Origin of the sequence: Fictibacillus sp. 23RED33 (assembly GCF_015903925.1) — a bacterium.
Classification (GTDB): domain Bacteria; phylum Bacillota; class Bacilli; order Bacillales; family Fictibacillaceae; genus Fictibacillus; species Fictibacillus phosphorivorans.
In genome coordinates, this window is the sequence record NZ_JACZDX010000003.1 from 168,413 (window position 1) to 399,098 (window position 230,686).

246 protein-coding genes, 7 tRNA genes, 1 pseudogene, 3 riboswitches and 1 other annotated feature (1 of these 258 only partly in view) are annotated in these 230,686 nt (G+C 39.6%); of the genes and pseudogenes, 41 read left to right on the plus strand and 213 right to left on the minus strand.

Annotated elements, in window-relative coordinates; all coding sequences use genetic code 11:
* Positions 1-126: 126 nt before the first annotated feature.
* Positions 127-807: a glutamic-type intramembrane protease PrsW gene (gene prsW / locus IHV09_RS12655; RefSeq protein WP_197130715.1), complete on the minus strand. Its 681-nt coding sequence runs from the start codon at positions 805-807 to the stop codon at positions 127-129.
* Between the two features lie 91 nt (positions 808-898).
* On the opposite strand from prsW, the gene IHV09_RS12660 reads away from it, so the two are divergent.
* Positions 899-1,867: an asparaginase gene (locus tag IHV09_RS12660; protein WP_197264657.1), complete on the plus strand. Its 969-nt coding sequence runs from the start codon at positions 899-901 to the stop codon at positions 1,865-1,867.
* Positions 1,868-1,960: 93 nt separating this feature from the next.
* On the opposite strand, the gene IHV09_RS12665 is transcribed toward IHV09_RS12660, so the two are convergent.
* The 6 genes from IHV09_RS12665 to IHV09_RS12690 all read right to left on the minus strand — a co-directional run bounded on the left by IHV09_RS12665 (position 1,961) and on the right by IHV09_RS12690 (position 8,310).
* Positions 1,961-2,962 carry a YpdA family putative bacillithiol disulfide reductase gene (locus IHV09_RS12665; protein WP_197191545.1) on the minus strand — a complete coding sequence of 334 codons (1,002 nt, stop codon included), beginning with the start codon at positions 2,960-2,962 and terminating at the stop codon, positions 1,961-1,963.
* Between the two features lie 93 nt (positions 2,963-3,055).
* Entirely contained in the window at positions 3,056-4,339 is a 1,284-nt protein-coding gene (locus IHV09_RS12670; protein WP_197264658.1) for a Glu/Leu/Phe/Val family dehydrogenase, read from the minus strand.
* Between the two features lie 260 nt (positions 4,340-4,599).
* Positions 4,600-5,517, minus strand: coding sequence for a D-alanine--D-alanine ligase family protein (locus tag IHV09_RS12675; RefSeq protein WP_197130728.1), 918 nt, complete (start codon positions 5,515-5,517; stop codon positions 4,600-4,602).
* Between the two features lie 376 nt (positions 5,518-5,893).
* The gene (locus tag IHV09_RS12680) at positions 5,894-6,484 is read right to left on the minus strand and encodes a genetic competence negative regulator (RefSeq protein WP_197130732.1); all 591 of its coding nucleotides are present in this window, start codon (positions 6,482-6,484) and stop codon (positions 5,894-5,896) included.
* Positions 6,485-6,583: 99 nt separating this feature from the next.
* The gene (locus IHV09_RS12685) at positions 6,584-7,492 is read right to left on the minus strand and encodes a MerR family transcriptional regulator (protein ID WP_197191543.1); all 909 of its coding nucleotides are present in this window, start codon (positions 7,490-7,492) and stop codon (positions 6,584-6,586) included.
* A gap of 65 nt (positions 7,493-7,557) precedes the next feature.
* Entirely contained in the window at positions 7,558-8,310 is a 753-nt protein-coding gene (locus IHV09_RS12690; protein ID WP_197191542.1) for a metallophosphoesterase, read from the minus strand.
* Between the two features lie 176 nt (positions 8,311-8,486).
* Here IHV09_RS12690 and IHV09_RS12695 point away from each other — a divergent pair, with 176 nt between their 5' ends.
* Positions 8,487-8,702, plus strand: a complete 216-nt coding sequence (locus tag IHV09_RS12695; RefSeq protein ID WP_191753949.1) for a hypothetical protein — start codon at positions 8,487-8,489, stop codon at positions 8,700-8,702.
* A gap of 6 nt (positions 8,703-8,708) precedes the next feature.
* Here the strand turns inward: IHV09_RS12695 and IHV09_RS12700 are convergent, their stop codons facing one another.
* The 5 genes from IHV09_RS12700 to IHV09_RS12720 form a co-directional block, all read right to left on the minus strand.
* Positions 8,709-9,161, minus strand: a complete 453-nt coding sequence (locus IHV09_RS12700; protein ID WP_197130739.1) for a DUF2663 family protein — start codon at positions 9,159-9,161, stop codon at positions 8,709-8,711.
* Between the two features lie 194 nt (positions 9,162-9,355).
* On the minus strand, positions 9,356-9,664 hold the full coding sequence (locus tag IHV09_RS12705; protein ID WP_197130742.1) for a hypothetical protein: 309 nt from the start codon (positions 9,662-9,664) through the stop codon (positions 9,356-9,358).
* Positions 9,654-10,283 (minus strand): CPBP family intramembrane glutamic endopeptidase, encoded by a 630-nt coding sequence (locus tag IHV09_RS12710; protein ID WP_197264659.1) that lies wholly within the window; start codon positions 10,281-10,283, stop codon positions 9,654-9,656. The genes IHV09_RS12705 and IHV09_RS12710 overlap by 11 nt, the downstream gene beginning before the upstream one ends.
* A 3-nt stretch (positions 10,284-10,286) precedes the next feature.
* A complete protein-coding gene (locus IHV09_RS12715; RefSeq protein WP_197264660.1) occupies positions 10,287-11,786 on the minus strand; it encodes a RecQ family ATP-dependent DNA helicase in 1,500 nt (499 codons plus the stop codon).
* Complete coding sequence (locus tag IHV09_RS12720; RefSeq protein WP_197191539.1) at positions 11,764-12,756, minus strand: helix-turn-helix domain-containing protein; 993 nt, start codon at positions 12,754-12,756, stop codon at positions 11,764-11,766. The genes IHV09_RS12715 and IHV09_RS12720 overlap by 23 nt, the downstream gene beginning before the upstream one ends.
* A 305-nt stretch (positions 12,757-13,061) precedes the next feature.
* Between IHV09_RS12720 and IHV09_RS12725 the strand changes: the two genes are divergently transcribed.
* Positions 13,062-13,310 (plus strand): ferredoxin, encoded by a 249-nt coding sequence (locus IHV09_RS12725; RefSeq protein ID WP_137789014.1) that lies wholly within the window; start codon positions 13,062-13,064, stop codon positions 13,308-13,310.
* Positions 13,311-13,502: 192 nt separating this feature from the next.
* A complete protein-coding gene (serA, locus tag IHV09_RS12730; RefSeq protein ID WP_197191538.1) occupies positions 13,503-15,077 on the plus strand; it encodes a phosphoglycerate dehydrogenase in 1,575 nt (524 codons plus the stop codon).
* Positions 15,078-15,198: 121 nt separating this feature from the next.
* Here serA and IHV09_RS12735 read toward each other — a convergent pair whose 3' ends face one another.
* The gene (locus IHV09_RS12735; RefSeq protein WP_197264661.1) at positions 15,199-16,011 is read right to left on the minus strand and encodes a histidinol-phosphatase; all 813 of its coding nucleotides are present in this window, start codon (positions 16,009-16,011) and stop codon (positions 15,199-15,201) included.
* 380 nt (positions 16,012-16,391) lie between these two features.
* On the opposite strand from IHV09_RS12735, the gene IHV09_RS12740 reads away from it, so the two are divergent.
* Positions 16,392-16,622: a hypothetical protein gene (locus IHV09_RS12740; protein ID WP_197191536.1), complete on the plus strand. Its 231-nt coding sequence runs from the start codon at positions 16,392-16,394 to the stop codon at positions 16,620-16,622.
* A 101-nt stretch (positions 16,623-16,723) separates the two neighbouring features.
* Here IHV09_RS12740 and IHV09_RS12745 read toward each other — a convergent pair whose 3' ends face one another.
* From IHV09_RS12745 to IHV09_RS12820, 16 genes are all read right to left on the minus strand, one after another.
* Positions 16,724-17,254, minus strand: coding sequence for an ECF transporter S component (locus IHV09_RS12745; protein ID WP_197130761.1), 531 nt, complete (start codon positions 17,252-17,254; stop codon positions 16,724-16,726).
* Positions 17,247-17,648, minus strand: coding sequence for a DUF4430 domain-containing protein (locus tag IHV09_RS12750; RefSeq protein ID WP_197191535.1), 402 nt, complete (start codon positions 17,646-17,648; stop codon positions 17,247-17,249). The genes IHV09_RS12745 and IHV09_RS12750 overlap by 8 nt, the downstream gene beginning before the upstream one ends.
* A 159-nt stretch (positions 17,649-17,807) precedes the next feature.
* A riboswitch (cobalamin riboswitch) is annotated at positions 17,808-17,991 on the minus strand.
* Positions 17,992-18,103: 112 nt separating this feature from the next.
* Complete coding sequence (locus tag IHV09_RS12755) at positions 18,104-19,903, minus strand: ATP-binding protein (protein ID WP_197130767.1); 1,800 nt, start codon at positions 19,901-19,903, stop codon at positions 18,104-18,106.
* A complete protein-coding gene (locus tag IHV09_RS12760; protein ID WP_066395787.1) occupies positions 19,900-20,616 on the minus strand; it encodes a response regulator transcription factor in 717 nt (238 codons plus the stop codon). The genes IHV09_RS12755 and IHV09_RS12760 overlap by 4 nt, the downstream gene beginning before the upstream one ends.
* Before the next feature lie 360 nt (positions 20,617-20,976).
* The gene (gene ccsB, locus IHV09_RS12765) at positions 20,977-22,161 is read right to left on the minus strand and encodes a c-type cytochrome biogenesis protein CcsB (protein WP_197130771.1); all 1,185 of its coding nucleotides are present in this window, start codon (positions 22,159-22,161) and stop codon (positions 20,977-20,979) included.
* A gap of 25 nt (positions 22,162-22,186) precedes the next feature.
* Positions 22,187-23,791: a cytochrome c biogenesis protein ResB gene (resB, locus tag IHV09_RS12770; RefSeq protein WP_197264662.1), complete on the minus strand. Its 1,605-nt coding sequence runs from the start codon at positions 23,789-23,791 to the stop codon at positions 22,187-22,189.
* Between the two features lie 12 nt (positions 23,792-23,803).
* The gene (gene resA / locus IHV09_RS12775; RefSeq protein WP_305069420.1) at positions 23,804-24,328 is read right to left on the minus strand and encodes a thiol-disulfide oxidoreductase ResA; all 525 of its coding nucleotides are present in this window, start codon (positions 24,326-24,328) and stop codon (positions 23,804-23,806) included.
* Between the two features lie 54 nt (positions 24,329-24,382).
* The gene (locus IHV09_RS12780) at positions 24,383-25,129 is read right to left on the minus strand and encodes a pseudouridine synthase (RefSeq protein ID WP_197130779.1); all 747 of its coding nucleotides are present in this window, start codon (positions 25,127-25,129) and stop codon (positions 24,383-24,385) included.
* 93 nt (positions 25,130-25,222) lie between these two features.
* Entirely contained in the window at positions 25,223-25,756 is a 534-nt protein-coding gene (locus IHV09_RS12785) for a spore maturation protein (RefSeq protein ID WP_066395796.1), read from the minus strand.
* A complete protein-coding gene (locus IHV09_RS12790; protein ID WP_191753936.1) occupies positions 25,757-26,350 on the minus strand; it encodes a nucleoside recognition domain-containing protein in 594 nt (197 codons plus the stop codon).
* A complete protein-coding gene (locus tag IHV09_RS12795; protein WP_197264663.1) occupies positions 26,344-27,519 on the minus strand; it encodes a D-alanyl-D-alanine carboxypeptidase family protein in 1,176 nt (391 codons plus the stop codon). Before IHV09_RS12795 ends, IHV09_RS12790 begins: the two co-directional genes overlap by 7 nt.
* 79 nt (positions 27,520-27,598) lie before the next feature.
* Positions 27,599-28,153, minus strand: coding sequence for an isoprenylcysteine carboxyl methyltransferase family protein (locus tag IHV09_RS12800; protein WP_197264664.1), 555 nt, complete (start codon positions 28,151-28,153; stop codon positions 27,599-27,601).
* Entirely contained in the window at positions 28,154-29,230 is a 1,077-nt protein-coding gene (locus IHV09_RS12805) for a type III polyketide synthase (RefSeq protein WP_197264665.1), read from the minus strand.
* Between the two features lie 251 nt (positions 29,231-29,481).
* Positions 29,482-29,829: a hypothetical protein gene (locus IHV09_RS12810; RefSeq protein WP_370568663.1), complete on the minus strand. Its 348-nt coding sequence runs from the start codon at positions 29,827-29,829 to the stop codon at positions 29,482-29,484.
* A gap of 41 nt (positions 29,830-29,870) precedes the next feature.
* Positions 29,871-30,461, minus strand: coding sequence for an SMC-Scp complex subunit ScpB (scpB, locus tag IHV09_RS12815; protein ID WP_191753931.1), 591 nt, complete (start codon positions 30,459-30,461; stop codon positions 29,871-29,873).
* Between the two features lie 6 nt (positions 30,462-30,467).
* Positions 30,468-31,211, minus strand: a complete 744-nt coding sequence (locus tag IHV09_RS12820; protein WP_197130794.1) for a segregation/condensation protein A — start codon at positions 31,209-31,211, stop codon at positions 30,468-30,470.
* A 134-nt stretch (positions 31,212-31,345) separates the two neighbouring features.
* Here IHV09_RS12820 and IHV09_RS12825 point away from each other — a divergent pair, with 134 nt between their 5' ends.
* Positions 31,346-31,858, plus strand: coding sequence for a DUF309 domain-containing protein (locus IHV09_RS12825; RefSeq protein WP_197264666.1), 513 nt, complete (start codon positions 31,346-31,348; stop codon positions 31,856-31,858).
* Positions 31,859-31,914: 56 nt separating this feature from the next.
* Here the strand turns inward: IHV09_RS12825 and IHV09_RS12830 are convergent, their stop codons facing one another.
* From IHV09_RS12830 to IHV09_RS12935, 22 genes are all read right to left on the minus strand, one after another.
* Positions 31,915-32,349 (minus strand): peptidylprolyl isomerase, encoded by a 435-nt coding sequence (locus IHV09_RS12830; protein ID WP_191753928.1) that lies wholly within the window; start codon positions 32,347-32,349, stop codon positions 31,915-31,917.
* Between the two features lie 69 nt (positions 32,350-32,418).
* Positions 32,419-33,741 (minus strand): diaminopimelate decarboxylase, encoded by a 1,323-nt coding sequence (gene lysA / locus IHV09_RS12835; protein WP_197191526.1) that lies wholly within the window; start codon positions 33,739-33,741, stop codon positions 32,419-32,421.
* A 94-nt stretch (positions 33,742-33,835) separates the two neighbouring features.
* A riboswitch (Lysine riboswitch) is annotated at positions 33,836-34,012 on the minus strand.
* Positions 34,013-34,071: 59 nt separating this feature from the next.
* Positions 34,072-35,547 (minus strand): spore germination protein, encoded by a 1,476-nt coding sequence (locus IHV09_RS12840; RefSeq protein WP_137788997.1) that lies wholly within the window; start codon positions 35,545-35,547, stop codon positions 34,072-34,074.
* The gene (locus tag IHV09_RS12845; RefSeq protein WP_197130803.1) at positions 35,528-36,106 is read right to left on the minus strand and encodes a stage V sporulation protein AE; all 579 of its coding nucleotides are present in this window, start codon (positions 36,104-36,106) and stop codon (positions 35,528-35,530) included. Before IHV09_RS12845 ends, IHV09_RS12840 begins: the two co-directional genes overlap by 20 nt.
* A gap of 4 nt (positions 36,107-36,110) precedes the next feature.
* On the minus strand, positions 36,111-36,461 hold the full coding sequence (spoVAE, locus tag IHV09_RS12850) for a stage V sporulation protein AE (RefSeq protein ID WP_197130805.1): 351 nt from the start codon (positions 36,459-36,461) through the stop codon (positions 36,111-36,113).
* A gap of 1 nt (position 36,462) precedes the next feature.
* Positions 36,463-37,479: a stage V sporulation protein AD gene (gene spoVAD / locus IHV09_RS12855; RefSeq protein ID WP_144699277.1), complete on the minus strand. Its 1,017-nt coding sequence runs from the start codon at positions 37,477-37,479 to the stop codon at positions 36,463-36,465.
* An 11-nt stretch (positions 37,480-37,490) separates the two neighbouring features.
* Positions 37,491-37,946: a stage V sporulation protein AC gene (gene spoVAC, locus IHV09_RS12860; protein WP_197130807.1), complete on the minus strand. Its 456-nt coding sequence runs from the start codon at positions 37,944-37,946 to the stop codon at positions 37,491-37,493.
* A 15-nt stretch (positions 37,947-37,961) separates the two neighbouring features.
* Positions 37,962-38,384 carry a stage V sporulation protein AB gene (locus IHV09_RS12865; protein ID WP_197193919.1) on the minus strand — a complete coding sequence of 141 codons (423 nt, stop codon included), beginning with the start codon at positions 38,382-38,384 and terminating at the stop codon, positions 37,962-37,964.
* Entirely contained in the window at positions 38,374-38,994 is a 621-nt protein-coding gene (locus IHV09_RS12870) for a stage V sporulation protein AA (protein ID WP_197130812.1), read from the minus strand. The genes IHV09_RS12865 and IHV09_RS12870 overlap by 11 nt, the downstream gene beginning before the upstream one ends.
* A gap of 597 nt (positions 38,995-39,591) precedes the next feature.
* Entirely contained in the window at positions 39,592-40,350 is a 759-nt protein-coding gene (gene sigF, locus IHV09_RS12875; protein WP_197130815.1) for an RNA polymerase sporulation sigma factor SigF, read from the minus strand.
* A 12-nt stretch (positions 40,351-40,362) separates the two neighbouring features.
* Positions 40,363-40,803 carry an anti-sigma F factor gene (spoIIAB, locus tag IHV09_RS12880; RefSeq protein WP_066395840.1) on the minus strand — a complete coding sequence of 147 codons (441 nt, stop codon included), beginning with the start codon at positions 40,801-40,803 and terminating at the stop codon, positions 40,363-40,365.
* 2 nt (positions 40,804-40,805) lie between these two features.
* Positions 40,806-41,156 (minus strand): anti-sigma F factor antagonist, encoded by a 351-nt coding sequence (gene spoIIAA, locus IHV09_RS12885; protein ID WP_197130817.1) that lies wholly within the window; start codon positions 41,154-41,156, stop codon positions 40,806-40,808.
* A gap of 115 nt (positions 41,157-41,271) precedes the next feature.
* Positions 41,272-42,444, minus strand: a complete 1,173-nt coding sequence (locus IHV09_RS12890) for a D-alanyl-D-alanine carboxypeptidase family protein (RefSeq protein WP_197130819.1) — start codon at positions 42,442-42,444, stop codon at positions 41,272-41,274.
* A 136-nt stretch (positions 42,445-42,580) separates the two neighbouring features.
* Positions 42,581-43,885, minus strand: coding sequence for a pyrimidine-nucleoside phosphorylase (locus IHV09_RS12895; RefSeq protein WP_197193917.1), 1,305 nt, complete (start codon positions 43,883-43,885; stop codon positions 42,581-42,583).
* Between the two features lie 88 nt (positions 43,886-43,973).
* Positions 43,974-44,786 (minus strand): purine-nucleoside phosphorylase, encoded by an 813-nt coding sequence (locus IHV09_RS12900; protein WP_197130827.1) that lies wholly within the window; start codon positions 44,784-44,786, stop codon positions 43,974-43,976.
* Positions 44,787-44,810: 24 nt separating this feature from the next.
* Positions 44,811-45,995, minus strand: coding sequence for a phosphopentomutase (deoB, locus tag IHV09_RS12905; protein ID WP_197130829.1), 1,185 nt, complete (start codon positions 45,993-45,995; stop codon positions 44,811-44,813).
* A 113-nt stretch (positions 45,996-46,108) separates the two neighbouring features.
* Positions 46,109-46,999 (minus strand): site-specific tyrosine recombinase XerD, encoded by an 891-nt coding sequence (gene xerD, locus IHV09_RS12910; protein WP_197130831.1) that lies wholly within the window; start codon positions 46,997-46,999, stop codon positions 46,109-46,111.
* 11 nt (positions 47,000-47,010) lie between these two features.
* A complete protein-coding gene (locus IHV09_RS12915) occupies positions 47,011-47,241 on the minus strand; it encodes a YqzK family protein (protein WP_370568628.1) in 231 nt (76 codons plus the stop codon).
* Positions 47,242-47,444: 203 nt separating this feature from the next.
* The gene (locus IHV09_RS12920; RefSeq protein ID WP_144699257.1) at positions 47,445-47,915 is read right to left on the minus strand and encodes a Fur family transcriptional regulator; all 471 of its coding nucleotides are present in this window, start codon (positions 47,913-47,915) and stop codon (positions 47,445-47,447) included.
* Positions 47,916-48,035: 120 nt separating this feature from the next.
* Entirely contained in the window at positions 48,036-48,671 is a 636-nt protein-coding gene (gene spoIIM / locus IHV09_RS12925) for a stage II sporulation protein M (RefSeq protein WP_066395870.1), read from the minus strand.
* A gap of 62 nt (positions 48,672-48,733) precedes the next feature.
* Positions 48,734-49,900: an endonuclease Q family protein gene (locus tag IHV09_RS12930; protein WP_197264803.1), complete on the minus strand. Its 1,167-nt coding sequence runs from the start codon at positions 49,898-49,900 to the stop codon at positions 48,734-48,736.
* A 22-nt stretch (positions 49,901-49,922) separates the two neighbouring features.
* Positions 49,923-50,471, minus strand: a complete 549-nt coding sequence (locus tag IHV09_RS12935) for an NUDIX hydrolase (RefSeq protein ID WP_197130834.1) — start codon at positions 50,469-50,471, stop codon at positions 49,923-49,925.
* A gap of 98 nt (positions 50,472-50,569) precedes the next feature.
* Here IHV09_RS12935 and mciZ point away from each other — a divergent pair, with 98 nt between their 5' ends.
* Positions 50,570-50,704, plus strand: a complete 135-nt coding sequence (gene mciZ / locus IHV09_RS12940) for a Z-ring formation inhibitor MciZ (RefSeq protein WP_066395881.1) — start codon at positions 50,570-50,572, stop codon at positions 50,702-50,704.
* A 127-nt stretch (positions 50,705-50,831) separates the two neighbouring features.
* Positions 50,832-51,743 (plus strand): aldo/keto reductase, encoded by a 912-nt coding sequence (locus IHV09_RS12945; protein ID WP_197264667.1) that lies wholly within the window; start codon positions 50,832-50,834, stop codon positions 51,741-51,743.
* A 49-nt stretch (positions 51,744-51,792) separates the two neighbouring features.
* Here IHV09_RS12945 and IHV09_RS12950 read toward each other — a convergent pair whose 3' ends face one another.
* From IHV09_RS12950 to IHV09_RS12965, 4 genes are all read right to left on the minus strand, one after another.
* Positions 51,793-52,962: a thiolase family protein gene (locus IHV09_RS12950; RefSeq protein ID WP_197264668.1), complete on the minus strand. Its 1,170-nt coding sequence runs from the start codon at positions 52,960-52,962 to the stop codon at positions 51,793-51,795.
* Positions 52,963-53,046: 84 nt separating this feature from the next.
* Positions 53,047-53,700, minus strand: a complete 654-nt coding sequence (locus IHV09_RS12955) for a CoA transferase subunit B (RefSeq protein WP_197130845.1) — start codon at positions 53,698-53,700, stop codon at positions 53,047-53,049.
* Positions 53,701-53,716: 16 nt separating this feature from the next.
* Entirely contained in the window at positions 53,717-54,409 is a 693-nt protein-coding gene (locus IHV09_RS12960) for a CoA transferase subunit A (protein ID WP_197130847.1), read from the minus strand.
* 44 nt (positions 54,410-54,453) lie between these two features.
* Positions 54,454-55,653 (minus strand): acetyl-CoA C-acetyltransferase, encoded by a 1,200-nt coding sequence (locus IHV09_RS12965; RefSeq protein ID WP_197264669.1) that lies wholly within the window; start codon positions 55,651-55,653, stop codon positions 54,454-54,456.
* 146 nt (positions 55,654-55,799) lie between these two features.
* Here IHV09_RS12965 and IHV09_RS12970 point away from each other — a divergent pair, with 146 nt between their 5' ends.
* Complete coding sequence (locus IHV09_RS12970) at positions 55,800-56,705, plus strand: hydroxymethylglutaryl-CoA lyase (RefSeq protein ID WP_197264670.1); 906 nt, start codon at positions 55,800-55,802, stop codon at positions 56,703-56,705.
* Between the two features lie 20 nt (positions 56,706-56,725).
* On the opposite strand, the gene IHV09_RS12975 is transcribed toward IHV09_RS12970, so the two are convergent.
* Together IHV09_RS12975 and IHV09_RS12980 are read right to left on the minus strand one after the other, a co-directional pair.
* The gene (locus tag IHV09_RS12975) at positions 56,726-57,064 is read right to left on the minus strand and encodes an iron-sulfur cluster biosynthesis family protein (RefSeq protein WP_197130853.1); all 339 of its coding nucleotides are present in this window, start codon (positions 57,062-57,064) and stop codon (positions 56,726-56,728) included.
* A complete protein-coding gene (locus tag IHV09_RS12980) occupies positions 57,065-57,616 on the minus strand; it encodes a PadR family transcriptional regulator (RefSeq protein ID WP_197130855.1) in 552 nt (183 codons plus the stop codon).
* Positions 57,617-57,780: 164 nt separating this feature from the next.
* On the opposite strand from IHV09_RS12980, the gene IHV09_RS12985 reads away from it, so the two are divergent.
* Positions 57,781-60,945 carry an efflux RND transporter permease subunit gene (locus IHV09_RS12985; protein WP_197264671.1) on the plus strand — a complete coding sequence of 1,055 codons (3,165 nt, stop codon included), beginning with the start codon at positions 57,781-57,783 and terminating at the stop codon, positions 60,943-60,945.
* 50 nt (positions 60,946-60,995) lie between these two features.
* Here the strand turns inward: IHV09_RS12985 and IHV09_RS12990 are convergent, their stop codons facing one another.
* Positions 60,996-61,457, minus strand: coding sequence for a hypothetical protein (locus IHV09_RS12990; RefSeq protein ID WP_197264672.1), 462 nt, complete (start codon positions 61,455-61,457; stop codon positions 60,996-60,998).
* Between the two features lie 220 nt (positions 61,458-61,677).
* Between IHV09_RS12990 and IHV09_RS12995 the strand changes: the two genes are divergently transcribed.
* Positions 61,678-61,941, plus strand: a complete 264-nt coding sequence (locus IHV09_RS12995) for a hypothetical protein (RefSeq protein ID WP_197130862.1) — start codon at positions 61,678-61,680, stop codon at positions 61,939-61,941.
* Positions 61,942-61,944: 3 nt separating this feature from the next.
* Here IHV09_RS12995 and IHV09_RS13000 read toward each other — a convergent pair whose 3' ends face one another.
* A complete protein-coding gene (locus IHV09_RS13000) occupies positions 61,945-62,598 on the minus strand; it encodes a TVP38/TMEM64 family protein (RefSeq protein ID WP_197130869.1) in 654 nt (217 codons plus the stop codon).
* Positions 62,599-62,691: 93 nt separating this feature from the next.
* On the opposite strand from IHV09_RS13000, the gene IHV09_RS13005 reads away from it, so the two are divergent.
* Positions 62,692-62,940, plus strand: a complete 249-nt coding sequence (locus IHV09_RS13005) for an HPr family phosphocarrier protein (protein WP_197130872.1) — start codon at positions 62,692-62,694, stop codon at positions 62,938-62,940.
* A gap of 274 nt (positions 62,941-63,214) precedes the next feature.
* Here the strand turns inward: IHV09_RS13005 and IHV09_RS13010 are convergent, their stop codons facing one another.
* Positions 63,215-64,603 carry an N-acetylmuramoyl-L-alanine amidase gene (locus IHV09_RS13010; protein WP_197264673.1) on the minus strand — a complete coding sequence of 463 codons (1,389 nt, stop codon included), beginning with the start codon at positions 64,601-64,603 and terminating at the stop codon, positions 63,215-63,217.
* A gap of 146 nt (positions 64,604-64,749) precedes the next feature.
* Here IHV09_RS13010 and IHV09_RS13015 point away from each other — a divergent pair, with 146 nt between their 5' ends.
* Positions 64,750-65,481, plus strand: coding sequence for a ZIP family metal transporter (locus IHV09_RS13015; protein WP_137788969.1), 732 nt, complete (start codon positions 64,750-64,752; stop codon positions 65,479-65,481).
* Between the two features lie 67 nt (positions 65,482-65,548).
* Here the strand turns inward: IHV09_RS13015 and IHV09_RS13020 are convergent, their stop codons facing one another.
* Complete coding sequence (locus IHV09_RS13020) at positions 65,549-65,878, minus strand: YolD-like family protein (RefSeq protein WP_197264674.1); 330 nt, start codon at positions 65,876-65,878, stop codon at positions 65,549-65,551.
* Between the two features lie 15 nt (positions 65,879-65,893).
* Positions 65,894-67,150 (minus strand): DNA polymerase thumb domain-containing protein, encoded by a 1,257-nt coding sequence (locus tag IHV09_RS13025; protein ID WP_137788967.1) that lies wholly within the window; start codon positions 67,148-67,150, stop codon positions 65,894-65,896.
* Positions 67,151-67,314: 164 nt separating this feature from the next.
* Between IHV09_RS13025 and IHV09_RS13030 the strand changes: the two genes are divergently transcribed.
* A complete protein-coding gene (locus IHV09_RS13030) occupies positions 67,315-67,515 on the plus strand; it encodes a YqzH family protein (protein ID WP_197264675.1) in 201 nt (66 codons plus the stop codon).
* Between the two features lie 352 nt (positions 67,516-67,867).
* Here the strand turns inward: IHV09_RS13030 and IHV09_RS13035 are convergent, their stop codons facing one another.
* Together IHV09_RS13035 and IHV09_RS13040 are read right to left on the minus strand one after the other, a co-directional pair.
* Positions 67,868-68,659: an SDR family NAD(P)-dependent oxidoreductase gene (locus IHV09_RS13035; RefSeq protein ID WP_197264676.1), complete on the minus strand. Its 792-nt coding sequence runs from the start codon at positions 68,657-68,659 to the stop codon at positions 67,868-67,870.
* Entirely contained in the window at positions 68,656-69,633 is a 978-nt protein-coding gene (locus tag IHV09_RS13040) for an MBL fold metallo-hydrolase (protein ID WP_197264677.1), read from the minus strand. The genes IHV09_RS13035 and IHV09_RS13040 overlap by 4 nt, the downstream gene beginning before the upstream one ends.
* A 96-nt stretch (positions 69,634-69,729) precedes the next feature.
* Positions 69,730-69,939, plus strand: a binding site (T-box leader).
* A gap of 50 nt (positions 69,940-69,989) precedes the next feature.
* On the opposite strand from IHV09_RS13040, the gene proC reads away from it, so the two are divergent.
* Positions 69,990-70,808: a pyrroline-5-carboxylate reductase gene (proC, locus tag IHV09_RS13045; RefSeq protein ID WP_197264678.1), complete on the plus strand. Its 819-nt coding sequence runs from the start codon at positions 69,990-69,992 to the stop codon at positions 70,806-70,808.
* Positions 70,809-70,812: 4 nt separating this feature from the next.
* Here proC and IHV09_RS13050 read toward each other — a convergent pair whose 3' ends face one another.
* Positions 70,813-71,151: a DUF3889 domain-containing protein gene (locus IHV09_RS13050; protein ID WP_231618296.1), complete on the minus strand. Its 339-nt coding sequence runs from the start codon at positions 71,149-71,151 to the stop codon at positions 70,813-70,815.
* A 141-nt stretch (positions 71,152-71,292) separates the two neighbouring features.
* Between IHV09_RS13050 and IHV09_RS13055 the strand changes: the two genes are divergently transcribed.
* From IHV09_RS13055 to namA, 3 genes are all read left to right on the plus strand, one after another.
* Positions 71,293-71,472, plus strand: a complete 180-nt coding sequence (locus tag IHV09_RS13055) for a hypothetical protein (RefSeq protein WP_144699210.1) — start codon at positions 71,293-71,295, stop codon at positions 71,470-71,472.
* Between the two features lie 134 nt (positions 71,473-71,606).
* Entirely contained in the window at positions 71,607-72,365 is a 759-nt protein-coding gene (locus tag IHV09_RS13060; RefSeq protein ID WP_197191513.1) for a glycerophosphodiester phosphodiesterase, read from the plus strand.
* Between the two features lie 70 nt (positions 72,366-72,435).
* Positions 72,436-73,461 carry an NADPH dehydrogenase NamA gene (gene namA, locus IHV09_RS13065; protein WP_231618297.1) on the plus strand — a complete coding sequence of 342 codons (1,026 nt, stop codon included), beginning with the start codon at positions 72,436-72,438 and terminating at the stop codon, positions 73,459-73,461.
* Positions 73,462-73,503: 42 nt separating this feature from the next.
* On the opposite strand, the gene IHV09_RS13070 is transcribed toward namA, so the two are convergent.
* The 7 genes from IHV09_RS13070 to IHV09_RS13100 all read right to left on the minus strand — a co-directional run bounded on the left by IHV09_RS13070 (position 73,504) and on the right by IHV09_RS13100 (position 81,362).
* Positions 73,504-74,163 carry a phosphatase PAP2 family protein gene (locus IHV09_RS13070; protein ID WP_197130900.1) on the minus strand — a complete coding sequence of 220 codons (660 nt, stop codon included), beginning with the start codon at positions 74,161-74,163 and terminating at the stop codon, positions 73,504-73,506.
* 17 nt (positions 74,164-74,180) lie between these two features.
* On the minus strand, positions 74,181-75,356 hold the full coding sequence (locus IHV09_RS13075; RefSeq protein WP_370568823.1) for a DNA polymerase IV: 1,176 nt from the start codon (positions 75,354-75,356) through the stop codon (positions 74,181-74,183).
* Between the two features lie 101 nt (positions 75,357-75,457).
* Complete coding sequence (locus IHV09_RS13080) at positions 75,458-75,955, minus strand: MarR family transcriptional regulator (protein ID WP_197130903.1); 498 nt, start codon at positions 75,953-75,955, stop codon at positions 75,458-75,460.
* Between the two features lie 195 nt (positions 75,956-76,150).
* Positions 76,151-77,281 carry a M20/M25/M40 family metallo-hydrolase gene (locus IHV09_RS13085; RefSeq protein ID WP_197130906.1) on the minus strand — a complete coding sequence of 377 codons (1,131 nt, stop codon included), beginning with the start codon at positions 77,279-77,281 and terminating at the stop codon, positions 76,151-76,153.
* Positions 77,282-77,299: 18 nt separating this feature from the next.
* Positions 77,300-78,847: an acyl-CoA carboxylase subunit beta gene (locus tag IHV09_RS13090; protein WP_144699201.1), complete on the minus strand. Its 1,548-nt coding sequence runs from the start codon at positions 78,845-78,847 to the stop codon at positions 77,300-77,302.
* A complete protein-coding gene (mce, locus tag IHV09_RS13095; protein ID WP_197191512.1) occupies positions 78,847-79,698 on the minus strand; it encodes a methylmalonyl-CoA epimerase in 852 nt (283 codons plus the stop codon). Before mce ends, IHV09_RS13090 begins: the two co-directional genes overlap by 1 nt.
* Positions 79,699-79,721: 23 nt before the next feature.
* Positions 79,722-81,362 carry an acyl-CoA mutase large subunit family protein gene (locus tag IHV09_RS13100; RefSeq protein WP_197191511.1) on the minus strand — a complete coding sequence of 547 codons (1,641 nt, stop codon included), beginning with the start codon at positions 81,360-81,362 and terminating at the stop codon, positions 79,722-79,724.
* Between the two features lie 186 nt (positions 81,363-81,548).
* On the opposite strand from IHV09_RS13100, the gene prli42 reads away from it, so the two are divergent.
* Positions 81,549-81,641 (plus strand): stressosome-associated protein Prli42, encoded by a 93-nt coding sequence (prli42, locus tag IHV09_RS22825; RefSeq protein ID WP_197130929.1) that lies wholly within the window; start codon positions 81,549-81,551, stop codon positions 81,639-81,641.
* Between the two features lie 43 nt (positions 81,642-81,684).
* On the opposite strand, the gene IHV09_RS13110 is transcribed toward prli42, so the two are convergent.
* The 5 genes from IHV09_RS13110 to IHV09_RS13130 form a co-directional block, all read right to left on the minus strand.
* On the minus strand, positions 81,685-82,176 hold the full coding sequence (locus tag IHV09_RS13110; RefSeq protein ID WP_197191510.1) for a L,D-transpeptidase: 492 nt from the start codon (positions 82,174-82,176) through the stop codon (positions 81,685-81,687).
* A gap of 310 nt (positions 82,177-82,486) precedes the next feature.
* A complete protein-coding gene (locus tag IHV09_RS13115) occupies positions 82,487-83,479 on the minus strand; it encodes an aromatic acid exporter family protein (protein ID WP_231618298.1) in 993 nt (330 codons plus the stop codon).
* Positions 83,480-83,546: 67 nt separating this feature from the next.
* Positions 83,547-84,260, minus strand: a complete 714-nt coding sequence (locus tag IHV09_RS13120; protein ID WP_197264679.1) for an amino acid ABC transporter ATP-binding protein — start codon at positions 84,258-84,260, stop codon at positions 83,547-83,549.
* Positions 84,253-84,912, minus strand: a complete 660-nt coding sequence (locus IHV09_RS13125; protein WP_197264680.1) for an amino acid ABC transporter permease — start codon at positions 84,910-84,912, stop codon at positions 84,253-84,255. The genes IHV09_RS13120 and IHV09_RS13125 overlap by 8 nt, the downstream gene beginning before the upstream one ends.
* Before the next feature lie 18 nt (positions 84,913-84,930).
* On the minus strand, positions 84,931-85,716 hold the full coding sequence (locus tag IHV09_RS13130) for a transporter substrate-binding domain-containing protein (protein ID WP_197264681.1): 786 nt from the start codon (positions 85,714-85,716) through the stop codon (positions 84,931-84,933).
* A gap of 260 nt (positions 85,717-85,976) precedes the next feature.
* On the opposite strand from IHV09_RS13130, the pseudogene IHV09_RS13135 reads away from it, so the two are divergent.
* Positions 85,977-86,273: pseudogene (locus tag IHV09_RS13135) on the plus strand (NUDIX domain-containing protein); the annotation flags it as partial.
* Between the two features lie 266 nt (positions 86,274-86,539).
* Here IHV09_RS13135 and IHV09_RS13140 read toward each other — a convergent pair.
* The 9 genes from IHV09_RS13140 to IHV09_RS13180 form a co-directional block, all read right to left on the minus strand.
* Entirely contained in the window at positions 86,540-86,968 is a 429-nt protein-coding gene (locus tag IHV09_RS13140; protein WP_144699187.1) for a BrxA/BrxB family bacilliredoxin, read from the minus strand.
* Positions 86,969-87,133: 165 nt separating this feature from the next.
* Positions 87,134-88,471, minus strand: a complete 1,338-nt coding sequence (locus tag IHV09_RS13145) for a dihydrolipoamide acetyltransferase family protein (RefSeq protein ID WP_197191508.1) — start codon at positions 88,469-88,471, stop codon at positions 87,134-87,136.
* 18 nt (positions 88,472-88,489) lie between these two features.
* The gene (locus IHV09_RS13150; RefSeq protein ID WP_197130948.1) at positions 88,490-89,473 is read right to left on the minus strand and encodes an alpha-ketoacid dehydrogenase subunit beta; all 984 of its coding nucleotides are present in this window, start codon (positions 89,471-89,473) and stop codon (positions 88,490-88,492) included.
* Between the two features lie 14 nt (positions 89,474-89,487).
* Complete coding sequence (locus tag IHV09_RS13155) at positions 89,488-90,480, minus strand: thiamine pyrophosphate-dependent dehydrogenase E1 component subunit alpha (protein ID WP_197191507.1); 993 nt, start codon at positions 90,478-90,480, stop codon at positions 89,488-89,490.
* A 13-nt stretch (positions 90,481-90,493) separates the two neighbouring features.
* A complete protein-coding gene (gene lpdA, locus IHV09_RS13160) occupies positions 90,494-91,915 on the minus strand; it encodes a dihydrolipoyl dehydrogenase (RefSeq protein WP_197264682.1) in 1,422 nt (473 codons plus the stop codon).
* Between the two features lie 25 nt (positions 91,916-91,940).
* The gene (gene buk, locus IHV09_RS13165; RefSeq protein ID WP_197130954.1) at positions 91,941-93,053 is read right to left on the minus strand and encodes a butyrate kinase; all 1,113 of its coding nucleotides are present in this window, start codon (positions 93,051-93,053) and stop codon (positions 91,941-91,943) included.
* A 27-nt stretch (positions 93,054-93,080) separates the two neighbouring features.
* The gene (gene bcd / locus IHV09_RS13170; RefSeq protein ID WP_197130956.1) at positions 93,081-94,181 is read right to left on the minus strand and encodes a branched-chain amino acid dehydrogenase; all 1,101 of its coding nucleotides are present in this window, start codon (positions 94,179-94,181) and stop codon (positions 93,081-93,083) included.
* 19 nt (positions 94,182-94,200) lie between these two features.
* The gene (gene yqiS / locus IHV09_RS13175; protein ID WP_197130958.1) at positions 94,201-95,106 is read right to left on the minus strand and encodes a phosphate butyryltransferase; all 906 of its coding nucleotides are present in this window, start codon (positions 95,104-95,106) and stop codon (positions 94,201-94,203) included.
* Positions 95,107-95,237: 131 nt separating this feature from the next.
* Positions 95,238-96,929 carry a sigma 54-interacting transcriptional regulator gene (locus tag IHV09_RS13180; protein WP_231618327.1) on the minus strand — a complete coding sequence of 564 codons (1,692 nt, stop codon included), beginning with the start codon at positions 96,927-96,929 and terminating at the stop codon, positions 95,238-95,240.
* 510 nt (positions 96,930-97,439) lie between these two features.
* Between IHV09_RS13180 and IHV09_RS13185 the strand changes: the two genes are divergently transcribed.
* Positions 97,440-97,676, plus strand: coding sequence for a DUF2627 domain-containing protein (locus tag IHV09_RS13185; protein WP_197130963.1), 237 nt, complete (start codon positions 97,440-97,442; stop codon positions 97,674-97,676).
* A 44-nt stretch (positions 97,677-97,720) separates the two neighbouring features.
* On the opposite strand, the gene spo0A is transcribed toward IHV09_RS13185, so the two are convergent.
* The 27 genes from spo0A to IHV09_RS13320 form a co-directional block, all read right to left on the minus strand.
* Positions 97,721-98,524 carry a sporulation transcription factor Spo0A gene (gene spo0A / locus IHV09_RS13190; RefSeq protein WP_197131204.1) on the minus strand — a complete coding sequence of 268 codons (804 nt, stop codon included), beginning with the start codon at positions 98,522-98,524 and terminating at the stop codon, positions 97,721-97,723.
* A gap of 492 nt (positions 98,525-99,016) precedes the next feature.
* Positions 99,017-100,303, minus strand: a complete 1,287-nt coding sequence (gene spoIVB, locus IHV09_RS13195) for a SpoIVB peptidase (RefSeq protein WP_197191797.1) — start codon at positions 100,301-100,303, stop codon at positions 99,017-99,019.
* Between the two features lie 134 nt (positions 100,304-100,437).
* A complete protein-coding gene (gene recN / locus IHV09_RS13200) occupies positions 100,438-102,135 on the minus strand; it encodes a DNA repair protein RecN (protein WP_197264683.1) in 1,698 nt (565 codons plus the stop codon).
* Between the two features lie 24 nt (positions 102,136-102,159).
* Positions 102,160-102,609 (minus strand): transcriptional regulator AhrC/ArgR, encoded by a 450-nt coding sequence (ahrC, locus tag IHV09_RS13205; RefSeq protein WP_144699169.1) that lies wholly within the window; start codon positions 102,607-102,609, stop codon positions 102,160-102,162.
* A gap of 104 nt (positions 102,610-102,713) precedes the next feature.
* Positions 102,714-103,532, minus strand: coding sequence for a TlyA family RNA methyltransferase (locus IHV09_RS13210; protein WP_197193880.1), 819 nt, complete (start codon positions 103,530-103,532; stop codon positions 102,714-102,716).
* A complete protein-coding gene (dxs, locus tag IHV09_RS13215; protein ID WP_197130972.1) occupies positions 103,529-105,427 on the minus strand; it encodes a 1-deoxy-D-xylulose-5-phosphate synthase in 1,899 nt (632 codons plus the stop codon). The genes IHV09_RS13210 and dxs overlap by 4 nt, the downstream gene beginning before the upstream one ends.
* Positions 105,428-105,447: 20 nt before the next feature.
* Positions 105,448-106,044, minus strand: a complete 597-nt coding sequence (locus tag IHV09_RS13220; protein WP_137788937.1) for a hypothetical protein — start codon at positions 106,042-106,044, stop codon at positions 105,448-105,450.
* Positions 106,045-106,739: 695 nt separating this feature from the next.
* A complete protein-coding gene (locus IHV09_RS13225; protein WP_370568822.1) occupies positions 106,740-107,621 on the minus strand; it encodes a polyprenyl synthetase family protein in 882 nt (293 codons plus the stop codon).
* Positions 107,618-107,857, minus strand: coding sequence for an exodeoxyribonuclease VII small subunit (locus IHV09_RS13230; RefSeq protein WP_066396014.1), 240 nt, complete (start codon positions 107,855-107,857; stop codon positions 107,618-107,620). Before IHV09_RS13230 ends, IHV09_RS13225 begins: the two co-directional genes overlap by 4 nt.
* Positions 107,850-109,211: an exodeoxyribonuclease VII large subunit gene (gene xseA, locus IHV09_RS13235; RefSeq protein WP_197264684.1), complete on the minus strand. Its 1,362-nt coding sequence runs from the start codon at positions 109,209-109,211 to the stop codon at positions 107,850-107,852. The genes IHV09_RS13230 and xseA overlap by 8 nt, the downstream gene beginning before the upstream one ends.
* Positions 109,211-110,074, minus strand: a complete 864-nt coding sequence (gene folD / locus IHV09_RS13240; protein ID WP_197130982.1) for a bifunctional methylenetetrahydrofolate dehydrogenase/methenyltetrahydrofolate cyclohydrolase FolD — start codon at positions 110,072-110,074, stop codon at positions 109,211-109,213. Before folD ends, xseA begins: the two co-directional genes overlap by 1 nt.
* Positions 110,075-110,113: 39 nt before the next feature.
* Entirely contained in the window at positions 110,114-110,509 is a 396-nt protein-coding gene (nusB, locus tag IHV09_RS13245) for a transcription antitermination factor NusB (protein ID WP_197130985.1), read from the minus strand.
* Positions 110,510-111,094: 585 nt separating this feature from the next.
* Complete coding sequence (locus IHV09_RS13250; protein ID WP_137788933.1) at positions 111,095-111,502, minus strand: Asp23/Gls24 family envelope stress response protein; 408 nt, start codon at positions 111,500-111,502, stop codon at positions 111,095-111,097.
* 19 nt (positions 111,503-111,521) lie between these two features.
* A complete protein-coding gene (gene accC, locus IHV09_RS13255; protein WP_191753868.1) occupies positions 111,522-112,880 on the minus strand; it encodes an acetyl-CoA carboxylase biotin carboxylase subunit in 1,359 nt (452 codons plus the stop codon).
* A 12-nt stretch (positions 112,881-112,892) separates the two neighbouring features.
* Positions 112,893-113,396, minus strand: coding sequence for an acetyl-CoA carboxylase biotin carboxyl carrier protein (accB, locus tag IHV09_RS13260; protein ID WP_191753867.1), 504 nt, complete (start codon positions 113,394-113,396; stop codon positions 112,893-112,895).
* A gap of 315 nt (positions 113,397-113,711) precedes the next feature.
* Positions 113,712-114,224 (minus strand): SpoIIIAH-like family protein, encoded by a 513-nt coding sequence (locus tag IHV09_RS13265; protein ID WP_191753866.1) that lies wholly within the window; start codon positions 114,222-114,224, stop codon positions 113,712-113,714.
* Positions 114,225-114,228: 4 nt separating this feature from the next.
* Positions 114,229-114,870, minus strand: coding sequence for a stage III sporulation protein AG (gene spoIIIAG, locus IHV09_RS13270; protein ID WP_191753865.1), 642 nt, complete (start codon positions 114,868-114,870; stop codon positions 114,229-114,231).
* Positions 114,867-115,493: a stage III sporulation protein AF gene (gene spoIIIAF / locus IHV09_RS13275; protein WP_197130988.1), complete on the minus strand. Its 627-nt coding sequence runs from the start codon at positions 115,491-115,493 to the stop codon at positions 114,867-114,869. Before spoIIIAF ends, spoIIIAG begins: the two co-directional genes overlap by 4 nt.
* A 10-nt stretch (positions 115,494-115,503) precedes the next feature.
* The gene (gene spoIIIAE, locus IHV09_RS13280) at positions 115,504-116,688 is read right to left on the minus strand and encodes a stage III sporulation protein AE (RefSeq protein ID WP_197264685.1); all 1,185 of its coding nucleotides are present in this window, start codon (positions 116,686-116,688) and stop codon (positions 115,504-115,506) included.
* Between the two features lie 17 nt (positions 116,689-116,705).
* Positions 116,706-117,095 (minus strand): stage III sporulation protein AD, encoded by a 390-nt coding sequence (gene spoIIIAD / locus IHV09_RS13285; protein WP_066396033.1) that lies wholly within the window; start codon positions 117,093-117,095, stop codon positions 116,706-116,708.
* A gap of 13 nt (positions 117,096-117,108) precedes the next feature.
* Positions 117,109-117,315, minus strand: coding sequence for a stage III sporulation protein AC (gene spoIIIAC / locus IHV09_RS13290; protein WP_066290831.1), 207 nt, complete (start codon positions 117,313-117,315; stop codon positions 117,109-117,111).
* Between the two features lie 16 nt (positions 117,316-117,331).
* Complete coding sequence (spoIIIAB, locus tag IHV09_RS13295; RefSeq protein WP_231618300.1) at positions 117,332-117,847, minus strand: stage III sporulation protein SpoIIIAB; 516 nt, start codon at positions 117,845-117,847, stop codon at positions 117,332-117,334.
* Entirely contained in the window at positions 117,844-118,773 is a 930-nt protein-coding gene (spoIIIAA, locus tag IHV09_RS13300) for a stage III sporulation protein AA (RefSeq protein WP_197130994.1), read from the minus strand. Before spoIIIAA ends, spoIIIAB begins: the two co-directional genes overlap by 4 nt.
* A gap of 326 nt (positions 118,774-119,099) precedes the next feature.
* Complete coding sequence (efp, locus tag IHV09_RS13305) at positions 119,100-119,657, minus strand: elongation factor P (RefSeq protein WP_197264686.1); 558 nt, start codon at positions 119,655-119,657, stop codon at positions 119,100-119,102.
* A gap of 22 nt (positions 119,658-119,679) precedes the next feature.
* Positions 119,680-120,753, minus strand: coding sequence for a M24 family metallopeptidase (locus IHV09_RS13310; protein ID WP_197131000.1), 1,074 nt, complete (start codon positions 120,751-120,753; stop codon positions 119,680-119,682).
* Positions 120,750-121,202 carry a type II 3-dehydroquinate dehydratase gene (gene aroQ / locus IHV09_RS13315; RefSeq protein ID WP_197191498.1) on the minus strand — a complete coding sequence of 151 codons (453 nt, stop codon included), beginning with the start codon at positions 121,200-121,202 and terminating at the stop codon, positions 120,750-120,752. Before aroQ ends, IHV09_RS13310 begins: the two co-directional genes overlap by 4 nt.
* A 77-nt stretch (positions 121,203-121,279) precedes the next feature.
* On the minus strand, positions 121,280-121,795 hold the full coding sequence (locus tag IHV09_RS13320) for a YqhR family membrane protein (protein WP_197131005.1): 516 nt from the start codon (positions 121,793-121,795) through the stop codon (positions 121,280-121,282).
* Positions 121,796-121,982: 187 nt separating this feature from the next.
* On the opposite strand from IHV09_RS13320, the gene IHV09_RS13325 reads away from it, so the two are divergent.
* Both IHV09_RS13325 and IHV09_RS13330 read left to right on the plus strand, forming a co-directional pair.
* Positions 121,983-122,927: a DUF1385 domain-containing protein gene (locus tag IHV09_RS13325; protein ID WP_197131007.1), complete on the plus strand. Its 945-nt coding sequence runs from the start codon at positions 121,983-121,985 to the stop codon at positions 122,925-122,927.
* Between the two features lie 19 nt (positions 122,928-122,946).
* Positions 122,947-123,321, plus strand: coding sequence for an SA1362 family protein (locus tag IHV09_RS13330; RefSeq protein WP_197131009.1), 375 nt, complete (start codon positions 122,947-122,949; stop codon positions 123,319-123,321).
* A 3-nt stretch (positions 123,322-123,324) separates the two neighbouring features.
* On the opposite strand, the gene IHV09_RS13335 is transcribed toward IHV09_RS13330, so the two are convergent.
* The 5 genes from IHV09_RS13335 to IHV09_RS13355 form a co-directional block, all read right to left on the minus strand.
* Complete coding sequence (locus IHV09_RS13335) at positions 123,325-124,254, minus strand: patatin-like phospholipase family protein (RefSeq protein ID WP_197131011.1); 930 nt, start codon at positions 124,252-124,254, stop codon at positions 123,325-123,327.
* Positions 124,255-124,546: 292 nt separating this feature from the next.
* Positions 124,547-124,963: a transcriptional regulator MntR gene (gene mntR / locus IHV09_RS13340; protein WP_197131213.1), complete on the minus strand. Its 417-nt coding sequence runs from the start codon at positions 124,961-124,963 to the stop codon at positions 124,547-124,549.
* A gap of 111 nt (positions 124,964-125,074) precedes the next feature.
* A complete protein-coding gene (gene splB, locus IHV09_RS13345) occupies positions 125,075-126,112 on the minus strand; it encodes a spore photoproduct lyase (RefSeq protein ID WP_197131013.1) in 1,038 nt (345 codons plus the stop codon).
* A gap of 102 nt (positions 126,113-126,214) precedes the next feature.
* Positions 126,215-128,776, minus strand: a complete 2,562-nt coding sequence (locus tag IHV09_RS13350; RefSeq protein ID WP_197264687.1) for a vitamin B12-dependent ribonucleotide reductase — start codon at positions 128,774-128,776, stop codon at positions 126,215-126,217.
* 362 nt (positions 128,777-129,138) lie between these two features.
* The gene (locus IHV09_RS13355) at positions 129,139-129,975 is read right to left on the minus strand and encodes a lipoate--protein ligase family protein (RefSeq protein ID WP_197131017.1); all 837 of its coding nucleotides are present in this window, start codon (positions 129,973-129,975) and stop codon (positions 129,139-129,141) included.
* 149 nt (positions 129,976-130,124) lie between these two features.
* On the opposite strand from IHV09_RS13355, the gene IHV09_RS13360 reads away from it, so the two are divergent.
* Positions 130,125-130,502: a rhodanese-like domain-containing protein gene (locus IHV09_RS13360; protein WP_197131021.1), complete on the plus strand. Its 378-nt coding sequence runs from the start codon at positions 130,125-130,127 to the stop codon at positions 130,500-130,502.
* A gap of 47 nt (positions 130,503-130,549) precedes the next feature.
* Here IHV09_RS13360 and gcvPB read toward each other — a convergent pair whose 3' ends face one another.
* Genes gcvPB through gcvT form a run of 3 tightly spaced genes read right to left on the minus strand, consistent with a single transcriptional unit; the run spans position 130,550 to position 134,475 of the window.
* The gene (gcvPB, locus tag IHV09_RS13365) at positions 130,550-132,013 is read right to left on the minus strand and encodes an aminomethyl-transferring glycine dehydrogenase subunit GcvPB (protein WP_197131024.1); all 1,464 of its coding nucleotides are present in this window, start codon (positions 132,011-132,013) and stop codon (positions 130,550-130,552) included.
* Positions 131,989-133,353, minus strand: coding sequence for an aminomethyl-transferring glycine dehydrogenase subunit GcvPA (gcvPA, locus tag IHV09_RS13370; protein ID WP_197191493.1), 1,365 nt, complete (start codon positions 133,351-133,353; stop codon positions 131,989-131,991). The genes gcvPB and gcvPA overlap by 25 nt, the downstream gene beginning before the upstream one ends.
* 21 nt (positions 133,354-133,374) lie before the next feature.
* The gene (gcvT, locus tag IHV09_RS13375) at positions 133,375-134,475 is read right to left on the minus strand and encodes a glycine cleavage system aminomethyltransferase GcvT (RefSeq protein WP_197131028.1); all 1,101 of its coding nucleotides are present in this window, start codon (positions 134,473-134,475) and stop codon (positions 133,375-133,377) included.
* Positions 134,476-134,650: 175 nt separating this feature from the next.
* A riboswitch (glycine riboswitch) is annotated at positions 134,651-134,736 on the minus strand.
* A 117-nt stretch (positions 134,737-134,853) separates the two neighbouring features.
* Between gcvT and IHV09_RS13380 the strand changes: the two genes are divergently transcribed.
* Both IHV09_RS13380 and IHV09_RS13385 read left to right on the plus strand, forming a co-directional pair.
* Complete coding sequence (locus tag IHV09_RS13380) at positions 134,854-136,551, plus strand: DEAD/DEAH box helicase (RefSeq protein ID WP_197264688.1); 1,698 nt, start codon at positions 134,854-134,856, stop codon at positions 136,549-136,551.
* Positions 136,520-137,296 carry a YqhG family protein gene (locus IHV09_RS13385; RefSeq protein WP_197191490.1) on the plus strand — a complete coding sequence of 259 codons (777 nt, stop codon included), beginning with the start codon at positions 136,520-136,522 and terminating at the stop codon, positions 137,294-137,296. The genes IHV09_RS13380 and IHV09_RS13385 overlap by 32 nt, the downstream gene beginning before the upstream one ends.
* Positions 137,297-137,342: 46 nt before the next feature.
* Here the strand turns inward: IHV09_RS13385 and IHV09_RS13390 are convergent, their stop codons facing one another.
* The 9 genes from IHV09_RS13390 to comGA are packed head-to-tail and all read right to left on the minus strand — an operon-like array spanning position 137,343 to position 142,063.
* Positions 137,343-137,531 (minus strand): YqzE family protein, encoded by a 189-nt coding sequence (locus IHV09_RS13390; RefSeq protein ID WP_197131034.1) that lies wholly within the window; start codon positions 137,529-137,531, stop codon positions 137,343-137,345.
* Positions 137,532-137,577: 46 nt separating this feature from the next.
* Entirely contained in the window at positions 137,578-138,096 is a 519-nt protein-coding gene (locus IHV09_RS13395) for a shikimate kinase (RefSeq protein WP_197131036.1), read from the minus strand.
* Between the two features lie 2 nt (positions 138,097-138,098).
* A complete protein-coding gene (comGG, locus tag IHV09_RS13400; protein ID WP_197264689.1) occupies positions 138,099-138,473 on the minus strand; it encodes a competence type IV pilus minor pilin ComGG in 375 nt (124 codons plus the stop codon).
* A complete protein-coding gene (locus IHV09_RS13405; RefSeq protein ID WP_197264690.1) occupies positions 138,466-138,963 on the minus strand; it encodes a competence type IV pilus minor pilin ComGF in 498 nt (165 codons plus the stop codon). The genes comGG and IHV09_RS13405 overlap by 8 nt, the downstream gene beginning before the upstream one ends.
* Positions 138,890-139,219 carry a hypothetical protein gene (locus IHV09_RS13410; protein ID WP_197264691.1) on the minus strand — a complete coding sequence of 110 codons (330 nt, stop codon included), beginning with the start codon at positions 139,217-139,219 and terminating at the stop codon, positions 138,890-138,892. The genes IHV09_RS13405 and IHV09_RS13410 overlap by 74 nt, the downstream gene beginning before the upstream one ends.
* A complete protein-coding gene (gene comGD, locus IHV09_RS13415) occupies positions 139,206-139,664 on the minus strand; it encodes a competence type IV pilus minor pilin ComGD (RefSeq protein ID WP_197191487.1) in 459 nt (152 codons plus the stop codon). The genes IHV09_RS13410 and comGD overlap by 14 nt, the downstream gene beginning before the upstream one ends.
* Positions 139,661-139,963 carry a competence type IV pilus major pilin ComGC gene (comGC, locus tag IHV09_RS13420; protein ID WP_197131051.1) on the minus strand — a complete coding sequence of 101 codons (303 nt, stop codon included), beginning with the start codon at positions 139,961-139,963 and terminating at the stop codon, positions 139,661-139,663. Before comGC ends, comGD begins: the two co-directional genes overlap by 4 nt.
* An 11-nt stretch (positions 139,964-139,974) precedes the next feature.
* Complete coding sequence (comGB, locus tag IHV09_RS13425) at positions 139,975-141,006, minus strand: competence type IV pilus assembly protein ComGB (protein ID WP_197264692.1); 1,032 nt, start codon at positions 141,004-141,006, stop codon at positions 139,975-139,977.
* Entirely contained in the window at positions 140,957-142,063 is a 1,107-nt protein-coding gene (comGA, locus tag IHV09_RS13430) for a competence type IV pilus ATPase ComGA (RefSeq protein WP_197264693.1), read from the minus strand. The genes comGB and comGA overlap by 50 nt, the downstream gene beginning before the upstream one ends.
* 124 nt (positions 142,064-142,187) lie before the next feature.
* On the opposite strand from comGA, the gene IHV09_RS13435 reads away from it, so the two are divergent.
* A tRNA-Gln gene (locus tag IHV09_RS13435) sits at positions 142,188-142,262 on the plus strand.
* Positions 142,263-142,301: 39 nt separating this feature from the next.
* Here IHV09_RS13435 and IHV09_RS13440 read toward each other — a convergent pair.
* Positions 142,302-142,691, minus strand: coding sequence for a Spx/MgsR family RNA polymerase-binding regulatory protein (locus tag IHV09_RS13440; RefSeq protein ID WP_197131060.1), 390 nt, complete (start codon positions 142,689-142,691; stop codon positions 142,302-142,304).
* Between the two features lie 185 nt (positions 142,692-142,876).
* Here IHV09_RS13440 and IHV09_RS13445 point away from each other — a divergent pair, with 185 nt between their 5' ends.
* A complete protein-coding gene (locus IHV09_RS13445) occupies positions 142,877-143,125 on the plus strand; it encodes a DUF2626 domain-containing protein (RefSeq protein WP_066242314.1) in 249 nt (82 codons plus the stop codon).
* Positions 143,126-143,161: 36 nt separating this feature from the next.
* Here the strand turns inward: IHV09_RS13445 and IHV09_RS13450 are convergent, their stop codons facing one another.
* Complete coding sequence (locus IHV09_RS13450; protein ID WP_197264694.1) at positions 143,162-144,247, minus strand: SAM-dependent methyltransferase; 1,086 nt, start codon at positions 144,245-144,247, stop codon at positions 143,162-143,164.
* Between the two features lie 2 nt (positions 144,248-144,249).
* The gene (locus tag IHV09_RS13455) at positions 144,250-144,882 is read right to left on the minus strand and encodes an MBL fold metallo-hydrolase (RefSeq protein ID WP_197131066.1); all 633 of its coding nucleotides are present in this window, start codon (positions 144,880-144,882) and stop codon (positions 144,250-144,252) included.
* 73 nt (positions 144,883-144,955) lie between these two features.
* Here IHV09_RS13455 and IHV09_RS13460 point away from each other — a divergent pair, with 73 nt between their 5' ends.
* Both IHV09_RS13460 and IHV09_RS13465 read left to right on the plus strand, forming a co-directional pair.
* Entirely contained in the window at positions 144,956-145,384 is a 429-nt protein-coding gene (locus tag IHV09_RS13460) for a hypothetical protein (protein ID WP_197264695.1), read from the plus strand.
* 86 nt (positions 145,385-145,470) lie between these two features.
* Positions 145,471-145,656 (plus strand): DUF2759 domain-containing protein, encoded by a 186-nt coding sequence (locus tag IHV09_RS13465; RefSeq protein WP_066242324.1) that lies wholly within the window; start codon positions 145,471-145,473, stop codon positions 145,654-145,656.
* Positions 145,657-145,733: 77 nt separating this feature from the next.
* On the opposite strand, the gene IHV09_RS13470 is transcribed toward IHV09_RS13465, so the two are convergent.
* The 6 genes from IHV09_RS13470 to IHV09_RS13495 all read right to left on the minus strand — a co-directional run bounded on the left by IHV09_RS13470 (position 145,734) and on the right by IHV09_RS13495 (position 153,363).
* On the minus strand, positions 145,734-146,927 hold the full coding sequence (locus tag IHV09_RS13470; protein ID WP_197131072.1) for a M14 family metallopeptidase: 1,194 nt from the start codon (positions 146,925-146,927) through the stop codon (positions 145,734-145,736).
* 101 nt (positions 146,928-147,028) lie between these two features.
* Complete coding sequence (locus IHV09_RS13475; protein ID WP_231618302.1) at positions 147,029-148,942, minus strand: LTA synthase family protein; 1,914 nt, start codon at positions 148,940-148,942, stop codon at positions 147,029-147,031.
* 481 nt (positions 148,943-149,423) lie between these two features.
* On the minus strand, positions 149,424-150,383 hold the full coding sequence (locus tag IHV09_RS13480; protein ID WP_197264696.1) for an ROK family glucokinase: 960 nt from the start codon (positions 150,381-150,383) through the stop codon (positions 149,424-149,426).
* A gap of 13 nt (positions 150,384-150,396) precedes the next feature.
* On the minus strand, positions 150,397-150,588 hold the full coding sequence (locus IHV09_RS13485; RefSeq protein ID WP_197131091.1) for a YqgQ family protein: 192 nt from the start codon (positions 150,586-150,588) through the stop codon (positions 150,397-150,399).
* Positions 150,589-150,699: 111 nt separating this feature from the next.
* On the minus strand, positions 150,700-152,163 hold the full coding sequence (locus IHV09_RS13490) for a spore germination protein (protein ID WP_370568840.1): 1,464 nt from the start codon (positions 152,161-152,163) through the stop codon (positions 150,700-150,702).
* 156 nt (positions 152,164-152,319) lie between these two features.
* On the minus strand, positions 152,320-153,363 hold the full coding sequence (locus tag IHV09_RS13495) for a M42 family metallopeptidase (protein ID WP_197264697.1): 1,044 nt from the start codon (positions 153,361-153,363) through the stop codon (positions 152,320-152,322).
* Between the two features lie 115 nt (positions 153,364-153,478).
* Between IHV09_RS13495 and IHV09_RS13500 the strand changes: the two genes are divergently transcribed.
* On the plus strand, positions 153,479-154,342 hold the full coding sequence (locus IHV09_RS13500; protein ID WP_197264698.1) for a hypothetical protein: 864 nt from the start codon (positions 153,479-153,481) through the stop codon (positions 154,340-154,342).
* On the opposite strand, the gene IHV09_RS13505 is transcribed toward IHV09_RS13500, so the two are convergent.
* The 10 genes from IHV09_RS13505 to IHV09_RS13550 form a co-directional block, all read right to left on the minus strand.
* Positions 154,302-155,048 carry an HAD family hydrolase gene (locus tag IHV09_RS13505; RefSeq protein ID WP_231618333.1) on the minus strand — a complete coding sequence of 249 codons (747 nt, stop codon included), beginning with the start codon at positions 155,046-155,048 and terminating at the stop codon, positions 154,302-154,304. The two genes, IHV09_RS13500 and IHV09_RS13505, sit on opposite strands and share 41 nt — an antisense overlap.
* Positions 155,049-155,050: 2 nt before the next feature.
* Entirely contained in the window at positions 155,051-155,227 is a 177-nt protein-coding gene (locus IHV09_RS13510; protein WP_197131220.1) for a hypothetical protein, read from the minus strand.
* 43 nt (positions 155,228-155,270) lie between these two features.
* Positions 155,271-155,876, minus strand: a complete 606-nt coding sequence (locus IHV09_RS13515) for a molybdenum cofactor guanylyltransferase (protein ID WP_197131111.1) — start codon at positions 155,874-155,876, stop codon at positions 155,271-155,273.
* Positions 155,861-156,646: a DUF92 domain-containing protein gene (locus tag IHV09_RS13520; protein ID WP_197264699.1), complete on the minus strand. Its 786-nt coding sequence runs from the start codon at positions 156,644-156,646 to the stop codon at positions 155,861-155,863. The genes IHV09_RS13515 and IHV09_RS13520 overlap by 16 nt, the downstream gene beginning before the upstream one ends.
* Positions 156,647-157,204 (minus strand): 5-formyltetrahydrofolate cyclo-ligase, encoded by a 558-nt coding sequence (locus tag IHV09_RS13525; RefSeq protein ID WP_197264700.1) that lies wholly within the window; start codon positions 157,202-157,204, stop codon positions 156,647-156,649. It abuts the gene before it with no gap.
* 108 nt (positions 157,205-157,312) lie between these two features.
* Positions 157,313-157,462: a 50S ribosomal protein L33 gene (rpmG, locus tag IHV09_RS13530; protein WP_066242361.1), complete on the minus strand. Its 150-nt coding sequence runs from the start codon at positions 157,460-157,462 to the stop codon at positions 157,313-157,315.
* 99 nt (positions 157,463-157,561) lie between these two features.
* Positions 157,562-159,544: a glycoside hydrolase family 15 protein gene (locus IHV09_RS13535; protein WP_197264701.1), complete on the minus strand. Its 1,983-nt coding sequence runs from the start codon at positions 159,542-159,544 to the stop codon at positions 157,562-157,564.
* A 3-nt stretch (positions 159,545-159,547) separates the two neighbouring features.
* Positions 159,548-161,959 carry a sugar phosphate nucleotidyltransferase gene (locus IHV09_RS13540; protein WP_197191471.1) on the minus strand — a complete coding sequence of 804 codons (2,412 nt, stop codon included), beginning with the start codon at positions 161,957-161,959 and terminating at the stop codon, positions 159,548-159,550.
* Positions 161,959-164,757: a 1,4-alpha-glucan branching protein domain-containing protein gene (locus IHV09_RS13545; RefSeq protein ID WP_197264702.1), complete on the minus strand. Its 2,799-nt coding sequence runs from the start codon at positions 164,755-164,757 to the stop codon at positions 161,959-161,961. Before IHV09_RS13545 ends, IHV09_RS13540 begins: the two co-directional genes overlap by 1 nt.
* Before the next feature lie 11 nt (positions 164,758-164,768).
* The gene (locus tag IHV09_RS13550) at positions 164,769-165,416 is read right to left on the minus strand and encodes a DUF4912 domain-containing protein (RefSeq protein WP_197264703.1); all 648 of its coding nucleotides are present in this window, start codon (positions 165,414-165,416) and stop codon (positions 164,769-164,771) included.
* Positions 165,417-165,784: 368 nt separating this feature from the next.
* Here IHV09_RS13550 and IHV09_RS13555 point away from each other — a divergent pair, with 368 nt between their 5' ends.
* Positions 165,785-165,976 (plus strand): hypothetical protein, encoded by a 192-nt coding sequence (locus IHV09_RS13555; protein WP_066396184.1) that lies wholly within the window; start codon positions 165,785-165,787, stop codon positions 165,974-165,976.
* A 19-nt stretch (positions 165,977-165,995) separates the two neighbouring features.
* Positions 165,996-166,460 carry a hypothetical protein gene (locus tag IHV09_RS13560; RefSeq protein ID WP_197131127.1) on the plus strand — a complete coding sequence of 155 codons (465 nt, stop codon included), beginning with the start codon at positions 165,996-165,998 and terminating at the stop codon, positions 166,458-166,460.
* A 282-nt stretch (positions 166,461-166,742) separates the two neighbouring features.
* On the opposite strand, the gene phoU is transcribed toward IHV09_RS13560, so the two are convergent.
* From phoU to IHV09_RS13595, 7 genes are all read right to left on the minus strand, one after another.
* A complete protein-coding gene (gene phoU / locus IHV09_RS13565) occupies positions 166,743-167,402 on the minus strand; it encodes a phosphate signaling complex protein PhoU (protein WP_191753821.1) in 660 nt (219 codons plus the stop codon).
* 23 nt (positions 167,403-167,425) lie between these two features.
* Entirely contained in the window at positions 167,426-168,211 is a 786-nt protein-coding gene (gene pstB, locus IHV09_RS13570; protein ID WP_370568839.1) for a phosphate ABC transporter ATP-binding protein PstB, read from the minus strand.
* Between the two features lie 46 nt (positions 168,212-168,257).
* Positions 168,258-169,136, minus strand: a complete 879-nt coding sequence (pstA, locus tag IHV09_RS13575) for a phosphate ABC transporter permease PstA (protein ID WP_137788879.1) — start codon at positions 169,134-169,136, stop codon at positions 168,258-168,260.
* Entirely contained in the window at positions 169,136-170,050 is a 915-nt protein-coding gene (pstC, locus tag IHV09_RS13580; protein WP_197264806.1) for a phosphate ABC transporter permease subunit PstC, read from the minus strand. The genes pstA and pstC overlap by 1 nt, the downstream gene beginning before the upstream one ends.
* 149 nt (positions 170,051-170,199) lie before the next feature.
* Positions 170,200-171,159: a PstS family phosphate ABC transporter substrate-binding protein gene (locus tag IHV09_RS13585; protein WP_197131136.1), complete on the minus strand. Its 960-nt coding sequence runs from the start codon at positions 171,157-171,159 to the stop codon at positions 170,200-170,202.
* 234 nt (positions 171,160-171,393) lie between these two features.
* Positions 171,394-173,445 carry a penicillin-binding transpeptidase domain-containing protein gene (locus IHV09_RS13590; protein ID WP_197264704.1) on the minus strand — a complete coding sequence of 684 codons (2,052 nt, stop codon included), beginning with the start codon at positions 173,443-173,445 and terminating at the stop codon, positions 171,394-171,396.
* A 120-nt stretch (positions 173,446-173,565) separates the two neighbouring features.
* Positions 173,566-174,843 carry an MFS transporter gene (locus IHV09_RS13595; RefSeq protein WP_197264705.1) on the minus strand — a complete coding sequence of 426 codons (1,278 nt, stop codon included), beginning with the start codon at positions 174,841-174,843 and terminating at the stop codon, positions 173,566-173,568.
* A gap of 232 nt (positions 174,844-175,075) precedes the next feature.
* On the opposite strand from IHV09_RS13595, the gene IHV09_RS13600 reads away from it, so the two are divergent.
* Entirely contained in the window at positions 175,076-175,336 is a 261-nt protein-coding gene (locus tag IHV09_RS13600; protein ID WP_197133118.1) for a hypothetical protein, read from the plus strand.
* On the opposite strand, the gene IHV09_RS13605 is transcribed toward IHV09_RS13600, so the two are convergent.
* The 9 genes from IHV09_RS13605 to IHV09_RS13645 form a co-directional block, all read right to left on the minus strand.
* On the minus strand, positions 175,337-175,948 hold the full coding sequence (locus tag IHV09_RS13605; RefSeq protein ID WP_197133120.1) for a superoxide dismutase: 612 nt from the start codon (positions 175,946-175,948) through the stop codon (positions 175,337-175,339).
* A 215-nt stretch (positions 175,949-176,163) separates the two neighbouring features.
* Positions 176,164-176,239, minus strand: a tRNA-Phe gene (locus tag IHV09_RS13610).
* A gap of 158 nt (positions 176,240-176,397) precedes the next feature.
* Positions 176,398-176,490: transfer RNA gene (locus IHV09_RS13615), tRNA-Ser, on the minus strand.
* Between the two features lie 7 nt (positions 176,491-176,497).
* Positions 176,498-176,574, minus strand: a tRNA-Ile gene (locus tag IHV09_RS13620).
* 25 nt (positions 176,575-176,599) lie between these two features.
* A tRNA-His gene (locus tag IHV09_RS13625) sits at positions 176,600-176,675 on the minus strand.
* Between the two features lie 22 nt (positions 176,676-176,697).
* Positions 176,698-176,774: transfer RNA gene (locus tag IHV09_RS13630), tRNA-Met, on the minus strand.
* A gap of 4 nt (positions 176,775-176,778) precedes the next feature.
* A tRNA-Asn gene (locus IHV09_RS13635) sits at positions 176,779-176,853 on the minus strand.
* A gap of 153 nt (positions 176,854-177,006) precedes the next feature.
* Positions 177,007-177,489 (minus strand): DUF456 domain-containing protein, encoded by a 483-nt coding sequence (locus IHV09_RS13640; RefSeq protein ID WP_197133122.1) that lies wholly within the window; start codon positions 177,487-177,489, stop codon positions 177,007-177,009.
* A 72-nt stretch (positions 177,490-177,561) separates the two neighbouring features.
* Positions 177,562-179,166: a Na/Pi cotransporter family protein gene (locus tag IHV09_RS13645; RefSeq protein ID WP_197133413.1), complete on the minus strand. Its 1,605-nt coding sequence runs from the start codon at positions 179,164-179,166 to the stop codon at positions 177,562-177,564.
* A gap of 190 nt (positions 179,167-179,356) precedes the next feature.
* Here IHV09_RS13645 and IHV09_RS13650 point away from each other — a divergent pair, with 190 nt between their 5' ends.
* A complete protein-coding gene (locus IHV09_RS13650) occupies positions 179,357-179,896 on the plus strand; it encodes a DUF1189 family protein (RefSeq protein ID WP_197264706.1) in 540 nt (179 codons plus the stop codon).
* A gap of 32 nt (positions 179,897-179,928) precedes the next feature.
* Here IHV09_RS13650 and IHV09_RS13655 read toward each other — a convergent pair whose 3' ends face one another.
* Positions 179,929-180,804, minus strand: coding sequence for a DUF1002 domain-containing protein (locus IHV09_RS13655; RefSeq protein WP_197133126.1), 876 nt, complete (start codon positions 180,802-180,804; stop codon positions 179,929-179,931).
* Between the two features lie 168 nt (positions 180,805-180,972).
* Between IHV09_RS13655 and IHV09_RS13660 the strand changes: the two genes are divergently transcribed.
* Both IHV09_RS13660 and ispG read left to right on the plus strand, forming a co-directional pair.
* Positions 180,973-181,296, plus strand: coding sequence for a LysM peptidoglycan-binding domain-containing protein (locus tag IHV09_RS13660; RefSeq protein ID WP_197133128.1), 324 nt, complete (start codon positions 180,973-180,975; stop codon positions 181,294-181,296).
* A gap of 101 nt (positions 181,297-181,397) precedes the next feature.
* Positions 181,398-182,510, plus strand: coding sequence for a flavodoxin-dependent (E)-4-hydroxy-3-methylbut-2-enyl-diphosphate synthase (gene ispG, locus IHV09_RS13665; protein ID WP_197133130.1), 1,113 nt, complete (start codon positions 181,398-181,400; stop codon positions 182,508-182,510).
* Between the two features lie 437 nt (positions 182,511-182,947).
* Here the strand turns inward: ispG and IHV09_RS13670 are convergent, their stop codons facing one another.
* The 9 genes from IHV09_RS13670 to IHV09_RS13710 form a co-directional block, all read right to left on the minus strand.
* Positions 182,948-183,325, minus strand: a complete 378-nt coding sequence (locus IHV09_RS13670; RefSeq protein ID WP_197133132.1) for a DUF4190 domain-containing protein — start codon at positions 183,323-183,325, stop codon at positions 182,948-182,950.
* A gap of 115 nt (positions 183,326-183,440) precedes the next feature.
* A complete protein-coding gene (locus IHV09_RS13675) occupies positions 183,441-183,653 on the minus strand; it encodes a DUF1540 domain-containing protein (protein WP_144699038.1) in 213 nt (70 codons plus the stop codon).
* 69 nt (positions 183,654-183,722) lie between these two features.
* Positions 183,723-184,136 (minus strand): Fur family transcriptional regulator, encoded by a 414-nt coding sequence (locus IHV09_RS13680; RefSeq protein ID WP_197194915.1) that lies wholly within the window; start codon positions 184,134-184,136, stop codon positions 183,723-183,725.
* Between the two features lie 8 nt (positions 184,137-184,144).
* Positions 184,145-184,993, minus strand: coding sequence for a metal ABC transporter permease (locus IHV09_RS13685; RefSeq protein ID WP_197133135.1), 849 nt, complete (start codon positions 184,991-184,993; stop codon positions 184,145-184,147).
* Positions 184,994-185,005: 12 nt separating this feature from the next.
* Positions 185,006-185,782 (minus strand): metal ABC transporter ATP-binding protein, encoded by a 777-nt coding sequence (locus tag IHV09_RS13690; RefSeq protein WP_197133138.1) that lies wholly within the window; start codon positions 185,780-185,782, stop codon positions 185,006-185,008.
* Positions 185,783-185,904: 122 nt separating this feature from the next.
* A complete protein-coding gene (locus IHV09_RS13695) occupies positions 185,905-186,558 on the minus strand; it encodes an HAD family hydrolase (protein WP_197264707.1) in 654 nt (217 codons plus the stop codon).
* 102 nt (positions 186,559-186,660) lie between these two features.
* On the minus strand, positions 186,661-187,581 hold the full coding sequence (locus IHV09_RS13700) for a metal ABC transporter substrate-binding protein (RefSeq protein WP_305069431.1): 921 nt from the start codon (positions 187,579-187,581) through the stop codon (positions 186,661-186,663).
* A gap of 13 nt (positions 187,582-187,594) precedes the next feature.
* Entirely contained in the window at positions 187,595-188,467 is an 873-nt protein-coding gene (locus tag IHV09_RS13705; protein ID WP_144699028.1) for a metal ABC transporter permease, read from the minus strand.
* A complete protein-coding gene (locus IHV09_RS13710; protein WP_197264708.1) occupies positions 188,464-189,213 on the minus strand; it encodes a metal ABC transporter ATP-binding protein in 750 nt (249 codons plus the stop codon). The genes IHV09_RS13705 and IHV09_RS13710 overlap by 4 nt, the downstream gene beginning before the upstream one ends.
* Positions 189,214-189,504: 291 nt before the next feature.
* Between IHV09_RS13710 and IHV09_RS13715 the strand changes: the two genes are divergently transcribed.
* A complete protein-coding gene (locus tag IHV09_RS13715; protein WP_197133148.1) occupies positions 189,505-190,764 on the plus strand; it encodes an NCS2 family permease in 1,260 nt (419 codons plus the stop codon).
* Positions 190,765-190,865: 101 nt separating this feature from the next.
* Positions 190,866-191,126 (plus strand): DUF2624 domain-containing protein, encoded by a 261-nt coding sequence (locus IHV09_RS13720; RefSeq protein ID WP_066396234.1) that lies wholly within the window; start codon positions 190,866-190,868, stop codon positions 191,124-191,126.
* A gap of 63 nt (positions 191,127-191,189) precedes the next feature.
* Here IHV09_RS13720 and IHV09_RS13725 read toward each other — a convergent pair whose 3' ends face one another.
* Positions 191,190-192,083 carry a deoxyribonuclease IV gene (locus IHV09_RS13725; RefSeq protein ID WP_197191459.1) on the minus strand — a complete coding sequence of 298 codons (894 nt, stop codon included), beginning with the start codon at positions 192,081-192,083 and terminating at the stop codon, positions 191,190-191,192.
* A 23-nt stretch (positions 192,084-192,106) separates the two neighbouring features.
* A complete protein-coding gene (locus IHV09_RS13730; RefSeq protein WP_197133153.1) occupies positions 192,107-193,390 on the minus strand; it encodes a DEAD/DEAH box helicase in 1,284 nt (427 codons plus the stop codon).
* Positions 193,391-193,565: 175 nt separating this feature from the next.
* Here IHV09_RS13730 and vrrA point away from each other — a divergent pair, with 175 nt between their 5' ends.
* Together vrrA and IHV09_RS13740 are read left to right on the plus strand one after the other, a co-directional pair.
* Positions 193,566-194,192 (plus strand): VrrA/YqfQ family protein, encoded by a 627-nt coding sequence (vrrA, locus tag IHV09_RS13735; protein WP_197133156.1) that lies wholly within the window; start codon positions 193,566-193,568, stop codon positions 194,190-194,192.
* Between the two features lie 117 nt (positions 194,193-194,309).
* Positions 194,310-195,257: a 4-hydroxy-3-methylbut-2-enyl diphosphate reductase gene (locus IHV09_RS13740; RefSeq protein ID WP_197133158.1), complete on the plus strand. Its 948-nt coding sequence runs from the start codon at positions 194,310-194,312 to the stop codon at positions 195,255-195,257.
* Between the two features lie 60 nt (positions 195,258-195,317).
* On the opposite strand, the gene IHV09_RS13745 is transcribed toward IHV09_RS13740, so the two are convergent.
* The 36 genes from IHV09_RS13745 to IHV09_RS13920 all read right to left on the minus strand — a co-directional run.
* Positions 195,318-196,439: a Nif3-like dinuclear metal center hexameric protein gene (locus IHV09_RS13745; RefSeq protein WP_197264709.1), complete on the minus strand. Its 1,122-nt coding sequence runs from the start codon at positions 196,437-196,439 to the stop codon at positions 195,318-195,320.
* Positions 196,436-197,137: a tRNA (adenine(22)-N(1))-methyltransferase gene (locus IHV09_RS13750; RefSeq protein ID WP_197193821.1), complete on the minus strand. Its 702-nt coding sequence runs from the start codon at positions 197,135-197,137 to the stop codon at positions 196,436-196,438. The genes IHV09_RS13745 and IHV09_RS13750 overlap by 4 nt, the downstream gene beginning before the upstream one ends.
* A gap of 182 nt (positions 197,138-197,319) precedes the next feature.
* Complete coding sequence (cccA, locus tag IHV09_RS13755) at positions 197,320-197,664, minus strand: cytochrome c550 (RefSeq protein WP_066237583.1); 345 nt, start codon at positions 197,662-197,664, stop codon at positions 197,320-197,322.
* A 241-nt stretch (positions 197,665-197,905) separates the two neighbouring features.
* On the minus strand, positions 197,906-199,519 hold the full coding sequence (locus IHV09_RS13760) for an AMP-binding protein (protein ID WP_197264710.1): 1,614 nt from the start codon (positions 199,517-199,519) through the stop codon (positions 197,906-197,908).
* Positions 199,520-199,552: 33 nt separating this feature from the next.
* Positions 199,553-200,692, minus strand: coding sequence for an acyl-CoA dehydrogenase family protein (locus IHV09_RS13765; protein ID WP_197193819.1), 1,140 nt, complete (start codon positions 200,690-200,692; stop codon positions 199,553-199,555).
* Positions 200,693-200,946: 254 nt separating this feature from the next.
* Positions 200,947-202,077, minus strand: coding sequence for an RNA polymerase sigma factor RpoD (gene rpoD, locus IHV09_RS13770; RefSeq protein ID WP_066396256.1), 1,131 nt, complete (start codon positions 202,075-202,077; stop codon positions 200,947-200,949).
* A 42-nt stretch (positions 202,078-202,119) separates the two neighbouring features.
* Complete coding sequence (gene dnaG / locus IHV09_RS13775; RefSeq protein ID WP_197264711.1) at positions 202,120-203,928, minus strand: DNA primase; 1,809 nt, start codon at positions 203,926-203,928, stop codon at positions 202,120-202,122.
* Positions 203,929-203,987: 59 nt separating this feature from the next.
* Positions 203,988-204,455 carry a YaiI/YqxD family protein gene (locus IHV09_RS13780; protein ID WP_197133173.1) on the minus strand — a complete coding sequence of 156 codons (468 nt, stop codon included), beginning with the start codon at positions 204,453-204,455 and terminating at the stop codon, positions 203,988-203,990.
* Positions 204,456-204,640: 185 nt separating this feature from the next.
* On the minus strand, positions 204,641-205,456 hold the full coding sequence (locus IHV09_RS13785; protein ID WP_197133175.1) for a pyruvate, water dikinase regulatory protein: 816 nt from the start codon (positions 205,454-205,456) through the stop codon (positions 204,641-204,643).
* An 18-nt stretch (positions 205,457-205,474) separates the two neighbouring features.
* Positions 205,475-206,158 carry a helix-turn-helix transcriptional regulator gene (locus tag IHV09_RS13790; RefSeq protein ID WP_231618303.1) on the minus strand — a complete coding sequence of 228 codons (684 nt, stop codon included), beginning with the start codon at positions 206,156-206,158 and terminating at the stop codon, positions 205,475-205,477.
* Positions 206,159-206,225: 67 nt separating this feature from the next.
* Entirely contained in the window at positions 206,226-206,969 is a 744-nt protein-coding gene (gene recO / locus IHV09_RS13795; RefSeq protein WP_197264712.1) for a DNA repair protein RecO, read from the minus strand.
* Positions 206,970-207,016: 47 nt separating this feature from the next.
* Positions 207,017-207,160, minus strand: a complete 144-nt coding sequence (locus IHV09_RS13800; RefSeq protein WP_197133180.1) for a YqzL family protein — start codon at positions 207,158-207,160, stop codon at positions 207,017-207,019.
* A gap of 301 nt (positions 207,161-207,461) precedes the next feature.
* Positions 207,462-208,370 carry a GTPase Era gene (gene era, locus IHV09_RS13805; protein WP_197133182.1) on the minus strand — a complete coding sequence of 303 codons (909 nt, stop codon included), beginning with the start codon at positions 208,368-208,370 and terminating at the stop codon, positions 207,462-207,464.
* On the minus strand, positions 208,363-208,761 hold the full coding sequence (locus IHV09_RS13810; protein WP_197133184.1) for a cytidine deaminase: 399 nt from the start codon (positions 208,759-208,761) through the stop codon (positions 208,363-208,365). The genes era and IHV09_RS13810 overlap by 8 nt, the downstream gene beginning before the upstream one ends.
* A gap of 7 nt (positions 208,762-208,768) precedes the next feature.
* On the minus strand, positions 208,769-209,155 hold the full coding sequence (locus tag IHV09_RS13815) for a diacylglycerol kinase family protein (protein ID WP_197191451.1): 387 nt from the start codon (positions 209,153-209,155) through the stop codon (positions 208,769-208,771).
* A complete protein-coding gene (gene ybeY / locus IHV09_RS13820) occupies positions 209,152-209,619 on the minus strand; it encodes an rRNA maturation RNase YbeY (RefSeq protein ID WP_197191450.1) in 468 nt (155 codons plus the stop codon). Before ybeY ends, IHV09_RS13815 begins: the two co-directional genes overlap by 4 nt.
* A complete protein-coding gene (locus IHV09_RS13825; RefSeq protein ID WP_197264713.1) occupies positions 209,616-211,736 on the minus strand; it encodes an HD family phosphohydrolase in 2,121 nt (706 codons plus the stop codon). Before IHV09_RS13825 ends, ybeY begins: the two co-directional genes overlap by 4 nt.
* Positions 211,737-211,934: 198 nt before the next feature.
* The gene (locus IHV09_RS13830) at positions 211,935-212,897 is read right to left on the minus strand and encodes a PhoH family protein (RefSeq protein ID WP_144698989.1); all 963 of its coding nucleotides are present in this window, start codon (positions 212,895-212,897) and stop codon (positions 211,935-211,937) included.
* Positions 212,898-212,902: 5 nt separating this feature from the next.
* Complete coding sequence (gene yqfD, locus IHV09_RS13835) at positions 212,903-214,093, minus strand: sporulation protein YqfD (protein WP_197133193.1); 1,191 nt, start codon at positions 214,091-214,093, stop codon at positions 212,903-212,905.
* Between the two features lie 26 nt (positions 214,094-214,119).
* A complete protein-coding gene (gene yqfC / locus IHV09_RS13840; RefSeq protein ID WP_197133196.1) occupies positions 214,120-214,401 on the minus strand; it encodes a sporulation protein YqfC in 282 nt (93 codons plus the stop codon).
* A 73-nt stretch (positions 214,402-214,474) separates the two neighbouring features.
* Complete coding sequence (locus IHV09_RS13845; protein WP_197191447.1) at positions 214,475-214,912, minus strand: hypothetical protein; 438 nt, start codon at positions 214,910-214,912, stop codon at positions 214,475-214,477.
* A 2-nt stretch (positions 214,913-214,914) separates the two neighbouring features.
* On the minus strand, positions 214,915-215,922 hold the full coding sequence (gene floA / locus IHV09_RS13850) for a flotillin-like protein FloA (RefSeq protein WP_197133214.1): 1,008 nt from the start codon (positions 215,920-215,922) through the stop codon (positions 214,915-214,917).
* 22 nt (positions 215,923-215,944) lie between these two features.
* Positions 215,945-217,276: an NfeD family protein gene (locus IHV09_RS13855; protein WP_370568972.1), complete on the minus strand. Its 1,332-nt coding sequence runs from the start codon at positions 217,274-217,276 to the stop codon at positions 215,945-215,947.
* Between the two features lie 101 nt (positions 217,277-217,377).
* Positions 217,378-217,821, minus strand: a complete 444-nt coding sequence (locus IHV09_RS13860) for a GatB/YqeY domain-containing protein (protein WP_197133216.1) — start codon at positions 217,819-217,821, stop codon at positions 217,378-217,380.
* 20 nt (positions 217,822-217,841) lie between these two features.
* Positions 217,842-218,015 carry a 30S ribosomal protein S21 gene (rpsU, locus tag IHV09_RS13865; protein WP_066237650.1) on the minus strand — a complete coding sequence of 58 codons (174 nt, stop codon included), beginning with the start codon at positions 218,013-218,015 and terminating at the stop codon, positions 217,842-217,844.
* Between the two features lie 145 nt (positions 218,016-218,160).
* Positions 218,161-218,835, minus strand: coding sequence for a deoxyribose-phosphate aldolase (gene deoC / locus IHV09_RS13870; protein WP_197133218.1), 675 nt, complete (start codon positions 218,833-218,835; stop codon positions 218,161-218,163).
* 163 nt (positions 218,836-218,998) lie between these two features.
* A complete protein-coding gene (mtaB, locus tag IHV09_RS13875; RefSeq protein ID WP_197133219.1) occupies positions 218,999-220,351 on the minus strand; it encodes a tRNA (N(6)-L-threonylcarbamoyladenosine(37)-C(2))-methylthiotransferase MtaB in 1,353 nt (450 codons plus the stop codon).
* A gap of 5 nt (positions 220,352-220,356) precedes the next feature.
* Complete coding sequence (locus IHV09_RS13880; RefSeq protein WP_197264714.1) at positions 220,357-221,109, minus strand: 16S rRNA (uracil(1498)-N(3))-methyltransferase; 753 nt, start codon at positions 221,107-221,109, stop codon at positions 220,357-220,359.
* Between the two features lie 17 nt (positions 221,110-221,126).
* Positions 221,127-222,068 carry a 50S ribosomal protein L11 methyltransferase gene (gene prmA / locus IHV09_RS13885; protein ID WP_197264809.1) on the minus strand — a complete coding sequence of 314 codons (942 nt, stop codon included), beginning with the start codon at positions 222,066-222,068 and terminating at the stop codon, positions 221,127-221,129.
* Positions 222,069-222,367: 299 nt separating this feature from the next.
* A complete protein-coding gene (gene dnaJ, locus IHV09_RS13890; protein ID WP_197133223.1) occupies positions 222,368-223,480 on the minus strand; it encodes a molecular chaperone DnaJ in 1,113 nt (370 codons plus the stop codon).
* Between the two features lie 173 nt (positions 223,481-223,653).
* Positions 223,654-225,483, minus strand: coding sequence for a molecular chaperone DnaK (dnaK, locus tag IHV09_RS13895; protein WP_197133237.1), 1,830 nt, complete (start codon positions 225,481-225,483; stop codon positions 223,654-223,656).
* A 34-nt stretch (positions 225,484-225,517) separates the two neighbouring features.
* Positions 225,518-226,090, minus strand: coding sequence for a nucleotide exchange factor GrpE (grpE, locus tag IHV09_RS13900; RefSeq protein ID WP_197133240.1), 573 nt, complete (start codon positions 226,088-226,090; stop codon positions 225,518-225,520).
* 25 nt (positions 226,091-226,115) lie between these two features.
* On the minus strand, positions 226,116-227,141 hold the full coding sequence (gene hrcA / locus IHV09_RS13905; protein ID WP_197133243.1) for a heat-inducible transcriptional repressor HrcA: 1,026 nt from the start codon (positions 227,139-227,141) through the stop codon (positions 226,116-226,118).
* Positions 227,142-227,221: 80 nt separating this feature from the next.
* The gene (hemW, locus tag IHV09_RS13910; protein WP_197133247.1) at positions 227,222-228,367 is read right to left on the minus strand and encodes a radical SAM family heme chaperone HemW; all 1,146 of its coding nucleotides are present in this window, start codon (positions 228,365-228,367) and stop codon (positions 227,222-227,224) included.
* A gap of 74 nt (positions 228,368-228,441) precedes the next feature.
* On the minus strand, positions 228,442-230,280 hold the full coding sequence (gene lepA / locus IHV09_RS13915) for a translation elongation factor 4 (protein WP_066396318.1): 1,839 nt from the start codon (positions 230,278-230,280) through the stop codon (positions 228,442-228,444).
* 231 nt (positions 230,281-230,511) lie between these two features.
* On the minus strand, positions 230,512-230,686 hold the end of the coding sequence (locus IHV09_RS13920) for a DUF3679 domain-containing protein (RefSeq protein WP_197264715.1). The gene runs 179 nt beyond the window's last position; only the last 175 of its 354 coding nucleotides appear in the window; its start codon lies beyond the right edge, outside the window — the gene reads right to left on this strand; the stop codon is at positions 230,512-230,514.

Genomic DNA, 230,686 nt, shown 5'->3' on the forward strand with positions numbered 1-230,686 from the left:
GGCTGTCGCCAAGCTCTTCAGGTCTACCTTAGTTGCACTTATACTATCTACCTTAACTTGTTGCCACGTCGAATGACATCGTGCTAACAAGTTATACTTTCTGATAGTGAAATAAAAGAAGACCGATTATACACCGGTCTTCGCATCTGGATTTCTATATGGAGTTAAAGCAGTATTAGCGATTCTTACTTTACGAAGAGCGAACCACCATAGGAAGATCATAAATGGAAACATATAAAAGAAAATATATTTGGTGCTGGATAATAAAAGGAAGTTGAACGTACCGTGCAACACAATGGGCAACAGAAGTGAAAGAGTGAGATAGATCTTCTTCTTTCTTCCTGACGAGAATTTCCCTTTTCCTAAATAAAAGCCCATGATCACTCCGAATAAGGCATGACCACTTACAGGCAGAAGCGCTCGGACTAATGCTTCTTCGATTCCGAACGTATATAGGTAAAAGATGTTTTCTAATGAAGCGAACCCTAATGATAATGCTGTAGCGTATACGATTCCATCATAGGGTTCGTTGAACTCTTCATGCAGATATGCGCCATAGAACACTAAGAACCATTTGAAGAATTCTTCTAGTGTACCACTAACAAAAAATGCTTCAACAAAGGAAGGAACGTTCATCTCTTCCGTAATTCCAAACTGAATAACCATGATCGGAAAGACGAGAAGAACGCCAAATATATATACTTTGACGACCAATGATAACGGTTCGGTCTCATATTTATCTTTTAGATAAAAAAAGGATAATAGAGCAATAGCCGGAGCCACCGCTGCAGAAATTACAGCTAGCATGTCCTGCCTCTTTTCTACTGTTTTTTTATATCGTAACATGATATTTTAAGAAGTGGAATAGCGAACACGAAGAATAAGGAGGGCGGTAATCTTGAAAAAGATTTTATTAATTCATACTGGCGGCACCATCGCTATGGAAGAAAACAAATCCACAGGCGGTGTTAATACGAAAGAAACACACCCATTAGAGGCGACTCTAAGAGAACTGTCTGACTTAGCAGAAATTACGGTCAAAGATTATGTGAACTTGCCATCTCCTCATATCACTCCTACCCATATGCTGGAGTTAGCGCAATTTATTACCACACACACGAATTCTGATCAGTTTGATGGAATCGTCATCACTCATGGTACAGATACACTTGAAGAAACAGCCTATGTATTAGATCTTGTACTGAAAACTACACTCCCAGTAATCGTTACAGGTGCTATGCGTTCAAGTAACGAACACGGTTCAGATGGTCCTTACAATCTGATCTCCTCTGTACGAGTTGCCTGTGAAGATCAATCATTGGGCAAAGGAACACTTGTTGTATTTAACGACGAGATACACGCTGCAAAAAATGTTACAAAGACCCACACTAGTAACATCGCGACATTTCAAAGTCCTCAATATGGACCGATCGGTATCGTAACAAAACGAGGTGTTCTTTTCCATCACACACCGATTCGTTCAGACTTCTTTCATGTGAAGAATTTTTCAAAAAACGTCGTCTTACTTAAAGCATATGCAGGTATGGACGGCAATTTGATCAAAGCTGCAACAAACTCAGCAGATGGCGTTGTAATCGAAGCATTAGGTCAAGGCAACTTACCTCCAGCAACAGTGCCTGCAATAAAAGAACTTATATCTAATGGAATACCTGTCGTACTTGTATCAAGATGTTTCAATGGAATAGCACAAGACATTTATTCTTATGAGGGTGGAGGAAAACACTTAAAAGAAATTGGTGCGATCTTCTCAAACGGTTTAAACGGACAAAAAGCAAGATTAAAACTAATGATTGCCCTTGAAAACACGAGTGAGCAAGATCAGTTGCAAAGACTATTTCTGCAATAACGTAAATTATTAATAAAAGAGTAAGGATTTAATCATTAAAATAAATCCCGATTTATTCCATGCGAACATACAAAAGAACCGACAACTCAAACGTTATCGGTTCTTTTTCCGTTTCTCTATCGTTTCAGCGATCACTTCACCGTGAAACCTTCCATTTTCTATAAAAATCTCATTCGCATTGTTACCTGCAGCAATAACACCTGCGATAAAAAGTCCTTCGACATTTGTTTCCATCGTTTCTTGAGAAAATGATGGACGGCCGGTTTCTTCATCGATTCCTACACCCATCTTTGATAGAAACGAGTGGTCGGGGTGATAGCCTATCATGGCAAACACACCTTGAAACGGATAATATGTTTGAGACTCGTTGTCCCCTTTCGTCACATACAAGCCGTCTTCTGTTATTTTGTTTACACAGGCATCAAAAGTCATCTTAATACTGCCTGACTTTACACATGCTTCAAATTCTGGGAGTACCCATGGTTTGATGCTAGGTGAATAAGTACTTCCTCTGTAGAAGACGTGAGGACGCGCTCCTGATTTTTGGAGTTCTAGTGCGGCATCGATGGCAGAATTTTTCCCGCCGATCACAGCAACATCTAGATCATAGTAAGGATGGCCTTCTTTAAAATAATGATGAACATGAGGCAAGTCTTCTCCCTCGATGTTCAATCGATTCGGGTTATCATAATATCCAGTTGCGATGATGACATATTTGGCATCGTAACTAATCGTTTCATCTTTACGATTGATTGTTTGGATCTTAAACGTTCCATCAGATTGTTTGGTGACCGATTTTGCTTTTTCAAACGTTCGAACTTGAAGATGATTTCTCTTGACCACTTCACGATAATACGTTAGAGCGTGAATCCTCCTCGGTTTTCTTTGTTCATGAACGAAAGGAAAGTTACCGATCTCGAGTTTTTCACTTGAACTAAAAAATGTCTGATGTGTTGGATATTGATAGATGGTGTTAACTACATTTCCCTTTTCAATTACACAATACGAGATCCCTTTTTTCTGTAGTGCAAGAGCTGCTGCCAATCCGCAGGGCCCTCCACCAATAATACATACGTCTATATTCACTTTTTTCATCACTCCAAAAGACACTGTTATTCATTTTCTTAGCATGCCAAAAAAATCTCCTATCATCATATGATAGGAGATTTGGTATGAGTTTGCAAAAATTTAAATCCAGCCTCTGAAGCGTGATGCTTCAGCCATCTTACGAACACCAACCATATAAGCGGCTAGTCTCATGTTTACTTTTCTGTTCATTGCTGTAGTATAAACCGTTTCAAACGATTTTACCATTACTCTTTCAAGCTTTTCTTCAACTTCTTCTTCTGTCCAGTAATAACCTTGGTTGTTTTGTACCCACTCAAAGTAAGATACGGTTACTCCACCAGCACTTGCTAATACGTCTGGAACTAATAGAATTCCTCTTTCAGATAAGATTCTAGTCGCTTCAAGTGTAGTTGGCCCGTTCGCTGCTTCAACAACGATCGAAGCTTTGATCTGGTGTGCATTCTTTTCAGTAATTTGATTCTCAATTGCTGCAGGTACTAAAATATCACAGTCAAGCTCTAAAAGCTCTTGATTTGTTATCGTATCTTTGAAAAGCTTTGTTACTGTTCCAAAGCTATCACGACGTTCAAGCAGATAATCGATATCTAACCCTTCTGGATCGTACAGACCACCATACGCATCCGAGATCGCGATTACTTTTGCCCCAGCATCATGCATGAATTTAGCAAGGAAGCTTCCAGCGTTACCGAATCCTTGAACGACTACACGAGCACCTTCAAGCTGGATACCTTTTTTTGCTGCTGCTTCACGGATACAGATCGTAACACCTTTAGCAGTTGCTGTTTCACGGCCATGAGATCCACCTAGAACAAGTGGTTTCCCTGTGATAAATCCAGGAGAATCAAACTCTCTAATTCTGCTGTATTCGTCCATCATCCAAGCCATGATCTGTGAGTTTGTAAATACGTCTGGAGCTGGAATATCTTTAGTCGGTCCTACTAACTGACTGATCGCTCTTACATAGCCACGGCTTAATCTTTCAAGTTCTCTGAATGACATTGTACGCGGATCACAAATGATTCCGCCTTTTCCTCCACCGTATGGCAGATCTACAATTCCTGCTTTTAAGCTCATCCAGATTGATAGCGCTTTTACTTCTGTTTCTGATACATTCGGATGAAAACGAACGCCGCCCTTAGTTGGACCAACAGCATCATTATGCTGGGCACGATATCCTGTAAAAATCTTAGTACTTCCGTCATCCATCTTAACCGGGATTCGAACTGTCAACATACGAATCGGTTCTTTTAATAACTCATAAACTTCGGAAGAGTATCCTAATTTATCGAGCGCATCCGCGATTACGGATTGCGTGGATTGGAGTACATTGTCATTTTCGTGTTGGTTGTCGGATTTTTGGTCTGTGTTATTTTGGGCTGTCATTTGTTTACCTCCCATATTCGTCACCTCTAGAGTTTAGTCAAGCTTCATCGTCAGTATACACCTTTGCATAAGCAAAGAGAAGAGAAAATTAGTGATTTTCACCTAAAAAGTAAACGCTTTCTTAAGTCACGGACTGTTGAGAAAATAGCTAATTTTCTGCCAATATACCTACACGGCATGTCCACTGCCTTTATTATGTACTCCCCACCCCGTTTAAGAGGTGGAGACCACATTCGTTTCTATTCTCGCACAATCTGATGTTACTTTTTTAAAGATAGCTCGATTAATTTTTCAATCATTGAAGGATAGTCCATTCCGATCTCTTTAGCCGCATCTGGAAACAGACTTGTCGGCGTCATGCCTGGTAATGTGTTTACTTCCAAGATAACAGGTTCTGAACCGTCATGCGGAACAATAAAATCAACACGCGAATACACTTCACAGCCTAAAACTTCGTGAGCAAGTACGGCTTGTTTTTGCAATTTTGCCGTTGTGCTCTCATCAAGTCTTGCAGGAACATAGTGGATACTTCCACCTTCTGCATACTTAGATTCATAATCATAATAAGCATTCTTTGGCTCGATCTCGACAACAGGAAGTGCTTTGTAGTTGTTATGTTCCCCCATAACGGCTACGGTAACCTCTTTGCCGCTTACAAATTGTTCAACGAGAATCGTATCATCATGCAGAAATGCTTCAGCGATTCCTTTTAAAAGTTCATCATGATTTTGAGCGATCGTTAATCCGATAGTTGATCCTTCTCTATTCGGTTTTACTACAGCAGGAAAGTCAAAAGACAGCTCCAATTGCTTCTCATCATACGATTTTCTAAAAAGAACTTTCTCTTTAGCGATGTTGATGTCAGCATCTTTAAAGAACTGTTTGGATTTCGCCTTATCCATAGCGATTCCTGATGCTAAAGCACCTGATCCTACGTAAGGAATCCCCATCATATCTAAAAGACCTTGCAACCTTCCATCTTCTCCATACTTTCCATGAAGTCCTAAAAATACAACATCAGCTTCAAGTTCTAACAAATCTTTAAGTCGCGAAGGGTGAAAGTCAATTCCAATTACTTCATGACCTTTGCTTTCAAGCGCAGAGATGATCTGCTTTCCTGTTGATAAGGATACTTCTCTCTCAGCAGAAACACCGCCATATAATACTGCTATTTTCATCTTAATGGTCACTCCTAGCCCAAAAGTTTATGTATATATTATATTCCCTGCCGTCATATCGGTTCAGTGGATGTGAAAAATATTAATAATCATAACACGTTTTGTCTCTAAATTCACAATGATATATACATGACATTTTCGTTTATGTTCAATCTATATGCTGTTTGAGTTTTCATGACTGTTTTTGTTTAAATTACAGCTGTTGATAGTGGTTAATTTCCGCTTCAGGTTGTTCGCTTTCCATAGGGCGACAACCTTGCGCTCCAATCAACTTGTATTGGAGAGGAATAAATACCGAGTAGTCAACAGTATTTTAAATAAGCTTTTTCACAAAAATAAATAAGGACGCAAAAATTTGCGCCCCTCTCTTTTGCAATTACTTAAAATAACGGTACAGTTCGCTTATTGCTTCGGACTTCATTAATTCTTTTCCATACTCAATAACTCTATAGCTCGTAATCGTCGAGGAGCTTCCGAACTCAGCAAGAAGAGCAATGAACAGATCCAGGTCTACTGGATGGACCTCATCTTCTTCAAACTTTAAGTAGAAGTGATTATTAAACGAATACAGAGTACCACCTTTAATCTCTAAAGAATGAAGGCGTTTTGCAAGTAATATAACGTCTTCGAAAGACGAAAACTCGTAGAAAATCTCATCGTTCTCATCTAACGTGACTTGCATCTCTATATAATCTTCATCATATTCTTCTTCAAGTTCATACTCGTTTATTCCTTTTGTAACTATTACGACCATGCCTTGAGCTGGAAGTGAAAAAACTTCAACCGCAATAGGACCATCAGCTTTGAATCCTACCTCATCATCAGCCTCAGTCATCATGTCACGGAAAAGCTGATGAACTTTTGGGATATCCTGCCATATTTCTTCCTTGGAAATACCACGTTCATTCAAATCATCAAAAGTTAGGAAGATTTTTATTTTGTTATAGGTTAACCGTTCTACCCGCATCTCTGGTCCCCCTTACGATCGGCGCTATTATGTCTTAATATCAATATATGAGTTTGCAAAAAGTTGGTGATAAACATCCAACAAATTATAAAACCTATGTTAATTTTTCAGCTTCTGAGCAATCCAGTCGTCCCATTCTAACTTCGTATTACCAATTAGGAATGATTCGTATTTCTCCTGCATTTCTGAAGAGATATGATTGATCGCTGCGCCTCCAACACCAATTGAAGTATTCGGAAATTCTTGTCCCAAGCTTTCTGCCCACTCCAAGGTTTTCTTAGAGTTTTCAGCGATCGTACATGAGAAAAATACCATCTTAGGTTCTACTTCTTTCATCACAACCTCAAAGTCTCTTTTTGGTATTCCATGTCCTAAGTATATAACTTCGAACCCTTTTCTTCTTAAAAACAGTGTAAACATCAGAAGCCCTAGTTCATGCTCTTCATCTAATCCGCACGCAGCAATAACCTTTGGTAAATATGGATCAGATGGAAGCCATTGAATAAGTTGTCCAATCTTACTGCGTAAAAAGGATGAAGTAAAATGTTCGTGTGCAACCGTAATTTTCTGTTCTTCCCAAAGGTGTCCTACGTGTACTAATAATGTACCCAAAATATCAATAATGACTTTTTCCAAATTATACATGCTGAAGGCTTGGCTCAAAAGATCGTTAGCTTTCTTCTCCTGAAAGGATAAAAGAGCTTCTAAAATCAAATTACCCATTTCAGCTGCACGATCCGTATTTTCAATAGAAAAAGGAGCTGCTTCTTTATAAAGTTCCCCATTTTGGGCAACGTCAACCGCTTGACTGATCGTAAAACCTTGATTCACTTTATTCACAAGCCATTTCAGTATGTATACTTGCTCGTCGGTGTAAAGGCGATGGCCAGCTTCATTTCGGTTTGGCTTTACGATTGAATAGCGTCTTTCCCAAGCTCTTAATGTTCCTGCTTGAATGCCGAGCATCTTCGAAACCGCTTTAATGTTATATTTCCCTTCACTAGGCATCCGTTCTTCCTCCAATAAATAGGTTAAGAAGAGTATATCGAATAAAACGTTGTAATGTAAACTTTTTACCGTGTTAGGGTTATCAAATGTGTTTGACTTGGTGCACATAAACGTAAAGGTAAATGTGTAGCTCCATAGCCGTTACTCACTAATAGGATATGTGTCAATTCATGATACCATCCGCCTCTTTTCGCTATGCCAAGCGGCCCAATACGAATTTGTCCTCCATGAGTGTGTCCCGTTAAGACAAGCTGGATGTTATCGGCACTGCTAATACGTTTTGAAATATCAGGATTATGGCTGATTAAAATTCTGCATGAAGATTCGCATTCTTTAAGCGCATCCTCAAGAGAGGCAAAACCTAACGATGTATCATTTACTCCTACCAAATCGATGACATCATCATTTCTTTTTATACTGAAGCTAGTATTGTCTAAAATCGTTGCACCTTCATTCTCAATCGTTGAAGCCAATTGCTTCGTATCCACATCGTAATCATTGTTTCCCCATACAAAGTAAACAGGGCCGATTGCTGAAAGGCGCTTGATATTATCTTCTACCTTCTTCATTGAAACTCCTTTTTCAACGAGGTCCCCACCGATTACAACAAGATCTGCTTTTTCTGATTCTTGTATGATCTTTTCTGAGATAACCCGTTTATGAACATCTGATATAAAAAAGATCTTAAAATTTTCAAATGACTTTGGCAGTTTATCAATTTTGATTGAATCATGAATGACACGATTTCGATGTGCTTCAATATACATATAAAGTAATAGCCCTATACCAGCTATGATGAATAAATAAAAAAAGATCATTGTGCCCTCCTGATCTGGATTTAAATGATCATATCATATTTTCTATAACCGTCCTATGCAGAAAGGATTCGACGTTAATTTTTTGAATATTTAAAAAGATTTGTTGAAAAAATTGTAAATTTCACGTATGATTAATTTACATGATTAACCAAAATAAGAGGAGAGGAAAAAACATCATGACATTAACTAAATTGAAAAATAAATCTCTCGTGACAGACCCAGAGCTGTCTTATAGCATGCGACTCGGACTTCCAATCGAAGTTTATTGTACGGAAAAACACGAAACACTTGCATTCGGAAGAATCGATCATTTTTGTGAATTGACAGTCGTTATTCAAGGTCAGCGCCACGATCGAGAATCTTGTTTATTTTTTGGCTGTCCCTGCCAGTAAATCTCTTTATTTGTGAAGAATATTTATATTGTATTCTTGTTTCATAAATTCGAAAACAACATGCCTCTGGTTCCATTGTTCCTCATCACTCCACCATTCTTCATTACGATCTATAAAATCTTTTCTGATCGCTTCAAAATCGTCGTCAGCTTTTTTGTACTTCTTTTTCATCCAGATCATGTAGAAGCTCGCAAAAATAATAAAACCTGTACAGATCCATACCATTTCATCTGAGAATAACAACGTTAATGGATTTGAAAACCTTGAGGCTGTTGGAAGCTTATAGTAGTAAAGGTAAACGAAGGTTGCTAGTACAACAAAAATCATCGATAATCCCCATTGGTTGATGGCTTTTTTCCACTTGTCTTTCTCAGCTTTTCTATCAACAAGCTGCGCTAGCACAATACTCGTTAGTTCATTAACAAAGGGCTTTATCTTCCAGTGATTTAGAGCATTCATCAGCATAACCTCCTGTACACATAACTATGCCAATACAAGCAGATTCATGCTTTTTAAAAATAGCTTTTACCTTTGTTTAGCCCCTGAAAATGTTTGGTTGGAACAACGACACCAACATTCTTTTTTAAGAAGAGCCCTAGAAAGGTTATTCGTGACAAAAAAAGACCGTCTGGATATTCGAAGCCAGACGGTCTTTATTCTTCGATCTCTACTTGCTCAACACCTTCTCGATCTTCACTTTGAACAGGAATATAAAGGTCTTTTGACCACAATTTATAAGTAAGCGTAATTCCGATCAAAAGTATAAAAGCTGCTAAGAGTAATCGAGTGACTAAAAAAGTTGTTTTTCTCTTTTCTTTGTTAGCGTTTTTTTGTTTTTTTTCATCGTCTCTCTTTTTCCCGTGTACTTCACTTCTAGAAGGCAAAGAATGAGCATGTTGAACAGAAGCGATCGTATTGTCTGCTGTTTTGTTTCTTAAACTCTCTGCTTGGTCATTCTTCATCCCGATCCACACTCCCATTTTCGCTGTCTGTGATATTGTTGTTGCTCTTGTTTTGATTAGCTATCCAGCACCCTGAAATAAAATCGATTAAGAAATGAGCTAAAAAAGGCACCCAGATGTTATCTGTCATCTCATAGATCATACCTAGCCAAAAGCTTAATCCACATACGATACTAAAAAGAACAGGTTTTTTTATATACCGAACATGCAGTACAGCGAAAATCATACTGGTTAAAAACAGCCCTAATAACGATTGTAGGACTCCCCGAAACAACCATTCTTCAGCAAAAGCAATGATTCCTGTGAGGAAAAAGATGTGAATGTAAGAGAGAGAGCCAAATATTTTATCGTTGATTCCACCATCATCTAATGATTGCTCGGGCAACCTCTTCTTTAACTGAATCGATAAAAAAGGAAGAAACAATCCTGTACTAAGTGCAAGCAGCCATTCGTTTACTGAGAGATCAATGTCATTTAGCACCCAAGGAAATGAAACATTAAAGAAGAATGCAAGAGCTAACGCAGCTATCATAAATAAACTTTGTGAAAAATAGACGTTCAACAAAAGTTCTTTCGGTGTAATCTGATCGATCCAATTGTTTTTTACAGATTTCCTCATCCTTTAGTTGTACACTTCCTGTCTTAAAAGTCGTTTTAGTTCATCTTCCCATAATTCATAAGAAGTGTTAAATGACGCTTGTTTTCCATAAAAATGCGAAAGATCTGTTTCACAATGACCACAGCACATTGAATTTGGTTCAGGTACGGGTTCTCCGAAATATTTCAGCAGTCCGCTTCGTTTACATTCATTATTCGTTGCCCACTTTTCAATCGCCTTTAATGATTCTATTTTATCAGCTTTTCTGCTCTCAATCGTGAATTTTATTTTTGAAATCAACGCATTTTTTTCGTGGACATCAAGATTTTCTTTATGTAGAACGCCTGCTTTTTTCAAGTGATATTCCATGAATCTTTGACCCGTTTCAGAGAGTCCCACAAGTTTCAGTTTTTCTGCATACGTAGTCCCTCTTAACTGAATGTGGTCGGAAAACAAATAATCAACTTGTACAGAATCAGGCAGTTCTTGATCAATAAAATGGTATGGTATCTCAAGATCAGCTGGATGATACAATAGGACGGCAACAGATGGTTCCGTGTCTCTGCCAGCTCTGCCGATTTCCTGAATATAGCCTTCGATCATAGACGGTGTGTGAAAATGAATTACAAATCTGATGTCCGATTTATTAATTCCCATTCCAAAAGCATTCGTACAAACAATGATGTTCAGCTGGGACTCTAAAAACTGTTTTTGAACAAGAAGTCTTTCATCAGCATTCATGCCTCCATGATAAAAAGCGACCTCTTCTATTTCATGATCTTGAAATCTTTTTACTAGCAGTTCTGCAGCATTCCTTGTATTCGTATAAATAATACCTGGTCCTTTAAGCTGCTGAACTAGATTTACCGCTCGCCCCACTTTTTGATCATGATCATCAAAGCATTCAACAAAGATAGATATGTTCGGACGGTTCACACTATGAATATGTATCTCTGCGTTCTTCATGTCTAGGTGATGAAGGATATCGTTCTGTACTTTATGTGTTGCCGTTGCTGTTAATGCGAGGCAAATAGGATCCCCCATCGCTTTCTTCATATCAGCTAACTCTAAATAAAATGGACGAAACTCATGACCCCATTGTGAGATACAATGGGCTTCATCTACTACGAATAACGACCAACTAACTGACAACAGGATAGAACGGATGTAAGAGTTTTGAAGGATTTCAGGACTCACAAAAACAAACTGATAATCTTGTATTCTTTTTAATATGGATTGTTTCTCACTTTGATCTAAAAAGCTGTTGAGAGCGATCGTCCTCTTAAAACCAGCTTGTTTAAACTGATCTACTTGGTCTTCCATCAATGACACCAAAGGAGAAATGATGAGTGCTCTTCCTTTTAAAAGATGTGCGGCCATCTGATAGATTAATGTTTTTCCTGTTCCAGTCGGCAGCATACCTAACACATCATGACCTGAAAGCAAGTCAGTTATGATCTCTTTTTGTCCAGATCTAAACGATGAAAATCCGTATAACTCTTTAAGCGTTGCTTCCAGTTGCATGTTTTCCACCCTCTTTTGCGAGTACTAGCCTGATTTGAAAATACGAAAGATGAGGAAAGGCATCTTTAAACGGCCGAAGCTTTGTTTCATTCGTCTTACTGTAATATTCTTTCACTTTCAAAAACTCTGTATCACTAATGTAAGGGGTAATCGGAAAATCTTGCACTTCTCTTGCGATCTCTACAAGATGATCTTCTAGAGTACTCAATTTCAGATTTCTAACGATCATGATGTCCTCTAGAGGTTTATTGTTATTTAGCATTTTAAAAGTTAAAGATGCTGATCTAGTTAATGCCGGAGCTTCAGTAAATGAGCCTATTAGAGAGTGCAACATCGGAAAATTCATCTTTTCACTAGCTATCTTGTGTATGAAAGCGTGCAAAATCGCCCTGAAACGGAGTACAGTCTCTTCTTGACTCATGCCCTTTATCCGAGATAATTGCTCGAAGGTACTTCCGATCCTATTGTAGCCAGACAGTTTCTTAACAAATAGATCAGCAATTTGAGTATCATGTTCTAACAACACTCGAGATAATTCACGATAAAGTTTTTCCGCTTGAATTTTTCTCTCTGACTCTGATCTAGGAAACACAGATTTAACTTTTTGTATCACCGAGAAGTCCCTTACAACTGGTGAATAATTAAAATGACCATATAGAGCATTGGAGAGAGCTTGTACATATAACGTGATAGCTTGCCAGCATGTAGACTCTATCGATGCATATTTTAATCCATTTAAATGATTTAAGAATGATAATCTATCATTCTCACGCACAAGAAGTTGTTCACCCTTTTCAGTAAGGGTGTAAACATGATCTTCAGATTCCTTCATATATTCTTCATTTATCAGGCTTTCGATTGATTCAGTAAAAGTGTCATGGGCCATCCCCTTGAAAGCGGCATAATAACGTTCTATACCAAACCATTGACTGTCGGACAAAGATTGCGCCGTTTTCTTACCTGTCACCATATAATAGACGCCTGAGCTTTTTCTACTACCATTTACTTTTCGAAAGATATCTAATAAAACGACATGACAAATATCTATAATAAATCACCACACTTTATCATATAATCTATCTTATCAGATTTAAGGAAATTTAAGAGTAAAAGTGTTATATTAAGAGGAAGATTGGGAATAAAAGATATGACGAGGTCCTAATTTTCTATTGAAATGTAGAGGGATACTTATTACAATATGATTAGTAGACCCTTAATTTAAAATGGCTAAATATGTAAGTCGGTATTTTTTCAATTCCTTAGGAGGTATTCATTATGCCAAAGTATACGATTGTTGACAAAGAAACTTGTATCGCATGTGGAGCATGCGGAGCTGCAGCACCAGACATTTACGATTATGACGATGAAGGAATTGCGTTTGTAACTCTAGACGATAACCAAGGAATCGTTGAAATTCCAGATGTATTGTTAGAAGATATGCAAGATGCGTTCGAAGGCTGTCCTACAGATTCCATCAAAGTATCTGAAGAGTCATTCGATGGTGATGCATTAAAATTCGAATAGTTGTAATCTTACCAGGAACCCTCTTTCATTAGAGGGTTTTTATTTATTTTATTAAGGATGATTCTCATTGTCAATTAGTTTTCTTCATTTTTGAAACCGCTATCTTAAAAATCATAGTTGTACCTATCGTCAGAATGTGATAAATTATCAAAATATTGATGCTATTCATAAAGATAGACAAGGGGTGGAACTGTGACAGCAACCGTATTAGTCTGTGATGGAATAACGAGTGAAGGTGTTGAACCGTTAGTAAAACTTGAAGGTGTTGAGCTGATCTTCGGAAAACTTGATGAAGTTACTCAACCAGAAAACATTCAAGGAATCATGGTAAGAAGTGCTACAAAGATTACTGAAGATGTATTGAATCAGTTGCCCGCACTTCAAATCATTGCACGAGCTGGAGTTGGAGTAGATAATATCGATCTGAACGCAGCGACAAAAAGAGGTGTGCTCGTCGTAAATGCACCTGAAGGAAACACCATTTCAACAGCGGAACACACTTGGGCCATGATGATGGCATTAGTCCGCAACATTCCACAAGCCAATCAATCTGTAAAACAAGGTGAATGGAACCGCAAAAAGTATACGGGCCAAGAACTCTATCAAAAAACGCTCGGTATCGTCGGCATGGGTAGAATCGGCTCTGAACTTGCAAAGCGCGCGAAAAGTTTCTCCATGAACGTACTTGTTTTTGACCCTTATTTTCCGAAAGAAAAACAAAAAGAACTATCCGTTACTTCTGTTGATCTCGATACGTTAATCCAGCAGAGTGACGTTATCACCGTTCATACCCCGCTTACAAAAGATACCCATAAACTATTAAATCTTGATAACTTAAAATATGCTAAAAAAGGTGCGTTTATCTTAAACTGTGCTCGTGGAGGCATCATCGATGAGGATGCTCTTCTACACTACTTAGATAACGAACATCTATCTGGCTGCGCTCTTGACGTTTTCGAACAAGAACCTCCCGTTAGCCGCTCTTTAGTCGATCATCCTAAAGTGATCGTTACACCTCATATCGCTGCATCCACCGTACAAGCACAAAAGAATGTAGCTTACATGGCGAGCGATGAGATCCGATCTCATTTTTTACATCAACCTTTAAAACACGCGGTGAACTTCCCTTCACTATCAAAAGATACGTATGAGAAACTGATTGCTTATTATGACTTCTCAAATCTTCTTGGTTCGTTTACGACTCAGTTCTTTAAAGAACCTGTTTCAGAGATTTCGATCGGTTATGGCGGATCATTATCGGAAACCGATACAACATCACTTACTCGCAGCTTTTTGTGTGGCTTCTTAAAAACAAGATTAGACCGGCCGGTAAACGATGTAAACAGTATGGTGGCTGCAAAGGAACAAGGAATCGTAATCGGTGAAAAACATGGGACAGATGATCATGGTTATCCAAATATCATTCATGTAAAGGTTACAGGTCTGAACACAACGTTCACTCTTTCTGCGACACTTGTTAAAGGCTTTGGTGGCCGAATCATTAAATTGAACGGGTATACGGTTGATTTTGTACCACAAGGATCTCTTCTTTACATCGAACATCGTGACACACCAGGTATTATCGGAAAAGTAGGAGCTTTTTTAGGAGAACGCAACATAAATATCGCAACGATGCACGTTGGACGAAAATCAGCTGGCGGTGAAGCCATGATGGTACTTACATTTGACACGCAACTTCCAGAATCTACTCAGAAAGAGCTCAGAAGCATTGAGGATCTTCTTGTGTGCAAACCTTTAGATCTATAGAAAAGCAAAAAGCTCTGCAATTCATGATGATATACTCCCCTTACAGTAAACAGATTTTTATTTTTAATCTGTCTACCTTTAGGGGAGCATATCAGATTGCAGAGCTTTCTTTATGTGTTTATTATCCTAAATCTACTTCTTTTCTCTCCCCACTTTGAAAAGTCATCAGCTTTTTGTAACCGATCTCTTTTGCAAGCTTTATAGTCGCCTCATAATTCTCTCCAACTTGGTGCGGTTCATGAGCATCTGAAGAGAGTACGATCGGTATCCCCTTTTTATAGCAAAGAGACAGAAGTTCAGGTTCTGGATAGATTCGTCCTACAGGTTTTCTTAGACCTGCAGATGAGATCTCTACACATGTTTTTGAGTCTTTTAACGCATCTGTAATGCGCTCATACTGTTCTAAAAGAAATTCTTGATCAGTCGGAACATATTTAAAGATCTTGACTAGATCGATATGTCCAACAATGTCAAATAGGTTTGATTCTGCAAGTGTTACAATTTGATCATAATACGAACGATACGTTTCATAAAGATCACGACGGTCCCATTCTTTTCGGTATTCTGCAAGGTCTATCCCAAAATCATCGACCCAATGCACAGATCCGACCACGTAATCGAATGGATAGGATTTTATAAATGCTTCCATCTCAGCATGCCGTCCCGGCGTATAATCCATTTCAATCGACATGCGGACGTCCATTCCTAAATGATCTGCACGCTTAAACAGATTTACATAATCGTCCATCTTGTAAAAACGTCTTTCTTCCATCCATGGTTTTGATACGATGTTTTTTGTTTCATAAAAGTGATAAGCGTGTTCAGAAATCCCAAACTCTTGTATTCCCTTCTCTTTTGCGGTGTCTACAAATTGTTTTAGATAATCGATCGTCAATGTCCCTTTTTCGAGATGAGAATGGTAATCTGTTAGCATATTAATCTCCTTTTTAAAACGTTTTACCATATGTACCATGAAATCCTTGTTCGTTCAAGTGTTTATGCTCCCAACTTCCCTCCTATAAATAAGACGCTTAAGCACATCATCAAAAAAATCACAGCAAAAAAACGGTTCAGATAGTCTCGCATTTTGTCCTCCTAGGTAAAAGTAAATCAACTTTATCATCCTATTCAGCTTTTCAACTTTTTGAACCGGTTTTTAAAGAAAAGGCTCAACTAAAGTTCATTGTTGAGTTTTCGCTTTGGGAACTTACTAAATCTGCTCTATAAACATCATTCTTATCTAATGAGGCAGGATAATGAACTCGAATAAAGAAGTTTGATAAAGAAAATAACTACAAAAGGGATGTAGAGCATATGGACATACTACTCTGGATCACGATTGGTTTTATAACAATTGGATTTGTTGTTCTTACTTCTATGAAAAAAGATATGGAAAGTAAGCTCGCGTTTATTACAGGAAAAATGGAAAACGAGGAAACTTCAGCAAAAGCTAAATCCATCATTTGGTGGATCGTAAGTGCCACAGCTTGGGGAATAGTGAGTATACTTCTTATTGTTTGGTGTTTTCATCATAACTTTGGGTAATTGTTAGCTTCTATACAGAATATCACGAAACAGAACTTCCAAATGATACGAAGTTCTGTTTTTTTTTCAACATTAAACTTTAAGAGAGCTAAAAAAGCTCCCTATTCAAAGGCAGCTTTTTGACTTCCATCTTTATTAATATAATTTTCCATCACATAGAGAAGTGGTTTGTAAAGTACGATGAAGAACACCACGTTACCAATCGCATGATTTAGATCAAATGGGAGGCTCGCCAAGTAATACGGCCAGAATTTCTGCATGATGATTCCACCAAAGAGAACAGACATGATGAAACCAAACAAAAAGCCACAGAATCCTGCATAGATCGGGAGCAACAGCCAAGGTATGTTATGTCTGTATTTGCCTAAATATGCGCTCATAACGGCTATCAATCCCCAGGCAAACATCTGACCGAACGTCCACAGACCATGCCCTAGAAAAAGATTTGTTGTTATCGTGCTTAATATAGCAAGTAACAACCCTTGCACAGGACCGAGTACGAATGAAGCAAGAATGAGTATCGTCGTATTCGGCTGAACATTGGGTATCATTGAGAAGGTGATTCTGCCTACTGTTAATATAGCAGCAAGTAAGGCAATGATCGTAATTCGTTTGACTGTCAGCTTATTCATATTTGTGAAGATCAAATTCTACGACATCGCCAGGTTTTAACGTAATATCCTTAGCACCCTTCATCGCTTCTTCACCGTTTACAGAAAAGAACCAAGATGTTTTGTCCTGTTCGCTTCCAGCCACTCCTTCAATACTGCTTATAAAAGCACCATCGTATTGTGTCTCAATCTTAAAGTTATCTTGCATCACGTCCATGATCGTCACATCTTTTGCGATATCGATTTTCTTTTCCTTAACTTTTTCTTTGCCGTTATCTTTTGTAATCTGAACCGTTACTTGTTCTTTCTTCGTTTCTTCTTGTTTCGGCTGATCAGCTTTTTCTTTCGTTTCAGTCGTTCCACAGCCCACCAACATCATCATCATTGTTGCTAATACTAAAAGTAATTTCTTCATGATTAACCTCTTTCTGTTATAAAAACACTTTGTTTGATACTAAATTTACTTCACGCAACTAAAAAAATCCCCTTCGGCTACGAAGGAGATTAATAGTATACAGGCAGAAAACAGCAACCGGCCCCGGTACTGTTAAACACCCCCCTATCCTCGTAGGTCATGTCATGTAACAAACAGGCAGGTCTCCTGGCTCTTGATCATCGTCTCCTAACACCTTCCCGTTTTCACAGTGGCGATATTATAGGATTCTCACAATTACAGTGGCGGGACCGCAACGGCATCTAACCGTTTTCCCTATTAAGCTCGTCCAACAAAGGACTGCACCTGTTTAACACGTATGAAATTTTATGAAATCACAATTCCTATTATAAACATATTGGAGAAATTTGTGAAATCCTTTTTTAAAACTGCTATTGTTCCTTATGAAACAAGATTAATCGGGACGTATTGCTAATTTATTTCAACGTTCGCGGAATAACGAAAGAAAATGTCGTGCCTTCATTATTCTTGCTGTGAACGCTGATCTGACCACCATGTGCTTCTACGATGTTTCTTGCTATGGCAAGCCCAAGACCCGTTCCACCTGATTTCCCTCTTGTTCTTGCTTTGTCCCCTTTATAAAAGCGTTCGAAAACAAATGGCAGATCTTCTTCTTTTATACCCGTTCCATTATCTTTAACGAAAAACTTCACGTTCTGATCGCTCACTTCTACAATAAGATTTACAAACCCGCCTTGAGAAGTATGACGAATCGCATTGTCGATCAAATTGGTTAAGACTTGCTCAATCCGGTCTGGGTCGATGTCCATCTCCTCTTGCAAACTTTTGAGATTTTTCTTAAATTCTAGATTTAATTGAATCTCTCTGTCTTTAGCAGGCCCTTGAAATTTCCGAACGATTCTTTCTGCGAAAGGAATGATCGGAAGAGAGCTGTAGTGAAGCTTCATGTGACCTGCCTCTAATCTTGCAAGATCGAGGAGTTCGTTAACAAGTCTTCCCATCCGTTTCGATTCGTCTAAGATGATTCCTGCTAGTTCTTTCTTCTCTTCTTCAGATTCTGCAATATCATCTACGATCGCTTCACTATATCCTTGCAGCATAGCGATCGGCGTCTTTAATTCATGTGAAACGTTCGCAACAAAGTCTTCTCTAAGCTTGTCCATTCGTCGTTCTTCTGTCATATCACGAAGTACAGCTACTGCTCCACGAATCATAGATTGGTCATACAGTGGTGTCATAACGACGACCCACGAGCGGCCTTGTATCGCGATCTCTGTCATCTGTTCACTCTCAAGTGCAACAACTTGCCCAAAGAGCTGTTTGACCGTCTCAGGAACGTTTCCGTTGACCTCTGTCTTCATGCCTGATTCGTAATAAAATGCCTGTAGGAATCGATCAGCAGGAGGATTCGTAACCAGTATGTTCATTTTTCTATCAAAGGTGATCACACCATCAGCCATCGAACTTAAAACACTTGTTAACTGTTCTTTTTCTTGATTCAATGCTGTGATATTGTTTTTTAACTGTCTGCCCATACGGTTAAACGTCATGCCAAGTTCGCCGATCTCATCATGCGTTAAAATCGGCACTTTCATATCAAACTCACCTTTTGCTACAGACGTCGCTGCTTCTCTCATCCTTCTTAGTGGTGCCGTAATTCGAGTAGATAAGAAAAACGCAAAGATCGTAGTTAAGATGATCGCGATCCCCGCTGCTAAAAAGATGAGATACTTTGTATGGTTCGTTGTTTTTTCCACATTCTCGATGGATTGATAGACGTAAACGGCTCCTGCATTTTCTCCCGATCCATAAGGTTCACCGTAGATGATCATCGTTTGCATCGTCTCATCATTTTTATTCAGAACGGGAAAATCTCCGTTTACGTAGATCTTTTTTTCACTCTCTGCGACAGTAGATAACTGATCATTCTCTTTGAAAACAGAAACTGGGATATAAGGTGCATCATCGTAAGAATTCTTAGACATAAAGGATTCCTGATTTTCGTCTATGATCATGATAGACATGGAATATGCTTCAGCCATTTCACTTGTGATGCGTATTGCTTCTTCCTTGTTCTCATCGCTTTCCATAATCAACATCACTCGATCAGCCATCTTCGTTAATTGTTCTTTGGCTTGATCATCGTAAAACGATTCAAAAAACTGCGTAAGAAGAATGGTGAGCAGGGTTAAAACGACCGAGACTAATAAAAGTATCGTTATCCAAAGTTTACCAACTACACTTCTCCAGATCATTCATTCCCAACCTCAAATTTATATCCTACTCCCCAAACGGTCGCGATCATGGATGCTGCATCCGGTGAGACTTTGTTAAGCTTTTCTCTAAGTCTTTTCACATGTGTGTCAACTGTTCTAAGATCACCAAAGAATTCATAGTTCCAAACATCTTTTAGCAATTGTTCGCGCGCATAGACTTTATCTGGAGTCTTCGCTAAGTAGTACAACAACTCATATTCTTTCGGTGTTAAGTTGACTTCTTTTCCGCCAGCTGTTACACGGTGAGCATCGTGATCGATCGTAAGGTGCTTAAACACAACAACGTTCTTTGCAACCGTTTCAGTTTGAAGAAACTTCGTCGGTGACGACCTTCTCAACAGTGCTTTTACACGCAGGATGACTTCTCTTGGACTGAACGGCTTCGCGATGTAATCGTCCGTACCTGCTTCGAATCCTTCTATGCGATTAAGCTCTTCTCCTTTAGCTGTCAACATGATTACAGGAGTCGCTTTCTTTTCTCTTAACTTTTCACAAACCTCGATGCCATCCATACCAGGAAGCATAAGGTCGAGCAATATGAGATCAAAATTGATGGATACTGCCATCTGTAGCGCATCCTCACCGTTTTCGGCTTCATGAACTTCGTAGTTCTCTCGCTCTAGATACATCGTTAATAGTTTTCGAATTCTTTCTTCATCATCAACAACTAGAATTTTAGCTTCTGTATCCATATTCAATCCTCCACATAAAATCAGTTAAACAAGATTTTTTCCTGTCTCTATCATACATGAAACCAAGTACACTAAACAAACCGGACATGCTGTCTATCTATTTTCTTTTAAGTATGTATCAAAGTTGTTTCTTAAAAGTAGTTGATTTCCGTTTCAGGTGCTCGCTTTCCGCGGGGCAGGCGGTGAGCCACATTCGTTCGTTTCACTCTTAAGTGTCTCACCTGCCCGCCTATCCCGCAGGAGTCTCGCACCTTCCACTCCAATCAACTGTATAAGAAGACAAGGATTTTAAAAATACAACCGTTTAGACAAGAGCGCTTTTAAAAAAGTCTCTCTAATGAAAGAGAGACTTTAAAAACATTAAGCGTATGAATGCAATCCTACAAGAACAAGGTTTACCGCGATCAAGTTAAATGTGATGATCCAGAACCCTAGCACACAAAGCCATGCAGACTTTTCTCCGTGCCAGCCCCTTGATAGTCGTAAATGAAGAAAAGCGGCATAGAACAAGAACGTGATAAGAGCCCAAACTTCTTTTGGATCCCATCCCCAGAATCTCGACCAAGCTTGCTGAGCCCATATCATAGCAAAGATTAGTGCTCCAAGTGTAAAGATAGGAAAGCCGATTGCAACTGCTCGGTAGCTGATCTCATCCAGAAGATCTGGTTTCATCTTAACTTTTGTCTGAAGAGCTGCTGCTATTCTTTTTCTTAAAATCAGACGAAGTAAGCCATAAAGGATTCCTCCTGCTAAGAGAGACCAAATGAACGTATTCAACTTAACAGAAGCATCAACACCGTTCATCCAAGATGGCGTTGAGAATAGTGGTCCAAACGAATCATCCAGTTGCTCTCCGTTACTTGGACCTGCAATGGCAGGCATATCATAGACGACTTTAACTGCCTGATTGTTATCATCCATCATTTCAAATGTCGTTTCATATCCAGCACCTTTAAAACCGATTGAAACAAAGATGAATCCAACAACCGCAATCAAACTGTAAAGAATGATCTCTAACCATAAAGTCTTTTTAGACGAGACGGTCTGATCAACTGTACGGATTAAATAAATGAGTCCTGATACGAAAGAGATCGCAAGGATTCCCTCTCCGAGTGCCGCTGTTGTAACATGGATCTTCAGCCAGTCACTTTGAAGGGCAGGAATAAGCGGAGAGATATCTCTTGGAAACATACTGGCATACGCGATAACAAGAACAGCTATAGGCATCGCGAAAACGCCTAGACCGTTCGTTCGATAGATGATGTATAGAATAATGAATGCAAGTACCATCATCATGCCAAAAAAGGTAGTGAACTCAAACAAGTTACTTACAGGGGCATGTCCACTTGCCATCCACCTTGTAATAAAATAGCCTAGTTGAGCTGCAAAACCTACACATGAACTTATGAACCCTATTTTTCCCCACTTTTTTGTATGAACAGCATCTTTTCCTTTTTTATCTGAAATAGACATTGCAAAGAATAGAGTAGAGAACAAGTAAATAATAAATGCACTATATAAAAGTGTACTGCTGATTTCAGCCATCATTAACCCTCCCGCTTGAACAGCATTACTTTGAAGCTGTTTCTTTTTCTTCTAAAGGTGTGAGATTGGTCTTATCAGACAGAAATTCCACATCTTTTTTCAAGCCATACCAGTTCTTATTCGTATGAGCGGCAGCCCATACCTCACCTGCATTTTGTTTGATCCAAATTCTTCTATAGTTCCAATATAAACCTTGTGTAACACCTATCATAAAGATGATTCCACCAAGCGCGATAATCCAAAGTGTATGGTCTTTTCGGACTGTAAGCGCCGTTAAATCTTTCGTTTCTATACCAGCGAATGACATTTTAAACTGGTTCTCACCAGAATCTATGTTTTTCTGAATCCCAACAAACGCTTTTTCTCCGTCAGGTGTTTTTGGAGAATACATGGAGAAAACAAACGCTGGATTATCAGGCAAATTATTAACGGTTGATGGCTGGTTCTGGTCGTTTAAGACGAAGTTCGGAAAGTATTCTTCAATCTTAACTTTATAACCTTTCCCAAGGTCATACTCTTTTTTAGGGTCGTGAAGATCTACTGTTAACTTACCAAACTTGTTACCCGTTGCTTTTTCTTCAAGTTCGAAACTCATCTTGTAAAACTCGTTAAGCTTAAAATCCGTTTGATAAAGAGCAAACGAGTCGAACTTAAACGGTTCATTCACTCGGATTTCACCATTCTTAACTTTTACAAGCTCTGGCTCGGCTCCGATCGTATGGTTTTCTTTTGTTTTATAGAGAGTTACGTTACTTTGATAGTTTTTTGCGACTTCTCCATCAACAGAGCTTAGCGCACTATTAAACTTCTTTTCTTCCTTATCATACATCTCAAGAATGAAATCATTGTTCTCCAGATAATATTGCCCATCTTCGGTTGAAGTGCCAGGGATAGAAGCTTTCTCCCCTTCTCGAACCCATAATATATCGTCAACATACATACCTGGAAAGAATCGAAGCATCGCACCAGTTAAAAAGATAATCAGTCCAACATGGTTTACATAAGCACCCCATCTCGAAAACCGTCCCTTTTCCGCAAAAAGGTTACCATCCTCTTCTCGGACTTTATAACGCAGAGATTCTAACGTGTACTTGATCTCATCAAGTTCGACATCATTGCTTTTTGAGAACAAACGCTGATTCTTCATGAATTGATCATGTCGCGTGACTCTTTGTGTCTTTAATGCTTTATAGAGAGGTATACCACGATCAAGACTGGCAATAATGATGGATAGACCTAGCATTCCTAGAAGAAGAATGAACCACCATGATCCATAAAGGTTATGAAACCCTAACAAATAATAGATAAGTCCAAACGTTCCGTATTCGCTTTCATAATGAGTGGCAGGATCAACATTAGGAGGTATGAACGTTTCCTGCGGAAAAATGGTTCCGATTGCCGCTGCTACTAAAATAATAACAATGAGCCAAACTCCGACTTTAACTGACGAAAAGAAGTTCCAAATCTTATCCACAAACGTTTGTTTATAGGTTTGAGATCGTCTAGCACTTCCTTCATACCTCATGCTTGATAGTACTTCAACATCTTGCTTCAACGGTTTACCGCAGGCTTGACAAAGACTTGTTCCGTATGGGTTAGAGTGGCCGCATTCACATGTTATCGTTTGCATCATTTCACCCCGTTACGGCTTTATTTTTTCCATAAAGGAAATAATTTTTTTCTCTGATAATGATTCACTCGTCCGTTCAACTACTTTTCCGTTCTTATCAATCAAAATGGTAGTCGGAATAGGTCCTATACCAAATGCTTTAGTTACTTCTCTTTGCTTGTCCATCGGAACAGGAAAGCTCATACGATATCGATCAACAAAATTTTTAACGGATACGTTCGTTTCACTGACGTTTACTGCCAATATTTCTACACCTTGTTCTTTGTATTTTTCATACTGCCGTTGCATATAAGGCATCTCTCGTTCACACGGTTTACACCACGTTCCCCAGAAATTCAAGAAAACACCTTTACCACGGTAATCTTCTAACTCTACTTGTTTGCCATTCAGATCGGTTAGTACAAAATTTGGAGCCGTATCGCCTTTACTTATGTATGTACCTGACTCTTCATTCATACTGTTGTAGATCGTGTAACCGACCGCAACAACTAAAATGGCAAGCAGAGCAGAGCGAAACCACAACCTATTTTTTTTCAACATCCATCCGCTCCTTTAAGCCGCTTCCATTTTACTATAACTTGAAAAAAAAGCCTATCTACGGCTTTTTTTTGACGTTTGTGTGACAGCCAGATTTCTTAGCTGTTTGATTTCATGTGGAGTAAGTTCTCTGAACTCACCAGGATTCAGGCCTTTAAGATCTAAATAGCCGTATCTTTCACGCTTTAATTTCATGACAGGTGATCCGATCGCTTCTAACATACGCTTGACTTGACGGTTCTTTCCTTCATGAATCGTAAGCTCGATGATAGCAGTTCCCTTTTTCTTATCGATCGATGTTACTTTCACTTTCGCAGGAGCAGTCATTCCGTCCTCTAAGCGAATTCCTCGTTCGAGTTGCTTGATTCTCTCTCTTGAAGGAATTCCTTTTACTTTCGCAATGTACACTTTATCAAGCTGATAGCGTGGATGCATAAGTACGTTCGCAAACTCACCATCGTTTGTCATGATGATCGCGCCTGTCGTATCATAATCCAATCTTCCAACAGGGAATACACGCTGTTCGATAATATCTCTAAAATAATCAGCTACTACTTTTCTTCCCTTATCATCAGAAACCGCCGTAATCACACCAGAAGGTTTATACATCAAAAAATAAACGGGTTGTTCCCGTTGAATTTGAATCTCATTCACTTCAATCTTATCTTTTGTACCTACTTTTGTGCCGAGTTCGGTCACTACATTTCCGTTCACTTTCACTTTGCCTTCACGAATTAACTCTTCCGCTTTTCTTCTGGAAGTTACGCCGCTTTGGGCAATTACTTTTTGCAATCGTTCCATGATTTCACCTCATGTCTCATCATACCTTCATTATTCGTAATTCTCAACCTCAGTAAACGTAAAAAAGAGCCATAACGGCTCTTTTTTGTCGAATTATGAATAAAACAATAGAGAGATTACAGCTATAGATGCTAAAAATCCGATCAGATCGGCTAATAATCCTACTTTTAACGCGTATTTCATCTTTTTTATACCAACCGCTCCAAAATAAACAGTCAGTACATAAAACGTTGTATCGGTACTTCCTTGTATCGTAGAAGCAAGTCTTCCGATAAACGAATCAGGACCGTGTGTTGCAATTAAATCTGATGTCATCCCAAGAGCGCCAGTTCCTGAAATCGTCCTCATAAGCCCTAGCGGAACCACCTCTGCTGGAATATGAAACAATGAAAATAGCGGACGCATCGCCATCATGACATAATCCAAAGCTCCAGATGCGCGAAATACCGAAATGGCAACAAGCATACCGACTAAAAAAGGGATAATGTTAATCGCAATCGAGAAACCTTCTTTTCCACCTTCTACAAAAGTCTCATAAGTTGGCACTTTTTTATAAGTGCCATATAAAAGGATAAAACCGATCAAAAATGGGATAAACCATATGGAAAAGGATTGAACGATCGACATCTATTTCCCTCCCTTAGGTAAAGAGCGGTAATAATAATATCGATCTATTAATATAGCACCCACCGTTGAAATCGCAGTCGCGATCAATGTCGGCGCAACAATATCAGTCGGCGAAGCCGAGTTATAGCTCATCCTGATCGCGATGATCGTAGTGGGGATGAGCGTTATGCTTGATGTATTTATCGCAAGAAGCGTTATCATCGACCGGCTGGCTTCATTTTTTCCGCCATTTAATATTTTTAGCTGTTCCATCGCTTTAATTCCCATTGGTGTTGCAGCATTTCCGAGTCCAAGCAGGTTAGCTGCCATATTCGATAGAATGTACCCTTGTGCCGGGTGATCCTTTGGAATATCTGGGAAGAGCCGTTTAACGATCGGTCGGAACAACACAGCTAATACTTCCAATAAGCCGCCTTTTTCTGCAATCTTCATAATACCTAACCAGAACACTAAAATACTAATCATTCCAAAGCTTAAAGTGACTGCTTCTTTCGCACTCGTAAAAATCGCTTCGTTTACTTTATCCATGGTGCCGTTGATTCCTGCCACAATGAAGCCTATTACCATCATTCCTACCCAGATGTAATTCACCATAGGCGATTGTCTTCCTTAGCTATAAAGAATAACTTGTTGAATATGCTTTTAAATGATGACCAAAGACCTCCCTGATCAGGTTTGATCAATGCTTTGCCATCATAATAAAGAGGAAGATCAGCAATTCTCGTTTCCTTTAAATCTACGAAATACCTACCAACGGGTTTAGGAACTTTTTCTTTTTCCCACTTGCCCGATTTTGGAAGCTCATATAACTGGATGGAAGAAGAGATATGTCTCATCTCTTCTTTTTGCAAAGGGTACATGAACGTTCGAGCAGCTTCTACTTTTCCTTTATACCCTTTATCTTTGATGCCGGAAATTTCCCCTTCTTTAATCAGCTCTGTCATCTTAAAAGAATGAAATCCCCACTCAAACAAATTCCGATGATCGTCCCAGTCGTTAGGATCGTTTAGTGTAACAGCGATCAGTTCCATTCCGTCTTTTTCTGCAGTTGATACTAAGGTTCGTTTTGCACGTTTTGTATATCCGGTTTTGCCGCCAGTAGAATACTCATAAAGCTTTAACATCTTATTCTTATTCCGCCACACTCTATCCCATTTTTCACCGGTTTGTTCTGATCTGTAAACCTTCGTTGATGACACGTCTTTAAACGTATCATTGTTCATGGCATACTTCGTTAATATGGCCATATCATAAGCGGTGGAATAATGATCTTCATGTGTGTCGAGTCCATGTGGATTCCTAAAACGTGTATGTTTCATTCCGATCTCTTCTGCTTTTTGATTCATCAAATAGGAAAAGCCATCTAAACTTCCTCCTACATGCTCAGCGATTGCAACTGCAGAATCATTTCCAGACCGAAGCATCAATCCATAGACTAAATCTTTTAGTGGGATCTTCTCTCCTGGCTTCAAGTATAGAGATGATCCTTCTGTTCGCGATGCAGCTTCCGTAATGGTAACCGTATCATTCATCTTTCCTGATTCTATTGCAAGGATAGCGGTCATGATCTTCGTGATACTTGCTATTCTCATCGGCCGATGTTCATTACGACCATACAATACTCTTCCAGATGATTGCTCCATCAACACAGCAGCATTTGCTGACACACCGGGTTCAGCTTTTGCTTCTTGCGGGAATGCAGCAAGGATAAGCATACAGATCATAACGAGGAGCAGTGGTTTTCGTTTTAGTGTTCGTTTCATTCATAATCCCGCCCTTTACGTGTTTTGTAAAAGTTTATGCAAACAAGGACAGGTTATGAATGGGATTTACTTCCGCTAATTATTGGGAAGGAAAAAAACGCTGCTTTTGACCATGGCTTTTTTCGTAATCTGTCAGTTCCATGAGAGCTTTTTCTTCAGCAGGTATCCGCACTCTTAACATGAAGATATTTAATATAGTGAAAAGGATAGCCGTAAAATAAGCACCAAAAATTAGTGGCATGACTAAGAGTTCCAAAGAGACAATCGTATAATTGGGATGTCTCATAAAACGATATGGACCTTTAGCTACTACATTCGCACCAGGTAATAGAATAATCTTCGTATTCCAAAACTCTCCTAAAGACGATATCGCCCATACACGAATCACTTGTGCCATTAAAAACAGAAGAAATGGAACAATCCACCAGCTAGGCGGCTGTGCGCTAAACACGTATACTTCTAAAAAGAAAACAACAAAAAACGCAACGTGCATAGACACCATCCACTTATAGTGATCACTTCCTGCTTCTACTGCGCCTTTACTCAAAAGCTTCTTTTCGTTAGATTTAGCAATCCTTACTTCTGCTAATCTCTGTATGATAAGAAAACCCCAAAATAGAAGAAACCAGTTCATCTATTTCCTCCATTCCACTAAAAGAAGTTCAGAAGAAAAACCTGGCCCTAAAGCGGCCATCACACCTAGATCTCCTTCTTCTTTTGCAGTTTGCATAAAATTTTTCAAGACATAGAAAACAGTGGCAGATGACATATTTCCATTTTCCCTCAATACATCTCTTGAGATATCTGTTTTCGATAACGGAATCCCGAGCGCATCCACGTATGCTTGTAAGACTTTCTTTCCTCCAGGATGAGCGATGAAATGTTTAATCTGTTCTCCGACAAGCTGATTTCGGTTTAAGAACTCATCAACGTTCGGTTTGAGCCACGTTCGGATAACGTTTGGAATATCTCTTGAAAAGACAACATACAAACCTGTGTCCTTTACTTCCCACCCCATCACATCTTCAGAATGAGGCTTCAATGTGGACATCGTATCTTTTATGTAAGGTGATATTTCTGATATTTTGCCAGTATCGGACTCATCACCGCAGATTAGCGCACAAGCAACTCCATCGGCAAACAAGGATGTGCCTACTAAATTGCTCTTGGAAAGATCTTCGTGCTGAAATGTTAGTGAACAAAGTTCTACACTTAGAACGAGGACGTTTGATTTTGGATATGCTTTACAATAATCGTAAGCTCTAGAAAAACCTGATGCACCACCAGCACATCCTAATCCCCAGATGGGAATCCTCTTTGTATGTGATGAAAATGGGAGAATGTTCATGATTCTAGCTTCAATACTTGGAGTGGATAGCCCAGAACTCGAAATGAAGAAGATGGCATCAATGTCTTCATAAGACACGTTTAGGCTTTGATCAGACAAGACCTTTTCGATACATTCTGCTCCTAAATTTGTTGCAAAGTCTATGTATAAATCATTTTTCTCTTGAAAACTTCTTTTTTCCTTAAACCAATCTATAGGCATCGCAAAATAGCGTGACTCGATCTCACCATTCTGAAATACTTTGAGCAAACGTTCGATATCTGAAAACGCGTCTTGAAATAGGTTTCTTGCAAAATCCATTGTTTGATGTTGAGAAAGTTTATGAGGGGGATTTATTGTTTCCACTGCTGCTATTCTTGGCAATTGATCTCTCTCCTTCGGCTGCATATCCTTTTTTAGTAATTTACCCTTAAATTGCCTTTTAAAACGGTGACTTAAAAGATTACTCTGTTTTTAAGTAAACTTCTCAGTTGATGGAAGTAGTTGATATCTACTCCAGGTTGCTTACTATCCATGCCACTTTGCGCCCCTCATGTGGCAAGCATTAAGCTCACACTTGCATAGGAAGAAAAAAATAAAAACAAAAAAACAGCCTAAATTGAATTTTAGGCTGTTTACTTTGTTATTTGTTTTAAAGTATTGAGATGTGAACTTAGCAACTCTTCGTTTGGTTGGATGAAGAGTTTTTTAAATTCTTCATAGTTGTTGATATAGCTCCGTTTGCGCTTTTGGTATGCAGGGTCCTTAAGCAATGCGGTGAGTGCTGCAATCTCTGTTATCTTATAGAAGCTCAAGTAATCTTTCCAAAAGTCATGATGTGTTAATTCCTCTTGAAGTTTCTCTTCAAAATATCGTACATAAAGAAGATGAAAAGTTTGCATTTTTCCGTTACATTCATAGGTCACTTCTGAACGGTTAAAAAAATCCTCAGATGTATTCGGCTTTTCTTTTTCTAACTCCATACCATCAATATGCTGAATCAACAATGCATGACTCCCCCTTGTTATTCGTCAGTAGATAGTGATTCCTGAAATTTTGAAAAGAACAGGTCTGCTTCTTGTTCTACATTCTCTTCCTGAATGTTCTCAGGAAGAGGAGGCAGCTCTTTTACACTTTGCAAACCAAAATGTTCTAGGAATGCTTTTGTTGTACCATATAATATTGCGCGTCCCGTTCCTTCTGCTCTTCCAACTTCTTTTACTAATCCTTTAGCAGAAAGTGTCTGTAACGGTTTTTCCGTTTTTACTCCTCTTACTTCTTCGATCTCTGACCTAGTAATTGGCTGTTTATAGGCAATGATCGCTAGTGTTTCAAGAGCAGCTTGAGAGAGTGTCGCATGACCAGGCGTTTCAACAAGACGCTCATAAAAGGCAGCATGTTCCGGTTTTGTTACAAATTGAAGGGATCCCGCATATTCAACAATAGACATCCCTCTTTCTGATGAAGCATAACTTTGTTTCAACTCTTCGATGATGGGATCAAGTTCTTTGCTGTCGATCTCCAACACTTGAGCGATTTGTTTTCTGTCGATTCCTTCATCACCACTGACAAAAAGCAAACCCTCTACAATCGCTTTATATTCATTTCGTTCCAAATCGTATTACTCCTCTAACATCGTTATATAAATTTCACTAAAATGATCTTGTTGTTCGCAATTTATTGATTTAACTTTCATAAGTTCTAATATTGCAAGAAATGTAACAACAACATGTTCCCTAGTGCTCTTATCAAAAAGGTCTGTGAACTTTTTTCGTCCGCCTACAGAAAGAAGCGAGGATTTTATTTGTTCCATTCTTTTTTCGATCGGAATCTCTTGCCGTTCGATGGTCGTTTGTCTCGGTGCTCGCGTTACCTTTTCTTGAAAGACTTTTTGCATCGCCTGCAACATATCATACAGCGTTACGTTGGTCACCTGTTTTGCCGACTCTTCTTTCTCAAACTGTGAGAGGTCGGCAGGCTGCCGTGTGTATATTAAGCTTCTTGCTGATTCTCTTTCTTTAAGTTCATCAGCAGCATGCTTGTACTTTCTATATTCAACGAGTCTTCTTACTAATTCATCTCTTGGGTCTTCTTCCATCTCGAGTTCCATCTGATTCTCAAAAAGCTCTTCTTCATGCTTTGGTAGCAGCATCTTGCTTTTAATGGCAAGAAGAGTAGCTGCCATAACTAAAAATTCACTTGCTACGTCCAGTTTTAGTTCTTTCATCGTATGTATATATTGAAGGTATTGCTCAGTTATGATGGCTACCGGGATATCATAAATATCCACTTCGTAGGTTTGTATCAAATGAAGCAGTAAGTCGAGCGGACCTTCAAATCCATCAAGCTTCACACTATATTGCATAACATTTCCCCAGTTTTTCAGCGATTTTGTATTATAAAATTATATCATATTTTGCGTGGTACGCGGCTTGTTTTTATTCATGCTATGCATATGGTAAACTTAAAGTCGAGCTTATTAAGGGGCGTGAACGACTAGTGACTTATCCAAAACCATGGATTGAATACTTGGTGCATTTTCATAGAGATCAAGATTACTTTGAGTGTCACGAAGTGCTTGAGGAGCATTGGAAGGACGAGGGCATGAAAGGCGATCTGTGGCCGGGACTGATCCAGCTTGCAGTGGCTCTTTATCACCATCGGCGTGGCAACAATAACGGAGCTAAACGAATGATCTTGAGTTGTAGAGTGAAGCTGCAAAAAGAAGAAGCAGCACTGAAAGAACTCGGAATAGAAGTTGAACCTTTTTTTGAACTACTCGATAAAAGCATACAAAAAATCGAGCAACAGCAATCTTTTGAGTCGATAGCTCTTCCACTTTCGACTAATCTATTGAACGTATGTTTATTAAAAGCTAGTGTGACTGAAGAAGAGTGGTCTTTAACAACTGGAGTGGATGAAAAAATCGTTCATAAGCACTCTTTAAGAGACCGATCTACGGTTATTGATGAACGAAATAGACAAAAACTCATAAAAAACAGAAATGTATAATTGCCAAAAACATAAAAAAAGCTTCGGAGTAATCCGGAGCTTTTCTTATTTGGAACTTATTCTTCCCAAACTTTAACTTCTTTCATTACATCGCCTTGTTTAATACGAAGTACTGTTTCCAAACCTTCTGTAACTTGTCCAAAAACAGTATGAACACCGTTCAAGTGCGGCTGTGGCTCGTGTACGAGGAAGAATTGGCTTCCGCCTGTATCGCGGCCAGCATGCGCCATTGAAAGAGACCCCGCTACGTGCTTATGTGGGTTCCCTTCTGTTTCACAAGGAATAGAATAACCAGGGCCGCCAGCTCCAGTTCCTGTTGGATCTCCACCTTGAGCTACAAATCCAGGGATAACACGGTGGAACGTTACACCGTTGTAAAAGCCTTCGTTTGCAAGTTTTTCAAAGTTTTCTACTGTTCCAGGTGCTTCTTCTTGGTATAGATCAAATACAATTTTTTCGCCGTTTTCAAATTCAATTGAACCTTTTTTCATAAAAAACAGGCCTCCTTCTACTTCATTCAACTACCATTGTACGGTTAAATGTCTGCTCCGTAAACTAATTTACACAAAAACATTCGTTTTTAATGGAACATCATTCTTGATGAGGTCTTCATATGTTTCCCGCTTCACTACAAGCTGTTCTTCACCGTTCTCTACAAACACAACTGCTGGCCGCTGAATGCGATTATAATTGCTCGCCATACTGTAACCGTAAGCTCCCGTACAGGAAACGGCTAATAAGTCGTTATCACAAACTTCAGGAAGTTCAATATCCCAGATTAACATGTCGCCACTCTCACAGCATTTTCCTGCGATTGAAACGGTTTGTGTTGGTTCTTCGTTCATCTTATTCGCTACGAATGCTTCATATTTAGCTTGATAGAGTGCAGGACGAATGTTATCTGTCATCCCACCATCAATGGACACATAATGCCTAACTCCTTCGATCTCTTTTTGAGAGCCGATCGAATAGATCGTCGTACCCGCATCACCTACGAGTGAACGTCCTGGTTCAATCCAAAGTTCAGGCAGATCTTTCCCTTCAAAGTGAATCATCTGTTTCTTCACTTCTTCAATCATGGCCGTAACGTATTGTTCAGGAGAAAGCGGTGTATCCTCTGACGTATATTGAATACCGAATCCGCCTCCAAGATTTACGACACTTGGAAAATAGTTAAAGTTTTCTTCCCACTTTTTAAAATGGCCGAACAACTTTTCAATCGCCAGAGTGAATCCTTCTGTTTCAAAGATTTGAGATCCAATATGACAATGAATCCCTAAAACGCGAAAGCCTTCAAATGCAAGTACTTCTTGAAGTGCTCTGTCTCCTTGACCATTCCCTAAATCAAATCCAAACTTAGAATCTTCCTGACCTGTAATGATGTAATCATGGGTATGGGCTTCAATTCCTGGAGTTAAACGCAGTAAGATGTCTACTTTTTTGCTAAGCTTGCTGCTCAGCATTTTTAATAAGGAGATCTCATGAAAGTTATCTACTACAATACAACCGACTCCAGCGGTAAGTGCAAATTCTAATTCTGCTAAGCTCTTGTTGTTTCCATGAAAATGAATTCTTTCAGGTGGAAATTCAGCTTGAAGTGCCGTATAAAGTTCTCCACCTGAAACTACATCCAGACTTAATCCTTCCTGTTCGATAAGCTGAAACATGGCGATGGAAGAAAAGGCTTTTGAGGCATATGCTACTTGATATCCTACCCCATTTTCCTCGAATGCTTTTTTAAAGCCTCTTGCTCTATTTTTAATCAAGGACAAATCATACAAATATAGCGGTGTTCCGTATTTTTTCGCTAGATCTACCGTATCTAAACCACCGATCCATAGATGTTGATTATCTCCAATTTTTGATGTTCCGTGTAAATTCACAAGTAATCCCCTCTCGTTGTTGATAGAGAATTCAATCCCGACAAATACAAAAGACAGCCGCAACTAAGGCAGGCTGTCAAAAACCGTACCCTCATGTCGGAATAGCTCTCCACTACAGTTGTAGTGACAGTCCGTTGCTTGTTCAGCAACGGCCCAGCATAAAAAGAGATGGAACTCTTTTTACACTTCGGCAAATTGACCTTTCAACATATTTCATCGTCATCCATGAACTCCATATGCTACTCATTCGTTTTGCGCCTCTACCTCATATGAGGCATATTTAATTAGTTATGAATTTAACACAATTTTCAACAATCAGCAAGGGACAGATTAATTAGTTGGCTGTTTTTTGGTGTTCTGCGGATGTACAATGCTAGGTCGAACTTTTGATAGCGGAACAGCTATTCGAACGACAATCTGTAGAAACGCTTTTGGATTAAACGGTAAGAGCGGCCACAAGTAAGGTGTGTTCAAATTTTTGATCGTTGCCATATAGAGAACCAACAATGTGAATCCGATAATAAATCCTGGCACTTTAAACAACATAACCATCGCAATCAAGAAAAGCCGCAGGACTTTGTTTGCGATACTCAGCTCATAACTTGGTGTGGAGAAGGATCCGATCGCCGCTATCGCAACATATAGAATAACTTCAGGTACGAATAATCCTACATCTATTGCGATCTGCCCGATTAATACGGCTGCGATCAGACCCATGGCGGTCGATAGTGCACTCGGTGTATGGATGGCCGCGAGCCTTAATATATCAATCCCGATCTCCGCAAAGATTATCTGAAGAAACAGTGGGATGTTCGTGTGTTTATTCGGACCGATAAAATCAATGAAAGGCGGTAATAATTGCTCTTCCATCGAAAACAAAAGCCACATCGGTACTAAGAATACTGAAGCCATCATGCCTGTAAAGCGGGTCCATCTTAAAAAAGCACCTATAAATGGAGTCTGCCTAAACTCTTCTGCATGCTGTACGTGATGAAAGAGTGTAGTAGGTGTGATGATAACACTTGGCGATGTATCTGTGATGATTAATACATGACCTTCCATCAAGTGCTGTGCAGCAACATCTGGTCTTTCTGTATACCGGACTAAGGGAAACGGATTCCAACCTTGTTTTACAATAAACTCTTCGATCGTCTTATCTGCCATTGGAATCCCGTCGATCTCAATAGAGTTAAGCTCTTTTCTAATAAGGTCAACGAGGCCGGGATCTGCCACATCTTGAATATAAGCGAGACATACATCCGTTTTAGAGCGTTCACCCACTTGAAGAATTTCGTGTCGTAATCGTTCATCTCGTATACGTCTTCTTGTAAGAGCAGTATTGATGATAATATTTTCCGTGTATCCATCACGGGCTCCCCTTACCACTTTCTCAATGTCCGGCTCTTCTGGTGATCTTCCTGGATAACTTCTTACATCCACAACAAATGCTTCTTCTTCTCCGTCAATGAATATAACGATCAGACCTGAAAGCATGCGGTCTACAGCTTCATCTAACGATTTCGTAATCTCTACTTGCTGATGTGCGAGATGATTATGTACAAGATCTTTTACTTTACTCGGTGCGCGATGACCATGATCCATATCCATTAGTTCGCGGTAGATCATGATGATGAACTCACTGTCGCAAAGTCCCGTACAATAATATAGCTGAAGTTCCTTTTTTAAGACAAAGATCTTTCTGACACCAACATCAAAACTCACACCAATACCCAAACGCTCTTTTAAAAACCTTTCCGTATCTTCAATGTTCTTACTAATCGGTGTTTTATTTTTTTCGGTTGCCAATTGATTCGCTCCTTTCTAAAATAAGTTGAATCGCTTTTACTGTAATTGGAGCTCCCTTTTCAACAGAATCAAAACCAGCCATTTTTCCGATATCCCCGACACCTACTATGAAAGGAAGGTTTAATTCATCGAGGATATAGACGGTGTCACCGTTAATCCTGCCTGTTTCAAGATCTGGAATTCCACTCTTATCAATACCGAACTCTGTTAGTTCTCCATATCGATCCATAGAACAGTGAACTTTTGTCCATTCTGTAAAATGCGTTTTGGAAGCTACGGCCACAGCACCAATCACATCAATATCTTTCTGCTGATGAATATATCTCATCGCTTGTTCTCCTGGACCTTCTCCTTTAAAACCACAGTCATCAAACATTACAAGTACAGGGTCATGTGGTGTTTTTCGGATCATCTCTACAAGCTCTATACCGCTTTTTCGTGTTGGATTTCCCCATGATTGTGATATACAGCGTCCTCCAACTTGTTTAGCCGCATGCTCTACGACCCGTAGTGCATACAGATCTCCATCCGTTATGAAAATGACCCGTTTTTTCACCATATGATCACCCCTTAGGTTCAAAGATGACTGCTACTAAAAATCCAAACAAAACAGCAGATGAGATTCCTGCAGATGTTAACTCAAAGATTCCCATGGCGATTCCGATAAAGCCATGTTCCTCTGCTGATGCCATCGCTCCGTGCAAAAGGGAGTGACCAAAACTGGTAATGGGAACAGTAGCTCCAGCTCCTGCAAATTTGATCAAGTTATCATAGATACCAAAAGCATCAAGAAGTGCCCCAATTACTACGAAGGAAGTCGTTACATGAGCCGGTGTCAGCTTCATTACATCCATCATCAGCTGGCCAACAACACAAATTGCTCCACCTACTAAAAACGCCCAAAAAAACTCCATCTTATTGTCCTCCTTCCGCTCGCTCTAAAACCACGCCGTGAGCAACCGTTGGAATACTTTCTTTTTGCTGAACCATTACCGGGTTTAATAATGCACCCGTTGCGACCATCAAGACTTTCTTTAGATTGCCTTTTCGAATCTCGTCTAAGATATATCCGTACGTAACGACTGCAGAACACGCACAGCCACTTCCTCCTGCAAAAACCTGCTGACCGCTGCGATAGATCATCAATCCGCAATCTCGATGATTGTCAGACACATCATAACCTTGCTCTTTTAATAACATCTTAACGATCGGTGCACCGACTCCAGAAAGATCCCCTGTAGCGATTAAATCGTACTCATCAGGCTGAACATCCATCTCTTTAAAATGTGCCGCGATCGTGTCTGCAGCTGCAGGAGCCATCGCTGATCCCATATCAAAAGGATCTTTGATTCCTAAGTCCACTACTTTTCCAACAGTTGCCGATGTGATCTTTATATCTGAGACCTCTTTACTCACAAGTGCAGCACCTGCACCTGTTACCGTAAACGTAGCTGTATCTGGCTTTTGCCCGCCGTACTCGGTAGGATATCTAAACTGTCTTTCAGCAGTAGCATTGTGTGAGCTTACTGCAGCTACAATTCGATTCGCATACCCGCCATCTACTAAAGCTGCACCTAATGCTAAAGACTCCATCGAAGTTGAACATGCTCCAAACACACCAAGGAACGGTATACCGTTTCCTCTAGCCGTGTAGTTTGACGAAACGATTTGGTTTAACAAGTCACCTGCCAACAAAAAGTTGATATCTTCTGGCTTCATCTTTACTTTGTGCAAACAAGCATTGATCGCATCTTCCATCAACTGACGTTCAGCAAGTTCCCAATTCTTTTGTCCGCAGTGAAGGTTGTTATACGTTTTATCAAAATAGCTGCCTAAAGGTCCTTCGCTTTCCATCGGACCTACTGCTGTGCCGGCCGCATTTAAGTAAATGTTATTTGCAAATTTCCATGTTTGTCTTCCTAATAAATTCATGCCTTCACTCCTTATGTCAAGTGCTGAAAGATGTAGCGGATCATACCGAAAATATAGGCAGATACAGCTCCAAATACAATAACAGCTCCAGCTAATTTGAAGAGATTTGTAGCCACTCCGAGTACTAGACCTTCACTTTTATGTTCTAATGCCGCACTCGTAACGGCGTTAGCGAATCCTGTTACCGGAACGACAGAACCTGCTCCAGCGAACTGACCGATCTTATCGTATACTCCGAGTCCTGTTAATAGTGCTGCGATTAGAATGAGCGTAGCAACCGTGGGATTTCCCGCTGTTTCTTGCGTGAAGTTAAAGTAAGTCATATAGAACATTTGAATCGCTTGACCGATCGTGCAGATGATCCCACCTATTAAAAATGCTTTTAAACAATTTAAAACATACGGAGGTTTCGGCTGTATCGATTTAATTTTTTCGGCATATGCCTGCTGTTCTTCTTTTGTTGCCATCGTACAATCACATCCTTAATGATTAATGTAGTACATCCAATGAAACAAAGATCCTGAGATTTTCCCAAGTACAATTGCCATTAATATAATGATGATTTTCTCTCCAAATCCAACTCTTTTCGCAAGAATCGGGAGTACGTTCAATACTTCTGTTAACGCTGCGGCTAACATCCCAACAAAGATTCCCATAAATAAACCGATCGGTATAAGAAAGAAAGCAGAAAACCCAATTGAAGCGTTCCTTAGATTCATCCAACCGCCGATCACAGCACCTAAAATAATGCTTAACTCATAACCTCTAATATATCGATACGTTTTAGAGAGCTGCATCAGCCTTGGTACGATTCCAAGAACAGTGATTAAAGCCACAAGACCAGAGCCTACTGTGATTCCACCGCCAAAACCGATAAAAGCAATGAGCAATACTTTAATTCCCATTGATCTTTTTCTCTGTTTCTTTGTTTTCATGAACGATCACATACTGATCGAGGTCTTGTTGATAATTAAACATCTCAACTTCCAACGGGCTTGGTTCTTCATTAAGTCTTTTTCGGAAAAGATGGTTAAAGAAAAGAATCATGCCTAGACCAAGACCGAACGAATATGGAATCTGAAGTAATAGAGGCTGCTCTTTATAATGCCCCGTTATCATGAAATAGATTTTTTGGTGAACAAGTTGCATGCTTACATCTTCATGAAAATTCATGATCGCGAGTGCCGAGCCTGTAAAAAGTAGAAGCCACACCAAGACAAAATACACTGGTGCCAGCTTTTTTTGTTGCATCTGAATCTCCAGAATCGATTGTGCAGGTCCGATGGTTTGAACATCTAATCCAGGGTTTTTCTTTTGAATCGTAGCGATTACACGCATGACATCGATCACAATCAAATGCTTATCTTCAGGGGTTACTTCGTGGATAATATATCCCTTGATGGCTTCTTCTAATTCATCAGATGCTACAATCTGTGCAACTTCTCCGATCGTGACTTTCTGATGCTGAATCACCTGTACACGTTGACGCATACGCAGGTATACGGTTTTATCCAATTTTCACTTCACCTCTTTCTAAGCGCATTTGTGTTTAGTATGCGATGATGGAATTCTTATCATGCTTCACATGTAACAGCATCCAAAAACTACCACAGAATAAAAAGCTGTTTTCGATTTTAAGCATTGATGTATTTGGAAGTAGTTGATCTCCGTTTCAGGTGCTCCCTTTCCGCGGGGCGACCGGTGAGCCACTTGCCAGACTGTAGGAACTTTTTAGCATGTGTTAGCTTCTGTGTGATAAATTGAACGAAGACTCTTCATGTAACGCCTGAATATAAGGCTTTTTCTAAGCGATTAACTTTTAGATTTTTTTATACTTCTTATGCAAGTTGATTGTAGCGGAAGGTTGCCGACTCCTATGGGACGAGTGGGCAGGTGAGACTCCTAACGGCGCGTAGCGTGCCAGCCACTCTGCAAATTCTTCTCGTAAGGCATGCGACGAGGAAGCTCGCTTCGATAGGATTTTCTTGTAGACGCAGGAGCACATATACTTCTTCGAACACCGTTCGCCCCATGGAAAGCGTGCAACCTGGAGCGGAGATCAACTATCTTACAAGGACTTTTAACAACAAGCAAAAAAACCAGATAGGACGTTTAAGTCTCCATCTGGTTTTTCATAAATAATAATATTTTCTTTTCAAGTCTCGATACCTGTACTTGAGATATGGCCAGCCGGTCGGCCACTTCAGATTGTGTTTGATCTTTAAAATATCTTAAATAAACAATCAGCCGCTCTCTCTCATCAAGTTTATCCATAATATCTTTTAACGCGATCTTATCAAACCACTTATTATCCGAGTGATCAGAGATTTGGTCTAGTAACGTAATGGGATCACCATCGTTCTCATAAACAGTTTCATGAATCGACTGTGGTGCTCGTACAGCATCCTGAGCCATGATTACATCTTCTACTGCGATCTCTAGAAATTCTGCTACTTCTGAAATGGTAGGTGTTCTCCCAAGTGATTTAGATAGCTCGTCTTTTGCTTTACGCACTTTGTTACCGGTCTCTTTTAATGATCTGCTGACTTTAACCGTTCCATCATCCCTGATGAACCGCTGTATCTCACCGATGATCATAGGCACTGCATAGGTAGAGAACCTAACATCATAAGAAAGATCAAATTTATCAACAGATTTTAATAGCCCGATAGAGCCGATTTGAAAAAGGTCATCTGCTTCATAACCTCTGTTTAAAAAGCGCTGAACCACAGACCAGACAAGCCGCATGTTCTTTTCAACGATCGTATCACGGGCTGACTGATCTCCTTCCTGACTCTGTTTGATCAATCGCTTAATCTCTTCATCCTTAAGAAACGGTTCACTTTTGCTGCCTTTCACCTCGACATCCATAGACATACTCCCTTAATTACACATTGCTTTATTTTTGGTCAAGTATTTTGTCAAATGAATCGTAGTGCCGTAAGACGGTTCTGAGATGACTTCTACACTATCCATAAAATTCTCCATGATCGTAAAACCCATTCCTGAGCGTTCTAGTTCTGGCTTGGACGTATATAGCGGCTGCCTTGCTTGATCAAGATCACGAATTCCCAAACCTTCGTCACGGATCGTAAGGTGGATCGTATCCTCCTCGATAGCCGCTTCAATATATACCATTCCAGTTGCTTTGTTTTCGTATCCGTGAATGATCGCGTTCGTCACCGCTTCAGATACAACGGTCTTGATCTCTGTCAGTTCATCAACTGTTGGGTCGATCTGAGCGATAAACGCAGCAACCGTCACACGTGCGAAGGATTCATTCTGACTTAACGCTGAAAACTGAATCTTCATCTCATTTCTCATTTTTAAGCCACCCCCAAAGCCTGAAGGGCAAGCTCTTCATCTTCTTCAAGCTTGATAATCTTAAACAGTCCTGACATCTCAAAAAGTCGTTTTACTGCTGGAGATATGGCGCATACCACCATCTCACCATTCTGGCTTTTGATCTGCTTATAACGCCCTAGTATAACGCCTAAACCTGAACTATCCATGAAACTCAAACCTTCTAAATTTAAGACAATATGGTTTACCGTATGCTTCCTCAAATAATCTTCCACTTGTGATCGAAGCATGTCCGCAGTATGGTGATCAAGTTCTCCGTCTAAGCGGATGCATAATACGGTGTGTTTAAGTTCCAAATTGACAGCTAATCCCACGCTATCCTCTCCTTCTTTTTTGGATAACGTGAATTTTCTATAAAAAAAGACGAATTCCTTCACTCATGACAAAACTAGTGGGAATTCGCCTATAACTGTCAAGAAATCATTAAAGTCATGAGGATTTTGACATTTGTCCTGCTGTTCGTTTGAAAAGTTTCCACCAAGATGCTTTTTTTACCGTCTCTGAAGCTAACACAGGACTTTCTGTTATCAGCTTGTTCCCGTTATATATTTTTAAAGAACCGATCTGCTGTCCCTTTTTTACAGGTAATTTCAAATCTTTATCTACATTTACTTCAGTTTTCACTTTTTTCGCTGTCTCACCCTTCTTCAATAACAGTGAAATGTGTTCTGAAGTAACAACAGGAAGTTTAGACTTTTCCGCTTTTTGTACTTTAACTTCTTTTACAATCTCATGTCTTGCATAAAGCTTTTTCGTTGAAAACTGTGTAAAAGCGTAGTCAAGCATCGAAGTAACTTGAGCATTTCTGTCTTTAGGAGAAGGTGCTCCCATAACAACAGCGATGACTCTCATCCCGTTCTTGTTTGCAGTAGCTGTTAAACAATACTTTGCTTCGTTCGTAAAGCCCGTTTTCAACCCATCTACCCCTGGATAGAACTTAACAAGTCTGTTCGTATTAACAAGCCAAAATTTCTTTTCTGTTTCTTCTCTTAAATAATCTTCATAAAGCCCTGTGAACTTTGTAACTTCCTCGTGCTTAAGAAGTTCTTTTCCCATAAGAGCCATATCATGAGCAGACGTATAATGACCTGCAGCAGGAAGCCCTGTAGGATTTTTAAAGAACGTATCGTTTAAACCGAGTTGTTTCGCTTTATCGTTCATACGATCTACAAAGGACTCAACAGATCCAGCGATATGTTCTGCCATAGCCACTGAAGCATCGTTCGCACTCCCGATTGCTATTCCTTTCACCATGTCTTCTACTCGCATCTCTTCACCTGGTTCAAGGAAGATTTGAGATCCTCCCATGCTTGCCGCATATTCACTTACACGAATCTTATCATTCCAGCTGATCTTGCCTTTATCGATGGCTTCCATGATTAATATCATCGTCATGATTTTGGTCATGCTCGCTGGCGGCAGCTTCTCATGGCTATTCTTTTCGAATAGCACACTCCCACTATCCTGCTCCATTAAAATGGCCGAGTGGCTCTGTTCTGCAAGCTTTATTTTTTCTTTTGCTTTTTCTGCTGCCTCCGCTTTTGGGATTGAAAAAGAAGCCAACAAACAAATACTTAGTAGACCTGAAATAACGCCTTTCATACAGTTCCCTCCATTCATATAGTATTATTTTTTCCATATTTTTTCACTTTATACCGGATCTTCCAACCATTTCGAAGTTCGAGAAAACAAAAAAATGACCCTAGAGTACTAACTCTTGGGTCATTTTTGGTATTCATTATTTCTTAATCTCTTTATAAACAAGTGGTGGAGCTTCTACAGCATCTTTCGAAATCGTATAAGCCTCACGAATTTTCTTCTTCACTTCTTCTACATTTTCAGTATTGCTGTAGATGGTTACAAGTGAATCACCTTTTGAAACTTGGTCACCGACTTTTTTGTTAAGCATTAATCCGACAGCTAGATCGATCTCAGATTCTTTCGTAGCGCGACCTGCACCTAAGATCATTGCCGCCGTACCAATCTCATCTGCAACAATTTCAGAAACATAGCCTTCTTCATCTGCAGCTAACTCAAATGTATGTGCAGCTTGTGGCATTCTTTCTGGATGATCAACCACTGATTCGTCTCCACCTTGAGCTTTTAGGAACACTTTTAATGTTTCAAGTGCTTTTCCAGAAGCGATTACTTCTTTTAGCATCTCACGTGCTTGCTCGAGTGAATCTGCTTTTTTCGCAAGATACACCATGTGAGAACCTAAAGTTAAGCAAAGTTCTTCAAGGTCTTTTGGTCCTTGACCATTAAGCGTATCGATTGCTTCTTTGATCTCTAAAGCATTTCCGATCGCAAGACCTAGAGGTTGGCTCATATCAGAGATAACAGCCATCGTGTTACGTCCTACCGCATTACCGATTTTCACCATTGCGTTAGCTAATTCTTCCGCTTCTTCTGGTGTTTTCATGAATGCTCCCGCACCTGTTTTTACATCAAGGACGATTGCATCAGCACCAGCTGCGATTTTTTTACTCATGATCGAGCTCGCGATCAATGGGATAGAGTTAACTGTTGCCGTTACGTCACGAAGACCATACAGCTTTTTATCAGCTGGTGTCAGGTTTCCGCTCTGTCCGATAACAGCAAGTTTATTTTTATTTACAAGGTCAATAAATTCTTGGTTGTCGATCTCAACGTGGAACCCAGGTACAGCTTCCAATTTGTCGATCGTTCCACCTGTATGGCCAAGTCCTCTTCCCGACATTTTCGCTACAGGTACATCAAGTGCAGCAACTAATGGAGCTAGAACAAGAGTCGTTGTATCACCAACACCACCCGTTGAGTGCTTGTCTACTTTAATCCCTTCGATCGCAGAAAGGTCAATCTGATCACCTGACTCTACCATCGCCATCGTTAAATGCGCGCGCTCTTCAGTTGTCATATCTTTAAAGTATACAGCCATTGCAAATGCAGACATTTGATAGTCCGGAATATCACCATTTGTATAATTTTGAATAATAAAATCGATCTCCGCTTTTGTTAGTTCTTTTCCATCACGCTTTTTTTGAATTAAATCAACCATTCTCATGTTAATAGCACCACTTTCTTATCACTTCATATGAACATATTTTTAAAAGTTAAATTAAATACTTCGGACTTCACGCAGAGACTGTCTGCTAGATTTCCTTAACGATTCCTTTAACTAAAGAAAGGAAATTGGCTTTTACCATCTCCGTAGTTTCCATAACCTCATCATGTGTTAACGGCTGATCTAAGATACCTGCTGCCATATTCGAAATACACGAAATTCCAAGTACTTTCATTCCAGCATGACGTGCGATGATCACTTCTGGAACCGTAGACATTCCTACAGCATCTGCTCCCCAAACACGAAGCATTCTTACTTCTGCTGGCGTTTCGTATGAAGGACCGGTGTTACCTGCGTAAACCCCTTCTTTTAATGAGATGTTTAAGTCTTTTGCTACACCACGTGCAACGTCCTGTAGAGACAACGTGTAAGCTTCACTCATATCTGGAAAACGAACGCCAAACGAATCATCATTAGCACCGATTAACGGATTGTTACCAAAGTTATTGATATGATCTGTGATCAGCATAAGGTCTCCAGCTTCAAAATCCTTGTTAACACCGCCTGCAGCGTTCGTTACAACGATTGTTTCAACACCGATCAATTTCATCACACGAACTGGAAACGTTACTTTTTCCATCGAGTATCCTTCGTAATAATGAAAACGCCCTTGCATCGCTACTACTTGTTTTCCAGCAAGCTCACCAATAACAAGCTGTCCAGCGTGACCTTCTACAGTCGATACAGGAAATTCAGGAATATCTGAGTATGGTATTATAACTGGGTTTTGAATTTCTTCCGCAAGGATTCCTAGACCAGAGCCTAAGATCAAACCTATTTTTGGAGTAGAAGTAAGTTTTGATTGAATAAAATCTGCAGATGTCTGTAATTGTTTTGACATGTTCATTTCCCCCTTAACTTAACCTTAAAGTTGATTTAAAAAGCTTTGACCGATACTTGGTTTTTTCACATCATAAATCTCAGCGATGGTCGCACCAATATCAGCGAACGTGTTCCCTACGTTAAGTTCTTTACCTTCTTTAATTCCTTTGTAATACACCATCAATGGCACATATTCACGCGTGTGATCTGTACCATGATGAACAGGATCGTTTCCATGGTCAGCTGTGATGATAAGCAGATCGTCTTCTTTTAGCTTTTCAAGAACCTCTGGCAATCGAGCATCAAATTCTTCTAATGCCTGACCATATCCTTTTGGATCTCTTCTATGTCCGAACAATGCATCAAAATCAACCAAGTTCAAAAAGTTTAGACCTGTAAAGTCTTCATCCATGGATTTTACAAGCTTGTCCATCCCATCCATGTTCGATTTCGTACGAATGGCTTTCGTCACACCTTCACCGTCAAAGATATCAGAGATCTTACCTAGTGCGATGCTGTCGTATCCTGCGTCTTCTAACTCGTTCATAACCGTTCTTCCGAAAGGTTTTAGGGCATAGTCGTGACGGTTAGACGTTCTTTCAAATGCTCCTGATTCACCTTTAAACGGACGAGCAATGATTCTTCCTAACATATACTTGCCTTCACGCGTCATTTCTCTCGCCGTTTCGCAGATTTCATATAATTCTTCTAGCGGAACGACATCCTCATGAGCTGCAATCTGCAACACAGAGTCAGCAGACGTATAAACGATCAACTTTCCTGTTTTCACATGCTCTTCTCCGAGCTCAGTAATAATTTCAGTACCTGACGCAGCTTTGTTCCCTAGAATTCCTCTACCCCATTTTTCGGTAAGCATGTCGATCAACTCATCAGGAAAGCCATCCGGAAACGTTTGAAAAGGTTCTTGTATGTGAAGACCCATGATCTCCCAATGTCCCGTCATCGTATCTTTACCATTTGAAAGTTCAGGAAGTTTCGCATAATGTCCGATTGGATTCGTTGCTTTCTGAATTCCTTCCATCGTCGAATCAATGTTTCCAAGACCTAGCTTTTCCATGTTCGGAACGTTGAGGCCGTTCATCTCACGTGCGATGTGCCCTAGCGTGTGAGCTCCTTTATCTCCGAATTTTTCTGCATCTGGCGCTTCACCAATTCCTACAGAATCCATTACGACTAAAAATGTTCTCTTAAAACGTGATTGTTTCATTTTGTCCTCCTGAAATTCGTACATTCACTTTATTTACTATTTCCTTATAGCAGAAACAACAAACAAATTCTTGATGATGTCAGAAGTCTGACATCTTATCAAAAAAAGAAAGCTCACGCCCTCGGATGGAAGGCGGAGTATACATCTTTTAATCTTGTTTTCGTTACATGGGTATAAATTTGTGTTGTGGAAATATCAGCATGTCCTAACATCTCTTGCACTGCACGCAGATCCGCTCCGTTTTCTAATAGATGAGTTGCGAACGAATGACGAAGTGTATGCGGTGTAAGTTCCTTTTCGATATGAGCTTTTCTTGCTAGTTGCTTTAATATCTTCCAAAATCCCTGGCGAGACAAACGATTTCCGTGATGATTCAAAAAGAGTGCATCTGTCTTCTTGCCTTTTAACATGATTGAACGTCCATTTTGCAGATATCGTTCGATTGCTGTTTGGGCCATCTTTCCTAAAGGGATGATTCTTTCTTTGTTCCCTTTGCCGATACAGCGGATGAATCCCATATCTAAATGGACATCTCCTATATTAAGCTGCACAAGTTCTGAAACTCGAATGCCAGTTGCATACAAAAGCTCGAGCATGCCCTTATCTCTTTGTGAGAATGGATCGTTCGCAGCAGGTGTGTCTAACAGTGCTTCAACCTCATCTGTAGATAGAACTTTCGGAAGCTTCCGCTCTGTTTTAGGTGTTTCAATATGTACAGAAGGATCTTGATTAGAGACCTTCTCTCTTAAAAGAAACTGGTGAAAAGACCGAATAGACGCAATGTTGCGCGCTAGCGTCGTGGAAGCCTTACCATTCTCTTTTAAAAATAAAAGATATCCCATTATATGATTACGGTCAATCTCATGAATAGTTTCAAGAGATTCGACTTTTTCGAGATACCGTACATATTGAGTTAAATCTCTCTTATAGGAGTCGATTGTGTTCTTTGAGAGGGCTCGTTCTACAATAATGTATTGAAGAAAATCCTGAACATGATCGTTCACTCTACCCCTCCTTACTCACCGGTCTGATAAAAATAAAAAAGTCTTTTTACAGCGTTTGAGTCCTTATCAGAACTCAAGTTAAAGACTTTAACAGCTTTACCTTTTGGTTCGTCATATCTATGATAGTTTTCATATTCTTGATTAATCCAAAGCAAACCGAAATAAAACACGAGCGTGCAAATTGAAAAAGCAAAGAACACCTTTGTTGTATTCCAAACCATTTTCATCCAGGAAATCATCATGTCCACCCCTGTCCTCATATAGTACAGGTTATGCCCACATGTTCCCCGATTATACATAAAAGTTGAATCTACACATCATACGTTACCCGATTCTTGGGACTTTGTAAATATTCTTTGCCTAATATCTTCTAAATGAGTGTTAATTCCTCTTAGATAATAGTTCCCGATTTCAATGCTATAGAGCAAAATACAAAAAGGAAGCGCTACTCTTCGCTTCCTTCACCTTCATTATTATCCTTAGGATGACATCTGTGACAGATTCCATGAAATGTCAGTCTGTGATCTTTAATTTTAAAATTCCAGCCTTCTTCAACTACTTTTTCCACATCGCCAAGAAGGTCTTCTTGTATTTCGTCCACCGCTCCACATTCGATACAAACGAGATGATGATGAAAATGATCAGCACCTTCTGTTCTAAGATCGTAACGGGATACCCCATCCCCAAAGTTAATCTTATCGACTACCTTAAGTTCGGTTAAGAGTTCCAGAGTACGGTAAACGGTCGCCAAACCAATCTCTGGCGCCTTTTCTTTTACGAGCAGATAAACATCTTCCGCACTTAAATGATCTTCTTCGTTTTCGAGGAGGACTCTCACGGTCGCCTCACGCTGTGGAGTCAGCTTATAACTTTGTGAATGCAGCTGTTTTTTGATACGGTCGATTCTGCTTTCCATACCCTTTTCCTCCTTATGTATGCACAAGATAATTATAAGCAAGGAGAAAAAAGTTGTCAATTTAAAGTCATTTTAATTAACGATTTAAACTTATTATAAACAAATAATTATTCTTCCTAGTTATATTGACCATTTGATTACTTGTTCCATAAGGGCTGGCGTAAAAAAGGCTTCCATCGTTGAAGCAAGTAATACCATGACACCTACACCCGCGACTAATAATGTATATCTTAACAGCTGAGGCAAAAAGGGCATGTGGTGCCTTTTAAAAGCCAGTTGACGGATCATTTTAAAAGAAAAAGCAACTGCAGCGACTGTTACGATAATAAAAGCAGGTATTAATAGTACGTTTTGTGGGAGAACAGATACAAATGATAATAAAAAACCGTACCATCCCATTTGATTCACTAAGAATCCTACTGTAAAACCGATCACTACCCCTTTTAAGAACAGCATAACTAAAATAACAGGCAGCCCGATTACAGATAAACCTAGAATCCACATGAGACCCATATATTTTAAATAATGGCCAAAGCTTTGAAAGAACATGTCTGTTTTGCTCGTAAATCCACCTTCAGCAGCTTGAACAAAAAAACGTGATAAATACGTGTATAGATCTTGTTTTTGATTCAGACTCAACGAATTAACGATGATTGCCCCAAAAATGACACCCATTAAAAAGAGAACACCAACAAACGCATACAACGTTTTATTTTCTTCAAGATGCCGCTGCATGTAATAGCGCGCACTCTCCATATGTAAGCCTCCTCCACCGAATCTCTTAATCCTATTCTATGAATCAGGGGAGAAGGTATGTCTTATTTTTTACTTTTACTAGGATGATTGAGAATTACTTTTCCGTAAGTTCCGCCTCCACCTATTTGGACAGAGAGTTCTCCATTTCTAGCAGATAGGATCTGTTCTGCTATAGCTGGTTTAACAATTTCCTCCAGCTGACTTTGGGTAGAAGAATGTATGATATCCATGTCTGTTCCAATCGCTTCACGCAGTTTAACTAAAGATTTTGGACCTAATCCTGGTATGAACTCGAGCGGTATCTGATGAATATACGGGGGTCTGTTTACTTTACTTGTTCTTGTACCTTGAAGTTCATTGATCCGGTCGTTGACTCCCTTTATGAACTTCTTACTTCCACATTTAACGCAATTCACACTGTTTGGTGGGTATACTTCAAAACATGTTTCACAAACCGAATTATAGTATTTACCGAGATAAGGATTGAGACCATAATTTGCAATGATCTCTCTACCATTTTTTCCTTGAAGAGCCATTTTAAATTCTTTAAACGATGGTTTCTTTAAGGAGAGCATTTGATACTCACGCGCGATTTTCTCTAATGAATGGGCATCAGAATTGGTTAAGAAGGTGAATGGAGAAAGCTCTTCAAGCCGTGATGCCATCTCGGTATTTGAACTTAAACCTAGTTCAACACCATCTATCATAGCTGGATCTAACACTTCCGTTAGAGAAGAATCTACTCCTTTTCCGTATAAACTTTTGAACGGAGTAAAAATATGGGCTGGAATAAATAACCCACCAGCGTTCTTCACAAACTCCTGAAGTTCAAGAGCACTGCCGTACATCCGTTGAGAACTTAGATGGATGTTCTTCATTCGAGGAGTTAGCCATGCACTTAACCTCTCCATCGTAGCAAGACTCGGCATATATACAAGAACGTGGATCGGCCCTTTACAATGTTCATCGTTTATCTCAATCTCGGCCCCTGGTATTAGTGTTAATCCATCAATCAATAAGCCGCCTTCTTCGTGCTCTTGCAAGTAACCATTTTGTTCAAGTTCTTTTAATTCCTGAAGTACTTCAGGCGAATGACAATCAATGATTCCTATGACATCCATACCTTTTACATGTTTGGCTACGCGTAAAATATTGCGAAGTGTCAGGGATCTTGAACCTGTAATCTTGATCGCTTTTCCTGTTTGAGATGCTCCGATGTGAATATGCATATCTGCAAAGAACGGCAGAAGTTTATTTTTTGACTGCACGGTTTAACTCCATATACATGACACTGTAAGCTGTTTTTGCATCATGAATTTTTTCTTGTTTCATCAATTCTTTCGCTTCATCTACGCTTATTTCAAGTACGTTTAAGAATTCATCTTCATCTGTCATCTGGTCACCTTGTTTTGTAAGAGTGTTCGTATAGTAGAGATGAATCAGTTCATCTGCAAATCCTGGAGAGGTGTAGAAAGAGCCGATGGACTCCATAGATTCGCAAGCAAAGCCCGTTTCTTCTAACAACTCACGCTTGGCGCATTCTAATGGATCTTCTCCTTTTTCAAGCTTACCTGCTGGAATTTCAATGATCGTCTTTTCGAGTGGTTTTCGGAACTGCTCTACCATTAACATTTTACCTTCATCTGTTACGGCTAGTACCGCTACTGCTCCAGGGTGTTTAACAATCTCTCGTTTCCCTATCTTCTTATTAGGTAGTTCTACTTCTTCTATATATAGATCAATGATTTTACCGCTGTATACCTGTTCTTTGCTTACCGTTTTTTCGTATAAGTTTTCCATATTCCACACTCCAATGGTCTATTTATCTTCTTTTCTACATAAAGTCTATCATACTTTGGAATACTGCATTTAATAGGACGATAAGGGAGGCATAGCAGATGAAGATCTATCTTCAACCTAAAGGGATCACGCTTGTGGGCAAGGCTTGGCAGATCAAATATATGCTACAAAATTATAGTAAGCAGCATGAACTTGTTCAAGACTGGATCAACGCCACTTCTCCGAAAAAATAAACGCACCTTGACGGCTGACGATGTGAATTTTTATTCGCATCTTTTTTTGTGCGGAGTTTTTTCTTTTTTCATGTCATTATGATAGGTTTAGAACAGAAACAAATTGAATGAAGTTGAGGTGAAAAGGATGAAAAAAAGAAGACTAGGTTCTTCTGATCTGTATGTGAGTGAACTGAGCTTAGGATGTATGTCACTTGCTCCCGAGTTAGGGAACGAGAACGAGAAAATCGTGAAGACTGCGCTCGATCATGGTATTAACTATTTTGACACAGCCGATTTATACGGGTTTGGGTGGAATGAAGAGTTTATTGGCAAAACACTAAAAGATGTTCGACAAGACATCATTCTTGCTACAAAAGGCGGAAATGATTGGAGTCAACCTGGAGACGGTTGGAAGTGGAATCCTTCTAAAGCTTACATAAAATCCGCCTTAAAAGACAGCCTAAAACGTCTGCAAACTGATTATATTGATCTTTACCAGCTGCACGGAGGGACGATCGATGATCCCCTGGATGAAACGATCGAGGCTTTTGATGAACTCGTGTCTGAAGGATATATTCGTTATTACGGTATTTCATCTATACGGCCGAACACGATCAACTATTTTGCAGAGCACTCGAATATTCAAAGCATCATGATGCAATACAGTTTGTTGGATAGACGTCCTGAAGAACTGTTTCCTTTTCTCGCGTCAAAGGATTTAAGTGTTATCGCAAGAGGGCCTGTTGCAAAAGGGTGGTTGAGTGAAAAAGCATTTCAAAAGAGTGCTGATGGCAAGTTTCTTCATCATACCGGCGCTGACATACAAAAAAAGATCGAGAAATCTAAAGATGTCTTAGGTGATAAAAACATCACACATGCAGCGTTGCAATATGTGTTGCAACAAAAGCCAGTGGCAACGGCGTCTGCTGGTGCAAGCTCTGTTGAACAACTTTTAGAAAATATCAAAACCTTTGAATCTCCACCATTAAGTGAAGCTGAGTCAGAGTCATTGCGCTCTATTTTTCCAGCTGAAATCTACGAAACGCACCGAGCATAATCCAATAGAAAAAGTCCCGTTGCAGCGATATCGCTTCACGGGACTTTTTTTATACTAGTTTTAGTAACATCGCAATTCCTTGCCCACCGCCAATGCATAGGCTCGCTATTCCATACTTTTCTTGACGTTGTTTCATTTCATAACTCAATGTAAGCAATAGCCTTGCACCACTTGCACCTACAGGGTGACCGAGTGCAATCGCTCCTCCATTCACGTTCGTTTTTTCGCGGTCTAATTGTAGTTCTTTTTCTACAGCTAAGTATTGAGAACTAAACGCTTCGTTGATTTCAAACAAACCAATGTCATCGATGGAAAGACCTGTTTTTTGCAGCAGTTTCTGAATCGCAGGTACAGGACCAATTCCCATCACCGATGGATCGACGCCTGTTACTGCCCATGAAACGATCTCTACGAGCGGTTTTAAACCTTTCTCTTTGACCGATTTTTCGTGAGCAAGAATAAGCGACACGGCGCCATCGTTAATAGAAGAAGAATTCCCTGCTGTAACTGTTCCGTCTTTTTGAAAAGATGGCCTCAATTCGCCAAGCAAAGAAACAGATGTTTCAGGTTTGATCCCTTCATCCTCTGTAAAAAGAGCTCCGTTTTTTAGTGGTACTGAAACGATTTCTTTTGTAAATCTTCCACTCTCTCTTGCTTCAGCCGCTTTTCTATGACTGAGACTTGCATACTCATCTTGCTCTCCTCGTGTAATGGAATATTGATCAGCTAAATTTTCAGCTGTAATACCCATGCCACACCCAATGTATTCATCACTCAACGTCTGAAGTAGCATATCATCAAACGTGATTGGGCCAAACTTTTGATTATGAAACCGGTGGTAAAAAGAAACGTGTGGCGACTGTGACATATTTTCAATGCCTCCAGAAAGCGCGATTCCTTCTTCCTGATCACGTAGGTTCTGCATCGCTGAAACGACAGCTTGCAATCCAGATCCACATAAGCGGTTGACGAGCATGGCAGGAACGTCTGCTGGCACTCCTGCTCTTAAAGCAGTATGTCGCGCTACATATGCGGCATTCTTGCTCGAATGAATAACATTACCATAAACTACATCCGTTATATCTGCTGGAGAAATGTTGGCACGTTTCATCGCCTCTAGAGCAGATATCTCACCTAAGTCTGTTGGACTCACACCGGTCAAGGATTTTCCATATGATCCGAACGGCGTTCTAGCCCCATCTATAATATAGATAGCCATGTGATTGCACCTCATTATTTAAAAGATTAAGAACTTTGTATGGATCATAAACTTTATCGTGCATGGCATATAGTGAAGAATTTATTAATAAGCGTTTAGCTTAACATCCTCTGCAACAGATAGTTTTGCCTCTGTGGAATTTACTACATCCTCAACAGAATATCCTTCTGCTACTTCTCTTAACACAAGACCTTTATCAGAAACGTCCATAACAGCACGATCGGTGATGATTCGTTCTACGACACCTTTTCCTGTTAGGGGAAGCTGACATTGTTTTAAGATCTTACTGTCACCCGCTTTGTTCACATGTTCCATGATGACGATGATCTTCTTTGCTCCATGCACAAGATCCATCGCCCCACCCATTCCTTTTATCATCTTACCTGGAATCATCCAGTTAGCTAGATCACCATTCTCTGAAACTTCCATTCCACCTAGTATCGCGATATCGATGTGACCGCCACGTATCATGGCAAACGACTCAGAACTGTCAAAATAAGAAGCTCCTTTAATTGCCGTTACGGTCTCTTTCCCTGCATTGATCAGATCGGGATCAACTTCACTTTCAAGCGGATAAGGGCCGATCCCTAAAAGTCCGTTCTCTGACTGTAGAACGACTTCTTTATTATCGGAAATAAAATTGGCAACCATCGTTGGCATTCCGATCCCTAAATTTACATAAAATCCTGATTCGATCTCTTTTTCAGCTCTTTTAGCAATTCTTTCTCTAATATTCATAATGGTCTCCCTCCTCTTACCCTTGTTTTACAGTTAGTCGTTCAATGCGTTTTTCTTGTGTTCCGACAATCAACTTTTGAACATATACTCCTGGTGTATGTATGTAATCTGGGTGCAGATCACCGATCTCAACAATCTCTTCTACTTCAGCAATCGTCACTTTTCCTGCCGCCGCAATCATCGGATTAAAGTTACGAGCTGTTTTGTTATAGATCAGGTTCCCTGCTTTATCTCCTTTTGCTGCGCGAATCAAGCTGAAGTCAGCTACAATTCCCTCTTCTAGCAGATATTCCTTATCGTTAAACGTACGTGTTTCTTTTCCTTCAGCAATCGGTGTTCCTACTCCAGCAGGTGTGTAGAACGCTGGAATTCCTGCACCGCCTGCCCTAATTCTTTCAGCAAGTGTACCTTGTGGAATCAAGTCTACTTCTATCTCACCTGATAATACTTGTCTCTCAAACTCTTTGTTTTCACCTACGTAAGAACCTACCATCTTTTTGATCTGTTTGTTTTTTAGTAAAAGGCCAAGCCCCCAATCGTCCACTCCACAATTGTTCGAAATGACGGTAAGATCTTTCGTTCCTTTTTCTACTAGTGCTAAGATTAAGTTTTCAGGAATTCCAACAAGTCCGAACCCCCCTACTAAAAGGGTAGATCCATCTTTTATATCTGCTACAGCTTCAATTGCTGAGTTCAATATTGGTTTCATTTTTCTCTCTCCTTTTCATACGATCATTGTCTTTAATCATTCATTTATTTTTCTTCGTTCTCAAAAACCGATGCTACCCCTTGGCCACCACCAATACAGAGCGTTGCAAGACCACGTTTTGCATTTCTGCGTTTCATCTCATGAAGCAATGTCACGACAATCCTTGCTCCACTTGCTCCGATTGGATGCCCGAGTGCGATCGCTCCACCGTTCACATTCAATTTTTCTTTATCAAATTCAAGATCCTTGCCAACAGCTAACGATTGACTCGCAAATGCTTCATTTGCCTCAACAAGGTCAAAGTCATTCATGCTTAACTCAGTCTTCTTTAACAGTTTCTTAACGGCTTCCACTGGTCCGATACCCATCACTTCTGGTGCAACACCCGCGCTCGCGTTGGCTTTTACGACGGCAATCGGTTTTAGTCCTAGTTCTTCGGCTTTCTTTCTGCTCATCACAACAAGTGCTGCTGCACCATCATTGATGCCTGACGCATTACCCGCCGTAACCATGCCATCTTTCTTGAATGCCGGGCGAAGTTTTCCTAACTTTTCAGCCGTCGAACTCGGCTTCGGATATTCATCTGTATCAACTATAAGCGGATCACCTTTACGTTGAGGAATTTCAACCGGTGTGATCTCGTCATTAAATTTCCCTTGTTCTTGAGCTTGTGCACATTTTCTTTGGCTTTCTGCTGCGAACTCATCTAGCTCTTCACGAGACAATGAGTGTGTCTCACATAGATTTTCCGCTGTAATTCCCATATGATAATCACCAAATGCACACCATAATCCGTCTTGAATCATGGAATCTACCATAGGAGCGTTACCCATTCGAAGTCCATCCCTTGCTCCGTTCAAAAGATAAGGAGCTTGGCTCATGTTTTCCATCCCACCGCAAACGATAATATCTGCTTCATCCAGCCAGATTGCTTGACACGCTAGATGAATAGCCTTAAGACCTGAACCGCATACTTTATTAATGGTCATACTCGATACTTCATTCGGCAATCCAGCTTTAATGGCTGCTTGTCGGGCTGGGTTCTGTCCGAGGCCTGCTTGCAGAACATTTCCCATGATGACTTCATCTACTGAATCATGTGGGATACCCGCTTTTTTTAATGCATCTTTAATCGCGATAGCTCCTAAATCTGTTGCGGCAACCGTTTTGAAACTTCCCATAAAGCTTCCGATCGGCGTTCTGACAGCGCTTACAACTACAGCATCTCTCTCCCTTGAAACCATGACTAGTCTCCTCCTTGTAGATCTCTTTTTAAATTTCTGAAAATTCCTTTTTATCATACCATAACAAGTTAAATGTGTTGCAACAGACGATTTTTTTTAGTTAAAATAACATTAGGAAAACGTTTTCAAGAAAGGGGTTTACATTAGTGGACTTACCTGAACGAGTTACGCTTATAGAAGTCGGGCCGCGAGATGGCCTTCAGAACGAGAAAAATTTAATACCTGCAAAGAATAAGATAGAATTCATTTCACTACTAAAAAATGCAGGTTTTCAAGAAATGGAGCTCACCTCGTTCGTTTCACCGAAATGGGTTCCTCAAATGCAAGATGCATCTGTAATTATCGATAGCTGCCTAGACGATCAACGAAACTTTGTCCTTGCTCCAAACCAAAAAGGAATCGACTTAGCTGTTGAATCTGGAGTGAAGCATATTGCGGTGTTTGTCGGTGTCAGTGACACGTTCAACAAGAAGAATATTAACAAATCTACAGAAGAGAGCATGAATGAATTAAGACCTCTGATTCAAGATTTAAAGCGCAGAGGATTTTTTGTTAGGGCTTGTATCTCTACCAGTTTTTATTGCCCGTTCGAAGGAAAGATTGATGAACAGGATGTTTTAAAAATTTGCCTGGACTTTGAGGAGATGGGTGTTGATGAACTGAGTGTGGCAGACACAATCGGTATGGCTAATCCATCAGAATGCTTTGAACTGTTTACCCTTTTAAAACATCATCTGAGGGGTACAACACTTTTAACCGCTCATTTTCACGATACGAGAGGAATGGCTCTCTCAAACATTTTTGCGAGTCTTCAAGCTGGCATCGACCGCTTCGATACTTCAGCAGGAGGCCTTGGCGGATGTCCATTTGCACCCGGAGCTTCAGGCAACGTAGCATCTGAAGACGTTGTTTACATGCTTTCTCAAATGGGAATATCAACAGGTATTAACCTTGATAAACTGCTTGAAGCAGCAGCTTACATATCTCCTCATCTTTCAAAATCTGTTTCAAGCAAGCAGTTTCAACTGTTAAAGAACGTTCCTCAGCATTAACAAAACAAAACACGGGCTTTTTACATGCCCGTGTTTTGTTTCGTTCTATCGTAAAATTTCATTGAAGGATTCAGCATCTCTCCAGGGCTTTTTAATGAAAAGTGGTTGCCTGTTGGAGCATCGATCGTCATCTTTTCAGCAAAGAAAACTGCTGTATTGTACTCCATGAAAAGATCTGGACCATTCGTCTCAATTTTTGTATCGTTTTCTTCTGTTTGATCAACTAGGACTAGGGCAGCTACACCACTCACAACGCAGCCGCAACCTTCTGTATCATGTTTGAGTTTTAAATAACCTGCATTACCTTGCATCTTTTTTTCCAAACGCTCTAATGCTGTGTCAGTAAATACGATTTCCATTTATTTTTCTAACTCACCCTTCTTTTTTAATTCTTTTATTGCCCAATTACACCAGGACAACCAGCTCTCCATGTATCGTATGGCAAATTCAATAGTTAGATATTCACCCAACTCATTCTCTTTGTACGTACCGTTCGGAAAATGATCGTCTAACCATTGCTTTGTCATCTCTAAACCCATTTTATGATGATTCTTACTCGTCTCTAAAAAGTTTATCGCTTTGTCTGTAGGGATAAAATGAAACATAGATACCCTTAACAACAGATCGTCTTTAAGCTTTGGTGCATTTACAGGTTTATTCAGCATCCATTCTAGCAACTGTTCAAAACCTTTATCCGTAATCGCATATATCTTCTTATCTGGATAATCACTTTGCTGTACGGTCTTAGATTGTGTGAGTCCTTCTTCTTCCATCTTTAAAAGTTCTCTATAGATCTGCGTGTGATGGGCTGTCCAAAAATGAATAACTGTTTCTTTAAATTGCTGTGTTAACTCGTAACCTGTTGCTTCATTTTTCGCCAATAAACCTAACAGCGCATACCTTAACGCCATGTGATACCCTTCTTTCTTTCTGTACTGTTTTGCATTGTAACACATTTTTCACAATTTTTTTATCCTTAATACTTGATATAAATCTTATACAGCTATTATATTATAGATAAACATATGTGAAAATACACATATGCAAAATAAAAACATACGTAGGAGAGGAAACAATGAACTGGTTAACACGATTTAGTTTAAAAAATCCAGTAGCAATATTCATCTTTTCATTTTTACTCATTGTTGGTGGAGTCTTCTCGTTCACGAATTTAAAAGTGGACCTACTCCCAAATGTTGAGTTTCCACAACTGACCGTTCAAACCGTTTATCCAGGAGCATCTCCTGAAGATGTGAACGAGCAAGTAACAGACAAACTAGAAACTCAACTGAAGCAAGTAGAGGATGTAAAAACCGTTAAGAGTTCTTCAAACGAAAGTATATCTATCATTAGTATGGATTTCCCTTTCACCGCAAATATGGATGAAGTAGAAGATCAAGTCAAATCCATCATTTCAGAAACGGATCTCCCTGAAGATGTAGAACCAGAGGTAAGTCGTTTCTCATTTGGAACCATTCCTATCTACAATATTTCTCTATTCCCTGAAAAAGAAGGAGAAAACATTCAAGCATTCGTTAATGACGAATTGGTTCCAGAACTTAAAAAGATTCAAGGTGTGAACAACGTATCTGTAGGTGGCGTTAAAGAAACATTCGTCTCGATCACACTTGATAAAGAAAAAGCAAAAGAAGCCGGCATCACCTTAAACGCCGTTAAAGAGGCGATTAACAGCCGTGACCTTTCATTCCCTGCTGGTACCGTAACCGATGACTCGATTACAGTCCCAGTTCGTGTTGAAGAAGTGGTCGATACGGTTGCTGAGCTTAAGAAGATTACAATTTCCTCAAGTCAAGGCGCACCTGCTCAGTCTCCAGGTGGAGCTGGCGGAGGAGCACCTGGTGAAGCAGGTCAACCAGGAGCTGGAGGTGGTGCTCCAGGCGGACAAAGCGCACCTGGTGGAGCACAAGCACCTCAAGCACCAGCAAGCTTAAAGCTTGGTGATCTTGCTGAAGTTAAGGAAACAGATGATGTTAGTGAGATTACAAGATATAACCAAAAAGCTTCACTCTCTATGGCCGTAACAAAGAAACAAGATGCAAATACGGTCGAGGTCGCTGACAAAGTGCTAGAAGTCCTGAACAAAAATAAATATGATGATAAGTTAGATTATGCTATTGGTTTCGGCCAGGCGGAAGGTATTAAAGATTCTGTAAACACACTTGTTAAAGAAGGATTGTTTGGAGCATTATTCGCTTCATTAGCAGTACTTATATTCCTTCGAAACTTTAGAGCAACAATCATTGCGATCATCTCGATCCCGCTTTCACTGCTCGTGTCAGCTATCTTCCTAGACCGCCTTGATATCACATTAAATATTATGACACTCGGCGGAATGGCAGTTGCCGTCGGACGCGTTGTAGATGATAGTATCGTGGTTATCGAGAATATCTTTAGAAGAATCCGTAAAACGGATGGTGATTACGATCGTGATGAGCTGATCATTGACTCTACACGCGAAATCTTAAAAGCAATCGTATCTTCTACGATTACAACCGTTGTAGTATTCTTGCCGCTTGGTCTTGTCGGTGGTATTACAGGTGAGTTCTTCTTACCGTTTGCTTTAACCGTTGTATTTGCATTATTAGCATCACTGATCGTTGCTGTTACAATCGTACCTATATTAGCAAAATATGCATTTAAAACCGTTAAACCAGAAAAGAACGATGGTCCATTGCAACGTGGTTATGAAAAACTGATCAAAGCCTCATTGAACCATAAAATTCTAGTTCTTTTCACTTCATTCATTCTTTTAGGCGGATCTTTCTTCCTTGCAACAAAGCTTGGAATGGTGTTCCTGCCGAATGAAGAACAAAAAACATTAACGATTAACGTTGAATTACCTGCAAGTACAAATGTAACAAAGACGAACGAAGTGTCTTTAGAAGTTGAAGAGTACCTCTCTAAGCGCGGTACGATTGAAGATGTAACAGCTGGTATCGGTTCTCGTGATTTCCAAACCGGTCTTAAGCGTCAAAATGTTGCCAACTATTTTGTTAACCTCAAAAAAGAAGCAAACATTGATACAGAATTAAAAGAGCTAGAAAAAGATATTAAAGAAATCACAGACGAAAAAGCAGAAGGAACCGTAATCAGCTTGCAGGAAGTTTCAAGCGGCGGGCCTCCAGCTAATAACGAAGTCAATATTGATCTATATTCAAACAACTTAGAAGATCTGCAGAAAGCAGCAAGTGAAGTTGAAGAGTACATGAAGACGATTGATTCGATCAAGTATGTATCAAACAACTTTAAAGATACACAAAAACAATGGGCTGTTGACATTGATACCGAAAAAGCAGCTGAAAAAGGCGTATCAGGCTTCGCTATTCTAGGAGCAGTCTCAGATGTAACAAAACCCGTTGAGGTAGGAGAACTTACATTAGACGGCGATCAAAAGAATGTGAAAGTCGAATATGACGAAGCAGTTAAATCTCTTGATGAGATTAAGGATCTAACTGTATTTGGTTCATCCGGTCCGGTTAAAATCTCAGACGTTGCCGAAGTAACGGAGAAAGACACTGTAACTGGAATCCAAAAGCTTGATGGTAAGATTTATGCACAAGTCTCTGCACAAGTAAAAGGAGACAACGTTCAAAAAGTAACACAAGACGTTATTAAAGGCGTTGAAGATAATGTAGACCTTCCTTCTTCTGTATCTACAGAAGGTGGCGGAGGAAGCGAAGAAACGATGGATACGTTCAAAGATCTTGGCCTTGCGATGCTAGTTGCGATCGGTCTCGTTTACTTAACGATGTTGATCACATTTGGTCGAGCACGCATTCCGTTCATCATCCTTTCTTCCCTCATATTCGTTCCTGTTGGAGCAATCGGAGGATTATACTTGATCGACGAACCATTATCTGTGAGTGCGATGATCGGAATACTCATGCTGATCGGTATCGTTACGACGAATGCGATCGTATTGGTAGACCGCATCGGACAAAACCGTGAGATTAAAGGTATGCCAGTTCGCGAGGCGCTATTAGAAGCTGGTAAAACTCGTTTACGACCGATATTAATGACAGCATTTGCGACAATTGCAGCATTAATTCCACTTGCATTAACAACGTCGTCAGGAACACTGATCTCTAAAGGATTAGCGATCGTTGTAATTGGTGGTCTAACGACTTCTACACTATTAACATTGATCATCGTACCTGTTCTATATGAGTTATTCTTTAGAAGACAGGCGAAGCGTGAAAAAGCTAAATTAAATTCTTAAACAAAAAGAGTACAGCCCGGGTTTTACTTCCGGCTGTACTCTTTTTTGCTTTATGTAAGAGCTGCAAAATAATATTTGGCATCCCACTGAGCTTGTACAAAAAATTCGTAAGCCATATAACACTTGTATACAGCATATATACCGAACAGTGCAACGATCCCCATGAGTTCCCTTTTTCTTTCCGCAACCTTTTTATAGAAGATATACCCTATCATTCCAATAAAGATCAGATATAAAATATAGATAATTAAGGAGAATTTTTGTACGCTCATCTCATTAACTGCTTCCCTAAATTGATCTAGCTCTCTTTGATTATTTTTATCCTCTTTAAGCTCACTCTGTTTTTTGCCGTCACCTATACTCCAAGTCAATGTTTCACCATCTGCTTTTATGTTGTAGTGAAAGTCCCCTGCCTTTTTCTCAGCAACTATCTGTGGTGAAGCAAAAACACAAGTTTGGGACAGATTTAAAAGAAAAAGAATCATGACAAAAAGCTTAAATGAAATTCGCAATCAAACTCCCTCCCATTTGTAGTCCGCTTCCCTTTATTATCTCCGTGACCTCTATACCTCACATTAGTCGGCCTATTATAGTTTAAAGAATTACCCTTCTTTATTCTAAAGCACTACATACTTTTCCATCATTTTGCACATCGGGACTATAGACCTTGTTTCGGCCACTCTACTTATGGGAAATATATCAGCAATCATCTCGTACAGGAGGCTTCAGATTATGAAACAAATCTGCTCTCAAAAAGTAATCGTTACCGCTAAATATACAGTGAGTAAAGCCATTGAGATTATGCATTCTGCTAAGAGACTTAACAGCCAGCTATTTTTAAGTAAAGATGGTATTACCATTCATGCTACAGGATTATCACAGCTCGTAGCATTCTTTTTAACGTTAAAAGAAGGAGATTCTTTTCTTTATATCGTTGAAGGCGCTGATGCTGAGTCAGCGATGAGTCTGATCTTACCTCCAGAGCAACCTTCTTAATTTCTACAACCCTACCTTTGCCTTCATCTTCTTCTTAAATATCATGGGTAGACCGACAAGGACAAATAAAAGAGTAGTGCCGATCCAAACAACTTTTTTGCTTCCAGACGTCATGGAGGTACCTAAGTACGTGTAAGCAATTGTTCCAGGAATGATTCCTATTGCTGTAGCGATCGCATAGTCTCTAAACTTTACCTTTGTTAAAGAAGTTAAATAACTAACGAGATCGAAATTCAATACCGGAAGCAACCTTAACAATAGAACAAATCGAATGCCTTCTCTTTCAATCTTGTTGCGTACTTTTTCGTAGTTTTCGTTTTTCCATTGTTTATTTTTCTTAAAACGGCCAAGGCGGTTGATCGCGAAATACGTTAGGAGTCCTCCTCCTAGCGATCCGAGATATGTATACAGACATCCCCAATAAAAACCAAACGACAAACCGCTTGTTATGGCAAATATGGAAGATGGAAATAACACAAAAGGCCTCACTGTATAAAGGACAACAAAGATAAAAGGTGCGATCCATCCCCACTGTACGATCCAATTTCTAAATTCTTCAGGACTAAATCCCTTATAATTCTTTTGCAGCCAGAGAAATAAAATGATTAAGCCAGCAACCAATAACGTAAGATATAGCCACTTTTTTGTAGGTTTCATGTTTCCTCCATGTGAAAGTTTCATTTAGTAAGCATTTTTCCTTCTTATGCACATATCCATACATAGTGTGATTGGCAAAGGAGGTCATCTATTATGATTGTAAAAGCTACTCGGCCTATTTATGCAGAGCGTGCTGCTAAACTTGTTGAGCTAACAGGCAGTTTTACAGAATCTATCTATTTGCAAAAAGGAGACCGAACAGCTGACGGAAAAAGCTTTCTCGGTATCATTGCGTTGTCTATCTATCCAGAGGATTTTGTTGAAATTATTTGCGATCCACCTAATACTGAGCTAAAAGAAAAGATACTTTCATCCGGACTTTTTGCAAGCTGTAAATCTTAATCTTATTGCTCTTATTATTATCTTATTACACCGAACTCCTCTTTGGCTATTTCTTCCTGACTTATAAACTGTAAATGGCCAACTGAGTGAGTTAGAGACAACTAAAACACTTATTTTGTGGTGACGTGATCTTCGCACCTCAATAGGATGCATGCTTTTTCGCGTACACATGATTAGGATGATTATGTAATCAAATAAAGGCTTCGCATGAAATTCAACCCCATGCGAAGCCTTATTTTTCCTGTTTAAGAAAACTCGTGAAGAAAATGGATTTTTATATTTCGTTCAACGCTGCATTTAGAGAGTTAATTCTTGTTTGAAGTGGTATTTTCGCTTCATTTAGCATCTTTTTGTAAATTTCCAATATCTTAGTACTGTACGTTGTGCCTGGTATGGCCCATTTGCCGTTCAGCTGCGCCCAAGTCACAGCACTGCCTCTTTGGACATATTGAAACCTAGGATCAACAAGAGGATATTGTGAAGGTAGAGGCTTTGTAGACGTATAAGCAAACAAGTGCTGGATGTGTGCTAGAACGCCTTCTTGAGGCGTCTTAAACACAGCCGGTTCGTTCTTACCTGTCGCACCGATTCCTGCATAGTTATTCTGAGAAGCCTTGACGTTACCTTCAAACCGGAAGTACCCTGTTTCTTGAATAGCCTGAGCGAATGCTACATCCCCTCTGATTCCGTACACTTGTCCGATCTGAACATAAAGAGCAGCTACAGATGGCGCGTTCGGATTGACTTTCTTTACAAACCGATCCATCTCTTCTGCAGATAACATCGATGAGCCTTGTATCGTTAGGCCCTTCGGAGGCTCTGGATTTGGTTTTGGCGGTTCCTCGACTAGGGGCGGCTCATTTGTATTTTTCTCTATCACATAAGCATCTGCTACACCTTCTGAACGAATCTTTTTAGCGAAATTTTCTGCATATTCTCTTTTCTGAAAAGCTCCAGCTTGAACTCTGTAATAGGTTTTGCTTCCGCTTTTTATTTCATCAATAAAGGCAGTTATGTTTTGTTTAGCCAGGAGTGAAACCCGAGCAACAGCATTCTCTTTTTGTTCGAACGCACCTGCGATCACATTGAAGATTTGTGTTTGTGTGATCTGTATCTGTTTTTTTGGAAGAGAAAGACCTTGTGCGATTCCTTTTGCAACTGCTATAGACACGTCATTTTGAAAATCTTCTCTTTGTAAAAGAGCTAAATTTTTCTCATTATCCATGAAAAGTACTTCTAATAAGACAGCAGACTTTTTCGTTTCACGAAGCACGTGAAAATCAGCCTGTTTTTGCCCTCTGTCTCGCACACCGTACTTACTCATTACAGCCGCGACTGATGCATGCAAAACACCTTGTATCCTTTTCGTTTCAACACCTGCACGCAGATGCACATAGCTTTCGAAGCCTTCTCCTCCACCAATGTTTTGGTGGATGGACACAAACAGCTCTGCATTCTTGCTGTTTGCTACATTCGTTCTTTCTTCTAATGATACAGTTGTATCACCCGTTCGAGTCATGATGACCGTCACTTCATAGTTGTTTTGAAGATTAGCTTGTATCTTTTTGGCGATTGCCAGATTATATACTTTCTCAAAATGCTCTTTGTTTACCGCTCCTGGATCATTACCTCCATGGCCCGGGTCAATGATTATGACTTTCAAATTGTCACCTTCTTATTTGTCCGTTAGAAGCGCTTTTTAACAATGAAAATGGCGCTTACTTCTATTAAAAAGGATTTGGCGGTATACTAAAAGAGCCATATGACTATTTTTATAAAATTGGATATTCGACTAAGGTGGGTAACAGAATGGAAGCTGCTTTATTTGGAAGTGTTTTATCTGCATTAGCAACCGGTTTTGGTGCACTACCTGTTCTTTTCTGGTCTCAGGTAACACACCGGTTCCGCGACATACTGCTTGCTCTTACCGCAGGTATCATGGTCGCTGCTTCAACCTTCAGCTTGATTCCTCAAGCTCTTGAACTATCAAACTTAACAGTACTTACGATCGGTATTACACTCGGTACTTTAACACTCTTACTTTTAGAAAGGTTCGTCCCGCACGTTGATCTTGACCATTCGAAGATTTTTAAGGGTATCGATGCTAAAGCGTTTCTTGTTATTGCTGCAATCACGTTGCACAACCTGCCTGAAGGTCTTTCTGTTGGGGTCAGTTATGCTAGTGAGAATACCGGCCTTGGCGGTTTGATCGCATTTGCGATCGGGCTTCAAAACGCACCAGAGGGTCTGTTAGTAGCCCTTTTTCTCATTCATCAAAATATGAATCGATTTAAGGCTTTCCTTATTGCCACATTAACGGGTGCTGTTGAAATCGTTACGGCTTTGCTTGGGTATGTGCTCACTTCTTATGTAGAGAATCTTGTCCCTTATGGCCTTTCCTTTGCAGCCGGTGCCATGCTTTTTATCGTCTACAAAGAACTCATTCCTGAAAGCCATGGTGATGGTCACGCTCGATCCGCTACATTATCATTTATTGCCGGGCTCTTGATCATGATTTACTTAACGCAAATCTTTGGATAATAAACAGCAAAAACTATCTTCAGCGTTAGTTTTTGCTGTTTTTTTTGCGTCTATATTTCTTATGTGTCTATGCGTATTCAACGTCCATAATGTCAGTCAATTTTAAGATATGCATCCTTTTCTCGTCATCGAGCACCCTTAACTCTTTTTTATATTCGTCTATATAATGCACATGGCCTAAAAGCACGAGCGCCCTGCCTTTTTCAAAATACGTAAACTTTAGCCTTTGGTTCTCTTCCATCGCAACACAGATTGTCTCATTGAATTCTTCGTACTTTTGTTCATCTAATTCTGGCTTTCTTCCATAGTCCAGACCGTCCTGATGCTCTCTTAACATTTTCACATGCTCCGGCAGCATCATCGCTGTCCACTTAATCGTTCCTCTGTCACGAATCACCGTTCTTCCGCCCCCTTATGCCTTATGTCCACCTAAAAGTCGGCTTCTGTATAATGCTGTTCCTCCTTTTGTGTAAGAAACAGCCCGCAGAAGAGAGTTGGAGCCGTATTTTTGCCGAATATCATCCATAACATAGCCGATCTTTCTTTTTTTTGGATGGTCTAGAGAAAACAAAGTAAGTTGTGTTTCTGTATCTTCACAGACGTTAGAAAGAGCGATTGAAATCTTACGCACCGTCTCTCCCCGATAAAAGGTTTGCAGAAGCTCTAGACACACTTCATACAGCTCCATCGTAATGTTAGATGGCTGATCGATCGATTTAGAACGATGAAAGCCACCGCCACCCTCATCTTTGCTATATCCTAATCCAAAGCTGATCGTCCGCCCTGCTTTTCTTGCTCTTCTCGCACGTCTTGCCACTTCTTCACACATTTCCAAAATGACATGTTTGATCTCCGTTATATCCGTATAATCCCGAAGTAAAATCTGGCTTTTTCCGTAGCTGACCTGGCCTTGCATGATGGGCGCACCGATTTCAGACAGATCGATGCCCCATGCATGATGATAGAGTTGATTCCCCATGATCCCGAATTTTTTCTCTAAAAGTTCGAGCGGATAATGCGCGAGGTCACCGACTGTTACAATCCCCATCCTGTTTAAAGTCCGCTCTACTCTTGATCCGATTCCCCACATCTGGCTTAATGGGGATAGAGGCCATAGCTTCTGTTCTACATCTTCATACCCCCACTGCGCCACTCCTTTTTTCTTCGCTTCAAGATCGAGACAAAGCTTTGACATGAGCATGTTCGGGCCAATTCCGATCGCACACGGCAATCCAAATTCTCGCCAGATATCACGTCGAATTCTCTCAGCAAGTTCTTGTGCGCTTCCCCACAACCTTTCTGTTCCGTCAGCTTGAAGAAAACTTTCATCCACGCTATATGTGTGGATTGACTCTGGTGGAACATATCGGTGCAGCATCTTCGTGATCTCCATCGATCTTTCTAGGAAATAAGCCATCTGCGCATTTACAACAATAATGTTTTTATTCTTTGGAATCTCAAACAGCCGGTTGCCTGTGCGAATACCAAAATCAGCCTTTAGTCTCGGTGATGCTGCAAGCACAACACTTCCCTGTCTCTCCGTATCCCCTACTACTGCCAAATGACATGTCAGCGGATTTAACCCTAAGCGAACAGCAGCACAGCTTGCATAAAAACTTTTCATATCCATACATAAGATGGTGCGCTTAGGCATTTCATCATAGTTCATTCGACATACCCCTTTCATCAATTAGCGAACATCTGTTCTTTATATGTATACCCATTTTAACCGAATGTATGTTCTTATAACAATGGTAATTTTTTCAGCAAATTTTGCAGATTGACGTTTTCGAGCCAAAAGTCTAGGATTTATAAGGAAAGTCAGGTGAAGAAATGAACCGCAGATTGATAAGAAAAATGATCAAACGATCGTTGAAGGATTATTTATGGGAAGAAGAAAATTGGACATTAACAGATGAAGAATGGAGAAATCTCGAAGAAGAAGTATTGCGCCAGATAAATGAGGAAAGTCAAAATGAGGCAATTTACAGCATTATTCAGGACGTTGTGTATGCCTATTTTACAAATAAATAAGCAGGTTCCGTCTTTTAGTGAGGGAACCTGCTTATTTTTGATGCTGGTGTGAGAGGTTTGGACTGTAATCGATGAGGTTTTAAGTGGCAATCCATGAGTTTCGGGCTGTAATCCACGAGTTTTGGACTTCAATCCACAAGTTTTGAGCTCCAGTCCACGAGTTTTGAGCCCCAATCCACGAGTTTCGAGCTCCAATCCACGAGTTTTGGACTTCAATCCACAAGTTTTGAGCTTCAATCCACGAGTTTCAGACCCCAATCCACGAGTTTTGAGCCCCAATCCACGAGTTCCATCATCAGCTCCAAAAGTCTTATAACTCTCCATTTTGTTTACATAATAAAATTATTGTAACTTACTTTTGTCGAAACGATTTTCCACCTAGTGTTTCAATCAATTTTGGCATGACTTGATACATCGTACTTCCAACGTTCATCCACCATGGCAGGTTAATCTCACGAACGGGACGCTCCATCGCTTTAACAATTTTGTCTGAGACATGCGAAGGCTGGAGCATCAGTTTTTGAACGTTTTTAACGTAATTGCCAGACTGATCAGCAAGTGTAAAGAAGTTGGTTGCGATTGGTCCTGGGTTGATGGTGGTCACGTCTACCCCTTTGTGTGCGACTTCCAAACGCAACCCGTTTGAGAATCCTAACACAGCATGTTTCGTTGCTGCGTACACGCTGGATTTTGGCGTTGAGATCTTACCGGCCTGAGAAGCAATATTCACGATATGACCATTTCCTCTTTGAAGCATATGAGGCAGAACAGCTCTCGTACAAGCCATCAGCCCAAGAACGTTCGTTGAAAACATTCCTTCGATATTTTTCCATGGCGAATCCACAAACTCTTCAAAAATGCCGTAACCCGCGTTATTCACTAAAATATGTATGTTTTGATGTTCACTAAGGATCGTTGAAAAAACTTCCTCAACGCTGTCTGTGTTCGAAACATCTAAAATATAATAAGGCGCTGTTACATTCGTAGCTTTTAAGATCGCTTCCTGTACCACTTTTAGCTGATCTTCTCTTCTTGCAGTAAGGATGGGCGTTGCTCCTTTTTTAGCCACATCCATAGCAAGGTGAGCGCCGAGTCCTCCTGATGCTCCTGTTATCAAGACCACTTTATTTTGTAATGTACTCATCTTCTAACTCCTGTTCTGCGATAATGTGATATCTTGTTCTCTTCCTCTACTCGCACTCTTCCTTCTGATTGAAGCAGATCGAGGTGTCCTACAACTTCAGATACTACTAATCCGAGTTGCTTTTCATATAATTTTGGAAATAGACGTCGACACAGTTCAAAAACGGTTAACGGCTCATCGCTCAACAGATGTTCAAGCGCTTTTGCACGCTCGGTATGATCGTGTAAGCGTTTTGTGATCAACTGTGCTGCATTCGTAAAAGGCTCGCCGTGTCCAGGGTATACTGTTTTTAAGTTCAGCGTGTATAGGTATTGCAATGTCTCTCGGTATTGAAGCAAGGTTCTTGGCCGCTCGGTTTCGTTCAAAGCCGGCGGTTCTAATAGGGCATTAGACGAAATATGAGGCAGCAGCACATCCCCGCCGATTAAGATCCCATCTTCTTCATGATAGAGAGAAAGATGGTCTGGGGCATGTCCGGGCGTCTTTAAAAAGATGAATCCCTCGTGACCAGACACTTCATCACCAGGTAAAGGCAGGGTGTCTGGAACAAACGCGCTTGAGAAGGTACGATACTTTCGCAGCTTTAAAAGTTCTATTCTTCCAAGAGTATCTGGCACTCCAAAAGAATGATAGAGATCGGTATAAAACGTTTCTCCCTGTTCAATAAATTCACGGTCGCCACTAACATAAGGAACGGCTTCTCTAAGCATGAGGGTCGAAACACCACTCTCTTGGATCTCTTTTGATAGACCCGCATGATCAGGGTGGTAGTGCGTGCAGATATAATAATCTAAATCTTTAAAAGTGAGCCCATGATCCTTAAGGTTAGAGAGAAGCTGTTGTCTGCTTTCTTCGGTTTTTGCTCCGGAATCAACAAGCGTAACCGCATCACTTTTTAGGAGGACACAGTTTACAGGACCTACATCAAATGGTGTAGGAAGCGTAATTGGGATAATTGCTGTTTTTTGAGTCATCTTTTCCTCCAAATAAAATAACTAGTTGACATACATATAGAAATCATAGCATAATGTTTTTTAAAATATAAAAGAAATGCCAATTATGGCCAATAAATAAATGCGTTGAAAGGGATTAGTACGTAATCTCCTCCGTTTAGAGAGTGGAATCCATAGGCTGCAAGATTTCACCGTAAAGGAATTACTGAACCTGCCCTGGAGCAGTCTGGAGAAATCTGGCGCAGTTCTGCGATAAAGACATCTTGAGCGGGCAAGCAATCATGCCAACAAAGGTGGTACCACGGATCACTCCCATCCGTCCTTTATATTTAGGACTGGGAGTTTTTTTATACTCAAAATTCTGGGAGGGATCACCCGTGGGAACAGAAAAAATAACATTTATTGGTGCCGGATCGATGGCTGAGGCCATTATGGAAGGATTGATCAAAAAAGAGAAATGGCAAGCTGATTTGATCACGATAAAAAACCGAAGCAATACACAACGTGTAAACGAGCTACAAGTTAAGTACGGTGTAGTACCCGCTTCAACGATAGAAGAAGCGATCACTGGTGCAGAGATTATTATTCTTGCGGTAAAACCAAAGGATGCGCACAATGCGGTTAACACCATCAAGCCGTTTGTTAAGAGCCATCAACTGATCATTTCTGTTATGGCTGGCATATCCACTGAAACGCTAACAAATTGGCTTCATCTTAACAACCCTGTAATGAGAGCGATGCCAAACACCTCCGCATCAATCGGATATTCTGCTACTGCACTCTCCTCAGGGATCTATGCAGAGCCATTTCACATTGAAAAATCTCTTGAGCTGTTTGAGACGATCGGAACGGTTACTCTTGTCCCTGAAGAAAAACTTCATATCGTTACAGGCCTCTCTGGAAGTGGTCCTGCCTATGTTTACTATATCGCTGAAGCCATGCAAAAAGCGGCTGAAGAATTAAATCTTTCTGAAGAAGAAGCAAAGACTTTAATCTCTCAAACGCTTTTAGGTGCATCTCTTATGCTTAAACAAACAACAGATTCGCCAATCGAGCTTAGAAGAAAAGTAACCAGTCCTGGCGGCACGACTGAGGCAGGAATCGGTAAACTGGACCAACACGGAGTCCAAGACGCATTTTTAGCTTGCATCAAAAAAGCAGTGCAACGATCAGAGGAATTAGGAAGAATGAACTGATTTGTTAACGGGCTGTCTCTTGAAAGGAAATACCCTTAAATACACCGTTCGGCGTTAACGTAATCGTTATGATGACTCCTTTTTCTGAAGCACCTTTCCTGATCCACAGCTTAAATCTTTCGACAATATCTTCATTTTGAGCAGTCGTTCGTCCAACATATAAATAATCTACGATATCATAATCGGGGTAGCGTTTCCCTGTTTCGAAAACAGCGAGTCTGCCCCATTTTGCATAAGCAGGTTCTTGTACCCTTGGACTTTCTGCAGAGACCGTAAACGGAAGTGAACTACACACTAGAAAACTGGCCATGATCCAGCAGAATAACTTAAGAGAAATCTTCATCATACCAACTCCTTTTCGTTATTTTGCACCAATTCTCTAGTTTTCTCTGCAGAAATTGACGATTAGAAAAAATTGACAAGCCCTTTACTTACTCTTTATCATCTAAGTAGAAGCTAGAGCTAGATTTAGGGAGGGATTTGTGTGACCGAAGTTGAAATTTCCCAAAGATACCTTGAATTGCGCGTTCAGTTTGAAAAGTTTACGAAACGATCTCTTACTGACAAAGAGCTTGTTTTTATCCACTGGCTGACAGAAAAAGGAGCCACTGTGGAAGAACACAACAGAGAAGAAAAAAAGAAGCGTTCTAGACGCAGAAAATAACTCACCCTTCCTCTTCAAACAGGAAGGGTTTCTTTCATTCTGTCGTATGTTGGCCTATGGAGCCTTTCATTTTATCTCCGATTTCATTTACCTTATACTGTCTATATCTTTTTTTATGAAGGGAGCTTACATTCTTGACCTATATATTTGCTCACAGAGGATCTAGCAAGGATTGTCCTGAAAATACGATGGCTGCATTCAAAAAAGCATTTAAAGATGGCGCTGATGGGATCGAGCTCGATGTACAGCTTTCTAAAGATGGTATACCCGTCATCATCCATGATGAGAAGATAGATCGAACGACTAATGGAAAAGGTTATGTTGTTGATAACACTTATGATGAATTATCACAATTAGATGCGGGCAGCTGGTTTTCAAAAAAATTCAATAAAGAATCCATTCCTTCTCTTCAACAATTTTTAGAATGGATAACACCACTCCCCATGTTGCTTAATATCGAATTAAAAAACAATATCGTAGAATACAACGGTCTCGAGGAAAAGGTACTTCAATTGTTGCATCACTATGGGATGATGGATCGAACTGTGATCTCGTCATTCAATCATTATAGTTTAGTCAAAATCAGAAGATTGAACAATTATGTACAGACGGCTCCTCTATACTCTTCTGGATTGTTTGAGCCGTGGGGGTATGTGAAAGCCGTTTGTTCACAAAGTGCGCATCCGAACTATAAATCTCTTCACCCTTACATCATGAAAGGCTTTAAAAGAAATAATATTCCTGTTCGTCCCTATACGGTTAACAGTCAGAAATGGATGAAGTATTTTTTTGAGTGGGGTGCAGAAGCGATCATAACTGACTATCCGATCTTGGCAAGAGAACTGTTGAACAGCCTTCCACCACATTCCAAGAGCAGATTTCTTCAAAAATAGTGATCAAACGTTTTACAATGAGAAAGAAAAGTTATGATGCTAAAAAAGCTTGTTCTCAAAGAAAAAGGAGATGTTTCATATTCAACCTTTATTGTTTCAACCATTGACCATCCGTGACGTAACGTTAAAGAATCGGATCGTCATGTCACCTATGTGCATGTACTCTTGTTATGAACAAGATGGGATTGTGACCCCTTGGCATGTGACTCATTACACGTCTAGAGCAACGGGTCAGACCGGGCTGATCATGACCGAAGCAGCAGCGGTAAGCCCTCAAGGAAGAATAAGTGCTGAAGACTTAGGAATCTGGGATGACAGCCATGTAGAAGGTCTGTCTCAACTTGTTTCGTCTATTCAGGAAAACGGCTCAAAAGCGGCGATTCAAATCGCCCATGCAGGACGCAAGGCTATGATAGACGGACCGATCATCGCCCCCTCTGCTATCGCGTTTTCTGAAAAAATGAAGACACCAGAAGAAATGTCACTTCAGCAGATCGAAGAGACAGTTAATCAATTTCGAAGCGCAGCAAAAAGAGCGAAAACTGCAGGATTTGATGTAATTGAGATTCATGGAGCGCATGGATATTTGATCAATGAGTTCCTCTCCCCTCTGTCTAACAGAAGAAATGATTCTTATGGAGGCAGCCAAGAAAATCGCTACCGATTCTTACAAGAGATCATTGCTGCTGTCAGATTAGAATGGCAAGGCCCACTGTTTGTTCGTATTTCAGCGAATGATTATCACCCAGAAGGAAATACACCAGAAGATTTTGTAACCTATTCGAAGTGGATGAAAGAAGACGGGGTCGATCTTATCGACTGTAGTTCAGGAGCTGTTGTACCAGCGAAGATTCCGACTTTCCCTGGTTATCAAGTTTCTTTTGCAGACAAGATTAAAAACGAAGCTGAAATCGCAACAGCAGCTGTTGGCTTGATCACAACAGGCAGACAGGCGGAAGAAATCTTACAAAACAAGCGAGCTGACCTTATTTTTATCGGCCGAGAGTTTTTGAAAGATCCGTATTGGCCGCGATCAGCTGCACAAGATCTTGGAACAGAGATCGAAAGTCCAAAACAATATGAACGTGGTTGGTAAGAACGATGATAGAAAGCTGGCTCTTTAAAGAGCCAGCTTTTTCTATTCATATGACACATTCCTTTTGAAAAAGTAGTTCAGCCCCTTATACAGTAAAACACAAATTAAGAGCCAGGTTCCTCCAGCCGCGAAACCACCTAGAACATCTGTAGGATAATGAACTCCTAAATACACTCTGCTAAAACCGACTGATCCAATAAAAAGAATCGTAACGCCATATATAAATTTACGATATCTGTACAAAAACGAATAGTTTTGTACGAGAAGATAAGAAAGCAGACCAAAAAAAGCGATGGAGATCATTGCATGTCCGCTAGGAAAGCTATAACCCGTGATCTCAATAACTCGGTCGTACATTGGTCTATCCCTCTCAAACCATTCTTTGAACCATTGATTTTCAAACCGAATTCCGATGAGACAAACGCCTAACACGAACGGTTCTATCCATTTTCTTTCACCGATCAACCAGATTACAGCAAAAAAGAAAAAGATGGCGAATTGATAAGGTCTAGAAGCGATGTTCGTCAAAAACGTAAAGCTATCATTTAAAGCAGGTTGATGGATAACAGACACATTTTTCATCGCCCAAACATCAAGAACTTCTACTCTTGATTGTTCGTAGATAGATGCAAACAGAATAAAAAGCCCAAGGCAAAGAGCAGTTAACATCACTGTTCTCATCACGCTATTTTTAAATCTCATGAAATGATCAGCTCCTGTTACTTTTTTCCCTTTTTTATGATGCCTTCTCCATGCTTTCTTTCGATCGATGATAATACATCGTGAAGCAGAGCATCTTTTTCGTTCTTTTCGACAGAGAACAGATCAAGCTGATAAGTCGCTTGTTCTTTCTCCACTACTTCTGTAGCAGTTATGCCCAATAAACGAACAGGTTCCTGATTCCAATGTCTGCGAAAGAGTTCGACCGCTGTTTTTTGGATATCTATTGCATGCTGTGTTCCGTTTGCGAGCATCTTGCTTCTCGTGATCGTTTTCCGATCGCTGTAGCGAATGGTGATCGCAAGCGTTAGCGCTACATACCCTTTTGTTTTAAGCCGAGACGATACTTTTTCCGCGAGCTTTTTAAAAACAGGCTCTGTTTCCTTAACAGAGATAAGGTCTTCACTCAATGTCGTAGAACTGCCGATCGACCGATAATCACTTGCCGCACTAGGATCAACTGGACGCGTATCGATACCGTTTGCTCGTTCTTTCATCTTTATACCATTGATGCCAAAACGATGCTTTAGTTCATAATCTACGGCATCTGCGAGATCTTTTATTGTCATGATGCCGTATTTATTTAACTTTTCTTCGGTCTTCTTACCGATTCCGTGCATTTCTCCTACTTTCAGCGGCCATAACTTTTCACTGAGATCTCTCTTTCTAAGTACAGTGATTCCGAGCGGTTTCTTCATATCTGAAGCTGTTTTAGCTAAAAATTTATTCGGACCGATGCCGATAGATGATGGCAAGTTCAGCTCATTCAACAGTCTGGATTGAATCTCCTTTGCCAATTCAAGTGGTTCTTGGCAGTCTGTTACATCCATGTAGCCTTCATCGATGGAAACAGGCTCTACCTTTTCTGTATATTCCTGCAGAAGCTGAAACATGCGTGATGAATACATTTTGTATGTTTCAAAGTTTGGTGGAACAACCACAAGATTTGGACAAAGTTTTCTAGCTTGCCAAAGAGGCATCGTTGTTCTTACGCCTTTTTCCCTCGCTTCATAACTACAAGTTACGATGATTCCTTTTCGTTCTTCTACATTACCGGCTACCGCAACGGGCTTTCCTCGAAGATCAGGGTTTTCAGCCATTTCGACTGAAGCATAGAAGCTGTTCATGTCCACATGAAATATGATTCTTCTTTTAGACCCAGGAGACTGATACACATGAACACTCCCTTTATCAAAACTTATCTATTAGTATATGTTAGAACAGCGTTTAAAAACAAAAGGAACGACGGTCTATGCAAAAGAAAAAGACAAGGTATCTACCTTGTCTTGTGAAGCCGTTTTCCAGTATCCTCTACCCATTCAACAAATTCTTCACCATGAAAATGTTTGTTTAAATCTTTATGTAATTGAACCAGATCTCGATAGAAGTCCTTTTTACTTTCATCTTCCATCCATTTTTGAAGAAAGCCATAGATTTGGCAGTTAAAGCTCGTGGACTCTTTATGTTTTACCAATCCTTCATCTGTTAAATAAACATAAGATATTCGGCGGTCATCATTCTTTTTCTCTAGTCTCACATAGCCTTTATCTTTTAGTCGTTTGATCACTTGCATCACTGTAGATACATCCCACAATCCGTAATAAGCGATCTTAGAGATCGTAATGTCTTGTTCTAGTGAAACGATCCATAAAATATGTTGTTCCGCTTGAGTTAACCCAATGGCTTTTGCAGCTTTCTGCCAATCTTCTTCTAAAACTTTATACACGCCACGCATATAATTTACCATCATATGCATGTCAGATAGTTGACTCATCCCATTTCCTCCCCCGAAATAAGATTCTTTTAAATTACCAATATTTTCATTTACATGATAAAAATATCTTACATAAATCATAAAGTGACTGTCAACTTTTTGCGACATTTTGTTCTAAAGAGCAACAAAAACAGGCAACAAGGCCTATTAAACAATAAAAACTTGGCGAAAATCCGCCAAGTTTCGTCATTTTTCTTATTCGCCTGCTGTTATTCCGATGACTGCAAGTACCATTTCTGCCGTCTTCGTCAATTCCTCAATCGGCATTCTTTCATTCGTTGTGTGGATCTCTTCATACCCTACAGCTAGATTTACGGTTGGAATACCGTGACCCGCGATAATGTTCGCATCACTTCCACCACCACTGTGAAGAAGTCTATGAGGGCGTCCGATCTTCTCAGCTGCTTTTTTAGCAACTTCTACAACATGATCACCTTCACCAAATTTGAATCCAGGATACATTACTTCGATTTCAACTTCTGCACGTCCGCCTAATTCTGCAGCAGCTGATTCATACGCTTCTTTCATTTTTGCTGTTTGAACTTCCATTTTCTCGTTGATTAATGAACGAGCTTCAGCTAGTACGAAAACAGTGTCACAAACGATATTCGTTTGCTCTCCTGTACCTCCACCATGAAAATGGCCGATGTTTGCTGTCGTTTCTTCATCAATTCTGCCAAGTGGCATGCGAGCGATCGCTTTAGCTGCAATCGTGATAGCTGAAACGCCTTTTTCAGGAGCAACACCTGCATGTGCCGATTTTCCATAGATCTTCGCTCGAACTTTAGCCTGTGTAGGAGCAGCTACAATAATATCTCCAACTGGACCATCACTGTCTAGGGCAAAACCGTATTTAGCTGTGATTTTTGACGCATCCATTGCCTTTGCACCAACCAAGCCAGATTCCTCTCCTACCGTAATGATAAATTGAATATCACCGTGAGAGATATTCTCTTCTTTTAGCACTTTAATCGCTTCAAACATCGCAGCAAGACCTGCTTTGTCATCCGCTCCAAGAATCGTAGTTCCATCTGTTACTACATATCCATCTTTTATTGAAGGTTTGATCCCGTTACCAGGAGTAACTGTATCCATATGAGAAGTGAAATAGATCGTGTCAACGCCTTCTTTATTTCCTTTTAACGTACAGATTAAATTTCCTGCTGCGTGCTCTGTCGTTGATTCAGCATCATCTTCATAGACTTCAACACCAAGCTCTTCAAATTTCTTTTTAAGAACGATTGATATCTCTTTCTCGTGTCTAGTCTCAGAGTCAATTTGAACAAGCTCTAAAAATTCGTTTAACAAACGGTCTGCATTTACCATTTATGTATCCCTCGCTTTTTATAGTGGTATGTTTCCATGCTTTTTGTAAGGTCTGTCTTCACTCTTGTTGCGCAGCATGTCAAGCGCCTGAATACACTTGATTCTCGTATCTCTCGGATCAATAACATCATCTACCATCCCGTTTGCTGCAGCGATATAAGGGTTAGCGAACTTCGTACGATACTCTTCGATCTTCGCGGCCCTCGTCGCTTCAGGATCTTCGCTTCGTTCGATCTCTTTTGCGAAGATGATATTCGCAGCTCCTTGTGGCCCCATAACAGCGATCTCAGCATTCGGCCATGCAAATACTAGATCTGCTCCGATAGATTTACTGTTTAAAGCTACATATGCACCGCCATATGCTTTTCGAAGAATGATTGTTATCTTTGGAACAGTTGCTTCTGAGTACGCATAAAGAATCTTTGCTCCATGACGGATAATGCCGCCATGCTCTTGTTTTACCCCTGGAAAGAATCCTGTTACATCCTCAAACGTGATGATTGGAATATTGAAAGAGTCACATAAACGGATAAAACGCGATGCTTTATCTGAAGAATCAATGTCTAGTCCTCCAGCCATGACTTTTGGCTGATTACATACTAATCCTATCACTTCACCCTTAATCCTGGCAAAACCTACAACTATATTTCTTGCAAATTGAGCATGAACTTCCATGAATGAGTCCTTATCCACCACTTCTTGGATAACCGTTCTTACATCATAGGGCCTGGTTGAATCAAATGGGATGATCTCTGTTAGTTCAGGGCGATCGTCCTCTTCATCCCCCCAAGGTAAGACTGGCGTTCTCTCTTTATTATTCTGCGGAAGGTAAGAGATTAAACGTCTAACATCTTCTAACACTTCTGATTCAGATGGTGCTGTAAAATGTGCGTTCCCACTCTTCGACCCATGAACTTCAGCGCCGCCTAAATCTTCAGAGGAAATCTTTTCACCGGTAACAGTCTCGATCACTTTTGGTCCTGTGATAAACATCTGACTGGTCTTTTCCACCATAAACACAAAATCAGTGATCGCTGGGGAATACACCGCTCCTCCTGCACAAGGTCCCATAATAACGGATATTTGTGGAATCACGCCTGAATAGATGCTGTTTCGATAAAAGATATGGCCATAGCCATCAAGCGACATGACACCTTCTTGTATACGCGCACCTCCTGAATCGTTCAACCCGATAAAAGGAGTTCCGTTCTTTGCCGCAAGATCCATAACTGCAGCAATCTTTTTCGCGTGCATCTCTCCAAGAGCGCCGCCAAATACCGTAAAATCTTGAGCGAACAGATAAATAGGACGGCCATGAATCTTTCCGTATCCCGTCACTACACCTTCTCCTGGTGCCTTCATCCCGGATAGACCAAAGTCATGTGAGCGGTGCTCCATGAAAGGATTCAATTCAACAAACGTACCTTCATCTAGTAAAAGATCGATGCGTTCCCGTGCCGTTAACTTTCCGCGTTCATGCTGCTTATCGATACGGTCATCACCGCCGCCTAATTCAATCTCTGTTTTCTTTTCATAAAGCTCATTAATCTTGTCATAGATGTCCATTATTTTGCTTCCTCCTTACTTTTCGTCTTCTCACAAAGCTCAAACAAAACCTTATGTGTAGAAGAAGGATGCATGAAGGCAACTGACGCCCCACCTGCGCCAGGAACAGCAGCGTCATGAATCATCTTAATCCCGTTTGATTTCATCTCATCAATGCGGTCTTGTATGTTTGTAACGCCAAGAGCAACGTGATGTACACCTTGCCCCCGCTTTTCAATAAACTGAGCGATAGGGCTGTCTAAAGTTAAGGCTTCAAGCAGTTCTAACCTCGTCTCTCCGATCTTTATAAAAGCTACTTTCACTTTTTGTGAAGGAACTTCCTCGATCGCTTCAAGTGTTAATCCTAGAACATTCACATAAAACGGGAGCGCTTCATCTAAAGATTTTACAGCGATTCCAATATGATCAATCCGTTCTGGCGCTACTCCTGAAAACACCTCTTCTGTAATCCCATCACGTTCATATACCGCTTGTTCGATAAATTTGGCTGTTTCGATCGTCGGAGTTCCTGGCGTGAAAACTTTTTGTATGCCTTTGGACTCTAAGAAGGGAATGTCTTCCCATGGAATTACCCCACCACCGACAACGATAATATCATCTGCTCCTTTTTCATGAAGAAGTCTCATCACTTCTGGAAAAAGTTCGTTATGTGCGCCTGACAAACAAGATAAACCGATCGCATCCACGTCTTCTTGGACAGCGGCAGCAGCTATTTGTTCTGGTGTTTGTCTTAACCCCGTATAAATGACTTCCATTCCATAATCTCTTAGTGCTTGAGAAACAACAAGAGCTCCTCGGTCATGTCCGTCGAGTCCTGGTTTTGCAATTAAAACACGAATTGTTTTCTTCATCGTTTCTCCACTCCTCTCTATTTTTAGACGCCTGTGTACTCTCCAAATTCTTCTCGAAGCACACCGCATATTTCTCCGATCGTACAATATGATTTCACGCACTCAACGATGATCGGCATTAAGTTATCATCACTTTTAGCTGCAGCACGTAACGAATCCAACTGAGCGCTCACTCGGTTTTGATCTCTCTTTGCTTTCAGTGTTTGCAGCTTTTCTTTCTGTTTCTCTCCTAAAGTTGGATCAACTCTTAATAGTTCTGGCTGAGGTTCATTTTCAATACTAAATTTATTCATGCCGACGATGATTTCTTGGCCATTCTCGATCTTTTTTTGTGTTTCATAGGACGTATGGTGGATCTCTCGCTGCATGTATCCTTGTTCAACCGCTGCAACCGCGCCACCCATCTGATTGATCTTTTCAATATATTCGTTTGCTTTTCGTTCCAGCTCATCTGTTAAATGTTCGACGTAATAAGAACCCGCAAGTGGATCAACCGTATCTGCCACACCTGTCTCATGAGCTAAGATCTGCTGAGTACGAAGGGCGATTCGAGCCGAGTCTTCTGTAGGAAGAGCAAGTGCTTCATCTCTTGAGTTCGTATGAAGGCTCTGCGTTCCTCCTAGGACGGCTGATAGTGCTTGCGTTGTAACACGTACGATATTGTTATCCGGTTGCTGCGCAGTTAGGGTCGAGCCACCTGTTTGGGTATGAAAACGAAGCTGCCATGACTTCGGATTCTTAGCGCCATAATGTTCTCTCATTAGCTTAGCCCACATTCTACGAGCTGCTCTGAACTTCGCAACTTCCTCAAAGAACTGGTTATGAGCGTTGAAGAAAAAAGCTAACCGCGGAGCAAAATCATCAATCTTCAACCCGGATTCTATCGCAGCATCCACATATGCGAGCCCATTTGCAATCGTAAAAGCAAGTTCTTGTGCGGCATTCGCCCCAGCTTCTCGAATGTGATAACCAGAGATGCTGATCGTATTCCACTTTGGCACAAATTCCTGACAATAGCCGAAGATATCTGTAATCAATCGCATTGAAGGCTTTGGAGGGAAAATATATGTACCACGAGCGATGTATTCTTTTAAAATATCATTCTGTATCGTTCCTGAGAGCTTTTCTGGACCTACTCCCTGCTTCTCAGCAACAGCGATATACATAGCGAGCAGGACAGAGGCCGGTGCGTTGATCGTCATCGAAGTACTTACCTTATCGAGCGGAATGTCTTTTAAAAGTGCTTCCATGTCTTCGATGGAGTCTATCGCTACCCCCACTTTTCCTACTTCCCCTCGGGACATTGAGTGATCAGAGTCATACCCGATCTGTGTAGGAAGGTCGAATGCTACAGAAAGCCCGGTTTGCCCTTGATCAAGTAGATAGCGAAAACGTTTATTCGTTTCTTCAGCAGAACCAAACCCTGCGTATTGTCTCATCGTCCAGAACCTTGCACGATACATCGTAGATTGAGAACCACGCGTGTATGGATACTCTCCTGGAAGCCCTAGTGATTCCATCGGATAATGCTCTTCCTCTGTACCATACAGCCTTTCAACCTCTATATCAGATGAAGTATGAAACCTCTCTTTTCGTTCGGGAAATCTATTCATTGATTGTTCGGTCTTTTCTTGCCACTCTTTTATACGCTGTTGTTTGTCCATTAGAAGCCTCCTGTTTAACAAAGAAAAATAGTCTCAACATAACATCTTTCGTTTTGTAAGCGCTTTTTCCTGCTTGATAGCGCAAATTTTCGACTAAATTTGCAAATTGGTATTTTAGGATTTCTTGTTTCTGCCCTCCAAACAAGATACAATTAAGATGGAAATGTTTATAGGAGGGTAAAGGCTTTGAATCAAAAATTAATAAAAACGATTGTCTATGTAATGATTATTTGTCTCGTTCTAAGCAGTCTTTTAACAGGAGTCGCTTTTTTCTTATAAAAACGTTAACCCCCAGTTCTCTTGAACTGGGGGTTTTACATTATTATTGTTTTATAATCTCATCAAAGCTTTTTTGTGAGTGGATCACTTTTATCTTTGTGCCTATCTTTAGTTTGCTGTAAAGCTTCTGAACATCTTTTTCATACATACGAATACATCCTGCCGTAACATATCTTCCGATGGCCGATGGATTATTATTTCCATGAATTCCAAAGGTACGACCGTCCGTTCCGTTTGCGTCAAAACCGATCCAACGTGTGCCGAGCGGATTCGTTTTGTCACCACCTGGAATATCTTTTTTTCGATAATAAGGATCCACAGCTTTTACGGTGATTGTAAACTCGCCTTCTGGTGTTAGTTCTTTCGACTTTCCTGTTGCTACTTTGTAGATTTCTTTAATGGTCCCATCTTCAACGTATGCAAGTCTGTTGGATGTTTTGTTAATGATTAAATAAGGGTCTCCTAAGGCATGTGCGTCTCCGATCGGCCATATTGGTGAAAATAACAAGATAAAAGCTAACTTGAGTTTTCCCATCTTTATCACCCTGTCATTTTTTACTTAGTATTTGTAAATGCAGGGGAAGTCATGAGCTGCTTTTTTGTTTTTTTCTTAGCTGCATTTTAAAGTAGTTGATTTCCGTTCCAGGCGCTCGCTTTCCGCGGGGCAGGCGGTGAGCACCTTGCCGCTTTGCGCCCTTAAGGGTCTCACCTGACCGCTTGTCCCGCAGGAGTCTCGCACCTTACACTCCAACCAACCTATTCAATGAAGACAAGTAATAAAATGAAACAACCTTTTTTAAAAGTCATGCCAATCTGTAAAAAATATGAAAAATAAAAAATAATTTCTACTTCTTAAATTTACTTTTGATGATCAAGTAATCCTCGATGTCTTGAAGTAACTGATAGAGCTTTGAGCGTGTTTCGAATTCGTCTCTGTCTTTTGGCAGATGCATCTCTCGAAATTCTTGTCTCATGTTTTCTAGATCATCTAAAAATAAAACGGCTGTATTTCCTGGGTGAACTGCGGCGCTTAGGCGTTCGAAGAAGCTGCCTAGTTTTTCACACTGAACATATGTTTTATCGATGGAAGAAAGGATCGGTAGCATTCGCTGAATGATCTCAAACTGTTTTTCTCTCATCTTAAAGTAGTGATAATACTGGTTTTCGTACCGTAGAAAATGATTTTCAATGTCACGAAAGGCAATGCTTTTTGCGTTAGAGATAAGATCTGCACATTCTGTAATCTCTTTTCCGTCCCACTCATGTTTATCATGTGCTAAATATAGATGAAATTCATGAAAAATGACTTTGTATCTTTTTTCGAGTTCCTTCTGCATGTTTAACAGTATTTTTTCCACCGAAGGCATGTAGAGATTCATGATTAGTCCCATTCCTATACCAATTACGATGATACTAAATTCGTTGAGCACGATTTCCCATGTGATTTTTTGAAGCGTATATAGATGAAGGATGATAACTGACGATGTGATGATACCTTCCTTCAGGTTTAGGGATACGAGTGTTGGAATGAATAAGATCAAAAGAATGGTTAGCGCGTAAGGATGATAGCCGATCAGTGAGAAGATCGCACTCGCAAAACCTATTCCGAGTATACAAGCGGCAAACCTTTCCCATGAAGAGATGATCGAGCGCTTCTTCGTTATCTTTATACAAAGAATAGTGAGTATACCAGCAGACGTATAAAAGTCTAACCCTAGCCACTCTGCTAAGGCGATAGCAAGGCCTGCTCCGATTGCAGTCTTTACTGTTCGATAGCCAATTGTAAATTTCATAAAATGAATGCCTTCTTTCTCATCTCGTTCTGCATCTTGTACCATTATTCCATACTTCAATGAAATTCAAAAAACGAAAAAGGACTTCAGCTAAGAAGTCCTTTTTTAAGCATTATAGCACTTTTTCTAAGAAAGCTTTAGCTCGATCTGTTTTCGGATTTTCAAAGAAAATAGCTGGCACTTGATCTTCTACTAATTTCCCATCATCCATGAACAGAACACGATCGGCAACTTCTTTTGCAAAGCCCATCTCATGTGTCACGATAACCATCGTCATGCCAAGCTTGACGAGGTTCTTCATTACTTGAAGCACTTCTTTTACCATCTCTGGATCTAGAGCTGAAGTTGGTTCATCAAAAAGCATAACTTCAGGTTTCATAGCAAGTGCTCTCGCTATGGCCACACGCTGTTTTTGTCCGCCTGAAAGGTTAGAAGGATAACTGTTCGCTTTATCACTCAACCCAACGGTTTTAAGGAGATCTGATGCCTCCCTCTCAGCTTCACTTTTCGAAATCTTTAATACTTGCTGCGGTGCGAATGTAACATTCTCTAAAACGGTTAGATGAGGAAAAAGATTGAAATGCTGAAACACCATCCCTATCTTTTTACGAAGATGAAGCTCCATCTCGTTAATGTCTCTATCCTCTATCTTAATTGTACCTTCATCATGTGTTTCTAAAAGATTCAAACAACGAAGAAACGTAGACTTACCTGATCCTGAAGGCCCGATCACAGCTATAACTTCTCCCTTTTTTATTGAAGTCGTTATTCCTTTTAATACTTCGTTCTTTCCGAAACTCTTTTTCAAACCTTGAACATCAATCACTCTTAGCAAGCCTCCTCTCCATAACTCGACCAGCCAATGTTAACATCATTACTAATAGATAATAGACAAGACCCGCTAATAACAAGGGTTCAAAAAAGCGATAGTTGCTTGCCCCTACGATTTGAGCTCGTCTCATAATATCAAGCGCTCCGATAACCGATACGATCGCTGATTCTTTTGTTAACGTAATAAATTCGTTCATCAAGGCAGGCAATATGTTCTTAAATGCTTGAGGCAATATGATTCTTAACATCATCGTGCGGTATGGAACACCTAAAGCCATGGCAGCTTCTTTCTGTCCTTTGTCGACTGCATTGATACCTGCACGAATAATTTCTGATATATATGCGGCAGAATTAAGAGCAAATGTTAATACCCCTGCTGAAAATGCGCCAATATCGACTCCTGTCAGCTGAGGTACAGCATAATAGATCAATAGCATCTGAAGAATTAATGGCGTTCCTCTAAAGACCGAAGTATATGCATCTGCAAACCATCTTAAGACTGTGATCTTACCTATTTTGAAAAGGGAAAGTACAGTTCCCCATAAAAATCCAAGTACTAACGATACCGCCACGAACTGCAACGTAACCCATATCCCGTATAAAATATACGGAATAGAAGGCACGAGCTGGGCAAAATCCAAGTTCATGCCTACCACTCTCTTTCTCTATTTTTTAACACCGAACCACTTTTCAACAAGCTTGTCCAATGTACCGTCTTCTTTCATCTTCTTTAATTCTTCATTAAACTCTTTTGTTAGCTCACTATCTTTAGGAAAAGCGATAGCCGATCCTGCAGCGTCTGTATTTGGCAATGCGAATGAGGAAAGGTCTTTATTTTTCTTCAAAAATTCGTAAGCTACTGCATCTTCAATAATTGCAGCATCTACACGGTTTGATTTCATCTCTTGTACCAATTCTGTAACCTTGTTTCGCTGAACAACCTCGAATGTATGATCCTTTAATAATTTATCTGCTTCTTTTTCTTGAATGGAAGCCAATTGAACGCCAATCGTTTTGTCTTCAAGATCTTCTACGCTTTTAATCGCTTTATCCTTTGTAACGATCAATTGTTGAGCTGCATAATATTCATCTGAAAAATCTACCGTCTTTTTACGTTCTTCATTAGGTGTCATACCGGCGATTACAAAGTCAGCTTTGCCGCTGTCTAATGCAGGAATCAACCCGTTAAAGTCCATGTCCTTTATCTCAACTTTATAACCAAGTTTTTTAGCGATATGATTCGCTACATCAATATCAAAGCCTACGATCTCTCCACCTTTTGCTGTTTCCACGTATTCATATGGAGGATAATCAGCAGATGTTGCCATCACTAACGTCTTCTCTGACGCATCGCTTCCCGTACTTGTAGAACTCTTTTCTTCAACCGCACCACATCCCGCCAACAACGCGAGTACTATGATAAAATAAACGCTAAAAAGATTTCGTTTCATTTGTAGTTCCCCCTGTATAAAACATTTATATTTATTCGTTAAAATGAATATTAACACATAAATATACAAAATTAAGTATTTTAATAATTCTGAATGCATTTATATGCATTCTGATAAGGTGGTTGGTTATTTTGCAATTTGGCGAAAAGATGAAGGATGTTAGTTATCGTAGACGAGAAGCTGTGTATGCTGTCGTCGCGGATGATAATAAAAATATTGCCGTTATGGTTCAGAATGGCTAAGGATTCTTACCGGGAGGCGGTATAGAAAATGGAGAAAATCAAATAGTCTGTTTGAAAAGAGAATGTATAGAGGAAACAGGCTATACATTTAAGATGGAGCACTTTTTGGGAAATGCAAAGCAATATTTTAGAACGAGACAAGGGGAACATCTATTGAATGATGGGTATTTTTATTCAGGTTCCTTTGGAGAGTATGCAAATGTGCCATTAGATCAAGATCATGAGTTAGTGTGGATGAATATTGATCAAGCTGAGGAGCTATTATTTCATTCGTCTCATGTGTGGGCTGTGAAAAAGAGGCTGTGGTTGGATTAAGAGAGTTCTTGTGGGTCTGAGAACACAGTGATCAATCATAAATACTAGGAATCGATTATAAATCTCTGGAATCGCTCACAAATCCCTAGAATCGCTCACAAATCCTTAGAATCGCTCACAAATCCCTAGAATCGCTCACAAATCCTTAGAATCGCTCACAAATCCTTAGAATCGCTAATAAATCCATGTTCTATCATTTTATGAACAATAAAAAAAAGCTGGCTCAATTTCGAGCCAGCTTCTCTCATTCATACACACTTAAATCCCTACTTACAATATGTTTCAAATGCACTTCTCAGCTTGTTTACGACTTCCATCGGTTCGTGACCTTCAATCTCATGACGTTCTACCATCATTTGGATCTCTCCATCTTTTAATAGTGCAAAAGAGGGAGATGATGGCGGATAGCCTGTAAAATAAGAACGCGCTGTCTCTGTTGCTTCTTTATCTTGTCCAGCAAAAACCGTAACAAGATGGTCTGGGCGAACGTCTTGTTTTACCGAATATGAAGCCGAAGGGCGTGCGATTCCTCCAGCACAGCCACAAACGGAATTAATCATAACAAGTGTTGTACCTTCTTTTTTAAAAGCTTCTTCAACATCTTCTGGTTTAAATAGCTGCGTATAGCCAGCCTCTACCATTTCTTTACGAGCCGTCTCTACTACATCATTAAAAAGATTAAATTGAAAATTCATTCGTATTCAGCTCCTTTCTTTCTTATTGTACTCAATTTCTGACATATAAAAAAGAAAAATGCCGTAACATGTACGGCACTTTTCTTAGGGGGTTATGGGGTTTGGAGGTGTTGATAGTTATCTCTACCCGCAATAAAACCCGCATAAACCTAAAAAATACATTTTTTAATAAATGGATGTGTTTTCTTTTGTCATACCCTCTAAACGTGCTTTTACCGAAGCTAAGAAGCGTCCGCAAACGAGACCGTCGAGGACCCGATGATCAAGAGAAAGACAAAGATTAACCATATCACGCACAGCGATCATTCCATTGTTCATAACAACTGGACGCTTAACGATCGATTCTACTGAAAGGATAGCAGCTTGCGGATAGTTGATGATCGGCGTTGACATCACAGACCCGAAAGAACCTGTGTTATTTACGGTGAACGTTCCGCCTTTCATATCGTCACCAGCTAATTTATTCGTTCTTACTTTATCAGCTAGTTCTTTAACATCGCGTGCGATTCCTTTGATAGACTTTTCATCAGCATGTTTGATGACAGGTACATACAATGCATCATCTGTTGCAACTGCAATGGAGATGTTGATGTCCTTTTTCTGAATGATCTTATCTCCTGCCCACATGGAGTTGATCTGTGGGAATTCTTTTAGTGATTCTACAACAGCCTTGATAAAGAAAGGCAAGAACGTAAGATTGTATCCTTCTTTTGTTTTAAAATCACCTTTTACAGAATTACGATATTCTACTAAGTTGGTTACATCCACTTCTACCATCGTCCAAGCGTGAGGTGCTTCGTGCTTTGAGCGGACCATGTTTTGAGCGATCGCTTTACGGATACCAGATACCGGAATCTCAATATCACCAGGCATTGTGTCAATAGAGACAGGCTTTAATGCTGGCGCTGATTGTTGCTGTTGAGCCGTATTTTGTGTGCTGACAGAAGCAGGTGCTTCAGAAATATCTTCTGCAGCTGGCTTGTTACCTTTTGTAGGAATCTCACCGGAATCAATGATTCTCTGAAGATCTTTTCGAGTGATCCTTCCGCTTTGTCCTGATCCCTCTACTTGGTCTAAATCAATGCCATGTTCAGATGCCATACGTACCACTGCAGGTGAGAAACGTCCTCTCGCTGCTCGATCAACGTTTGCCGCAGGCTTACTAGCACTCGTACTCGAAGAAGCTGTAGGTGTTGAAACCGTTTCTGCAGTCTTCTCTTCTTTAGAAGATGAAGTTGCAGGTGCACTTTCCTCGCCTTTTCCTTCTGTTTCGATATAACAGATCAACTCGCCAACAGAAAGAGTGTCTCCTTCGCCAGCAACTAGCTCTTTTATCGTTCCAGAAAAAGATGATGGAACTTCTGCGTTTACTTTATCTGTCATAACTTCTGCTAGTGGATCGTATTTTTTTACCGTATCACCCGGCTGAACAAGCCATTTACTGATCGTACCTTCTGTTACACTTTCCCCTAATTGGGGCATTGTAATTTTTTCTGTAGCCATTAAAGTCCCCTCCTATTGTTAAAATGCCGCAAGATCTCTCATGGCTTTTTCTACTTTGTCAGGATTCACCATAAAGTGCTTTTCCATCGTTGGTGCATATGGCATCGCTGGTACATCTGGTCCAGCTAAACGTTGAACAGGTGCATCTAGTTCGAACAAGCAATTTTCAGCAATGATCGCAGAAACTTCACTCATGATGCTTCCTTCTTTATTGTCTTCTGTTACTAGAAGTACTTTACCTGTTTTGGAAGCTGCCTCGATGATCGCTTCTTTATCCAATGGATAAACGGTACGAAGATCGAGAATATGAGCTGAAATTCCGTCTTTTTCTAACTTCTCAGCCGCTTGAAGAGCAAAGTGTACACAAAGTCCGTATGTAATAACGGTAATATCTTCACCTTCACGCTTCACATCAGCTTTTCCAATAGGCAATGTATATTCTTCAGTTGGTACTTCACCTTTAATCAGTCTGTAAGCACGTTTATGTTCAAAGAAAAGAACAGGGTCTTCATCACGGATAGCAGACTTCAAAAGACCTTTTACATCATAAGGCGTAGAAGGCATAACAATCTTTAAGCCTGGTACGTTAGCGAATAGTGCTTCAACCGATTGTGAGTGATAAAGTGCACCATGGACACCACCGCCATATGGAGCACGAATCGTGATCGGACACGTCCAATCATTGTTTGAACGATAACGGATCTTAGCCGCTTCAGAAACAATCTGGTTAACAGCAGGCATGATAAAGTCAGCGAACTGCATCTCTGCGATCGGGCGCATGCCATACATCGCAGCACCGATCCCTACTCCTGCAATAGCCGATTCTGCGAGAGGAGCATCGATCACTCTCTCTTCACCAAACTCTTCAATCAACCCAGTCGTTGCACGGAAAACTCCTCCGCGTACACCAACATCTTCACCTACTACAAATACTCGCTTATCGCGTTGCATCTCTTCGCGAATGGCTTGTGTTACAGCATCAATATATGAAATTACCGGCATCTCGTTTTCCCCCTTTACTCTGCGTATACATGAAGAAGTGCGCTTTCAGGATCAGCATATTTTGCGTTCTCTGCATAATCTGTAGCTTCATCCACTTCTTTTTGAATCTCATCAGTGATCTGTTTTTCTAATTCTTCTGTTAAGATACCATTCTCTTTTAAGTAAGCAGCAAATGTATGAATCGGATCTTTTGCTTTCGCTTCTTCAACCTCTTCACGCGTTCTGTACGCACGATCATCATCATCTGATGAGTGAGGCGTTAAGCGATACGCTACTGTCTCAACTAAAGTAGGGCCTTCACCGCGTCGACCGCGATCAGCAGCTTCTTTAACAGCTTCATAAACAGCTAATGGGTCATTCCCATCCACTGTTACTCCTGGCATTCCGTAACCGATCGCACGGTCAGAAACGTTCACACACGCGAGCTGTTTTGAGATTGGAACCGAAATCGCGTATTTGTTGTTTTCACACATAAAGATAACAGGAAGTTTATGAACAGAAGCAAAGTTTGCTCCTTCATGGAAATCTCCCTGGTTTGAAGATCCTTCACCAAACGTTGTGAACGTTACTAGGTCTTTGCCTTCCATTCTTCCACCAAGTGCGATTCCAACAGCATGAGGAACTTGAGTTGTTACAGGCGAAGAACCTGTTACGATACGAAGCTTTTTAGAACCAAAATGCCCTGGCATCTGTCGACCGCCGCTGTTAGGGTCTTCTGCTTTTGCAAAACCAGAAAGCATAAGATCTTTCGCTGTCATACCAAACTGTAAAACAACACCCATGTCACGGTAGTACGGCAACACAAAATCTTTCTCATTATCTAAAGCCATCGCTGCACCAACTTGGGCTGCTTCTTGACCCTGACACGAAATAACGAAAGGAATTTTTCCAGCGCGGTTTAATAGCCACATACGCTCATCAATTTTTCTTGCTAATAACATCGTTCTATACATATGGATTACATCTTCATTGGTTAAGCCTAATTGTTCATGACGTAATTCTGCCATTTGTTTTACCTCCTTAGAAATGGATCGCTTTTCCTTCAACAGCTAACGCTGCTTCACCAAATACTTCTGATAGAGATGGATGTGGATGGATGGTATGAGCCATCTCCCACGGTGTAGCGTCTAAAACTTTCGCTAAGCCGGCTTCAGAGATCATATCCGTTACGTGAGGTCCGATCATATGAACGCCTAAAAGGTCATCGTTGTCTTTATTTGCAACGATCTTAACAAACCCATCACTTTCACCATATACAAGAGCTTTTCCAATCGCTTTAAAAGGAAACTTGCCCACTTTTACGTTGAAGCCTTGATCTTTAGCTTGTTTCTCAGTAAGACCGACACTTGCCATCTCTGGACTTGAATAGATACATTTTGAAATATTATCATAGTTGATCGGCTCAGGTTGCAGGTTAGACAAGTGTTCTACTGCTGTGATCCCCTCGTGTGATGCAACATGCGCGAGTTGAAGTCCTCCGATTACATCTCCAATCGCATAAATGTGGCTCTCTGCGGTTTGGAAGTATTCATTCGTCTGAATGTATCCGTTTTCAACTTTTATGATGGTATTTTCTAAACCGATACCTTCTGTGTTCGCCATGCGTCCAACAGAAACGAGCATCTTCTCGGCACTAAATTGTATTGTCTCGCCTTTATGTTCAGCTGAAATCATTACGCTTTCGCCTTTTTCTAATGTATCAGGAAGGACTTTTGCACTTGTTACGAGCTTGATCCCTTTTTTCTTGAGAACTCGCGCAGCCTCTTTCGAAATCTCTTCGTCTTCTGTCGGTACGATTCTGTCAGCATATTCTAGTACTGTTACTTCCACTCCAAGATCATTGAGCATAGACGCCCATTCAATCCCGATTACTCCACCGCCGACGATGATGATTGATGATGGCAAGTTCTCCATCTCAAGTGCTTCATCACTAGACATAACAAGATCACCGTCGATCTCTAATCCTGGTAATGAACGTGGTCTAGACCCTGTTGCAACAATTACGTTCTGCGGAATTAGAATCTCATTTTCTGTACCATCATTAAACTCAACTGATATTGTACCTGGCATCGGAGAGAAGATGGATGGCCCTAGGATACGTCCGATTCCTTCATAGACTTCGATCTTTCCTTTTTTCATCAAACTTTGTACACCCATGTGTAGTTGATTTACGATGGATTGCTTACGTTCTTGCATCTTGGAAAAGTTCAAACCGATTCCTTCAATATCAACACCAAAGTCTGCAGCTTTTTTGGCTGTTTTGTATACTTCAGCACTTCTTAATAAAGCTTTACTCGGTATACATCCTCTATGTAAGCAAGTACCTCCAAGCTTTCCTTTTTCAACAACTGCAACGGTTTTTCCTAATTGAGCAGCTCGGATGGCAGCTACATAGCCGCCAGTCCCTCCGCCCAATATGACCAAATCAAAGTCTTTTGACATCGCTCATATCTCCTTTTGCTGTTAGTTAATCCAGTGACACTTTAGCAATCGTTTTTCCTCCAGGATAAACCTTTGCTGTTTCTTCTTCTCTTAATACACGAAGGCCACCTTCTGCTAACGCTTGAAGCTCATTCTCTCCCGGCTGAATGATACAATCAGAAATCCATTCAACTCGGTCTGTTATCTTCTTAACAAATTCTTTTCCGAAAGCTAGACCGCCTGTTAAGATGATCGCATCAACTTGTCCATAAAGAACGGTACTTGCTGATCCGATCTCTTTTGCGACTTGATAAGCCATCGCGTCATAGATAAGCTCGGCTTTTTTGTCACCGTTCTCGATTCTTTCTTCAACGGTCCTGGCATCGTTTGTTCCAAGATAGGCAACAAGACCACCTTGTCCAACAAGCTTCTTCATCACTTCTTCTGCGTAATATTCACCAGAGAAGCAGAGTGATACCAAATCGCCTATCGGAACAGTGCCTGCACGTTCAGGAGAGAACGGTCCCTCTCCATGCAGTCCGTTGTTTACATCGATCACTCTGCCATCCTTGTGAACACCTACCGTGATTCCTCCGCCCATGTGAACGACAATAAGACGAAGAGCTTCATAAGATTTATTTAACTGTTTTGCTACACGACGCGCAACAGCCTTTTGATTTAGCGCGTGAAAAATACTCTTTCTTTCCATTTCAGGAACACCGGAAATTCTTGCGATCTCATCCATCTCATCCACGACAACTGGATCTACGATAAAAGATGGGATATTCAGACCTTCTGCTATTTCAAATGCTAAGATTCCACCTAAATTCGACGCATGTTCACCAGCGTAACCATTTTTCAGATCCTTGAGCATCGGTTCATTAACGCTGTACGTGCCACCTTCGATCGGTCTTAACAAACCGCCTCTGCCGACTACACAACTCAGTTTTGAAATATTGATGCCTTCGTAGTCTAAAGCTTCTAAGATCGTTTCTTTTCTAAAAGTGTACTGATCAATAACAGAATCAAACGAATGGATAGTTTCTGTATCATGACGGATCGTTTTTTCAAATACTGGCCGTTCGTTATCGAAAATTCCAATCTTAGTAGAGGTTGACCCCGGATTGATCACTAGTATGCGAAATTCTTTTTGATGCACGTTTCAAACCTCCATTGATACGAACTCTTAACGAGATCGGTTAGACAAGATGTGTCTTTCATTTAATAAGAACTGACTTCTAGACATTCTCATGCGTTCGATACGCTCTTCTGCAAGTCGATCTGCTGCGAGATATGTTGGAATGTTATCACGTTTAGAGATCTCGATAACACTCGCGATGTTGTCATAGATCGTTTCTACTTTTTTCATAGCACGGTCGCGGTTATAGCCGTTAAGCTCATCTGCTACGTTAATAACTCCACCAGCGTTGATTACATAATCTGGCGCATAAACGATTCCCATCTCATGGATAGCATCACCGTGACGCGTTTCTTTAAGTTGGTTGTTTGCAGCTCCTGCAATAACTTTTGCTTTAATCTGTGGAATCGTATCATCGTTAATAATTGCTCCTAGTGCACATGGAGCAAAGATATCGCAATCTACGCTGTAGATCTCATCGATCTCAACAGCTTTTGCGCCAAAATCTTCAACTGCACGTTGCACAGCTTCTTTATTGATATCTGTAACGATCAATGATGCGCCTTCTTCGTGAAGGTGTTTACATAGTGTATAAGCAACATGTCCAACACCTTGAACAGCGATAACTTTTCCTTCTAGAGAATCTGTACCAAACGCTTCCATTGCTGCCGCTTTCATACCACGGTATACACCGTAAGCTGTTACTGGTGATGGATTACCGCTTGAACCGAAAGCAGGTGATACACCCGTAACGTATTGTGTTTCTTGGTAGATTAGGTCCATGTCTTCAACCGTTGTACCTACATCTTCTGCTGTAATATATCGTCCATTAAGTCCTTGAATATAACGACCGAACGCACGGAACATTTCTTCATTTTTGTCTTTCTTTGGATCACCGATGATTACTGTTTTTCCACCGCCAAGATTCAATCCTGCAGCTGCGTTCTTATAAGTCATGCCTTTAGCAAGTCTAAGTGCATCTTCAATCGCTGCATCTTCTGTCTCGTATGTCCACATTCTTGTTCCGCCTAGTGCAGGACCTAGTGTCGTATCGTGAATACAGATAATTGCTTTTAGTCCAGATTGTTTATCTTGGCAGATCACCATTTGCTCATAATCGTAAGTTTCCATATATTTAAAAATTTCCATTGTGTTTTCCTCCTAAGATTTAATTATCAGTGATGACTGAGTTTACAGCTAAAGCGATTGAATAATATTTACTTTCTGCTGAATCAGCTCTAGATGTTAAAACGATCGGCGCTTTAGCACCACAGATCACAGCTCCAACTTTCGCCCGAGCAAAATAGATAAGCGATTTATACAGTACATTTCCCGTTTCAATATTTGGGACGAGAAGGATGTCTGCATCACCTGCCACACTTCCGGTAATTCCTTTGTGAGCTGCAGCTTCCTTCGAAATTGCATTATCTAAAGCCAAAGGACCTTCAACGATACCGCCTGTAATTTGATCCCTAAGATTCATAACAGTAAGACTCGCTGCGTCCAATGTGGCCTGCATAGCAGGATTAACGTTCTCTACTGCTGCAAGAACAGCCGCTTTAGGAACCTTCACGCCAGTGCGAGCCGCAAAGTCGATAGCATTTTGTAGAATCTGTACTTTTTGATTAAGGTCAGGCTCTATGTTCATGGCAGCATCTGTAATAAAGATCAATTTTTCAAATCCTTCTACTTCAAATGCAGCAACATGTGATAACACTTTGCCTGTACGGAGACCAAATTCTTTATTTAAGACTGCTTTTAAAAGAGCAGAAGTTGAGATAAGCCCTTTCATTAAAATATCAGCGTCTCCATCATGAACAGCTTTTACCGCCTTTAAAGCAGCCGAAGATGTATCTGTAGCTACAACTTTTATTCCATCCAACGGAACATCCGAATTTCTTTCTAACCAATCAGAAATTTTGTTACCGTTTCCAAACAGAATAAAATGGGCGAGCCCTTCTTTATATGATTTCAGTATGCTTTCCAAAACCTCCTGATCCCCAGCTTCTGCCACTGCGATGACTGGTTTCTCTTGTTGATTTTTGGCTTGGCTCACCAAGTTTTGTAAACGCATGCTATCCCCCCTTGTTGACCGCTTTATTAACTATGCAATTTTCATGCCAACTTTTAATGAAGTTAAAATCTAAGTAATCATGCATTAACTATGCAATAAATTGCAAATACATTGCAATATTTTGCGTGAAATTATTTGCGTAGTTTTTCATCAAGATTATATTTTTCTAATTTATAATAAAAATTCCTAAGTGAGATACCCAGTGATTTAGCTGTCTTCGTCTTGTTGCCACGAAACCTCTCTATAGCTTCTGTTAAAATCTGTTTTTCAAACGCATCGATTTGTTCAGCTAAAGTCTTCTCATCATCAGTCGTATCGGTCATAATTTGCAGATGGACGTCCTCTTTATTCGATGGCTCTAAAGATAATAAAGAAATATGACTACGGTTGATCTGTGAATCCGTATGGCTCATATGGATAATCGCTCTGCCTAATACGTTTTCAAGCTCTCTAACATTTCCCGGCCAATGATACGCTAGTAAAAAGTCTTCAGCATCCTTGCTGATAAAATCAATGTTTCTTCCATAGTCTTGATTTAACTTCTGAAGAAGGTGATAAGCTAAAAGCAATATATCATTGTTTCTTGCTCTTAATGGCGGAATATAGATCGGCATCCTGTTCAATCTGTAATACAAATCCTGCCTGAACGTGCCATCAGCGATCATTTTTTCAAGGTTAACATTGGTTGCGGCGATGACACGCACATTGATCGGAATCGCTTTTGTCCCACCTACACGTCTGATTTCATTTTCTTGCAGTACGCGCAAAAGTTTAGCTTGTGTGTTCTGCGACAACTCTCCCACTTCATCTAAAAAGATACTTCCACCATTCGATTCTTCGAAGAGTCCTCTTTTTCCGCCTCTTAATGCACCGGAAAAAGCACCTTCTTCATAACCAAACAGTTCGCTTTCTAACAAAGATTCTGATAACGCTGCACAGTTGACACGTATAAACTTATTAAACTTTCTGCTGCTTGCATTATGTATCGCATGAGCAAAAAGCTCTTTTCCTGTTCCAGATTCCCCACGAAGAAGAACGGTCGCTGGTGTAGAAGCTGCAAGCTTAGCCTGATCGATTGCAAAACTCATCTCTTCTGACGTACCAATAATATCTTCAAACGAATATTTCGCTTCAAGTGTTCGAATGATTTGTCTCGCCCTGTTCAGTTCTTCTGTAAGTCCTTTAATTTCTGAAACATCATGTATTACCCCTACACTGCCTTTTAATAGACCATCCACAATCACAGGTGCAACGTTAACAATCACATCTTTTCGGTTCGGTCCAACTCTTAAACGAGCACCTCTCACAGGCTTGCGTGTCTTAAGAACTTGCATATGAATACTTTCACCTTCAGAAATATCAGTTGTTGCAGGTTTCCCGATCACTTGTTCTGCGGTGTAACCTGTAAGCTTCGTATAAGCAGGATTGATCATAATGCCTTTTCCTTCTTCGTCGACAACAGATATTGCTTCTTCCGAAGATTGGATGATAGCCCTTAACATCGTTTGTATGCTTTTTAAATTCGTTACTTCTTCTGCCAAGTCAACGATTTCTGTAATATCTTTAAAGACGGCAAAAGCACCAAGCTTTCGACCTTCATGATTTAAGATAGGTGTTCGTGTTGTATAGATTTTCGTACCATTAGCTAAAATTTGTTCTTGATTCACTTCTTCTATGCCTGAGTCCATAACTCGCGGAAGCTGGCTGTTCGGCATTACTTCTAGGATTGATTTTCCTACAGCTTGCTCTTTCGATAAACCTGTCATTTTTTCAGCACTTTTGTTAAATATAGTAATCGTTAAATCTTGATCAATAACGATCATGCCATCGTGTGTATTGTCTAATATCGTTTTAAGCTGCTGCAAGTGCCCGATGTCTTTTATATTTTTTGTTTCGTTAGGACTTGATAACAGGAATCGAAATTGAGAAGTAGTCAATTTTCCTGACGTAGGATACTTATTCTCATATAACCAATCTGCGCTTTCTTTAAGAGAATCCGAATAAACAATTACGTCAATCTCTTCATTCGGTGCCGAAGTATATGTAAATACCGGGATGTTATCCAATCTGGTCGGCAACGATTGAAGAGGTCCTTGCAAAATAGCTGCAAGTTCAAAAATTTCAGATCGATTGATCTGTTGAACCAAATCAAATTCTTCTTGCGCTGCCAGCAATACGATCCTTTGCAACAATTAGCCCACCTTTTTATTATAACATGCAATATTTTTCACAATTTTATCATAGCTCACTATGAAAGGGTTTGCAAACTTATTTTGCATCGACAATAATTTTAACTTTATGTACAATAAGACAAGTAGAGGAGTGAATTCTTCATGAGCAGATATGCAGCTTTGGTAATCGTATTAATTCCTGGAATCATGGCCGTGATGGGCATCAAATGGATGAGAGACACTTTATTTGGAGTTTTGCAGTTTCCGTTTCCATTCTTGTGGCTACAATTTATCGCTGGTTTGTTAAGCTTCTTAGCTGGCTTAACTTTTGTAGGTGGATTCATCTTTTACAGAGACCGTAAAAGAAATAAAGTTCAGTTAAAATACAGAAAAAAATAACCATCTCTCAACCTTGAGAGATGGTTATTTTTATAAATAAGTACTTATGCCATTACCTTATGTTCGATTCGAAGCTTATCCGCGACCATCGCGATGAACTCTGAATTCGTTGGCTTCGCTTTTGACATGGATACTGTATAGCCGAACAAGGATGAAATGCTATCGATGTTTCCACGGCTCCATGCCACTTCGATCGCATGGCGTATAGCACGTTCAACACGGCTTGACGTTGTATTGAATTTTTTTGCGATATCTGGATATAGAACCTTTGTGATCGATCCTAATAATTCAATGTCATTGTATACCATTGAGATCGCTTCTCTTAAGTACATGTATCCCTTAATATGAGCAGGAACTCCGATTTCATGAATGATACTAGTGATACTCGCATCCAAATTGCGTGGTTTATTGTTGATTGTTGATTGGAAGTTGTTTCGATTATTTCCGGACGCACGCTGTACAGTTGTCTTTTCTGCACCACAGATCTGACGGATCTGACTCGCTAGATTGTCCATATCGAATGGTTTTAAGATAAAGTATGAAGCACCTAAGTCTACGGCTTTTTTCGTAACATCTTCCTGACCAAACGCCGTTAACATGATAACATTCGGCTGAGGCAGATCATCGCTAGCCCTGATCTTCTCAAGCACTGCTAATCCATCTAGATGAGGCATGATAATATCTAGAACTAAAACATCAGGATCTTTATTCTCTAAAACGGACAAACATTCTTGACCGTTGTACGCTACCCCGATTACCTCCATATCATCTTGACTTGAAAGATACTCCCTCAAAAGACTAATCAGTTCACGGTTATCATCAGCTAGACAAACTTTAATTTTTTGCACCATTATTTCCTCCCCATCCAACAATTTCTTGTTTTTCCCAATGTAATATTTCAACAATAAATCTTAAATCCCTTTATTTTGTTTTAAATTTTTTAAAATTATTTTGTTTTTGTAGCAGATATAGCTGTTATCTTCAATTTACTTTGAATTTCGACAGTTATTGTATTTTCCACAAGCATTTTTGTCGAATTTTCTTTATATCCCTCATTATACAAAATTTTCATAGGATTGTCTAAATTATCTAAAAGTAAAAAAGCACTAAGCTCAAACCTAATAAAAGTAGAGGGCGAGGATTTCAGGCTCAGGTTACAGGTTCACCGAGGCGGGCGGTACCCTCCTGCTAATGTGAGGAGCCTTTAATGTCACACCTGCCCACTCGGCTCAGTCGTAGTTAGTAGCATTCTGCTTCAACTCGTTTTGAAAGAATACTGGATGAACTTACAATCCAGATAAAAATAAAAAAAACCGGTAAAAAATTCTACCGGTTTCGAGTTAACTCGCCTGTTTTGTTTCTTTATAGATATTGACTCCGGCTTCATCAAGCATCCACTCTATATGAACACCGTAACCTGATGTTGGATCATTTACAAACACATGGGTGACTGCTCCAATAATTCTTCCATTCTGAATGATTGGACTGCCACTCATTCCTTGAACGATCCCACCTGTAATCTTCAAAAGTTCAGGATCTGTAATCTTAATGACCATTCCTTTTGTAGCAGGAAATTTTTGCGGAACAGAACTTACTACATCAACGTCAAATTCTCTTACCTTTGAACCGTTAACAACAGTAAGTATCTTCGCTGGACCTTCTTTTACTTGATGTGAAAGGGCGATTGGCAACGGTTTATTCCAGTCCCCATTCGATAATTTATCATTTAATTTTCCAAAAATCCCAAACGGGCTGTTTTTAGATATATCCCCTAAAACTCTTTGGTCATTGGAAAAACGCGCTAGCTTTTCTCCTGGGTGACCATTCGAACCTTTTTCAATGGAAGTAACGGTAGATCCAAGGATTTCTCCGTTGTTTACTTTTATAGGTTTTTTCGTATCCATATCTGAAATCACGTGACCGAGTGCACCATACTTAAATGACGCAGGATCAAAAAACGTCAGTGTACCCACACCGGCTGCTGAATCTCGAATGTATAGTCCTATACGATAGGACTGGTCATTCTTGTCCTGCAGAGGAGTAAGTGTCTTATGAAACGTCTTACCATCTCGAATGATGGTTACATCTAAAGGATTTCGCGTTTCCCCTGATTGTTTAACAAATGGGCTTACATCTCCCATTTTTTTTATATTTTTTCCGTTGATTTTGGTAATAATATCTCCTACTTGAATATCGGCTATTTCACCTGGAGATTGTTTTCCTGCTGTTGTATTTACGAGATGATGCCCAACAATCAATACCCCGAGAGTATTTAACTTAACTCCTATTGATTGTCCACCAGGCACAACCTTAAGATCAGACAAAACTTTTACATTCATCTTTTTTATAGGAAAACTTGCTGCTTCGAGAGTTGCCATGCTATCACCGTTTGTTTTGGCTTGTATCGAAACTTTATGTTCTCTTTTCATTGCAGTCGTATAAACACTTGTTTCTTCCTGCTTCATGTTTGTTCCAACAGGAAGGGCTTGCATGACATGCTGTCCTTCAAAAAAGGTAATCGATTCTGGCAGTGCTACATACTCACGCACAGGAGACAAAAAACCGATTCCCACTAAACTTCCAAGGAGAATAACGCCGATCATTCGCCGAAGTAAATCCTTATACATCATACACTCTCCTCGCTCCAAGCTCACACCCTCACCATGGCTGTACCTTTAATTTAGCCTACGGACCTTGAGTTTATAACCAAGAAAAAAGAAAAAGCTATTCCTTAAATGGATAGCTTTTTCATGAATAAAGTTTATGATGTCTTTTTGATGGACGCTGCAAGCTCTAACAATTCCTGAGCATGCTGCCTTGTAAGGTCTGTAATCTCAACACCTGAGATCATTCTGCCTATTTCATTTACTTTTTCATCCGTTTTTAAGGTAAGAACCTTTGTGACGGTTCTACCTTGCAATGTATCTTTAGAGATGTGGAGATGCGTATCAGACATTGCAGCAACTTGTGGAAGGTGAGAGATACAAAGCACTTGCGAACCAACAGAAACCCTGTAAATCTTTTCCGCTATCGCTTGAGCCACTCGCCCAGAAACTCCAGTATCCACTTCATCAAATATAATAGCGGTAATTCCTTGATTTTCTGAAAAAATGGTTTTGATTGCTAGTATGATCCTAGAAAGTTCTCCGCCAGACGCCACTTTAGATAACGGTTTAAGCGGCTCGCCAGGATTAGGAGAGATATAAAATTCTACAGCATCCAGTCCTGTTCTCAAAAATTGATTATCCTCAATTCGCTTCATCACGACTTCGAACTTGGTTTTTTCCATATAAAGTTCTTTTAGCTGTTGCTGAATGCTATTTTTTAAGACTTTTGCTGTCTCTGCTCTCTTTTTAGTGAGCTTCTTCCCTGAGATCTCAAGTTTAGCAATAAGCTTATCCTGCTTCTTTTTGAGTTCTTCGATATGATTATCTTTATTTTGAATAAGTTCTAACTCTTTTTTAATCTTTTCACTATAATGGATCATTTCTTTTACAGAAGAACCATATTTTCGTTTAAGCTTACTCAATTCATCGAGACGCGACTCAATGCTGTTGAGCCTTTCCGGATTGTATTCTAATGAATCAAACATATCTCGAATCTTATATGTAAGCTCCTCAAGGACGTAGAAGCTGTTGCCAAATTGCTCTTCGTCAGCTTTTAATGACTCATCAAGTGCTGCGACTTGCGAGAAATCAGCTAGCGCACTTGAGACTAACTCCAGTGCCTTACCTTCACCATAAAGATTATGGTATGCATCCTGAAGAGAGCCATGAATTCTTTCAAAGTTCGAAAGCATACGTTTTTCTTCTTCTAGCTTAACATCCTCATCAGGAATGAGATTGCTACCTGCAATTTCTTGATATTGATATTCGAGGAGATCTATTCTTTGTGCGATCTCTTGTTCATTCCTAGAAAGCTCAGAAAGCTGTTTATTGATTTCTTTATAGTCCTTAAATGTTGCTTCGTAGGCAGTTAATTCTTTTTTAAAATCCTTGTCACCAAAACTATCGAGTAAAAAAAGATGTTTATCAGGCTGCATTAAATATTGCGTTTCATGCTGTCCATGAATATCTACTAATGCCTGTCCGATCTCTTTAAGAACAGACAGTGTAACAAGCTTTCCGTTTACTCTGCAAATGCTTTTTCCGCTCTCCGTTATATCCCTTTTAAGCACAACCATCTCATCTTCATCCGAAATCGTAATCCCAAATTCCTCACATTTATCATACACACGATGACCTGGATGAATATGGAACAGGCCCTCAATCTCAGCTTTTTGAGTACCATAACGCACAAACTCTGTAGAACCGCGGCCGCCGATCAAAAGTCCGATCGCATCAATGATGATGGATTTTCCTGCACCTGTTTCACCTGTTAATACGGTTAATCCTTTTTTAAAAGAAACACTCAAAGAATCAATAATAGCAAAATTACGAATACTTAATTCTGCCAGCAATTACATCACACCTTATTTTAAAAATTACAGCATATCTAAAAAGCGCTGCGAAACATCTGAACTAACTTCTTTAGAACGACAAATAATTAAGATTGTATCATCGCCACAGATCGTTCCCATTAAATCTTCCCAATCTAGCTTATCAATTAACGCACCAATTGCATTTGCATTACCCGGAAGTGTCTTCATAATGATTAGATGATCTGCGTAATCAATACTGATAAAGCTGTCAGTCAGCGTTCTTTTTAATTTTTGCAGTGGGTTGAACCTTTGGTCAGCCGGAAGACTGTATTTATAGCGACCGTCGTTCATCGGCACTTTTACAAGATGCAGTTCTTTAATATCACGCGAGACAGTTGCTTGCGTTACATTAAAGTTTGCTTTCTTGAGCAGTTCCACTAAATCGTCTTGTGTCTCAATATCATGGTTGCTGATCATTTCACGTATTTTAATATGTCGTTGTCCTTTATTCACTCGTGATTCCACCTCAATTTACACTGTCACATTCTGCCTTTATCTTATACTATTGTGCATAGGATGTAAATTTTTCATTAATAGAATAAAAAAGAGCGAGAAATTTATTCCCGCTCTTTCTTCAATGTTTCATGAGCAGACTTAACAACTTCTTCAATATCTTCTGAAGTTATTGTTCGAAAGTCCTCATTGTTCACTTTTCCATGCATTAAAAACTCAATGTTGCCATCCCCACCAGTAATAGGTGAAAAGGACAATGCAACTGGATTAATCCCTGTTTTGCGGGCAAAGTCAGTAATCTCTTCTATCACACGTTTATGAACTTTCGAATCTCTGACGATTCCTTTTTTCCCGACTTCTTCACGCCCTGCTTCAAACTGTGGCTTGATCAAAGCGATCACATCTCCAGTTGGCATAAGCTGAGTCAGCACAGGAAGTATGATTCGTAGAGAAATGAATGAAACGTCTATCGTTGCAAAGTGAGGAATGCCCTGTTGCAGCTGATCAGGGGTTACATACCTAAAGTTTGTTCTTTCCATCACAGCTACTCTAGAATCATTTCTTAATTTCCAAGCGAGTTGGTTGTAGCCAACATCGATCGCATAAATATAAGATGCGCCATTTTGAAGTGCACAATCAGTAAAACCGCCTGTTGAAGCTCCAATATCCATCCCAATCTTTTCTTTAACATCAAAATCAAAGATCTGAAGTGCTTTTTCAAGCTTAAGTCCGCCTCTTCCTACATAAGGAATGACATCTCCTTTAACTTGAAGAGGCGCATCTTGTTCTATCTTTTCTCCTGGCTTATCCATCCGGTTCGTTCCTGAATACACAAGGCCTGCCATAACAGATCGTTTGGCTTTCTCTCGTGTTTCACAAAGTCCTCGATTGACAAGCAGTACATCTACCCGTTCTTTTTTCATGTAAGAAGACCCTTTTCTGCCTTTCTTTTAACAAGTGCTTTCACACGCTCAACAAGATCAGGTGTTGTAATACCGATCTCCTCTAACAGTTTCGTTACGCTGCCATGCTCGATAAAGCAATCTGGTATACCCATGCGATCGATGATAACACTTGCCTGATTATCAGATGCATGCTCTAATACCGCACTTCCGAATCCACCTTGAAGGACAGCTTCTTCCAGCGTCAGAATAGGCATATTTTCCGCATAAAGTTCTTTTAGCATTTTTGAGTCAAGAGGTTTGATAAAACGAGCGTTGATCACACGCGCTGACACACCTGATTTCGCCAGGATCTCCCAAGCTTCAAGTGCCATTGGAATCGTCGTTCCAAACGTAAGAATCGCAACATCGTCTCCATCTTTCAGCACTTCCCATGAACCAATCGGGATATTCTCAAACTCTTCATCCATTGGTACTCCTGAACCGTTACCTCTAGGGAATCTGATCGCAATCGGACCATCTTCATATTTAAGAGCAGAGTAAACCATATGCTGAAGCTCATTTTCATCTTTCCCCATCATTAATACCATATTTGGAATATGACGTAAGAAAGCAATATCAAATACACCTTGGTGCGTTTCTCCATCAGCACCAACTAGACCAGATCTGTCTATTGTGAAAACAACATTCAAATTCTGTCTCGCTACATCATGAACAACTTGGTCGTAACCTCGCTGCAAGAACGTAGAATAGATCGATAGGACCGGCTTCATATTCTGCGTCGCAAGCCCAGCTGCCATCGTTGTTGCATGCTGTTCCGCAATACCAACGTCAAACAAACGATCAGGAAACGCTTTTCCGTAATCAGTGAGCTTTGAGCCAATGGTCATCGCAGGCGTTATCACTGCAATTCGATCATCTTTATGCGAGAGCGTCTCAAGTGTTTTACTAACCACACCGCTGTAAGATGGTCCAATCTGCTGCGGTTTGATCTGCTCACCTGATTCAATCTTATAAGGGCCTACACCATGCCAGCTATCCTTTTTATCACTTTCAGCCGGCTCATACCCTTTTCCTTTTTTCGTAAGAACATGGATGATTACCGGACCTTCAGTCTTTTTGGCATATGTTAGATTCTCGATCAGGTCATCTACATCATGACCATCTACTGGTCCCAAATAGGTGTAGCCTAATTCCTCAAAAAACATGCCTGATACTAACAGATACTTCAAGCTATCCTTTACACGTTCGGCTGTGGCAGCCAGTTTCCCGCCAAACGCAGGTATCTTACGGATCAATGATTCTAGCTCATCTTTTGCTTTATTGTATTTTCTAGCTGTTCTCATGCGTCCTAAAACGTTGTGAAGAGCCCCTACATTTGGCGCGATAGACATCTCGTTGTCGTTTAGTACTACGATTAAGTCTTTCTTTTCATGACCGATATGGTTCAGCGCTTCTAAAGCCATTCCGCCTGTTAGAGCACCATCACCAATGACCGCAAGAACTTTATCATCTGTTTTCTTAAGATCTCTAGCGATCGCCATTCCCATAGCGGCAGAAAGTGATGTAGAACTGTGTCCTGTTTCCCACACATCATGTTCGCTTTCAATCCTTTTAGGAAAACCACAGAGACCCTTATACTGACGAAGTGTATCAAACTGAGATGCTCTTCCCGTAAGGATCTTGTGCACATAAGCTTGATGACCTACATCCCAAATAAACTTGTCTTTAGGACTGTCAAAGACTTTGTGCATAGCAAGTGTAAGTTCTACTACTCCAAGGTTAGGACCAAGGTGTCCTCCTCTAACTGAAAGTTTTTCAATTAGAAAAGAGCGGATTTCAGCCGCTAATTTATTTAATTGTTCAGTTTCGTACGTTTTTAAAAACTGAGGATCTTGAATTTCTTCCAGGTTCATGGAATATGCCTCTCTTTCCATTAACGCCTTTTCTTCTCTCTTTTAGCAGGCGATAGCAGTTTAATTCTTAATTTTTCCTCTAAAAAATATAATAAACGCCCAACCTGAAAAATAATAAAGGTTGAGTGGTTGATCGCATATGACTTTCCTAACGCTTTACCTCCTACCGTAAGTGCAGCCACTACACTCGTGAAGACGATCGAGATTAGATACTCAGAGTTTGATCCAGACCTATTCCCCATAGAGAGTGTAAGTTCTACTACAACTGCAGCAGATGCTGTTCCGCTAACGATTCCAGAGATATCACCGATAACATCGTTACAAAAATTCGCTACACGATCTGCGTTTCTTGTAATGATTATAGCATGTCTTGCTCCAGGAACCTTCTCAGAAGCCATCGCGTGAAACGGAACTTCTTTCGCAGCTGTGGATGCTACCCCTACTATATCAAAAAGAACCCCGGTTAATACGATTAGAAAGACGATTCCCATCCCTAACGCCCACGAAACTCCATTTAACATGAAAGAGGATATAACTGTAAAAATAGCCGCTAACACAAGAGTGATAACGGCAATGCTTGTACTCCATTTGAGTGTTTTAGAAAAGGAATGCTTCATGCATAACTCCTCACTTTTTGGTCACTTTATGTAATAGGGAGTGGTCACCTTATTAAGTAAAGACTGCGGCTTAGGTCCAGTAGGTTTTCCCAGAAGAGTACGAAATGTCGCCATATTCGCGGTTTCCCTTTACTCTCTTCTTAACGCTGTCACCAAACGTTAGACTAGATTACCACTTAGTCCGCACTATAATCCCTAAAAGGTGTCAGGGCAGAACAGTCTAGGAGTTTTCCTCAACAGCCTCGCGCACATTCCCTAGCCTCTTTTGCAGAGAAGATTTCATATGGTATAAAGCTCATAATCAGCGGCCAACCGATACAGGCTTTTCACACCATAATCCCCTCAAGCTCCACTCAAGGCAGGCTACGCTGCTCGCCTTCTTTTCCTGTGAACAAGAAAAAAAGCTAAGCAGGTTCAAACCCCATTTCGCAGTAAGGTCTTTTGAACACAAACCGCAAATATGGGGGCCTCCGCGGAAGAAGGGTCCTCGCCCACATGCCATTGTGGATCGCCCTTCAACCTTAACTCCCAGCGATGACCCAAGGCTGGGCGCCTCAAGCCAATGCAAGGAACTTCATCGATGTGCCCTTTGGCGGATTTTTAGGCCCGCCTTCAGGAATGGGGGGCTGACTAGAATACTGCACCACTCCAAAGCAAATAATATCATATCATACTTCCAATTTTGCAACAATCTCTTAGTGGTTTCTTTTTATAATGTAGTCAGCGATGGACGCTAATATGCCTGTATTTCCGTTGATCTTGTTTAAATGTTCCAAAGAAATATGTATATGATTTTCCATTTCTTTCTTTGCACCAATAAGTCCAAGAATCTTAGGATAAGTAGTTTTCAAATTAGCCTCATCACTTCCAACGGGTTTACCTATTTCTTCTTGATTTCCTGTTACATCAAGGATGTCATCTTGAATCTGAAAAGCAATCCCGATATGTCGTGCATAGTTTGTCAGGTGCATTAGATCTTCATTAGAAGCTCCCGCTGCAATTCCACCCATGATCACTGAACATTCGAGCATTTTACCTGTCTTCTTTTCATGAATGCTTTCTAACTCCGTTAACGTGAGGTCTCTGTTCTCTCCCTCTATGTCTTCTACTTGACCGCCGACCATACCTGTTGCTCCAGCAGCTTTTGATAAAACTGCAATCATTTGAACTTTTTGGTCAGATGTTAAAGAAGAGTTGTTTGTAATCAAGCTAAAGCTCTCGGTTAATAAAGCATCTCCTGCTAGAATCGCTTGAGCCTCACCAAAAACTTTATGGTTCGTGAGTTTTCCTCTTCTATAATCATCATTGTCCATAGAAGGAAGGTCATCATGAATTAAAGAATACGTGTGAACAAATTCAATCGAACAAACAACATCCTCTATTTCTGCTGTATTCTTTTCAAAAGATTCCATAACAGCAAGAGCCAGGATCGGACGTATTCGCTTTCCACCTGCAGAAATGGAATATAGCATCGATTTTTTTAATGTTTCTGGAGCATCTAGCTTGTTTAAGTATTCAACCATCTGTTCTTCAACCAATGATTTTTTATCTCGAAGATATTGTTCAAACGCTATCAATGATCTTCCTCCTGAATCGCGAATGGTTCTTCTTTTCCGTCTTCATGCAGAATCGTATCCATCTTCTTTTCAACATTCTGTAATTTCGTATGACATAATTTTGAAAGCTTCATCCCTTGTTGATACAGATCGATACTTTCTTCTAAAGGAACATCTCCCTGTTCAAGCTTTTCAACGATTTCTTCAAGCTGTATCATAGCTTCTTCAAATGTAAGTTTGCTTGTTTTTTCAGTCATTCGTGTAAGACGCCTCCGTTCCAGTGATGTGACAATCAATCTGTCCATCTTTTAACTTTATCGTTAGTGCATCTCCAGCCTTTACCTGTGATACGGACTTAACCAATTCGTCTTTGCCTTGTTTATAGGTCAAGCTGTACCCTCTATCCATTACAGCTAGAGGATTAAGGGAAGAGAGCCTAGAAATCTTGTTTGAAAAATCCCTCTGGTGCTGCCTTACGTGACGATTTGTTTCTTTTAGCAATGTCTTATGCAGAGAAACAACTCTTTCGTTTGCCTTCTGAATCTGACCACTTGGTGAAAACAAAAAAAGCTGACGTTTAACCTGTGAGAGATGATTCTGATGCTGATCAACAAAGCTTCCAACTGTACGTTTCAATTGATCCATACACCTATCGAGTTCTTGCTCTTTTTGTTTTATCAATTGCGTAGGGTATTTAAAAGCGTACGATTTTTGAAGGCGTGATAGATGCTGTTGATGACCGGCAACAAACTCATTCATCACTCTTTTCAGACGAACATTTCTTTGGAATAATCTATCTTTCAATTCATCTAGATGAGGCACTGCCATCTCAGCCGCAGCTGTTGGTGTTGGTGCTCTTAGATCAGCTACAAAGTCTGCAATCGTAAAATCTGTTTCATGCCCAACAGCAGAAATGACCGGCAGATGTGATTGAAAGATCGCTCTTGCAACACTTTCTTCATTAAACGCCCACAGCTCTTCAATCGAGCCTCCACCACGTCCTACGATTAGTACATCTGAAGCATTCAAAGCATTCGCTTGTTCGATCGCCCGAACGATGGATGGAGCAGCGCCTGGTCCTTGAACGAGTACGGGATAGATCGTGACAGCAGCTAGCGGAAACCTTCGTTTTATGGTTGTCACGATGTCTCTTACGGCAGCTCCTGTTGGTGAAGTGATCACGCCTATCGTCGAAGGGAATTTAGGCAGTGGCTTTTTATGCATTGGATCAAAAAGTCCTTGTTGTTCTAACGTATTCTTAAGGTTCTCATACGCTAGAAACAAGTTACCAACACCGTCTTGCTGCATCGTTCTGACATACAGCTGGTATTGTCCTTGAGGTTCGTATACAGAGAATGAACCTTGAATTAATACATTCATTCCTTCTTCAGGTTTAAAGTTTAAATGTCTGTTGTTTCCTGCAAACATGACCGCAGAAACTCTGCTGTTTGCATCTTTCAACGTAAAATACAAATGTCCCCTGCTATGGAGCTTAACATTGGATAGCTCCCCTTTAACCCAAACATCTTGTAAGTTACCGTCATTTTCAAATAGCCTCTTAATATACCGGGTTACAGCCGATATTGGAACATACCGATTGTTGTTCTGCATTAATGTACTTCCTTTAGCTTCTTTCTCCATTTTGAAGCAAGAACCGTATTGTTCATTAACATCGTAATCGTCATAGGACCAACGCCTCCTGGAACAGGAGTGATATGTTTCGCTTTAGGCTTAATGGCCTCATAGTCCACATCCCCACAAAGCTTTCCGTTCTCCTTGCGATTAACACCTACATCAATGACAACCGTACCTGCTTTAACCATATCTTCTGTAATAAGGTTCGGTTTTCCTACCGCCGCAATTAAAATATCGGCTTGTAATGTTTGTTCACGAAGATTTTTTGTTCTAGAGTGACAAAACGTTACCGTTGCGTTTTCTTGCAAGAAAAGCTGCCCAGCTGGCTTTCCAACAAGGTTGCTTCTTCCTACAACCACAACATGTTTGCCTGAAATATCTTCACCGGTTTGTTTGACCATCTCTAAAATTCCAAGAGGAGTACAAGGTATGAATGCTTGCTCGTCTCCTGCATGCATTCTTCCGATATTAATCGGATGAAACCCGTCTACATCTTTTTCAGGCAGAATCGCCTCAATTACTTTTGATTCACTTATATGTGAAGGAAGGGGAAGTTGAACGAGAATCCCATCAATTTGTTCGTCATTGTTAAACGCTTGAATGTATTGTAACAATTCATTCTCAGAAATAGATTCAGGAAGCTCCGTCAATACCGAATGCATACCGAGCTCTTTACATGTTCTTTCTTTTGCTAGTACATACGAACGAGACGCTGGGTGATCGCCTACTAGAATAACAGCTAAACCTGGAACAATTCCGTCTTGTTTAAGGTCTTGGATCTCTTTTGCAAGTTTCTCTCTGATCTCTCTCGCAATCTGTTTTCCGTCTAACACAGCCATTCTAAAGTCCCCCTCAAAAGTAGTTGTTTGATTATTTAATTAGTTATTGTTAATATCTTTGATTATTTTTCCTAGGACTCCGTTTACGAAACGTCCTGCTTCTTCACCGCCAAAGATTTTTGCTGTTTCGATCGCTTCATTCAATGTTACGTTCTTAGGAACCTCTTCCATGAACAGCCATTCGTAAGCTGCCATCTGAAGAACGACACGTTCTACGTTTGCTAGTCTTGAAAAGCTCCATTTTTCTAAATAAGGCGTAAGAAAACGCTCGATTTCTTCTTTCTTTTCAACCGTACCATGAACCATCTGTGTTAAGAATTCGTCTGATGGCTCTCCTTCTAAAACATGCTCCATAGCTTCACTAGCTGAGATGTCACTTACTTCAATTTGAAAAAGCGATTGAAATGCCTTTTCTCTGGCAAGTCTGCGTTTCATAATCCGACTTCCTTTCTATTTGCGAACAATTTCTATCTAGCATAATACCATAATGTTAGGACTCGTTACAATCCGAACAATGGACTTACTAACCCTTCCGAACATTCAGTTTTTTTACTTTCTGTTAAAAGTATTTTATCTTTTCTAAGTGTGAATTTTAAAGAAGTAATTTTTTCGGGCTTATTCTAATTCATTCATGCTTTTGAAGGTTATTGATTTCCATTAAAGGATGCTCACTTTCCGAGGGGAAGGCCGTGAGCTATATTCGTACGTCTCCAGTATAAATGTCTCAAATAGTAGGCGCGTACCTTCCATTCTATACGAAGTGGGTATCCAGACTGTTCATTCAGTAAATTCACGAGAAAATTCTAGAAATTTCGGACTTTACCCGCAAGTTTGGGCTATATCCCGGCGAGATTTACCTATATACTGGCGAGTTGACATCACTCGAGTACTCTTCTACCACTTATACCCCCACCTCAACTGTAACTTCAATGAGCTGAATGTTTTCATCACAAAATTTGCTCGTAATAAACAACAAGAAAAAAGACCAAAGGGCAAGTAGAACCTCACCCTTTGATCTTTTTAATAATCTACTTCTGGTGCTTCATTCTGTTTTTCTTTTGAATCAAATTGAACACCAACTACGAATACGTTGATATCCGTTGCTTCTAGTGCTGTCATGTCTAGAAGCGCTTGTCTGATATAATCTTGAATTTTTTGAGCTACATCTGGAATCGCAACTCCATATTTCATTGATACGTATACATCAATAGAAATACCTGCTTCTGAGAGTTCTACTTTAACGCCTTTGCCATGCGTTTTCTTTCCAAGTCGCTCTACTACACCACTTGCAAAGCTGCCTCTCATGGAAGCGACACCTTCAACATCTGAAGCTGCAATACTTGCAATAACTTCGATAACCTCAGGTGAGATCTCCACTTTTCCTAATTCTGATGAGTAACTTTCCATTTCAAATGATAGTTCGTTCATCACTTAAACACCTCCGTACTTATTCGCTTTTTGAAGTTAAATCATGATTTTCTAAAAACTTTGTATTAAAGTCACCATTCACAAAAGTCTCATGGTTTAACAGACGCAGGTGGAACGGAATGGTCGTATGAATTCCTTCGATAACAAACTCGCTTAGTGCACGCTTCATACGGTCGATTGCTTCTTGTCTAGTATTTCCGTAAGTTATAACTTTAGCAATCATAGAATCATAAAATGGTGGAATCGTATAGCCAGGGTAAACAGCAGAATCAATTCGAACACCTAGACCGCCTGGTGGAAGGTACATTTCAATCTTTCCAGCAGAAGGCATAAAGTTTTTCTCAGGATTCTCTGCATTAATTCTGCATTCGATCGACCAGCCATCAAACTCGATATCTTCTTGTTTGTATCGCAATCTCTCACCTGAAGCTACTTTGATCTGTTCCTTGATTAAATCAATTCCCGTTACCATCTCAGTTACAGGATGTTCTACTTGGATTCTAGTATTCATCTCCATGAAATAGAAGTCACCTGTATTATGATCAAAGATAAATTCTACGGTACCAGCACCAGAATATTGAACGGCTTCAGCTGCTTTTACTGCTGCATCACCCATCTCTTGGCGTTTAGATGGGGAGATAGCAGGAGATGGTGTCTCCTCTAAAAGCTTTTGAAGACGTCTTTGGATACTGCAGTCTCTTTCTCCCAAGTGAATAACATTCCCATGGTTATCTGCAAGCACCTGTATCTCAACATGTCGGAAATCTTCAATGTATTTTTCAATATACACACCTGGGTTACCAAAAGCAGTTGCTGCTTCTTGCTGAGTGATCGCAATGCCTTTTAAAAGTTCCGTTTCATTCTTAGCTACGCGGATCCCCTTACCCCCACCGCCTGCTGTTGCTTTAATAATTACAGGATACCCAATTTTGTTGCTGAGTTCAATGGCTTCTTCCTTGTCCCTAATAATCCCGTCAGAACCCGGTACGATAGGAACTCCGGCATCCGCCATCGTTGCTCTCGCAACATCCTTAATACCCATCTTGTTGATCGCTTCAGCACTTGGACCAACAAACGTTACATTGCATTCTCTACATAGTTCTGCAAAGTCAGCGTTCTCTGCCAAGAATCCATATCCAGGATGAATGGCTTCTGAGCCAGTTAGTGTTGCTACGCTCATTATGTTAGTGAAGTTCAGATAACTATCTTTTGAAGCAGTCGGTCCGATACAATAAGCCTCATCTGCCAAACGGACATGCAAGGCATCTTTATCGGCTTCTGAATAAACGGCTACTGTTTCAACACCAAGTTCTTTGCATGCGCGAATAATCCTTACAGCAATCTCACCACGGTTTGCTACTAATAGCTTTTTAATCATAGACATACCCTCCTATTCTGCTTTCACAAGGAACAGAGGTTGTCCGTATTCTACTAATTGTCCGTTCTCAACTAGTACTTTTACGATTTCACCATTCACTTCAGATTCAATCTCGTTGAATAATTTCATCGCTTCGATAATACAAACGATGCTATCTTTTGAAACTTTATCTCCCGGCTTAACAAAGGCTTCTACATCTGGAGATGAAGCAGAATAGAACGTTCCTACCATAGGAGAAACTACCTTATGTAAGTTAGCATCTTCGTCTGCCTGTTTTGTTTCTTGTTTAACTTCTGTATTTTCCTTAACTGTTTCAGCTGCTGGAGCCTGTTCTTTTACAGGTGGCGCTTGAGTGACTACGGGCTGAGAAACAACTTCTTCTGCTCCATAAGAAACTACTGATCCACTGTCCTTTTTAAGAACAATCTTAGAACCATCATTTTCGTATTTGAATTCATTGATGCTTGATTTGTCAATAAGTTTAATCAATTCACGAATTTCTTGTATTTTTAGCATGATCTCTACTCCTTTTAACAATCCTATCCAGTTTAGATTTTTTTATTTAGCACCTTCTATTGTGACTAGGTCTTAACACATGTAATATACCACATTTCTTTTTTCGTGGATACATTAGAATCATTTTTCAAGTTAATAGTACACGATTACACCTTACATTGTAAGCGTTTACGGTTACTCTTCACTATTTTCTATCATTTCCCGTCAAAAAGAAATGCAAACTTGAATGACGCTATAAGTTTCTATCCAATATATCATGAAACCGCAAAAAGAAAAAAGCCGGAATTTCCGGCTTTCCTACTCTTTTACGCTTATTTATTTGGACGCATGATATTCAACCGCTACTGTTTTCCCGCTACCAAGGTGTTCGTTTGCAACATTCATAATCTCAACAACTTCTTTTTTTGATAGTTTATCAGCTTTTACGATCACTTTGATCTCATTGTTCATCGTGCTCACTAAAGCATCATTGAATCCCATCGATTTGATCAATGTTTCTACTGTTGATTCTTGCATAGTAAGTGATTGAAGCTCTGTCATCTTTGCCCAAGCATCAGCTTGAACTTCAGCTGAAGCGTCCTCAGAACCAGCAACGGCTACATAATCAGCACTCATCTCATCACGAACTTCATCTCGCTCTAGGCGAAGGGCAGTAAACACATCGTCGTTTGCAACACCTGACACAGTCGCTTCTTTACCAGACTTCTTTCCTGCCTCCAAATAAGCAAGATCATCCGTTCCACCAGGTGCTGTAATATAATACACAGACAACACAATGATTAAGCTAAGCATAGTTAGAAGCCAAACAGTTTGTTTTTTCAATAACATTTGTTTATTCCCCCTCAGGATTTTTTGGTCCTACAAAAATTTGATCACTACCTATATCAAAAACTTTTTTAACGAGCTCTATGATCATAGACTTTGTCTGGATGTTCTCTGCACCTTGCGCCAATATAGCCACACCTTTTATCTTTGGTTTTTCTGTTGTGACAATGATCGGCTCTTCTCTGCCGTCATTTGAGATAATTACTACTTTTTCATCTATCTTTTGATCTTCTATCGTTCTCTTACCGCCATTTTTATCATTTTCCGATGTAGTCTGGCTCTGTGTGCTATCATCTGTAACGAACTCTTTTCTCTCAGTTGTGGAAAGTTCTACCATGACGGAAACTTTGCCAACTCCTTGCATCTGTTCTAATAGATCTTTCAGTTCGTTAGAATAAAGGTCTTCATACGTTTTGATATTTTTGTCTGTTACTTCTTTAGCTTGTTTAAATACCGCCTCGGATTTAACCTTCGTTTCTGGCACTAGCCCGTTTAATGAACTTTTTTGAGCAGGGGAGTCTATCATCTTGCTAATAAACATAAGAGAAATTCCCAATAGAAGTAAGACAAGTAAGTACTTTTGTTTATTCCCTGCTTTATCACTCAGCTGCAGCCGTTTTTTTATCTGTTCCCAAAATGAACGTTTCATTGGGATAACTCCTCTCCCCCTTCCAAATGTACATCAACTTGGTCTGCATCCAGCTGCCACTGACTAGCTAAGAACTGGATGACTTCGTTAGAAACTGGTTGTGTGAGAGATTCTTTTCTCTCTGGATCAGAAACACTCACATCCACTTCTGATACTTCAGAGATTTCAGCTTGGTCGTGATACTTGGCTAGCACCACTTTGGCACCCCTTATATCTTCAGGCTCCAACGGCTGTTTACCCATTTCCGTTCGAATTTGAAGATCGACAATCTCTAACTCATAAGTCTGTTTCAACTCCTCTTGAACTTGTTTTTTCATTGGGACAGCCATTTGCTCTAATATATATGCACGTTGAGCGGATTGTATTTCACTTTTATTCTCTTCTATCGAATTTTTTATTTCGTCTTCTTTCGCTGCAGCTGGTAGATCCATGGCGAGAAACACTTGATCCAGATCTGAATTTATTAGTTTGAACAGTGGAGAGAGCATAGCAAGCAGTATGAGCAAACCTACAACCATCTTGATATAATTTTGAAATTGATTGCCAGGTAACAACAGCTCGATGACTCCGGCTAATAGTACAAGAATGATAATATTGGTTATCCACTCCGTTAAGAATGCCATGCTTCCCCTCCTATCGAACCATCAGCGTAACGTTTCCGGCTGCGATTATTATCGTTATAGCTAGAAAGAACATAATAGACACAGTCATAAGGGCAGCAAAGATAAACATGACGCTCTTACCGATGATGCCTAATGATTCAACGATCGGCCCACCTCCTAAAGGCTGAAGAAGGGCTGCAGCCATGCTATATATAAAAGCTAGAATTAAAACTTTGATGGCAGGAAATATAGCTAACAGAAGCAATAATAATGCCCCGATTATGCCAACTGAGTTCTTTAGTAAGATGGAAGCGCTCATGACAGTATCTGTCGCATCTGTAAACATACGGCCTACAACCGGAATAAAATTCCCTGTTACAAATTTTGCTGTCTTGATCGTTATTCCATCTGCTACTGCTGCTGTTGCACCTTGAACACTCATTACACCTAGGAATACAGTGAAAAAAAAGGCGAGTGCACCCATGCTGATATTTCTTAACAGCTTAGCTAACTGCGTGACTTTGTGATGCTCTGACATCGTTGAAACGATGCTTAATAGTGCAGATAAAAAAAGAAGCGGCAATACAAAATTTTTGATCAAAAGCCCGCTTGTATTTACTAAAAACAAGATGACCGGATGAAAAAACGCGACTGAAGCGATGCTTCCCACAGTTGCCATCAAGGCGAGAAGTAGGGGTATGAGTGCAATCATGAAACTTAACATGTTATCGATCGCTTCTGTTGCATAAGAGATCGCAACATGAAAACTGTTTAAAGCTAAAATGATTAAGACCATATAAATAATTCCATATGCCACCTTTGAAATAGCAGATCGATCAAAAGCGTTCTGGATGGATTGAAGCAACATGCTGAAAACAGTGAGCAAAATTAAGGTTCCAAGCAGTTTTCCGTGAACAGCAAGTTCGTGAAACATAAACTTTAAAAGTCCGACCATGTAGCCTTTTATAGAAAAATCTTTTTCTCCTTTTACAAATTCAAGGAAGGTTCCTTTTTGGCTTTCTGGCAAGAATCCTCCGTATTCACGGGAGATGCTATCCCAATATTGTTTGATTTCATCTAGCTGCATGGAGGATACTTGTTGATCTACTATTTTTGAAGTGATCGAGCTCGCTGATGCGGATTCTATGGGGCCAAATAGAATGAAGGAAAAGATTATGAGTAGAAGTAGACTTGTCCGCACCATCACTTTCTGCATCTTTATAACCTGCTTTCTTATTTCGGTATAAGCGTCAGAACGGTTTCAATAATTACTGTTAAAATAGGTATCGCCATCACGAGAATCAGTATCTTGCCACCTAGTTCAATCTTAGATGCTATCGCTCCCTGCCCCGCATCTCGTGTGATCTGTGCTCCAAACTCAGCAATATAAGCAATACCTATTATCTTTAATAACGTTTCAACATAGACCATGTTTACGTTAGCGTTTATGGCGAGTCGTTGAAGCATCGTAAGAATTTGTCCGATCTTATCGATCAAGAATAAAAAGATTCCTGCTCCAACCATGAGTGTGACCAAAAAAGCAAAATTCGCTTTTTGTTCTTTAAGGACTAAGGCTAAGAAAGCAGCAACTAGCCCAAAACCAACAATTTGGATAATTTCCAATCTGGCCCCCTCCTTAATTCTGAAACAAAAAGACGCCTTTTACCTTCTGAAATAAATCATCTAAAAGAGTGATGACCATAAAAAGGGCAACAACAAAACCTAAAAGAGTGACCCAGTGAGCATAGTCCTCTTTTCCGATCATCTTTAAAACGGTATGAAGCATAGCAACGATTATGCCAAGCCCCGCAATCTGAAACACTGCGTTTACATCCAATCCCATTTGTGAAACCTCCTTGTTACATTAAGAGAATAACGATTAAAAGTCCCATTAATACCCCAAGACTTTTACACATTTTTTCATAACGTTCTTGTATGTCTCTTGCTTCTTTTTCTTCACGATTAAGGTGAGCTAACGTCAACTGAATCTGCTTCTGCTGATGCTCTTTGTCATGCCTACCAAGCGTTGCGCTAAATTGGCGAAGCACTTCGATCTCACCCATCTTAAAAGAGGTTTCCTTTGCCAGAACAGCTAACTGAAGATCCCAGGCTTCTTGCACCGATAGCTCGCCTTCTGCTAAACGGTCTGATATGGTGAGAAAAAAAGTGGACAATGGTTCTTTTAATGGCCTTCCAATATGCAAAAACGCCTCATGAAGAGGAGTAGATCCGTACATGATCTCAGCCTCCAAGGCTTGTAGCGTTACTTTTAATTCTCTTAACTTCTTTGGCCGTTCTCTTACCCGCTTTGCCCATTCAAAACCAAAGATCGTTGTGGCTGAAAGAATAGCGATCGCACCGATCCAACTCATCATGCTGCACCACCAGATGATCTGTAGATCACGTTTAATGCTCCGTCATAGATTCTCTGAATGGTTCCCGGTCCTTTATCACGGCTCAAAATTACATACCTTTCAAACAAAGAAAGATCTCCTAAAGGTTTCATCACAGGTCGTTTCAGCGCATCTTCTATAGAGCTGCCATGTGCGGTGAAAATCATTTGAACACCCGCATGCATCGCTTCTAGTATCGCTTCACCGTCTTCTTTTCGTCCGATTTCATCAACGATCATGACTTGAGGACTCATCGAACGGATGAGCATCATCATCCCTTCTGCTTTCGGACATGCATCAAGAACATCTACACGCCTTCCAAAGGTATGCTGAGGAACACCTTTTATAGCACCCGCTATTTCAGAACGCTCATCCACAATTCCCACTTTAAAAGAAGGGATATTTTTTTGCTGAACGCCACAACTTACAAGTCTCGCAATATCTCTTAATAAAGTGGTTTTCCCGGTTTGCGGCGGACCGATCAGCAAAGTATTGAGCCATTTTTTTTGGTAGAGATATGAAATTAACGGTTCTGCGATTCCAATCTTCTCTCTTGCAACTCTCACGTTAAACGAACTAATATCTTTAATGGCTTTTACGAATCCATGTTCAGTGATCACTTTCCCTGCTAGTCCTACACGATGACCGCCTGAGATTGTGATATAACCTCTTTTTAGCTCCTCTTCAAGCGCGTAGAGAGAGTGCTGACTTAACCTGTTGAGCAATACTTGTGATTCTTCTGCCGTGATTGGGCCCTCAGTCGGATAGATCGGTTTACCGGAACAAAGGATTTCCATCGGTTGTCCAATTCGAACCCTGATCTCTTCAACAGATTGAAGGACAGATGGTGGCAGTTTTCTTAGCGTATGCTGTAGTTTATCTGGAAAAAGTCTAAAGATCGTCTCCATGACCGATTTCTCCTTTAAGAGGCTAGTACTATAAACGTATGGCAGACATGTAAGCTTTATGCCAATAAAGGTAGGCTTAAGATTAGGAGGGAAGATAGGGGGGTGTTTTTGATAGATTGTTAGTAAATATTTTGATGAATCCATTCTTTATAGTGAAACTTTTCAAATGAGAGGCAGTGTTATCTGATGATATTTAGCTATTCCAATCAGATTATTGCTGTTTTTAATGCAGCGAACCAAATCAGTGAGCTCTTTACTCTAAAATCGGTGTTTCGGCTAATAAAAAAACCTCACTCCAAAATGGAATGAGGTTTCAACATCATAGGCTATGCACGAGAAACGTAAGCTGCATTTCTTGTATCGATGATCAGCTTGTCCCCTTGGTTTACGAAGAAAGGAACTTGCACGATCAAACCTGTTTCAAGCGTCGCTGGCTTAGTTCCACCAGAAGCTGTGTCTCCTTTAATACCAGGCTCAGTCTCTACTACTACTAATTCAACTGTGTTTGGAAGTTCAACACCAATCGTCTCACCTTGGTACGTCATGATCTGAACGGTCATGTTTTCAAGCAAGTACTTCAACTCGTATTCGATTTGAGAAGCTTGAAGTTCAATTTGCTCATAAGATTCGTTATCCATGAACGTGTGAGTATCTCCTGATGCATATAGGTATTGCATCTTACGGTTCTCGATATGAGCTTTTGCTACTTTTTCTCCACCGCGGAATGTTTTTTCCTGGATACCACCTGTGCGAAGGTTACGAAGTTTAGAGCGAACAAATGCCGCACCTTTTCCTGGCTTTACGTGTTGGAACTCAAGAACTTGCCAGATTCCGTTGTCAACCTCAATCGTTAATCCTGTTTTAAAATCATTTACTGAAATCATGTTTTTATCCTCCTGAAATACCTTAACTTAACGTTAAAAGGGTTTTAGTAGAGTAGGTAAGTGATTCATTGCCATCTTTTGTTATGAGTGCATCGTCTTCAATCCGAACTCCGCCTAGTCCTGAGATATAAATACCTGGTTCTACTGTAACAAGCATTCCCGGTTCAAGAATCGTGTCAGACTTCATAGATAGAGCCGGACCTTCATGTACGTCTAAACCAATTCCATGTCCTGTAGAATGTCCGAAGTATTCACCATAACCTTTTGAAGCGATGTAATCACGTGTTAACGCGTCTGCATCCTTACCTGTCATTCCTGGTTTAATGCCTTTCATACCTAGCATCTGTGCATCATATACGACTTGGTAGATCTCTTTTAGCTCGTCAGAAACATTTCCGATGGCTACCGTACGAGTGATATCCGAACAATAACCTTTGTAGTATGCTCCAAAATCCAAGGTCACTAATTCACCTGTTTCAATCTTCTTATCTGAGGCAACACCATGTGGAAGGGCTGAACGGTAGCCTGAAGCCACAATAATATCAAACGATGAAGAGATGGCTCCATTTTTTCTCATGAAGAATTCTAGTTCGTTTGATACTTCCCGCTCTGTAAGTCCCGGGCGAATATACTCGATAATATGTGAAAAAGCGGCATCGGCAATAGATGCTGCATCCTTTACTATCTTAATCTCTGATTCATCCTTAATCAAGCGCAACTTTTCCACAAGACCAGATACTGGAACAAGTTCAGTCGTATTGTCATCTAATTGTTTCTCATATGTACGATATGTAGAGTATGTAACATGGTCTTGCTCGAAACCCAGCTTAGAAATTGAAAGCTCCTTCGTTAACTTTGCAACCTCTTGCGGAATCGGATCCGTGTGCATCACAACACGATAACCTTCTGCTTGTTCTGCTGCTTGAGTCTTATATCTGAAATCAGTTACTAAAATCGCTTCGTCTTTCGTGATCAAAAGCACGCCTGAACTTCCTTTGAAACCACTTAAGTAAAAACGGTTTGAAGAAGATGTAACTAATAGTGCATCAATATCAAACGTATCGAATAAACGCCTTGCTCGTTCTACACGATTCATAACGTATCCCCCTTAAGTTGATTATGAAAAACTTGTAGTGCTAATTTATAGCTATCAAAACCAAACCCTGAAATCTGTCCGATCGTAACTGGAGCAATAACAGATTCACGTCGAAATTCCTCTCGAGCATGAACATTTGATAAATGGACTTCGATTACAGGTACATCCACACTGGCAATTGCGTCTCTGATCGCATAACTATAATGAGTATAGGCACCTGCGTTTAGAACGATTCCGCTAAACTCACCTTCAGCTCTGTGAATGATATCAATGATATCTCCTTCAGTATTGCTCTGTTTAAACGAGATATCCAGAAGCAGTTCTTTCGATAAAGAAACAAGTTCCCCCTCTAGATCTTCCAATGTATGCGCGCCATATATGCCAGGCTCCCGTTTTCCCAATCTGTTTAAGTTCGGTCCGTTTATAACAAGAAAGTTTCTGTTTTTCACCTGAAACACCTAGCCTTTGCATAAAAAAATAGAATGTTCATAAAACATTCTATCATAGCGTCTGATCATTTGAATAGTTACGAACTTTGTGTAGATTCCTTGTTTCCCTGGGATTGGCCATGACGTTCACTGTATTCAAACGAGATCGAGTATCCTACAAAAACGCCATATAATATATAGATGCACAGCGTCGTTGTTATCGTATTCTTACCCATCGTGTTCATAGGTTCCAATCCTGGAAAGATCGGATGAAGTAAGAAAAAGACAATCCCCCACAGCGCAACACCGAAAAGGATGCCAGCCCACATGGATTTGATCTTAGCAAACGCATAGCGATATGCAATGGCAACTAAAATCGAAAGTAAAGCTATGATCAAAATACTGATTAGTTGACCTATCCACTCGGTTTTCCACTTACCAAGTGCCCATGGCACTAAAACAAGGGCAGGACCAACTTTTGAGAAATTTAAGTAGTAGGCGATAAATCCGAAAGAAGCCCAGATCAAGCCTCCAAAGAAGCCAACACCAACGACTCTGCTCATGAATGAAGATTGAGATTCTTGTTTATTTTGTTCTAGTTTTGAATCGCTCATTAACGACCACCTCCAACACTACTAGTATGTCCACAAAACCACTGCCCAAACTTCTCACACTCCAACCAATCATATTCCGTGTAAAACATGTATAAAATGGGAAAAATACAATCATCCTTTGTGGAGGAATATCCCGCTTTCCTGTAGAATAGAAAGTACCTACAAAACTTTAGGCTGGGGGTTCAACATGACAAAAGAGAAAAAGCCCGCTTACGGCGGCCAGGCCGTATTAGAAGGGGTTATGTTTGCCGGAAAGCACACATATGTAACGGCAATTCGGAGAAATGATGATACAATCGAGTATTTCGAACTTAAGAAAAAACCTTCTCCAGTACTATCAAAATTAAAGAAGATTCCTTTCTTAAGAGGATTCATAGCCATTATTGAAGCAAGTATGAACGGTACACAGCATTTAAATTTTTCAGCTGAGCGATTTGGTGTTAATCCCGGTGAAGAAGAAAAAGAGGAAGAAGAAAAGCCGTCTAAATTCGCTTTTTTCTTTTCTTTAGCCATTATCGGTGTCTTATCTTTTCTTTTCGGAAAATTTGTTTTTACGCTCGTACCTGTTTTTTTAGCAGAAGCTTTTCGTTTTATCGTGCCTGGGCACCTTGGTCAGAATCTGTTAGAAGGTCTGTTCAAGTTTATCTTTTTGTTAAGCTACATCTATTTTGTTTCTTTAACACCTGCGATCAAGAGGGTATTCATGTATCACGGAGCTGAACATAAGGTAATCAACACATACGAAGCGGGAGACGAGCTTACGGTTGAAAATGTTAAGAAGCATTCGCGGCTGCATTACCGTTGCGGAAGCAGTTTTATTCTATTTACCGTGATCGTCGGTATGTTTATCTATTATTTCTTTCCATCAGATCCGCTGTGGCTAAGAATTTTATGCAGACTTGCGCTTATTCCTGTGGTTTTAGGGGTATCTTTTGAAGTATTACAGTTAACAAATAAACTAAGAGATGTTCCTGTTCTTCGTTATCTAGGTTATCCAGGCTTATGGCTTCAACTCTTAACTACGAAAGAACCTGATGAAAAACAAATCGAAGTTTCTATAATTTCTTTTAATGAAATGTTACGTCGTGACGCATCCTATGAAAGTGAACTAAACGCAAGTAGAATCGTTTAATCATAAGGAGGTGAACCTGTTGCAACAGAATAATAGAAGATTGCATCCTATCATTTGGTTTGTTATTTCACTGGCTGTTGTCGGAATTCTTTATCAACTAGTCACTTCACCTCGCCAATTATTTACAACCATTCTGATCGGAGCAGCAGTGGTCGCCGTGTTTTACTTTATCTTTCGCAGAACCTCATCGGGTGTAAACGGCAAGTATAGAAAAGCAGTCAAGCAATCTCAAAAACGCTATGGCACGAATCAGAAGCCGGCGAAGGCTGCCTCTCCGTTGTTTCCGAGCAAAAAGACTGCAAAGAGTTCCGCTCAGAGAAAGAAAACACGTGAACATCACTTAACCGTGATCGAAGGGAAAAAGAACAAGAAAAAAAATCGAGCCTCCTTTTAAGGATTAGGCTCGATTTTTATATGCTGGATTTGGATACCTCTTACTCGCAATCCAGTTTTGTAAGAATTGTTCAGCACGATCATGACCAAACGTATAAAGTTCATTCTTCGCTTCTGATGACAATTGAAAATCGATGACGGATACATGCTTTACAGGCATAAAGATAATATCTCGTGCATCGTGTGAATCAATGTATCGGTTATCATGCGCTTGCATCATCGTTTCAAACAACGCTTTAAATAGCTGAACTGCATTTTTTACATTGTGAGTTGGAATATGATCATTGAGGTACGAACTCAATTGAAATCCTAACACCGGCCGAACGGGCACCCTATCTTTTCTTTGAAAAAGCCACATCGGAAAGTTACTCAAAACCCCTCCATCAACAATAAAACTCTTTTGCCCAACACGATTGAAAAGTTTGATTGGGTAAAAGAAATAAGGCAGACTGCAACTCATCCTAACCGCTCGTGCCACCGGAAAGCGCTCTGGCAATAATCCGTATTCCTCGAGATCATCTGGCAGTACAATCAGCCTTCCTCGAGAAATATCAGATGCAATAATCTTAAGACTGCCATATGGAATATCAGCAAACGTAACAATTCCCCGTGCGGCTAATAGAGAAGCTACCCAGTTCTCCAAATAATCTCCCTTAAAAAGACCAAGTTTCCAATAAAGCTTCAACCAGTTCATAAAAGGTACAGGCACAATTGTTTTACTTGTATCAAGAAATTTTCTAAAGTCTAATTTATCAATAATATCTTTCATTTCGCCCGCCGTATAGCCTGCCTTGATCAAAGCAGCCATCAAAGCCCCTGCACTTGTCCCAGCTACCCTTTCAAAACTGAGGCCACGATTCTCAGCTGCTTCAACTGCACCAATCAACGAAAGCGCCTTGATGCCTCCACCTGAAAACACACCATCAATTCGCATAAACATCTCCTCCACTACTATCCTAATCAGCAGAAGATGTCCTTTATAACCGATTCTTCAAAATAAAGTCTTTTGTCATACCTTTGATTTGTCGGTGTAGGTTAAAAGATTAGATTTACTGTCCACTTCACAAAAAATACTGTCGGGTTTTCTTCATTTACTGTCCACTCTTAGAAAAATACTGTCCACTATTTAAATTTTACTGTCCACTTCCCACAAAATACTGTCCACTTGTGTTTCCTTACACACCGCACCACACAAAAAATCCAAAATAAAAAACAACCATAAAAATTTATGATTGTTCTTGTTCTTCATTCTTCGCTTGAACTTCTCTTAATGACTTTACCCTTTTATCGTCTTCTTCAAAAAACTGAACAAGATCTCCAATTCGATCAATAGCGTTCCAACTTAAATGATGTTCAATACCCTCAACATCCTGGTAGATGTTCTCTTGGTCGACCCCAATAACTTTTAAGAATTCTTCAAGTAACTCATGTCTGTAAACTAAACGTTTTCCGAGTTTTTTTCCGTTCGGTGTAAGAACGAAGCCTCTGTATTTTTCATAAACGACGTACTTGCCTTTGTCGAGTTTTTGAATCATCTTGGTTACTGAAGAGGGATGCACTTCTAGGTTCTCAGCAAGATCTGATACCCTGGCATAGCCTTTTTCTTCAATTAGGGCATAGATGCGTTCTATATAATCTTCCATACTTGGGGTTGGCGGCAAATTGTTCACTCCCTATACTAAACCAGCTTGGTCTCTATAAAAAGGATACTATAGAATGGTAAGCGTGACAAGGGAAGGTACCACTGCATTTTATCAAGTAAAATATTCAATCTTCGCTTGCGGAAACATCGTATGAATATAATTTTCTACCGTTTCACGCAGTCTTGTCGCCTGATCATCTTGATAAACATATTTTCCGATTCCATATCTTCCCCACTTATATTTTCTTTCTTCTTCATTCATCTCAAGCTTCGATTTCGGATAGTTTTTTTCAATAACGCGTTTTGCGGGTTTCGTAAAACGGTGCTGAATAAGCTCAAACGTAAGATCGTTCGTAAGGTGCTTTGGAATTTTCGCTTCTAGAATATCAAAGAGTTCTTTATAGCCTTCTTCCCAATCTTTATGAAGATAAAGAGGTGCCACAATAAATCCTAACGGATACCCTGCTTCTGCAACTTTTATAGCAGCGTTGATACGCTCCTCAAGCGGACTTGTTCCAAGTTCGAAATTCTTAATCACATAATGTGAATTTACGCTAAAACGAAAACGCGTCCTACCCTGGTGTTTTGCATCAAGTAAATGGTCCACGTGATGATACTTCGTCGTAAAACGAAGCCTTCCAAGGTCTGTTGCACCAAAAAATTCAATCGCTCTTTTCAAATTATGAGTAAGATGATCGATGCCTACAATATCGGATGTACATGAAGCTTCGAATCGCGTGATCTCCGGCGCTCGTTCTTGCATATACTTTTCAGCCTGAGCAAAGATCTCATCCGTATTCACATAAGTTCGTAGATACGGCTTACTGCCAAGTGTAGTTTGTAGATAACAATAATGACAATGTCCCATACATCCCGTTGCAAGAGGAATCGCGTATTCTGCAGATGGTTTAGATGTGTCAAATTTCAACGTTTTTCTGATACCTACAACGAGCGTTGATTTTGCTGTTCTATATTTCTGAAAATCATTGTCTCCTGGCAGATCACGAATTTGGTTATGTGATGTTGTTTCTCTGATCTCAACTTCTAGCTTACTAAAACGGTCGTACAGTTCTTTACCTAACGGATACTCTAGTGCACGCGGTTCGAAATAGATCAACTGCGGCATAAACGGTTTATTGGCACCAGCCATAGTCATACACCCCACAATTTTTTTCACAAATGATGGAGTTAGTATGTGCTAATAACACCAAAAGAAAAGGGAAGGAACATTTCCAGTTCCTTCCCTCCATTCTTATAATCCGCATTTTAATTGAGCGTTACAATTCGTACACGTGTTACAGCCGCCGATTTCTTTCACTTTCCCTTTTCGGCATACCGGGCAAGTGTTACCCACTTCGTTACCGATGGTTACATCTGTAGAACGAAGGTCAGTAATCGTATCTAAAATAACAACTTTGCTTTTTTCTTCTTCCATACCTAGATCAATCTCAGTCTGTTCAAAAGTCTCTTCTGCTTTTAGTGTAAGAACTTGTGAGTCACGGCTTCCATCAACGTAAACCGTTCCTCCTTTTGCCCCACCCTTGTAAAGTCGTTCGTAAACCTTTTGAACTTGATCAACCGTATAACCTTTAGGAGCGTTTACTGTTTTTGAGATCGAGCTATCTACCCAACGCTGGATGACACATTGTGTATCTGCATGTGCTTCTGGTGCAAGCTCCATCGCGGCAACAAACCACTCAGGAAGCTCATTTTCGTTCGCTTCTGGATTGCTGTCTAAATACTCCTTAACGATATCAGCTTTCACTTCAATAAACTTCCCAAGACGACCACTGCGGAAGTATGAGAAAGAGAAGTAAGGCTCTAATCCTGTGGAGACGCCAACCATAGTTCCTGTGGATCCAGTTGGAGCAACCGTTAACAAGTGAGAGTTTCTAATCCCATAATTTAAGATGTCCTCACGAATATCCTCAGGAAGCTTCTTCATATAACCGGTTTCAGTAAATCGTCTACGCAACTCGTTAGTCGTTTCATCTGAATCGCCTTCTAAGAACGGGAAGCTTCCCTTCTCTTTAGCAAGTTCGATTGAAGTGCGGTAAGCCGTTACGGCGATCGTCTCGAAAATTTGATCAACAAGCTTGTTTCCTTCTTCAGATCCGTAAACAGTCTCGCAATAGATCAAAAGGTCATGAAGTCCCATAACTCCTAGCCCTACTCGACGCTCACCTAAAGCTTGGACGCGGTTAGGTTCTAAGAAATATGGTGTTGCATCAATTACGTTGTCCTGCATACGTACCCCAACTTCAACCGTTTGTTTTAGCTTTTCAAAGTCCACCGTTTTGTTTACTTTGTCAGCCATGTTTCCAAGGTTAACTGCAGCAAGGTTGCAGACACTGTACGGTGCAAGTGGTTGTTCTCCACATGGATTTGTTGCTACAACTTTTTGTCCATAAGCGGTAGCGTTCGTCATGTCATTTGCATTATCAATAAAGAAAATACCTGGCTCAGCAGAGTATGTTGCGCAAATGTTAATCAAGTTCCACAGCTCACGCGCTTGAATTCGTTTGTAGACGCGAATACCATAGCCTTTCTCTTCCCAAACACGAACATCTCCGACTTCATGCCACTCGTTGTTGTAAGCTTCCATTTCTTCTGGCGTGTAAGCTTCAACGCTAGGAAAACGCAACAGATACTCAGAGTCATTTTCTACTGCTTCCATGAATTCTTTTGTGATTGTAACTGAGATATTCGCACCTGTTAAGAACTCAGAATTATGAACGCTATACGTTCCTCCGTCGCGAAGCATTGTCTCAGCATCGCGTAGAACGTCGGAGTCAAATCCACCTGTTCCTGGAATATCTTTATAGCGAAGGATTCCTTCGTACATCGCTTTTTGAGCTGGTGTCAGCGGTGTGAATTTTAATTTATCTTGTGCAACTTGTTTGATCTTCTCGTCGTTCGTATTTTCAATCAAGTAACGTAAAATGCGAGGATTTTGCATCTTAGAAATAATGAAATCGATGATGTCAGGGTGCCAGTCGGCCAGCATGATCATCTGTGCTCCCCTGCGACTTCCTCCCTGCTCGACCAGATGCGTTAACTTCGCGATGTCATCCAACCAGGATACAGATCCAGATGATTTTCCGTTTACACCTCTTGCTAGTGCGTTCTTCGGTCGAAGTGTAGATCCGTTCGTCCCAACTCCGCCTCCGCGACTCATGATCTCCATAACTTGCTTACGGTGATCTGAGATGCCTTCACGCGAATCTTTTACATAAGGCATTACGTAACAGTTGAAATACGTTACATCTGTTTCTGCACCTGCGCCATATAAAACACGTCCAGCAGGTACAAAGTTCATTTCTGAAAGCTCTTTGTAAAACTTTTGGAATGATTCTTGGCGCTTTTCTTCCGTCATTTCCACAGATGCTAAGCCTGTAGCATTTCTTAGCGCGATCTGCTCGTAGTAAACTTCTAACGGCTTGTCCATCACATCTAGTGAACGTGTGATCAAACCAGATTCTGCTTCTTCAGGCTTCTCTAATACTGCTTTAAACTCATCTTCAACCAATACAACTGCATTTTTATCGTCCCAGTTGACAGATTGAATATAGCCTAGCCCTCTTGCCGGAAATTTCGGGTCCTCTTTTACCGTTAATACAACAAAGTCACCCGGTTTTAACGTTTTCTTCTCAGTGTCTTTAAAGCTGTATCGGTCTAGCATAACAAGCCTAGAAACACCTTTGTGTGTTGTTTTCATCGTAGAAGTTATGGGGTGTACTTGTGGAAATTGAGCTATATCACTGTTGAGAGCATCAATGTTAATACCCTTTTTAACAGTTGCGACTGTGTCCATATTTCTCCTCCTCTATTTAAATCACATACGGATGCATGTCTATATCTTGTATGTATAAGTTCTACCCTTATACTATATATACGTAAACCACATGTCAAAGAAAAAAAATTGTCAAACTTAAAATCATGAGGATATTACAGCAATTCCTTGATTCTTGTAAATTTATGATGATTTTATTAATGAATTGGCTTTATTCTAGATTTGTATAATTTGGTAGTTTTAAAAAGCCGTACAAACACGTGGTTTTCAAAAATTCCTTCTATTTTCCAAAAAAAATTAATATCTTGACATCTTTTTTTCTGATCTTTATAGAGCAAAAATAAAAAATCGAGATCTCTTATTGAGATTTCGATTTTTTTCTATTAACGCCTGAACGTCCACTCATCGTTACGATAACGAGTATCGGCTATGTGCTTTACTTCTGCCCACTGATCGTCTGTAAGTGTGTACGGTACAAGATTTACGTCCAAACCGTCCTCGAAGCCTTTTTTAAAGGCTATCTTCGCGTCTTCAATTGTAACAGGAACATCTAGCAGAGCGTTGACTGCTACTGCTTTCTTCTTAAAAGCTGTCTGCATTCTCTCTCTTAATCTGTCACTTGAATACTTAAATAAATCGAACAATTTGTCTTCGTCTAAATCTAGAAGGATAGATCCGTGTTGCAGGATCACACCTTTTTGCCTTGTTTGGGCACTACCCGCCACTTTTCTACCTTCAACGACTAGTTCATACCACGAAGGAGCGTCAAAACATACTGCTGATCGAGGATTCTTCAACCCTTCACGCTCTTCTTCTGTTTTCGGAACAGCGAAGTAAGCATCTAAGCCTAAGCCTTGAAATCCTTCTTTTATTCCTTCTGAGATCACTCGATAAGCTTCGGTTACACTTTGCGGCATATCTTTGTGTGCTTCAGATACGATGACGCTGTACGTAAGTTCTTGATCATGAAGAACTCCGCGTCCTCCAGTTGGGCGTCTAACAAAGCCTAGCCCGTATTTTTTTACTGCATCCAGGTTAATCTCTTTTTCTACTTTTTGAAAGTATCCAATGGATAATGTAGCTGGATTCCATCCGTAAAAGCGGATAACAGGTGGAATCTTTCCCTCGCTGTGCCATGTTAGAAGCGCCTCGTCCATTGCCATATTAATTGCAGGTTCGCAATTTCCAGAATCGATATAATACCAGTTTTCTTTTTCCACGTTTTTCGTCTCCCTGCCATTCATTCGTAACTAGTGTACCAAATTCGGCGAATGTGTCAAAACAATCGCTTAAAGTCAGATTTTTCTTTTGCCTATAGAGCCGTGCACCGCTATAATTGTGGTAGATTGTTTAAAGGAGTGCAAGCGTTATGGGATGGATAGTTTTAGCAGGTATTGTAGTAGCGTTATTGGTTTATGTGATTGGTATGGGATTATACCAAAAGAGATTTCTAACTACGTTAAATGAGGAAGAGTTTAAAGCAGGTTATCGAAAAGCTCAATTGATCGATGTTCGTGAGCCTGAAGAATTTAAAAAAGGACATATTCTAGGGGCACGTAACATTCCTCTCTCTCAAATGAGACAGCGCTTAAAAGAAGTGCGTAGCGATCAGCCTGTTTATCTATATTGTGAAAGTGGATTCAGAAGTGCTCGTGCAGCCAATTTTCTTAAAAAGAAAAAGTATAGCCAACTTCATCATCTACATGGCGGCTTCCGCAAATGGACGGGCCGCGTAAAATCAAACTAAACATCAAAAGCAGCCCGGAAAATCATCCGAGCTGCTTTTTTGTATGTCTAAACTTGTTTTATATATTTCAAGATTGGCTTTCTTGCAGCTGTTGCTTCATCCAGTCGTCTAACAACTGTAGTGTGAGGAGCTTCTTGAACCAATTCAGGTGTTTCTTCTGCTTCTTTTGATATCTGAATCATCTTTTCAATAAATTCATCGAGTGTTTCTTTAGATTCAGTTTCTGTCGGCTCAATCATGATCGCTTCTTCCACACTTAACGGGAAGTAGATCGTTGGTGGGTGATAGCCAAAATCTAAAAGACGTTTTGCAATATCAAGCGTTCTTACGCCAAGTTTTTTCTGGCGGCGTCCAGATAATACGAACTCATGTTTACAGTGCTGCGTAAACGGTAGATCAAAATGAGGCTCAAGTCGGCGCATCATATAGTTAGCATTTAATACAGCATTCTCAGATACTTGTCTCAAACCATCTGGCCCCATCGTCATGATGTACGTAAACGCACGTACATTAATGCCGAAGTTACCATAAAATGGCTTCACTCTTCCGATCGATTGCGGGCGATCATATTCAAACTTATAAAGATCGTCCTCTTTAACGAGAACTGGTTTTGGCAAGAATGGGATCAGATCTTCCTTAACTCCTACTGGTCCTGATCCAGGTCCACCACCACCGTGAGGTCCTGTAAATGTCTTATGAAGATTTAAGTGAACAACGTCAAAGCCCATGTCTCCAGGTCGAGCAAATCCTAATATCGCATTTGCGTTAGCACCATCATAGTATAGCTTTCCGCCAGCTTCATGGACGATCTTTGCCATTTCTAGAATATGCTCTTCAAAAAGACCAAGCGTATTCGGATTTGTAAGCATAAGAGCCGCAACATCTTGATCGACTACTCGTTTCAAATCTTCTAGATCAACAAGTCCGCGCTCATCGGACTTCACCGTGATCGATTCAAAACCAGCAACCGTTGCAGACGCAGGATTTGTACCGTGTGCTGAATCAGGAACGATTACTTTTGTACGATTGAAGTCACCATTTGCTTCATGGTAAGCACGGATCATCATAAGACCTGTCCATTCACCATGGGCACCTGCTGCTGGTTGAAGCGTCACTTCATCCATTCCCGTGATCTCAGCAAGCGATGTTTGCAGACGATACATCATCTCCATCGCACCTTGCACCGTCTCTTCATCTTGGAGAGGGTGGATATGTGCAAATCCAGGGAATCGTGCTACATCTTCATTAATCTTGGGATTGTATTTCATCGTACATGAACCTAGTGGATAGAAACCAGAATCCACACCATGGTTACGATTAGATAATGCAGTATAATGACGAACGATTTGAAGCTCTGACACTTCAGGAAGATCCGCTTCTTCCGTACGCAAATAATCGGAAGGGATGATAGATTCTACGTTAATCTCTGGAACGTCAAGTTCAGGGATGCTGTACCCTACTCGACCTGGTTTAGACAATTCAAAAATTAATGACTGATGTTCTGTACGCATGCTAATCCCTCCAATACATTTGCAAGCTGATCGATCTCTTCTTTTGTTCTCATTTCGGTAACCGCTAGAAGCATATGGTTCTTCAGTTCTGAATACGAAAGACCCAAATCATATCCGCCGATGATACCAGATTCTAATAGTTTTCTGTTCACTTCTTTAGCAGTACACTTTAACTCAACAACAAACTCGTTAAAGAAAGGTCCAGTGAATGTTGTCTTGAATCCTTTTTCCTCAAGAACTTTTTTCGCATAATGAGCTTTTTGTATATTTTGGTGCGCTACTTCTTTCACACCTTGTTTTCCAAGTGCCGTCATAGCAATAGAAGCAGCGAGTGCATTAAGCGCTTGGTTCGAACAGATGTTACTCGTCGCTTTATCTCGTCTGATATGCTGTTCTCTCGCTTGAAGAGTAAGAACGAATCCGCGTTTCCCGTCTTCATCAACCGTTTGACCGACCAAACGGCCAGGGACTTTACGCATTAATTTTGTTGTTACGGCAAAATATCCACAGTGTGGTCCACCAAAACCTTGTGCGATCCCAAACGGCTGTGCATCACCGACTACGATATCAGCACCGAACTTACCAGGAGGAGTTAAAGCGCCCAATGCCAAAGGATTTGAAGAAACTACAAACATTCCTTTTGCGCTGTGCACGATTTCTTCTATGTCTTTTAACGGTTCGATCTGACCGAAGAAGTTCGGATATTGAACGATCACACATGCTGTCTGTTCATCAACTTCAGCACGCAATGCATTTAATGAGGTAACACCATCTTCTGTATCCACTTCTACTACTTCAAGATGCTGGCCTTTTGCATACGTGTGCAAAACGGCACGTGATTCGGGGTGTACGGATTTGGATACAACGATTTTCTTTCTGCGTGTCTGAGCTGCTGATAATAATCCAGCCTCCGCAAGTGAAGTTCCACCATCATACATGGAAGAATTCGCAACATCCATACCTGTCAACTCACAGATCATCGTTTGAAATTCAAAGATTGCTTGAAGTTCACCTTGAGAGATCTCAGGCTGGTATGGCGTGTAAGCCGTGTAGAACTCTGAACGAAGAAGCATATGGTTCACGATCGATGGAGTGTAATGATCATACACACCTGCTCCTAGAAATGAAGCATGATCTTTTGTATTCTTGTTTAATGCAGCCAAGCGGCCCATCTCTTTAACTAGTTGAGGTTCTGACAAAGCTTCCTCGATTTGTAAGCGTCCTTTAAACCGAACTTCTTCCGGAATATCCTGAAAAAGATCTTCTGTCGTTTCGATTCCAATCGTTTCAAGCATTTCCTTTTTGTCTTGATCAGTCATCGGCAAATAGCGGAACGTCATGGTTTCTCCCCCTTAAATGTCTTATTTTCCTCGTTTATAAAATGGTGAAGCGACTACTTTTGCTTTTAAACGTTTTTGACGAATCTGTACTTCTACCTCTGTACCAAGCTCCGTGAAATCCTTTTCTAGAAGAGCAAGTCCTAGATTCTTCTTCAATGTTGGCGACTGTGTCCCCGTAGTAACTTCTCCGATCTTCACATCACCTTTAAATACCTCATAATGTGATCGCGGTATACCTTTATCGATCATTTCAATACCAACTAGCTTACGTGGTGCGCCATTCTTCTTTTGATCTGCTAGAATTTCTTTTCCAATAAAATCTGCTTCTTTATCTGTTTTTACAGCGAATCCGATACCAGCTTCTATCGGAGTAATTTCTTTTGTAAGTTCTTGACCGTATAGCGCAAGTTTTGCTTCAAAGCGCAACGTGTCACGTGCACCAAGTCCTGCAGGGAGCAATCCATCTTCCTGACCTGCTTCAAGAACAGATCTCCACAATTTTTCAGCATGTTCCGTTTTTAAATAGATCTCAAAGCCATCTTCTCCTGTGTAGCCAGTTCGAGACACAAGAGCAGATATTCCCGCTAGTGAAACATCTTCTTTAAAACGGAAGAATCCGATCTCAGAAAGATTTGTATCCGTAAGTTTTTGAAGAATTTCTTCTGCTTTTGGCCCTTGAATAGCGAGTTGCGCATATTCAGGAGATACATTCACGAGTTCTACACCTTCAGGCTTCTTGCTCATAAGCCACTCGAAATCTTTTTCAATATTTGAGGCATTCACAACGAGCAAGTAATCGTTTTCATCTCTTTTATAGATTAAAAGGTCATCTACTGTACCGCCGTTTTCATAGCACATAGCCGTATACTGCGCTTGGCCGTTTTGAAGTTTCGAAACATCATTGGTCATTGTATATTGTAGAAACGACAAGGCATTCGGTCCTCGAACATCAAATTCTCCCATGTGAGATACATCGAATAAACCGGCTTTCGTTCTTACAGCTTCGTGTTCCTCTTTGATACTTGAGAACTGAACAGGCAACTCCCAACCACCAAAATCAATTACTTTTCCACCGTGTTCTTTGTATGTCTCAAATAACGGTGTTCGTAACAATGTAGCCATGTGAATTCCTCCTTTTTCATACTTAAAAATTTTCGGACTTTTCTGGACAAAAAAAGGACAGAAAGACCCCTTAAAAATGGGATCCTCTGTCCTGCAACCTGTAAGTTTCTCAAAAAAATCTTTTGAGTTTCTTCGTTGGTGGCTTTCATCTATTAAAAAGCACTCTCCAGAGATGCGTCTAGCAAGAGTCTTTTTGCCTGAGAGTTTCACAATTGTTTGCTCCTTCGGCGCCGCTAACGCAGTCTCTCCTCTTACTTTCATTCGCGAGTATGTTATTGTCCAAGGTCGCACATACTATTACTATGTTTACTACATTATTATCCTATCATTTTTACAAAAGGAATGGCAACGAACTTTTTTAAAGAAAGGAAATCCGTTATGAAAATCGACGTTCAGTTTCAGCGAGAATGGCATGATGACTTTTTAAAGCGTGTGGAAGAAGATGGACCTTGGGCCAATTGGGAATTATATAACTTAGCACTTGAAGCCGAACACCACTTAGCAATTCCTGATTTTCTCGGCCTTCAAGCTCCAGATCACCTCCCACAGATGACTTTTTTGCCTCATCAGCTGGACGTTGCGACTACCGTTATTGAACAGATGAACGGAAAAGCAATCTTGGCAGATGAAGTAGGGTTAGGAAAAACGATTGAAGCAGGTTTGATTCTAAAAGAGTACATGATACGCCGGCTCGCTAAGAAAATTTTAATTCTCGTTCCAGCTTCACTCGTAATTCAATGGACGAACGAGTTGAATCAAAAGTTTTTTATTCCTGCAATCGCTCAAAAAAAAGCTTATGTATGGGAGCAATGCGATGTAGTGGTATCTTCTATTGATACGGCTAAACGCGCACCACACCGAGACATTGTTCTTAATCAAGACTATGATCTTGTTATTATCGATGAGGCGCACAAATTAAAGAACAAGAAAACGAAAAACTATGAATTTGTACAGTTATTGAAAAAGAAGTTCTGCTTACTCTTAACAGCTACTCCGGTACAAAACAGAGTTGAGGAGATTTTTAATCTTGTATCTCTATTAAAGCCTGGCCATTTAGGAAATCGAGAAAACTTTGACAAAGATTATAAAGAAGATAAATATTCACTAAAAAATGAAGAAAAGCTGAAGCAGCTCGTAAACAAGGTGATGGTTCGTAACCGACGAGAAGAGACTGGCCTAAAATGGCCGAAGCGTCTTGTTCAAACCATTCCTATTACATTATCAAAAACAGAACGTGATCTATACGATGAAATCTCTCAACTTAAAAAAGATTCTTACTTTGACCGAAGTAAGTTTTCGATCGTAACCTTGCAGCGGGAAGCATGCAGTTCGCGGGAAGCTGTTTTTCTAACCTTAAAAAATATGCTTCAAAAAGATCTTTCTAACTCTTTAATGGAACAACGAGTTTTAGAGTTGATGAAAAAAATTGAACTCGTCGATCAAAACTCTAAAGCTCTAAAAGCGTTAGAACTCATTCAATCGATCGATTCCAAAGTCATTATTTTTACTGAATATCGTGCGACCCAATTGTATTTACAATGGTTTTTGCAGCAGCACGGCATCTCTTCTGTACCGTTTAGAGGAGGATTTAAACGAAGTAAAAAAGATTGGATGACTCACCTCTTCAGAACACGAGCACAAGTGTTGATCGCAACGGAAGCAGGTGGTGAAGGAATTAACCTGCAGTTCTGTCAGCATATCATCAACTACGATCTTCCGTGGAACCCGATGAGGATTGAGCAACGGATCGGACGTATCCACCGGATCGGTCAGCAAGGTGACGTTCATATCTATAATTTCGCCACTCAGAATACGATTGAAGAACACATCTTAAACTTGCTTTATAACAAGATCAATCTATTTGAAAGTGTTATTGGGGAGCTCGATGAAATTTTAACGAAATTCGAAATCAAGAACATAGAACGCCATATCGCAGACATCATGAATACGTCTGAAAGTGAAGGTGAGATCCGCGTGAAAATGGATAACCTTGCTTCCTTGATCAACCTCGATGGCGGGATAAAGCAGAAAGGATGGGAAGAGCATGCAGCAGCACGAGATTCATCGCTTTCTTGAACGCTATTTCGATGCAAATGAATGCCGTATTCAAGAGAAAAACTTTAGTTACATGAAAGTTCAATTGACAACTGAACTTGATAAAGTTTTAATGAACCGTCCGTTCTACTGGCACTATCTCGAAAAAACGGGAGGTACCCCGAATCCGATGACGCTGACTTTAGTGACGGGTCAACAACAAGCACCTGATGGAAAAGGTGAATTTATCCACTTTGGTTCGCCGAGACTTCATCAGATTTTTGGTTCTACGAAGAAGCTCGCTTCATTCATTCGGCTGTATGAATCTGTTCCTCAACAAGGAGCACAGGTTCCCCTGCAACCATGGCTATGCTTAAACGTTAAAGTTACGTATCAATGTGATCAGAAAAAAGATCAAGTACTCTCATATGGCATACAATTAATCAACGGAACCATTGAAGATCATTTTCATCAACGTCTTCAAAAGATGCTGCTAACGAAAAGAATACCCGATTTTTGTTATACGCTCTCTCCTTTTATTAAGCCTCAGAGTGCGATAAAAAGATTGGAAAACAAAATTCAGGAAGTCATTGATGTAGATGATCACACGTGGGCCGAGGATGCCAAAAAAAGATGGAATGAAGATCTAGAACTACTAGAGAGTTTTTATGAAGATTCTTTAACGAAACCTGAAGCCTATCATATTGAAAAAGAAGCACTTCGCACCCAATATGAACCACAGATTATCGTGGAGATCATAAATGGTGGACTTTTCTATCTTGCATAAAAAATAAGAGCAGGGAACTGTATCCCTGCTCTTCCTTTTTCCAGCCTTATTTTTTTCTCTTTCTACGAAACACTAGTCCAAGTCCCATCGGAACAACTCCAAATAAGTACGTTAATAAAGGCTCACGCTCATTCTTTTTCGTGATACGCCTTTCCTTTCTTACTGATTTTGGCTCGTCCAAGTATTTAACGACTCTCTGTGTAAGGAACTTAATAACATCTGATCCTGCGGCCATTGGCAAAACTCCTTTATTGAAGCAATCACTTCTTAGTTTTGGCCAATTATTGTGTATTTAAACGGCTTAACTTTTCTAAGATTTGTTCGCATACTTCTTCCGTTGTTAATTGATCTGTGACGATCTCGATATCACTTTTTTCATAATGTGAACTTCTCTTGTTAAAAAGTTTCTGTACCTCTTCTTTTGAAGAAGTTAAAAGGATCGGCCTCTTGTTTCTCTCTTCTTCTTTCATTAACCTACTCCAAAGTACTGGAAAGCTAGTTTTTAAATAGATGACGATTCCATTGTTCTTCATATACGTTAAGTTTTCTTCTCTTACGACCGCACCGCCTCCTGTCATAACAACAGCATGTTGTACGGGTAATTGTCGAATAGCAAGAGACTCGTAGTTACGAAACGCCTCTTCCCCTTCGTTTTTAAATATTTCTTTTATCGTTTGTCCGCGATCTTTTTCAACCGTTGAATCGACATCATAAGGAGGAACCTCTAACCGTTTTGAAAGCTGCTTCCCTACAGATGTTTTTCCACATCCCATGAAACCGACTAAATATATGGTGTTCAAATTTAACCCTCCACCCATTTTGTAACACTTTTCTGGGTTACATTATAATACACTTTTACCCTTTTTGTAGACTGGCGAATTGTAACAGCTTCAATCATGAACATCACTTCATCAACAGATATTTGCGTGACAATCATCTTTAGTGTCCCCTCGTTCACATTTAGGCTTCGTTCTGACGGATAGACCGCCGGACCTTCTACCTCAACAAGTGCTCGATCAACACCTTGCTGAATCAATCGAATTTGTCTAAGATGGTCTTCTTGCATAAAAACAAACTGTCGTTCTGAAGCAACTTTTTCGGTTAGAAAACTAAAGAAAATTAACATGATAAAGCAAAGAGTTAAGATTAACGGATAAACCATTCCTCTCTCATTCATAACCAATTCTCCGAAAACCACGACGAACTTGATTTCCTTCCTTATCATTCAATGTAACGTTAATAAAATTACCATTTATTTCTTCTACTTTCATCTCTTGAATATTCTGCACCCAAACTTCGTGACCTAATCCATTAACTTGTTTTCGAATAAGAGAATGATAACGTGTGAAACTGATCACTTCACCTGTTGATAAAGTAATAAACAATGCGTTGTTCTTCACCTCAACTGTTGCTGCTTCTCTTATTTCCTTTCCGATCATTGAAAAAAATAATGCTGTTTCTTCAGACTGAACAGATTGCGGATGTTTTTGTAGGTGCGTTAATAACAGTGAAATCACAAAAGCAGTTACGATCAATACACCTAGAGCAATTATTGATTCTACAAGCGTATAGCCGTTTTTGTCCGCGGTGATTTCATAATGAACTCGCACACGCGGTATACTCTTTTTTGTTAGAACCTCTGAACGAAATACAAGTTTTGTATTCATCCGTCACACCTTTTCGTGTTTTTAGCTTATATTCTGTTCCATCAACTAACCACTCACGCTCATCTGGCTCATGCCTAGTGATGCTTCTCATTGCAGCAGCATGATCCGCTTCTGTCATCGCATATAATAGTTGCTCTGATGTTAGTTGTTCTTGATACGAGATATATAGGAAAGGTAAACAGATCGAAAACACTACGGAGATCAACAAAACACCAAACATGGCTTCAATAAGTAAATAACCATTATTGTTTTTCAACATAAAATTTTCCTTTACCCAATTGAAAAACCATCTTATATGAAGTATTAGCAGAGTGGATGTAAATTGTCCCTGCACGACTGATGTTTCCATTCTGGTTAAATTGCACAGCTAATAACATCGAATAGCTCTCAAACCAGATGTGCTTTGGAAAAATCTTTTTTACAGGTTTTTTACTGCCGTTTCCTCGTATTTCATATATATGGTTCTCATTATCGATCGATAAGTTATAGATTCGATTCTCATTTACCGCTTTTTGCTGCATGTGAACGATGTCCTTTTGAAACGTTCGTATAAAGTATTCGGTCTCTCGATTCCTTTGAAAACTACCATACGAGGGATACGCAACAGCACTGATTGTTGCGATGATCACAAGTACGATCATCATCTCGATCAAACTAAATCCTAATTGACTTTTCTTTATGTGCTCTAGCCCTTCATTCACTCCTCACTGCTCACAGTTACGACTCCATTACTATCGATCAGTAAAGGTTTTTTGTCTGGACATGTTACCGTATCAATATATCCCCCATCATGAAGTTCTTCAATTGTAGGTAGTGTATTTTTTTCTGCCTCATACGCTCCAACTTGTCCCTGCACAAGATCGATGGTCGCTTCACAGCCTAATGATTTTACGAGACTGTTGTTCTTCGTCATGCTTGGTAAGGCGATAAGCATCAAAACTGAAATGATCAAGAGCACGATCATCATTTCAATTAAAGTAAATCCTTTTTCATTTTTCATATTCTTCCTCCTCATAATGCTTCCATGAGTGTAAACATAGGCAATAACATAGAGGCAAACATAAGTAAGACAAAAACTCCAATCCCAGCGAATAGAATAGGCTGTATCTTTTGCAATGACATGTAGATCTTTTCTTCTAACTCCTTAAAGATCCATTCGCCATACGAAATTAATTCTCTCCCAAGTTCACCATGAGCTAATCCAAAGCGAACGATATCAGCTAGTTCTTTCGTAAAATATGACTTCGCAAGCAAAAGATCAGTAAGTTCAGTTCCATTCAAGAGACCTTTCTGAAGCCTCTGACTTTCTTCCTTATAAAAACCTTTGTTTAAGTGATCCTCCATAACAAGAAGAGCGTCCGAAACGGATAAACCACTTTGCAGCATCGAGCCGAAGTTCACACTAAAAAAATGAGTATTCAATAAAACAAGAAAATTTCTTAAGATTGGCATTCGCAAGAGTAGATCCATCTGTGTAGAAGGCTTTGCTTTCTTTCTCATAATGATAATAACAATCCATAAAGTGAGGCATAAAGACAGGAAGTATATTCCCAAAAGTGGTATAAACCCTAAAAAAGTAAGCATCCATGTAGTAAACATCGGAGTTTTGACTTCTAACGATGAAAATAGGATTGAAAATTGAGGAAATAAGAATTGATAGAACACTATCCCAATCCACGCTGTGAGGAATAGAAGAAAGAGAGGATATCTGATGGCTTTGTTCAGACGTGCACGCCATTCAGCTTTTTTCTTCATAAAAGTCCCGTTCTCCATGAGACTTCTTGTCAAGTTGCCGTTCGCACTGTTTATCGATAACGAACTTACTACTTCCTTTGGCAATTGTAGCGGTGAAAAGATTTCGATAACCGAACTTCCAGAAGCAAGGATCTCGAGCATATCATCCACTACTTCTTGCTTACTTTGCGGAAGCTGTGACCTGACGAGTTCGATGCTCTTGTTAATCGTGTAGCCTTGATCCAACAAAAAGCCAAGCTTATAAAGAAACGTCCCTTGAGAAGCCCGTTTCCAGCCCCTTCTTATCACTTTTTGTTTCTCCTCCCATCCATCTTTCATAGCTCTCTTTTGTTACATAACCTGCTGCAAAGGCATGATTAAAGGAAAAAGAGAGATTTTTATAAGTAGGCATGTCAACGCTAACCTTACTTAAAGAAGATAATAATTCTTGATTACAAAGCATCTCGTAGATTCCTGCTCTTCTATACGTTCTGAATTTAAAACAAAAATCAACGCAATCGTCTCCACAAAAAGGACACGGTATCGAAATCAGTCGCTGAGATACAATACCCATCAATGTTTGTTGCAGTTCAGTTTCTTGTATGCCAAATTCTCGAAGACGCTCAATACACCCGATACAATCTGCAGCATGCATCGTAGACAGCACAAGGTGTCCCGTCAATGATGCACGAATAACAAGTCTTGCAGTCGATTCGTCTCTGATCTCACCGATCATGATCACATCGGGGTCATGCCTCAACAATGACTTGAAACCTTCACCATATGTCAGACCAGCTTTTTCATTAATTTCCATCTGCAGAAACGAATCTACTTTCCGTTCTACGGGATCTTCAAGTGTTACTACTTGCCGTTTATAATTTTTCTGAAGGTGATGAAGCAAAGAATATAAGATGGTGGTCTTACCGGATCCGGTTGGGCCAGAGAACAATAGTAGACCGCTGGAACGTTTAATAAGGGATAAAAGTTTTTGGAACACGTGAGGAAAAAGTGATAGTTCATGAAGAGCTAGTGTTTCTTGCTGAGGAAGTAATCGAATGACGAGTGATTCATTAAACGCGGATGGTATAGATGAAAAACGAAGATGTACATTTACATTATTGATCAAAACGTCCATTGAACCGCTCTGTGGCTTGCGATGTTCGCCAATGTCCATTCTAGCAGAATATTTAAAATGAGCGAGCACCCTGATATACTCTTCTTGAGAAAGCTTTCTGTGTTCAATCAGCCGATCATCTATACGAAATTGAACGATTCCCCCTTTTTTTATCGGTATAAAATGAATGTCTGTTGCTTTCTGAACTACTGCCTCATGAAGGATTGAATTGCCTAACAGCTTAATCGGCAAGTGGTATCATCTCCCTTTTATTTGGATTGGTATATTAATTCTGTCATAAAACGACAATTCCTGCATTTTTTAAAAAAATGAATGCATATAAATTTCGACAGAGCTCATACTAGTATTGTTGCATTGGGCTATAGCCAAGCGGTAAGGCAACGGACTTTGACTCCGTCATGCGTTGGTTCGAATCCAGCTAGCCCAGCCAAAAAAAAATAACACTCTTTAAAAGCAAAGAGTGCTATATTCAGGACACATGACTAGAGATGTGTTCTTTTTCTTTTGTAGAACATAATTTTTTCATATCTCCAGGACTATACCCCGCAATGAGCTGTTTCCCGTCTGTCACTAATGGCCGCTTCAACAGTTTCGGATTTTTACTCAATAGCGTTAATAGTTCATTGGTTGAAAGATCATAGATATCAACATCTAGTGATTTAAATGACTGACTTCTTTTAGCCAAAATATCTTCTGTACCATACTTTGTAAGTTTCAATAGCTCTCTAAGTTCTTCAACCGTTGGCGTTTCTTTAAATAGGTGTCTTTCATCAAACGATACTTTATTTTGCTTAAGCCACATTTTTGCTTTACGGCACGATGTGCAGCTTGGGTATGTGTAGAATGTTATTGAACTCATAAGACTCACTCCTTTTGGTTTACATTACCTTTAAAAGAGGCATAATAAACCAAAAAACAGCTAATATTCATGAATTATCTTTTAATTGTGTATTTATCCGCTTACAATTGGCATTTACAAGTGAGTGGAAACTCATATATAATACTAAAGGATACAAGTATTGGCGAAAAAAGGAGGGGATACATATGTCAAGAATGTATAAGGTTTTAGGCTTTTGGACTGGAATCATCGGTGTCATGGCTTATTTAGGCGATATGCAAGACATGGCGTTATTGTTCTTAGGACAAACGATTATGTTCGTTTCATTAGGGTATTTGAACTTATCTGAGCGTATGTATATTTATATCTTTGGTGCTTATTTAACTGTTTTCTTTGTTGGTTTTACATACTGGTCAACGTTTATGATGACTCCTGGCGCTGGCGGAGGACATTAATCAGTTCTCTAAAAGAAGCTACAAAAAAGCAGACTGTTACGATACGGTCTGCTTTTTTTGTTGTATAACTTGGAATCCATTCGCTAGTGTGTGATCCAGTAGGAATGAACGTATGGCCCGATTTCTCTTATGTTCGATGGAGAATGGATCAAGACTATGTGTATCTTTTAACAAGGATAATAGTCCTTCCTCTAATAAGAAATCTCCTTGATTCTTTAAACGTAATGTAGTTACATCAGAATCTTTACCTGCTTTTATCACTTGTTCCCAATCTATGTGAAACGTAATATCCATCATCCCGGGAAATGCTAACGGATTGTTTTGTATTTGATGACGATAATAGCCCCTAATACTTCCTTCTTTTAAATGTGTAGTGTTCCACTCTTCGCCAATCAATCCATAATCAACAAAAAACAAGCAAGATTCTTTTTCTATCCATTCGTAAATGGTTTTTAGCCAAGTAAGCATGGAAAAGGAAACTTCAAGTTCATTTGTTTTGTTTCTAAAAGAAAAGATTTCATCCAATGTCTTTTGTAATGATGAATTTTCCAGTTGCCGATAAACAAAACATAGATTTTCAGTGTTTTTGTGAAGAGATACTCCTTTTTCATACCATTCTTCTTTTCTTCGTTTAAAGATCCGAAGTGGAAACGCATCAAGAACTTCATTTGCAAATATAATTCCTCTGAATGATGGGTATCGCTGTATAAGTTCATCCAATGAACAAAGAATCGTAATTGGAAATCCAGCCAACTTCTTTTCCAATAAGCTTTTGTGATACGGACTCGGTTCTACAATGACATATGAAACGTGTTCGATTGATCGTAAAGACCAACTCTCTTGAACTTGCCGAGCAAAATGACCGCTTCCTCCCCCAAACTCCACGACGATTGGATCGAGATTATTATCAGCGATCGTACGTACAAATAAATCTGCCCATACCATAGCAAATACGTCTGAAACAAGGCTTGCTGTATAAAAGTCCCCGTTTTTACCGATCTTCACGTTCTGTTTCATGTAATAACCCTCTATCGGATGATACAGGGCATGTCCCATGAACTCTTCCATTGTTATCCATTCATCTGTTTTTAATTTTTTTTGCAGGAAACTCGTGGGTAACACGATTAAAACCCGCCTAAAAATGGATTCGAATCCATTTCCATTCCCACTGTTGTTTCAGGGCCATGACCTGATAAAACGACCGTTTCTTCTGGCAGATTAAGCAGCTTTTCATGAATACTATTGATCAACACATCCTGATCCCCACCATGAAGATCTGTTCTTCCAATACTTCCTGCAAACAATGCATCACCTGAAAAAACAGCACCACTGCTTTTATGATAATACGAAACACTTCCCGGCGAATGACCTGGAGTCGTTAGGACCTCGAATGAAAAACTTCCGATCTTCAAGGTATTATCTTGATTCGTTAAAATGTGGCTTGCTGGCTTTGCTGTAATGCTCTGACCAAAATATTTTGATCCATTCTTTTTTATATCACTCAGCCAATCTGCTTCTTTTTTATGAACATACAACGGTATATTATATTTTTCACGGACGTCATCGACAGCCCCGATATGATCAAAATGAGCATGCGTTAGTAAAACAGCTAAAGGTCTAACCTTTAATGACTCTAATGCTTGTATGATCCTTCTACCTTCACTGCCCGGATCGATGACTATAGCTTCGTTCTGATTATTGTAGATAATATATGTATTCTCTTGTACAGGTCCTACCGTTAACTTTTTCCACTTCATTGTTTATAGCCTCCAATTGCAAGTTATTACTTTCTATCTTACACTAAAACAAACATTATTTCGGAGGAAACACATGAAAGTATTTTTCGGATACGAAAATATGGATACGCCCGATCCTGTTTCTATGCATGATCAACATGAAGATCTCATCATTACTTCTCAAAAAGATGATGAACTTTTTGAAGCAATACCTTTGCTTTCAATTAAACCTTTAAGAACCACTCTTTTATTTGAGGATTATGGGTTTACATCTGACTCAAAACAAACGTATCTTTATCTTGATATGATAAGTATCTTTTATATGAAAGAAGGGGAAGAGCAAGAGAAGACAATGTTTTTATTTCAAACAGAAGAAGAATTAATTGCAGAAATCATACATAAAAACGATAGATTTTTTGTTGTTGGAAGCCAGCAAGAACTCCTTGTTAAAAAGTGGGCTTCTGCCTATAAACTAACAATTGAGTTCATTTTGTTCCAAAGTGCACTCGACAAACCAGAATAAAACAAGTAAAATAATACAAGGTTATACCTGTGTGAAAGCGTTATACATAGGATTGGTATTACTCCAGAGCAAGGGGGCACAGAATAATGGGATTAGCCATTATATTCGGCTTAGTAGCTATTTTAGCTGCATTGGGATTATTGCGTTCGTTAAAAATTAAAAATTTAATGGCAGCAGGTTTTGCCTTTTTAACGTTTGCAGTTTTTGGCTGGTTTACAGTCATGACTGTTCTGGACGTTTTAGTAGGCAGCGGCGGCTCTACAGGCCATTAAAAAGCTAAAAAACCATCAGAATTCCCTTTCTGATGGTTTTTTCTTTCTTTTAAGCTTGTGCAGCCCCTCATCCTGCCTTACATGTAAAGAGCGGCTAACAGGATCCCTCTTGTATCTTCATAGATCGTATCGAACTGTCGTAAAGGAAGTGGGTTAACCCCTATTCCAAGCTCGATGGTGAATCCGGGTTTCCTGTATTCTTGAATAAACCAATCTTTGTATCCTGCATAACTATCCACATATCTAATCGCTTTATATCCGCTAACCCTCTCAAATTCACTTGCGATCTCTCCTGATATCGGCATAGGTTCTTCCCCTTCAAAACCCCAGTATAATTCTTTTCCCTGTGTATGAAGGGCTACCACTCGATCAAATTGGTGCTTTTCTGTAACCTCTGCCATCACTATTGCTTCTGGTTCACTTAATGGAGCGGTACCAGGATAATCCCTTGGTGCAGGAGAAGTTGGTTTTCTCACTTGTTCAAGCTCCCATCTTGCAGGAAATTGATTATTAAGGTCTACCCCTCGAATATTCGCTTTCCACCCAGAGAAATCTTTGCTTCCTTTATTTAATTTTAAAACAACCTCTTTCCACTCAGAGTTCTCTGGGAGATCGTTCAAAACGAGGTCGACTCCATCTGGATCGACCATAGGAACCGCGTAAAGTGTAGTATCTCGATATAAGTCCATAGCTTTGTATCCATTCAATACTTTATCTGTTGATAGTGCAGCTGCATATTCATTAATAAACCTCATCAGAACTCCGGAAGTAATCCATTCGTTTCCATGAAACGAACCGTTAATATGCACTTTCTTTTTTCCATTTCCTATTACAAGCATCTCTATCGGTTTATCGAGAACAGATTTACCAATCTCCTGTTTTTTTATGAATGGATAAACGTTAAGAAGTTTACTTATATCATGATTTAGTGCAGCTGTATTGTATTTCCTCTGACATTTTATTGATGGATACGGCAGCACTCTCGGAATATTGATGATGTCCTTCGTAAATATTTCCTTCGGTTTCACAGTTGGATTAACTAAATATAATGCATCCAGAGGAATATCATATTTATCTGCTATTGAAAAAAAAGTATCACCATTTTTAATCTTATATTTTTCTAAGAACATTCCAGGGATCTCTATACTCTCCCCTGCGATCATGCTTGCTGCGGTTACGTTAGGATTAGAGTCTTTAATCAACACGTAAGGGATAGATAATAGACGTGAGTAATACCAGAATGAATCGCCGTTACGCATGACAATTTCCAAACAGAGCCCTCCCTTTAAACCTTCCTCTTAAAGATGTATGTTCGCACAAAGCAGTTATGCAATAAAAAAGCACTCAACCGAAGTTGAGTGCTTCTAAATCTTTATTGTTTTTGCTTTTCTTCTTGTTTAACAGCTTTATCTTTTGCTTTATCTTTGTCGTAGAACCTTAATAGATCTCCATAAATGATACGGTCTGACATATCAAGTTCAGTCTTAGCGCGTTCACTGTATGGCTCACAAGCATTGTTTTCACCTTCAACAGGTTCTCCTGTTGCTTTGTCATAACACTTACCATCTGTGAACACATTATCTTTAGTGATATAAGAATTGTCACGAAGGACAGCGAAATCTTCTCTATCTTTAGAGAATAAATCTGAACCTAGCTGAATGTCACCTTTCGTATCAATACCTAACAAGTGAAGGATCGTTGGTTTAAGGTCGATCTGTCCACCAACTGTATCCATTGTTTTTCCTTTTTCACCTGGCATATGAACAATTAAAGGTACTTTTTGCAATTGAGTCGATTCAAAAGGAGTAATTTCTTTTCCTAAGAATTGGCCCATTGCATCATTATGGTTTTCAGATATACCATAATGATCGCCATACATGATAAAGATCGAATCTTCATAAAGACCAGCTTCTTTAACATCAGCGAAGAATTCTTTTAGTGCTTCGTCTGTATAACGGACAGTTGTAAAGTAACGGTTAACTGTTCCATCGCTAGACGTCCACTCTGGAATCATTTCATCTTCCTCTTCTAATGTGAACGGGAAGTGGTTTGTTAACGTAATATATTTCGTATAGAACGGTTTGTTCATCGCTTGCATCTCTTTAAGGTGTGGAATGGATTGTTTAAAGAAATCTTTATCCTTTAACCCCCACCCGATTGAGTTCTCAGGAGTTACCTCGAAATCTTTTAATGAGTAATAACGGTCGTAACCGAAATTATCATACATGATATCACGGTTCCAGAAACTTTTGTTGTTAGCATGCTGTACGGATGAATAGTAACCTTGCTCTTTTAAAATTTCTGGTGTTGCATTGTATTGGTTCTGAGAATGAGTAAAGAAAACTGCTCCACTTGGTAGTGGATATAAAGAGTTATCTAATAAAAACTCTGAGTCAGACGTTTTACCTTGCCCTGTTTGGTGATAGAAGTTCGGGAAGTAATAACTGTCTTTGATCAGATCATTCATAAATGGTGTAATCTCTTTACCGTTAACAGACTCATTAATGACAAAGTTCTGTGTTGATTCAACTGAAATGACAAAAACGTTCTTGCCTTTCGCTTTACCAAACATCTCAGGGTTTGGTTCTTTGTAATTAGCACGCGAATAGTTCTCGATATCTGTAATTTCACTTCCATCAGCAAATGCACGCTGTGCTTTTGCTTTAGATTGGATGATGGAATCGTAGATATGGTAGTTATATGAACCAATGTTTTTAATCAACATTTCACGGTCAAAAGTACGTGTTAATAATTGCGGTCTTTCCGTCTCTGCTATACCAACGTTCACGATGAATAATACGATTGCCGCAGCAAAAGTAATCGTGATTTGCTTGCGTGAAGCACGTGCAGGTCGGTAATCAGCTCGTCTCATGAAATAAGCCAAAATAACGATGTCAATGAATACCAATAAATCAGTAGGTTGTATCAATTCAAATACACTATTACCTAAGTCGCCCATGTTGCTCGTTTGGAATAAGACTGGAATGGTGATAAAGTCATTAAAGAAACGATAGAACACCATATTGGCATACATAATAAAACTCATGATCGCACTGACAGCAACAATCATTCTTCTGTGTGTTCTTCCTTTAAAGTAAAGTGTTATACCTAAGAAAAGAACAATAGAACTGATCGGGTTAATAAAAAGAATTAACTCTTGAACTTTGTTGTCCATTGGCAGTTCAAATGCGGTTTTATAAATGATAAATGTTTTAATCCATAATAAAGCAATTGCGATAAAGAAAAATCTATATTCAGCAAAAGCTTGTTTCATTTTTTCTTTCATATGTTCTCTGACCTCCTCAATCAAAAAGAACTCTCGTTTTCATTTTTTCCCTATTAACTATCTCTCTTTGCATCCGGTACGCATTGATCTTAAGAATGTAAATTCATCTTTTACAAATTTACAAAACCTTAATCAAAGGATTACATAAAGAGTATATTAAATGGTTTCACACAAGAATTCAATACCCTAACGTACTATTTCAAGATTCTGACAAATAGGACAACAAAACTATATTAGTTTTACCCCTTTTTTAAATCCATAAACCATTAGACGAACTTGACTCAAAAAAGTTTCAAAAAAATGAAAACGAACCGCGGTGAAGCGGTTCGCTGTTTAAACAACTTTTTTAATATTTTCCTATGTTAGCCGTTGAACTGATTTCTTTTACAAAGGACTGTATAGAAAAAATTTCCTTCTATTTACCTACAAGCTCTCTGTTTAAAATCAAAATTTAATTAACTGCCATTTACACAAGGATTAATTAGCGATTATGTTTAGCTAACCAAGCTCCTCCGATTACACCAGCATCGTTGCCTAGTGTAGCCACTTTCATTTCAGCGCCCTCTCTAACTCTCTTGAGTGCAAAATGATTAAATTTCTGCTCTAAACGCTCCATTAAAGTATGACCTGCTTTAGAGACTCCTCCACCAATAACGATCTTACCTGGGTTAATGCTGTTTGCAAGGTTTGATATCACTAATCCTAAATGAAATGTCACTTCTTCCAACGTGTCGATTGCTACTTGATCTCCCTTTTCAGCAGCTGCTACAACATCTTTAGCTTTTATATCACCCTTTTGCTCTAATAATGTATGAAGAGAGGAAGAGGTGTCTTGAAGAGCTTTTTCTTTGGATATGCGTGAGATACCTGTTGCTGAAGCTATCGTTTCTATGCAGCCCGTACGACCGCAGTTACATGGTGCTCCACCATTTGGTATAGCAGTTATATGCCCGATCTCACCAGCCATACCATTTGTTCCGTGCATGATATGTCCGTTTACGATAATTCCGCCGCCGACTCCAGTACCTAATGTAACCATCAGTAAGTTGCCTTCACCATCACCTGCACCACGCCACATTTCTCCGATTGCAGCGATGTTAGCGTCATTATCTACGATGACAGAAAGGCCTGTCGCTTTTTCTAGCTCTTCTTTTAACGGATAATCTCTCCACCCGATGTTTACGGCATGGAAGATGAATCCTGTTTTCATATCAATGAAACCAGGAGCCCCCATACCAATCGCCTCAAGCTTTTCTTTTGGTTGTGATAAGTCCTTTAGCTTTAGATGGATGGATTCAGTAATATCTGTGACGATATGCTTTCCATCTTCACTAATATTTGTAGGGATTTCCCACTTCTCTACAATATGACCGTCTAACGTTACAAAAGCGATTTTAATTGTCGTTCCACCTAAATCAACACCAACTAGCCATTTCTCCATCTTGTCTCATCCTCTATTGTAATTTATTATGTGCTGCTCGAATAATGATGATCGCATTCTTGAATTCGTTTACATCAATGAGTTTTTGTTCGTAGAGTTCTCTGACTTCTTCTTGGATCAATTCTAAATCAGCTATCTTGTTTCCTGTATATATGAAGGTTCCAAACCTTTTTAATAGCTGTTGAACATCATACATTGTTTTCATAATTATCACCTTTGTCATTATAACAAATAGTATAAGGAAAAATGCAAGCCTTTGCACAGAATTTATATACAAAAAAACAGCTGTACATGGCAGCTGTCTTTTTAATATCCATTAGCGATCGGGATCTTTCGGATGTAATACGATTGGTCTTCTGTTCTTTAAAGGCATAGGAATCCTTAAGATCACATCTCGGATGGCTTTTGGGTTAAAAGGAATGAACGGCCAGAGATAAGGGATGTGAAAGGACTTAAACGATACAAAGAACAATACGGCTAAAGTAAAGCCTATAATATATCCTGGTACACCTAACAATGCGGTTAATCCTAATAGAGAGAGTCTTAATAAACGATTTGCTAAGCTGAGCTCATACGTTGGAGTAGCAAATGTCCCTATTGCAGCTATTGCGATATAGAGAACTACTTCATTTACAAATAGACCTGCTTCAATCGCTACTTGTCCAACTACAATAGCTGAGACCAATCCTAGTCCAGTCGATACAGATGTCGGTGTATGAATGGTAGCCATCCTGAGCATATCCATACCCAATTCGATGATCACAAACTGCAAGAATAAGGGGACAACCCCAATCTCTTCAGGACCTATAAATGATAAATTTACAGGTAGTAGTTCTTTATGCACAGAAAACAAATACCACAATGGCAATAAAAAGATCGATATCCACACAGCTAAAAATCGAACAAACCTTAAATATGCACCAACGACTGGTTTCTGCCTATATTCTTCTGCATGCTGCAGATGATGCCAGAATGTTGTTGGGGTGATCAAGACAGAAGGAGAGCCATCTACATAAACCAAAACATGTCCTTCAAATAAATGAACCGCTGCAGTATCTGGTCGTTCTGTATACCTCACTAACGGATATGGATTGAGGTGACGGCCACAAATAAATTCTTCAACTGTTTTCTCACCCATCGGAAGTCCATCCGTATCAATTTTTTTCAATGAGTCTTTAATACGTTCAACGATATGGGGATCCGCAATATCATCTATATATGAAATACATACATCTGTCTTCGATCTCCTGCCTATACTCATGTACTCCATGCGGAGTGAACGATCACGAACTCTTCTTCTCGTAAGTGCGGTATTGAATACGATCGTTTCAACAAAACCATCTCTTGCCCCTCTAACAACGCGCTCAACATCCGGTTCTTCAGGTCCTCTAACCGGGTATGTTCTAGCATCAATTTGAAGGATTTCCGAAACACCTTCAACGATAAGAACTGTGGGTCCACTTAATACCCAATCGATTCCTTGATTCAGATCATCTGACGTTGAGATTTCTATATAAGGGAGATACGTCTTCATCAGCTTTACAAGTGGATCCGGATCTAATTGACCAGGCTCTAGATCGGCAAGCAGCTTCATTAAATAATGAAGAATATCATCTTTAACGAATCCATCAACCATAAATAAGGCCATTCTTCTTCCGGCATATTCTAAGTCAAGATGAATACAATCAAAACTTATGTCAACGCCTAGTTGATTTTTCATATACTGAACGTTTTCATCAAAACTAGGTGAAAGAGGTTGTTTTTTTGGCAGATATGACATTTTTTTCATCACTCCTCTGCCTATCATCTTTCACTTTATTTTTCTGTTTCATACCTTGGTCAACAACGATTACTCTAAACTTCTTCATAACTTCATTTCAGTGGCAATGAGTAGATAAAAAAGTAAAACCCTTAGCTAAGGCTAAGGGTTTGCAGACTAAACTAGAGGCGACTTCAAATAGGCGTGAATAAGCTCTGCTGTATTTTTTAATGACTTGATATGTGTACGCTCAAAAGCATGAGATGCATCAATCCCAGGTCCGATAAGACCATGCACAATATCGGCGCCAGCACGAATGGCTGCTGTTGCATCTGAACCATAATAAGGATAGATATCAACTTTATATCCGATATCATGTTTTTCCGCTAAATCTACAAGATGTTTTCTTAACCCATGATGGTAAGGTCCCCCAGAGTCTTTTGCACAGATACTTACGGTAAATTCATCTGTTGCCTGACCGTCACCGATCGCACCCATGTCTACCGCTAAATACTCGACTGTATCAGTTGGAATGTTCGAATTACCACCATATCCGATCTCTTCATTGTTACTGATCAAAAAATGGGTCGTGTAAGGCAGCTTAATGGAATTGGCCTTGATCTGTTTGATTACATACATCAAGATCGCAACACTCGCTTTATCATCTAGATGACGAGACTTCACAAATCCACTATCCATTTGTTCGAATCTAGGCTCGAAAGATACAAAATCTCCTACTGAGATTCCCGCTTCTTCAACATCTTTCTTAGAATGAAACTCTTCATCTACTCGAACGACCATGTTCTTCTCATCCCGTTTTAAATCGTTCATTCCTTTATATACGTGTGCGGCTGTCTGATGCATCATAATCGTGCCGCTAAACGTTTTTCCTGAGTTTGTATGTATAGAGCAATATTCACCTTCAATGGTATTCCAATAAAATCCTCCGATTAGGTCTAATTTTAGACGCCCATCGCTTTTAATCTCTTTCACCATAGCACCCAAAGTATCTACATGTGCGGTCAACAGGCGGTGTTTTGAATCATCCTCACCTCGAATGGTAGCAATCACAGCACCTTTGTTCGTTGTTTTAAATGACACCTGATTTTTTTCTAAGAATGATTTCATAAAATCGATTGCGTCTTCTGTATTCCCAGACGGGCTTGGGATATGTACAAGTTCTTTAATGTAACTCACGATCTCTTTTGTTTGTATTTCCATGACTCTAACCCCTCTCGTTTAACCCCTTCATACTTTTCTTGAACTCGAGCCTTCTAAATTGGACAGGATTGCATAAAATTTAGGAACAAGTTGTCCGAAAGGGAGGCTGATTTGTATGAAGTGGAGAATTTCAATTTATCTGTTAATTATTATACTTGTAATAGGTATCATCTACCAGCCGTTTGTAAAAAAAGAAGCACGTGAAAGCATTACATTCTTTCCGTTAGATAACGCTTTTTCTTTTAAGGAAGCAGACTCGGAGCTTTCATTCGTTAGAGGAACCACTTCAAACTATGACTTGCTTTGGAAGGTAAACTCAGAGACTTCTGAACGTGTTTATTTGAGGCAAGATATTGCAATGATTTTCGAGAACGGAAAACTTAACAACAAGATGACAGAATGGAAAACATCTGCTTCAAAGATTGACCTTGAAAAAGACATTATAAGTTCGATACCGGGGCTATGGGAAGCCATCTCCTTTCATCAAGGTGAAATACATCTTAGTGAAGAGAAATACCGTTCTGTACAGAGAATGAGTAAGGATTATTTATATGCAGCAAAACTAGATCAATCGTTCTCAAGTTTTCAAGTCCCTAAGGATACCACTGAGCGGAAAGCTAAAAATGAACTCGATGAAAAAACAAATAAATTTCTGCAGCAAACACTCACACAAACAACAAACTTCTATCAGATTGATATCAACGAATATAGCGTGATCTCATTAGAATCGTTAACAGATTATAACAGCAAACCACTACCTGGGTTCTCTCCATCCAAAAGTCAGGAGATTATAGGGAAGCTTTGGGAAGGATTATATAAAAATTACTTTTTAGGCATTACTACAAAAAATGGACAAAGAGTAAGTCCGATCGGAAGTTCGATGCCTTTCATCTTAATCAGTAAAGATAAAAAATATTTATTTGTTTTATTTCAGACAACTAACGGAGAGAACATCCAGCTGATTCAATATATCTCATGATGACTTCTATTAATTCACGGCTAGAGTAACAGTTATGATGAGGATTACTCTCATTCGTAATAGTAAATTTCAACGGATTCCACCATATAGCAGTCCACTCAGCTTGAATGGCTGGAACCATATCTAAGGAATAAGAATCACCAACATAGTATAAGGCGCTTGCTTCCGTTTTCTTCTTTACAAAATGGAAAATCTCAGGACTAGGTTTAGCCACTTTTATTTCCGATGAAATATAGATGTGTTTTTCGGGAATATCAAGTTGCAGTTGCTTTATTTTGTTTCTTTGAACGAAAGCACTTCCGTTAGAAATGATTCCGTACGTGATTTTATAACGAGTTAAGACTTGGAAAATATCCTTTATCCATGAATAGGGTTCTACAAATAAATGCACATTCTTTTCAAACAGCTGTTGAAATTGCTGTATTTCTTTCTTACTAAAATTTCTTAACCTTGCTGCACGTAATGAAGATAATAGGCGTTTACTTTGATATTCTTCTCGAGTGATCCATTCTTTTTCATACGCCTGCCAATAAAAATCACAAAAAGTCTTATAACAAGTGAACCATTTTTCTTCTAACTTCTTATCTGCGTTATCCATAGAAGTAATGCTACGAAATGCAAATAAAGAAGCCTTCTTAAAGGAGGCTTCATAATCGAACAGCGTATTGTCTAAATCAAAGAAGAATGCTGCTTTTTCCGATTGCATGGTCAAATGATTTCATCCATCATTTTAGATCGCAACCCTGGAAATGACATAGCACTGCCAACTAAGAAACGACGAATAAACGGATTGCCAAGAGCGCTATTCATCAAACGGTATCTCATTCTGTAACCGAGTACAATAGCAAGGAATATCAAAAAGCTTTTAATCACAAATCCTTTCATGTGAAAACCTCCTTGCTACTACTTTCTGTTTGGAATGCACTTTTTATTCGTCCCCTAGATTTAAAAGATCTTCTTTCGTATTAACATTCTTGAAAAAGCATGCCTCTTCTTCTTGTACTTCTATATATTTTGTGTGTTTACGGTCTAATAAGGATAAAACCTTTAAGTTTTCCTTCATTAAGTTCTCTTTCATTTGATGAAGACATGATCTCTTGTATACGCCGTTAAGTGGAAACACTTTTCCGTTCAAAACCGGGATGATGCAATCATACTCCGGATGCTCAGTAGCAAATTCCATCCATTTTCCATACATATCGCTGCTCATTCTAGGCATGTCGCAAGGGGTAACCAAATAATAATCTCCCTTTCTTTCCATCATCGCACTGTATATTCCCGCTAAAGGACCTTTTCCTTTAAAAGATTCAACATCGGCAATTAGTTCTGTGGCATAAGGATGGCTGTGCTCTAACTTCTCTATCCATTCTTCACGAACAACAGCTACGAGCTCATCTGAATGTGGAGCGATTGCATTCATCGCTTTTTCAAAAAAAGTGGTAACTCCCCATTTAGCGAACAATTTTGGACTACCAAACCTTCTAGATTCACCGCCTGCAAGAACAACCCCTATAACTTTCAACTTAGGAACCATATGTATAAACCTCCCGCAATCAGACCTCCAATAATCGTAGAGGAAAAATTCACAAGATTGTTTGTAAAAAAGGCATATCCAAATACTTTTACCGTCTTGGCACCACAATGAGTGCGGCTTTCGGTTTCTCTTTTACAAATGGAACAAACATACTTTTGTTCAAACCAAGCCCCGAAAAGGGTATCTGCTACGTTTCCTAAAAATCCAGAAATCGCAATACACATCAGAATCGTAATCGATGTGTCGTAAAGAAAATAAAAGCTAAAGCCAATTAATAATGCTCCTGTCGCTGCTGCAATTGTACCTAGACTTGATACTGCACCTGATAAACCAGGTTCAACCTTTTTCCATTCTTTAATATGAAACGGTCTTCGCTTCGATAGGACACCTATCTCTGAAGCCCATGTATCTGCTGTAGCTGTCGCAAAGGTAGCCGCAAACACAATATGCCATAACGGATCTGAAAGCGTCAGATGACCTATTGCTGCCAGTAGAGCTGCTCCACCATTGGCAAGTACTTGCCAAGCAGACCTTCCCTTTTTGTCTTCGGGGTGTAATGCGTCTTGATCCTGTTTTTTGTCTTTCTTCCATTTCGTTAAAAGTGTAGAAGTTATGAAAAAGAGACCGAGTATAATCAAACCTTGCCAACCAAAAGCCTTATTAATAATTACTCCCAATATAAACGCTGTTAAACTGCCTGCAATCGTTAGCCATTTGAATAAAGCTGACATGATGGAAAGAAGAGCGACACCTACTAGTATGATCATCATCTACCGAAATCGACCATCTTCCGTAATAACCGTATCCACAGGGATATCATAGTTTTCATGTGGAAGAGAATTCGTAGTCTGTAAGGTGTAAGCAATTGAAAGTTTAGAACCATCATAAGATTGTAAGTAGCGATCGAAATATCCGCCACCGTAACCAATTCTGTACCCTTCTCTATCAAATACAAGACCTGGTACGATGATCATGTTCAGTTGAGACGGCTCTATGCACGAAGTAACATCTACCTTAGGTTCGTATAAATCCATATATACATTTTCTAGTTCTTCATATGAACGTATCTCTCTGAACTCCATCTGTTTATGTTTAGAGTAGCACTTAGGGACGCCGACAATCTTTCCTTCAGTCCATGCTTGGTTTATGATGTATGACGTATCAAGCTCAAATGTTCTAGAAACGGTGATACCGATACAATTTGCCTTCTTCCATTCGTCCGTTTGAAATAAAAGATTAGATATCGCTTCGCTTTTTACCTTTCTTTCTTCTTTTCCCATTGAGAGCAACAATTGTTTTAACTTCTTTCTCCATTGTAATTTATCCATATATTAAACACCTCTATAACGTGATGTATTTATCTTATCATGAGTCTGATTGCATGAAAAAACGCCTGATCCCTCATTTGCATGGGTCTCAGGCGCTTCTACGTGAAATTACTTTGTTTCACGGTGAACTGTGTATTTCTTTAAACGCGGGCTGTATTTTTTAAGCTCTAAACGGTCTGGATTCGTACGCTTGTTTTTTGTAGTGATGTAGTTACGATCACCAGTTTCAGTACAAGCTAAAGTAATGTTTACACGCATTGTTGTTTCCCTCCACATCTTTACCAAAGTACATTTTCATGGTTACTAACAGTCATATTCTCTATTAAACCATACCATAACATGATAACAAATTCTTTTCTAACGAGCAAGTGAGTTTTGTGAAAGTTTCTCATAGACTTTGGTATATTCTTTGAGAACATCTATAAATGTAGCATGTGACCATGTGAGAGGAGCCACTGACAAAGCCTCTCCAGTAAACGGATGCAGTTGTTCAGGTAAGACACCTGTAGAAAAACTATGTTCGTGAACCCAGCGTAAAATTTCATGAGGACGTTCAAGGTCTTGAAGTGATTTCGCACATTGCACATGCCATTTTGCAAGCCATAGCGTACAGATCAACCATGGATTCCCAGGCGCTCTTGTCATATCGTGCGTTTGTTGAAAGTAATAGTCATTTGTGTATCTCGCAATTCCGCCTACACCTGACTTAATGCTTAACTCTTCATTCATCTGCTGCATCGTTCGGACGATTCGTTCATCATCGGCAGGATATACACCAAACGCAAAGAGAGCATACATGCTAGATTCCATCGTGAAATCTTTTTTATAGGCGTTATCATCCAACAGATAGATACCTCTTAAAAACCTTCCTGAGTCTTCATCATACAAATGCTTTTCCATTCCAGCTTTTATTCGGTCTGCACCCTTCTTATACCTCTCCGCTCGGTCATCTTCACCGAATAGCGTCGCAAAAGAATAAGCAGCCATAAGACCCCCATATACAGAGCTTGCTGTAAAGGTAAAGATCCCTCTTCTTTCTTCCCAAAGATCATAAGAAGGCAACGGAAGGTCAAGCTCTTCTTGCATATATTGAAGCAAAAATCTCGCACTCGGACGGACTAATGATCGATAGAGAGATTGAGCAAACTCAATATCTCCTGTTTCTTTATAATGTTCCCAAAATGCCCACAGTACGAGCGCTGTTTCATCTTCTTGAATCGGCAGCTGGCTCGATCCTTCTTTATCGATCATTGGATGCCAAGATGATCCGATCGAACCGTCGGGGTTATATTTATGATGAAGGTATCCTTCTTTTGTTAAAACATCTGCACACCTGCGATAGAAGTTCTTCACCATTCCATGAAAACCCGCTTTTGCGACAGCGGCTGCTATCAGTGCACCGTCTCTCGGCCACATGTAACTATAATGGTCGCGGTTATAATGCTGAATATCAGAATCATTGGCCGCTATGATATAACCATTCTCATTGGTTTGTGTCCGAATGATCAGTAAGCTTCTGTTATATAGATCAAGAAGTTCATCAGAGAGGTTGCACGGATTGATCTTTGTTTTATTTACCCATCTCCTCCAATACACATCGATCTTATCTAAAGTTAAAGATGGACCGATCTCCATGAGGTAATCGTAGAGCGAAAACACTTCCTCTCTACTTTTTCCAACGGTTAGAGCATAGTGCACGTCTCCTTTTCCGTGTGGTGGAACAATGCCTTGTACGGAAAAAGTACTATCCACTGATCCTTGCGCGATCGGGTTTACATGAAGATGACCATCTTCTGCATCTCTCCATGTTCCTTCAGCACTTAAGAAACGTTTGACCCCTGTTGTGTACTGGTCAATCCCCTTTTGATCGAATGAACCTGCAAACAAAAAGTAACGATTCTTCTTATAGTGGATGATCACAGATTTTTCAGGATCAAAGTAAGCTGTGTCTCCCACTTCATTCTCATAGATAGTTAGATCTTGGTGGAAGAAAAGTTTGATCCTTTTTTCTTCATTTGATTCGTTTAAAACGGTGATTCTCCGCATAAACATATTTTCTCTTTGATGCACGGCATCTTCAATCTTGAGCGTTATGCCTTCTTTTGCGTTCTTTGCGTACGAGAGTGTAACGAGCGAGTCAATATGATAACCGGGCTCGATCACCCATTCTTTTGAGGAAAGCCAAGAAAAGGAGCCATTGATACTGGCTCCTAGACGGTTAACATGCCCCTGTACATGATTTTGCTGACCGACGTAAGGAAAATAGATGTCTCTGATCTGCAAATATTCATCTAAATTGATCAATAATTTTCCGTTTCCTAAAACCAAATGTCTTGGCATCTGTTACACCTGCTGATACAACTGTATTTTTTCAATATATTGCGATGCCGCTTGTTTCGCTTGTTCAGGATCCGTATTCTGAGAATACACTGTGAAAACAGGCTGCTCTACGTCTGGAAGAATAAGCGTCCATCCACCTTCAGGATGGAAAACCTTAATACCATCAAGCAACTCCACATTGTTATCACGGATATCTTCCATCAGCCTGCGCATCACTCGGCCTTTCTTATCTTTTGGACAAGGTACATATTCTCGTAGCATATGAACATCTGGAAGCATCTTTACGAGTTCAGATAATGTGATCTGCTGCATTGCCATGATCTCTAAAATATGAACAAATGCGTATTGAGCGTCGTATTGGTAATTAAGGACCCCATCCCCTACTTCCATGATAGAACGTGGGTTAGCTTTCGTTCTGATCAACTTTCCTTTTAAACGTTCGGCGATGGAATCTAGCGCAGATGATCCATACACAGGGATAGCCATCTCTTTTTGTTTACCTTGAGAAAATGCTGTGAAAACATAGAGAGCAAGCATTGTCTCTTCATCTAACACTTCACCAGTCTCCGTAATGAGACGCAATGTTTCACCCGCTTCTCCGATCAAAACTCCGATATTGGCATTTGTTACTCTTACAAAAGATGCCATTTCCTCTGGTTTCGTTTGATATGGCGCGGTAAGGATCTCACAGTTCAATCGATTATAAAGGTTAGGAATAAAGTTCAGATAAGGCTGGTGGTTGTAATTCACCACAACTCTAAACTTTGCTTCTTGGATACCCTTTTCTTGTATTTCTTCTAAAAGCGCGGAAATATAATCTTCATGTTTGTTCGCCTGTACAGCACCTTTTCCAATACGATCAAATGATGCACGTCTATAATCTTCCTGCCAATATGCATTCTCGATCTTTCTTTCAAGATCTGAATGTATTGGAAGTCCTTTTTTATCATAGAATTCGATCATCAGTTGTTTCTCTCCCGTAGGATTAGAGAACCTTACGTAAACACCACCTTCTAAGCGTTCTTCTTCGATAGAGAAACGGACAACTGGTGCGACAGTAGGACTAATATCAAGCGTGTGCACCCCGGAAGAATGAAGTCCTTGTATAAAAGATTGTTTAATCATAACTGAAAAGTCATGCGAATCACTTGCGATGATGATCTGTGATCCATAAGGGAGAACAGCTCCATAAGCTGATGCCAGTCTTGCGATATAATCTGGTGTGATCTCCACGTTAGCGATCCCAGAAACTCCTCTAGATCCAAACAAAGATTTTGTAGCTTTTTTACCCCATACGATCGAGGTGTGAACAAGCGCTTCTTCAAAGATCTCTTTTTCTGGCCAGATTTTAACATCTGGCTTTAGCGTCGCATTTTTACCTATCGTACAATGGTTACCTACTACAGCATGTTCAAAGATAGACGCGTCCTTCTCCACTTTCGTACCGTTCGCGATAGTTGCTCCTCTTAATTCACACTGATCTCCTACAAAAACATCGTTCCATAAGACTGTTTTCTTTAAAGAACTTCCTGAGCTTACTACGCTATTCTTTCCAACAACAGATAGCTTTCCGATATGAGAGCCCTTCCTGATCACTGCTCCATCTGCAATGCTGACAGGAGCCTCGATCACAGCTCCATCTTCAATAAAAACATTCTCACCGATCCAGACACCTGGCTCTTTTTCTTCTCCCGCAAATGGAAGATCCACCAAGCCGTTCAACATATCGTAATGGGATTGGCGATACTGCTGAAGGCTTCCAATATCAGACCAATATCCCTCCGCTTGATAACCAAACAAATTTTTATCTTCTTTCATTAATAGCGGAAACAAATCCTTGCTAAAATCTACCGGAACATCTTTCTCGATAAAATTAAATACTTCTGGTTCAAGTACATAAATACCCGTATTCACAGTATCACTAAAGACTTCATTCCAGCTTGGCTTTTCAAGAAATCGAATGATCTTTCCTTCTTGATTGGTCATGATCACACCATATTCTAATGGTGAATCAACTTGCTTCATGAAGATCGTAGCGAGTGAATCGTTATCTTCATGAAATTGGATACCTTTTTCAAGGTTAAAATCCGTTAACGCATCGCCGGAGATCACGATAAAACGCTCATCAAGAAATTCTTCAGCATTTTTAATGGACCCAGCTGTTCCTAAAGGAGAATCTTCAACAAAATATTGAAGGTTCACACCAAAATCACGGCCATCACCAAAATAGTTTTTGATTGCGTCTGGTAAGTAATGAACGGTAACGGCGATATCTGTAATCCCAAATTTCTTAAGAAGTTCGATCCCATACTCCATTACGGGTTTGTGAAGCATCGGCACCATTGGTTTTGGCATATTGCATGTAAGAGGTCTTAAACGTGTCCCTTTTCCACCAGCCATAATTACACCCTTCATTAAACGATACCTCCCACTTTTGATGTTTGATTTTGTTTAGTCATATAGAGTTCTGCAGTCTTTTCAGCAATTGAATCCCAGCTGAAAACGGTTCTAGCTATTTCCTCTCCATTCTTAGCGATGTCTTGGCAGCGTTCACGGTTTCTTAGGATATATTCTACAGCCCACACAATACTCTCTGGATCGTTAGGATATACTTTTAACCCTGTCTTTTCATGATCAATAATTTCTCTTAAACCTCCCGTATCAGAAACGATAGTCAGCTTCCCTGCAGCCATCCCTTCGAGCGCAACAATACCGAACGGTTCATAATGACTCGGGAAAAGAGCGGCATCAGCTTTTGCAAAATATTCATTTCTTTCCTCATCGCTTACGAATCCTGCTAGATGTACATAGTCTTCTAAGCTCTTCTGCCTGATCATTTCTTTTAGTTCATCCATTAAAGGACCTTTTCCAGCAATTACAAATTTGATGTGTTTGCCAGAATTCCTTAGTATATCTGCCGCTTCGATGATCGTTTGGAACCCTTTTTCTCTTACAAGCCTGCCAACCGAGAAAAGAAGAAGTTCATGGTCGTCGTGATTCCTTTCAATAGAAGGACTAGATTTAAAAGTGATCTGATCTGGATCTATACCGTTTGGCAGTATGGTTACCTTCTGTTCCGGTATGCTAAAAACCCCTGTTAACTCATTTTTCATATAGTCACTGCAGACGATCAAATGATCAGATCCATCCATAAGCTCCCATTCCTTCTGATTGATCTCGTATTGGAGTGGGGAAGTTATCCCGTTGTTCCTGCCATGTTCTGTTGCATGAATGGTAGTGATCAAAGGAATGTTCAGTTCTTTTTTAATGGCTAATGCCGAAACTGAAACGAGCCAATCATGTGCATGAATGCAATCAAAATCAATCTTCTTTGCGAGAGCCAGCGCTTGTTCAGTGATGGCCATGTTCAAACTTCCTGTCCAATGGAAAAACGACTCAAAATTCGGCTGCTTCCCGGCAACTCGGTATACATGTACACCATTATTCACCTCGTGTTCGGGATATCCCGGAACAGAAGAGGTAATAACATATACCTCTGATCCTTGCTCGACCAATTTTCTTGATAGATCAAATACATGCCTTGCTAATCCACCTACTACCATAGGAGGGAATTCCCATGAAAGCATTAATATTTTCTTCTTGTCAGCTTTTCGTTCGCTATAGTGGGACGCCACGTACTCATCATGTTTATTCTTAAAAAAGTGCCACAAATCGTTTGTAAGCATGAAGGGGTATTGGTTTTCAAACTCTGCTATTTCATTTGGATGATATGTTTTATTTTCAATCGATCGATCTAGTTCATGAAACCTCTCGATATGCTCTTGAAACCTTGACTTTGCATATTCTGCAGCACTGTTACCTTCAATGATAAATGCCCAGTCAGAGCTTGCAGCTAGCATCCATTCACGAACCATCTGATCTGCATATCGTTCAACAACGATGTTTGGTTCTTCATGTGAAAGACGTGCCGCGAGCTGGACCAGCTTTCTTTCACAATGATGCAGATGTCTATACATCCAAGCATTTGATTCGTTCAGCCATACTTCACCTGTTTGGTTTCTGCCCCATGTTGAAAAGCATGGTCTTACAGTCTCTAGATCTTGATAATGTCTAAATAAAAATTCTTGAGGTGTGATCCACGTGATGTTTTGTTCTGTTGAAACTTTCATGGATTGAAGTAAAAATTCTGGTCCTTCAAACCACCAATGTCCAAATAGCTCTGCATCAAATGGTGCAGTTATTAGTTGAGGAGGGTAAGATTGTTCGTTGGTATGTAGATATTCTGTAATGCGATGACAAAAATCATAAGCATGACTCTGCACTTTATTTAATGCCCATTCTCTTTGGTACCAGTCTTTGTTCTCCGTTTTCCCAGTTATTCTCCAATACTTTAAACCGGTATCGACTCGAATTCCTTCAGGATGGATGAAGCTCTTTATATATTCATTGTCCCTCTCATAGGCGACGTCTCGATAAAACTCTCGATAATCAAAATCGCCTGGATAGCCGACAGAAGAATTCCAAATTGTTTCAGAGATACATTGGTTTCGCGAGAACAATGCCACCCCATGCGGAGAGTATACAGGAGCTCCGATACCTTTAGATGGAACAGGCTTACTTCTGAGTAGAGTTTCTTCATCTACAAAAGTAAATTGAATACCTGCATCTGCTAACGCGATATCTACTCCGGGAGAGTAAGCACATTCTGGCAGCCAAAACCCTTTGGGCTTTTCACCAAAATACTTTTCAAAGGTTTGAACGCCTGCAAAGATTTGAGCTTTAACTCCTTGTTCAGTTTGAACATAGGGAAGGAATGCGTGGGTTGCAGAGGAAGTGATGCAATTAACCTTCCCAAGTTTCATATAGCGTTTAAAAGCATCTGTCACTTTACAATCGAATTCTTGATACGTTTCCATAATTCTTTTATATCGTTCTTCGTAAAACCCGATAATTTTTTCTTCTTCCGTATTCGAAGAATGTTTTTTTTCTTTTTTAACAAGTTTTATCGTAAGGTCTAAATGTTCTAAATAACGTTTTTGAATGACTGGATCGTTTAATAACTCCAACAAAGGCGGTGAGAACGATAAGGTCCAAGACAAGGCTTCAGGCTGATCTTCGAGTACCCATAACAACGGGATATATGTCTCAGTAAGTGCCTCAAATACCCATCTTTCCTCTAATCGATTCGCTTCTTTATGTCTCACATAAGGAAGGTGAGCGTGCAAGACTAATGAAAAATACCCGTTAGACATGTTTTACTCTCCTATCTGATTTTTTGATAATATGAATAGGTTGAAAAGTTTTCTAGCCATTCAGGCTCATCAACAATTTGATGTTTCCATCTGTCAATCTTCTCATCATGCAAACTGTTATAGAGTGCAGGACTCGTCTCAGCAGGATTTGATCTTAACAGAGTAAAAAAACTTCCATCAAACGTGCGCGTACCAATATCAACGATATATGTTCTACCAGGTTCCAAGAATTGAAGAAACCAATTGTTAGTCATCGGAGGAAGTTCAACCTCAAACGTTCGATGAGCATTGTGGCCGAAGAAATCAATGTCCGTTACGTCATAAATCTTTAGTACTGAAGGAAGTTCTTCCCAATTTGTGCGAAAATGATGTTCAGCCATATGTTTTGTTGATTCAGAAAAACTCCAATAAACATACAAGCTATCAGGGGTCCTTGGCATCAGATGAACATTAGCCTCTTCATATTTAAAAGGCATCGTCCACTTCTCTTCTTTAAGAACGGGCTGAGATGGAAGTTCATGGTGCGATGGTGTTTGTTGCTGCCGGTATTTGTTCCAGCGATACTGAACCTTTCCTAAAGACATGTTCATTCTTTGAGCGATCTCTTGAAGGGTTAAGCCGTTCTCCTTTAGTTTGACAATATCTTCGATCAAGTTCATCACCTCATCCTAATTAATTATTCTATGAAATGTTTATTTATTACCATATTTTTTATAATCGTATCACTGGATATTTTTATATACAATGTGTCAAAAAAGTCGAAAAATGGCGCTTCCTTATCCCACTTGAGATTTCCGAATATGTAAAGTTTTTGTAACCGGTTTATCTCTCTGATAATTCTGTCTATTTGACAAAGTAAGACAAAAAACGTCGTTTTCATTTCCCTCATTTTCATGCCAGTATGGATTTAAATGAGAAAATAGTCGAATTGTAGCAATTTGTGTAAACTTTTGCGAAAAACCCTATACCACAGCAGAATACTATGTTATAAAAGTAAAGGGTATAGCTTTAAATTAGGGAGGATATTATGGAGTTTGCTATTTTTGGATTGTTACTAGTTGGTGTTATTCTTTTGATTCTTTCCTTTAGAAAAAACAAGGAAGCGTCAGTTGAAACACAGCTCGAGAACTTTACTATTCAGTTAATGAAAGAGATCTATCAAATAAAAAAGAAATTAAAAGTTCTTGAAGATGAAATGATGATTAATGATAAGAACTAATTTGTGAGGGGTAATGAGTATGACAAGCAAAAACCTTCGCGGATTTTCAGCAGGTATTATCCTTTCAACAGGAATTTTGGCTGGTTTTTATTATACGGCTGATGCTGATAAAACTTCTGAACTAACAGAAGAATCGGTAGCTCAATATCTTTCTGAAAAAGGCGAATTAGCAATTTCAAAGGAAGAGTATACTTCACTTAAAGACACTGAAACCGTTGCGGCTCCGGTTGCAAAAGAAGAACCTAAAACCGCGCCTCCAAAAGAGGAAGAAAAGGTGTATCAGATGACTTTAACAATCACTCAAGGAATGAGTACTGGAGAAGTATGTGATCTTCTACAAAAAGAAAACATCATTAAGAATAGCGATGAATTCTTAAAATATTTACGTACGAACAATTTAGAAGGTGCAGTAAGAGCTGAATCTCATCAAGTAAACAGCAAGATGAGTTTCGATGAGATCGCTAAAGAAATCACAAGTTCTTAATTCCTACATAATATAACAAAGGCTGTTTTCGTAAACTTTGTTGCTTTTGAAAGTTTGATTTCCGTTCCAGGCTGCTCGCTTTCCACGGGGCAGGCGGTGAGCCACATTCGTACGTTTCACTCTTTAAGTGTCTCACCTGCCCGCCTGTCCCGTAGGAGTCTCACACCTTGCACTACAATCAATTGTCAAAGGTGACAAGGAGTTCAAAGCAACAATCTTTTATAAAAGAGCGGTAAAAAAAAGCGAGCACTGAAGTGATCAGTGCTCGCTTTTTTTATTTGTTTAATCGTTTAAACCGTATCTTTTTCCTTTTACTAAAAAGATAATACTCTCTGCAATATTTGTAGCGTGGTCAGCAGTACGTTCAATATACCTGCACACAAACAGAAGCTGACTGATCTGAGAAAGATGTTCAGGATTTTTTGTCATAAGCTCTAATAGTTCTTTAATGATTTTCCCGTATGTTTCATCTACTTCATCATCAAGTTCCGCTAGTTGCTTCGCTAGAGCTACATCTTCTTCCACATAGGCTTTTGTAGCTGTTGTAAGCATAGCGATCGCATGATGTGCCATCTTTGGAAGCTCTTCTAATGGTTTGATGAGCTCTTGTTTTCCAATTCGAATGGTAGACTTCGCAATATTAACGGCAAAGTCAGCCATTCTTTCAATATCAGACGAGATTTTGATGGCAGCAATGATTCGTCTAAGGTCAGATGCTACAGGTGCTTGTTTAGCGATCAATAGAATGGCCATGTCGTTGATTTCATCTTCAAGGACATTGATTCGATTATCATTTTCAATAATCTGTAGGGCTTTATCGAGATCTTGATTCTTTAATGCTTCAACAGAAAGCTCTAATGCTTCCTCTGCCAATTTAGAAATCTGTACGATCGCTTGTTTCATCTCTTCTAACTGAAGCTGAAAATTTTCACGAACAACCATTTATCTCACTCCTATTTCTTTAATTAACCGAATCGTCCTGTAATATAATCTTCTGTCCGCTTATCCGCTGGATTTGAGAACAATGTGCTCGTATCTGTATATTCCACAACTTCTCCATTAAGGAAGAAAGCGGTGCGATCTGAAATACGAGCTGCTTGTTGCATGTTATGTGTCACAATAACAATGCTATAGTCTTTCTTAAGCTCTTGCACGAGCTCTTCCACTTTTAAAGTAGAAATCGGATCTAAAGCAGAAGTAGGTTCATCCATAAGAATAACATCTGGTTCGATCGCTAAGCATCTTGCAATACATAGACGCTGTTGCTGACCACCTGATAAACCATATGCGTTCTCATGCAGACGGTCTTTTACTTCGTCCCAGATCGCGGCACCTCTTAAGCTTTTCTCAACTACCTCATCTAATACTTTTTTATTCTTGATCCCGTGAATACGTGGTCCATAAGCTACGTTTTCATAAATAGACTTAGGAAACGGATTTGGTTTTTGGAACACCATACCAACTTGTGTACGAAGTTCTTCTACGCCGTATTTAGAATCAAAAATATTCTTGTCTCTATAAACAATTTCCCCGGACATACGGACGATCGGAACCATTTCCACCATTCTGTTCAGCGTTTTAATAAATGTCGACTTACCGCACCCTGATGGTCCGATGATGGCAGTAACCTGCTTTTCAGGAATATCAAATTTAATATCTTTTAAAGCATGATCCTGTCCGTACCACAAGTTTAAATTATTGATCTTAAAAACAGGTGTGAAATCCTGTTCTTTTTCATTTTTTTGAACCATTTGTTTGTTGATTGTAATATCCATGTTCTCGTCCTCCTACTCTCTATTAGAAGCGTTTATGAAACTTATTTCGGATTAATACTGCGATTGAGTTCATAATCAGCAAGATGATTAACAGAATGATGATTCCACTTGCTGCAATCATATGAAACTCTTCTTGCGGTCTGCTCGTCCAGTTATAAAGCTGTATCGGTAATACAGTGAACTGCGAGAATATGTTTTCTGGAACAAACGCTACATAAGCTAATGCACCTAATACTAATAGTGGTGCAGTCTCTCCTACAGCACGTGATAAAGCAAGAATCGTTCCTGTCAAAATTCCGGGAAGTGCTGCTGGAAACACGATTCTTCTGATCGTCTGCCATTTTGTCGCACCCATTCCGAAAGAAGCTTCTCGAATCTCTCTCGGCACGGTTCGGATCGCTTCTTGTGAAGCAACAACGATTACAGGAAGAATTAGAAGACTCATCGTCAAACCACCTGCAAGTACACTTGATCCTAAGCCAAGTAGACGAACGAAGATTGTTAGACCTAACAATCCGAATACGATCGATGGAACACCAGCTAAATTAGAAATATTAATCTGAACAAATTTTGTAAAAGCGTTCTTTTTCGCGTATTCTTCAAGATAAATTGCGGTTCCTACACCAAGAATAAAAGAAACGGGTGCAGTTACTGCCATTACCCAGATGGTACCGAGCAGCGCAGCCCATATACCAGCACGTTCAGGCATTCGGGATGCAAAGTTCGTAATAAAATCCAAACTTAGATAGGGTAAACCTTCTGATAAGATTCTGTAGATCAAAACTCCTAGTACGAGTAAAGAAAAACACGTTGCCAGTATAAAAAGGAATTTAGCAACCCCGTTTGCTGCTAATCTCGTTCCCATTCTTTTTTTAACAGATTCTTTATTGATTAATGCCATTAGTATTCCTCCCTAAACTTGCGGGAAATGAATTGAGCAAGTAGATTCATGATTAATGTAAATACGAACAAAGTCATACCTACTGCATAAATACTGTAATAGATCGTCGTACCATAGCCCGTATCTCCTTGGCTGACCTGAACGATATAAGCTGTCATCGTTTGGATAGACTCCGTTACATTAATATCTGCAGTTGGTCTAGAACCACCAGCAATGGTAACGATCATCGTTTCACCAATCGCTCTAGAAATCCCTAGTACGAATGATGCAATAACTCCTGAAAGTGCTGCCGGAAGTACCACTTTCATCGCTACTTCAAAGCGTGTTGCACCAAGAGCCAACGCACCTTCTCTCATAGAGTTTGGTACGGCATTCATCGCATCTTCAGACAATGATGCGATCATAGGGATAATCATGATTCCTACTACAATTCCGGGACTTAGTGCGTTAAAGATTGAAATTCCACCTGGAAAGATCTTATCCAATAAAGGTGTAACGAATGTGAGAGCAAAGAATCCATAAACAATCGTAGGAATTCCAGCTAGCACTTCTAAAATAGGTTTAATAACTTTTCTCGTTTTTGCAGATGCATATTCACTTAAATAGATAGCTGCAGCAAGACCGATCGGGATAGCCACAACCATAGCAATCGCTGTTACGGTCAATGTCCCCATGATAAGAGCAATGATCCCAAAGTCAGCATGTTCGTCAGATGCAAAAGGAAACCATCTAGTATTGGTGAAAAATTCTACTATTGAGATTCGGTTAAAAAATGTAAAAGTTTCTGTTAACAATGTAAAGACAATACCTATTGTTGTAAAGATAGATATGATTGCACAGATTAAAAAGAGTTTTGGAACAACCTTTTCCATTACCGCTGATTGACTTCTTGAAGACTTATTCTCCTGAATCATAGAGCGGATTGATTTTTGGTTTGATTTATCTCTGGACACCAATAAGACCTCCTATAATTCGACAATACTAAACAGGTGAAAAGGTGAGGAGATTTCTCACTCCTCACCCTGATATATGATTCTTATTCCTTTACTTCAATAAAGGACAATTATTTACCTGCAAGCTCATCTAGCTTTTTCATTTGCTCTTCGTATTTTTCCTTTGGAAGAGAAACGTATCCGATTGTATCAGAAGAAGCAAGTTCACCTGAGTTTTCAAGAGCAAATTTCACATATTCATACACTGCTTCGTTATCTTTCAAAGATTTGTTATTAACATAAGTGAACAATGGGCGAGAAAGTGGTGCGTATTCTCCAGATTCAATCGTTTCTGGTGTTGGTTCAACTGGTCCGTTACCACCATCGATTGGAACAGCTTTGATTTTATCTTTGTTTGCTTGGTAATATGCATATCCAAAGAATCCGATTGCATCTTTAGAACCTGTTACACCTTGTACTAGTACGTTATCATCTTCAGAAAGCTGTGCGTCACGACGCATTGGTTTTTCTTCAAGGATTACTTCATCGAAGTAGTCATACGTTCCAGAGTCAGTACCCGGAGAGAAGACTTCGATTTTTTTCTTTGGCCATCCTTCACGAACGTCAGCCCATGTCTTAGCTGGGTTTTCTTCTAAGAAAATCTTCTTTAATTCATCTAGAGTAAGGTGATCAATAAAGTCGTTTTCTTTTGAAACAACTACTGAAAGACCATCTTTCGCAAGTTCAAATTCTGTATACTCAACGCCTTTATCTTCAGCTGCTTTTTTCTCTTCATCTTTAATCGGACGAGAAGCGTTAGCAAGATCTAATTCTCCACGAACGAACTTTTCAAATCCTCCACCCGTTCCAGAAACTCCTACAGGTGCTTGTACTTCAGGATTTGTAGCTTGGAACTCTTCAGAAACAGCTTCCATGATCGGGAATACTGTGGAAGATCCATCAATTTTTATCTTTCCGCTAAGATCTCCGCCGCCAGCTGCTCCATCTTCACTCTTGTTTCCACATGCTGCTGCGAAAACTAGGATTAGCGACATTACTGCCAAAAGGTACACAGACTTCATTTTCTTCATCTTGATAGGTCCCCCTAAAATATGATTATTTCGTCTTATCATGTTAGAGAAGTTTTTCTCAGGTCATGACCCCTTTTTAAAAGCTTGTTTCTTTCTTACATGTTCTACAATAAACCTCCAATGTGAAGTACGTTTTAATGAATTGTAAAGGTATTGTTAAGACTGGTTTATCTATGAATATGTTCTTAGTCTTTGCTATCGGATTTAAACTATACAAAAAAAGAACCACGCCATTTAGCGTGATTCTTCTTGATTTTCTTCTATAGGATCTGGTTTAGTTGGAATTCCTTCTTTTTTCATAGCGAAGTAAGCATCCAGAGCACCTTCAGCTATTTCACTATTCGTATTTCCTTCTTTAATATCGGGAACGACAACAGCAAATGCTACTTCTGGATTTTCATAAGGGGCATAACCGATTAACGTTTTGTTAACGATTCCGGTAGCTTTATCGATCTCAGCTGTCCCTGTTTTTCCTGCTGGGTTATAATCCTTGTTCTTAAACTTCCAAGCTGCGGTACCGTTATTGCCATGCATCACTTCATAAAATCCTTTTTGTACAACCTTAATCTGACTCGGTGACATCTCAATCTTGTTTAACACATTAGGCTCAAAACGGTACTGAAGTTTTCCAAGTTTATTGGGATCAACGGATGGCTCTCTCACCTCTTTCAGGAGGTGCGGTTGCATCCTTAACCCGCCGTTTGCAATGGTTGAAACATATTGAGCCATCTGCATCGGTGTGTACGTATCAAACTGTCCGATAGAGAAGAACATGGCTTGGGAGAGTTCACGGCTCATGCCTGTATTATACCCGGTCGCTTCAGATGGAAGGTCAATTCCAGTTGGGACACCAAGTCCGAACTGGCTATATGAGTTCCTTAAGATTTCAAACGCTTCTTGAACTTTATTTTCATTAAATCGCTTGTTTGAATAATCATATCCTGCGAGTTTCATGGCAATATGCCACATGTATACGTTAGATGAGCGTTCTAACGCTTCTACAGCATCAACTGGTCCCATACTTTCGTGTGATTTCAAAGATCTTCCATCTCCAAAAGTGAGTGGTGCATCATTTATCACGGTATTTGGTGAAACGACACCTTGTTGTAAGCCTGTAAGTACGGTAGCTCCTTTAACGGTCGAGCCCATCGCATAAGAATGATAAACGTTACCAAAGGGAATGTCTTTAAACTTTCCTGTCTTTCGGTCATATTCTTTTGCGGCCATTGAAAGGATTGCACCCGTATTCGGATCCATCATTACTACATAGGCACTGTCTAATTTACTGTTGTCGTATGCGTTTTTACCTCGGATCGCGTCTTTTAATTTATCTTCAATGACTTTCTCGACTTCTTGTTGAAGTCTCATGTCTACTGTTAATACAAGATCGCTACCTCTTGCTCCCTCTTCCTCAACTGGATCTCCTACTGGGTTTCCTTTTTTATCAGTTACGTATTTAATCTTCGTTTTCGTACCGCGGAGCAATGATTCGTATTGTTCTTCAAGAAAACTCGTTCCGACCATATCATTACGATCGTTTCCTCGAGAAGTATAATAGTCCATTCTTGATTTCGGAATTTGTTTTACTTGGCCAAATATATCACGGAATGAATTATTAAATGGATAAGAACGTTCAGCATCCGGCTTAATATCCACACCTTCTAACTCAGGTAAGTGTTCACTGACGGTCGCAATCTCTTTTTCGGTCGCACCAATCTTTATACGCTGTGGAGATAGTGTATAGCCTCGGTCCATCTCACTTTTTATAGCCAGCACTTCAAGTTCTTTTTCAGAAAATGAGTTAATATCCTCTTCTGTTACTTTTTCTAGCATAAGATCGTATAGCTCTTCCGGAGGTGTATCTTTCTTTTCCTCTTTCGAGATTCTTGATTCAACTTGCTTTTCGTTCAAAAAAATAAAATAGTCTTTTTTGTCTCGCTCCGTCAACTCTTCTGTTCCTTTTTCGATGAGATCTGCAAGCTTCTGTGCCAACTTATGTCTTTCATCAACATCTGCTTCTTGTGTTCTCGTATATGTAATAGAGAAAACTGGTTCATTATCAACAACTACGCGGTAATTAGCATCAAGCATCTTTCCACGCGGAGCATCCAATTTCGTTGTAACATTTTCTGTTAAATAGGCTGTACGCTGATATTCCTCTCCTTTAACAATCTGTACATAGCCAAGACGGAGAACTAGAACAGAAAAGAGAAAAAAGACAGAGATAAATAAGGCATTGATACGAATCGGAACATGATTTTTTTTCTTTTTATCTTTTGTTTTCATAATATTGTAAATCTCCCTTTAAAACAGCACAGACACCTTAAAAAAGGTGTCTAATGTGAACCGGTAATTATATCTACATAATAATAGTATCCTTACCAAGGTAATTATGTCAAAAGATAATCATTGTTTATTTGTGTTGTTACCATCTTGTTGAGTCTCAGCGATCTCAATCGTTTTTGAAGAGTTAAATATAGGGAACGAAACTTTTCTTAAACAAAAATAAATCATAAAGTGTCCAGCACCTAGAATAGGAAGTAACAATGGAATGCCTTTTTCTTCAGATAGAAGGTGTACTACGATGATAAATGTAAGAATAGAAACGATTCTTCCTGCATTTAGATACATTTCACGAACAACGATATATTCAATCCTTTTTTCGTGTATACCACGGCATTTCCCAATAATATCATAAGTTAATGACACATAAGGCACTAACAACAAAGGATAAGCGATCGATACTGATACTCCATATATAATGAGAAGTGTAAATGAAATAGGAAGTAGCAGCATGAATGGGGATACGAATAAGAGCAGCCCTCCTCCAAATATCGCCTTCATACGATTTTTGGGATTCAAGTAATGGGATACACAATAATATCCGATAAACGAAACAAAAGATTGGATGAAACCATACGTTCCAAGAGCAAATTCACTTTTAGAAGCCGTGTACACCCAAATGACGATTAAGAAAATAAAAGTACCTTCCCGAAATCCTTGAAAAAAGTGTGCTCTTAATAGTTGCAACCAAGCTTTATCGTGCTTACGTTCTTGCAAAACTTTTCTGATACCGTACAGACCGTCTGCTGTTCTCCTCTTTAAAAAAAAACTGATGACAACTGCTATCAAAAATAAAACCATCGAAATACTGAATATGGTTTCATACCCCAGATGTTTGTCCATCCTAGTAATGATATAACCTGCACTCAGTGGTCCGATCATTCCTGATATTGAATTTAGAACACCTAAATATCCATTAAAAAAGTCTCGAGTCTCGGGTTCTGTAACCTCAAGAGTCAGAACATTAAACGCGAGCCAGTAAAATCCCAACCCGAATCCTAACATGGCTCCTAATAAAATGATGTAGTTACTTGTCATCGAACCCATCAAAAGGACTCCTATATAAAACAAAGCAAGGATGAAAACTCCAATCCTTAATACGATGACGCGATCGATCTTTTTCGCAAACCAACCAGCAAAATAGAACGCTATTGGCTGCATTACAACAATAGAAAGGTTATAACAGGCAATATCGGTGATCTTTCCCGATTGTTTCCACAGAAATATGTTAACAAATGTATTAGATAGAGCCGTACTTAACGTAAACAATCCACCTACAAATAACAGTAAAAACAAATCCCTAGGGTATTGGTCGGTATCCATGATTTTTTTGATTCTCATGTTTTCGCCCCCTTACATTTCGTCGTTAGTGTCTTTCAAGACGATAGGAGCTATTCACTTTTAAAGAAATTGGATTTTATTGCAAAGTTGTTTTCATATACTTTGATGTTCATTAAAAGTAGTTGATCTCCACTCTCAGTTGACTATAGGTCGCATAGTAAGTGAAAAAGAAACATTCAAAAGCAACAAAATTTTTAAACAACAAGTTTTTGCAAAGAAGGAGTGAACGAATTTGTTTGAGTATTGGATATATGATCTTGTTGATGAACAACTCTTGATTCAAACCTTACAGAGTTCTAAGGATAAAAATACAGATCAGCGTCTACTTTGGTACTTTCAATCCAAAAATGTATTTGTAGTTCAGTCCACTGTACCCTTTGGTGATGGCAACTTCACCCTAGATGAATTACTAGTATCATTATCTGATCATTATGAAATTCATGATAAAGGCATAATAAAAAGCCACTGGCATGCCAGTGGCTTAGTTACTTAATTATTTTGCTTCGTTGTAACGCTTTTCAACTTCATCCCAGTTTACAACGTTCCAGAACGCTGAAATGTAATCAGGACGCTTGTTTTGATATTTTAAATAATAAGCGTGTTCCCACACATCAAGTCCAAGGATAGGTGTCTTCCCGTCCATAACCGGAGTATCTTGGTTTGGAGTGCTTGTTACTTCAAGTTCTCCATTGTTTACTACTAGCCAAGCCCAACCAGAACCGAATCTTGTCTTCCCAGCGTTTGCAAACTCTTCTTTAAATGCATCAAGACTTCCAAATTTGTTGTTGATCTTGTCAGCAAGTTCGCCTGAAGGTGTGTTCGCTCCACCTGGTGCGATTACTTCCCAGAATAAGCTGTGGTTCGCGTGTCCACCGCCATTGTTTCTAACAGCGTTTTGAATGCTTTGCGGAAGAGCATCTAAATTAGTTAAAAGATCCTCTAAGCTTTTGTTCTCGAATTCAGCTTGTCCTTCAAGAGCAGCGTTTAAGTTATCAACGTATGTTTTGTGGTGGCGACCGTGGTGGATCTCCATTGTTTCTTTGTCAATATGCGGTTCAAGTGCACTTGTTTCATAAGGTAATGCAGGCAGTTCAAATTTAGCCATGTTCATTTCCTCCTCATAATATGTAAAATTTTTTATGTTCATTTTCAAGAGTTACTTGAAAAGTGAAACCAGTTAATCAACTTTCTTGTTTAGAAAGTATTCAACATGTTTACCTTATCAAATTTAGAATGAACTTTCAATTCTTAAACACTGTACCCTTTTTAAACATAAAAAAACCTTACGACACGCTTATCGTAAGGTTGATGTTATATGTATGGTGGCTCGAGACGGAATCGAACCGCCGACACGAGGATTTTCAGTCCTCTGCTCTACCGACTGAGCTATCGAGCCAAAAATTTTTCTAAACCAAAATTTTTGGTTTTTATATAATTACTGTGTCTCTTCCTCTACACGATTCTTTTAGGGTGTATCCGTCGAGACAACTCGCAGCATAATCGTGCTGTAACGCTCGTAGCTATCGAGCCAAATTTCAAAAAACAAATATGTAATGGAGGAGGTAGAGGGATTCGAACCCCCGCGGGTCGTTAAACCCCTGTCGGTTTTCAAGACCGATCCCTTCAGCCGGACTTGGGTATACCTCCTCGATTATGGTGGACCCTGTAGGACTCGAACCTACGACCAATCGGTTATGAGCCGACCGCTCTGACCAACTGAGCTAAGGGTCCATTGGAAAAACTTATGTAAATATTATGGGGCGGACGAGGGGAATCGAACCCCCGAATGTCGGAACCACAATCCGATGCGTTAACCACTTCGCCACGACCGCCATCGTGAGTAAAAAAACATTTTGGTAGCGGCGGAGGGAGTCGAACCCACGACCTCACGGGTATGAACCGTACGCTCTAGCCAGCTGAGCTACACCGCCAAAATGGCTCCACAGGTAGGACTCGAACCTACGACCGATCGGTTAACAGCCGATAGCTCTACCACTGAGCTACTGTGGAATAACGTCTTAACGTTTGTTAAGGACAAGAACTACTATAGCACGATGTTTCATTTAAAGTCAATAACATTTTTAAAATTCATCTAAACGAACACTTGTGCTTTTTCAGAACAAAAATAATATAGCATGGTGGTACATAATTAGCAAGAGCGTATTATAAGACTTGGAAATAAAAATAACCAATCATAATGGCTTGCGTAAGCACTTTTATAAGTGTGGTACCGACAAAGGCAAGAACAGTCCCTATCCCTATTGATACAGCGGCTTTAAGTCCTTTCTTTTGAAAAAGAAGCTCTGCTAATACTGCGCCTATAAATGGCCCGATCAAGATCCCTGCGACCGGTATAACAAATGGTCCTGCGATCAAACCGATCGTACTTCCCCATAGAGCTGCCTTTGACCCGCCTTTTTTCTTCACTGCGTATGCATTTCCTACATAGTCAATGACAAATAAACTGATAAACAATAACACTTGAACAATGATGAAGAATGGTGTGAAAGGTTCGAACGAAAACGCAAATCCATAGATGATAAAGCCTGCCGCAAGAAATAATACACCCGGTAAGATGGGATAGATTAACGCTACAAAGCTAATGGCAAAAGCTAGACCGATGATGATCCAATATAAAATATCCATATGTACTTCTCCTTTATATTCTAAAAACACTAACTAAAAAACCAAGAGGCTAAAAAGCCTCTTGGTTTCATTTTACTTCTCTAATACTGCTTCTGCAATGTTAACAGCATGGTCGCCTATTCTTTCAAGGTTGCTGATGATATCAACGAAGACGATACCAGCATTTCCATCACACTGGCCTTCATTCATACGCATGATGTGTTGCTTACGAAGTGTACGCTCCATCTTATCGATTTTGTCTTCTAAGCTTAAGACTTCCTTAGCAAGTTCAACATTACCTTCTTCAAGTGCCTTAACCGCTTTATCAACAGTAGAAACTGTTAACGTAAACATTTCATCAAGGTCCTTTTTGGCCGTATCTGTTAAACGTACATTGTTTCGTAATTGATAGTCCACAAGCTCAATAATATTCTCCATATGATCTCCGATACGCTCTATATCACGAGAAGTATCTAATAGCATCGAGTGTTCGTTCGATTCTTGTGGAGTTAATGGATGAGCAGACAATTTGACCAAGTATGCCGTGATTTGGCGATCTAAGTTGTTAATCGCTTCTTCATATTGCAAGGCAAGGTCTGCATTCTTCTTATCTTTTTCGTTCAAATATGTGATCGCTTCTTTTAATCCGTTCTGTGAATAGTTAGCCATTCGAATGATCTCTTGTTTCGCTTGTCTAATCGCTAATGATGGCGCTGTTTCTAAGACGATTTCATCGAGATGTTTTGCTTTGTATTCAATGAGAACATCTTCGCCTTTAATTAACTTTGTAACGATGTAAGCTAATGCTCCAATAAACCAGAATTGGATAAGAACATTCGTCACATTAAATGTTCCATGCGCAAAGGCTATCTGCATAGCAGGTTCTAAATCTAACTTTGTTGATAGAAATTCAATATAGTGTCTGAATGGAACAAGTAAGATTAAGAAGATTAATGTTCCAAGTAAGTTAAAGATAACATGTGTCAGAGCAGCACGTCTTGCTGCAACAGTCGTACCGATCGCCGCAAGTATAGCTGTGATCGTTGTTCCGACATTATCACCGAACAACACAGGCAGTGCAGCTTTAAGATCAATCATATCTTGAGAGTAAAGTTCTTGTAAAATCCCGATTGTTGCACTTGATGATTGTACGATTACCGTAAATAACGTCCCAATTACTACACCAAGGATCGGATTATCACTCATAGAAACAGTTAAATCTTGAAATGATTGAAGACTGCGTAGTGGCTTCATACCATCTCCCATTAGTTCAAGACCTAGGAATAGTGCTCCAAAACCGAATGTGATCTGTCCAAAATAATTGTATTTAGGATTCTTAAAGAAGAATATTAAGATCGAACCAACTGCAATGATTGGCAGTGCGTACTCTCCTACATCGATACCGATGATAAATGATGTAATCGTAGTACCGATATTGGCACCCATGATGACACCAATAGCCTGGCGTAATGTTAAGAAACCAGCATTCACTAGTCCTACAGTAAGAACAGTCGTACCCGAACTACTTTGAATTAATACTGTTACGAATATCCCCGCTAAAACTCCCATAAAAGGATTTGTTGTTAATTTATCAAGTATTTCTCGTAATCGGTCTCCTGCAGAGTTTTGAAGGCCATCTCCCATGTACTTAATACCAAATAAGAAGATCCCCAGTCCTCCGATAAATTGAAATAACATTTCTTGATAATTCAATGTTTACAGCTCCTTATTAACTATCTTTTATCAACCTACGCCATTATCTCTATTTGTATTGTTTGTGTAAATAAAAATAGAGCATTTGTAACATTACCTTTACAATTGATGCATATTGTCGAAAGTTCTTGGTTCATGTAAACTAATTATGCTAACAATTAAAGGAGCTTCTCACATGAAATTACATATTCGCTTTGTTAAAAGTTTGTGGTCATTAAAATCTATCGCAAACTTCCGTTTCTTAGGGGTCGGCAGTACCATCATGTATGTTTTATTGTTGACACTGTTATGTATGATACCTGTTTTCAGCTTATTTTTAGTGAGTCTTATGTCTAAAAATAATCCTTTGAACAATTTTGAGAGTTATGGTTTGAATCCTGATCAAATGCAGAATTTCGCATCAACATTGGATGGCGTTTTCCCAATCATTGTAGCTGTCATATATATAGTGATGTATGTTCTCTTTTCAGGAATCTTATTTTCTGGCGCTTCTATACTAGCTGCTTTCGTTCTTCCTGTTGCAAAGCTCCTCAAGAGAAGACAGTCATACAGACATCTTTGGGTACTATCTTGTTACTCCATCACCATTCCATCGGTATTACTAACGGTCCTTTTCTTTGTAAACGTACATATCCCCTATTCATTTTTGTGGTTTTGGGTGTTAGCTTTTCTCATTTGTGTTCTCTCTATAACTAAGATTCCAAGAAAAAAATAAAAAAGCGGCTTTCGGCCGCTTTTTTTTAAGTTCTATTTAAAAAGTGATCTGATCGCATCAATGATAGCCATAAAGAAATCAATTATCTTTTGGAAGAAAGACTGCGTTTCCTCATCTTTTAAGAAATCCCCAAGATTATTACTGATGTCCTTTAAGCCATTTTGAACTTGATCCCAATCTATATTTAGATCTTTCATCTTATTGAACAACGCAAGCAACCCGTTTAGTTCTTCTTGTGTCAGTTCAATCCCCATGTCTTTCGCGACTTTTTCAATCAAAGCACGCAGATCTTCTTCTGATTGTACCGGATTTTTGGCAATTTCTTCTTTGACACGTGTCATCAGCTCAGTGGCTTCTTTCGTTCCAATTCTCTCACCAAGTTCTGCAGTCTTTACCATCTCTTCATTCGCAACTTGTTTTTGAGCTTCTGGAATCTCAATCTGCGCTGTAGACTCGTACGCTTTTATGATACCTGTTAAAGCAGCTGTTCCTGAAACTTTAAATGGTGCTGTTACATAGATCTCCGCATCTGTCACACCTGCAGTGGTTAAAGCGTTCATATACATTTCTTCTGTTACCCAATTGATATTATTTGTCTTGACCGACAACCCTTGGTCTTTATCACCAATTGTAATCTTTGTCGACGAGATCGCTTTTGATCCGATTTGCGCTTTTGAAATATAGTTACCTAAGTATTGATGCTCTTCTTCGTTTGTAACAACCACAGATTCTACATCAGCAGGAACGTCCATTTCTTTTAAAAGTTCGTTTTTTTGTTCTTCTGTTAAGTTCTCACCTAACGTAACGATAATGTCGCCAGGTACAGCATCAGCATACATTGTTAATGGAGCAATAAATAGCGCTGCAGTCATTATAGATAGCAGTGCAAGGATTTTCGCTTTTTTCATTACTTTCACCTCTCCAATCGGTACAACTACAAAGATACGCAGAAATTAAATTTTTCTGTCCTTCCGCCTTTCCATTTTACACCATGCTCAAGAAAGAAGTCACTTTAAACTTGTCATAAAGAAAATGGACAAGCATATAGTAACATATGCGAAAGGAGAGGGATTTTTATGAAACGATTCATAAGGGTTTGTGTAATCATGCTTGTTTTATATGTGGTAGCTTATGATTTAAAAATCGGGACACTCCCTCAGTCTAGTCCTGCCAACGCAGAAATACATACAGAAAAGAAACAAGATAAGAACAAACAAACTTTCAAAACGTATGAAGTAACACCTGGAGATACGTTAATTTCTGTTGTAGAGAAACTTAATTCTAATAAAAATTATTCCATTGTATCCATGATCAAAGATTTCAAATCATTAAACCCTGGAGTCAATCCAGAGAGTATACAATTAGGTAAATCCTACAAATTCCCTTTATATTCTAAGTGAGTGAGATAACATTACTTGTCAAAACAAAATGTTCCCTGCTAAAATGAACTGATGATAGGACAGAATAATACTGTCAATTTGAAAAAAGGAGCGATTCACCGATGAGTGAAATCACCCACCGTTCTAAAACAAGACCTGTAAAAGTAGGAAACTTAACAATAGGTGGTACTGATCAGGTTATTGTACAAAGTATGACAACAACAAAGACACATGATGTTGAGGCTACAGTAGCTGAAATTTTACGTTTGGAAGAAGCGGGCTGCCAAGTGGTACGTGTTGCATGTCCTGATATGCGAGCGGCAGAAGCAATCGCAGACATAAAGAAGAGAATTAATATTCCACTAGTTGTAGACATTCATTTTGATTATAAGCTTGCGCTGAAAGCCATCGAAGGTGGAGCAGACAAGATTAGAATCAATCCTGGTAATATCGGTCGTCGCGAAAAGGTTGAAGCTGTAGTAAAAGCTGCAAAAGCTAAAGGAATTCCGATTCGAATCGGCGTTAACGCGGGCTCACTTGAGAAGAAATATCTTGAGAAGTACGGTTATCCTACTGCCGATGGTATGGTCGAGAGTGCTCTGCACCACATTAAAATACTAGAAGATCTTGATTTTCATGATATTATCGTTTCCATGAAAGCATCTGATGTTAACCTGGCTATCGAAGCTTATGAAAAAGCTGCAAAAGCCTTTGATTATCCTTTACACCTTGGGATCACAGAATCAGGTACACTTTTTGCGGGTACTGTAAAAAGTGCTGCAGGACTAGGTGCGATCCTTCATAAAGGAATTGGTAACACAGTTCGTATCTCGCTAAGCGCAGACCCTGTTGAAGAAGTTAAGGTTGCACGCGAACTATTGAAATCTTTCGGCCTGCTTTCCGATGCTGCCACATTGATTTCTTGTCCGACTTGCGGCCGTATCGAGATCGATCTTATCTCAATCGCTAACGAAGTTGAGGAATATATCTCGAACGTACGTGCACCGATCAAAGTTGCTGTACTCGGTTGTGCTGTAAACGGACCTGGAGAGGCTCGTGAAGCGGATATCGGAATTGCTGGAGCTCGTGGTGAAGGATTGTTATTCCGCCACGGAGAAATCATAAGGAAGATTCCAGAAGATCAGTTATTAGATGAACTTAAGAAAGAAGTCGACATTTTAGCAAAAGCACATGAAGAGAAGTTAAAAGCTGAAGCTGCAGCTCAGCAAGTATAAATTTTAAAAAGCTCCCATCTTTGGGAGCTTTTTTCTATTGCTATAATCGATCTTTGCTTTTTCAAAATACTGTTTTCGTATACATTGGTGTTTCCTGAAAGTAGTTGATTTCCGCTCTAGGTTGCACGCTTTCCATGGGGAGAAAGGTGAGCCTCCTGTCTAGTTGCAGTGACTAGCCCGTCGAGGTCAAAAGTTAAACGGTCTTTGAAGAGCAAAGTACCCCTTCTAAGTCTATTTACCTTTTGCTTGTCGTGGCTAAACGATTCACTTAAAAGTGTAACGAACGAATGTGGCTCACCGCCTGCCCCGCGGAAAGCGAGCATCTGAAACGGAAATCAATTACTTCTTCAAGCTACAAAGCCTACTCAAACTTTTTTAAAACGCCTTATTCCATAAAAAAGAAGAAGCGGTTAGCTTCTCCTTTGCTCCTTTTTCCTTTAAAAGAATGGTGCAAAAAACAACGAAATGATAATTGATACGACTCCTATTCCAATCGCCCAATTACCAAGCGAATGTGCACCTTGTCTTCTGGCAATGAATCCGACTATAATACCCGCTGCCCCAAACAACACAGGAAGTATGAACAAAGATAAAACAGATAGGATGATTGCGATGATTCCAGTCGCTTTACCTCCAGCTCTTTCCCGTGAATCTTCGTGCTCATGTCTGTGATCGTCTCGATCTGAATAACGAGGTCTCTCGTTCTCAGGTAACGTCATATCACTTCTTACAGGAACCGGTACAGCCTCTGCAGCCATCTCTTCACGAAATGCTGCTTCGTTATTAATAGTACGTTCATCTCTTTCGTATGCCATGATGATTCCCCCTCTTATCGTGTTAAGGAGCGTTCTTATTATGGCTTTAAAGTAACATTTTCATAGATGTTAGTTTATGGGCATTGAAAAAGAGGCCCGCTTTTGGCCTCTTTGTTTAATGTTTTGCTTTAAACGTATGACAACATGTTTCAGCTGTATCGTGAGCAGCATCTTTATGAGCTGCATCACCATGGAGGCTACCGTCTGCACTCATGTCAATAGACATATTTGCATGCTTGTCGATCTCAACAAGAATGGCATCTGCTACACAATTGTTGCCTTCCCCCCAATACGTACAATTCGATACATTACATTTTACTTCAGGCATAAAAAAACCTCCTTTCACCTTAGCTTGGCTAAATAAAAGGAGATACATACTTGAATACATATAAAAAGTTTAATTTTTGCATGTTTCACAATAACCATAGATCTCAAACTTATGACCCGTGACATCAAAACCGTTCAATTCACTGTCTAACACTTCCATCGGGCACGTATGAATAGATTTCGTACTTCCACATGTAAGGCAGATTAAGTGATGATGATGTTCATTATGTGAACACGTAAACCGAAACTTCTTCTCACCTTCCCACTCTGTTTCTTCAAGTAATTCTAATTCGACGAAGGTGGTTAAATTTCGATAGATCGTATCAAAGCTAAGCCCAGGGTACTTGTCCTTAAGTGCTTCTTGGACTTCCTTAGCTGTAAGATATCTCTTTTCACGAGCAAATAATGAAAGAAGATCTTTTCTTTTTTCCGTATACTTATAACCTTTCTTCTTTAAAAGCTCCATTGCTTGTTCAATCGTCATCGCAAATTTCACAAGTGACCCACCTTTCTGGAACCTGTAAATTTTTTATAAAAAATACTTAAGCACAAAATGACAACCAAGCATAAAACAATCGTTCCGCCTGATGCAAGGTCTAGGTAGTATGACAGAAACATGCCAGAGATTACTGATATCTCACCAAAAAGAACGGAGAGCCAAATCGCCTGTTTAAATCCTTTTGCGATCCGTATGCTTGCAGCAACGGGTAATGTCATAAGTGCTGATACTAATAGAATGCCTACGATCTTCATAGATGCAGCAATGACTAAAGCTGTTATCGCCATAAAAGCAACCAAGATCCAATTGCTTCGAATTCCAGATAGCTTTCCTTGCTCTTCATCGAAAGATAAGACAAATAATTCTTTGTACATAAAAAACACGAACAAAAGAACAACAACAAGAATAGCAAAAACCGTCCAAACATCTGATCGCTTAACTGCAATAATACTGCCGAAGAGGTAGTTGAACAGATCTGTGTTAAAACCATCTGCCATTGAGATAAAGATGACACTCAGACCGATTCCAGCTGACATGATAATAGGTATAGCAAGCTCCTCATAATGCTTGTACACTTTTCTAAGTTGTTCAATAAATATGGCTCCACCTACCGAGAAAGCCATCCCCATGTAGATGGGATTAGCGGCAGCAAAAAAGGAAGACCATTTTCCTAACAGCAAATTGGCAGCAATACCCGCTAAGGTGATGTGGGACAAAGCATCTGCGATTAACGCTTGCCGTCTTACCACAATAAAAACCCCTAATACAGGAGCAAGCAAACCAACCATAATTCCTGTTAAGAAGGCATTTTGTAAAAATTCATATTTTAAGAACGGTAACATGTGTTCCTCCCCTTACTCGTGACCATGATCATGGTGAAGCACATGAACATGATGACCATAAAAAGCAGACATATTTTCAGAAGAGCTTTCCTCAAACTCTTTTGTATTTCCATGAAAATGAATCTGTTTATTCAAACAAGCTACATCCGTAACATAATTCGTCATGACACCAACATCATGAGTTACTAAAACTAGAGTCATGTTATTCTCACGGTGCAGTTCTTTCAGCATCTTATAAAAAGAATCTGATGATTCAGTGTCGACTCCAACGGTAGGCTCATCTAATATCAATAGTTCAGGGTCACTGACTAAAGCTCGCGCGATAAAGATACGCTGTTGCTGTCCTCCAGATAACTCACCTATGTTCTGGTGGGCATACTGATCCATGTTCACTGATCTTAACGCTTCCCACACCTTGTTCTTATCTGAAGCTTTTAAGAATCTAAACAATCCTACTTTACCGAAAAGCCCCATCGATACAACTTCAAACGCTGTTGCCGGAAAAGCTGTATTGAAGCTATTCGCTTTTTGTGAAACATACCCTACTTTGTCCCAGTCATTAAACTTATTTACTTTTTCCCCAAATAGATAAACGTTTCCTTCTTGAGGCTTCTGAAGACCTAATATACATTTGATTAGTGTAGATTTACCTGAACCATTCGGACCTACTAGTCCAAGAAAAGATCCTTTTTTTATCTCCATCGTTACATGTTGGAGAACATTTTTATCGCCATAATGAAACGATAGATCATCTACACGAATGGCTATCGATTCTATATTGTTATTCATGAGTAACCTCCGTGAGAAATTGAAAAATAAGTAGTAATGAGTACGATTTAAACTGTCTCATAGTATACACGAATTATGTACAAAGTAAAACAACATGCTCTGTGAGCATGCTTATACACGTTTTATTCCATACTTTTTATGAGGTTCCTAACACTGTGCAATAAATCTTTTGGTCTGATGATTTGATCTGCTTCTTTTAGATACTTTTCATCAAGAGTCGTTTCAATAGCTAAGCAATATGCTCCTGCCCCTTTGGCAGATTGTATACCAAGTGGTGCGTTTTCGATAACTAGCCACTCTGATGGCTTGAAGGAATATCGCTCCATAGCTAATAGATAAGGTTCAGGAGATGGTTTCCCTTCTTTTACATCATCTCCAGTAACAATTATATCAAAAGTCACAGGAAGTTTACTTAACACTTCAAAAACAAATTCTTTTCTACTCCCTGTAACGACAGCAATAGGAATCTGCTCCTTACTTAAGGCTTTAAGCGTAGATACAGTTTCTTCTATAAAATCATATTGAGCATGTTTCTTAAAGTAATCTCTTTTTTGTACATATATATCTTCAATCATCTCTTTGTTAACATCGACATTAGAAAGTTCAAAAACATCTTTAATGGTATTTTTTCCTGGCATTCCTTCTCTTAAGTAAAAGACCAACTCTTCATGATCATAGCCATTTTCATTGAATGCATGACGCCACGCTTCAACATGGTGACGCATCGTGTCTACAATCACACCATCCATATCAAAACAGACTGCTTTTATATTCATACCTTTTTCCACCTTTATTGCAAACTTCACTCTATGTATTATAAAGCATTGTTTAATAAAAACAAAAAGAAGCTGAATCATTTTCAGCTTCTTCATAATGTTTTATTTTAATCCCTCAATAATGGTTTCTGTATTCCATTCCATCATTTTTTTGTAAGTGTCTCCATCTTTACCAGGCTTACCTAGAGAATCGGTAAACACTTTTCCTTTAATAGGAATTCCTGTTTCTTTTGATACAGTTTCCATACTTCTTGCATCAACACTTGTTTCAACGAACAGAGCTGGAACGTTTCTTTCTTTTAGAAAATCGACCAAGCTCTTAATCTGCTGTGGTGAACCTTGATTTTCAGAATTAATCTCCCAAACATAAGCCGTTTCCATATTGTAGGCTTCTCCAAAATATTTGAATGCACCTTCACTCGTAGTAAGTACACGTTTCTCTTTAGGAATCTTGTTTAATTCTGAAATGGTTTTGTCATGAAGAGCTTTTAGTTCACCAATATATTTTTCAGCGTTACTTTGATAGTACTCTTTGTTTTCTGGATCTTCTTTCATCAATGCATCTCGAATGTTTTCAACATACTTGATTCCATTCTCAATATTCATCCATGCATGTGGATCATATTGTTTTTCAAGACCTTTAGATTCCAGATGAATCGCATCTACCCCTTCACTAACACGGTAAACTGGTGCATCTTTGCCATCTTTATCAGCTGTTTTCATTAGTTTGTCAAACCAAGAATTTCCTTCTTCGAGATTAAGCCCATTATAGAATACTGCATCTGCATCCGTTGTTTTTAAAACATCTTCTGGAAGCGGATCATACTCATGTGGATTCGAACCAATAGGTGCTAAGCTATGAACTTCTACCTTGTCTCCTCCTACATTCTTAACTAAGTCATAGATGATAGAATAAGTAGCTACGACTTTTACCTTTTCTGAATCATTTTCACCAGCACTGCATCCTGTTGCAGCCGCTAATAATGCCCCTGCTAAAAAGAGCTTTGTCATTCTTTTAAACATGCAATCATCCTCCCTATTTCTCCAACAGCTCTAGTCTGTTTTTTCTAGATTTGTGCGCTTTCCAAACGATTCCTTGTGATGGGGAAAAGAAGAACGCGAGTGCAAACAGAAAAGCTGAAACTAAAACGATCGTTGCGCCTGATGCCAGGTTATACGTAAAGCTGAAATATAAGCCAAACACCGAAGAAATAACACCTATTAATGCAGACAGATAAATCATCACAGATAATCGATTGGTTAAGAGATAAGCCGTCGCTGCTGGTGTAATCAGCATCGCAACTACTAAAACAATCCCTACCGTTTGCAAAGATGCAACCGTGACCATTGTTAATACTGCCATTAAACAATAATGAATCCATTTGTTTGGCAATCCATAGCTTTGTGCCATTGTTGGATCAAATGTTGAAACAAGGAGCTCTTTGTAAAACAAGACGACAAGACCGATTACTAGTACCCCAATTCCAAGAGTGATCCACATGTCACTCATTCGAACAGCAAGAACGTTACCGAAAAGAATGTGATACAGATCGGCAGAGCTTTTCATCATCGTAATAATCACGATTCCTACAGCAAACATACTCGTAAACATGATCCCTATAGCCATATCATGTTTGATTCTGCTATTCTGGCTCACATATCCGATTCCGATCGCAGTAAGAACCCCCGTTATAACCGCACCGAAGAAAAAGTTGATTCCTAGCATGTAACTGATCGCAACACCAGGCAACACGGCATGCGAGATTGCATCCCCCATTAAGGCCATGCCTCTTAAAATAATGAAGCATCCAACAATCCCACAAATAATACCTACAACTACTGAGGTAAATAACGCTTTTTGTAAAAATTCATATTGAAATAACGCTTGAAAGAATTCAAAAATACTCATGATGTCACATTCACTCCTTTAGGCTGAAGAAATGAGAACTGATTGGCGTAAGCTTTTGTGATCACCTCTGGCCGAAGAACTTCTTCAGATGCTCCAAATTGAATCATATTTTTATTCAAAAGCAGTAAGTGATCGAAATAGGACTCAGCTTTACTCAAATCATGATGTACGACCAAAATGGTTTTTCCCTCTTTTTTTAGATCTCTCAGAATATGAATAATCGTTTCTTCACTCGCAACATCTATTCCAACGAATGGTTCATCAAGAAAGAACAACTCTGCTTTTTGAGCCAGCGCCCTTGCAAGGAATACCCTTTGTTGCTGTCCACCTGATAGTTCACCGATCTGCCGATTACTGAACGTTTCCATACCTACAATCTTCAAACATTCATAAGCCCACTCTCTATCACTTTTTGAAGGACGCTTGAATAATCCTAGTTTTGGATACGTTCCAAGCAGGACTACGTCAAATACTGTGATCGGAAAATCCCAATCGATATCTGAACGCTGTGGAACATATGCGATTTTTTTTCTCCATTTTTTAAGCGACTCTCCAAATATAGAAACATCACCTTTATCTTTTGGTATTAAGTTTAAAGCGGCTTTCATCATAGTTGATTTACCAGCACCGTTCGGTCCGATGATTCCCACTAAACTCCCTTGTTTCACTGAGAATGATATATCCTTAACTACTTGGTTTCCTAAGTATGAGACATATAAATGATTGATTTGTAATGCCTGTATCATGGAAAAAGACCTCCTTTTTCGTCGAGTAACTTTTTTTGCCCAAGCGCAACTTTAAATTAAAAAATAATCCCTTCACAATTGTATGAAACAAAAAGAAGGAAAGTGAATATTTTTAGAAGAAGTAAATGTTTCCTTTAGGCAACTTTTTTACTTAAGTCAAATTATATAGTGTGGACACAAGATTGTAAACGATTTTCTCTAGCCATATTTCTACATTTGCTATATAATCAATTCTGGCAGGAAACTGCTGGGTGGGAGAGGGATGTTTTTTAAGATTTAAGGAAGGAACAAATGGAACAAAATCAAGTTTCACTAAAGAAAGAAGTGCTTGCAGGGATCACCTCATTTTTCACTATCGCTTATATTATTGTCGTTAATCCACTAATATTAGCAGATGCTGGGATGCCATATGAGGGGGTAGTTCTCGCTACGATCCTAACTTCTGTAGTTGGATGTCTGATCATGGGGCTGTATGCAAAGGCTCCGATCGTATTAACGCCGGGCATGGGGGTAAACGCGTTCTTCACGTATACCATCGTGCAAGGTATGAATTTAAGTTGGCAAGAAGCTCTTGCTGCTGTCGTGATGTCTGGGATATTCTTTTTAATCGCAGCTTCGACACCTTTAAAGGATATACTTTCAAAAAGTATACCTCAATCATTGAAACATAGCATCACAGTAGGAATCGGGTTATTCTTAACGTTTATTGGATTACAAAAAGGCGGAATCATCGAAGCGAGCTCCGCAACTTTTGTAAAGTTAGGACATTTAGATCGTCCTGATGCTATCCTAACGGTAATTGGTCTTTCGGTCACACTGGCATTGTTTCTAAAAAACGTTAAAGGAAGTTTTTTAATCGGGATTGCTTTAACTACTCTTATTGGATTCTTTATGGGTCATACACAAGAAGTTAAAGGCATGTCTGAAGGATTTTCCTTTAAGCCGTTTGGTGAATTGTTATTCGCATTTGATTTTTCAGGGATAACAGAGCTTTCCTTTTGGATAGCAACGTTCTCATTAACCATGATCATCACATTCGAGAATATGGGATTGTTGTATGGCCTGTTACCTGATCAAGAAAAGTTTCCAAAAGCTTTCCAAGCGAATGCTGCTTCATCTATCGTTTCCGGCTTATTTGGAACTAGTCCAACAATCTCAACGGTAGAGAGTGCATCTGGAATTCAAGAAGGCGGAAGAACAGGAATCACAAGTATTACAGTTGCTGTGTTGTTCTTTTTTTCCATGTTTGCAGCACCTTTCATCGCCTATATTCCTGATGGGGCTATCGCTCCTATTTTAATTATCATTGGCGGTTTGATGGTTCAGCAGATTCAGCATATTCCTTTTGCTGACTTTACAGAGATGTTTCCATCATTTCTTATTATTGCGCTGATACCTTTAACGTACAGCATCGTGGATGGTCTTGCATTTGGATTCATCGCATACCCGCTTGTTAAATGGATGTCAGGACAGAAGAAACAGGTTACAGCACCGATGTATGTAATCGCCTTTTTATTCTTTATGAATTTTATTCTTCATACAATTGTATAAAAATATAAACAAAAAGACTTTGGACAATGTTCCGAAGTCTTTTTTTAGCACTTTCTCCCCTTCTCCCTCATACAATGAGAAAGTCGGGAGGGGGTTTCTAAATGAATCCAATCATTGTTCATTTTGTAAATCAGAAACTTAATTCGATCAGTCCGAACGAACTGATCTCACTAGCCGCGCAATATCAGCTTCCCATTTCACAAAAAGAAGCCGTACAGATCGTAAACATATTGCGAAGGCAGACGATTGATATCAAAAATCTATCACAGCGAAAGATGATCATAGCTACCATCGCAAAAGAAGTTAGCCCTGAAAAAGCGAACTATATCCAATACTTAATTCAAACGTATATTGATAGGTAAACAAAAAAAGCCGCACAGATGTGTGGCTTTTTTTGTTTATTCTTAGGTGTATTTGGCTAGAGCTCATGCGTTTAACAGTTTGTTCTGAAGTTCTGGATCAAACGTTTTTGCTTTGATCATCTCGATCTCTAATTTATATGGAGGTCTTTTGTTGTTTTTATCTGTACCTACATAAGGTGTTTCAAGAATCTTCGGGATATCCTTAAATTGTTCATGATGAACGATGTAATTTAAGGCATCGAAGCCAATATGTCCAAAGCCAATGTTTTCATGTCTGTCTTTAGCAGCTCCAGTTACATTTTTGCTGTCATTAATGTGGAAAACTTTAATCCGATCCATTCCGATTACTTTATCGAACTGGTTCAATACTCCATCAAAATCATTAACGATATCATAACCTGCATCATGTGTATGGCATGTATCAAAACAAACAGAAAGTTTTTCGTTAAGCGTTACACCATCAATAATCTGTGCAAGTTCTTCGAATGTCTTGCCGCACTCAGATCCTTTACCGGCCATTGTTTCTAGAGCAATTTGAACATTTTGCTCTTTCGTCAATACTTCGTTAAGGCCTTCGATGATTTTCTTGATTCCAATCTCTGAACCTTCTCCAACATGTGCTCCTGGATGAAGTACGATCTGTTTTGCACCAAGTGCGTCAGTTCGTTCGATCTCTCTTCTTAAGAAATCAACTCCCAGCTCAAATGTTTCAGGTTTCACAGCATTTCCGATGTTGATGATATACGGTGCATGAACAACAATATCAGCGATGCCGTTCTCGATCATGTGTTTCGTTCCTGCTTCGATATTAAGGTCTTCAATTTTTTTTCGTCTCGTGTTTTGGGGTGCACCCGTATAGATCATAAATGTATTGGCACCATATGAAACAGCTTCTTCACTCGCAGCGAGAAGCATTTTTTTACCGCTCATTGAAACGTGAGATCCTAGTTTAATCATATTTTCCCCTCTTCCCTAACCTACTATCTGATGTTTCTTCTTTTCTTCTTCATAAGTTTCTTTTTCTGTTCGTCCATTTTCTTCTTATAACCTGGCTTTACTTTTCGTGGTTTTGGTACATAAACGCCATCTTGCTCTTTTGCACCTGTACTTTTCTTACTCGGTTTCACAGGTACCCACTCACCGTTCTTGTATTGCTCAATATGGAAAACAATCTTTTTCTCTTTTAACTTTTGAACAGAATGCTGATCGGTCTGCTCGTAAAGAGATGCGCAGATTCCAGACATTCCAGCACGACCCGTTCTTCCTGCTCTATGCACGTAAAAATCTAGATCTTTAGGAAACTCATAGTTGATGATGTGGCTGACACCTTTAATGTCAATACCTCGAGCTGCAAGATCCGTTGCTACTAAGAACTGAAACTCAGCTTTCTGAACGCGTTTCATGATGTTCTTTCTTGTACGAGGCGGAATGTCGCCATGAAGACGTTCAACGCTCATTCCTTCGGCACTCATAGCATCTGCGATCTCATCGACTGCTTTTTTTGTGTTTGCAAATATAATCGCAAAATACGGATTATAATTTCTTGCTGTTTTGATCAGTGTAGGAAGTTTGTCGTTGTGTTTTGTTTGAATAAGAACGTGCTTGATATCTTTTGCAGTAATATGCTGAGGTTCAACGTGAACGTGTTTAGGATTCTGCATATATTTTTTCAAGAATGGCTGCAGCTTTTCTGGTACTGTGGCAGAGAACACCATCATCTGAAGTTCGTTAGCCATACGAGAAGCGATCAAATCTACATCTTCAATAAAGCCCATATCGAGCATCTGATCAGCTTCATCCACTACGAGCATGTTAGCCGTATATACGACTAATTCTTGTGCGTTTACCAAATCTTTTATACGACCTGGAGTTCCGATCACTAATTGAGGAACTGTTTTAAGCTTCTCAGCCATACGTTTTCTATCCGTTCCACCAACAATTGCTTTTGCGCGGATCTGTTTATCCTCAGGCATATGCTCAGAAATCTTCAGAAACTCATTATAAATTTGCTGTGCTAATTCACGAGTAGGAGCTGTGATTACTGCTTGTACTTCGTCTTTTGTGATGTCTATTCTATGCATCAATGGGAGCAGGAACGCAAATGTCTTTCCTGAACCTGTCTGTGATTGTCCGATCATGTCTTGTCCGTTGATAATTCCAGGAATTACACGCTCTTGAATATCAGTTGGTCTTTCAAATCCAATACTGCTTAAAGCAGTCTGGAGCGATTCGTTTATTTTTAACCGTTCAAACGGAGATTTCATACGCTCACCTTTTCTTTTCAAATATAAATTCTTCACTTTTAGTATTATAGAGTAAGTTTTGCATTTAAGCCAACCATCCTTAAGATTAATAAGAAAACAGGGATAAATATCACACATGTTTTTCTATTTTCATATTCTATATATGAGCGTATTATTTTGGAAAGGAGGGGGAATTATGCAGCCTTTTTATAGATATCCAAATCAACCTCAGCATCCTATGCAACCCTTTCAAGTAAATCCTTATCTTCAAAACATGAATGGGATGAATGGTATGCCGCGTCAGGTGGGTTCTGTCGACAGGTTCTTGGGGACGATTGGCAGCGGTGGAAGTATAACAGGTGGAACAAGTGTGTTTACGATGTTAAACAACGTGCAAAAGGTCTTAAAAGTCGCTGAGACGATGGGACCTATGATCAAACAATATGGTCCTGCAATGAGAAATCTGCCTTCCATCATGACAGCTCTTAAAGATTTCCAAAGCGGTTCGAGCTCAAAGGCAGAGAAAGATACTGAGGCAGATACCTCCGAAAAACCGGAAAACACAGAACAAACGACAGAAACGAATGAAAAAAGCGAAGCTAAGAAAAATGTTGTGAAGAAAAATGAAAAGAAAGAAAAAAGAAAACCAGAAACTGAAGAAAAGGTGGTTGTAGCTGGACCTAAGTCTACAAGTACATCCACACCGACCGAGACACCAACTGTTATTAAGAAAACGCCAAATGCTACAAAAACTATTCCAACAGCTCCAAAAACAAACGTACCTAAAGGCTACCACTTATCGGGGCCGAAACTATATGTATGAGTATAGTGTTTGAGTTCTTATGGTCTCTCCTTTATAATAAAAACATACAGAAGTAAATCTCCCAAGACAGCATAGATCTCTGTGCTGTCTTTTATATGGATAAAGGAGAGATCGAATATGGAAATCGTTAAAATATCTCCACGAGGATATTGTTATGGTGTTGTGGACGCGATGGTCATGGCACGCCAAGCAGCTAATGATCCGACACTGCCTAGACCCATCTATATACTTGGTATGATTGTTCACAATAAACATGTGACAGATGCCTTTGAAGATGAAGGGATCATTACCCTCGACGGAGCGAACAGACTTGATATTATTAGAAACATTGAATCGGGCACCGTCATTTATACGGCTCATGGAGTTTCTCCAGAAGTGAGACGAATTGCGCATGAAAAGGGCTTGTATGAAATCGATGCTACATGTCCTGATGTTACAAAAACGCATGACCTCATTCGTGAAAAAGAAAAAGAAGGATATGAGATCATCTATATCGGTAAGAAAGGTCACCCTGAACCAGAAGGAGCGATAGGAATTGCACCTCATATCGTACATCTTGTAGAAAATACGGATGATCTAGATTCACTTAACGTGAACAGCGAAAAGATACTCATTACAAATCAAACGACGATGAGTCAATGGGATGTAGCCGAACTCATCAAAAGATTGCTTATGAGATATCCTTCTGCAGAGGTTCATAAAGAGATCTGTTTAGCCACTCAGGTCAGACAAGAAGCTGTTGCGAACCAAGCAGGTGATTGTGATCTTGTTCTTGTAGTTGGTGACCCTAGAAGTAATAACTCAAATCGTTTGGCACAAGTTTCAGAAGAAATTGCAGGAACAAAAGCATACCGAATTTCTGATGTATCTGAAATTGAGTTGAGTTGGTTAGAGGGTGTCAAAAAAGTAGGAATCACATCTGGTGCTTCTACACCAACACCTATAACGAAAGAAGTTATCGATTTCCTAAAAAACTATGATGACCAAAATGAAGAGACATGGAAAAAAGAGCGTAAGGTAACACTTAATCGCATACTTCCAAAAGTTAAAGAGAAAAAGTCATAAAAAAGAAAAGTCGGGTATATCCCGGCTTTTCTTTTTTTTTTGTAAGTGTATGAGTCTAGTCTACATAAAGGTAAAAGGATCTGTGATGATGTTTGATTCTACAACTTCAGTCTCATATTTGTTGGCATCTATTTTTTGTTCAAGTAATTCCTTGAGCTTCCTCTTCATGATCTGTTCGATATGATGTCCTGCGTCTACGATTGTAAGGCCTTCTTCTTGTGCATCATGTGCATTATGGTAATAGATATCTCCTGTTACTAATACATCTGCACCTTTATGAAGAGCGGGATAAATATATTTGTTTCCATCTCCTCCGACTACGGCTACTTTTCTTATCATAGATTTTTTTCCTTTAATAACACGAAGACTCGAAATTCCAAATGCATTTTTTACATGATCAACAAATTCTTGAAGGTTCATCTCTTCAGGAAGCTTTCCGATCTTTCCAATTCCAAGTTCTTCACCTTTGTTTAGTAGCGGATAGAGATCAAACGCTACCTCTTCATAAGGATGCGCTTTTCTCATCGCCGATACAACGGCTTTTTGAAGAGATTGTGGCATGATGGATTCGATCTTCACTTCTTCAACTTTTTCTAATCGCCCTTCTTTACCTATAAAGGGTGACGTTCCTTCTAGTGGAGTAAACGTGCCAGTTCCATCACTAGAAAACGAACAATGGCTGTAATTTCCGATATGACCAGCTCCAGCATTGCCAATGGCAAGTCTTACTTGTTCTTCATGTGTACGAGGTACAAACACAGATAACTTTACGAGTTGATCTTCATAGGTTGTAGATAACACCTCTGTGCTCATTAATTGCAATTGATCAGCCAACCATTCATTCACACCTAGCCTAGTAACATCTAAGTTCGTATGTGCTGCGTAAACCGTTATATCGTTCTTGATTAATTTTTCGATTACTTTTCCTTTTGACGTGCTGGTATCGATCTTTTTCAATGGACGGTAAAGCAATGGATGGTGAGCAATAATGAGATCTACTTTACCTTCAATCGCTTCATCTACTACACTTTCTAAAACATCAAGTGCGATCATCACTTTTTTTATAGGCTTGTTTAATGAACCAACTTGCAATCCGATAGGATCACCTTCTACAGCCATCTTTTTAGGTGCGAACCCTTCTAATAGAGAAATGATGTATTGCCCACTTGCACATTTACTCAAGAAATCCACTCCTCTGCGTGTTTAATGTTTCTTCTTAGTTCTTCTCTTTTTTCTTCTGCTGTTACTCCTGAACTATTTTCCATCTGAGTCAATATCGCATTCCATTGTTTGACTTCCCCAGCCCACTTTTCTTTAAACGCTTCGTTCTGATGTTTTAATAAAAATGGTCCGAATAATAATTCCGCTTCTTTATGTTCTGTATAAGGTTGTTCACCAGAACGTTCAGCTACAAGGATTTCGTAAATCTTACCATCTTCTTTTAAGATTTCTTCAGCGATTAATACCCAATCCTCTTTTAATAGCCACTTTCTCACTGTTTTTGATCCAATATTAGGTTGAAGAATAAGACGTTTTGCACACCCAAACTTATTCTTCCCTTTTTCAAGTATAGATGTGATTAAAGACCCGCCCATGCCACAGATTGTGATAACTTCTGCTTCGTCTGGGTTCAGTACTGAAAGTCCATCACCTTTTCTTACTTCGATCACATCGGTCAGGTTATCTAGAACCACCTGTTCTTTCGCTGATAAATAAGGACCGTCAGTAATCTCACCTGCAATTCCTTTTTTTATCACTTTTTTCAGTCCTAAATAACAAGGAAGATAAGCGTGGTCAGAACCGATATCTGCTAATATTGTGTTTTCAGGTACGTATGAAGCTACTCGCTCTAGTCGATTTGATAATTTTTCTGAATTCATTTTCATCACCGTTTCAATTAGTTTGTTCCTTTTAGTATTCTCAAACTTTTATTATTTTTTGTAAAGACGGCCTGGTTGACCAAAAAGCATATATAAAAATACTATCGTCTTGTTCATAATTTACTTCTGGATGCACAAAGAAAAAAGCTTCCTGTTATTAATAACAAGAAGCTCTTCTTATTTTATTTTTTTTCTGCTAACCAATCAACTAATATTTTTGCTTCTTCACCTTTAACTAGCCCTGCTGGCATTCCAGATCCTTTACCGTTCTTCACGATATCTGCAATTTCTTCAGGCTTGTACTTGCCACCAATCTTTTCCAGTGCAGGACCAACATTACCTTCTAAGTTCTGTCCATGACAAGAAGAACAGTTCTGCTTATAGATTGCTTCTGGATCCATAGCAGCCTTTTCTTTATCTTGACTAGCCGTATGAATTTTGTTGATACCATATCCGCCCATTGTAAGCATAAGAACAATTCCAATAACTCCAATAATGGCAAAAGGAATGAGTGGATTACGTTTCATGCAAATTCCTCCTTCATCTGTACACTACAAGTGTTGTGATCTTAATAAACTTAAATATGTATAGTAAACAATCCATAACCTATTGTACTGTAAAAGCGTTTACTTGGGAAGTACAAACTCTATTTTTCCCAGTTTTGTCACAGCATTAACTTTTTAAACTTTTTTGCCTAACTTTTGTAGATTCAGTCATTTACTTCAGGTGAGAAGGCACAAAAAAACAAAAAAGCCACACTACTGGTGGCTATTCATGCATAACTGAAAGTGCCTCAATCGCTTGTTCTCGAAGCTTAAATTTTTGTACTTTTCCAGAAGCCGTCATCGGATATTGATCAAGAAAGAGATAATATTCTGGAATCTTAAAGTGAGAAATCTTTCCTTTACAATAACTCTTCAATTCATCTTTAGAAAGTGTATGACCTTCTTTTAACTGGATGCATGCTGCTACTTTTTCTCCAAATTTTTTATCAGGAACACCAATCACTTGTACATCTAAAATGGAAGGATGAGAATAGAGAAACTCTTCGACTTCTCTCGGATATACGTTCTCACCGCCACGTATGATCATATCTTTTAGGCGGCCTGTAATCCTAAAGTAACCTTCTTTATCAACAGTCGCGAGATCTCCCGTATGAAGCCATCCATCTCTATCAATCGCTTCGTCCGTTGCTTCAGGCATCTTATAATAGCCTTTCATAACATGGTAACCTCTTGTACAAAGTTCGCCTTGTTCACCATGGTTCACTTCTTGATTTGTTATCGGATCGACCACTTTTGCTTCTACTTGAGAATGCTTCTTTCCAACCGTTTCTACTCTGCGCTCTATCGGATCGTCTGTTCTCGTTTGCGTAATAACAGGGGATGACTCTGTTTGGCCGTAGGCAATCGTAATCTCGGACATTCCCATCTTCTCGATTACTTTCTTCATGACTTCAATCGGACAAGGTGATCCCGCCATGATTCCTGTGCGAAGTGTGCCTAAATCATAAGAATCAAAATCAGGAAGGTTCAGTTCTGCGATGAACATTGTAGGGACTCCATGCAACCCTGTACACTTTTCGTTTTGAACCGTCTCTAAAACTTCCTGAGGATCAAATTGCACGATCGGTACCATCGTAGCTCCGACTGAAACTGCTGCAAGGGTACCTAATACACAGCCGAAGCAATGAAAGAACGGTACAGGTATGCACAATCGATCTGCATTCGTTAAGTTCATGCTATCCGCGATCTGCCTAGCGTTATTTACAATATTGTAATGAGTCAGCATGACCCCTTTCGGAAATCCTGTCGTTCCTGACGTGTACTGCATATTGATGACGTCATCACAGTGAAGAGAAGCTTCTCTTATTTCAAGCTCTTCATCTGATATAACCTTTCCTGCTTCCAACATATCTAAAAAAGTCTCATAAGAAGATGATTCCGCATCTAGTTGAATAAAATGTTTTAATACAGGAAATTCAGATGATCGGTCTCTCACAGAGTCCACCATATCTTTGTAAGATGTAGTACGGAATTGTTCGATAAAGAATAAAGCTTTTGCATCAGACTGCTTCAACAAGTAATCTAATTCAGAAGATTGATAATTCGTGTTGACCGTGACAAGAACAGCACCAGCACGTGCAGAACCGAACTGAAGCAGCAGCCACTCAGGTACATTGGTAGCCCAAACTGCTATATGATCTCCTTTTTCAATCCCCATAGCCATCAAGCCTTTGGCAACTTTAGTCGTTAATTCATAAAATTCTTGATAGGTGTAGCGAATTCCTAGTTTGCTGTAAACCATAGCTTCTTGATCCTTAAGTTCCAACGCTTGTTTTCTTAAACAATCCCCTACAGTTACTTTCATTAGTTCAGCCATAATTCACCCCATCGCTTGATCTCTTAATGAATGTTAGCAGCCAATTTCCCTTGCAATAACAATACGTTGGATTTCTGATGTACCTTCTCCAATCTCAAGAAGTTTAGCGTCTCTGAAATAACGTTCCACATGATAATCTCTCATGTAGCCGTTACCACCATGAATTTGAACAGATTCAGAACAAATCTGCATACATGCTTCTGATGCATATAATTTTGCCATCGAAGCTTCTTTTGAGAACTTCTTACCCTGGTCTTTGAGCCATGCCGCTTTGTATACCATTAATCTGGCAAGTTCGATCTTCATGGCCATATCTGCTAGCTTGAATTGAATAGCTTGGAACTTTGAAATCGATCTTCCAAATTGTTTGCGCTCTTTCGAATACGTTAGAGCCCTCTCGTAGGCCGCCTGTGCAATTCCAACAGCCATTGCCCCTATGCCTATTCTTCCTCCATCCAATGTCACCAGGAACTGTTTAAAGCCGTCTCCGCGCTTTCCTAAAAGATTTTCTTCAGGTACTCTTACATCTTCCATAAAAAGTTCTGTAGTATTAGAAGAGTGAAGACCCATCTTCTCGTAATTATCGATAACACGGAATCCTTTAGCATCTGTAGGTACGATAATAGCTGATATTTCTTTATCGTTACCATTTCTATCTGTAATAGCGGTTAATGCTAAGTGCTTAGCATAACTCGCATTTGTGATATAGCATTTTGAGCCATTAATCACCCATTCACCATTTTCCGTTTTCGCAGTTGTTTCTGTGCCACCTGCATCTGAACCCGCATTTGGTTCTGTTAATCCGAATGCTCCAAGAGAGTCCCCTGTGCAGATTGGCGTTAGATACTTTTCTTTTTGTTCGTGAGTACCAAATAGATTTAATGGAGCTCCACCTAAAGAAACATGTGCAGAATATGTAATTCCAGTAGACCCACAAGCGCGGCTCAGCTCTTCTACAGCAATCGCAAAACTTATCGTATCAGCTCCGCCCCCACCGTATTCTTCGGGAAAAGGCAGACCCATCATTCCTAATTTAGAAAGTTTTTGAAAAATCTCTACCGGGAATTCTTTATTTTTATCTCTTGCTTCAGCACCCGGTGCTACCACTTCATCTGCAAATTCTCTCATCATTTTTTGAATCATCAACTGCTCTTCTGTTAATGTAAAATTCATGGTTGCATCCCACCCTTTAATAAATTTACGCCTCAAATTTGTATGCGCTTACATGTTTATTATAGATATAAAGGCTGAATTTTTACAAGATTTAAAGAATTTTTAATTTAATATTAAGGAGAATAACCAAGCAACAAAAAGAATTTCGTAGAAAACAGTATCACAAAATGAGTTTTTGATGAGTTTGCATTGAGGTGGAATAATAAGTAAAATAAAAGAAATAAAAAAAGCTTGCCCAGATTTGGGCAAACTTTCTATTCTAAAAAGTCTTTTAATCGTTTACTTCTGCTTGGATGGCGGAGTTTACGAAGTGCCTTAGCTTCAATCTGACGAATACGTTCACGCGTAACGCCAAACACTTTACCTACTTCTTCGAGGGTGCGAGTACGTCCGTCATCAAGCCCGAAACGCAGACGAAGAACATTTTCTTCTCGATCTGTTAGTGTATCTAGAACATCTTCAAGCTGTTCTTTTAACAGCTCATAGGCAGCAGCTTCTGAAGGTGCTAATGCATCCTGATCTTCAATGAAATCACCAAGATGAGAATCGTCTTCTTCACCAATAGGTGTTTCTAAAGAGACTGGCTCTTGAGCAATCTTCAGTATTTCACGAACCTTTTCTGGTGTTAGTTCCATTTCAGCACCGATCTCTTCTGGAGATGGCTCACGTCCAAGATCTTGAAGCAGCTGGCGTTGAACACGAATCAGTTTATTAATCGTCTCAACCATATGAACTGGAATACGAATTGTACGAGCTTGGTCAGCAATCGCACGCGTGATCGCCTGACGAATCCACCATGTTGCATACGTACTAAATTTAAATCCTTTATCATAGTCGAACTTTTCAACAGCTTTGATCAATCCCATGTTACCTTCTTGGATAAGATCAAGGAACAGCATTCCACGACCAACATAACGCTTTGCAATACTTACAACGAGTCGTAAGTTAGCTTCTGCAAGACGGCGTTTAGCTTCTTCATCACCGTTCTCAATACGTTTTGCTAGTTCGATCTCTTCGTCTGCTGAAAGTAAGTCTACACGACCGATTTCTTTTAAGTACATACGAACTGGATCGTTGATCTTAACTCCTGGCGGTACGCTTAAATCATTAAGATCGAATTCTTCTTCCTCTTTTTCCATTTCGAACTTAGGATCTTCTTCGTCTTCTGCATCCTCAGATGCTTCAGCAACTTCAACACCTTGTTCTTCAAGGTATGAATAGAACTCATCCATTTGATCAGAATCTTGTTCAAAAGGTGCCAGCTTACTTGTGATTTCTGTATATGTTAGCCGTCCTCGCTTCTTACCGGCCTCAACTAATTGTTCTTTAACTTGATCGATGGTTAATTCGCCTTCCGTTCCTTGACGGTTTGGTTTCTCAGCCATTCGATCCCCTCCTTCCAAAACTTCAACCATCCTACATCCCGATTATTTAAGAGATCTTTTCATTCTCATAATTTCTTGGGCAATTTGGGCTGCCAGTTTTATTTCATTCCTTCTTATTGCGTCTTCTTGCTGCTTTTCTTTTTCTTGTATCTCCCGCAATAAAGGATAGCTAGAAATAATACGAATATAATCTGCGAGCTCTATTTCATTCAGCTCTTCACTGATTGTAAGCATCGCCAATTCTGAAGCTAATTTTCGTAATTTGTCATCATCGATACGCTGCATGAACAACCCTACATTGGGTTTATTTCCCTCTTCATAAAAGGCATATAAGTATGCAGCAATCGCGTTATGTTCTTCAACATTAAAGCCTGAATCCAACTTTTCCTGAATTAGAAAAGCGGCTTCCTCACTTTTTAACATATGTGCAAGAACAATACGTTCAGCATTCAGATTTCTAGGCAACAATGACTTTTGCAAAAGTGTTTGTATTCTAAAATTATTATCCCGCTTTTTAGGGCCGTTATCCTTAGACCTTTGCAGTTGCTTGAAAGTCTGTGTTTGCTGTTGTTTAAGAGCATCTAATGACAGATTAAATTCAGAAGCGATCTGTCGGAGATAATGATCTCGTTCAACCGCTTTTGGCAGACGCGCAATTTCTTGGATAATCTCTTCGATATAGATCATCCGTTCTCCTTCATCCCGAAGGTTTTTACCGCGCCTGTAATATTGTATTTTAAATGCCATCACAGTTAGGCTAGCCCCTATTATATCTTTTAAAAACGAATCGTTTCCAAATTGGGAAATATAGTCATCGGGGTCCATTCCATCAGGCATCTGTGAGATCTTCACGGTGCAGCCTTGTTTTGTTAAGATTTCTGAAGCTCTAAACGCCGCTTCGACTCCTGCTCGGTCTGAGTCATAGCAGATTGTGACAGACTGAACATTTCGTTTCAAAATGGCTGCATGATCTTCGGTCAGCGAAGTACCTAATGTAGCAACACCATTTGTAACACCTGCTCTATACGCTGCAATCGTATCCACATAACCCTCAAAGATGACAGCATGCTGTTTCTGTCTCATCTCGGCACGTGCAAGGTTTAAACCATAAAGAGTTCTTCCTTTCTGGAAGATCTTCGATTCCGGACTGTTTAAATACTTTGGCTCGTCCTTTCCGTCTAAAACACGGCCGCCAAAAGCAACAACTGCACCTGTACGGTCCCAAATCGGAAACATGACCCGATTTCTAAATCGATCGTACGGTTTTCCATCAGATTGTCTCTTTCCAATCAACCCGACTTTTTCAGCGATGTGTAGATCCATTCCTCGCTTTTGAAGAAATTGTGATGCGGTCTCCCATGAATCTGGGGCAAAACCAATCTGGAACCGCTCTATGGATTCTCTTGTGAATCCTCTTTTCTCCAAATACTCTAAAGCTGGTCTTCCTTGCTTTGTGTGAAGTAAGCAGTGATGATACAATTTAGCCAACAACTCATGAATCTCAGTCATCGCTCTTTTCTCGTCAGAGCTCTTTTCGGAGAAGTTTTGCTGATTAATTTGAGGAAGTTCAATGTCACTCTTTTTGCCTAGCTGCGTTACAGCTTCGACAAAAGTGTACCCTTCAATGTTCATTAAAAAGGAAAAAACATTGCCTCCCGCTCCACAACCGAAACAATGGTAAATCTGTTTGTCAGGTGAGACAGAAAAGGATGGCGATTTCTCCCCATGAAAAGGGCAAAGACCAAAATAATTTCTGCCTTGTTTCTTAAGAGGAACATAATCGCTAATCACATCAACAATATCGTTAGAAGACCTGACCTTCTCAATTAAATCCTCAGGTATACGTTCCATATTACCACCACAGAATCTCTGATTCTTTTAGACACTAGATATATATTCGTTGCACAATTCTATTTTCCTTCAACATTCGACAGGATTTCGCAAAAAACTGTGCAGAATCTTTCTGTGTCCTCTTTTTTAAATTTAGCAGGTCCTTTTGAGTGCTTGCCAGAACGTCTAGCTTTTGCTGACATATAACGATCATGCAGCACTTGCTCCATTTCATTCTCTTGAAACTGTTTCCCTCTTGGGGTGATAACGTAAACCCCTTTTGACAAAAGAAGACTTGCGAGGGCATGATCTTGAGTCACAACAAGATCATTTCTTTTGGAATGATTATGTATGTAAAGATCAACTTCTTCAGGACTTGCATCAACCAATATCCAGCGACCAGGCTGGTCCGTGTTACTCGCGTGTGCGTAAGATGTAACGAATATGGGTTCAAAGACAAACATTTTGGAGAACTTGAATATTTCTTCCTTTATCACAACAGGACAAGCATCTGCATCTACAAATACATTACCAATTAATTTTTCCATATTCTTATGTTCTACTTTTACAGTGATTCTCCTTTATATGAGAGCATTTGTTTAAAATTAACATACTCAATTTATCACTATTTTGGACAAACTTATAAAATTTAATCACAATGTAATATTATAATAAAAGTCTCGCCGTTTTACCAGTAAAATGATGAAAATAAAAAAGCGCAATCATTTGCGCTTTATTTATATGACTTTCCTTGGAACAAGTTATAGATCACATTTGCAGATTCTTCGACCGCTTTATTGGAGACTTCAACCACTCTGCATCCAATTTGATCAACGATCTTGTTAAAGTAGACGAGCTCTTGTTTGATTCTTTCCATGTTAGCGTAGTTCGCTTCAGAGTTTAAACCAAGCGCTTTCAAACGTTCTCTACGTATGTCGTTTAATTTTTCAGGCGTAATCTTAAGACCGAAGCATTTGTTTGGTGATACTTTAAACAATTCTTCTGGGGGTTCTACTTCTGGTACGATGGGTACATTTGCCACCTTTAAGCGTTTATGTGCTAAGTATTGCGATAATGGTGTTTTTGAAGTTCTTGACACACCGATTAAAACAACATCAGCTTTTAGAATTCCTCTAGGATCTCTGCCATCATCATATTTAACAGCAAACTCAATAGCTTCTACTTTTCGAAAGTAATCATCATCCAGTTTATGCACGACTCCGGGTTCATATCTCGGAACTTGATTCAGCCGAGATTGCAGCTGATTCATAATCGGACCCATGATATCCACTGTAGGGATGTTGTGCAATGCCGCCTGCTTAGCAACGTATTCACTTATTTCAGGCACTACAAGGGTAAAAGCTATGATCCCGTTATGGTCCTTCGCTAATGAGATGACCTCATCAATCGTCTCTTTATCCTCAACATAGGGTACTCTCTTAATCTCTATTCCATTTGAATTAAATTGGCTCGCGGCCGCTTTAACAACCAACTCTGCCGTTTCTCCGACTGAATCGGAAACGACATATACGATAGGACGTCCTGTCATGTTGGCCTCCCCATTCAATTATAGTAATTCGTCATGTGCTAGTTCTACAAAAGCCTTCGTGATATTTGTCTTTGTAATTCTTCCTACAACATCAAAACCACTCTCATCGTCTGAGCGTTTAACTACTGGAAGACAATCTATCTGTTTTCTGATCAAGATGTGTGCGATATCTAATAGATAATCATCTTTAAAACAATATGTGATATTAGGCATCCTAGTCATTATAATGTTAATCGGGATACTATTGATCTCTTGTTTCCCCATACTTGCTCTTAATAAATCTTTTCGTGACGCTACGCCAGCAAGATGCCCATTCTTATTGATGATAAATAAAGTTCCAACATCCTCCAAAAACATCGTACAAATAGCTTCATACACCGTAGCTGAATCTTGTACGACCACCGGCATCGATGTGAATTCAGCAACTTTGATCTTTTTTATTTTTTCTGTTAAAAGCTGCGAACCCGTCTTCCCGGTATAAAAATAACCGACTCTTGGCCTTGCATCCAGATAACCTGCCATCGTTAGAATAGCAAGATCGGGTCTTAGTGTAGCTCTTGTTAGATCTAGTTGATCTGCAATTTGTTCTCCCGTAATAGGTCCGTTATCTTTAACAATCTCAATGATTTTTTGCTGCCTCTTATTAAGTTCGATCGTGTACACCACCTTTTGCCGCATCCAATGTGTTATACTTATTCTCATTATTATAACCTATTCATTGGAGAAAGCGAACTAAAAAAACTGTAAAGAATAAAAGCTTCACAGTTTTTCACGATAAATCATCTAATTGTTTTAGAAACTTCTTTGATTTTAGAAATACTCCTGAGTATTCGTCCATGTAGGCGTCAAATAACATTCGAAGCTCTCTCTTCGTTTCCTTTTTTAAGGAGACATTTCCAAGCCTTGCAAGATCCAGGTGATAAAACATATGAAGCAGCTTTACCGAACCCCTTGAGATTCGCATCTTGTAAGGATCTTTGTATGAACACCTTTCACAAAGAAAACCTCCTTCTCTAATCGAGAAAGAAAAATCGCCTTCTGTTGAGTGACATGAAACACATTTACTCAGTTCAGGTACGATTCCACTTGTTTTCATTATTTTTATTTCAAATAAAAAAGTGATAACTTCGGGATCAATACCATGATTGATATATTCTAAGGATTGTTTGATCCATCCGAAAAGGTCTGGTTTCAGATCATCCTCAGATGTGTTTCTATCTAATAGTTCTACTAAGTAAGCTGCATAAGCTGTCTTAACTAGATCTTCTCTTATTTTTCTGAAAGAGGACAGCGCCTCACCTTGCTGTAAAGTTCCAAGCCCTCTGCCTTTTTGAAAAACAAAAATTCCGTATGTAAAAAGCTGCGTAATGGAAGTAAAGCGGCTTTTGGGCTTTTTGGCTCCTCTTGCCATTACGCCTACTTTCCCAAATTCTTTTGTATACAAAGTAATGATCGTATTGGATTCACCATACGGAACGGTTTTAATGACGATTCCTTCCACTTTATAAAGCAAGGTAAATCACCACCCTCTCAAATCTAAGAAGGCACCGTAGTTACTTTTTAATGAAATGGAGGTTCCTCAAGAGACTCTTCGTAAGGAATAACTGCTGATAATGCTGTTATTTCAAGGTCTAGCTCTTTGTATAACAAATAGGTATCAATACTGCCCGTTTCACAGAATACTTTCCAAGTAAATTCTTTCATGTTTGGACACACCTTTCTATTTGTTTTTCTCCTGTAATAACTAGGTTCACCTTAATTGTTTATTTCATGTCAAGGAAATTTTAACAGTTTTATACTTTTGAGTTTTCGCAGTGGGTCATTCTTGTAAGTGGTTGTTTTTCGTTTCAGGTACTCGCTTTCCGGGGGGCGTGCGGTGAGCCACCTTGACGCTTTGCGCCATAAGGTGTCTCACCTGTCACACTCATCCCCCAGGAGTCTCGCACCTTTCACTCCAAACAACTATTCAAAGACGAACTACAAACCCATTTAAAGTAACTGCTGTTTAATACTCATCCTCATTGAAACCGAACTCGGTTAGCTGCTTTTGGCGGTTTCTCCAGTCGTTTTGTACTTTTACGTACAATTCTAAGAAGACACGTGAGCCTAAGAGAGTTTCAATGTCTGCTCTTGCTCTTTTTCCGATCTCTTTTAGCATCTTTCCTTGTTTACCGATGATGATTCCTTTTTGAGACGAACGTTCTACAATGATCGTTGCGTTTACAAACACTACGTTCTTTTCTTCGCGTTCTTTCATCTCCTCTATGACTACTGCTACGGAGTGTGGAATTTCTTCGCGTGTCAAATGTAGAACTTTTTCGCGAATTAATTCTGCAGTAATAAATCGCTCCGGATGATCGGTTACCTGGTCTTCAGGGTAAAATTGCGGCCCTTCTTCCATGTAGGAAACGATCTGTTCAAGAAGTGTGTCCACATTGTTTCCGTTAAGAGCAGAAATCGGAACAACTTCAGCAACGTCTAGCTTATTTCTATACATATCAATCAACGGCAATAATTGATCAGGATGTACTTTATCGATTTTATTTATGACTAAAAAGACCGGATTTTTCACATTTTGAAGTCTGTCGATAATGAACTGGTCACCACGGCCATAACCTTCTTCTGCATTAATAACAAACAGGATAAGGTCGACTTCATTTAAAGTTTGCTGAGCCGTTCTTGTCATAAAATCGCCTAGCTTATGCTTAGGTTTATGAATACCTGGTGTATCAATAAAGATGACTTGAGATTCATCAGTTGTATAAACCGCTTGAATCTTATTTCTTGTTGTTTGAGGCTTGTCACTCATTATGGCGATTTTCTGTCCGATCACTTTATTTAAAAGTGTGGATTTCCCTACGTTAGGTCTGCCGATAATCGTTACAAAACCTGATTTATAGCCTTCTTTAATCATTTAGATCCTCCGGTGAGAATGCACCAGGCAATAAATCTTTTACTAAGATCTCCTGTACATCACCTTTAAGGTTCGTTAAATAAACAGGCATTTCAGGCGGACATAACTCAGAGATAACTTGTCGGCATGCTCCACAAGGAGGTACAGGACGCTTCGTATCTGCTACAACAGCGATCGCGCTGAACTTCGTGTCACCTTCTGTATACGCTTTAAATAATGCCGTACGTTCGGCACAGCACGTTAAGCTGTACGCGGCGTTCTCAATATTCGCTCCGTTATATACTTTTCCTTCAACCGTTAGTAGAGCTGCACCTACTTGAAACTTAGAGTAAGGTACGTAAGCCTTTTCACGTGCGAGTTTCGCTTGATCCATCAATTGTTCTTTATTCATTACTCTTTCACCTTCTTAACAAATATAGCTTCATACTATCTATCAGTGGTTCAATAAATAGCAGTATACCGATTATAACAGCAAATATTGAAAAAACCAAAACTGCACCTGCTGCGGCGTCTTTTGCCTTCTTCGCGAGGGGATGTTTTTTCTCTGTTATAAGATCAATCGTGCTCTCAATCGCTGTATTTACAAGCTCAAGCGATAGTACAATGCCTATTACAATAAATAAAAGGACGAATCTCTCTTTAGAAAAATCAAGTGCAATCGCGAAAATAATCACGATTACACTCACAAAGGTGTGGATTCTAAAATTTTGTTCCGATTTAAAGGTTGAGATTATTCCTGTAAAAGCAAAAACAAAACTTGAGAACAACTTTTTCCAAGCGATCATCTTTTTAGACCATATTGCTCCAGAATCTCTTCTTGTCTTCCAAACATTCTTTTTTCATCTTCATCGTTCATATGGTCATAGCCTAATAAATGCAAGAAGCCGTGAACGGCAAGAAAGCCCATTTCTCTTTCAAGTGAGTGTCCGTATTCTGCCGCTTGTTCCTTCGCAACATCAAGACAGATGATGATATCACCTAAGAACCTTGTCTCTTCACCACCGATGATCTCTGTCTCATCTTCACCCATTTCTTCCATAGCAAAAGAAATAACATCCGTTACACTATCTTTTTGTCTGTACTCATTGTTTATTTCTTGAATTCGTTCTTTCGTCACGATTGTTACTGATACTTCCGCTTGCCCTGTCTCTTCCATCTCAGCCGCTTTTTCAAGAACGTTACTTAATAACTCTTGAAATTCAGAGCTGTTTTCGTCAATCTCGTTTAAATACTCTACATGTAGCATCATTGTTTTTCCACCTTTTTTGTTTCTTCTGGATACTCAATTCTGGAATGAAAAATTCCTTTTAACGTTTCTGTAAGTGTTTTTGCAACGATGTCCAATTCTTTTAGCGTGATATCACATTCATCGAACTGACCATCTTCTAGCCTGTCATTAATAATTTTTCGTATGATCCCATCAATTTTAACAGGTGTTGGTTTCGTCAACGATCGAACAGCCGCTTCTACAGCATCAGAAATCCCGATGATTGCAACTTCTTTCGTTTGAGCTTTTGGTCCAGGATATCGGAAGTCCGATTCTGCTACTTCCTTATCTGTTAGCTGAGCTGCTTTATGATAAAAGAATTTTAGCAGGGTTGTTCCATGGTGCTGTTCAGCGATATCAATAATCTCTTTTGGAATCTTTTCTGCCCGGAGCATGTCAGCCCCATCATATGGGTGTGCCGTAATAATGGTCTTACTTAACTGTGGTGCTATCTTATCATGCGGGTTGTCCATATTCATCTGATTTTCAATAAAAAAATGCGGCCTTTTTGTTTTCCCAACGTCGTGGTAATAAGAACCAACTCTAGCTAGTAAACCGTTAGCACCAATAGACTCGCATGCCGCTTCTGAAAGGTTGGCGACCATGATGCTATGGTGATACGTCCCAGGTGCTTCCATGAGCACTTTTCTTAAAATCGGGTGGTTAGGATTCGAGAGCTCGATTAACTTTGTCACAGATAAAATGTTAAACGATGATTCTATGACCGGAAGAAGTCCTAGTGTTAACACAGCTGAAACAAAACCTGAAATGGCTGCACAACCAAGATCTAGCCCAATTTGCAGAGAAGTGAATTTTCCGTTTTGCAGCAATAACACACTCGCTACTGTTAGGATGGCTATAAAAGAAACAAAAAATCCAGCTTGCAAGATTTTAGATCGTTGTTGTGTCTTTCCTAAAAATACGATTCCTGAAATGCCGTTAAATAAAACATACATACTCATTATGAAATTAAAATTCCCAGCTGTTTGTTCGTTAAATATCAATGCTGCACTAAACGCAAAGATAATCGTAGATACGACTGCGAGCTCTTCATTAAACAACATCTTGATCATCATCGCTCCTGCCGCGACAGGGACAGCATACATGAGACTCATTAGACCAAGTTCTGTACTAACACTCAATACTTTCATCACAACGAGTGTTAAGGTGAAAAGGAGAGCATAGATGGTTACATACTTACGAAAATGCTCTTTCTCACGCTCTTCTTTCATAAAATAATATAAACCTGCCATCACGATCAATACAAAAAGGAATAATCCGTAATAAGGATACGTTTTCATTTCCTGATCTAATAATCCAACCTTTTTGAGTCTATCAAAGATTTCAGGCGTGATTACTGCCCCGCTTTTAACGAGAACTTCTCCTTCTCGAATTACAACTTCTTCAACTTTGTCGCTCGCTTCTTTCCGTTTTTGGCGTGTTTTTTCTGTATCTAACGTTCTGTTCGCGATGATAAAGCTTCGTGTGATCTCTTCTGTTGCATTTCGAAGCGAATAAGGTAGATTGTTATCACGTATTAATTGAATAGCTTCGCTTCTTGCTTCTTCTACTTCTTCAACCATAATTGGCTCTGATAAAACTCTGTTCACTACATCAGGAGCTAAATTCTTCACATTGGTTAATTCTGCTTTACTTGCTTCAGCGAGTGCAATATACGTTTCATCTGATATGTCAGATTTATCGATTGAATCTTTTAATTGAATGACTTTTTGATCTAAAGAAAGAGTAGCCTCATCTTCCTTTTTCTTTTTTTCTTCAGATTCTGTAATCGTTATGACGATATCTAGCAAATCCTTTAAGGCTTCAGCTTGTACTAAAGCGAGGTCTTTATTAAACGTATACTCATTTTTAATACTTTCTTCAGCGAGCTTCTTTCTGGCTTCTGTCTGATCTTCTAACGGGATTGTGATAGGTGATTGAATGTCCCGTGGTGAACGCTCATAAACGTTAACATCCACTACATTAGGAGTTACGTTGCTGACTAAAAGGGAAAATAGAATGATTCCCATTACGATAAACGATACTGTTGCTACACTCAAACGAAAGTAATTAGACAAAAGATGCCTGAAATTGGCCAAACGCTACCACTCCTTAAACTGTACATCCTATTCTAATCTTAGCAAAAGTTGGTCAATTATGGTACTTCTCAATAAGAAAAGCTTAATTAATTGGTTTATTTATTCAATTTGCCACTAAAACCCACTATACATACAAAAAACACGACTGAAGATCATCCTTTAAGGCAAAGAAAAAAGACTCCAAAATGGATGGAGTCCTTAGTCTTCGTATGTTTCATATGCTTCAATAATTCGCTGAACAAGTGGATGACGAACTACATCCAATTGTTTTAAGTATATAAAATCGATGCCTTTAACGCTTTCAAGCCTTTTTTCAGTTACTTTTAATCCCGATTCTTTTCCACGAGGAAGATCTATTTGAGTAAGATCACCTGTGATGACCATCTTCGATCCAAAACCAAGACGCGTTATAAACATCTTCATCTGTTCTGGTGTAGTATTTTGAGCCTCATCTAGAATGACAAAGCTTTCATCAAGTGTACGGCCTCTCATGTACGCCAGCGGAGCAATTTCAATCGTACCTCGCTCGATCAGCCTTTCTGTATGCTCAGCCCCTAGAAGGTCATGTAGAGCATCGTAGAGAGGACGCAGATAAGGATCTACTTTTTCTTTAAGATCGCCTGGGAGAAATCCTAAACTCTCACCCGCTTCAACAGCTGGACGAGTAAGCACAATCTTTTTCATCTTACCTTCTTTTAAAGCATTGACGGCCATAACAACCGCAAGATAGGTTTTCCCTGTACCAGCAGGACCGATACCAAATACGAGGTCGCGCTTTCTCATGGACTGCACATAGTGACGCTGTCCTAGCGTTTTTACACGAATTGGTTTTCCTTTGGCAGTAACAGCAATATCCTCTTCATAAAGCTCACTTAATTCATCCAGCATATTTTTTTCCGCAAGCTGAACAGCATAAACTATGTCTCTTTCTGAAATCTTGATACCTTTTCGCACCAACTTCAGCAGAACAAACAAAGTCTCTTCAACCATTTCTGCTTTATTCAGTTCACCTGATACTAAGATGTCTTCTCCTCTAGTGACTATACTTACGTTAAGCTTGTCTTCAATCACCTTTAAGAAAGCATCATTAGGCCCAAAAAGCGAAGCTGCTTCTGTCGTATTTTCGAGTTGTAATGAATTAAGTCTTTTCGTTTCTGACAAACTACTCATTCTCCTTGTTGGATAGGTATAGGTTGTGCAGATGCAATATTTTCAATTACTTGGTAGAGCATCGTTAGTTTAACTTTACCATTCGAGACGTTTTGTTGCCAAACTTTTTCACCATTAATTTTTGCGTCTTCTGGCAATTTTTTTGAAAGTTCCTTCTTCGCCATCTTTTTTCCTACTTCAATTGCTTCGGCTTTTGAATAAGAACGTTTTACTCCATCTGTTTCCCTGAACTCTTTTTTTATATAAGAAAACGGCATTTTCCATTTGGCTAGATAAAGAGGTGATTCATTTAGTGTTTCCGTTTTATCTTTAAATTCTCCTTCTGAAAAACCGTATACAGGAACATTCAGTCCAAAGAGTGAAACATAATGCCTGTTTTTATATTTACCGGTGTAAGTTTGAAATGAAGTATTTAATGGTACTTCAACTTCTGTTTGATACCAGACTTCTCCCCAAATTTCACCTTTCGCACTTACAAGCTGCGGCTTTTTTTCTTTTCCGATCAGACCTGAGACTAATAAAGATCCTTTTTTGACATAGTCGTTAACACCTACAATAGGTTGTCCCTTTTCAACGAATACGGAATGAATAACAGCCTCCTTTGTGGCAACAAGATGCCTCGGCCCTGTAACTTGCTTAGCTTCTGGAATCTCTTTTTCCACTACTTCAAACCTATAAGAAGTACCATGCTGAGTGACACCGATCCAAGTAACGTTATCCATCTTCTCTGTTAGATCTCGCTGTATCTCTCTAACATTCGGCAACAAGAAAATAAATTTACCTTTTGTTACTCCAAGTTCTACTGCTGCTTTTCTTAACTCGTATTCTGTCTTAGGATTTGCCCCCGTAACATTTATATTCCAAATCATATTAGATAATAAAAATAATAAAAAGATAAACGATAGCATACCAAGGATAAAACCGTTTCTCTTCCACATTCTTTTTAGAAGAAAAGGCGTCCCCTTCTTTTCTTTAATCCTAATCTTCAACTTGTTTTCTTTTAAGATCCCTCTTGCTTTTTGTACATCTGTGACAGATATGGAGACGAGCGCACGGTTGTTATCAAGAGGCTGGATATCCCATATGCTAATACCAGATTGAATACACGTATTGATAAATGAACTAGAATCTTGTCCAATAATCTCTACCCTTACATATCCTTTCAAATGGTTCCATTTCGTTTTCATCTTTTCCCTCCCTGTGCAATAAAGTCTTATTCGTTTTCGAAGTCGACAGAAGCGATCGTACCTTCTAATAAGATTTCTTCCGGTAAGATTGTTTTAATAACAAACTCGCTTCCTTTTATATGAAGCATGCCTTGTTTTAGCTTGAGTGTGAGTTGTTCATTCGAGAACGCTTTAACTCCTCTATGGTTCTCAATATATATGTGCAGCTGTCCGATCATCGTGATCCGGGGTAGATCCATCACTACATCTGCTGGTAGCTCAAGGTTTTGCATCATCCATTTATTCACTTGCTGCCGCAATTTGCCCATAAAAAAACCCCCTCTCTCCATTTTTATGAGAGAAGGGGGGAAACTATCACTCTAAATACAAGTATCTCTTTCTTTAAGAACGCTTTTGCAACGCTTTAGGCTTTGAAAGAATCTCTGACCATATGACTGCTTTTTGCAATTCTTGTTGATCTACTTTAAAATCGTTCATAATTTTATCTTCTTTATCTTGATATCGGTTAGAGACTTTTTCAGCCTGTTTAACCTGACGTTGATTGGTTCGGCGTTCATATACTTTGTCAGCCATTTTCGCTGTTCCTATTTCAATCGCCTTTTCCGCTTTTTTCATTTCGTTGGCTGTAGGTTCAGCTGGCAAACCAAAAGGAGAAACGGTTTGTTTTGGATTTTCTCTATTCCGTCGATTAGGTTCCGCACGTTTTGTTTCCTTCATTTCTTTTTGGCGTTTAAAGACACTATACAAGCCGCCTGCAATCAGAATAACAAAAGCGATATTTGCTAGTAAGAGTTCAATAATCGCTTCTATAATATTCATACTTACAACTTCCGTCCTTTATCATCATTCTCTTTATCAGGGTTTGATGATTTACTGATGGATTCACGCATCGTAGTGTCCGCCATTATGTTCTTCATGTTCATATAATCCATAAAACCCATGTTACCAGAACGAAGAGCTTCTGCTAATGCCATTGGAACCTCTGCTTCTGCTTCTACAACTTTTGCTCTCATCTCTTGTACTTTTGCCTTCATCTCTTGCTCTTTAGCTACCGCCATCGCACGTCTTTCTTCTGCTTTTGCCTGAGCGATATTTTTATCTGCCATCGCTTGATCTGTTTGAAGTTCCGCTCCGATGTTCTTGCCAATATCAATGTCTGCAATATCAATGGACAGAATCTCAAAAGCCGTTCCTGCATCTAATCCTTTTGATAAAACGGTCTGAGAGATCAGATCTGGATTTTCAAGCACTTTTTTGTGTGTCGCTGAAGAACCGATCGTACTAACAATCCCTTCACCAACACGGGCGATTATCGTTTCTTCACCAGCTCCACCTACTAGACGATCGATATTCGCACGAACTGTAATTCTGGCTTTTGCTTTCACTTCAATCCCATCTAATGCTACACCCGCAATAAAAGGTGTTTCAATTACTTTAGGGTTTACACTCATTTGAACGGCTTCGAGTACATCACGTCCCGCAAGATCAATGGCTGCTGCTCTCTCGAAGCTTAGTTCTATATTTGCTCGATGCGCTGCAATCAACGCATTTACTACTCTGTCAACATTCCCTCCAGCTAGGTAATGACTTTCAAGCTGGTTCGTACTTAAATCTAACCCTGCTTTTACCGCTTTAATCAATGGATTAACTACACGGTTTGGAATAACTCTTCTTAATCTCATCCCGACCAAAGTAAATATCCCTACTCTTACTCCTGCTGCTAATGCAGAAATCCATAACATAACGGGCACAAACGTAAATAATACAGCTAATGCGATTACAATCAACCCTATAACTACAATGCTGGCGATCGATCCGAATTCTAACATCTACACACTCTCCATTCGTTATTTATTCTTTATTTTTTTCAATAGCTCTTACTACAACACGTCCACCAGAAACTTTAATGATTTTTACAGTCGTGCCTTTTTCAATATACGATCCTTCAGTTACTACATCTAAGAACTCATCATCAAGCTTTAAACTGCCAGAAGGGCGTAATGTTGTCGCTGTTACGCCAATCCTGCCTGTTAAATCTTCACGTTCTTTGTGAGATAGATAACCTTTTTCAGAGCTCGTTGAATCAAATAGTACGAGTTTCTTTAAAGAACCGTTATAACCAAATGATCGTAAGAAGAAGTAAGATCCAATGATTGTAACAACAATCGCAATTGCAATGGCGATTAAGATTCCTGTTATTGATCCACCTGCCATGATCAATCCTGTTAACACGGCCAACACCCCCAGTATACCGATAATACCACCTGGTAGAAACAACTCTAGGATCAGTAAGATCAGTCCAACACCAAATAAAATAATTGCTTCCCAACCGGCAAGACCGGCTATCATATGACCGTAAAAAAATAGCAATAATGATAATGCACCGATAGAACCTGCAATTCCAAAACCAGGTGTATAGAGCTCTAATACAAGACCTAAACTTCCTAAAGATAAAAGAATAGGCACGACAACAGGATTTGTAACAAAACGTGCTATCTTATCCGCGAAAGTAGGATTAGACTCTAAAATCTTAGCATCCTCCAAATTCAGATGTGCTAGCAGTTCTTGACGATCTTCTGCAATTTTTTCTGCATATCCTACTTTAAATGCTTCACTGGCTGTAAGGGTAAGCAGCTCACCTTTTTCTAAGCCAAGTTCAGGAATCTCAACGTCTGGGTCTACCATCGCCTCAGCATATATGGGAGTCCTCTCATTCAGCTCTGCTGCTGCGAGCATTTCCGCTTTCCAAGCAGACTCTGCTTTTTGTCCAGCGGTATTTCCTTGGCTATCGATGACAGCGGCAGATCCAATAGTTGTAGATGGCTTCATAACAATTTGGTCGGCATTTAAGGCGATATACGCTCCTGCTGAAAAAGCATTTTTAACCACGTAAGCTGTAATTGGAATTTCTGATTCTCTCATGACTTTTGCAATATGTAATGCTGCGTCTACTCGGCCACCAGGAGTATAGATCTCTAGAACGATATGATCGGTTCCATCTTTTTTTGCCTTTTGGATACTTCGATCTAAAAAAGCTTCAAGACCTCTTTCTACTTCATGTTCTACAGGTATAAAAGTAACCGTCTTTCCTTTACCTGCTGAGAATACTTGTGAAGTTGAAAGCACTCCATATATTCCCCAGATCAGACAAAGCATATAGATGAGCAGTCGAATCCTTTTCACAAACTAACACCCCCTTCACTCTATTTTACGTTAATTTGTGGAAAAAAGTTTCAAAAAATAAGAAAACGCCCTGTATAAATACAGAGCGTTTGTCATTTCAATTATGATAGTTGTTGCTGAACAATACGATTAACGAGTCCACCATCGGCTTTCCCTTTAACTTTAGGCATGAGAGCCCCCATAACTTTACCCATATCAGCTTTTGAAGCAGCACCTATTTCAGAAATGGTTTGAGCAACGATTTCTTGAAGTTCTTCTTCTGTGAGCTGTTTTGGTAAATATGGCGTAAGAACAGCAATTTCATCTTGAAGTCCAGCGACTAAATCATCGCGGCCAGCTTTTTCGAATTCTTGGAGGGAGTCTTTTCTTTGTTTCATTTCGCGTACAAGAACGGTAAGCTCTTCTTCCTCATTTAATTCACGGCCTTGCTTGATGGCCTCATTTTGAAGTGATGCCTTAAGCATGCGAATTACAGAAAGCTTCTGCTTGTTCTTGTCCTTCATCGCTTGTTTCATATCTTGATTTAATTCATTAAGAAGACTCATATTACTAACTTACACCCCGCTTAGAACTTACGCTTTCTTGCTGCCTCAGCCTTCTTCTTACGCTTTACGCTTGGCTTTTCATAATGCTTGCGCTTTTTAACTTCAGCCAATGTTCCATCTTTGGAAACGGATCTTTTAAAACGACGAAGAGCATCATCAATGGATTCATTCTTGCGAATACGTGTTTCTGCCATTTGTATTTCCCTCCCTCCAGACCACCCTTACATAAAGTAAAGATGCGTCACATATCTTTTGCCATTATAATATATCCTTGCAATACGGTCAACTCAATTTAAACAAGTTGGTCGGAGAGAGCAGGTAATTATTCAAAAACAGATATTAATAGTCTGAAGTGGATGTTCCGCCTTCAACAATCGCGATTCCTGCACTAGCACCAATACGAGTCGCACCAGCTTCAATCATAGCTAAAGCTGTCTCACGGTCTCTAACTGCTCCAGATGCTTTTACACCAATATTTGGTCCAACAGTTTTACGCATTAATTTGATATCTTCTACAGTTGCTCCACCAGTAGAGAATCCTGTTGAAGTTTTAACAAAATCAATTCCAGCTTTTACAGCAATTTCACATGCTTTTACTTTTTCTTCATCCGTTAAAAGACACGTTTCAATAATGATTTTAGTAAGTGCTTTACCTTTAGCTGCTTCAACAACAGCACGAACATCTTGTTCAACTAGCTCATAGTTTCCATCTTTTAAAGCCCCAATGTTAATAACCATATCAACTTCAGTAGCACCATTTTCAATCGCATTCTTCGTTTCGAACGCTTTTACTTCTGGAGTGTTTGCACCTAATGGAAAACCAATTACAGTACAAACCGCTACATCTGAACCTTTTAATTGTTCGAATGCTGTATAAACCCAAGTTGGATTAACACAAACAGAAAAGAAATTATATTTTTTAGCTTCCTCACAAAGAGTTAAGATTTCTTTCTTTGAAGTTTCAGCTTTTAATGCTGTGTGGTCGATCATTCTTGCAACGTTTAAATTGCTCATTTCAACAAACCCTTTCTAAATAAAAAAATTAAACAACGTTAGTATCATAACAAATTTTTCGACATAAATCGAGCATCTAAAATATTTTTACAGAGAGGTACAATAAACACCCGAAACCCCTAGTATGTTTTTAAAAAAACATCCTGGTATGAACGCCAGGATGTTAGCTTGATACAGCTTGCTTTAGGATTTCTTCCATTTCTTGTTTTACAAAGACACCTTTATTATAAGGATACCCAGCTTCAGTAATTTTCACTTTTACTAATTTCCCAATCATCTCTTCGTTTCCTTCAAATAAAACTTTAAGATAGTTTGGTGTGTATCCTACGTATAGTTTGTTCGTAGTGTCTTCTTTAAAAGCCTCTTCAGGAATTACTTCAACAACTGTATCTTCATAGTTGGATGCATATTCTTTAGCTAATTGATCTGAAAGAGCGATCAGCTTGTGTACACGTTCGTTCTTAATATCCTCTGGGACCTGATCCTCCATCTTAGCAGCTGGTGTACCAGTACGCTTAGAATAAGGGAATACATGAAGTTCCATAAATTTATGTTTCTCAATGAATCGATACGTCTCCATGAACTCTTCCTCAGTCTCACCTGGAAAACCAACAATTACATCTGAAGTAATCGCAAGTCCTGGAAGTGCTTCTTTAAGCCGGTCTAATCTTTCACCGAACATTTCCATTGAATATTTTCTTCTCATTCGTTGGAGCACAGTGTTTGAACCGGATTGAAGTGGTATATGCAGATGAGGAACTACTTTGTCTGATCTGCCCATAACTTCAATCACTTCATCTGAGATCTGGCTAGCCTCAATCGATGAAATACGGATACGTTTTAATCCAGAGATGTTCTTATCAAGGTCATCTAACAGCTTCGCAAAAGAATAATCCTTCATATCTTCTCCGTATCCAGCTGTATGAATGCCTGTTAGAACGATCTCTTTGTAACCAGAATCTACAAGCTGCTGTGCTTGAGAAAGTACATCTTCAGGTTTACGAGAACGAAGGAGGCCTCTTGCCCAAGGAATAATGCAGAACGTACAAAAATTATTGCAGCCTTCCTGTATCTTAAGCGATGCTCTTGTTCGATCAGTAAATGCAGGAACATCTAGTTCCTCATATACACGTGCCTTCATGATGTTTGAAACTCCATTAATAGGCATACGTTCTTCTTTATATTGTTGAATGTAAGTGAGCATTTTAGAACGGTCTTGCGTGCCGACAACAACGTCAACTCCTGGAATCGCCATAATCTCAGCAGGCGACGTTTGAGCGTAACAACCTGTAACGCAAATAACAGCGTCCGGGTTCTTTCGAATGGCTCTCCGTATAACTTGTCTGCTTTTTTTATCTCCCGTATTCGTTACGGTACATGTATTGATCACATAGACGTCTGCTGTACTATCAAAATCTGTACGTTCGTATCCTTCAGCTTGAAACAGCTGCCAGATCGCTTCTGTCTCATAGTGGTTTACTTTACAACCTAATGTATGAAATGCAACGGATGGCATATTGATCACCCCTTTAATTCAAAATGATATGATATAGCTGATAATAGATACAACGGCGCTGTTTCCGTTCTTAATATCCTCGGACCCAGCCCGCACAATACAAATCCATAATCACTTAACAAGGTTGCTTCTTTATCACTGATGCCACCTTCTGGACCGATCACACAAAGGATTGAGTCTCCTAAATCAGCTGAGCTTAAAGCTGAAGCAAATCTAGAGATTTCGTTCTGTTTTGCTTCTTCTTCAAATGCAACGATTTTTATCTTATACTGTTCTGCCATTTTTAGCAAATCAGAAAAAGAACCAGGATTCAAAATGACTGGAACCCGGTTTCTATGTGACTGTTCTGCTGCTTCTTTTGCGATTTTTTCGAGTCTTTCTTTTTTCTTAACCGCTTTTTTGTCATCCCACTTTACAACAGATCGGTCTGCAGAAAATGGAAAAAAGGATAAAGCACCAAGTTCGGTACCTTTTTGGATGATGTATTCTAACTTATCCCCTTTTGGCAGTCCTTGAGCAATGGTAACAGAGACAGGAAGCTCAGCACTTTTCTCAATATCATTGACGATCTTCGTCTCTACTTCGGTACCGTTGACCTCTATGATTTCACACAAAGATGTACGGCCTTTGTTATCACAGCAGATGAAATGGTCTCCTACTTGCATTCTCATCACCTTTAAGATGTGCTTGGCATCGTCCCCTGTAATCGTAACGACGTCATCTTTCCAGTTTTCTGATGAAACAAAGTACCTTTGCATGAAATGCACTTCCTATCCTATTCCTTATTTTGAGCAACAATCGCAACCCAATCTTCCATCTCTAGTACTTCTACGATCTTGAATCCGTGCTCTTCCAATTTTGCTTTGACATCGCGTTTTTTCCCTTGAATAATTCCGGACGTTATAAAATAACCCCCTGGCTTTAACACTTTAGCTGTATCTTCAACAAACAAGAGTATGATTTCTGCTAAAAGGTTCCCTACTACAAGGTCAACTGGGCCTTCAATCCCTTTTAAGAGATCATTCTTATCAACCTGCACTTTTTGGTTTACTTTGTTCAATTTCACATTCAAACGGGCAGAATTTACTGCAACTTCATCCAGGTCATACGCCTCAACTTTGTTAGCACCTAACATAGCTGATGCAATGCTTAATACACCAGATCCTGTTCCAACATCAATCACTGAATCACCTTCAGCAATATATTTTTCAATAGCTTGTAAGCTCATAACAGTTGTTGGATGTGTTCCTGTACCAAACGCCATACCTGGATCAAGTTCAATAATAAGTTCATCAGAATGTACAGGTTTATAATCTTCCCATGTAGGAGTGATCGTGATCCGCTTTGAGATCTTTACTGGCTTATAATATTTTTTCCAAGCGGTCGCCCATTCTTCCTCATTCACTTCTGAAATGGAAATCGTGTTTGCCCCGATATCAATATCAAATTTCACAAGATTTGTGATCGATTGTTTGATTTCTTCTACCGTTTCACCTAAAAAACTGTTAACAGGTAAGTAAGCTTTTAATATTACACCTTCAGAAGGATAATCTGAAGGGTTCAGCTGATAGATTTCGCCAAATACGGATTGACGCTCTTTTGAGAGGTCATCTACATCCTCAATCACAACTCCGCTAGCTCCTGCCTCATGTAAAATATTCGATACTGGTTCAACAGCTTCCTGAGTAGTGTGGATGCTAATCTCTGACCATTTCATCATATCAACTCCGTTTATTAGTTTGGCTTTTAAAAATTTCAAGCTATTCCTTTGGCACTATTGAGGGTGGTTGATTTCCACTCCAGGTTGCTCGCTTTCCGCGGGGCGTGCGGTGAGCCCCCTTGCCGCTCTGCGCCATAAGGGGTCTCACCTGGCCGCTCCTCCCGCAGGAGTCTCGCACCTTGCGTTCCAATCAACTTGTCAATGATGTTTATACACATAAAGCAACAATCTTTTAGAAAAAAACTTAAAGATTCCTTAATGCTTGTAGGAATATATTTAGGTATTTCATATGGGTTTTATTCGCCTTTAAATGCGCGTTTTACTTTGTCGAAAAATCCATCTTGTTGCTCATCCGGCATGCTTCCGCTGATTTCTGAGAAGTCGCGCAGAAGCTGTTTTTGTTTTTCTGTTAGATTTTTAGGTGTGATGACTTTAATTTGAATGTGCTGGTCACCTTGACCTCTTCCGTGAACGTTCTTAACACCTTTTCCTCTTAAGCGGAAATGAGTTCCTGTCTGTGTACCTGCTGGTATCTTCAGCTTAACTTTTCCATATAGTGTCGGAACTTCAATCTCATCACCTAATGCGGCTTGAGAGAACGTTAACGGCATCTCACAAAGGATATCGTCTCCATCACGTTCAAAGAACTCATGATCTGCTACTTGGAAGACCACATAAAGATCACCAGCAGGACCGCCGTTCACCCCTGCTTCACCGTGTCCAGACATACGGATCTGCTGGCCGTTATCTACACCAGCTGGCACTTTAACAGAAATCTTCTTGTTTTTGCGCACTTTCCCATTACCATGACACGTCTTACATTTGTCTTTTATGATTTTTCCTGTTCCACTACAGTGGTTACATACTCGGCGATTAACAATACGGCCAAACGGTGTGTTCTGTTCAACATTCAACTGACCGCTTCCGTTACAATGTGAACACGTCTCAGGCTTTGTTCCTGGCTTTGCACCGGATCCATGACACGTTTCACAAGATTCTTCTGTAGGAATCTGTATTTCGGTATCTTTACCGAATACCGCATCTTCAAAAGATAGTCTAAGACCATACTGAAGATCGTTTCCTTGACGAGGACCGTTTGGATTTCTTCGTCCTCCTCCTCCACCAAAGAACATATCAAAAATATCGCCAAAGCCATCAAAACCAGCTCCGCCCCCACCGAATCCTTGGTTTGGATCGGTATGGCCAAATTGGTCATAATGTGCTTTCTTTTGAGGATCACTCAGTGTTTCATAAGCATCTTTTACTTCTTTAAATTTATTTTCCGCATCTGCCTCTTTATTTACATCTGGGTGATACTTTCTGGCAAGTTTACGGTATGCTTTTTTCACCTCATCGTTTGAGGCATTTTTATCTAATCCAAGTACTTCGTAATAATCTCGTTTACTCATATAGGACACTCCCGAATTCTCACATAAAAGTTATCTTACCATTGAATACCACCTGACTCAAGACGAAAACTGCAAAGGTTTTGTTACGTCTTAAGTCAAATTAACTAAAAAAGTCAACTCAGAAAAAAAGTCAAAGTCAAGATGACCTGACTTTGACTTTTATCTGCTAAGTGTTACTTTTTATCGTCGTTTACTTCTTCGTAATCAGCGTCTACGATGTTGTCATCGTTCTTCGTTGATTGTCCTTCTGCATCGCCCTGAGCTTGAGCTTGTTGAGCTGCTTGCTCATAAAGTTTTACAGAAAGTTGTTGAACGATTTCGCTCAATGCTTCTTTTTCTTTCTTAATCGTTTCGATATCGTCACCTTCAAGAGCTTTTTTCAAGCTCTCTTTTGCTTCTTCAGCTTTCTTCACTTCAGCTTCGTCTACTTTGCCTTCAAGGTCTTTCAACGTTTTATCAACTGTGAAAACAAGTTGATCTGCTTCATTTCTAGTGTCGATCTCTTCACGTTTCTTCTTATCCGACTCTGCATTTTCTTCAGCATCTTTTACCATGCGATCGATTTCTTCATCAGAAAGTCCTGTAGAAGATTTAATCGTAATGGATTGTTCTTTGTTCGTACCTAGATCTTTAGCACGTACGTTTACAATACCGTTCGCATCGATGTCAAAGCTTACTTCGATTTGAGGCACTCCGCGTGGTGCTGGTGGAATCTCAGATAACTGGAATCTTCCAAGCGTCTTATTGTGTGCTGCCATTTCACGCTCTCCTTGAAGAACATGGATATCTACTGACGTCTGGTTATCAGCAGCCGTTGAGAACGTTTGAGATTTTGAAGTTGGAATCGTCGTGTTACGATCGATTAATCTTGTAAACACGCCGCCCATCGTTTCAATACCTAATGAAAGTGGTGTTACGTCAAGAAGAACAACATCTTTCACATCTCCTGCAAGTACTCCACCTTGAATTGCAGCACCAAGTGCAACAACTTCGTCAGGGTTTACGCCTTTATGCGGATCTTTACCTGTGAACTTCTTGATTGCTTCTTGTACAGCTGGAATACGAGTTGAGCCACCAACAAGAATAACTTTATCAAGGTCAGATGGTGACATACCAGCATCATTTAGCGCTTGACGAGTAGGTCCCATCGTACGTTCAACTAAGTCTGAAGATAGATCTTCAAATTTTGCACGTGATAAGTTTAATTCTAAGTGCTTAGGTCCAGAAGCATCAGCTGTGATGAACGGTAGTGAGATTTGTGTAGATGTTACACCAGAAAGGTCTTTCTTCGCTTTCTCTGCAGCATCTTTTAGGCGTTGTAGTGCCATTTTATCTTGAGAAAGATCGATACCGTTCTCTTTCTTAAATTCGCTTACTAGATAGTCGATGATCACTTGGTCAAAGTCATCTCCACCAAGCTTGTTATCACCAGATGTTGCTTTAACTTCGAAGAAGCCATCTCCTAGTTCAAGGATGGAAACGTCAAACGTACCACCACCAAGGTCAAATACTAAGATTGTTTGGTCTTCATCTTTTTCAAGTCCATATGCTAATGCAGCTGCTGTTGGCTCGTTTACAATACGCTCAACTTGAAGTCCAGCAATCTGCCCAGCATCTTTAGTAGCTTGACGCTGTGCATCATTGAAATATGCAGGAACTGTAATTACCGCTTTTTCAACTTTTTCTCCAAGATAATCTTCGGCATGAGATTTTAATTTTTGCAGGATGATCGCAGAGATCTCTTGTGGCGTATAATCTTTGCCTTCAACTGTTTCTTTATGATCAGTTCCCATGTAACGTTTGATCGACATGATTGTGTTCGGGTTCGTTACAGCTTGTCGTTTTGCTACTTCTCCAACTGAACGATCTCCATCTTTGAAAGCTACAACAGATGGTGTTGTACGGTTACCTTCCGGGTTTGGAATAACTACCGCTTCTCCACCTTCCATAACAGCTATACAAGAGTTTGTTGTACCTAAGTCAATACCGATGATTTTACTCATGTTTTTTCCCTCCATCATTCATATGTAGTTTTATCTACGCGTTTACTTTTACCATCGCAGGTCGAATAACTCGATCTTTTAACATATAACCTTTTTGCAGTTCCTCAATAACTGTATTGGATTCTATTTCAGAATCTTCCACTTGCATAACTGCTTGATGCAGGTTGGGGTCAAACGTTTGACCGACTGACGGAATTTCTGTCAGACCTTCTTGTTTAAGTGCATCCGCTAGTTGACGATAAACCATTTCCATTCCTTGAATAAGGGTTTTGGTCTGATCGTTTGTAGCTTCAGTCTTCAAAGCACGCTCAAAGTTATCGAGTGCAGGTAATAACTGTTCAAGAAGACTTTGAGATTTATATTTAAGGCTCGCTGCCTGTTCTTCTCTTGTTCTGCGGCGGAAATTATCATAATCCGCTTGAAGGCGAAGATTTTTTTGGCTGGCTTCCTCAAGCTTTGCTTCTAGCTCTGAAATCCGTTGTTGTTCTTCAGTTAGAGGTTCTTCCGTAGTAGATTCCACTTCTTCAACAACAACTTCTTCTGTTTCTGTTACTTCTTCATTCACATCAGTTTGTGTTTGATCTTGAGTGATGTCCTCTTTGTTCATGCTTTCACCTCCCTAAAGTAATCCACTAATTTGAAAAATCGTTTAATATGTTGGTCATTTCCTTTGACAATGAATCTAATAATGAGATGACCTTTTGATATTCCATTCTGGTTGGACCGATTAATGAGATCGTACCTATATGTTTACCATGCATCGTGTAAGAGGCATTGATAACACTACAATTCTTCATCGCTTCATGCTCATTTTCTGTTCCGATCCTTATGGTAAGCCCTTTTTCTGTAGATGACACGAGCTTTTCCATTAAGTCACGCGTTTCTAAAAAATCTAGAAGCGGTCTAACTTTATCTAAATCTCGAAATTCAGGCTGAGAAAGCATATTTGTTTTCCCGCCATAAAAAAGCTTTTCCTTCTTGCTCCATAAAAGAAGCTGATCTAAGAATACGCCCATGTTTTGATAATCTTTAAGGTGTTTTTTAAACACCGCCGAAAGTTCTTTTTGTATCCGTGTGTTCAATTCTATCAATCGAACACCTGCAAGCCTTTCGTTTAGAATATTCACGAGCTTTTCTAGTTCTGAAGGTTCGATCGTATCAGGCAGTACAATCTGTCTGTTCTCAACATGTCCCGTGTTCGTCACAAAGATTGCCACTGCGACTTGGGAAGAGATCGGAATGATCTGCATGTGCTTTAACTTCATGTCTAATGCGTTAGGTCCTAACACTACAGATGTATAGTTTGTCAGATCTGATAGAATCTTAGCTGATTGATCAAATAATGCCTCTGCCTCCTGGACCTTTTCTGTAAATAAAAATTCTGAATGACCTATCTCACTCTCTTTCATAGAAAGAGAAGGAAGCAGGTGGTCCACGTAAAATCGATATCCTTTTTCAGATGGTATTCTACCAGATGATGTATGGGTTTTCTCTAGAAAGCCAAGATCCTCCAAGTCCGCAAGTTCGTTTCGAATCGTTGCGGGACTGTAGGTAATGTCCTCTCGTTTAGAGATCGTACGGGAACCCACAGGCTCAACATGCTTAATATAGTCATCTATTAAAACACGAAGAATAAAGAGTTGTCGTTCCGTTAACATACCATCACCCCACTTGTTAGCACTCTTAAAGAGCGAGTGCTAAATCTATAATATAAGTTACCAAAAGGTACTCTCCGTTGTCAATCTAAAACTACACCAATAAATTCTTGGAAGACTTCGTTGCCTAATGGTCTTCCATCCTTGGTTAAAACGAGCGTGTCTTCTCGCTGTTCTAGCCAGCCTTTTTGAATGAGTCTTTGAATAGGTTCTTTATAAATATCAAACATGGATCTGCCATATCGACTCATAAACGTCGTATCAGAAACACCTTCCTGTTTCCGAAGGCCCATGAACATTTCTTCTTCCATCTTTTCAGATAGTGGAACCTGATGTTCTTCGATATACGGAAAACCATGTTCCGCGACCAAGTTCATATATTGTTTTAGTGGACCCGCATTTCTTCTTCTTGTTCCTTCAACATAACTGTGAGCTCCAGCACCTATACCAAAATATTCGTTATTGTTCCAGTATTGGAGATTATGCTTGCTCTCAAACCCTGGAATTGCAAAATTGCTGATCTCATATTGTTTGAAACCTTTTTTATCAAGTGCCTCAATTAAATATTCATACATGGCAGCTTCAAGCTCTTGCTCCGGAAGAGTCAACTTTCCTTTTTGAGCCAAGTTATAAAAAACGGTTTTCTTTTCGATCTGCAGCGAATAAGAAGAAATGTGAGGAACATCTAATGCTAATGCTTCATCTACCGATTCCTTAAACATATCCATCGTTTGGCCTGGTAATCCAAACATGAGGTCAATCGACATGTTATCAATACCTGCTTTTTTTGCCTCTCTAACCGTAGAATAGATATCTTCTTTGTTATGTGTTCTGCCTAATTTTTTTAACAAAGAAGACTGGAAAGCTTGAACGCCAACACTTAGCCTGTTAACTCCATTCTCTTTTAACACTGCAATTTTTTCTTTTGTTGTCTGCTCTGGGTTCGCTTCAACAGTGAATTCTTTTAGGGATCTGTTACCTAGCACTTCATTCACATCACTCAAGAACGTCTGCAGCTGCTGTTCGCTCAAAGAAGTTGGTGTTCCACCACCTACGAAGATGGTTTCCATCTCATAATCCTTGAATCTCGTCGTTGTATGAATCATCTCTTTTTTCATAGATTGTAGATATTCATCCACTGGCTGCTGATGAATAAATATCTTGTTAAAATCGCAATAATGACAAATTTGTACACAGAATGGAATATGCAGATACGCCGCTTTTAGCAAGATGTTCACCGCCTTTTTTGTCTCATAAATTAGGAAAGACCGCTAGAATTGCCTTCGCGGTCTTATGTTGCTTTTTATTTGTTGTTATTATTTGTATCATCCATACGAAGAACCGCCATGAACGCTTCTTGCGGAACGTCTACTCGACCGATGGTCTTCATACGCTTCTTACCTTCTTTTTGCTTATCTAAAAGCTTACGCTTACGAGAGATATCTCCACCGTAACATTTAGCCAAAACGTTCTTACGTAATGCTTTAATGTTTGAACGAGCCACAATCTTCTGTCCGATTGCCGCTTGGATCGGCACTTCGAACTGCTGACGTGGAATAAGCTCTTTCAGCTTTTCAACGACTACCTTTCCACGCTCATATGCAAAATCTTTATGAACGATTACAGACAGTGCATCGATCTTCTCGTTGTTCAGTAATATTTCCATTTTAACCAGCTTAGATGGTTTATAACCAATCAATTCATAGTCAAGAGATGCATATCCCTTCGTACTCGATTTCAACTGATCAAAGAAATCATACACGATCTCTGAAAGAGGAATCTCATATAAAACATTTACACGGTTGTTTTCTAAATAGTCCATCGTCATGAAGATACCGCGTTTCTTTTGACAGATCTCCATAATCGTACCAACATAATCGTTCGGCGTCATGATAGATGCTTTAACATAAGGTTCTTCAACTACAGAAATCTTCTGTGCTTCTGGCATGTTCGCCGGGTTATCAACAATGATCTTCTCTCCATCCGTCATCGTAACATTGTAGATAACACTCGGAGCTGTCGCGATCAAGTCGATGTTGAACTCACGCTCGATACGCTCTTGGATGATCTCCATGTGAAGCAGTCCTAAGAATCCGCAACGGAAACCAAAACCAAGTGCTTGAGATGTTTCTGGCTCATATTGTAGAGCAGAATCATTTAACACTAATCGTTCTAACGCTTCACGAAGATCGTTATATTTCGCTGTGTCTACTGGATATAATCCGCAGTAAACCATCGGGTTCATCTTTCTATAACCAGGCAGAGGTTCAGATGCGCCTTTTACTGCACTCGTTATCGTATCCCCGACTTGTGTGTCTCCAACATTTTTGATCGAAGCGGTTAAGAATCCTACATCACCAACCGTTAAAAAGTCTTTTTGAACCGCTTTTGGTGTAAACACCCCAAGCTCAAGTACTTCAAACTCTTTACCTGTCGCCATCATCTTAATCTTATCGCCGACTTTCACTGTACCTTCAGCTACTCGAATATACGTAACAACACCTCTATATGGATCATAAAGAGAGTCAAAGATAAGTGCTTTTAACGGCCCTTCCGGATCACCAGGTGGCGCCGGTACTTTTGCTACGATCTGTTCAAGAATATCTTGAATACCGATACCCGCTTTAGCTGAAGCAAGTACTGCCTCTGACGCATCCAGTCCGATAACATCCTCAATCTCCTGACGCACACGTTCAGGCTCTGCACTTGGCAGATCGATCTTGTTGATAACCGGTAATATCTCTAGATCGTTCTCAAGTGCGAGATACACGTTTGCGAGCGTCTGTGCTTCAATCCCTTGAGCAGCATCCACGATAAGCAATGCTCCTTCGCAGGCTGCTAAGCTTCTAGACACTTCGTATGTAAAATCTACATGTCCTGGGGTATCAATTAAGTGGAACGTATAAATCTCGCCATCTTTAGCTTTATATTGAAGCTGAACGGCATTCAATTTAATCGTTATTCCACGTTCACGTTCAAGATCCATCGAGTCTAACAGCTGCTCTTTCATCTCACGCTGTGTTAGTGCACTCGTTTCTTCCAAAATTCTGTCCGCTAAAGTGGATTTCCCATGGTCAATATGTGCAATTATGGAGAAATTCCTGATCTTAGCTTGTCTTTTTAATTTTTCTTCTCTATTCATTATTACGTTCACTCCTACAATTTTAGGAAAAGTCACTAGCTTTGATTATAGCAATACAAAGTATCTGTTTCAATCACAACCTAAAAAAATAGGGTGAAGGCGCGTTTTACGTTCATAGTAACTTTTTACAAAATTTTATTCTGTTCATTTTGATCATTTTTAAATTCTATGGTGAATGGTGAAAGTCATTTAAACAAAAAGAACCGATAAAGGATAGAATCCTCTATGGTTCTAGGGTGAAAATACAGCTAGCATCTCACTAATGATAACACCAAATATAGAGATCATGACACCAAAAGCTGATGAAATCCACGATGTAAGTCTTTGTCCAAGTGCTGAAAACACATTGAACGAATCTATTTTACTTAACGTTTCTTGTTTCGCTTTTATATCATGACTTGTTGCT

What these genes read in the sequence shown, in the direction of transcription:
- prsW (WP_197130715.1), bottom strand. Translation starts at nt 807, where the DNA reads ATGCTAGCTGTAATTTCTGCAGCGGTGGCTCCGGCTATTGCTCTATTA.
- IHV09_RS12665 (WP_197191545.1), bottom strand. Translation starts at nt 2,962, where the DNA reads ATGAAAAAAGTGAATATAGACGTATGTATTATTGGTGGAGGGCCCTGC.
- IHV09_RS12670 (WP_197264658.1), bottom strand. Translation starts at nt 4,339, where the DNA reads ATGACAGCCCAAAATAACACAGACCAAAAATCCGACAACCAACACGAA.
- IHV09_RS12675 (WP_197130728.1), bottom strand. Translation starts at nt 5,517, where the DNA reads ATGAAAATAGCAGTATTATATGGCGGTGTTTCTGCTGAGAGAGAAGTA.
- IHV09_RS12680 (WP_197130732.1), bottom strand. Translation starts at nt 6,484, where the DNA reads ATGCGGGTAGAACGGTTAACCTATAACAAAATAAAAATCTTCCTAACT.
- IHV09_RS12685 (WP_197191543.1), bottom strand. Translation starts at nt 7,492, where the DNA reads ATGCCTAGTGAAGGGAAATATAACATTAAAGCGGTTTCGAAGATGCTC.
- IHV09_RS12690 (WP_197191542.1), bottom strand. Translation starts at nt 8,310, where the DNA reads ATGATCTTTTTTTATTTATTCATCATAGCTGGTATAGGGCTATTACTT.
- IHV09_RS12695 (WP_191753949.1), top strand. Translation starts at nt 8,487, where the DNA reads ATGACATTAACTAAATTGAAAAATAAATCTCTCGTGACAGACCCAGAG.
- IHV09_RS12700 (WP_197130739.1), bottom strand. Translation starts at nt 9,161, where the DNA reads ATGAATGCTCTAAATCACTGGAAGATAAAGCCCTTTGTTAATGAACTA.
- IHV09_RS12705 (WP_197130742.1), bottom strand. Translation starts at nt 9,664, where the DNA reads ATGAAGAATGACCAAGCAGAGAGTTTAAGAAACAAAACAGCAGACAAT.
- IHV09_RS12710 (WP_197264659.1), bottom strand. Translation starts at nt 10,283, where the DNA reads ATGAGGAAATCTGTAAAAAACAATTGGATCGATCAGATTACACCGAAA.
- IHV09_RS12715 (WP_197264660.1), bottom strand. Translation starts at nt 11,786, where the DNA reads ATGCAACTGGAAGCAACGCTTAAAGAGTTATACGGATTTTCATCGTTT.
- IHV09_RS12720 (WP_197191539.1), bottom strand. Translation starts at nt 12,756, where the DNA reads ATGGTGACAGGTAAGAAAACGGCGCAATCTTTGTCCGACAGTCAATGG.
- IHV09_RS12725 (WP_137789014.1), top strand. Translation starts at nt 13,062, where the DNA reads ATGCCAAAGTATACGATTGTTGACAAAGAAACTTGTATCGCATGTGGA.
- IHV09_RS12735 (WP_197264661.1), bottom strand. Translation starts at nt 16,011, where the DNA reads ATGCTAACAGATTACCATTCTCATCTCGAAAAAGGGACATTGACGATC.
- IHV09_RS12740 (WP_197191536.1), top strand. Translation starts at nt 16,392, where the DNA reads ATGGACATACTACTCTGGATCACGATTGGTTTTATAACAATTGGATTT.
- IHV09_RS12745 (WP_197130761.1), bottom strand. Translation starts at nt 17,254, where the DNA reads ATGAATAAGCTGACAGTCAAACGAATTACGATCATTGCCTTACTTGCT.
- IHV09_RS12750 (WP_197191535.1), bottom strand. Translation starts at nt 17,648, where the DNA reads ATGAAGAAATTACTTTTAGTATTAGCAACAATGATGATGATGTTGGTG.
- IHV09_RS12755 (WP_197130767.1), bottom strand. Translation starts at nt 19,903, where the DNA reads ATGATCTGGAGAAGTGTAGTTGGTAAACTTTGGATAACGATACTTTTA.
- IHV09_RS12760 (WP_066395787.1), bottom strand. Translation starts at nt 20,616, where the DNA reads ATGGATACAGAAGCTAAAATTCTAGTTGTTGATGATGAAGAAAGAATT.
- ccsB (WP_197130771.1), bottom strand. Translation starts at nt 22,161, where the DNA reads ATGGCTGAAATCAGCAGTACACTTTTATATAGTGCATTTATTATTTAC.
- resB (WP_197264662.1), bottom strand. Translation starts at nt 23,791, where the DNA reads ATGCAAACGATAACATGTGAATGCGGCCACTCTAACCCATACGGAACA.
- IHV09_RS12780 (WP_197130779.1), bottom strand. Translation starts at nt 25,129, where the DNA reads ATGGAACGATTGCAAAAAGTAATTGCCCAAAGCGGCGTAACTTCCAGA.
- IHV09_RS12785 (WP_066395796.1), bottom strand. Translation starts at nt 25,756, where the DNA reads ATGTCGATCGTTCAATCCTTTTCCATATGGTTTATCCCATTTTTGATC.
- IHV09_RS12790 (WP_191753936.1), bottom strand. Translation starts at nt 26,350, where the DNA reads ATGGTGAATTACATCTGGGTAGGAATGATGGTAATAGGCTTCATTGTG.
- IHV09_RS12795 (WP_197264663.1), bottom strand. Translation starts at nt 27,519, where the DNA reads ATGAAACGAACACTAAAACGAAAACCACTGCTCCTCGTTATGATCTGT.
- IHV09_RS12800 (WP_197264664.1), bottom strand. Translation starts at nt 28,153, where the DNA reads ATGAACTGGTTTCTTCTATTTTGGGGTTTTCTTATCATACAGAGATTA.
- IHV09_RS12810 (WP_370568663.1), bottom strand. Translation starts at nt 29,829, where the DNA reads ATGGAGTTAGAAAAAGAAAAGCCGAATACATCTGAGGATTTTTTTAAC.
- IHV09_RS12820 (WP_197130794.1), bottom strand. Translation starts at nt 31,211, where the DNA reads ATGCAATATAGTGTGAAGCTTGATGGATTTGAAGGTCCGCTCGACTTA.
- IHV09_RS12830 (WP_191753928.1), bottom strand. Translation starts at nt 32,349, where the DNA reads ATGAAAAAAGGTTCAATTGAATTTGAAAACGGCGAAAAAATTGTATTT.
- IHV09_RS12845 (WP_197130803.1), bottom strand. Translation starts at nt 36,106, where the DNA reads ATGGTGAAAAAACGGGTCATTTTCATAACGGATGGAGATCTGTATGCA.
- spoVAE (WP_197130805.1), bottom strand. Translation starts at nt 36,461, where the DNA reads ATGGAGTTTTTTTGGGCGTTTTTAGTAGGTGGAGCAATTTGTGTTGTT.
- spoVAD (WP_144699277.1), bottom strand. Translation starts at nt 37,479, where the DNA reads ATGAATTTATTAGGAAGACAAACATGGAAATTTGCAAATAACATTTAC.
- spoVAC (WP_197130807.1), bottom strand. Translation starts at nt 37,946, where the DNA reads ATGGCAACAAAAGAAGAACAGCAGGCATATGCCGAAAAAATTAAATCG.
- IHV09_RS12865 (WP_197193919.1), bottom strand. Translation starts at nt 38,384, where the DNA reads ATGGGAATTAAAGTATTGCTCATTGCTTTTATCGGTTTTGGCGGTGGA.
- sigF (WP_197130815.1), bottom strand. Translation starts at nt 40,350, where the DNA reads ATGGATGTCGAGGTGAAAGGCAGCAAAAGTGAACCGTTTCTTAAGGAT.
- spoIIAB (WP_066395840.1), bottom strand. Translation starts at nt 40,803, where the DNA reads ATGAGAAATGAGATGAAGATTCAGTTTTCAGCGTTAAGTCAGAATGAA.
- IHV09_RS12890 (WP_197130819.1), bottom strand. Translation starts at nt 42,444, where the DNA reads ATGAAAGGCGTTATTTCAGGTCTACTAAGTATTTGTTTGTTGGCTTCT.
- IHV09_RS12895 (WP_197193917.1), bottom strand. Translation starts at nt 43,885, where the DNA reads ATGAGAATGGTTGATTTAATTCAAAAAAAGCGTGATGGAAAAGAACTA.
- IHV09_RS12900 (WP_197130827.1), bottom strand. Translation starts at nt 44,786, where the DNA reads ATGTCAAAACAATTACAGACATCTGCAGATTTTATTCAATCAAAACTT.
- deoB (WP_197130829.1), bottom strand. Translation starts at nt 45,995, where the DNA reads ATGAAACAATCACGTTTTAAGAGAACATTTTTAGTCGTAATGGATTCT.
- IHV09_RS12915 (WP_370568628.1), bottom strand. Translation starts at nt 47,241, where the DNA reads ATGATGATTTCCTGGATGAAAATGGTTTGGAATACAACAAAGGTGTTC.
- IHV09_RS12920 (WP_144699257.1), bottom strand. Translation starts at nt 47,915, where the DNA reads ATGGAAAGCAGAATCGACCGTATCAAAAAACAGCTGCATTCACAAAGT.
- spoIIM (WP_066395870.1), bottom strand. Translation starts at nt 48,671, where the DNA reads ATGGAGAGTGCGCGCTATTACATGCAGCGGCATCTTGAAGAAAATAAA.
- IHV09_RS12930 (WP_197264803.1), bottom strand. Translation starts at nt 49,900, where the DNA reads ATGCATATTCACATCGGAGCATCTCAAACAGGAAAAGCGATCAAGATT.
- IHV09_RS12935 (WP_197130834.1), bottom strand. Translation starts at nt 50,471, where the DNA reads ATGGAAAACTTATACGAAAAAACGGTAAGCAAAGAACAGGTATACAGC.
- mciZ (WP_066395881.1), top strand. Translation starts at nt 50,570, where the DNA reads ATGAAGATCTATCTTCAACCTAAAGGGATCACGCTTGTGGGCAAGGCT.
- IHV09_RS12945 (WP_197264667.1), top strand. Translation starts at nt 50,832, where the DNA reads ATGAAAAAAAGAAGACTAGGTTCTTCTGATCTGTATGTGAGTGAACTG.
- IHV09_RS12950 (WP_197264668.1), bottom strand. Translation starts at nt 52,962, where the DNA reads ATGGCTATCTATATTATAGATGGGGCTAGAACGCCGTTCGGATCATAT.
- IHV09_RS12955 (WP_197130845.1), bottom strand. Translation starts at nt 53,700, where the DNA reads ATGAATATTAGAGAAAGAATTGCTAAAAGAGCTGAAAAAGAGATCGAA.
- IHV09_RS12960 (WP_197130847.1), bottom strand. Translation starts at nt 54,409, where the DNA reads ATGAAACCAATATTGAACTCAGCAATTGAAGCTGTAGCAGATATAAAA.
- IHV09_RS12965 (WP_197264669.1), bottom strand. Translation starts at nt 55,653, where the DNA reads ATGGTTTCAAGGGAGAGAGATGCTGTAGTTGTAAGCGCTGTCAGAACG.
- IHV09_RS12975 (WP_197130853.1), bottom strand. Translation starts at nt 57,064, where the DNA reads ATGGAAATCGTATTTACTGACACAGCATTAGAGCGTTTGGAAAAAAAG.
- IHV09_RS12980 (WP_197130855.1), bottom strand. Translation starts at nt 57,616, where the DNA reads ATGGCGTTAAGGTATGCGCTGTTAGGTTTATTGGCGAAAAATGAAGCA.
- IHV09_RS12985 (WP_197264671.1), top strand. Translation starts at nt 57,781, where the DNA reads ATGAACTGGTTAACACGATTTAGTTTAAAAAATCCAGTAGCAATATTC.
- IHV09_RS12995 (WP_197130862.1), top strand. Translation starts at nt 61,678, where the DNA reads ATGAAACAAATCTGCTCTCAAAAAGTAATCGTTACCGCTAAATATACA.
- IHV09_RS13000 (WP_197130869.1), bottom strand. Translation starts at nt 62,598, where the DNA reads ATGAAACCTACAAAAAAGTGGCTATATCTTACGTTATTGGTTGCTGGC.
- IHV09_RS13005 (WP_197130872.1), top strand. Translation starts at nt 62,692, where the DNA reads ATGATTGTAAAAGCTACTCGGCCTATTTATGCAGAGCGTGCTGCTAAA.
- IHV09_RS13015 (WP_137788969.1), top strand. Translation starts at nt 64,750, where the DNA reads ATGGAAGCTGCTTTATTTGGAAGTGTTTTATCTGCATTAGCAACCGGT.
- IHV09_RS13025 (WP_137788967.1), bottom strand. Translation starts at nt 67,150, where the DNA reads ATGAACTATGATGAAATGCCTAAGCGCACCATCTTATGTATGGATATG.
- IHV09_RS13030 (WP_197264675.1), top strand. Translation starts at nt 67,315, where the DNA reads ATGAACCGCAGATTGATAAGAAAAATGATCAAACGATCGTTGAAGGAT.
- IHV09_RS13035 (WP_197264676.1), bottom strand. Translation starts at nt 68,659, where the DNA reads ATGAGTACATTACAAAATAAAGTGGTCTTGATAACAGGAGCATCAGGA.
- IHV09_RS13040 (WP_197264677.1), bottom strand. Translation starts at nt 69,633, where the DNA reads ATGACTCAAAAAACAGCAATTATCCCAATTACGCTTCCTACACCATTT.
- IHV09_RS13050 (WP_231618296.1), bottom strand. Translation starts at nt 71,151, where the DNA reads ATGAAGATTTCTCTTAAGTTATTCTGCTGGATCATGGCCAGTTTTCTA.
- namA (WP_231618297.1), top strand. Translation starts at nt 72,436, where the DNA reads ATGTTTCATATTCAACCTTTATTGTTTCAACCATTGACCATCCGTGAC.
- IHV09_RS13070 (WP_197130900.1), bottom strand. Translation starts at nt 74,163, where the DNA reads ATGAGATTTAAAAATAGCGTGATGAGAACAGTGATGTTAACTGCTCTT.
- IHV09_RS13080 (WP_197130903.1), bottom strand. Translation starts at nt 75,955, where the DNA reads ATGAGTCAACTATCTGACATGCATATGATGGTAAATTATATGCGTGGC.
- IHV09_RS13085 (WP_197130906.1), bottom strand. Translation starts at nt 77,281, where the DNA reads ATGGTAAATGCAGACCGTTTGTTAAACGAATTTTTAGAGCTTGTTCAA.
- IHV09_RS13090 (WP_144699201.1), bottom strand. Translation starts at nt 78,847, where the DNA reads ATGGACATCTATGACAAGATTAATGAGCTTTATGAAAAGAAAACAGAG.
- mce (WP_197191512.1), bottom strand. Translation starts at nt 79,698, where the DNA reads ATGAAGAAAACAATTCGTGTTTTAATTGCAAAACCAGGACTCGACGGA.
- IHV09_RS13100 (WP_197191511.1), bottom strand. Translation starts at nt 81,362, where the DNA reads ATGGACAAACAACAGCGTATAAAAGAGTGGCAAGAAAAGACCGAACAA.
- IHV09_RS13110 (WP_197191510.1), bottom strand. Translation starts at nt 82,176, where the DNA reads ATGGGAAAACTCAAGTTAGCTTTTATCTTGTTATTTTCACCAATATGG.
- IHV09_RS13115 (WP_231618298.1), bottom strand. Translation starts at nt 83,479, where the DNA reads ATGGTACAAGATGCAGAACGAGATGAGAAAGAAGGCATTCATTTTATG.
- IHV09_RS13125 (WP_197264680.1), bottom strand. Translation starts at nt 84,912, where the DNA reads ATGAACTTGGATTTTGCCCAGCTCGTGCCTTCTATTCCGTATATTTTA.
- IHV09_RS13130 (WP_197264681.1), bottom strand. Translation starts at nt 85,716, where the DNA reads ATGAAACGAAATCTTTTTAGCGTTTATTTTATCATAGTACTCGCGTTG.
- IHV09_RS13140 (WP_144699187.1), bottom strand. Translation starts at nt 86,968, where the DNA reads ATGAATTTTCAATTTAATCTTTTTAATGATGTAGTAGAGACGGCTCGT.
- IHV09_RS13145 (WP_197191508.1), bottom strand. Translation starts at nt 88,471, where the DNA reads ATGGCTACAGAAAAAATTACAATGCCCCAATTAGGGGAAAGTGTAACA.
- IHV09_RS13150 (WP_197130948.1), bottom strand. Translation starts at nt 89,473, where the DNA reads ATGCCGGTAATTTCATATATTGATGCTGTAACACAAGCCATTCGCGAA.
- IHV09_RS13155 (WP_197191507.1), bottom strand. Translation starts at nt 90,480, where the DNA reads ATGGCAGAATTACGTCATGAACAATTAGGCTTAACCAATGAAGATGTA.
- lpdA (WP_197264682.1), bottom strand. Translation starts at nt 91,915, where the DNA reads ATGTCAAAAGACTTTGATTTGGTCATATTGGGCGGAGGGACTGGCGGC.
- bcd (WP_197130956.1), bottom strand. Translation starts at nt 94,181, where the DNA reads ATGGAAATTTTTAAATATATGGAAACTTACGATTATGAGCAAATGGTG.
- yqiS (WP_197130958.1), bottom strand. Translation starts at nt 95,106, where the DNA reads ATGCGTTTACAAAACTTGGTGAGCCAAGCCAAAAATCAACAAGAGAAA.
- IHV09_RS13180 (WP_231618327.1), bottom strand. Translation starts at nt 96,929, where the DNA reads ATGATCGTTATTGATCAAGATTTAACGATTACTATATTTAACAAAAGT.
- IHV09_RS13185 (WP_197130963.1), top strand. Translation starts at nt 97,440, where the DNA reads ATGAGCAGATATGCAGCTTTGGTAATCGTATTAATTCCTGGAATCATG.
- spoIVB (WP_197191797.1), bottom strand. Translation starts at nt 100,303, where the DNA reads ATGTATAAGGATTTACTTCGGCGAATGATCGGCGTTATTCTCCTTGGA.
- IHV09_RS13210 (WP_197193880.1), bottom strand. Translation starts at nt 103,532, where the DNA reads ATGAAAAAAGAACGGGTAGATGTACTGCTTGTCAATCGAGGACTTTGT.
- dxs (WP_197130972.1), bottom strand. Translation starts at nt 105,427, where the DNA reads ATGAACCTGGAAGAAATTCAAGATCCTCAGTTTTTAAAAACGTACGAA.
- IHV09_RS13220 (WP_137788937.1), bottom strand. Translation starts at nt 106,044, where the DNA reads ATGAAGCATTCCTTTTCTAAAACACTCAAATGGAGTACAAGCATTGCC.
- IHV09_RS13230 (WP_066396014.1), bottom strand. Translation starts at nt 107,857, where the DNA reads ATGACTGAAAAAACAAGCAAACTTACATTTGAAGAAGCTATGATACAG.
- xseA (WP_197264684.1), bottom strand. Translation starts at nt 109,211, where the DNA reads ATGCAGAACAACAATCGGTATGTTCCAATATCGGCTGTAACCCGGTAT.
- folD (WP_197130982.1), bottom strand. Translation starts at nt 110,074, where the DNA reads ATGGCTGTGTTAGACGGAAAACAGATTGCGAGAGAGATCAGAGAGAAA.
- nusB (WP_197130985.1), bottom strand. Translation starts at nt 110,509, where the DNA reads ATGAAACGCAGACTTGCCAGAGAAAAGGCATTTCAATCGCTTTTTCAA.
- IHV09_RS13250 (WP_137788933.1), bottom strand. Translation starts at nt 111,502, where the DNA reads ATGAACGAACTATCATTTGAAATGGAAAGTTACTCATCAGAATTAGGA.
- accC (WP_191753868.1), bottom strand. Translation starts at nt 112,880, where the DNA reads ATGATTAAAAAGCTATTAGTAGCAAACCGTGGTGAGATTGCTGTAAGG.
- accB (WP_191753867.1), bottom strand. Translation starts at nt 113,396, where the DNA reads ATGCTAAAAATACAAGAAATTCGTGAATTGATTAAACTTATTGACAAA.
- IHV09_RS13265 (WP_191753866.1), bottom strand. Translation starts at nt 114,224, where the DNA reads ATGTTATTGAAAAAACAAACTGTTTGGCTTCTAACTATGCTTAGCTTA.
- spoIIIAG (WP_191753865.1), bottom strand. Translation starts at nt 114,870, where the DNA reads ATGAAACGTTCATTTTGGGAACAGATAAAAAAACGGCTGCAGCTGAGT.
- spoIIIAF (WP_197130988.1), bottom strand. Translation starts at nt 115,493, where the DNA reads ATGGCATTCTTAACGGAGTGGATAACCAATATTATCATTCTTGTACTA.
- spoIIIAE (WP_197264685.1), bottom strand. Translation starts at nt 116,688, where the DNA reads ATGCAGAAAGTGATGGTGCGGACAAGTCTACTTCTACTCATAATCTTT.
- spoIIIAC (WP_066290831.1), bottom strand. Translation starts at nt 117,315, where the DNA reads ATGGGATTGGATGTAAACGCAGTGTTTCAGATTGCGGGGCTTGGCATA.
- spoIIIAB (WP_231618300.1), bottom strand. Translation starts at nt 117,847, where the DNA reads ATGATGAGTTGGATCGGTGCGATCGCTATTCTTTCAGCCACAACGATC.
- spoIIIAA (WP_197130994.1), bottom strand. Translation starts at nt 118,773, where the DNA reads ATGGAGACGATCTTTAGACTTTTTCCAGATAAACTACAGCATACGCTA.
- efp (WP_197264686.1), bottom strand. Translation starts at nt 119,657, where the DNA reads ATGATTTCAGTAAATGATTTTAAAACAGGATTAACGATTGAGGTTGAC.
- IHV09_RS13310 (WP_197131000.1), bottom strand. Translation starts at nt 120,753, where the DNA reads ATGAATCGTGTAGAACGAGCAAGGCGTTTATTCGATACGTTTGATATT.
- IHV09_RS13320 (WP_197131005.1), bottom strand. Translation starts at nt 121,795, where the DNA reads ATGAGCGATTCAAAACTAGAACAAAATAAACAAGAATCTCAATCTTCA.
- IHV09_RS13325 (WP_197131007.1), top strand. Translation starts at nt 121,983, where the DNA reads ATGACAAAAGAGAAAAAGCCCGCTTACGGCGGCCAGGCCGTATTAGAA.
- IHV09_RS13335 (WP_197131011.1), bottom strand. Translation starts at nt 124,254, where the DNA reads ATGCGAATTGATGGTGTGTTTTCAGGTGGAGGCATCAAGGCGCTTTCG.
- mntR (WP_197131213.1), bottom strand. Translation starts at nt 124,963, where the DNA reads ATGGAAGATTATATAGAACGCATCTATGCCCTAATTGAAGAAAAAGGC.
- splB (WP_197131013.1), bottom strand. Translation starts at nt 126,112, where the DNA reads ATGGCTGGTGCCAATAAACCGTTTATGCCGCAGTTGATCTATTTCGAA.
- IHV09_RS13350 (WP_197264687.1), bottom strand. Translation starts at nt 128,776, where the DNA reads ATGGACACAGTCGCAACTGTTAAAAAGGGTATTAACATTGATGCTCTC.
- IHV09_RS13360 (WP_197131021.1), top strand. Translation starts at nt 130,125, where the DNA reads ATGGGATGGATAGTTTTAGCAGGTATTGTAGTAGCGTTATTGGTTTAT.
- gcvPB (WP_197131024.1), bottom strand. Translation starts at nt 132,013, where the DNA reads ATGCGTACAGAACATCAGTCATTAATTTTTGAATTGTCTAAACCAGGT.
- gcvPA (WP_197191493.1), bottom strand. Translation starts at nt 133,353, where the DNA reads ATGACGTTCCGCTATTTGCCGATGACTGATCAAGACAAAAAGGAAATG.
- gcvT (WP_197131028.1), bottom strand. Translation starts at nt 134,475, where the DNA reads ATGGCTACATTGTTACGAACACCGTTATTTGAGACATACAAAGAACAC.
- IHV09_RS13380 (WP_197264688.1), top strand. Translation starts at nt 134,854, where the DNA reads ATGAAAATCGACGTTCAGTTTCAGCGAGAATGGCATGATGACTTTTTA.
- IHV09_RS13385 (WP_197191490.1), top strand. Translation starts at nt 136,520, where the DNA reads ATGCAGCAGCACGAGATTCATCGCTTTCTTGAACGCTATTTCGATGCA.
- IHV09_RS13390 (WP_197131034.1), bottom strand. Translation starts at nt 137,531, where the DNA reads ATGGCCGCAGGATCAGATGTTATTAAGTTCCTTACACAGAGAGTCGTT.
- comGG (WP_197264689.1), bottom strand. Translation starts at nt 138,473, where the DNA reads ATGAATGAGAGAGGAATGGTTTATCCGTTAATCTTAACTCTTTGCTTT.
- IHV09_RS13405 (WP_197264690.1), bottom strand. Translation starts at nt 138,963, where the DNA reads ATGAATACAAAACTTGTATTTCGTTCAGAGGTTCTAACAAAAAAGAGT.
- comGC (WP_197131051.1), bottom strand. Translation starts at nt 139,963, where the DNA reads ATGAAAAATGAAAAAGGATTTACTTTAATTGAAATGATGATCGTGCTC.
- IHV09_RS13440 (WP_197131060.1), bottom strand. Translation starts at nt 142,691, where the DNA reads ATGAGTTCAATAACATTCTACACATACCCAAGCTGCACATCGTGCCGT.
- IHV09_RS13445 (WP_066242314.1), top strand. Translation starts at nt 142,877, where the DNA reads ATGTCAAGAATGTATAAGGTTTTAGGCTTTTGGACTGGAATCATCGGT.
- IHV09_RS13455 (WP_197131066.1), bottom strand. Translation starts at nt 144,882, where the DNA reads ATGAAGTGGAAAAAGTTAACGGTAGGACCTGTACAAGAGAATACATAT.
- IHV09_RS13460 (WP_197264695.1), top strand. Translation starts at nt 144,956, where the DNA reads ATGAAAGTATTTTTCGGATACGAAAATATGGATACGCCCGATCCTGTT.
- IHV09_RS13465 (WP_066242324.1), top strand. Translation starts at nt 145,471, where the DNA reads ATGGGATTAGCCATTATATTCGGCTTAGTAGCTATTTTAGCTGCATTG.
- IHV09_RS13475 (WP_231618302.1), bottom strand. Translation starts at nt 148,942, where the DNA reads ATGAAAGAAAAAATGAAACAAGCTTTTGCTGAATATAGATTTTTCTTT.
- IHV09_RS13480 (WP_197264696.1), bottom strand. Translation starts at nt 150,383, where the DNA reads ATGGAGAAATGGCTAGTTGGTGTTGATTTAGGTGGAACGACAATTAAA.
- IHV09_RS13485 (WP_197131091.1), bottom strand. Translation starts at nt 150,588, where the DNA reads ATGAAAACAATGTATGATGTTCAACAGCTATTAAAAAGGTTTGGAACC.
- IHV09_RS13490 (WP_370568840.1), bottom strand. Translation starts at nt 152,163, where the DNA reads ATGTCATATCTGCCAAAAAAACAACCTCTTTCACCTAGTTTTGATGAA.
- IHV09_RS13495 (WP_197264697.1), bottom strand. Translation starts at nt 153,363, where the DNA reads ATGGAAATACAAACAAAAGAGATCGTGAGTTACATTAAAGAACTTGTA.
- IHV09_RS13500 (WP_197264698.1), top strand. Translation starts at nt 153,479, where the DNA reads ATGAAGTGGAGAATTTCAATTTATCTGTTAATTATTATACTTGTAATA.
- IHV09_RS13505 (WP_231618333.1), bottom strand. Translation starts at nt 155,048, where the DNA reads ATGCAATCGGAAAAAGCAGCATTCTTCTTTGATTTAGACAATACGCTG.
- IHV09_RS13510 (WP_197131220.1), bottom strand. Translation starts at nt 155,227, where the DNA reads ATGAAAGGATTTGTGATTAAAAGCTTTTTGATATTCCTTGCTATTGTA.
- IHV09_RS13515 (WP_197131111.1), bottom strand. Translation starts at nt 155,876, where the DNA reads ATGGTTCCTAAGTTGAAAGTTATAGGGGTTGTTCTTGCAGGCGGTGAA.
- IHV09_RS13520 (WP_197264699.1), bottom strand. Translation starts at nt 156,646, where the DNA reads ATGATGATCATACTAGTAGGTGTCGCTCTTCTTTCCATCATGTCAGCT.
- IHV09_RS13525 (WP_197264700.1), bottom strand. Translation starts at nt 157,204, where the DNA reads ATGGATAAATTACAATGGAGAAAGAAGTTAAAACAATTGTTGCTCTCA.
- rpmG (WP_066242361.1), bottom strand. Translation starts at nt 157,462, where the DNA reads ATGCGTGTAAACATTACTTTAGCTTGTACTGAAACTGGTGATCGTAAC.
- IHV09_RS13535 (WP_197264701.1), bottom strand. Translation starts at nt 159,544, where the DNA reads ATGCCAAGACATTTGGTTTTAGGAAACGGAAAATTATTGATCAATTTA.
- IHV09_RS13540 (WP_197191471.1), bottom strand. Translation starts at nt 161,959, where the DNA reads ATGAAGGGTGTAATTATGGCTGGTGGAAAAGGGACACGTTTAAGACCT.
- IHV09_RS13545 (WP_197264702.1), bottom strand. Translation starts at nt 164,757, where the DNA reads ATGTCTAACGGGTATTTTTCATTAGTCTTGCACGCTCACCTTCCTTAT.
- IHV09_RS13550 (WP_197264703.1), bottom strand. Translation starts at nt 165,416, where the DNA reads ATGAACTTGATCGAAGATATTGTCAAACTAAAGGAGAACGGCTTAACC.
- IHV09_RS13555 (WP_066396184.1), top strand. Translation starts at nt 165,785, where the DNA reads ATGGAGTTTGCTATTTTTGGATTGTTACTAGTTGGTGTTATTCTTTTG.
- IHV09_RS13560 (WP_197131127.1), top strand. Translation starts at nt 165,996, where the DNA reads ATGACAAGCAAAAACCTTCGCGGATTTTCAGCAGGTATTATCCTTTCA.
- phoU (WP_191753821.1), bottom strand. Translation starts at nt 167,402, where the DNA reads ATGGTTGTTCGTGAAAATTTTCAGCTTCAGTTAGAAGAGATGAAACAA.
- pstB (WP_370568839.1), bottom strand. Translation starts at nt 168,211, where the DNA reads ATGGTTCAAAAAAATGAAAAAGAACAGGATTTCACACCTGTTTTTAAG.
- pstA (WP_137788879.1), bottom strand. Translation starts at nt 169,136, where the DNA reads ATGGCATTAATCAATAAAGAATCTGTTAAAAAAAGAATGGGAACGAGA.
- pstC (WP_197264806.1), bottom strand. Translation starts at nt 170,050, where the DNA reads ATGATTCAGGAGAATAAGTCTTCAAGAAGTCAATCAGCGGTAATGGAA.
- IHV09_RS13585 (WP_197131136.1), bottom strand. Translation starts at nt 171,159, where the DNA reads ATGAAGAAAATGAAGTCTGTGTACCTTTTGGCAGTAATGTCGCTAATC.
- IHV09_RS13590 (WP_197264704.1), bottom strand. Translation starts at nt 173,445, where the DNA reads ATGAAAACAAAAGATAAAAAGAAAAAAAATCATGTTCCGATTCGTATC.
- IHV09_RS13595 (WP_197264705.1), bottom strand. Translation starts at nt 174,843, where the DNA reads ATGAGAATCAAAAAAATCATGGATACCGACCAATACCCTAGGGATTTG.
- IHV09_RS13605 (WP_197133120.1), bottom strand. Translation starts at nt 175,948, where the DNA reads ATGGCTAAATTTGAACTGCCTGCATTACCTTATGAAACAAGTGCACTT.
- IHV09_RS13640 (WP_197133122.1), bottom strand. Translation starts at nt 177,489, where the DNA reads ATGGATATTTTATATTGGATCATCATCGGTCTAGCTTTTGCCATTAGC.
- IHV09_RS13645 (WP_197133413.1), bottom strand. Translation starts at nt 179,166, where the DNA reads ATGTTATTTCAATTTATCGGAGGACTGGGGATCTTCTTATTTGGTATT.
- IHV09_RS13650 (WP_197264706.1), top strand. Translation starts at nt 179,357, where the DNA reads ATGAAATTACATATTCGCTTTGTTAAAAGTTTGTGGTCATTAAAATCT.
- IHV09_RS13655 (WP_197133126.1), bottom strand. Translation starts at nt 180,804, where the DNA reads ATGAAAAAAGCGAAAATCCTTGCACTGCTATCTATAATGACTGCAGCG.
- IHV09_RS13660 (WP_197133128.1), top strand. Translation starts at nt 180,973, where the DNA reads ATGAAACGATTCATAAGGGTTTGTGTAATCATGCTTGTTTTATATGTG.
- ispG (WP_197133130.1), top strand. Translation starts at nt 181,398, where the DNA reads ATGAGTGAAATCACCCACCGTTCTAAAACAAGACCTGTAAAAGTAGGA.
- IHV09_RS13670 (WP_197133132.1), bottom strand. Translation starts at nt 183,325, where the DNA reads ATGGCATACGAAAGAGATGAACGTACTATTAATAACGAAGCAGCATTT.
- IHV09_RS13675 (WP_144699038.1), bottom strand. Translation starts at nt 183,653, where the DNA reads ATGCCTGAAGTAAAATGTAATGTATCGAATTGTACGTATTGGGGGGAA.
- IHV09_RS13680 (WP_197194915.1), bottom strand. Translation starts at nt 184,136, where the DNA reads ATGACGATTGAACAAGCAATGGAGCTTTTAAAGAAGAAAGGTTATAAG.
- IHV09_RS13685 (WP_197133135.1), bottom strand. Translation starts at nt 184,993, where the DNA reads ATGTTACCGTTCTTAAAATATGAATTTTTACAAAATGCCTTCTTAACA.
- IHV09_RS13690 (WP_197133138.1), bottom strand. Translation starts at nt 185,782, where the DNA reads ATGAATAACAATATAGAATCGATAGCCATTCGTGTAGATGATCTATCG.
- IHV09_RS13695 (WP_197264707.1), bottom strand. Translation starts at nt 186,558, where the DNA reads ATGAATATAAAAGCAGTCTGTTTTGATATGGATGGTGTGATTGTAGAC.
- IHV09_RS13700 (WP_305069431.1), bottom strand. Translation starts at nt 187,581, where the DNA reads ATGTTTAAAAGAATGACAAAGCTCTTTTTAGCAGGGGCATTATTAGCG.
- IHV09_RS13705 (WP_144699028.1), bottom strand. Translation starts at nt 188,467, where the DNA reads ATGAGTATTTTTGAATTCTTTCAAGCGTTATTTCAATATGAATTTTTA.
- IHV09_RS13710 (WP_197264708.1), bottom strand. Translation starts at nt 189,213, where the DNA reads ATGATACAGGCATTACAAATCAATCATTTATATGTCTCATACTTAGGA.
- IHV09_RS13715 (WP_197133148.1), top strand. Translation starts at nt 189,505, where the DNA reads ATGGAACAAAATCAAGTTTCACTAAAGAAAGAAGTGCTTGCAGGGATC.
- IHV09_RS13720 (WP_066396234.1), top strand. Translation starts at nt 190,866, where the DNA reads ATGAATCCAATCATTGTTCATTTTGTAAATCAGAAACTTAATTCGATC.
- IHV09_RS13725 (WP_197191459.1), bottom strand. Translation starts at nt 192,083, where the DNA reads ATGATTAAACTAGGATCTCACGTTTCAATGAGCGGTAAAAAAATGCTT.
- IHV09_RS13730 (WP_197133153.1), bottom strand. Translation starts at nt 193,390, where the DNA reads ATGAAATCTCCGTTTGAACGGTTAAAAATAAACGAATCGCTCCAGACT.
- vrrA (WP_197133156.1), top strand. Translation starts at nt 193,566, where the DNA reads ATGCAGCCTTTTTATAGATATCCAAATCAACCTCAGCATCCTATGCAA.
- IHV09_RS13740 (WP_197133158.1), top strand. Translation starts at nt 194,310, where the DNA reads ATGGAAATCGTTAAAATATCTCCACGAGGATATTGTTATGGTGTTGTG.
- IHV09_RS13750 (WP_197193821.1), bottom strand. Translation starts at nt 197,137, where the DNA reads ATGAATTCAGAAAAATTATCAAATCGACTAGAGCGAGTAGCTTCATAC.
- cccA (WP_066237583.1), bottom strand. Translation starts at nt 197,664, where the DNA reads ATGAAACGTAATCCACTCATTCCTTTTGCCATTATTGGAGTTATTGGA.
- IHV09_RS13760 (WP_197264710.1), bottom strand. Translation starts at nt 199,519, where the DNA reads ATGGCTGAACTAATGAAAGTAACTGTAGGGGATTGTTTAAGAAAACAA.
- IHV09_RS13765 (WP_197193819.1), bottom strand. Translation starts at nt 200,692, where the DNA reads ATGAATTTTACATTAACAGAAGAGCAGTTGATGATTCAAAAAATGATG.
- rpoD (WP_066396256.1), bottom strand. Translation starts at nt 202,077, where the DNA reads ATGGCTGAGAAACCAAACCGTCAAGGAACGGAAGGCGAATTAACCATC.
- dnaG (WP_197264711.1), bottom strand. Translation starts at nt 203,928, where the DNA reads ATGGAACGTATACCTGAGGATTTAATTGAGAAGGTCAGGTCTTCTAAC.
- IHV09_RS13780 (WP_197133173.1), bottom strand. Translation starts at nt 204,455, where the DNA reads ATGGAAAAATTAATTGGTAATGTATTTGTAGATGCAGATGCTTGTCCT.
- IHV09_RS13785 (WP_197133175.1), bottom strand. Translation starts at nt 205,456, where the DNA reads ATGACAGGACGTCCTATCGTATATGTCGTTTCCGATTCAGTCGGAGAA.
- IHV09_RS13790 (WP_231618303.1), bottom strand. Translation starts at nt 206,158, where the DNA reads ATGAGAATAAGTATAACACATTGGATGCGGCAAAAGGTGGTGTACACG.
- IHV09_RS13800 (WP_197133180.1), bottom strand. Translation starts at nt 207,160, where the DNA reads ATGAAAGAATTTACTTGGAAAGTATTCTGTGAAACGGGCAGTATTGAT.
- era (WP_197133182.1), bottom strand. Translation starts at nt 208,370, where the DNA reads ATGATTAAAGAAGGCTATAAATCAGGTTTTGTAACGATTATCGGCAGA.
- IHV09_RS13810 (WP_197133184.1), bottom strand. Translation starts at nt 208,761, where the DNA reads ATGAATAAAGAACAATTGATGGATCAAGCGAAACTCGCACGTGAAAAG.
- IHV09_RS13815 (WP_197191451.1), bottom strand. Translation starts at nt 209,155, where the DNA reads ATGATCGCTTGGAAAAAGTTGTTCTCAAGTTTTGTTTTTGCTTTTACA.
- ybeY (WP_197191450.1), bottom strand. Translation starts at nt 209,619, where the DNA reads ATGATGCTACATGTAGAGTATTTAAACGAGATTGACGAAAACAGCTCT.
- yqfD (WP_197133193.1), bottom strand. Translation starts at nt 214,093, where the DNA reads ATGAAAACGAAATGGAACCATTTGAAAGGATATGTAAGGGTAGAGATT.
- yqfC (WP_197133196.1), bottom strand. Translation starts at nt 214,401, where the DNA reads ATGGGCAAATTGCGGCAGCAAGTGAATAAATGGATGATGCAAAACCTT.
- IHV09_RS13845 (WP_197191447.1), bottom strand. Translation starts at nt 214,912, where the DNA reads ATGAATATTATAGAAGCGATTATTGAACTCTTACTAGCAAATATCGCT.
- floA (WP_197133214.1), bottom strand. Translation starts at nt 215,922, where the DNA reads ATGTTAGAATTCGGATCGATCGCCAGCATTGTAGTTATAGGGTTGATT.
- IHV09_RS13860 (WP_197133216.1), bottom strand. Translation starts at nt 217,821, where the DNA reads ATGAGTCTTCTTAATGAATTAAATCAAGATATGAAACAAGCGATGAAG.
- rpsU (WP_066237650.1), bottom strand. Translation starts at nt 218,015, where the DNA reads ATGGCAGAAACACGTATTCGCAAGAATGAATCCATTGATGATGCTCTT.
- deoC (WP_197133218.1), bottom strand. Translation starts at nt 218,835, where the DNA reads ATGAGCAATTTAAACGTTGCAAGAATGATCGACCACACAGCATTAAAA.
- mtaB (WP_197133219.1), bottom strand. Translation starts at nt 220,351, where the DNA reads ATGCCATCCGTTGCATTTCATACATTAGGTTGTAAAGTAAACCACTAT.
- IHV09_RS13880 (WP_197264714.1), bottom strand. Translation starts at nt 221,109, where the DNA reads ATGCAAAGGTACTTTGTTTCATCAGAAAACTGGAAAGATGACGTCGTT.
- prmA (WP_197264809.1), bottom strand. Translation starts at nt 222,068, where the DNA reads ATGAAATGGTCAGAGATTAGCATCCACACTACTCAGGAAGCTGTTGAA.
- dnaJ (WP_197133223.1), bottom strand. Translation starts at nt 223,480, where the DNA reads ATGAGTAAACGAGATTATTACGAAGTACTTGGATTAGATAAAAATGCC.
- dnaK (WP_197133237.1), bottom strand. Translation starts at nt 225,483, where the DNA reads ATGAGTAAAATCATCGGTATTGACTTAGGTACAACAAACTCTTGTATA.
- grpE (WP_197133240.1), bottom strand. Translation starts at nt 226,090, where the DNA reads ATGAACAAAGAGGACATCACTCAAGATCAAACACAAACTGATGTGAAT.
- hrcA (WP_197133243.1), bottom strand. Translation starts at nt 227,141, where the DNA reads ATGTTAACGGAACGACAACTCTTTATTCTTCGTGTTTTAATAGATGAC.
- lepA (WP_066396318.1), bottom strand. Translation starts at nt 230,280, where the DNA reads ATGAATAGAGAAGAAAAATTAAAAAGACAAGCTAAGATCAGGAATTTC.